At 70.7% G+C, this 223299-nt stretch carries 214 protein-coding genes, 1 tRNA gene and 1 pseudogene (2 of these 216 cut by a window edge); 75 read left to right on the forward strand and 141 right to left on the reverse strand.

Annotation, left to right across the window (positions count from 1 at the left end):
- A protein-coding gene (locus MRBLWH7_RS06735; RefSeq protein ID WP_342000455.1) for a cytochrome b N-terminal domain-containing protein crosses the window boundary here: on the forward strand, positions 1–663 show its final stretch. The gene continues 969 nt to the left of window position 1, outside the view; the window shows 663 of its 1632 coding nt (coding positions 970–1632); the start codon falls outside the window, past its left edge; it ends in the stop codon at positions 661–663.
- Here the strand turns inward: MRBLWH7_RS06735 and MRBLWH7_RS06740 are convergent.
- The 19 genes from MRBLWH7_RS06740 to MRBLWH7_RS06830 all read right to left on the reverse strand — a co-directional run bounded on the left by MRBLWH7_RS06740 (position 650) and on the right by MRBLWH7_RS06830 (position 17931).
- A complete protein-coding gene (locus MRBLWH7_RS06740; protein WP_342000456.1) occupies positions 650–1072 on the reverse strand; it encodes a GNAT family acetyltransferase in 423 nt (140 codons plus the stop codon). The genes MRBLWH7_RS06735 and MRBLWH7_RS06740 overlap by 14 nt on opposite strands.
- A 9-nt stretch (positions 1073–1081) precedes the next feature.
- Complete coding sequence (gene miaA, locus MRBLWH7_RS06745) at positions 1082–2008, reverse strand: tRNA (adenosine(37)-N6)-dimethylallyltransferase MiaA (protein WP_342000457.1); 927 nt, start codon at positions 2006–2008, stop codon at positions 1082–1084.
- A gap of 7 nt (positions 2009–2015) precedes the next feature.
- Positions 2016–3566: a tRNA (N6-isopentenyl adenosine(37)-C2)-methylthiotransferase MiaB gene (gene miaB, locus MRBLWH7_RS06750; RefSeq protein ID WP_342000458.1), complete on the reverse strand. Its 1551-nt coding sequence runs from the start codon at positions 3564–3566 to the stop codon at positions 2016–2018.
- Positions 3567–3633: 67 nt separating this feature from the next.
- Complete coding sequence (locus MRBLWH7_RS06755; RefSeq protein WP_342000459.1) at positions 3634–4626, reverse strand: phosphotransferase; 993 nt, start codon at positions 4624–4626, stop codon at positions 3634–3636.
- Positions 4627–4679: 53 nt separating this feature from the next.
- Positions 4680–5543 (reverse strand): regulatory protein RecX, encoded by an 864-nt coding sequence (locus MRBLWH7_RS06760; protein WP_342000460.1) that lies wholly within the window; start codon positions 5541–5543, stop codon positions 4680–4682.
- Positions 5543–6592 (reverse strand): recombinase RecA, encoded by a 1050-nt coding sequence (gene recA / locus MRBLWH7_RS06765; protein WP_342000462.1) that lies wholly within the window; start codon positions 6590–6592, stop codon positions 5543–5545. Before recA ends, MRBLWH7_RS06760 begins: the two co-directional genes overlap by 1 nt.
- A 256-nt stretch (positions 6593–6848) precedes the next feature.
- Positions 6849–7073 carry a DUF3046 domain-containing protein gene (locus MRBLWH7_RS06770; protein WP_342000463.1) on the reverse strand — a complete coding sequence of 75 codons (225 nt, stop codon included), beginning with the start codon at positions 7071–7073 and terminating at the stop codon, positions 6849–6851.
- A gap of 18 nt (positions 7074–7091) precedes the next feature.
- Positions 7092–7400 (reverse strand): helix-turn-helix transcriptional regulator, encoded by a 309-nt coding sequence (locus tag MRBLWH7_RS06775; RefSeq protein WP_018172206.1) that lies wholly within the window; start codon positions 7398–7400, stop codon positions 7092–7094.
- 168 nt (positions 7401–7568) lie between these two features.
- Positions 7569–8054: a CinA family protein gene (locus MRBLWH7_RS06780; RefSeq protein WP_342000465.1), complete on the reverse strand. Its 486-nt coding sequence runs from the start codon at positions 8052–8054 to the stop codon at positions 7569–7571.
- On the reverse strand, positions 8051–8623 hold the full coding sequence (gene pgsA / locus MRBLWH7_RS06785; RefSeq protein ID WP_342000466.1) for a CDP-diacylglycerol--glycerol-3-phosphate 3-phosphatidyltransferase: 573 nt from the start codon (positions 8621–8623) through the stop codon (positions 8051–8053). The genes MRBLWH7_RS06780 and pgsA overlap by 4 nt, the downstream gene beginning before the upstream one ends.
- Positions 8624–8682: 59 nt before the next feature.
- Complete coding sequence (locus MRBLWH7_RS06790) at positions 8683–11421, reverse strand: DNA translocase FtsK 4TM domain-containing protein (protein WP_342000467.1); 2739 nt, start codon at positions 11419–11421, stop codon at positions 8683–8685.
- A gap of 103 nt (positions 11422–11524) precedes the next feature.
- The gene (locus tag MRBLWH7_RS06795; RefSeq protein WP_342000468.1) at positions 11525–12019 is read right to left on the reverse strand and encodes a GNAT family N-acetyltransferase; all 495 of its coding nucleotides are present in this window, start codon (positions 12017–12019) and stop codon (positions 11525–11527) included.
- Positions 12020–12043: 24 nt separating this feature from the next.
- Positions 12044–13720 (reverse strand): ribonuclease J, encoded by a 1677-nt coding sequence (locus tag MRBLWH7_RS06800; protein ID WP_342000469.1) that lies wholly within the window; start codon positions 13718–13720, stop codon positions 12044–12046.
- A gap of 73 nt (positions 13721–13793) precedes the next feature.
- Complete coding sequence (gene dapA / locus MRBLWH7_RS06805; protein ID WP_342000470.1) at positions 13794–14771, reverse strand: 4-hydroxy-tetrahydrodipicolinate synthase; 978 nt, start codon at positions 14769–14771, stop codon at positions 13794–13796.
- 268 nt (positions 14772–15039) lie between these two features.
- Positions 15040–15177 (reverse strand): hypothetical protein, encoded by a 138-nt coding sequence (locus MRBLWH7_RS06810; RefSeq protein ID WP_342000471.1) that lies wholly within the window; start codon positions 15175–15177, stop codon positions 15040–15042.
- Between the two features lie 16 nt (positions 15178–15193).
- On the reverse strand, positions 15194–15364 hold the full coding sequence (locus MRBLWH7_RS06815) for a type IV toxin-antitoxin system AbiEi family antitoxin domain-containing protein (RefSeq protein ID WP_342000472.1): 171 nt from the start codon (positions 15362–15364) through the stop codon (positions 15194–15196).
- Positions 15365–15784: 420 nt separating this feature from the next.
- Complete coding sequence (locus MRBLWH7_RS06820) at positions 15785–16549, reverse strand: SDR family oxidoreductase (protein WP_342000473.1); 765 nt, start codon at positions 16547–16549, stop codon at positions 15785–15787.
- A 21-nt stretch (positions 16550–16570) separates the two neighbouring features.
- Positions 16571–17095: a dihydrofolate reductase gene (locus MRBLWH7_RS06825; protein ID WP_342000474.1), complete on the reverse strand. Its 525-nt coding sequence runs from the start codon at positions 17093–17095 to the stop codon at positions 16571–16573.
- Entirely contained in the window at positions 17092–17931 is an 840-nt protein-coding gene (locus MRBLWH7_RS06830) for a thymidylate synthase (RefSeq protein ID WP_342000475.1), read from the reverse strand. Before MRBLWH7_RS06830 ends, MRBLWH7_RS06825 begins: the two co-directional genes overlap by 4 nt.
- 118 nt (positions 17932–18049) lie before the next feature.
- On the opposite strand from MRBLWH7_RS06830, the gene MRBLWH7_RS06835 reads away from it, so the two are divergent.
- From MRBLWH7_RS06835 to MRBLWH7_RS06850, 4 genes are all read left to right on the forward strand, one after another.
- Positions 18050–18487 (forward strand): thioredoxin family protein, encoded by a 438-nt coding sequence (locus tag MRBLWH7_RS06835; RefSeq protein WP_342000476.1) that lies wholly within the window; start codon positions 18050–18052, stop codon positions 18485–18487.
- Positions 18480–19022, forward strand: a complete 543-nt coding sequence (locus MRBLWH7_RS06840) for a DUF4395 domain-containing protein (RefSeq protein ID WP_342000478.1) — start codon at positions 18480–18482, stop codon at positions 19020–19022. Before MRBLWH7_RS06835 ends, MRBLWH7_RS06840 begins: the two co-directional genes overlap by 8 nt.
- Positions 19023–19152: 130 nt before the next feature.
- On the forward strand, positions 19153–19578 hold the full coding sequence (locus MRBLWH7_RS06845) for an OsmC family protein (RefSeq protein ID WP_342000480.1): 426 nt from the start codon (positions 19153–19155) through the stop codon (positions 19576–19578).
- Positions 19571–20518: a TIGR01777 family oxidoreductase gene (locus tag MRBLWH7_RS06850; protein ID WP_342000482.1), complete on the forward strand. Its 948-nt coding sequence runs from the start codon at positions 19571–19573 to the stop codon at positions 20516–20518. The genes MRBLWH7_RS06845 and MRBLWH7_RS06850 overlap by 8 nt, the downstream gene beginning before the upstream one ends.
- A gap of 12 nt (positions 20519–20530) precedes the next feature.
- Here MRBLWH7_RS06850 and MRBLWH7_RS06855 read toward each other — a convergent pair whose 3' ends face one another.
- Both MRBLWH7_RS06855 and MRBLWH7_RS06860 read right to left on the reverse strand, forming a co-directional pair.
- Positions 20531–20980, reverse strand: coding sequence for a hypothetical protein (locus MRBLWH7_RS06855; protein ID WP_342000484.1), 450 nt, complete (start codon positions 20978–20980; stop codon positions 20531–20533).
- A complete protein-coding gene (locus MRBLWH7_RS06860; protein WP_342000486.1) occupies positions 20977–21792 on the reverse strand; it encodes a dihydrodipicolinate reductase C-terminal domain-containing protein in 816 nt (271 codons plus the stop codon). The genes MRBLWH7_RS06855 and MRBLWH7_RS06860 overlap by 4 nt, the downstream gene beginning before the upstream one ends.
- A 71-nt stretch (positions 21793–21863) precedes the next feature.
- Between MRBLWH7_RS06860 and MRBLWH7_RS06865 the strand changes: the two genes are divergently transcribed.
- Positions 21864–22337, forward strand: coding sequence for a GNAT family N-acetyltransferase (locus MRBLWH7_RS06865; protein WP_342000488.1), 474 nt, complete (start codon positions 21864–21866; stop codon positions 22335–22337).
- A 7-nt stretch (positions 22338–22344) separates the two neighbouring features.
- Here the strand turns inward: MRBLWH7_RS06865 and MRBLWH7_RS06870 are convergent, their stop codons facing one another.
- The 3 genes from MRBLWH7_RS06870 to MRBLWH7_RS06880 all read right to left on the reverse strand — a co-directional run bounded on the left by MRBLWH7_RS06870 (position 22345) and on the right by MRBLWH7_RS06880 (position 26684).
- The gene (locus tag MRBLWH7_RS06870; protein WP_342000490.1) at positions 22345–22947 is read right to left on the reverse strand and encodes a histidine phosphatase family protein; all 603 of its coding nucleotides are present in this window, start codon (positions 22945–22947) and stop codon (positions 22345–22347) included.
- 114 nt (positions 22948–23061) lie between these two features.
- Positions 23062–24114 carry an aldo/keto reductase gene (locus tag MRBLWH7_RS06875; RefSeq protein WP_342000492.1) on the reverse strand — a complete coding sequence of 351 codons (1053 nt, stop codon included), beginning with the start codon at positions 24112–24114 and terminating at the stop codon, positions 23062–23064.
- A gap of 290 nt (positions 24115–24404) precedes the next feature.
- Entirely contained in the window at positions 24405–26684 is a 2280-nt protein-coding gene (locus MRBLWH7_RS06880; RefSeq protein WP_342000493.1) for a polyribonucleotide nucleotidyltransferase, read from the reverse strand.
- Between the two features lie 345 nt (positions 26685–27029).
- Between MRBLWH7_RS06880 and MRBLWH7_RS06885 the strand changes: the two genes are divergently transcribed.
- The 3 genes from MRBLWH7_RS06885 to MRBLWH7_RS06895 are packed head-to-tail and all read left to right on the forward strand — an operon-like array spanning position 27030 to position 27552.
- The gene (locus MRBLWH7_RS06885) at positions 27030–27212 is read left to right on the forward strand and encodes a DUF5302 domain-containing protein (RefSeq protein ID WP_342000495.1); all 183 of its coding nucleotides are present in this window, start codon (positions 27030–27032) and stop codon (positions 27210–27212) included.
- 9 nt (positions 27213–27221) lie between these two features.
- A complete protein-coding gene (locus MRBLWH7_RS06890; RefSeq protein WP_342000498.1) occupies positions 27222–27353 on the forward strand; it encodes a hypothetical protein in 132 nt (43 codons plus the stop codon).
- 13 nt (positions 27354–27366) lie between these two features.
- On the forward strand, positions 27367–27552 hold the full coding sequence (locus MRBLWH7_RS06895) for a hypothetical protein (RefSeq protein WP_342000500.1): 186 nt from the start codon (positions 27367–27369) through the stop codon (positions 27550–27552).
- 43 nt (positions 27553–27595) lie between these two features.
- Here MRBLWH7_RS06895 and MRBLWH7_RS06900 read toward each other — a convergent pair whose 3' ends face one another.
- The gene (locus tag MRBLWH7_RS06900) at positions 27596–29047 is read right to left on the reverse strand and encodes a cation:dicarboxylase symporter family transporter (protein WP_342000502.1); all 1452 of its coding nucleotides are present in this window, start codon (positions 29045–29047) and stop codon (positions 27596–27598) included.
- Between the two features lie 181 nt (positions 29048–29228).
- Between MRBLWH7_RS06900 and MRBLWH7_RS06905 the strand changes: the two genes are divergently transcribed.
- From MRBLWH7_RS06905 to MRBLWH7_RS06920, 4 genes are all read left to right on the forward strand, one after another.
- On the forward strand, positions 29229–30494 hold the full coding sequence (locus MRBLWH7_RS06905) for an ATP-binding protein (protein ID WP_342000504.1): 1266 nt from the start codon (positions 29229–29231) through the stop codon (positions 30492–30494).
- On the forward strand, positions 30491–31183 hold the full coding sequence (locus tag MRBLWH7_RS06910) for a response regulator (protein ID WP_342000506.1): 693 nt from the start codon (positions 30491–30493) through the stop codon (positions 31181–31183). Before MRBLWH7_RS06905 ends, MRBLWH7_RS06910 begins: the two co-directional genes overlap by 4 nt.
- Positions 31184–31342: 159 nt before the next feature.
- A complete protein-coding gene (locus MRBLWH7_RS06915; RefSeq protein ID WP_342000508.1) occupies positions 31343–32710 on the forward strand; it encodes a glutamate decarboxylase in 1368 nt (455 codons plus the stop codon).
- Positions 32707–33363, forward strand: coding sequence for a hypothetical protein (locus tag MRBLWH7_RS06920; protein ID WP_342000509.1), 657 nt, complete (start codon positions 32707–32709; stop codon positions 33361–33363). Before MRBLWH7_RS06915 ends, MRBLWH7_RS06920 begins: the two co-directional genes overlap by 4 nt.
- 18 nt (positions 33364–33381) lie before the next feature.
- Here MRBLWH7_RS06920 and MRBLWH7_RS06925 read toward each other — a convergent pair whose 3' ends face one another.
- Positions 33382–35364 (reverse strand): glycosyltransferase, encoded by a 1983-nt coding sequence (locus MRBLWH7_RS06925; protein WP_342000510.1) that lies wholly within the window; start codon positions 35362–35364, stop codon positions 33382–33384.
- Between the two features lie 139 nt (positions 35365–35503).
- Between MRBLWH7_RS06925 and MRBLWH7_RS06930 the strand changes: the two genes are divergently transcribed.
- Together MRBLWH7_RS06930 and MRBLWH7_RS06935 are read left to right on the forward strand one after the other, a co-directional pair.
- Complete coding sequence (locus tag MRBLWH7_RS06930) at positions 35504–36112, forward strand: VTT domain-containing protein (RefSeq protein WP_342000511.1); 609 nt, start codon at positions 35504–35506, stop codon at positions 36110–36112.
- Between the two features lie 43 nt (positions 36113–36155).
- Positions 36156–36977: a DNA/RNA non-specific endonuclease gene (locus tag MRBLWH7_RS06935; RefSeq protein ID WP_342000513.1), complete on the forward strand. Its 822-nt coding sequence runs from the start codon at positions 36156–36158 to the stop codon at positions 36975–36977.
- A 3-nt stretch (positions 36978–36980) separates the two neighbouring features.
- Here MRBLWH7_RS06935 and MRBLWH7_RS06940 read toward each other — a convergent pair whose 3' ends face one another.
- From MRBLWH7_RS06940 to MRBLWH7_RS06950, 3 genes are all read right to left on the reverse strand, one after another.
- Positions 36981–37631, reverse strand: coding sequence for an FMN reductase (locus MRBLWH7_RS06940; protein WP_342000515.1), 651 nt, complete (start codon positions 37629–37631; stop codon positions 36981–36983).
- 1 nt (position 37632) lies between these two features.
- Positions 37633–38832, reverse strand: coding sequence for an LLM class flavin-dependent oxidoreductase (locus MRBLWH7_RS06945; RefSeq protein ID WP_342001951.1), 1200 nt, complete (start codon positions 38830–38832; stop codon positions 37633–37635).
- A 200-nt stretch (positions 38833–39032) separates the two neighbouring features.
- Complete coding sequence (locus tag MRBLWH7_RS06950; RefSeq protein WP_342000517.1) at positions 39033–39917, reverse strand: alpha/beta fold hydrolase; 885 nt, start codon at positions 39915–39917, stop codon at positions 39033–39035.
- 128 nt (positions 39918–40045) lie between these two features.
- Between MRBLWH7_RS06950 and MRBLWH7_RS06955 the strand changes: the two genes are divergently transcribed.
- Positions 40046–41227: an acyltransferase family protein gene (locus MRBLWH7_RS06955; RefSeq protein ID WP_342000520.1), complete on the forward strand. Its 1182-nt coding sequence runs from the start codon at positions 40046–40048 to the stop codon at positions 41225–41227.
- 21 nt (positions 41228–41248) lie between these two features.
- Here the strand turns inward: MRBLWH7_RS06955 and MRBLWH7_RS06960 are convergent, their stop codons facing one another.
- Both MRBLWH7_RS06960 and MRBLWH7_RS06965 read right to left on the reverse strand, forming a co-directional pair.
- Positions 41249–42097, reverse strand: a complete 849-nt coding sequence (locus MRBLWH7_RS06960) for an SDR family oxidoreductase (RefSeq protein WP_342000522.1) — start codon at positions 42095–42097, stop codon at positions 41249–41251.
- Between the two features lie 91 nt (positions 42098–42188).
- The gene (locus MRBLWH7_RS06965; RefSeq protein ID WP_342000524.1) at positions 42189–43139 is read right to left on the reverse strand and encodes a WYL domain-containing protein; all 951 of its coding nucleotides are present in this window, start codon (positions 43137–43139) and stop codon (positions 42189–42191) included.
- A gap of 90 nt (positions 43140–43229) precedes the next feature.
- On the opposite strand from MRBLWH7_RS06965, the gene MRBLWH7_RS06970 reads away from it, so the two are divergent.
- The 5 genes from MRBLWH7_RS06970 to MRBLWH7_RS06990 all read left to right on the forward strand — a co-directional run bounded on the left by MRBLWH7_RS06970 (position 43230) and on the right by MRBLWH7_RS06990 (position 47086).
- Positions 43230–44372, forward strand: coding sequence for an epoxide hydrolase (locus MRBLWH7_RS06970; protein ID WP_342000526.1), 1143 nt, complete (start codon positions 43230–43232; stop codon positions 44370–44372).
- Between the two features lie 97 nt (positions 44373–44469).
- Entirely contained in the window at positions 44470–45492 is a 1023-nt protein-coding gene (locus MRBLWH7_RS06975; RefSeq protein ID WP_342000529.1) for a 2-oxoglutarate and iron-dependent oxygenase domain-containing protein, read from the forward strand.
- A gap of 69 nt (positions 45493–45561) precedes the next feature.
- Positions 45562–46584: a PfkB family carbohydrate kinase gene (locus MRBLWH7_RS06980; protein WP_342000530.1), complete on the forward strand. Its 1023-nt coding sequence runs from the start codon at positions 45562–45564 to the stop codon at positions 46582–46584.
- Positions 46581–46970 carry a 5'/3'-nucleotidase SurE gene (locus MRBLWH7_RS06985; protein WP_342000532.1) on the forward strand — a complete coding sequence of 130 codons (390 nt, stop codon included), beginning with the start codon at positions 46581–46583 and terminating at the stop codon, positions 46968–46970. The genes MRBLWH7_RS06980 and MRBLWH7_RS06985 overlap by 4 nt, the downstream gene beginning before the upstream one ends.
- Positions 46868–47086 carry a hypothetical protein gene (locus MRBLWH7_RS06990; protein WP_342002201.1) on the forward strand — a complete coding sequence of 73 codons (219 nt, stop codon included), beginning with the start codon at positions 46868–46870 and terminating at the stop codon, positions 47084–47086. Before MRBLWH7_RS06985 ends, MRBLWH7_RS06990 begins: the two co-directional genes overlap by 103 nt.
- A 126-nt stretch (positions 47087–47212) precedes the next feature.
- Here MRBLWH7_RS06990 and rpsO read toward each other — a convergent pair whose 3' ends face one another.
- Positions 47213–47482, reverse strand: a complete 270-nt coding sequence (gene rpsO, locus MRBLWH7_RS06995; protein WP_005048780.1) for a 30S ribosomal protein S15 — start codon at positions 47480–47482, stop codon at positions 47213–47215.
- A 144-nt stretch (positions 47483–47626) separates the two neighbouring features.
- Between rpsO and MRBLWH7_RS07000 the strand changes: the two genes are divergently transcribed.
- Entirely contained in the window at positions 47627–47848 is a 222-nt protein-coding gene (locus tag MRBLWH7_RS07000) for a DUF167 domain-containing protein (protein WP_342000534.1), read from the forward strand.
- Positions 47849–47965: 117 nt separating this feature from the next.
- On the forward strand, positions 47966–48907 hold the full coding sequence (locus MRBLWH7_RS07005) for a DMT family transporter (RefSeq protein WP_342000536.1): 942 nt from the start codon (positions 47966–47968) through the stop codon (positions 48905–48907).
- A 96-nt stretch (positions 48908–49003) separates the two neighbouring features.
- On the opposite strand, the gene MRBLWH7_RS07010 is transcribed toward MRBLWH7_RS07005, so the two are convergent.
- The 3 genes from MRBLWH7_RS07010 to MRBLWH7_RS07020 form a co-directional block, all read right to left on the reverse strand.
- Positions 49004–49567, reverse strand: coding sequence for a YceI family protein (locus MRBLWH7_RS07010; RefSeq protein ID WP_342000537.1), 564 nt, complete (start codon positions 49565–49567; stop codon positions 49004–49006).
- A gap of 192 nt (positions 49568–49759) precedes the next feature.
- A complete protein-coding gene (locus MRBLWH7_RS07015; protein WP_342000539.1) occupies positions 49760–50128 on the reverse strand; it encodes an FKBP-type peptidyl-prolyl cis-trans isomerase in 369 nt (122 codons plus the stop codon).
- Between the two features lie 197 nt (positions 50129–50325).
- Entirely contained in the window at positions 50326–51552 is a 1227-nt protein-coding gene (locus tag MRBLWH7_RS07020) for a PrsW family intramembrane metalloprotease (protein WP_342000541.1), read from the reverse strand.
- An 86-nt stretch (positions 51553–51638) separates the two neighbouring features.
- Between MRBLWH7_RS07020 and MRBLWH7_RS07025 the strand changes: the two genes are divergently transcribed.
- Positions 51639–52502, forward strand: coding sequence for a fumarylacetoacetate hydrolase family protein (locus tag MRBLWH7_RS07025; protein WP_342000543.1), 864 nt, complete (start codon positions 51639–51641; stop codon positions 52500–52502).
- A 52-nt stretch (positions 52503–52554) separates the two neighbouring features.
- On the opposite strand, the gene MRBLWH7_RS07030 is transcribed toward MRBLWH7_RS07025, so the two are convergent.
- The 5 genes from MRBLWH7_RS07030 to MRBLWH7_RS07050 all read right to left on the reverse strand — a co-directional run bounded on the left by MRBLWH7_RS07030 (position 52555) and on the right by MRBLWH7_RS07050 (position 57397).
- Positions 52555–53112, reverse strand: a complete 558-nt coding sequence (locus tag MRBLWH7_RS07030; protein WP_342000545.1) for a DUF4190 domain-containing protein — start codon at positions 53110–53112, stop codon at positions 52555–52557.
- 61 nt (positions 53113–53173) lie between these two features.
- Complete coding sequence (locus tag MRBLWH7_RS07035; protein WP_342000548.1) at positions 53174–54655, reverse strand: aspartate ammonia-lyase; 1482 nt, start codon at positions 54653–54655, stop codon at positions 53174–53176.
- Positions 54656–54801: 146 nt separating this feature from the next.
- Positions 54802–55713 (reverse strand): metallophosphoesterase, encoded by a 912-nt coding sequence (locus MRBLWH7_RS07040; protein ID WP_342000550.1) that lies wholly within the window; start codon positions 55711–55713, stop codon positions 54802–54804.
- Positions 55714–55766: 53 nt separating this feature from the next.
- Positions 55767–56096, reverse strand: a complete 330-nt coding sequence (locus tag MRBLWH7_RS07045; RefSeq protein WP_342000552.1) for a peptidase — start codon at positions 56094–56096, stop codon at positions 55767–55769.
- Entirely contained in the window at positions 56093–57397 is a 1305-nt protein-coding gene (locus MRBLWH7_RS07050) for an inorganic phosphate transporter (protein WP_342000554.1), read from the reverse strand. Before MRBLWH7_RS07050 ends, MRBLWH7_RS07045 begins: the two co-directional genes overlap by 4 nt.
- 156 nt (positions 57398–57553) lie before the next feature.
- Between MRBLWH7_RS07050 and MRBLWH7_RS07055 the strand changes: the two genes are divergently transcribed.
- Complete coding sequence (locus tag MRBLWH7_RS07055; RefSeq protein WP_342000555.1) at positions 57554–59698, forward strand: S9 family peptidase; 2145 nt, start codon at positions 57554–57556, stop codon at positions 59696–59698.
- Between the two features lie 178 nt (positions 59699–59876).
- Here the strand turns inward: MRBLWH7_RS07055 and MRBLWH7_RS07060 are convergent, their stop codons facing one another.
- The 6 genes from MRBLWH7_RS07060 to coaBC all read right to left on the reverse strand — a co-directional run bounded on the left by MRBLWH7_RS07060 (position 59877) and on the right by coaBC (position 67751).
- The gene (locus MRBLWH7_RS07060; RefSeq protein WP_342000557.1) at positions 59877–60506 is read right to left on the reverse strand and encodes a hypothetical protein; all 630 of its coding nucleotides are present in this window, start codon (positions 60504–60506) and stop codon (positions 59877–59879) included.
- 667 nt (positions 60507–61173) lie between these two features.
- Positions 61174–62202, reverse strand: a complete 1029-nt coding sequence (locus MRBLWH7_RS07065) for an ATP-dependent 6-phosphofructokinase (RefSeq protein ID WP_342000558.1) — start codon at positions 62200–62202, stop codon at positions 61174–61176.
- Between the two features lie 191 nt (positions 62203–62393).
- Positions 62394–64547 (reverse strand): DEAD/DEAH box helicase, encoded by a 2154-nt coding sequence (locus tag MRBLWH7_RS07070; RefSeq protein ID WP_342000560.1) that lies wholly within the window; start codon positions 64545–64547, stop codon positions 62394–62396.
- A 238-nt stretch (positions 64548–64785) separates the two neighbouring features.
- Positions 64786–65424: a hypothetical protein gene (locus MRBLWH7_RS07075; protein ID WP_342000565.1), complete on the reverse strand. Its 639-nt coding sequence runs from the start codon at positions 65422–65424 to the stop codon at positions 64786–64788.
- A 111-nt stretch (positions 65425–65535) separates the two neighbouring features.
- Entirely contained in the window at positions 65536–66435 is a 900-nt protein-coding gene (locus MRBLWH7_RS07080; RefSeq protein ID WP_342000567.1) for a glycerophosphodiester phosphodiesterase family protein, read from the reverse strand.
- Positions 66436–66515: 80 nt separating this feature from the next.
- Positions 66516–67751, reverse strand: coding sequence for a bifunctional phosphopantothenoylcysteine decarboxylase/phosphopantothenate--cysteine ligase CoaBC (gene coaBC, locus MRBLWH7_RS07085; RefSeq protein WP_342000569.1), 1236 nt, complete (start codon positions 67749–67751; stop codon positions 66516–66518).
- Positions 67752–67821: 70 nt separating this feature from the next.
- Here coaBC and MRBLWH7_RS07090 point away from each other — a divergent pair, with 70 nt between their 5' ends.
- Positions 67822–68538, forward strand: a complete 717-nt coding sequence (locus MRBLWH7_RS07090) for an NRDE family protein (protein ID WP_342000571.1) — start codon at positions 67822–67824, stop codon at positions 68536–68538.
- A gap of 60 nt (positions 68539–68598) precedes the next feature.
- Here the strand turns inward: MRBLWH7_RS07090 and MRBLWH7_RS07095 are convergent, their stop codons facing one another.
- The 11 genes from MRBLWH7_RS07095 to MRBLWH7_RS07145 all read right to left on the reverse strand — a co-directional run bounded on the left by MRBLWH7_RS07095 (position 68599) and on the right by MRBLWH7_RS07145 (position 77629).
- Entirely contained in the window at positions 68599–69462 is an 864-nt protein-coding gene (locus MRBLWH7_RS07095) for an aldehyde dehydrogenase family protein (RefSeq protein ID WP_342000573.1), read from the reverse strand.
- Positions 69459–70955: an aldehyde dehydrogenase family protein gene (locus tag MRBLWH7_RS07100; RefSeq protein WP_342000575.1), complete on the reverse strand. Its 1497-nt coding sequence runs from the start codon at positions 70953–70955 to the stop codon at positions 69459–69461. The genes MRBLWH7_RS07095 and MRBLWH7_RS07100 overlap by 4 nt, the downstream gene beginning before the upstream one ends.
- 15 nt (positions 70956–70970) lie before the next feature.
- Complete coding sequence (gene deoC / locus MRBLWH7_RS07105; RefSeq protein WP_342000577.1) at positions 70971–71978, reverse strand: deoxyribose-phosphate aldolase; 1008 nt, start codon at positions 71976–71978, stop codon at positions 70971–70973.
- A 51-nt stretch (positions 71979–72029) separates the two neighbouring features.
- On the reverse strand, positions 72030–72974 hold the full coding sequence (locus MRBLWH7_RS07110; RefSeq protein WP_342000579.1) for a sugar-binding domain-containing protein: 945 nt from the start codon (positions 72972–72974) through the stop codon (positions 72030–72032).
- A 116-nt stretch (positions 72975–73090) separates the two neighbouring features.
- Complete coding sequence (locus MRBLWH7_RS07115; protein WP_342000581.1) at positions 73091–73462, reverse strand: hypothetical protein; 372 nt, start codon at positions 73460–73462, stop codon at positions 73091–73093.
- Positions 73463–73541: 79 nt separating this feature from the next.
- On the reverse strand, positions 73542–74513 hold the full coding sequence (locus MRBLWH7_RS07120; RefSeq protein WP_342000582.1) for a bifunctional riboflavin kinase/FAD synthetase: 972 nt from the start codon (positions 74511–74513) through the stop codon (positions 73542–73544).
- A complete protein-coding gene (locus MRBLWH7_RS07125; RefSeq protein WP_342000584.1) occupies positions 74510–74956 on the reverse strand; it encodes a hypothetical protein in 447 nt (148 codons plus the stop codon). Before MRBLWH7_RS07125 ends, MRBLWH7_RS07120 begins: the two co-directional genes overlap by 4 nt.
- A gap of 41 nt (positions 74957–74997) precedes the next feature.
- Positions 74998–75366, reverse strand: coding sequence for a hypothetical protein (locus tag MRBLWH7_RS07130; RefSeq protein WP_342000586.1), 369 nt, complete (start codon positions 75364–75366; stop codon positions 74998–75000).
- A complete protein-coding gene (gene truB / locus MRBLWH7_RS07135; protein WP_342000588.1) occupies positions 75363–76268 on the reverse strand; it encodes a tRNA pseudouridine(55) synthase TruB in 906 nt (301 codons plus the stop codon). Before truB ends, MRBLWH7_RS07130 begins: the two co-directional genes overlap by 4 nt.
- Positions 76268–76948, reverse strand: a complete 681-nt coding sequence (locus tag MRBLWH7_RS07140) for a uridine kinase (RefSeq protein WP_342000589.1) — start codon at positions 76946–76948, stop codon at positions 76268–76270. The genes truB and MRBLWH7_RS07140 overlap by 1 nt, the downstream gene beginning before the upstream one ends.
- A gap of 42 nt (positions 76949–76990) precedes the next feature.
- Positions 76991–77629 (reverse strand): hypothetical protein, encoded by a 639-nt coding sequence (locus tag MRBLWH7_RS07145; protein WP_342000590.1) that lies wholly within the window; start codon positions 77627–77629, stop codon positions 76991–76993.
- A gap of 130 nt (positions 77630–77759) precedes the next feature.
- Here MRBLWH7_RS07145 and MRBLWH7_RS07150 point away from each other — a divergent pair, with 130 nt between their 5' ends.
- Positions 77760–78626 carry an A/G-specific adenine glycosylase gene (locus MRBLWH7_RS07150; protein ID WP_342000591.1) on the forward strand — a complete coding sequence of 289 codons (867 nt, stop codon included), beginning with the start codon at positions 77760–77762 and terminating at the stop codon, positions 78624–78626.
- Positions 78627–78701: 75 nt separating this feature from the next.
- On the opposite strand, the gene rbfA is transcribed toward MRBLWH7_RS07150, so the two are convergent.
- The 5 genes from rbfA to MRBLWH7_RS07175 all read right to left on the reverse strand — a co-directional run bounded on the left by rbfA (position 78702) and on the right by MRBLWH7_RS07175 (position 85410).
- Entirely contained in the window at positions 78702–79136 is a 435-nt protein-coding gene (gene rbfA / locus MRBLWH7_RS07155) for a 30S ribosome-binding factor RbfA (RefSeq protein WP_056370212.1), read from the reverse strand.
- Between the two features lie 66 nt (positions 79137–79202).
- Positions 79203–82037 carry a translation initiation factor IF-2 gene (gene infB / locus MRBLWH7_RS07160; protein WP_342000595.1) on the reverse strand — a complete coding sequence of 945 codons (2835 nt, stop codon included), beginning with the start codon at positions 82035–82037 and terminating at the stop codon, positions 79203–79205.
- Positions 82038–82128: 91 nt separating this feature from the next.
- Positions 82129–82380: a YlxR family protein gene (locus tag MRBLWH7_RS07165; RefSeq protein WP_342000598.1), complete on the reverse strand. Its 252-nt coding sequence runs from the start codon at positions 82378–82380 to the stop codon at positions 82129–82131.
- Between the two features lie 34 nt (positions 82381–82414).
- Positions 82415–83404, reverse strand: a complete 990-nt coding sequence (gene nusA, locus MRBLWH7_RS07170; RefSeq protein ID WP_342000600.1) for a transcription termination factor NusA — start codon at positions 83402–83404, stop codon at positions 82415–82417.
- Positions 83405–83544: 140 nt separating this feature from the next.
- Positions 83545–85410 (reverse strand): lipase family protein, encoded by a 1866-nt coding sequence (locus MRBLWH7_RS07175; RefSeq protein WP_342000602.1) that lies wholly within the window; start codon positions 85408–85410, stop codon positions 83545–83547.
- A gap of 92 nt (positions 85411–85502) precedes the next feature.
- Between MRBLWH7_RS07175 and MRBLWH7_RS07180 the strand changes: the two genes are divergently transcribed.
- Together MRBLWH7_RS07180 and MRBLWH7_RS07185 are read left to right on the forward strand one after the other, a co-directional pair.
- Complete coding sequence (locus MRBLWH7_RS07180) at positions 85503–86339, forward strand: DUF1206 domain-containing protein (protein ID WP_342000604.1); 837 nt, start codon at positions 85503–85505, stop codon at positions 86337–86339.
- Positions 86340–86420: 81 nt separating this feature from the next.
- A complete protein-coding gene (locus MRBLWH7_RS07185; RefSeq protein WP_342000606.1) occupies positions 86421–86942 on the forward strand; it encodes a pyridoxamine 5'-phosphate oxidase family protein in 522 nt (173 codons plus the stop codon).
- Positions 86943–87050: 108 nt separating this feature from the next.
- Here MRBLWH7_RS07185 and MRBLWH7_RS07190 read toward each other — a convergent pair whose 3' ends face one another.
- The 5 genes from MRBLWH7_RS07190 to MRBLWH7_RS07210 form a co-directional block, all read right to left on the reverse strand.
- The gene (locus tag MRBLWH7_RS07190; RefSeq protein WP_342001953.1) at positions 87051–89078 is read right to left on the reverse strand and encodes a PhoX family phosphatase; all 2028 of its coding nucleotides are present in this window, start codon (positions 89076–89078) and stop codon (positions 87051–87053) included.
- A 198-nt stretch (positions 89079–89276) separates the two neighbouring features.
- On the reverse strand, positions 89277–90326 hold the full coding sequence (locus MRBLWH7_RS07195) for a TIGR00730 family Rossman fold protein (RefSeq protein WP_342000608.1): 1050 nt from the start codon (positions 90324–90326) through the stop codon (positions 89277–89279).
- Between the two features lie 116 nt (positions 90327–90442).
- Positions 90443–92242, reverse strand: a complete 1800-nt coding sequence (locus MRBLWH7_RS07200) for a proline--tRNA ligase (protein WP_342000610.1) — start codon at positions 92240–92242, stop codon at positions 90443–90445.
- Positions 92243–92282: 40 nt separating this feature from the next.
- Positions 92283–93470, reverse strand: coding sequence for a hypothetical protein (locus MRBLWH7_RS07205; RefSeq protein ID WP_342000613.1), 1188 nt, complete (start codon positions 93468–93470; stop codon positions 92283–92285).
- Positions 93467–94006: a sigma-70 family RNA polymerase sigma factor gene (locus MRBLWH7_RS07210; RefSeq protein WP_342000615.1), complete on the reverse strand. Its 540-nt coding sequence runs from the start codon at positions 94004–94006 to the stop codon at positions 93467–93469. Before MRBLWH7_RS07210 ends, MRBLWH7_RS07205 begins: the two co-directional genes overlap by 4 nt.
- A 71-nt stretch (positions 94007–94077) precedes the next feature.
- Between MRBLWH7_RS07210 and MRBLWH7_RS07215 the strand changes: the two genes are divergently transcribed.
- Complete coding sequence (locus MRBLWH7_RS07215) at positions 94078–95520, forward strand: RNB domain-containing ribonuclease (RefSeq protein WP_342000617.1); 1443 nt, start codon at positions 94078–94080, stop codon at positions 95518–95520.
- Between the two features lie 9 nt (positions 95521–95529).
- Positions 95530–96165 carry a pyroglutamyl-peptidase I gene (gene pcp / locus MRBLWH7_RS07220; RefSeq protein ID WP_342000619.1) on the forward strand — a complete coding sequence of 212 codons (636 nt, stop codon included), beginning with the start codon at positions 95530–95532 and terminating at the stop codon, positions 96163–96165.
- A gap of 13 nt (positions 96166–96178) precedes the next feature.
- Here pcp and MRBLWH7_RS07225 read toward each other — a convergent pair whose 3' ends face one another.
- Entirely contained in the window at positions 96179–96787 is a 609-nt protein-coding gene (locus tag MRBLWH7_RS07225) for a TetR family transcriptional regulator (protein WP_342000621.1), read from the reverse strand.
- A gap of 112 nt (positions 96788–96899) precedes the next feature.
- On the opposite strand from MRBLWH7_RS07225, the gene MRBLWH7_RS07230 reads away from it, so the two are divergent.
- A complete protein-coding gene (locus MRBLWH7_RS07230; protein ID WP_342000623.1) occupies positions 96900–97175 on the forward strand; it encodes a hypothetical protein in 276 nt (91 codons plus the stop codon).
- Positions 97176–97200: 25 nt separating this feature from the next.
- Here MRBLWH7_RS07230 and MRBLWH7_RS07235 read toward each other — a convergent pair whose 3' ends face one another.
- The 3 genes from MRBLWH7_RS07235 to MRBLWH7_RS07245 form a co-directional block, all read right to left on the reverse strand.
- Positions 97201–98406, reverse strand: coding sequence for a benzoate/H(+) symporter BenE family transporter (locus MRBLWH7_RS07235; protein WP_342000624.1), 1206 nt, complete (start codon positions 98404–98406; stop codon positions 97201–97203).
- Positions 98403–99146, reverse strand: a complete 744-nt coding sequence (locus tag MRBLWH7_RS07240) for a metallophosphoesterase family protein (protein WP_342000626.1) — start codon at positions 99144–99146, stop codon at positions 98403–98405. The genes MRBLWH7_RS07235 and MRBLWH7_RS07240 overlap by 4 nt, the downstream gene beginning before the upstream one ends.
- Before the next feature lie 65 nt (positions 99147–99211).
- Complete coding sequence (locus MRBLWH7_RS07245) at positions 99212–100123, reverse strand: aminoglycoside phosphotransferase family protein (RefSeq protein ID WP_342000628.1); 912 nt, start codon at positions 100121–100123, stop codon at positions 99212–99214.
- A gap of 48 nt (positions 100124–100171) precedes the next feature.
- Between MRBLWH7_RS07245 and MRBLWH7_RS07250 the strand changes: the two genes are divergently transcribed.
- Positions 100172–100777 (forward strand): YdcF family protein, encoded by a 606-nt coding sequence (locus MRBLWH7_RS07250; RefSeq protein WP_342000630.1) that lies wholly within the window; start codon positions 100172–100174, stop codon positions 100775–100777.
- A gap of 12 nt (positions 100778–100789) precedes the next feature.
- Here MRBLWH7_RS07250 and ispG read toward each other — a convergent pair whose 3' ends face one another.
- Positions 100790–101941, reverse strand: coding sequence for a flavodoxin-dependent (E)-4-hydroxy-3-methylbut-2-enyl-diphosphate synthase (gene ispG / locus MRBLWH7_RS07255; protein ID WP_342000631.1), 1152 nt, complete (start codon positions 101939–101941; stop codon positions 100790–100792).
- Between the two features lie 128 nt (positions 101942–102069).
- Here ispG and MRBLWH7_RS07260 point away from each other — a divergent pair, with 128 nt between their 5' ends.
- On the forward strand, positions 102070–104364 hold the full coding sequence (locus MRBLWH7_RS07260; RefSeq protein WP_342000632.1) for a cell wall-binding repeat-containing protein: 2295 nt from the start codon (positions 102070–102072) through the stop codon (positions 104362–104364).
- Positions 104365–104402: 38 nt separating this feature from the next.
- Here MRBLWH7_RS07260 and nhaA read toward each other — a convergent pair whose 3' ends face one another.
- Complete coding sequence (nhaA, locus tag MRBLWH7_RS07265; protein ID WP_342000633.1) at positions 104403–106298, reverse strand: Na+/H+ antiporter NhaA; 1896 nt, start codon at positions 106296–106298, stop codon at positions 104403–104405.
- A 233-nt stretch (positions 106299–106531) separates the two neighbouring features.
- On the opposite strand from nhaA, the gene MRBLWH7_RS07270 reads away from it, so the two are divergent.
- Positions 106532–108463: a chorismate-binding protein gene (locus tag MRBLWH7_RS07270; protein ID WP_342000634.1), complete on the forward strand. Its 1932-nt coding sequence runs from the start codon at positions 106532–106534 to the stop codon at positions 108461–108463.
- A 122-nt stretch (positions 108464–108585) separates the two neighbouring features.
- On the opposite strand, the gene MRBLWH7_RS07275 is transcribed toward MRBLWH7_RS07270, so the two are convergent.
- The 3 genes from MRBLWH7_RS07275 to MRBLWH7_RS07285 all read right to left on the reverse strand — a co-directional run bounded on the left by MRBLWH7_RS07275 (position 108586) and on the right by MRBLWH7_RS07285 (position 111602).
- Positions 108586–109839, reverse strand: coding sequence for a DUF6596 domain-containing protein (locus tag MRBLWH7_RS07275; protein ID WP_342001955.1), 1254 nt, complete (start codon positions 109837–109839; stop codon positions 108586–108588).
- Entirely contained in the window at positions 109839–110204 is a 366-nt protein-coding gene (locus tag MRBLWH7_RS07280) for a YciI family protein (RefSeq protein WP_342000635.1), read from the reverse strand. Before MRBLWH7_RS07280 ends, MRBLWH7_RS07275 begins: the two co-directional genes overlap by 1 nt.
- 102 nt (positions 110205–110306) lie before the next feature.
- Complete coding sequence (locus MRBLWH7_RS07285) at positions 110307–111602, reverse strand: M50 family metallopeptidase (RefSeq protein ID WP_342000636.1); 1296 nt, start codon at positions 111600–111602, stop codon at positions 110307–110309.
- Positions 111603–111709: 107 nt separating this feature from the next.
- On the opposite strand from MRBLWH7_RS07285, the gene MRBLWH7_RS07290 reads away from it, so the two are divergent.
- The 3 genes from MRBLWH7_RS07290 (at position 111710) to MRBLWH7_RS07300 (ending at position 114946) form a co-directional block, all read left to right on the forward strand.
- Entirely contained in the window at positions 111710–112273 is a 564-nt protein-coding gene (locus MRBLWH7_RS07290; RefSeq protein ID WP_342000637.1) for a hypothetical protein, read from the forward strand.
- A gap of 133 nt (positions 112274–112406) precedes the next feature.
- A complete protein-coding gene (locus tag MRBLWH7_RS07295; protein WP_342000638.1) occupies positions 112407–113126 on the forward strand; it encodes a YcnI family protein in 720 nt (239 codons plus the stop codon).
- A gap of 155 nt (positions 113127–113281) precedes the next feature.
- Positions 113282–114946, forward strand: coding sequence for a UDP-N-acetylmuramoyl-L-alanyl-D-glutamate--2,6-diaminopimelate ligase (locus MRBLWH7_RS07300; protein ID WP_342000639.1), 1665 nt, complete (start codon positions 113282–113284; stop codon positions 114944–114946).
- A gap of 22 nt (positions 114947–114968) precedes the next feature.
- On the opposite strand, the gene dxr is transcribed toward MRBLWH7_RS07300, so the two are convergent.
- Both dxr and MRBLWH7_RS07310 read right to left on the reverse strand, forming a co-directional pair.
- Positions 114969–116054 carry a 1-deoxy-D-xylulose-5-phosphate reductoisomerase gene (dxr, locus tag MRBLWH7_RS07305; RefSeq protein WP_342000641.1) on the reverse strand — a complete coding sequence of 362 codons (1086 nt, stop codon included), beginning with the start codon at positions 116052–116054 and terminating at the stop codon, positions 114969–114971.
- 40 nt (positions 116055–116094) lie between these two features.
- Positions 116095–117063: an FKBP-type peptidyl-prolyl cis-trans isomerase gene (locus tag MRBLWH7_RS07310; protein ID WP_342000643.1), complete on the reverse strand. Its 969-nt coding sequence runs from the start codon at positions 117061–117063 to the stop codon at positions 116095–116097.
- Positions 117064–117263: 200 nt separating this feature from the next.
- Between MRBLWH7_RS07310 and MRBLWH7_RS07315 the strand changes: the two genes are divergently transcribed.
- Positions 117264–117965: a lysophospholipid acyltransferase family protein gene (locus tag MRBLWH7_RS07315; RefSeq protein WP_342001957.1), complete on the forward strand. Its 702-nt coding sequence runs from the start codon at positions 117264–117266 to the stop codon at positions 117963–117965.
- A 109-nt stretch (positions 117966–118074) separates the two neighbouring features.
- Here MRBLWH7_RS07315 and MRBLWH7_RS07320 read toward each other — a convergent pair whose 3' ends face one another.
- On the reverse strand, positions 118075–118551 hold the full coding sequence (locus tag MRBLWH7_RS07320) for an OsmC family protein (protein WP_342000646.1): 477 nt from the start codon (positions 118549–118551) through the stop codon (positions 118075–118077).
- Positions 118552–118603: 52 nt separating this feature from the next.
- On the opposite strand from MRBLWH7_RS07320, the gene MRBLWH7_RS07325 reads away from it, so the two are divergent.
- The 3 genes from MRBLWH7_RS07325 to MRBLWH7_RS07335 all read left to right on the forward strand — a co-directional run bounded on the left by MRBLWH7_RS07325 (position 118604) and on the right by MRBLWH7_RS07335 (position 121247).
- Positions 118604–119593 carry an asparaginase gene (locus MRBLWH7_RS07325; RefSeq protein WP_342000648.1) on the forward strand — a complete coding sequence of 330 codons (990 nt, stop codon included), beginning with the start codon at positions 118604–118606 and terminating at the stop codon, positions 119591–119593.
- Positions 119594–119649: 56 nt separating this feature from the next.
- Positions 119650–120765, forward strand: a complete 1116-nt coding sequence (gene ald / locus MRBLWH7_RS07330; protein ID WP_342000650.1) for an alanine dehydrogenase — start codon at positions 119650–119652, stop codon at positions 120763–120765.
- 101 nt (positions 120766–120866) lie between these two features.
- Positions 120867–121247 carry a DUF5655 domain-containing protein gene (locus tag MRBLWH7_RS07335; protein ID WP_342000652.1) on the forward strand — a complete coding sequence of 127 codons (381 nt, stop codon included), beginning with the start codon at positions 120867–120869 and terminating at the stop codon, positions 121245–121247.
- A gap of 34 nt (positions 121248–121281) precedes the next feature.
- Here MRBLWH7_RS07335 and MRBLWH7_RS07340 read toward each other — a convergent pair whose 3' ends face one another.
- From MRBLWH7_RS07340 to MRBLWH7_RS07370, 7 genes are all read right to left on the reverse strand, one after another.
- Positions 121282–122847: an APC family permease gene (locus MRBLWH7_RS07340; RefSeq protein WP_342000654.1), complete on the reverse strand. Its 1566-nt coding sequence runs from the start codon at positions 122845–122847 to the stop codon at positions 121282–121284.
- A gap of 66 nt (positions 122848–122913) precedes the next feature.
- Positions 122914–125730: an FtsK/SpoIIIE domain-containing protein gene (locus MRBLWH7_RS07345; RefSeq protein ID WP_342000656.1), complete on the reverse strand. Its 2817-nt coding sequence runs from the start codon at positions 125728–125730 to the stop codon at positions 122914–122916.
- A gap of 66 nt (positions 125731–125796) precedes the next feature.
- On the reverse strand, positions 125797–126594 hold the full coding sequence (locus MRBLWH7_RS07350; protein WP_342000658.1) for a protein phosphatase 2C domain-containing protein: 798 nt from the start codon (positions 126592–126594) through the stop codon (positions 125797–125799).
- Positions 126595–126658: 64 nt separating this feature from the next.
- Positions 126659–128674 carry an ABC transporter ATP-binding protein gene (locus tag MRBLWH7_RS07355; protein WP_342001960.1) on the reverse strand — a complete coding sequence of 672 codons (2016 nt, stop codon included), beginning with the start codon at positions 128672–128674 and terminating at the stop codon, positions 126659–126661.
- Between the two features lie 26 nt (positions 128675–128700).
- Entirely contained in the window at positions 128701–130434 is a 1734-nt protein-coding gene (locus MRBLWH7_RS07360) for an ABC transporter ATP-binding protein (protein WP_342000661.1), read from the reverse strand.
- A 137-nt stretch (positions 130435–130571) separates the two neighbouring features.
- On the reverse strand, positions 130572–131555 hold the full coding sequence (locus MRBLWH7_RS07365; RefSeq protein ID WP_342000663.1) for an aldo/keto reductase: 984 nt from the start codon (positions 131553–131555) through the stop codon (positions 130572–130574).
- Between the two features lie 89 nt (positions 131556–131644).
- Complete coding sequence (locus MRBLWH7_RS07370; protein WP_342000666.1) at positions 131645–132409, reverse strand: large exoprotein; 765 nt, start codon at positions 132407–132409, stop codon at positions 131645–131647.
- Between the two features lie 192 nt (positions 132410–132601).
- On the opposite strand from MRBLWH7_RS07370, the gene MRBLWH7_RS07375 reads away from it, so the two are divergent.
- Complete coding sequence (locus tag MRBLWH7_RS07375; protein WP_342000668.1) at positions 132602–133054, forward strand: DUF4282 domain-containing protein; 453 nt, start codon at positions 132602–132604, stop codon at positions 133052–133054.
- Positions 133055–133081: 27 nt separating this feature from the next.
- On the opposite strand, the gene MRBLWH7_RS07380 is transcribed toward MRBLWH7_RS07375, so the two are convergent.
- The 13 genes from MRBLWH7_RS07380 to prmC form a co-directional block, all read right to left on the reverse strand.
- Positions 133082–133831, reverse strand: coding sequence for a peroxide stress protein YaaA (locus tag MRBLWH7_RS07380; RefSeq protein ID WP_342000670.1), 750 nt, complete (start codon positions 133829–133831; stop codon positions 133082–133084).
- Positions 133832–133924: 93 nt separating this feature from the next.
- Positions 133925–134185 carry a F0F1 ATP synthase subunit epsilon gene (locus tag MRBLWH7_RS07385; protein WP_194397897.1) on the reverse strand — a complete coding sequence of 87 codons (261 nt, stop codon included), beginning with the start codon at positions 134183–134185 and terminating at the stop codon, positions 133925–133927.
- 2 nt (positions 134186–134187) lie between these two features.
- On the reverse strand, positions 134188–135636 hold the full coding sequence (atpD, locus tag MRBLWH7_RS07390; protein ID WP_342000674.1) for a F0F1 ATP synthase subunit beta: 1449 nt from the start codon (positions 135634–135636) through the stop codon (positions 134188–134190).
- A gap of 33 nt (positions 135637–135669) precedes the next feature.
- Positions 135670–136566, reverse strand: coding sequence for a F0F1 ATP synthase subunit gamma (locus MRBLWH7_RS07395; protein WP_342000676.1), 897 nt, complete (start codon positions 136564–136566; stop codon positions 135670–135672).
- Positions 136567–136586: 20 nt separating this feature from the next.
- Entirely contained in the window at positions 136587–138224 is a 1638-nt protein-coding gene (atpA, locus tag MRBLWH7_RS07400; protein ID WP_342000678.1) for a F0F1 ATP synthase subunit alpha, read from the reverse strand.
- Between the two features lie 60 nt (positions 138225–138284).
- A complete protein-coding gene (locus MRBLWH7_RS07405; protein WP_342000681.1) occupies positions 138285–139076 on the reverse strand; it encodes a F0F1 ATP synthase subunit delta in 792 nt (263 codons plus the stop codon).
- On the reverse strand, positions 139076–139636 hold the full coding sequence (locus MRBLWH7_RS07410; protein WP_342000683.1) for a F0F1 ATP synthase subunit B: 561 nt from the start codon (positions 139634–139636) through the stop codon (positions 139076–139078). Before MRBLWH7_RS07410 ends, MRBLWH7_RS07405 begins: the two co-directional genes overlap by 1 nt.
- Positions 139637–139677: 41 nt before the next feature.
- Complete coding sequence (atpE, locus tag MRBLWH7_RS07415; protein ID WP_056121278.1) at positions 139678–139917, reverse strand: ATP synthase F0 subunit C; 240 nt, start codon at positions 139915–139917, stop codon at positions 139678–139680.
- 62 nt (positions 139918–139979) lie between these two features.
- Complete coding sequence (gene atpB, locus MRBLWH7_RS07420) at positions 139980–140771, reverse strand: F0F1 ATP synthase subunit A (protein WP_342001961.1); 792 nt, start codon at positions 140769–140771, stop codon at positions 139980–139982.
- Positions 140772–140938: 167 nt separating this feature from the next.
- Positions 140939–141427, reverse strand: coding sequence for a hypothetical protein (locus MRBLWH7_RS07425; protein ID WP_342000689.1), 489 nt, complete (start codon positions 141425–141427; stop codon positions 140939–140941).
- A complete protein-coding gene (locus MRBLWH7_RS07430; protein ID WP_342000691.1) occupies positions 141424–142632 on the reverse strand; it encodes an MraY family glycosyltransferase in 1209 nt (402 codons plus the stop codon). The genes MRBLWH7_RS07425 and MRBLWH7_RS07430 overlap by 4 nt, the downstream gene beginning before the upstream one ends.
- Positions 142629–143408, reverse strand: coding sequence for an L-threonylcarbamoyladenylate synthase (locus MRBLWH7_RS07435; RefSeq protein ID WP_342000693.1), 780 nt, complete (start codon positions 143406–143408; stop codon positions 142629–142631). Before MRBLWH7_RS07435 ends, MRBLWH7_RS07430 begins: the two co-directional genes overlap by 4 nt.
- 57 nt (positions 143409–143465) lie before the next feature.
- The gene (gene prmC, locus MRBLWH7_RS07440) at positions 143466–144344 is read right to left on the reverse strand and encodes a peptide chain release factor N(5)-glutamine methyltransferase (protein ID WP_342000695.1); all 879 of its coding nucleotides are present in this window, start codon (positions 144342–144344) and stop codon (positions 143466–143468) included.
- Positions 144345–144544: 200 nt separating this feature from the next.
- On the opposite strand from prmC, the gene cysK (MRBLWH7_RS07445) reads away from it, so the two are divergent.
- The 3 genes from cysK (MRBLWH7_RS07445) (at position 144545) to epsC (ending at position 147108) form a co-directional block, all read left to right on the forward strand.
- A complete protein-coding gene (gene cysK / locus MRBLWH7_RS07445; protein ID WP_342000697.1) occupies positions 144545–145483 on the forward strand; it encodes a cysteine synthase A in 939 nt (312 codons plus the stop codon).
- 90 nt (positions 145484–145573) lie between these two features.
- The gene (gene cysK / locus MRBLWH7_RS07450; protein ID WP_342000699.1) at positions 145574–146527 is read left to right on the forward strand and encodes a cysteine synthase A; all 954 of its coding nucleotides are present in this window, start codon (positions 145574–145576) and stop codon (positions 146525–146527) included.
- On the forward strand, positions 146524–147108 hold the full coding sequence (gene epsC / locus MRBLWH7_RS07455) for a serine O-acetyltransferase EpsC (RefSeq protein WP_342000701.1): 585 nt from the start codon (positions 146524–146526) through the stop codon (positions 147106–147108). The genes cysK (MRBLWH7_RS07450) and epsC overlap by 4 nt, the downstream gene beginning before the upstream one ends.
- A 60-nt stretch (positions 147109–147168) precedes the next feature.
- Here epsC and MRBLWH7_RS07460 read toward each other — a convergent pair whose 3' ends face one another.
- From MRBLWH7_RS07460 to MRBLWH7_RS07510, 11 genes are all read right to left on the reverse strand, one after another.
- A complete protein-coding gene (locus MRBLWH7_RS07460; protein WP_342000703.1) occupies positions 147169–149970 on the reverse strand; it encodes an AAA family ATPase in 2802 nt (933 codons plus the stop codon).
- 61 nt (positions 149971–150031) lie between these two features.
- On the reverse strand, positions 150032–150430 hold the full coding sequence (locus tag MRBLWH7_RS07465) for a hypothetical protein (protein WP_342000705.1): 399 nt from the start codon (positions 150428–150430) through the stop codon (positions 150032–150034).
- A gap of 236 nt (positions 150431–150666) precedes the next feature.
- Positions 150667–151749 carry a peptide chain release factor 1 gene (prfA, locus tag MRBLWH7_RS07470; RefSeq protein WP_342000707.1) on the reverse strand — a complete coding sequence of 361 codons (1083 nt, stop codon included), beginning with the start codon at positions 151747–151749 and terminating at the stop codon, positions 150667–150669.
- A gap of 21 nt (positions 151750–151770) precedes the next feature.
- Complete coding sequence (rho, locus tag MRBLWH7_RS07475) at positions 151771–153984, reverse strand: transcription termination factor Rho (protein WP_342000709.1); 2214 nt, start codon at positions 153982–153984, stop codon at positions 151771–151773.
- 202 nt (positions 153985–154186) lie between these two features.
- Positions 154187–155134 (reverse strand): homoserine kinase, encoded by a 948-nt coding sequence (gene thrB / locus MRBLWH7_RS07480; RefSeq protein ID WP_342000711.1) that lies wholly within the window; start codon positions 155132–155134, stop codon positions 154187–154189.
- Entirely contained in the window at positions 155131–156219 is a 1089-nt protein-coding gene (thrC, locus tag MRBLWH7_RS07485; RefSeq protein WP_342000713.1) for a threonine synthase, read from the reverse strand. The genes thrB and thrC overlap by 4 nt, the downstream gene beginning before the upstream one ends.
- A 24-nt stretch (positions 156220–156243) precedes the next feature.
- Positions 156244–157557 (reverse strand): homoserine dehydrogenase, encoded by a 1314-nt coding sequence (locus MRBLWH7_RS07490; RefSeq protein WP_342000715.1) that lies wholly within the window; start codon positions 157555–157557, stop codon positions 156244–156246.
- Positions 157554–159038, reverse strand: a complete 1485-nt coding sequence (gene lysA / locus MRBLWH7_RS07495) for a diaminopimelate decarboxylase (RefSeq protein ID WP_342001964.1) — start codon at positions 159036–159038, stop codon at positions 157554–157556. Before lysA ends, MRBLWH7_RS07490 begins: the two co-directional genes overlap by 4 nt.
- Before the next feature lie 149 nt (positions 159039–159187).
- Positions 159188–160006, reverse strand: a complete 819-nt coding sequence (locus MRBLWH7_RS07500; protein ID WP_342000717.1) for a DUF2993 domain-containing protein — start codon at positions 160004–160006, stop codon at positions 159188–159190.
- Between the two features lie 2 nt (positions 160007–160008).
- Positions 160009–161676 carry an arginine--tRNA ligase gene (locus tag MRBLWH7_RS07505; protein WP_342000719.1) on the reverse strand — a complete coding sequence of 556 codons (1668 nt, stop codon included), beginning with the start codon at positions 161674–161676 and terminating at the stop codon, positions 160009–160011.
- 46 nt (positions 161677–161722) lie between these two features.
- Complete coding sequence (locus MRBLWH7_RS07510; RefSeq protein WP_342000721.1) at positions 161723–162577, reverse strand: transglutaminase family protein; 855 nt, start codon at positions 162575–162577, stop codon at positions 161723–161725.
- 161 nt (positions 162578–162738) lie between these two features.
- On the opposite strand from MRBLWH7_RS07510, the gene MRBLWH7_RS07515 reads away from it, so the two are divergent.
- Together MRBLWH7_RS07515 and MRBLWH7_RS07520 are read left to right on the forward strand one after the other, a co-directional pair.
- Positions 162739–163563: an SGNH/GDSL hydrolase family protein gene (locus tag MRBLWH7_RS07515; protein ID WP_342000723.1), complete on the forward strand. Its 825-nt coding sequence runs from the start codon at positions 162739–162741 to the stop codon at positions 163561–163563.
- 44 nt (positions 163564–163607) lie between these two features.
- Positions 163608–163680, forward strand: a tRNA-Arg gene (locus tag MRBLWH7_RS07520).
- A 77-nt stretch (positions 163681–163757) separates the two neighbouring features.
- Here the strand turns inward: MRBLWH7_RS07520 and MRBLWH7_RS07525 are convergent.
- Positions 163758–164195 (reverse strand): hypothetical protein, encoded by a 438-nt coding sequence (locus MRBLWH7_RS07525; RefSeq protein WP_342000725.1) that lies wholly within the window; start codon positions 164193–164195, stop codon positions 163758–163760.
- A 670-nt stretch (positions 164196–164865) separates the two neighbouring features.
- Between MRBLWH7_RS07525 and MRBLWH7_RS07530 the strand changes: the two genes are divergently transcribed.
- The 5 genes from MRBLWH7_RS07530 to MRBLWH7_RS07550 all read left to right on the forward strand — a co-directional run bounded on the left by MRBLWH7_RS07530 (position 164866) and on the right by MRBLWH7_RS07550 (position 167072).
- Positions 164866–165246: a RidA family protein gene (locus MRBLWH7_RS07530; RefSeq protein ID WP_342000727.1), complete on the forward strand. Its 381-nt coding sequence runs from the start codon at positions 164866–164868 to the stop codon at positions 165244–165246.
- 154 nt (positions 165247–165400) lie between these two features.
- Complete coding sequence (locus MRBLWH7_RS07535) at positions 165401–165526, forward strand: hypothetical protein (protein WP_342000729.1); 126 nt, start codon at positions 165401–165403, stop codon at positions 165524–165526.
- A 2-nt stretch (positions 165527–165528) separates the two neighbouring features.
- Entirely contained in the window at positions 165529–166119 is a 591-nt protein-coding gene (locus MRBLWH7_RS07540; RefSeq protein ID WP_342000731.1) for a DUF6766 family protein, read from the forward strand.
- 249 nt (positions 166120–166368) lie between these two features.
- Positions 166369–166707, forward strand: coding sequence for an ATP-dependent DNA ligase (locus MRBLWH7_RS07545; RefSeq protein WP_342000733.1), 339 nt, complete (start codon positions 166369–166371; stop codon positions 166705–166707).
- A 101-nt stretch (positions 166708–166808) separates the two neighbouring features.
- On the forward strand, positions 166809–167072 hold the full coding sequence (locus MRBLWH7_RS07550) for a hypothetical protein (RefSeq protein ID WP_342000735.1): 264 nt from the start codon (positions 166809–166811) through the stop codon (positions 167070–167072).
- 40 nt (positions 167073–167112) lie between these two features.
- Here the strand turns inward: MRBLWH7_RS07550 and MRBLWH7_RS07555 are convergent, their stop codons facing one another.
- The 7 genes from MRBLWH7_RS07555 to MRBLWH7_RS07585 form a co-directional block, all read right to left on the reverse strand.
- Positions 167113–168093 (reverse strand): cation transporter, encoded by a 981-nt coding sequence (locus tag MRBLWH7_RS07555; protein WP_342001965.1) that lies wholly within the window; start codon positions 168091–168093, stop codon positions 167113–167115.
- A 5-nt stretch (positions 168094–168098) separates the two neighbouring features.
- The gene (locus MRBLWH7_RS07560) at positions 168099–168569 is read right to left on the reverse strand and encodes a hypothetical protein (protein WP_342000736.1); all 471 of its coding nucleotides are present in this window, start codon (positions 168567–168569) and stop codon (positions 168099–168101) included.
- A gap of 397 nt (positions 168570–168966) precedes the next feature.
- Positions 168967–170580 carry a M20/M25/M40 family metallo-hydrolase gene (locus MRBLWH7_RS07565; protein ID WP_342000738.1) on the reverse strand — a complete coding sequence of 538 codons (1614 nt, stop codon included), beginning with the start codon at positions 170578–170580 and terminating at the stop codon, positions 168967–168969.
- A gap of 238 nt (positions 170581–170818) precedes the next feature.
- Complete coding sequence (locus MRBLWH7_RS07570) at positions 170819–171700, reverse strand: CPBP family intramembrane glutamic endopeptidase (RefSeq protein ID WP_342000740.1); 882 nt, start codon at positions 171698–171700, stop codon at positions 170819–170821.
- Positions 171701–171730: 30 nt separating this feature from the next.
- A complete protein-coding gene (locus MRBLWH7_RS07575) occupies positions 171731–173095 on the reverse strand; it encodes an MFS transporter (RefSeq protein WP_342000742.1) in 1365 nt (454 codons plus the stop codon).
- Entirely contained in the window at positions 173092–173838 is a 747-nt protein-coding gene (gene trmB, locus MRBLWH7_RS07580; RefSeq protein ID WP_342000744.1) for a tRNA (guanosine(46)-N7)-methyltransferase TrmB, read from the reverse strand. Before trmB ends, MRBLWH7_RS07575 begins: the two co-directional genes overlap by 4 nt.
- A gap of 46 nt (positions 173839–173884) precedes the next feature.
- The gene (locus MRBLWH7_RS07585; protein WP_342000746.1) at positions 173885–174727 is read right to left on the reverse strand and encodes a DUF3097 family protein; all 843 of its coding nucleotides are present in this window, start codon (positions 174725–174727) and stop codon (positions 173885–173887) included.
- A 421-nt stretch (positions 174728–175148) separates the two neighbouring features.
- Between MRBLWH7_RS07585 and MRBLWH7_RS07590 the strand changes: the two genes are divergently transcribed.
- The 4 genes and pseudogenes from MRBLWH7_RS07590 (at position 175149) to MRBLWH7_RS07605 (ending at position 179429) form a co-directional block, all read left to right on the forward strand.
- Positions 175149–177182, forward strand: coding sequence for a TPM domain-containing protein (locus MRBLWH7_RS07590; protein ID WP_342000748.1), 2034 nt, complete (start codon positions 175149–175151; stop codon positions 177180–177182).
- Between the two features lie 99 nt (positions 177183–177281).
- On the forward strand, positions 177282–178019 hold the full coding sequence (locus MRBLWH7_RS07595) for a PspA/IM30 family protein (RefSeq protein WP_342000750.1): 738 nt from the start codon (positions 177282–177284) through the stop codon (positions 178017–178019).
- A 52-nt stretch (positions 178020–178071) separates the two neighbouring features.
- Positions 178072–178974, forward strand: a pseudogene (locus tag MRBLWH7_RS07600) (arginase family protein); the annotation flags it as partial.
- Positions 178971–179429, forward strand: a complete 459-nt coding sequence (locus MRBLWH7_RS07605; RefSeq protein WP_342000752.1) for a Fe-S oxidoreductase — start codon at positions 178971–178973, stop codon at positions 179427–179429. The pseudogene MRBLWH7_RS07600 and the gene MRBLWH7_RS07605, both read left to right, overlap by 4 nt.
- Positions 179430–179492: 63 nt before the next feature.
- Here the strand turns inward: MRBLWH7_RS07605 and MRBLWH7_RS07610 are convergent, their stop codons facing one another.
- The 4 genes from MRBLWH7_RS07610 to MRBLWH7_RS07625 all read right to left on the reverse strand — a co-directional run bounded on the left by MRBLWH7_RS07610 (position 179493) and on the right by MRBLWH7_RS07625 (position 181822).
- On the reverse strand, positions 179493–179816 hold the full coding sequence (locus MRBLWH7_RS07610) for a hypothetical protein (protein WP_342000754.1): 324 nt from the start codon (positions 179814–179816) through the stop codon (positions 179493–179495).
- A gap of 157 nt (positions 179817–179973) precedes the next feature.
- Positions 179974–180450, reverse strand: a complete 477-nt coding sequence (locus MRBLWH7_RS07615; protein ID WP_342000755.1) for an SIP domain-containing protein — start codon at positions 180448–180450, stop codon at positions 179974–179976.
- A gap of 74 nt (positions 180451–180524) precedes the next feature.
- The gene (locus MRBLWH7_RS07620; protein WP_342000757.1) at positions 180525–181316 is read right to left on the reverse strand and encodes a tyrosine-protein phosphatase; all 792 of its coding nucleotides are present in this window, start codon (positions 181314–181316) and stop codon (positions 180525–180527) included.
- Positions 181313–181822 (reverse strand): carboxymuconolactone decarboxylase family protein, encoded by a 510-nt coding sequence (locus tag MRBLWH7_RS07625; protein WP_310289493.1) that lies wholly within the window; start codon positions 181820–181822, stop codon positions 181313–181315. Before MRBLWH7_RS07625 ends, MRBLWH7_RS07620 begins: the two co-directional genes overlap by 4 nt.
- Before the next feature lie 67 nt (positions 181823–181889).
- On the opposite strand from MRBLWH7_RS07625, the gene MRBLWH7_RS07630 reads away from it, so the two are divergent.
- The 8 genes from MRBLWH7_RS07630 (at position 181890) to MRBLWH7_RS07665 (ending at position 189584) form a co-directional block, all read left to right on the forward strand.
- Complete coding sequence (locus MRBLWH7_RS07630) at positions 181890–182846, forward strand: alpha/beta hydrolase (protein ID WP_342000761.1); 957 nt, start codon at positions 181890–181892, stop codon at positions 182844–182846.
- A gap of 167 nt (positions 182847–183013) precedes the next feature.
- Positions 183014–184528: an ABC transporter substrate-binding protein gene (locus tag MRBLWH7_RS07635; protein WP_342000763.1), complete on the forward strand. Its 1515-nt coding sequence runs from the start codon at positions 183014–183016 to the stop codon at positions 184526–184528.
- The gene (locus MRBLWH7_RS07640) at positions 184525–185475 is read left to right on the forward strand and encodes an ABC transporter permease (protein WP_342000765.1); all 951 of its coding nucleotides are present in this window, start codon (positions 184525–184527) and stop codon (positions 185473–185475) included. The genes MRBLWH7_RS07635 and MRBLWH7_RS07640 overlap by 4 nt, the downstream gene beginning before the upstream one ends.
- Before the next feature lie 98 nt (positions 185476–185573).
- On the forward strand, positions 185574–186434 hold the full coding sequence (locus MRBLWH7_RS07645; RefSeq protein WP_342001966.1) for an ABC transporter permease: 861 nt from the start codon (positions 185574–185576) through the stop codon (positions 186432–186434).
- Complete coding sequence (locus tag MRBLWH7_RS07650; RefSeq protein WP_342000767.1) at positions 186431–187264, forward strand: ABC transporter ATP-binding protein; 834 nt, start codon at positions 186431–186433, stop codon at positions 187262–187264. Before MRBLWH7_RS07645 ends, MRBLWH7_RS07650 begins: the two co-directional genes overlap by 4 nt.
- Positions 187261–188058, forward strand: a complete 798-nt coding sequence (locus MRBLWH7_RS07655; RefSeq protein ID WP_342000769.1) for an ATP-binding cassette domain-containing protein — start codon at positions 187261–187263, stop codon at positions 188056–188058. The genes MRBLWH7_RS07650 and MRBLWH7_RS07655 overlap by 4 nt, the downstream gene beginning before the upstream one ends.
- A 58-nt stretch (positions 188059–188116) precedes the next feature.
- Positions 188117–189187 (forward strand): M4 family metallopeptidase, encoded by a 1071-nt coding sequence (locus MRBLWH7_RS07660; protein WP_342000771.1) that lies wholly within the window; start codon positions 188117–188119, stop codon positions 189185–189187.
- Complete coding sequence (locus MRBLWH7_RS07665) at positions 189165–189584, forward strand: hypothetical protein (protein WP_342000773.1); 420 nt, start codon at positions 189165–189167, stop codon at positions 189582–189584. Before MRBLWH7_RS07660 ends, MRBLWH7_RS07665 begins: the two co-directional genes overlap by 23 nt.
- A 3-nt stretch (positions 189585–189587) precedes the next feature.
- Here MRBLWH7_RS07665 and MRBLWH7_RS07670 read toward each other — a convergent pair whose 3' ends face one another.
- The 4 genes from MRBLWH7_RS07670 to MRBLWH7_RS07685 are packed head-to-tail and all read right to left on the reverse strand — an operon-like array spanning position 189588 to position 192581.
- Positions 189588–190199 (reverse strand): N-acetyltransferase family protein, encoded by a 612-nt coding sequence (locus MRBLWH7_RS07670; RefSeq protein ID WP_342000775.1) that lies wholly within the window; start codon positions 190197–190199, stop codon positions 189588–189590.
- Between the two features lie 33 nt (positions 190200–190232).
- Positions 190233–190925 (reverse strand): uracil-DNA glycosylase, encoded by a 693-nt coding sequence (locus MRBLWH7_RS07675; RefSeq protein WP_342000777.1) that lies wholly within the window; start codon positions 190923–190925, stop codon positions 190233–190235.
- Position 190926: 1 nt separating this feature from the next.
- Entirely contained in the window at positions 190927–191796 is an 870-nt protein-coding gene (locus tag MRBLWH7_RS07680) for a metal-dependent hydrolase (RefSeq protein WP_342000779.1), read from the reverse strand.
- Entirely contained in the window at positions 191793–192581 is a 789-nt protein-coding gene (locus MRBLWH7_RS07685; RefSeq protein ID WP_342000782.1) for an SDR family oxidoreductase, read from the reverse strand. The genes MRBLWH7_RS07680 and MRBLWH7_RS07685 overlap by 4 nt, the downstream gene beginning before the upstream one ends.
- Before the next feature lie 169 nt (positions 192582–192750).
- Between MRBLWH7_RS07685 and MRBLWH7_RS07690 the strand changes: the two genes are divergently transcribed.
- Positions 192751–194073 carry a bifunctional o-acetylhomoserine/o-acetylserine sulfhydrylase gene (locus tag MRBLWH7_RS07690; RefSeq protein ID WP_342000784.1) on the forward strand — a complete coding sequence of 441 codons (1323 nt, stop codon included), beginning with the start codon at positions 192751–192753 and terminating at the stop codon, positions 194071–194073.
- 59 nt (positions 194074–194132) lie between these two features.
- Here MRBLWH7_RS07690 and MRBLWH7_RS07695 read toward each other — a convergent pair whose 3' ends face one another.
- Positions 194133–194384 carry a hypothetical protein gene (locus tag MRBLWH7_RS07695; protein WP_342000786.1) on the reverse strand — a complete coding sequence of 84 codons (252 nt, stop codon included), beginning with the start codon at positions 194382–194384 and terminating at the stop codon, positions 194133–194135.
- 67 nt (positions 194385–194451) lie between these two features.
- Between MRBLWH7_RS07695 and MRBLWH7_RS07700 the strand changes: the two genes are divergently transcribed.
- Together MRBLWH7_RS07700 and MRBLWH7_RS07705 are read left to right on the forward strand one after the other, a co-directional pair.
- A complete protein-coding gene (locus MRBLWH7_RS07700; RefSeq protein WP_342000788.1) occupies positions 194452–195657 on the forward strand; it encodes a homoserine O-acetyltransferase in 1206 nt (401 codons plus the stop codon).
- 71 nt (positions 195658–195728) lie between these two features.
- Positions 195729–197423, forward strand: a complete 1695-nt coding sequence (locus MRBLWH7_RS07705) for a heme peroxidase family protein (protein WP_342000790.1) — start codon at positions 195729–195731, stop codon at positions 197421–197423.
- 7 nt (positions 197424–197430) lie between these two features.
- On the opposite strand, the gene MRBLWH7_RS07710 is transcribed toward MRBLWH7_RS07705, so the two are convergent.
- The 6 genes from MRBLWH7_RS07710 to MRBLWH7_RS07735 form a co-directional block, all read right to left on the reverse strand.
- Positions 197431–198189: an NUDIX hydrolase gene (locus MRBLWH7_RS07710; protein WP_342000792.1), complete on the reverse strand. Its 759-nt coding sequence runs from the start codon at positions 198187–198189 to the stop codon at positions 197431–197433.
- A gap of 13 nt (positions 198190–198202) precedes the next feature.
- Positions 198203–199465, reverse strand: a complete 1263-nt coding sequence (locus MRBLWH7_RS07715) for an MFS transporter (protein WP_342000794.1) — start codon at positions 199463–199465, stop codon at positions 198203–198205.
- Positions 199466–199580: 115 nt separating this feature from the next.
- A complete protein-coding gene (locus tag MRBLWH7_RS07720; protein WP_342000796.1) occupies positions 199581–200864 on the reverse strand; it encodes a Fic family protein in 1284 nt (427 codons plus the stop codon).
- A 221-nt stretch (positions 200865–201085) separates the two neighbouring features.
- Positions 201086–201400 (reverse strand): thiamine-binding protein, encoded by a 315-nt coding sequence (locus MRBLWH7_RS07725; RefSeq protein ID WP_342000798.1) that lies wholly within the window; start codon positions 201398–201400, stop codon positions 201086–201088.
- Positions 201401–201453: 53 nt separating this feature from the next.
- Positions 201454–202665: a glycosyltransferase 87 family protein gene (locus tag MRBLWH7_RS07730; protein WP_342000800.1), complete on the reverse strand. Its 1212-nt coding sequence runs from the start codon at positions 202663–202665 to the stop codon at positions 201454–201456.
- A gap of 146 nt (positions 202666–202811) precedes the next feature.
- Positions 202812–203678: an ADP/ATP-dependent (S)-NAD(P)H-hydrate dehydratase gene (locus tag MRBLWH7_RS07735; RefSeq protein WP_342000802.1), complete on the reverse strand. Its 867-nt coding sequence runs from the start codon at positions 203676–203678 to the stop codon at positions 202812–202814.
- Positions 203679–203719: 41 nt separating this feature from the next.
- Here MRBLWH7_RS07735 and MRBLWH7_RS07740 point away from each other — a divergent pair, with 41 nt between their 5' ends.
- Positions 203720–204784, forward strand: coding sequence for an NADH:flavin oxidoreductase/NADH oxidase (locus MRBLWH7_RS07740; protein ID WP_342000803.1), 1065 nt, complete (start codon positions 203720–203722; stop codon positions 204782–204784).
- Positions 204785–204943: 159 nt separating this feature from the next.
- Here MRBLWH7_RS07740 and MRBLWH7_RS07745 read toward each other — a convergent pair whose 3' ends face one another.
- Together MRBLWH7_RS07745 and MRBLWH7_RS07750 are read right to left on the reverse strand one after the other, a co-directional pair.
- Positions 204944–206002, reverse strand: a complete 1059-nt coding sequence (locus MRBLWH7_RS07745; protein ID WP_342000805.1) for a hemolysin family protein — start codon at positions 206000–206002, stop codon at positions 204944–204946.
- The gene (locus MRBLWH7_RS07750) at positions 205999–207327 is read right to left on the reverse strand and encodes a hemolysin family protein (RefSeq protein WP_342000806.1); all 1329 of its coding nucleotides are present in this window, start codon (positions 207325–207327) and stop codon (positions 205999–206001) included. Before MRBLWH7_RS07750 ends, MRBLWH7_RS07745 begins: the two co-directional genes overlap by 4 nt.
- 230 nt (positions 207328–207557) lie before the next feature.
- On the opposite strand from MRBLWH7_RS07750, the gene MRBLWH7_RS07755 reads away from it, so the two are divergent.
- Complete coding sequence (locus tag MRBLWH7_RS07755; RefSeq protein ID WP_342000808.1) at positions 207558–208658, forward strand: YihY/virulence factor BrkB family protein; 1101 nt, start codon at positions 207558–207560, stop codon at positions 208656–208658.
- 40 nt (positions 208659–208698) lie between these two features.
- Here the strand turns inward: MRBLWH7_RS07755 and MRBLWH7_RS07760 are convergent, their stop codons facing one another.
- Entirely contained in the window at positions 208699–210156 is a 1458-nt protein-coding gene (locus MRBLWH7_RS07760) for a GuaB1 family IMP dehydrogenase-related protein (RefSeq protein ID WP_342000810.1), read from the reverse strand.
- A gap of 178 nt (positions 210157–210334) precedes the next feature.
- On the opposite strand from MRBLWH7_RS07760, the gene MRBLWH7_RS07765 reads away from it, so the two are divergent.
- Positions 210335–214054 carry a multifunctional oxoglutarate decarboxylase/oxoglutarate dehydrogenase thiamine pyrophosphate-binding subunit/dihydrolipoyllysine-residue succinyltransferase subunit gene (locus MRBLWH7_RS07765; protein WP_342000812.1) on the forward strand — a complete coding sequence of 1240 codons (3720 nt, stop codon included), beginning with the start codon at positions 210335–210337 and terminating at the stop codon, positions 214052–214054.
- Between the two features lie 33 nt (positions 214055–214087).
- Here MRBLWH7_RS07765 and MRBLWH7_RS07770 read toward each other — a convergent pair whose 3' ends face one another.
- The 3 genes from MRBLWH7_RS07770 to MRBLWH7_RS07780 all read right to left on the reverse strand — a co-directional run bounded on the left by MRBLWH7_RS07770 (position 214088) and on the right by MRBLWH7_RS07780 (position 217813).
- Positions 214088–215485 carry an amino acid permease gene (locus MRBLWH7_RS07770; protein WP_342000814.1) on the reverse strand — a complete coding sequence of 466 codons (1398 nt, stop codon included), beginning with the start codon at positions 215483–215485 and terminating at the stop codon, positions 214088–214090.
- A gap of 184 nt (positions 215486–215669) precedes the next feature.
- Positions 215670–217229 (reverse strand): glycerol-3-phosphate dehydrogenase/oxidase, encoded by a 1560-nt coding sequence (locus MRBLWH7_RS07775; protein WP_342000816.1) that lies wholly within the window; start codon positions 217227–217229, stop codon positions 215670–215672.
- A complete protein-coding gene (locus MRBLWH7_RS07780) occupies positions 217226–217813 on the reverse strand; it encodes a helix-turn-helix domain-containing protein (RefSeq protein ID WP_342000818.1) in 588 nt (195 codons plus the stop codon). The genes MRBLWH7_RS07775 and MRBLWH7_RS07780 overlap by 4 nt, the downstream gene beginning before the upstream one ends.
- A 34-nt stretch (positions 217814–217847) precedes the next feature.
- On the opposite strand from MRBLWH7_RS07780, the gene MRBLWH7_RS07785 reads away from it, so the two are divergent.
- Complete coding sequence (locus MRBLWH7_RS07785; protein ID WP_342000820.1) at positions 217848–219521, forward strand: FAD-binding oxidoreductase; 1674 nt, start codon at positions 217848–217850, stop codon at positions 219519–219521.
- The gene (locus MRBLWH7_RS07790; RefSeq protein WP_342000822.1) at positions 219518–220273 is read left to right on the forward strand and encodes a diacylglycerol kinase; all 756 of its coding nucleotides are present in this window, start codon (positions 219518–219520) and stop codon (positions 220271–220273) included. The genes MRBLWH7_RS07785 and MRBLWH7_RS07790 overlap by 4 nt, the downstream gene beginning before the upstream one ends.
- A gap of 17 nt (positions 220274–220290) precedes the next feature.
- On the opposite strand, the gene MRBLWH7_RS07795 is transcribed toward MRBLWH7_RS07790, so the two are convergent.
- Both MRBLWH7_RS07795 and MRBLWH7_RS07800 read right to left on the reverse strand, forming a co-directional pair.
- Positions 220291–220533 carry a zf-HC2 domain-containing protein gene (locus MRBLWH7_RS07795; RefSeq protein ID WP_342000824.1) on the reverse strand — a complete coding sequence of 81 codons (243 nt, stop codon included), beginning with the start codon at positions 220531–220533 and terminating at the stop codon, positions 220291–220293.
- Positions 220530–221147 (reverse strand): sigma-70 family RNA polymerase sigma factor, encoded by a 618-nt coding sequence (locus tag MRBLWH7_RS07800; RefSeq protein WP_342000825.1) that lies wholly within the window; start codon positions 221145–221147, stop codon positions 220530–220532. Before MRBLWH7_RS07800 ends, MRBLWH7_RS07795 begins: the two co-directional genes overlap by 4 nt.
- A 167-nt stretch (positions 221148–221314) precedes the next feature.
- On the opposite strand from MRBLWH7_RS07800, the gene aroA reads away from it, so the two are divergent.
- On the forward strand, positions 221315–222688 hold the full coding sequence (gene aroA, locus MRBLWH7_RS07805) for a 3-phosphoshikimate 1-carboxyvinyltransferase (protein WP_342000828.1): 1374 nt from the start codon (positions 221315–221317) through the stop codon (positions 222686–222688).
- Positions 222689–222771: 83 nt separating this feature from the next.
- Positions 222772–223299, forward strand: the 5' portion of a protein-coding gene (gene rsgA / locus MRBLWH7_RS07810; protein WP_342000829.1) for a ribosome small subunit-dependent GTPase A. It continues 552 nt past the right edge of the window; only the first 528 of its 1080 coding nucleotides appear in the window; the start codon lies at positions 222772–222774; its stop codon lies beyond the right edge, outside the window.

Raw genomic sequence — 223299 nt, forward strand, 5'->3', positions numbered from 1 at the left:
GCGCTGCGACTGGTGCCGCCCGGGTGGGAGATCGTGTGGCTCGGTCGCACCTGGACCCTCGCGATCCTGGCGCCGCTGGCCGTCGTCGGCGCCTTCTTCGCGGCCGTCGCGACCTACCCGTTCCTCGAGGCGTGGGTGAGCGATGACCGCCGCGAGCACGACGTCCTCGATCGGCCGCGGGTCGCGCCCACGCGCACCGGGATCGGCGTGGCCGGCCTCGTGTTCGCCGGCGTGCTGTGGGCCGCAGGCGGCGCCGATGTCATCGCGCCCGCCTTCAGCGTGAGCATCGAGCACGTGATCCTGTCGCTGCAGTCCGCCCTCCTCATCGGACCGTTCATCGCGTTCTCGGTCACGCGTCGCGTCTGTCTGGGCCTGCAGCGCAAGGACCGCGAACTTCTGGACCACGGCTACGAGACGGGTCGCATCGTGCGCCTGCCCGGCGGTGAGTACGTCGAACTGCACCACCCGCTCGACGACGCGGAGCGGGCGCGCATCGCGCTGCCCCCCACGCCGCCGCCGCCCGACATCGGCCCGGACCGGCGCGGCACGCGGACCGTCGCCCGGCGTGTGCGCGCACGCCTGTGGGCGATCTACGCGCAAGACCGCGTCGACGCCGCAGAGACCCGAGCGGACTCCGCCCAGCTTCCCGTCAGTCGGCGATGAGGCGCTTGCCGGTGTTCCACGTCTCGAAGGGCTCGTAGCCGAGCGCTTCGTAGAACCCCTGCGCGATCCCGTTCTCGGGTCGCACCATCAACTGCACCTTCGGGCAGCCCATCTCGGTGAGAAGCTCCTCCGCTTCGGCGACCAGCTTGCGTGCGATCCCCTCGCCACGCCGCTCGGGGGCGCTCGCGAGATAGTAGAGCCAGCCGCGGTGGCCGTCGTAGCCCGCCATGACCGTGCCGACGATCGTCCGGTCGTCGACGGCGACGAGGAACAGCTCCGGCTGCACGGAGAGCTTGCGGCGGATGTCCTGGTACGGGTTGTTCCACGGCCGCGTGAGCCCCGTCTGCTGCCATAGCGAGACGACCGCCTCAGTGTCGGGGAGATCGAAGGCCCGGATCGCGATGCTCATGACTACGAGTCATGCCAGGGCCGCGGCATCCGGTCCCGGATCCACCCAGCGAAGATCGTCATAGCGCTTGAACCACGACACCTGGCGCCGCGCGTAGCGGCGCGTCAGCGCCTGCGTCTCGGCGATGGCCTCGGCCTCGCTCATCTCGCCCGTGAGCTGCGCGAGCGCCTGCGCGTAGCCGATGGCGCGGCGCGCGGTCACGCCACGCTCGAGGCCGCGCGCGCGCAGCGCACGCACCTCGTCGAGAAGCCCGTCCCGCCACATCGCCTCCACGCGGGCGTCGAGGCGGACCACGAGCTCATCGCGCGGCACCGCGACCCCGACGATGCGCGTGTCGTCGTGCCAGAGAACGGGCTCGTCGGGCAGTGTCGCGCCGTGTGTGCGTTCACCGAGCTCGAGCACCTCGAGGGCACGCACGATGCGACGGCCGTTGCGCGGGTCGACGTTGGCGGCCGTCGCGGAATCCAGCGCGCGCAGGCGGGCGTAGAGGGCTCCGGGGCCGTGTGCGTCGAGCTCCGCCTCGAGCCGGGCACGGAGCTCCTCGTCCCGCGGCGGGAAGCGGAAGTCGAAGAGCACACTCGACACGTACAGCCCCGAGCCGCCGACCAGCACCGCGTCGGCGCCTCGGGCGTGGACCTCACGGATCGCAGTACGCGCAGCATCCTGATACCAGGCGACCGCAGCGTCGTCGGTGACATCGAGCACGTCGAAGAGGTGATGACGGATGCCGCGTCTGGAGGCCTCGGGAAGCTTCGCGGTGCCGATATCCATGCCGCGGTAGAGCTGCATGGCGTCGGCATTCACGATCTCCGCCGGGCGGCCGCGCTCCGCGAGGGCTTCGGCGAGCTCGAGCGAGAGAGTGGTCTTGCCCGTCCCCGTAGCGCCGACGACGGCCCACAGGCTCGGGGCCGTCGGAGCGCCCTCGGTGGTGCTCACGGACGGATCAGACGCCGATGCGCAGCGTCGGCAGACCCAGCGAGACCGCGCGCGGCGCGCCGGACTCCCCCGCAGGCGCCGGGATGCCGCACGACTCGGCCTGCGAGCGATCCCAGGCGTCGCCGGAGCGCGTACGACGGATGCGCAGCGGCGCGCCGTCGGTGGAGTCGGCGAGCAGGTGGAACGGAGCGGCGTGCGTCACGACGACGGAGACGACGTCCCCGGGGCGCGGGATGTCGGACCCTGCCGGCACCTCGAAGTGCACGAGCCGGTTGTCTTCGGCGCGGCCGGTGAGACGGTGGGTCTCGGCGTCCTTCTTGCCCTCGCCCGTGGAGACGAGCACCTGCAGCTCGCGGCCGAGCTGCTTCTGGTTCTCCTCCAGCGAGATGCGCTCCTGCAGCGCGACGAGACGTTCGTAGCGCTCCTGCACGATCTCCTTGGGCACCTGGTCGGGCATGGTCGCCGCCGGGGTGCCCTCGCGGATCGAGTACTGGAACGTGAAGGCGCTCGCGAACCGCGCCTGCTCGACGACCCGCATGGTGTCTTCGAAGTCCTCGTCCGTCTCGCCGGGGAAGCCGACGATGATGTCGGTCGAGATCGCCGCGTCGGGCATCTTCTCGCGGACGCGATCGAGGATGCCGAGGAACTTCTCGCTGCGGTACGACCGGCGCATCGCCTTGAGGATGCGGTCGCTTCCCGACTGCAGCGGCATGTGGAGCTGCGGCATGACGGCCGGGGTCTCGGCCATCGCGTCGATGACGTCGTCGGTGAACGCGGCCGGGTGCGGGCTCGTGAAGCGGATGCGCTCGAGGCCCTCGATCTCGCCGGCGGCGCGCAGCAGCTTGCCGAACGCCTGACGGTCGCCGAACTCGACGCCGTACGAGTTGACGTTCTGGCCGAGGAGCGTGACCTCCATGGCGCCGTCGTCGACGAGGAGCCGGATCTCGTTCAGGATGTCGCCGGGACGGCGGTCCTTCTCCTTGCCACGCAGGCTCGGCACGATGCAGAACGTGCAGGTGTTGTTGCAGCCGACCGAGATCGACACCCAACCGCTGTAGATGCTGTCGCGCTTGGTTGGCAGCGTCGAGGGGAAGATCTCGAGAGCCTCGAGGATCTCGAGCTCGGCGTCGCCGTTGTGACGCGCACGTTCGAGGAGGCCGGGCAGCGACCCCATGTTGTGGGTGCCGAAGACGACGTCCACCCACGGCGCCTTCTGCTGGACGACGTCCTTGTCCATCTGGGCGAGGCAGCCGCCGACGGCGATCTGCATGCCCTCGTGCTTGTCCTTGCGGGACTTGAGGTGGCCGAGCGTGCCGTAGAGCTTGCCGGCCGCGTTGTCGCGCACGGCGCAGGTGTTGATGACGACGACGTCTGCCTCCTCGCCCGCCTCGGCGCGGACGTAGCCGGCGCTCTCGAGCGAACCGGAGAGCCGCTCCGAGTCGTGCACGTTCATCTGGCAGCCGAACGTGCGCACCTCGTACGTGCGCGCACGCCCGTCGACATCGTGCGCCGCCGCGGAAGGCGCGATGAGAGTCGGGGTGGCGGAAGGGGAAGACATGATCCCGCCATTCTACGAGCCGCCCGGGTGCACGGAGGCTGGTGACGGATGCCGCGTCCGCGGCCCATCAGGAGGCGGTCGGGGTGGCCTCGAGTCGAACCAGGGCGAGGTCGAGGTTGGAGCGTGCGCCGTTCTCGTAGCCGACGGCCCACTCGCCCTCGTAGCCGCGCATCGTGGGCTCGATCGTGAGCACGAGCGAGAAGTACAGGCGCGACAGCTGCAGGCGCGTGAAACCGGTGGGAGAGGCGAGCTCGCGGGCGAGCACACCGCCGGCGGCCGTGTTGCCCGACAGCAGGTCGACGTTCGGCTCGCCGGTGCCGAACTGGTCGGCACCCACGAGCTCGTGCAGCGGGTCGCCCCACAGCGTGCGCTCGGTGTCGATGATCCCGACGATGTCGAGGGTCTCGGGGTCGATGAAGACGTTGCCCTCCCAGAGGTCGGTGTGCACGACGGCGGCGCGGGTGACGGGGTCGAGTGCGCCGCAGTGCGCCGCGACCGCCGCGCGCACACGCTCAGCGGGCAGAGCGACCTGCCACCGCTCCGCATCGGCGAGGACCGCCTCGATCATGAGGACGAAGGCGTCGCGCCAGGTGCCGGCGCTGAGCCCGGCGTCGGCGGCCGGGTACCCGAATGACGGAGCCTCGACCCGATGCAGGCCCGCCATGACGGCGCCGAGGTTGTGGCGCACGACCGCGGTCTGCGCTTCATCGAGCTCGTGGCCGAACCAGGGCACTCCGGGGAGGTGCTCAGCGACGACCAGATCGGCGTCGAGCAGCTCCCGGGTGAAGTCGGTGTGGAGCACGCGTGGCACGGGCACCCCGCTGTCTTCGAGCATGCGATAAGTCAGCGCCTCGGTGCCGAGGAGGCCGCGCTCGTAGGTGAGGAACCGCGACGTGTCGGCGCCCACGATCTTCGCGACCGCGCTGCGCCCGTCGTCGAAGTGGAGCCGATACGCCGTCGCGAACATCCCACCCGACAGCGGTTCGGCGGACGACAGGCGCCCGACGGGTGCGACGAGGTCGGTCAGCTGCGCCTCATCGACGAGGAACTTCGTGAGCATCCGCTCACCCTAGCGGCGCGGCACACCCTCGACATGCGCTCGCGTCCTCAGCGTCAGTCGAACCTCACGCGTCCTGAGGGACGCATCGATTCGTCCAGCGCCTGCCGCGCGGCGTTGAGGGCCGCCGACCCGCCGTAGCCGCGGCGCGCGAGCTGACCGGCGAGCCGGCGAAGGGCGACGTCCCGCTCGAGCCCGCGCATGGAGCCCGCCTTGGATCGCGCGAACTCGAGAGCGCGGTCGGCGTCGTCGTCGGGCAGCTCCGCGAGCACCGCATCGGCGATGTCGCGCGGCACACCCCGCTTCGCGAGGCTTTGCGAGATCGCCTGGCGCCCCTGACCCTTGCGGTCGACGCCGGCGTGCACGAGCTGCTCGGCGAGCCGGGCGTCATCGAGGTAGCCGCGCGCGAGGAAGGCGTCGAGGATCGCCTCGACACCCTCGCTGCCGAGTTCGAACTGGCCGAGATACGTCTTCGCCTCCGAGACGGAGAGCTGACGCGCGCGCAGCTTCTTCAGCAGGCCGAGCTCGGCCGCATCAGCCGAGCCGGCGGAGTCGGCGGCGTCGGCGGCGTCCCGTCCGCTCCTCCGGCGCCCGCCGGAGCGGGTTCTGCCGGCCCGCTCGGTCTCGAGGTCGATGGGACGGGCATCCCGCTCAGGCTCGCGGTGTCCGCCCGGAGCGTCGTCCCATTCAGTCCGCCGTTCAGCTGCAGCAGGCGCCGACGGCGCCGAGGCAGGTGCGGTCCAGGAGTCGGAGGTCGTCCGCTTCTCGGGAATGCGGTCTTCGAGCTGCTGGCGCACGTCGGCCGCCGTCTTCGGGTACGCCCTCGCGCTGCGGTCGCCGAAGAGCGAGGTCACGGGGGCGAGCCCGGCGTCGTTCTCGAAGCCGGACTCCTCTCCCCCGCTGTCGACGAAACGGACCATCAGGCCGGGCGGCGCGCCGCCAGCTCGTCCGCGACCTCGCCCGTGGCCTTGGGCACGCCGATGCCGAGCTTCGTCTTGATCTTCGTCTCGATCTCGGCCGCGACGTCCGCGTTCTTGAGGAGGAAGTTGCGGGCGTTCTCCTTGCCCTGCCCGAGCTGCTCGCCCTCGTAGGTGTACCAGGCGCCGGACTTCTTGACGATGCCGTGCTCGACGCCGAAGTCGATCAGGCTGCCCTCGCGAGAGATGCCGACTCCGTACAGGATGTCGAACTCGGCCTGCTTGAACGGCGGCGCCATCTTGTTCTTGACGACCTTGACACGCGTGCGGTTGCCTACTGCCTCCGCGCCGTCCTTCAGGGTCTCGATACGGCGGATGTCAAGACGCACCGATGCGTAGAACTTGAGCGCCTTACCGCCGGCGGTGGTCTCAGGCGAGCCGAAGAACACGCCGATCTTCTCGCGCAGCTGGTTGATGAAGATCATCGTGGTGTTGGTCTGGTTGAGGCCACCGGTGAGCTTGCGCAGCGCCTGCGACATGAGGCGCGCCTGCAGACCCACGTGCGAGTCGCCCATCTCGCCTTCGATCTCGGCCTTGGGCACGAGGGCGGCGACGGAGTCGATCACGATGAGGTCGATCGCGCCGGAGCGCACGAGCATGTCGGCGATCTCGAGCGCCTGCTCACCCGTGTCGGGCTGGGAGACGAGCAGCGCGTCGATGTCGACGCCGAGCTTCTGCGCGTAGTCGGGGTCGAGCGCGTGCTCCGCGTCGATGAACGCCGCGATGCCCCCGGCGCGCTGCGCGTTGGCGATCGCGTGCAGGGTCAGCGTCGTCTTACCCGACGACTCCGGTCCGTAGATCTCGATGATGCGGCCGCGCGGGAGACCGCCGATGCCGAGCGCGACATCGAGGGCGATCGAGCCGGTGGGCACGACCTCGACGGGAGCGCGCTCGTCGCTGCCGAGCCGCATCACCGAGCCCTTCCCGAACTGCCGGTCGATCTGTGCGAGGGCCGATTCCAGGGCCTTCTCGCGGTCAACGGGTGATGGCATGACGTGCTCCTCTATGCTCGCGTTCCGTCGCCTGTAGGCTGTCGCGCTCCACCCCGGTGGGACGGATGCTGCGACAAGGCGTGAGGTGTCGTTCGACGCTGTTCACGTTAGGGAGGGGCTCCGACATCGGCCTTCGCTCCATCCCCGTACGTTGAAAACACGCTCTCGACACCTGCTGTGCAGGAGCCTACGCGGATCTCGAACACTTCTTCGATGACACGCCGGGGCCACAGCCACGCAAACGCGTGCCGGCCCGTCAGCGGCGGCGCGGCTCGAGTCGTCCGACGCCGTAGCGCCGCTCGGCGGGAACGTCCAGCTCCTCGCACAGCGCGAGCCACACCTCGCGCGGGTCGACGCCGGCTTCGATCGCCTCGGCAGCCGTGCGGCCGCCCACCTTCGACAGGTACAGATCGGATACGACGGCGTTCGCGCGCAGACCGAACTCGTCGCTCACCGCACGGTTGAACTCACTGCGACGCATACGGAGAAAGCGGCGCGATCAGCGCAGCGACAGCTCGGCGTCGACCGACGCCACGAGGTCGTCGGGGACCACGTCGGGGAAGGTCTGCAGGCCCTCGAGGACCGAGATGCGGTCGCCGACCTCGCGCATGATGATCGAGATCGGAACATCGAGCGCCTCGGCCACCGACGCGAGGATCTCGCTCGAGGCCTCCTTCTGGCCGCGCTCCACCTCGCTCAGATAGCCCAGCGCGACACTTGCGCGGCTGGCCACCTGGCGGAGGGTGCGCCCCTTCTGCTGGCGGAAATCACGAAGCACTTCGCCGATCTCTTGACGTACCAGGATCATCAGGGCCCCTCCTCACTTCTGATTCCACCGTCGTCCGGGTGGCCAACAGTACAGCACCGGATGATGCCAATCTAATCCCGTGGACTGGGCAATGGGTGGGAATCTCCGAATGTAACCGAGACGAAACACCATCTGTTCCCGGACTCGGTGTCACGCCCGACGCCTGCCTCACAGCAGCGTGCGCGTCAGCTCCAGCACTTTCTGCACCGTCGTGCTGCGGATGTCGTCGCGCGAGCCCGTCAGGGCCAGTTGCGAGACCACCGTCGTCTCGGGTGTCGCCACGGCGATGTAGACCGTGCCGACGGGCTGGCCGTCCTGGGGATCGGGTCCGGCGACGCCGGTGGTCGCCAGGCCGACATCCGCGCGAAGCACGCGGCGCACACCGTGGGCCATCTGCTCGGCGACCGTGGGATCGACTGCTCCGCGCGCGGCGAGCAGGTCCGCCTCCACACCGAGCGCCGTCGCCTTGAGATCGGTGGCGTATGCGACGACCCCGCCCCGCACGGATACAGACGCGCCGGGAATGTCGACGAGTGCGGCCGTCACGCGACCGCCGGTCAGCGACTCCGCGACCGCGATCGACCAGCCGCGGACGTGAAGCGCCCGCAGCACCGCGGCCGCGGCATCCGCTGCGTTCGACGCCCCGTCCTTCACGCGTCGCGCCGCTTCGCGCGGGCCGCGCGCATCTCGGTCACGATGTAGTCGATGCCGCTCGCGATCGTGAGGATCACCGCGATGGTCATGAGCACGCCGTTGACCCAGAAGATCCAGTCGCCGACGACGGTCCACAACGGCAGGAGGGCGAACGAGAGCGCGAGACCCTGGGCGAGCGTCTTGAGCTTGCCCATCCAGGCGGCGGCCAACACGTGGTCGCTCACCACCAGGAACCGGTAGACGGTGATGCCGATCTCGCGGATGAGGACGATGATCGTGATCCACCACGGCAACTCGCCCAGGATCGACAGCCCGATGAAGGCGAAGCCGGTGAGCACCTTGTCGGCGATCGGGTCGAGGAGCTTGCCCAGGTCGGTGACGATCTCGTGCTTGCGGGCGAGATAGCCGTCGATCCCGTCGGTCGCGATCGCCACGATGAACAGCACGGCCGCCCACCATCGGAGGGCGCCGTCCGCTCCACCGTCGGCCAGGAGCATCCACAGGAAGACCGGTGCGCACAGGATGCGCACGATCGTGATCGCGTTGGGCAGCTGCCGGGGGATCGCCATGGCCCGAGCCTATCGGCGCGTGTCGTCACAGGGCGGCCGCAGCGGTGCCGCCCCGTGGGTCAGTCGCGGCCCGTGAGACCCCAGGCGTCCTCGGAGCCGTCGTCGTCGCTCTCGACGACGGGGTAGCCGTCGTACTGCGAGGCCACGGCATCCGTCCCGTAGCGGTCGTCCGCCGCCGTGGCGGGCGCCGCTGGAGCCGCGGGCGCCTGATCGGGCACATCCTCCCCCCGGAGGCGCGCGAGCACCGATGGGAGCTGCTCTACCGTCACGAGCACGTCGCGAGCCTTCGATCCCTCGGACGGCCCGACGATCTCGCGCGATTCGAGGAGGTCCATGAGGCGACCGGCCTTCGCGAAGCCGACGCGCAGCTTGCGCTGGAGCATCGACGTCGAGCCGAACTGGCTGGACACGACGAGCTCGGCCGCCGCGAGCAGCAGCTCGAGGTCGTCTCCGATGTCGGCGTCGATCTCCTTCTTCTCGGCCACCGCCGCCACGTCGGCGCGATACTCCGGCCGTGCCTGGTGCGTGACGTGCTTGACGACCTCTTCGATCTCCTTCTCGCTCACCCACGCGCCCTGCACGCGGAGCGCCTTCGAGGCACCCATCGGCAGGAAGAGGCCGTCGCCCTGGCCGATCAGGCGGTCGGCGCCGGGCTGATCGAGGATGACGCGAGAGTCGGTGACGCTCGTCACGGCGAACGCCAGACGCGAGGGCACGTTGGCCTTGATGAGACCTGTGACGACGTCGACCGAGGGTCGCTGGGTCGCGAGCACGAGGTGGATGCCCGAGGCGCGCGCCAGCTGAGTGATGCGCACGATCGAGTCCTCGACGTCACGTGGCGCCACCATCATGAGGTCGGCGAGCTCGTCGACGACGACGAGCAGGTACGGATACGGCTTGAGCACCCGCTCGCTGCCCGGAGGCAGCGTGATCTCGCCCGCGACGACGGCCTTGTTGAAGTCGTCGATGTGACGGAAGCCGAACGACGCGAGGTCGTCGTATCGCATGTCCATCTCTTTCACGACCCACTGCAGCGCTTCGGCGGCCTTCTTCGGGTTCGTGATGATGGGCGTGATGAGGTGCGGCACGCCCGCGTACGACGTGAGCTCCACGCGCTTCGGGTCGATCAGCACCATGCGCACGTCCGCGGGCTTCGCCCGCATCAAGAGGCTCGTGATCATCGAGTTGACGAAACTGGACTTGCCCGAGCCGGTGGAGCCGGCGACGAGCAGGTGGGGCATCTTCGCGAGGTTGGCCACGACGTAGCCGCCGCCGACGTCCTTGCCGACCCCGATCGTCATGGGGTGCGTCTGGCTGGTCGCGGTCTGCGAGCGCAGCACGTCGCCGAGCGTCACGATCTCGCGGTCGGTGTTCGGGATCTCGACGCCGATGGCGCTCTTGCCCGGGATGGGAGCGAGGATGCGCACCTCGTTCGAGGCGACCGCGTACGCGATGTTGTTGGTGAGCGCGGTGATGCGCTCCACCTTGACGCCGGGGCCGAGCTCGATCTCGTACTGCGTCACGGTGGGGCCGCGAGAGAACCCCGTCACGCGTGCGTCGACGGAGAACTGATCGAGCACACTCGTGATGGCCCGCACGGTGTCGTCGTTGGCCTGCGAGCGCGCCACGTGGGGCGAGCCGGCGGCGAGCGAGTTGACCGAGGGCAGCCGGTACGGCGCGGAGGGCGAGTCGACCCTCGCGACGGAGCCGATGCCGTCGAGCCCGGGGAGCGTCCCGTCGTCTTCGATGACCTCGGCGTCGTCGCGCAGCGACGTGCGCGAGGAGGCCGTCGCCTTCGCCGCGGACAGCACCGCGGGGTCGATGACCTCGGTGAGCGCGTCCGCCGGCGGTGCCGGCGCGACGGGGGCGATGGCCTGCTCGAAGCCGCCCTGCGATGAGCCCGCCGGCAGCAGCTCCGTGAGGTCCTGCGAGCCGAGCCCACCCTCCGGATCCTTCTCGCGCCCCGTCTTGTTGCGACGCCAGAACGGCAGCGAGGAGTCGCCCTCGTCATCCGCATCGGCCGGGGCCGCAGCATCCGTCGTCGACTTCTCTTCCCGCGGCTCGGCGCCGAACATCCAGGCGTACAGCTCGCCCAGACGGCGGCCGATGCGGTTCGGGGGCGTCTTCGTGATGATCAGGATGCTGAGCACCGCCAGCAGCGAAAGCACGATGTACGCGCCGACGTCGGTGAGCACAAGCGCGAGCGGCTCGCCGAGCATCCAGCCGAAGAGGCCGCCCGCCTCGCTCAGTGCGGGCAGCCCCTGATTCGGCTGAGGCCGCCCGCCGGCGACGTGGCAGAAGCCGGCGATCGTGAGGACGAGCAGGCCGAAGCCGATGCCGACGCGGCCGTTGTCGTGCACGGACGACGGATGCCGGAACATCCAGCCGGCGAGCATGAGCAGCAGGACGGGGAGCACGAACGCCTCGCGGCCGATGAGGCCGCCCACGGTGTACGCGCTGATGGTCTTGGCGACCTCGTCGCCGATGAAGAACCACTCGTTCACGGCACCGGCGATCGCGAGCAGCACGAGGAGGAACGGGAAGCCGTCGCGGCGCTGGTCCTTCTCGAGCGCCTCGGGACCGAACGCGCGGAAGAGGCCGCCGGTGGCGTGCGCGAGGCCCATCCACGCCCGCAGGATGACGGGCGCGCGAGCGGGTTCGTCGACGTAGCGCTTGGGTGCGGGTGCCGGCTTCGCGGTCGCAGGCTTGCGCGCCGACGAGGACGCGCTGGAACGCGCGTTCGTCGACGCGCTCGAAGACGCGCGCGACCGGCTGGTCGGGCTTGAGCTCCTGGCCATTCCCCCACGGTAGGCCGACACCCCGACATTTCCCCGGAACCACGCCGCCGTGCGGCCGCAGGCCGGGCGCGTCGGGCCGGTCGCAGGCGGGAGGAAGGATCCGTCAGCGCAGGCGCTTGACCATCGTGTCGCGGCCCGATCCGCTCTGCGTGACCGCGAAGCCCTCGCTGCGGTACAGCGTCGACGCGAAGTTCCCCCGCTCGACGCTCAGGCTGATGCGGGCGAAGCCCTGCGCTCCCGCGTGCTCGCACAGTCGCTGCAGAAGCGCCCGGCCGACGCCGTGGGCACGCCAGATCGGGCGGACGCCGATGATGAGCTCGGGAACCCCGGTGCCGACGTAGCCGAATCCGGGGTCGTCCCGCGGCAGCATCCGGTACCAGGCGGCGCCGACCGGCTCGCCGTTGGCGTCCTCTGCCACGAAGCCGGCGTCGCCCGGCCGCATCCAGCCGGCGACGTAGCGCCGGTGGTCGGCGCCGCCGATCACCTCGTGACGGGGCCTCGCGCCGCCCTGGCGCCAGTTGGCCGCCTCGACGACCATGTCGCCGAGGAAGGCGCCGTCGGCCGACACGGCGGGGCGGATGCGAAACGAGGAGGCCACGACGCCGATCGTAGGGCCCGCGTGTTACGCCTCGATGACGAGGGGCACGATCATCGGCCGGCGGCGCAGCGACTGGTTCACCCAGCGGCCGATCGTGCGGCGCACCACCTGCGACAGCGCGTGCGGGTCGCGGACGCCGGACTTGGCGGCCTCGGCCAGGGCGGCGGCGATCTTCGGCTTCACGTCCTCGAAGACGGCATCGTCCTCGGCGAACCCGCGGGCGTGGACCTCCGGCCCGGAGATGACCTTGCCCGTCGAGGCGTCGACGACGACGATCACCGAGATGAACCCCTCTTCGCCGAGGATGCGGCGGTCCTTGAGGTCGGCATCCGTGATCTCCCCGACGGTCGATCCGTCGACGTAGACGAAGCCGAGGTCGAGCTGCCCCACGACGTGCGCGACGCCGCCCTTGAGGTCGATCACCGTGCCGTTCTCGGCGAGGATCGTGCGCTCGGGCTCGATGCCGGTGTCCTGCGCGAGACGCGCGTTCGCCATCAGGTGGCGGTACTCGCCGTGCACCGGGAGCACGTTCTTCGGCTTCAGGATGTTGTAGCAGTAGAGCAGCTCGCCGGCCGCGGCGTGGCCCGACACGTGCACCTTGGCGTTGCCCTTGTGCACCACGTTCGCGCCCAGCTTCGTCAGCCCGTCGATCACGCGGTACACCGCGTTCTCGTTGCCCGGGATGAGGCTCGACGCCAGGATGACGGTGTCGCCGGGACCGGGCTCGATCGCGTGGTCGAGGTTCGCCATGCGACTGAGCACAGCCATCGGCTCGCCCTGCGACCCCGTCGACATGTAGACGATCTTGTCGTCGGGCAGGTCCCGTGCCTTCTTGTAGTCGATGAGCACGCCCTCGGGCACATGCAGGTAGCCGAGGTCCTCGGCGATCGTCATGTTGCGGAGCATGCTGCGGCCGAGGAGAGCCACGCGGCGCCCGTGTGCGGCCGCGGCGTCCAGCACCTGCTGCACGCGGTGGACGTGGCTCGAGAAGCTCGCGACGATGACTCGTCGCGGCGCCTTTCCGATCACCTGGTCGAGCACCGGACCGATCGAGCGCTCGAGGGGGGTGAAGCCGGGAACGTCGGCGTTGGTGGAGTCGACGAGGAAGAGGTCGACGCCCTCCTCCCCCAGCCGCGAGAACGCGCGGAGGTCCGTCAGCCGGCCGTCGAGCGGCAGCTGGTCCATCTTGAAGTCGCCGGTGGCGAGCACGAGACCCGCGGGGGTGCGGATCGCGACGGCGAGGGCGTCGGGGATCGAGTGGTTCACCGCGACGAACTCGAGCTCGAACGGCCCGAGGTTCTCGCTCTGGCCCTCCGCGACCGTCAGGCTGTACGGCTTGATGCGATGTTCTTTGAGCTTCGCCTCGGTGAGCGCGAGCGTCAGGCCCGAGCCGATGATCGGGATGTCGCTCTTGAGCTTCAGCAGGTACGGCACCGCGCCGATGTGGTCCTCGTGACCGTGCGTGAGCACGACGCCGACGATGTCGTCGAGCCGCTTCTTGAGCGGCTCGAAGTCGGGGAGGATCAGGTCGACGCCTGGCTGGTGCTCCTCGGGGAAAAGCACGCCGCAGTCGACGACGAGAAGCTTCCCCCCGTACTCGAACACCGTCATGTTGCGGCCGACCTCGCCGAGGCCGCCGAGCGGGACGATCCGGAGGGTCCCTGCCTCGAGCTCGGGCGGGTCGTACGGAGTGGTGGGCATTGCAAAGCCTCCTCCGGGCGCTGGGACACCCGTCATCTGCGCGCCGTCGCCCCTTCGGCGACGGCGCGATTCGTCATCTCGTGGTGCCCGAGACCTTCGGCAGCGCGCCGCCGGCGGCGGCGTTGCGGTCGGGGCGGAAGTTCGAGAAGTCGGCGCCGGGAACATCGCTCACGAGCGCGAGCTCGTCCTCGATCTTGGCGGCCTCCCACTCCTCCGGTCCGACCAGCGGCAGCCGCACGCGCGGGCTGCCGATGCGGCCGAGGCCGTGGAGGATGTACTTCGTCGACACCGTGCCGGGCACGTGCGTCATCACGGCGCGCACGAGCGGCTCGAGCTGCTGGTGCGCGGCGGTCGCGGTCTTCAGGTCGCCGGCGTTCACAGCGTCGACGATCGCGCGGTACGGCTGGGCCGCGATGTTCGCGGTGACACCGATGAGGCCGGTTGCCCCGATCGCGAGGTGCGGCAGCACGTTGGCGTCGTCGCCCGAGAAGTACATCAGGTCGGTCTGGTTGAGCACGCGGCTCACCTCGCTGAAGTCGCCCTTGGCGTCCTTGATGGCGAGGATGTTCGGGTGCTTCGCGAGGCGCAGGATCGTTTCGTAGCGGATCGGCACGCCGGTGCGGCCCGGGATGTCGTACAGGATCACCGGCAGGTCGGTCGCGTCGGCGACCAGCCGGAAGTGGGTGAGGATGCCGGCCTGCGTGGGCTTGTTGTAGTACGGCGTGACGATCATGATGCCGTCGGCGCCGACCTTCTCGCTGGCCTTGTAGAGCTCGATCGCGTGCGCTGTCTCGTTCGACCCGCCGCCCGTGATGATCTTGGCGCGGCCGGCGGCGACATCCTTTCCGACCTCGACCAGGCGGATCTTCTCCGCGTCGGTGAGGGTCGACGTCTCGCCCGTGGTGCCGGTGACGACGATGCCGTCGGCGCCCGCGGTGATGACGTCGTCGATGTGCTTCTCGACAGCGGGCCAGTCGACCTCGCCGTCGGCCGTCATGGGGGTGACGAGCGCGACGAGCACCTGTCCGAAGGGGTTGCCCGTATGCGTCATGCACTCAGGTTATCGGCTCGGCGCTGCGCACTCCTCCCGGTCTCCCCCGGACCACGAGAAAGGGGACGGATGCCGCGCCCCTGGCGCGCGCGGCGACATTCGCCCACCCCGCCACCCCTCGCCGCCGAAACACGGGTCAGTCTCGCGACACGCGGGGTCGCGGCATCCGTCCCCCGGCGTGTCCGGGTGATCCACCCGTCTTCCCGCGCGCGAACGAAGGCAGGGAAACGGATCCTGTGTGCCGACGACGCGGGGAGACCGAACGTGCTCACCACGTCAGGCCGGCGGAACTGCGGTGCAGGTTTCGCGAGACCGCGGCCAGGACGGCGGCTTCGACGAGCTCCCAGTCGTGGACGATGAGCGCATAGTCGAAGCGAAGCGTCACGAAGCCGAGTGCCATGGCCACGGCGTCGCGTACGCGGTCACGGTGGTGTCGACGGCGTCGCGTACACGCCAACCCGCGGTCGCAGGAGCAGGCCCTCGCCGCGAGCGCGACCGAGGTCGCTCTTCGGGACGCCCTGCGCAACGATGTCACGGGTGCGCCCGATGCCTCCCAGCAGGTCCACGGCAGCGACGGCGGATTCGACGGTCATGCCTCACGATTGCGCGATCCCCTCGCCGCGCCGACCACGTCAGGTCGGCTGGTGGAGAACCTCCGGACTGCGTCATCTGGGGAGGACACGTAGGCCCTCCCCGCCGTCGGCCCTGCCGAGGGCAGTCCGCCCCCCTCCCCCTGTGCCGAAACACGGGTCGGTCACACGACACGCCGGGCCGCGGCATCCGTCACCGGCGTGTCGGCATTACGGACCCGTGTTTCGGCAAGATTCGACGACGCGATCGGCCCCACGCCGAAGGTGGGGCCATCCACCCCGGACCATGGGTGCGGTGCGGCCCGCCCCGGAGCGAAACACGGGCTGGTCACACGACGCGCCGGGCCGCGGCATCCGTCACCGGCGTGTCGGCTTTACGGACCCGTGTTTCGGCATCGGAAGCGACGACGGAAGGGGCGCGGGTCAGCGGCCGCGCTCTCCGATGCGGGCGGCGACCGAGGGCGGGGCGAAGCGCGCTAGGGTCACCAGCAGCTTGTACCGGAGGGACGGGATGGACACCGGGACTCCTCGGGCGGCGTCACGCAAAGACTCCGCCACGACATCGCGGGCGTCGAGCCACATTCCCTCGGGCACGCCCTCCTTCCCCGGCGGCAGCCCGAGGCGCTCGTGGAAGTTGGTGTGGGTGTACCCGGGACATACCGCGGTCACCGTCACTCCGCGCGGACCGTAGCGACCGTTCGCCCAGCGGCTGAAGCTCACGAGCCACCCCTTGCAGGCGCCGTAGGTCGAGCGCGGGATGAACGCCGCGACCGACGCGACGTTGATGATGCGGCCGTGCCCTCGCGCGAGCATCGCGCCGAGAGCGGCGTGCGTGAGGCGCATCGGCACCTCGACGTGCAGTTCGAGGTGGCGCGCCTCGTCGTCGACGTCGTTGCGCTCGAACGCCAGGGGCAGACCGAACCCCGCGTTGTTCACGAGGATCTCGACCGGCCGGCTCTCATCGGCCACGCGCGCCTCGACCCGCTCGCGCTGGCGGCGCTTCAGCAGATCGGCGCCGAGCACCTCGACCTCGACCCCGTAGGTCGACCGCAGCCGGACGGCGAGCTGCTCGAGGGCCTGCCGGTCGCGGGCGACGAGCACGAGATCGGCGCCCTTCGCCGCGAGCTGGCGCGCGTACTCCGCGCCGAGACCCGAACTCGCACCGGTGATGAGCGCCGTCTTCGCCATGCGCGCCAGCCTATTGCCGCGTCAGTGCGCGCTGCGCTGCGCCGTTCGCACCAGTCGCAGGAAGCGATAACGGATGCCGGAGCCCGAGGTGTGCCAGCCGTCGACCGGGTCCGTCGTGACCGTGACCCACTCTGCACGGCCGGGCGCGACGGTGTCCCCTTCGACAGCGACGTCGAGCTCGGTGACCTCGAGGAGATCGGCGAGGTCGATGGCTTCGCGGAACAGCTGCCCGCCGCCGATCACCCAGATGCGTTCGGGCTCCCCTTCGTCTGCCAGCGCCAGGGCGGCCTCGAGCGATCCGCAGCGTTCGGCGCCGGCAGCCGTCCAGTCGTCCTTCCGGGTGATCACGATGTTGCGCCGTCCGGGCAGCGGGCGGAAGCGGGCAGGGAAGGACTCCCACGTGCGGCGGCCCATGACCACCGGCGCGCCGAGGGTGAGCGCCTTGAAGTGCGCGAGGTCTTCGGGCACGTGCCACGGCATCCCGCCGTCGGCGCCGATCACCCCCGCGTGCGCCTCGGCCCAGATCAGGCCGATGGGAGCCGTCATACCGCGACCGCCCCGCGGATCGCGGGGTGGTGCTGGTAGTCCTCGAGCACGAAGTCGTCGTAGCGGTAGTCGAAGATCGAGTCGGGCGTCCGAGCGATGCGGAGAGTCGGATACGGGTACGGCTCGCGGCTGAGCTGCTCGCGCACCTGCTCGACGTGGTTGTCGTAGATGTGGCAGTCGCCGCCGGTCCACACGAAGTCGCCCGGCTCGAGCCCCGCCTGCTGCGCCACCATGAGCGTGAGCAGAGCGTACGACGCGATGTTGAAGGGCACGCCGAGGAAGAGGTCGGCGCTGCGCTGGTACAGCTGGCACGACAGCTTGCCGTCGGCGACGTAGAACTGGAACAGCGCGTGGCAGGGGGCGAGCGCCATGTCGGGGATGTCGGCGGGGTTCCACGCCGACACGATCAGGCGGCGGGAATCCGGATTCGCGCGGATCTGGTCGAGCACGAGCGCGATCTGATCGATGTGCTCGCCCGACGGAGTCGGCCACGACCGCCATTGCACGCCGTAGACAGGGCCCAGCTCGCCCGAGGCATCCGCCCACTCGTCCCAGATGGTGACGCCGTTCTCCTGCAGCCACGCGACGTTGGACTCGCCGCGCAGGAACCACAGCAGCTCGTACGCGATCGACTTGAAGTGCACGCGCTTGGTCGTGATGAGGGGGAAGCCCTGCGAGAGGTCGAACCGGATCTGACGGCCGAACGCACTCGTCGTGCCGGTGCCGGTGCGATCGTCCTTGTGGGTGCCGTGGTCGAGCACGTCACGCAGAAGGTCTTCGTACGGGGTCGGGATCGGCGTCGTCACGGCTGCCACGATACCCGTGCCCGGCGGCATCGCGGCCGCGCCCGCGCCGCCGACATCCTCACGCCGTCGCCCGCGTTCTGTGACGTCGATCGCGTCATTTTCACCGATTCGGCCTCCATTCAGGTGAAAGGGGTTAGCCTGATCTGCTGTGAACCTCGTCGGCGCCCTCATCGCCCTCACCGCGCTCCTCGCGGCGACGGTGGCACTCGGTGTCTTCCTGAACTGGCGTCAGTCCCGAGCCCGCCGCGATGTCACGCACGAGGTCATCGAACCTCACCGCCTCGGCGCCGACGGGCTCGGCGAAGTCGCCACCCTGCTGCAGTTCAGCACCGAGCTCTGCGCGCGCTGTCCCGGCGTGCACCGCACCCTCGCGGCCATCGCCGACGATCACGAGGGCGTGCGTCACCTCGACGTCGACCTCACGCACCGTCCCGACATCGCCAAGCACTTCCACGTGCTCCAGACGCCGACGACGCTCGTGCTCGACCGCAACGGAGTGGTGCAGACACGCTTCGGCGGGGCGCCAGGGCGCGACGTGCTGGAGCTCGAGCTGAACCGCCTGATCGCGGAGGACGCGAATGTCTGAACGAACGGATGCTGCGACCCCGCGCGGCATCGATCCCCGCGGTCTCCGCTTCGCGGCCGGCATCACCGCTGTGCTGCTCCTCATCGTCGTGTTCCTCGGACTCACCGGGCTGTCGACCGCGCAGACCGCGCAGGGCTGGGCGATCACGTCGGCGAGCGCCGCCGAGCGGGTGCTCGACCCCGCGTTCCTGCTGCTGCTCGTGACGACCCTCTTGTTCCTGTGGGGCGTCCTCTCCCCTCGCACCGCGCCGTGGGGTGTGCTGTTCCGCAGGGTCATCGCTCCGCGACTCGCTCCGCCGACCGAGCTCGAGGACCCGCGCCCGCCGCGCTTCGCGCAGGGCGTCGGCCTCTTCGTCTCGGCCCTCGGAGTCGTACTGCAGCTGTTCGGCGTGCCGTGGGCGCTCACCATCGCCGCCGCGGCGGCGTTCATCGCGGCGTTCCTCAACGCCGTCTTCGGGCTCTGCCTCGGCTGCCAGCTGTACCTCCTGCTGCAGCGCGCCGGCATCGTGGGCCGCGCGCGTCCCGCGTCGGCCTGACGCCACCTCGGCCGTCCGGGGACCGAGGGGCGCAGCATCCGGTGTCAACCCATCGCGGTGCGGCAGCGGGACGCCATAGGCTGGCGCGAGACGCCCGGCATGCGGGCGCCCCGCCAGCGAGGAGGCCCCCATGACCGTCACGAGCGAAGCATCCACGGTGTGGAAGGGCGGACTGTTCGACGGCTCCGGCGAAACCACCTTCGTGTCGTCGGGCCTGGGGACCTTCCCCGTCAACTGGAAGGCGCGCAGCGAGGGTTCCACCTCCGTCACGACGCCGGAGGAGCTGATCGCGGCCGCGCACGCGTCGTGCTTCAGCATGGCGTTCTCCCTCGCGCTGGCGGAGAACGGCACTCCCCCGGAGTCGATCGACACGACCGCATCCGTCACGTTCAAGCCCGGCACGGGCATCACCGGCAGCCACCTGAACGTCAACGCGGTCGTCCCGGGACTGGACCCCGAGGAGTTCGAGCGGCTCGCGCAGAGCGCGAAGGCCGGATGCCCCGTCTCACAGGCCCTGGCGGGCGTCGAGATCACCCTCGAGGCGACGCTTGCCTGACAGACCTCCACCGGTCGACGGCGGCCCGAGCCCTGCGGGGCGGCGCAGAGTCGTCGTCGCCGGCGCGTCGGGCCTCATCGGCGGCGCGCTCGTCGAGAGCCTGCGTGCCGAGGGCGTCGAGGTGACGACGCTCGTGCGCCGACCCGCCGAGGCTCCGCACGAGGTGGAATGGCTCACGAGCGACGCGCCGCTCGACCCCGCGGTGCTCGCCGGGGCTGCCGCCGTGGTCGGGCTCAACGGGGCCAGCATCGAGCGCCTTCCCTGGACGAGGTCGTACAAGAGCACGCTGCTGTGGTCGCGCATCACGCCGACGCGAGCCATCGCCCGCGCCGTTCGCGAGCTGGGAACGGATGCTCCGCACTTCGTGTCGGGATCGGCCGTCGGGTACTACGGCTCCGAGCCCGGCGCGCGGCTGACCGAGGACGCGCCACGGGGCGACACGTTCCTGGCGGACCTCTGCGGCGAGTGGGAGGCGGCCGCGTACGGCGCCGGTGACGCGGCCGAGGTGGCGGTCCTGCGCACCGCGCCGGTCGTGCACCCGGAAGGCGTGCTCAAGCCCATCCTGCTCCTCACCAAGTTCGGCGTCTCGGGCCCGATCGGGCGAGGCACGCAGGCGTGGCCCTGGATCTCGCTCGACGACGAGGTCCGCGGCATCCGTCACGTCCTCGATGCTCGCCTGACCGGTCCCGTCAACCTCTCGGGCCCGACGCGGGCCACCGCCAACGACCTCGGTTTCGCGCTCGCAAGACGAATGAACCGCCCGTTCCTGCTGCGCGCACCGGAGTGGGGCATGAAGCTGGTTCTCGGAACCGATGCCACAGAGGCGATCTGCACCTCGGATGCCTATGTGGTGCCCGAGCGACTGCAGGAGTCCGGGTTCGTGTTCCGCCATCCCACCGTCGAGGACGCCGTCGCGGCGGCCGTGCCCGCGGCGTCCTGATCCCGCGCCGGCTCAGGCGGGGCGGTCGGTCTTCTCGAGGCGGATGGCGGCCCGCACCGCCTCGCGCGCGCGACGGCGGTCGCCGGCGGCGTCGTAGGCGAGTCCGAGCCGGTACCACGCGCGCCAGTCGTCGGGGTTCGCCTCGACGTCGGCGCGGTACACGGGGAAGACGGCGTCCCCGTCCTCGCGCATCACGCGGCCGCTCGGCCGCACCGCGACCTGCTCCTGCGGCAGCGCACCCTCGGCCTCGAGCCGCTTGCCGAGCTGCTGCGCGCGCACGCCGAACCACAGTTCGCGCCCGAGCGCCCACGCGGCGACGAGCGGAAGCACGACGAGCGCTGCGCCCATGGCGATGCCCACGGGGTCGCCGCTCACGAGCAGCAGCCACGCACGCTGCCCGACCAGCGCAATGTACAGCGCGAGCAGCACCGCCATGACGGCGACGCCGACACGAGCACTCATACGCCGGTCGCGCGGGCGACCTGGCCGGGTACTCCGCCCTCGTCGACGGGTCGGCCGTCGGGCTGCACGGTGCGGCGGCCGATTCCGATGTCGATCAGGCTGTCGAGGCCGACGGTGACACCCGAGGCGTCGCGTGCGGCGGCGAGGGCGAGACGGATGCCGGGACCGTAGGCCTGCGCAGGCTCGACCGTGTCGTGCACGATCGCGAGCGACTCGCCCGCCCCCGAGAGGATCGTCTCCTGGCGGGCCACGACGCCCGGGCGGCGGAGCGAATGGATCGGCACGCTCGCGACCTGCTGACCGCGGGCGCGCTGGTCGACGTGGGGCGACTCGACAGGGCCGACGCCGTCGCGCGCCGCGGCGATGAGCTCGGCCGTGCGCACCGCCGTGCCGCTCGGCGAGTCGATCTTGGTCTCACGATGCGCCTCGACGATCTCGATCGACGGGAAGAACGGCGCCGCCGCGGCCGCGAGTGCCGAGCCCAGTACCGAGCCGAGAGAGAAGTTGGGGATGAAGACCGCGCCCGTGCCTGCGGCCTCGACGAGCGGACGCACGAGCGCGATGCGCTCGGCCGACCACCCCGAGGTGCCGACGAGCACGTTGATGCCGCGCTCGATCGCAGCGCGCACGACGTCGATGGAGACCGCGGGCGTCGATGCGTCGACCACCAGGTCGGCGCCCTCGAGTTCCGACAGCTCCGAACGGGACGAGAGCACTGCGGAGACCTCGAAGCCGGGTTCGGCCTCGACCACGTCGCGGATGATCGCGCCGAGCTTGCCTGTGCCGCCGACGATGGCCACGCGTGTCGTCATGCCTCCATCCTAGGCGGCGGCCCCGCGACCAGCCGGGCCGGCCGGCCGTGGCGTGCGCCTACGCTGGAGGCGTGGTGACTCTCCGCCCCTCCCCCGTCGACGCGCCCGACGCCCACGCCCTCCTCGCCGAGTACTTCCGGATCCGCACCGAGGGTTTCGCCGACCAGGGCGTCGCGTATCGGACGACCTTCCCCGACCCGGCGGCCTTCGTGCCGCCCGCCGGCGTCTTCGTCGTGCTCGACGACGACGAGGGCGACGCACAGGGTTGCGGAGGTATCCGCCTCGTCCCCGAAGGGCCGCTCGGCACGCGGTACGAGCTGAAGCACCTGTACCTTCGGCCGGTCACGCGCGGACGCGGGTGGGGGCGGCTGCTCGTCGAGGACCTCATGACGCGCGCCCGCGAATTCGGCGCCGCCGAGCTCGTGCTCGACACGCACCACTCGCTCGAGGCCGCCGGCGCGCTCTACGCGCGCACCGGGTTCGTCACGATCGAGCCGTACAACGACAATCCCAACGCCTCGCGGTGGTACGGGCGACCGCTCTGACCGCGGGTCAGACGGGGTAGACCTCCGGAAGGCCGGTCCGCAGCTCGACGGGCAGGTGCGCGAGGTCGTTGTGCGACAGAAGCGTCCACGGACGGCCCTGCTTCTGCGCGATGACCGTCAGTCCGCAGTGCGCCTGGTTGAGCGTCATCCAGCGCCAGTCGGGCGCCTGCAGCACCTCACGCACGAACCACGCGATGACGAAGTTGTGCGTGATCAGGAGTTCGTGCACCTCGCCGCGCTTGCGCGCCAGGAACTCGCTCACCGCGTCGGACATCTGCGCGCGCCCGGCTTCGATCTCGGCCTCGGTGACCGAGCCGAAGAACGGCTCGAACACGGCCGGCGTCTCGTGAGTCATGCCCGTGGGCACGCAGTCGAACAGCAGCGCGGACGGCTCAGGGGTGAGCGACGGCATCCGCTCGGCGACCGCGCGGGCAGTCTGGCTCGCGCGCTCGAGCGGCGAGTGCCACAGGGCGTCGAACGGCACGCCCGAGAGCCGGTCGGCGAGCAGCGCCGCCTGCCGTCGACCGCGCGGCGACAGGGGTCCGTCTACGAGTCCGTGCTCGGCGTCCTGATGCTCGCCATGCCGCACGAGGTAGATGTAGTGCGTCACGCAGCTCACTCCGTCGGGGATCGCGTGCCTGGGGGAAAGGCACTTCCTCCACCCTACGACACGTCGTCGGAGCGCTTCACTGCCTGTGGACGGCGAGTCCCATGCGGCGCCCGACTACTCCGAGGCGCGGCCGATGTCGGACAGCTGACCGCGACTGAGGCGGACGCCCACACCCTGGACGAGCTCCTCGACGTGCTGCGGCGCATACGCGTTCACGATCGGGGCGGTGACGAGCTTCTGGGACAGCAGCCACGCGACGGCGACCGCCGCGTCGGGCACGCCGAGCTCGGCCCCGACGCCGTCGAGCGCACGCAGCGTGCGGCTCCCCCGGCGGTTGAGGTTGGCCGCGAGCTGCGCGCCGCGCACCGAGAGGGCCCCGCGCATCTTCGAGCGCTGCCGGCCCGCGAGGAACCCGTGCTCCAGTGCGTGGGACGGCGTCACCGCCATGCCCTGCGCCCCCGCGACGAGGCGAAGATCGGCGTCGAACTCATGACGGCGCAGCACGTTGAACGGAACGTCGAGCACCGTGATGCGGGGGTAGCCCGCCGACGCGAAGATGCGTGCCTCGACGAGCTGCGCGGCACTGTAGCCGATGGCGCCGAGCGCCCGCACCTTGCCGGTCTCGACGAGCCACTCCGCCGTCGCCAACGTGTCTTCGAGCGACGAGGCGCGATCTGTCGTCGCGTCGAGGTACAGGACGTCGATGCGGTCGGTGCGCAGGCGGTTCAGCGAGGCCTCGACCGCCCGCACGAGGTTGACGGGGCCGAGACCGGGATTGTCGGCGTGGCCGCCGACTCGGACGGCGAGCACGATGTCGTCGCGGAGACCGCGAGACTGCAGCCACTGGCCGATGATGTGCTCGCTGCGACCACTCGAATAGCTGTCGGCGGTGTGCACGGCGTTGCCGCCCAGCTCGGCATATGTGTCGAGGATCGCGTGGCTCGATTCGAGGTCGACGTTCCACCCGAACTCGGCGGCGCCGAGGATCAGCGGGAAGATGTGCGAGCCGCTCTCGCCCAGGGCGACGCGCACGTTGCTGCCGATCGACGGGCCCTGCACCGGGATCGGCGCGGAGGGGTGCGGTCCGCGCGCGACGGCGCCGAGCTGCGCGGGCGCGGCATCCGGACTCGACGACGGGAGCGTCGAGTCAACGCCGAAGTAAGCCATGTGCCACCCCCTCACGAATCCCTGGGGATGTCGTGATCACTGTGCGCGCCCCCCGGCGCTTACACACAGGGTAGGCCAGTCCGGACAGGGCGCCGTTCACTGAGGGGAACTATGGACAAACATTACATAACGCTTTGGTCACGAAGAGCCGATCCCCAGGGCGCATGTCCGCTCTTGGGCGGACAGTCTTCGCGCAGCGCCTACCGGACGACCCACGACGGATGCCCGCCCCCTCGGGGGACGGGCATCTGTCGTTCCTCGACCGGCAGACCGGACGGGGAGAGAGGGGTTCAGCCTTCGGCGGGAGCCTCCGGGCCCTCGCTGGCCGCAGCGCGACCCTCCTGGTCGGCGGCCTCCTCGAGCACCGGCTCGAGCGAGAGCTTGCCACGGTCGTCGATCTTCGTGATCTTCACCAGCAGCTTCTGGCCGACCGAGAGCACGTCCTCGACGTTCTCCACGCGCTTGCCGCCGGCGAGCTTGCGGACCTCGCTGACGTGCAGCAGGCCGTCCTTACCGGGCAGGAGCGAGATGAACGCGCCGAACGTCGCGATCTTGACCACCGTTCCGAGGAACTGCTCGCCGACCTCCGGGTTGGTGGGGTTCGCGATCGCGTTGACCTGGGCACGGGCGGCCTCGGCCGAGGGGCCGTCGGTCGCGCCGATGTAGACGGTGCCGTCCTCCTCGATGGAGATCTGCGCGCCGGTCTCGTCCTGGATCGCGTTGATCGTCTTGCCCTTCGGGCCGATCAGCTCGCCGATCTTGTCGACCGGGATCTGCACGCTGATCACGCGCGGGGCGGTCGGCGCCATCTCGTCCGGGCCGTCGATCGCGGCGTTCAGCACGTTGAGGATCGTGAGGCGCGCGTCCTTGGCCTGCGTCAGCGCGGCGGCGAGGACCGACGACGGGATGCCGTCGAGCTTCGTGTCGAGCTGGATCGCGGTGACGAACTCGCTCGTTCCGGCGACCTTGAAATCCATGTCGCCGAGGGCGTCCTCGGCGCCGAGGATGTCGGTCAGCGCGGCGTAGCGCGTCTGGCCGTCGACCTCGTCGGACACGAGACCCATCGCGATGCCGGCGACGGGGGCGCGCAGCGGCACACCCGCGTTCAGCAGCGACAGCGTCGAGGCGCACACCGAGCCCATCGACGTCGAGCCGTTGGAGCCGAGCGCCTCGGACACCTGGCGGATCGCGTACGGGAACTCCTCGCGGCTGGGCAGCACCGGGACGAGCGCGCGCTCGGCCAGGAAGCCGTGCCCGATCTCGCGACGCTTCGGGCTGCCGACACGGCCGGTCTCACCGGTCGAGTAGGGCGGGAAGTTGTAGTGGTGCATGTAGCGCTTGCTCGTCACGGGCGACAGCGAGTCGATCTGCTGCTCCATCTTGAGCATGTTCAGCGTGGTGACGCCCAGGATCTGGGTCTCGCCGCGCTGGAAGATCGCCGAGCCGTGGACACGCGGGATGACCTGCACCTCGGCGTCGAGCGGGCGGATGTCGGCCAGGCCGCGCCCGTCGATGCGGACGCCCTCGGCGAGGATGCGGCCGCGGACGATCTTCTTGGTGACGGACTTGTACGCGGCGCCGAACTCGAGCGTCGCGACCGCAGGAAGCTCGCCCGCCTCGACGGCCGCGAGCAGCTCGGCCTTGACGGCGTCCTTGATCGCGTCGTCGGCGTTCTGACGCTCCTGCTTGTCGGCGATCTGGTAGACCGGCACGAGCTGGTCGTAGGCGCGACCGGCGACGAAGTCGTAGGTCTCCTGCGCGTAGGGCGGGAAGACCGGGTACGGCTGGATCTCCTTCGCGGCGGTGTTCGCCACGACGTTCTGCGCCGCGACGAGCTCCTTGATGAACGGCTTCGAGGCCTCCAGGCCCGCGGCGACGATCTCTTCGCTGGGCTTGGTGGCGCCGGCCTTGATGAGGTTCCAGCTGCGCTCGGTCGCTTCGGCCTCGACCATCATGATCGCGACGTCGCCGTCGGGCAGGACGCGACCGGCGACGATGAGGTCGAACACGGCCTCCTCGAGCTGCGTGACGGTCGGGAACGCGATCCACTGGTCGGCGTGCTCGCCGTGGCCCGGGATGAGCGCGAGGCGCACACCGGCGATCGGGCCGGAGAACGGCAGGCCCGAGATCTGGGTCGACAGCGACGCCGCGTTGATCGCGAGCGCGTCGTAGAACTCGCCGGGCGCGATCGAGAGCACCGTGACGACGATCTGCACCTCGTTGCGGAGACCGTCGACGAACGACGGGCGCAGCGGACGGTCGATGAGACGGCAGACGAGGATCGCCTCGGTGGAGGGGCGGCCCTCGCGACGGAAGAACGAACCGGGGATCTTGCCCGCGGCGTACGAACGCTCTTCGACGTCGACGGTCAGCGGGAAGAAGTCGAAGCCCTCACGAGGCGACTTGCCGGCACTGGTCGCCGACAGGAGCATCGTCTCCTCGTCGAGGTACGCGGCGACGGCACCCTGTGCCTGCTGCGCGAGTCGTCCGGTCTCGAACCGGACGGTGCGGGTGCCGAAGCGGCCGTTGTCGAGAACGGCTTCAGCGGCGGTGATTTCAGGACCTTCCAAGAGGTCTCTCCTTCTTTGTTTAGGCTCGCACGCGCGTTTCGCGCACGAGCTTGTGCGAAGGAGCAGGAACAGGCAGATCTCGGCGCGCGGGAGTGCCGCGGGGTTCGCCAGCGCTGGTCACCAGTAGAAGATCACCCGACGTCGATCGGCGGGGAATCCACCACAGGGGACCAGCTTCCTGCCGGCCTGCTCCACAGTGCCCATATGAAACAGTGCCCATATGAAGCACAGTGCTCACATGTGGAATTGGGCGGTTGCCACACGGCAACCTTCCCAAGCCTATCAGCAGCGTCCCCGATAGCCCCCACCCTGGCGAGCGTCGGATGCCGCGCCTAGGGTGGGGGCATGAGCACCGACGAGAAGCCGGCGTCTGCGGCATCCGATGAGATGAAGCGAAAGTTCAAAGAAGCACTCGACAAGAAGAACGCGAACCACCGTCAGGGCGAGTCGCACATGGACGGCGATTCGGCCATCCACGGCACACACGGGGCGGTTACCAAGCGCGAGTTCCGTCGCAAGAGCGGATAGGAGGAGGTCATGGTCTTCGACCCGACCTTCCACGAGATCTCGAACGAGGCCGAAGAGCTGCCCGACCTGGACGGCTCGGACGCCCCTCCGCTGGAGGGCGAGATCGAGGAAGACGAGCTGCCGCCGTACGGCGAGGAATGATCGCGAGGCGGCCATGAGCGACTTCCGGGAGCGCATCCCCGACGACGAGCGGGACGTACCCGTCGACGACAGCGTGGAATTCGAGTTGCCGCCGCCGACGATCGATCCGCTCGAAGCGGTCGAGGACGACGTCGACGACCTCGAGTTCGAGGAACGCGAGGCGGCGATCGAAGCGGGCGAGATCAGCCCGGGCGAGTGAACGGGCGGGCGCGGGTCTGCCCGCGCCCGCCCGTTCCGTCCGCTCAGCGCGAGAGCAGCTCCTCGCGCTCGCGAGCGCGGCGCTCCTTGGCCTCCGCCTCGGTGATCGCGGCCTCCTCGAGACCCTGCACGCCGACGGCGTCTGCGGCGGGCGACATCCCGTCGTGGCCGTCGCCCGACAGCGTCGTCTCGTCGAACGGCAGCTCGCCGGCGAGGACCCGGCGCGCGCGGGGGCGGTCGAACTCCTTCGTCCACGTGCCGATCAGCACGGTCGCGACCGCGTTGCCGGTGAAGTTCGTGATCGCGCGGCCCTCCGACATGAACCGGTCGATGCCCACGATGACGCCGACGCCGTTCACGAGGTCGGGCCGGTACGCCTGGAGACCTCCCGCGAGGGTCGCGAGGCCTGCGCCGGTGACGCCCGCCGCGCCCTTGGACGCGATGATCATGAAGACGAGCAGGCCGATCTGCTGGCCGATCGACATCGGGGCGCCCATGCCGCTCGCGATGAACAGCGACGCCATCGTCAGGTAGATCGCGGTGCCGTCGAGGTTGAACGAGTAGCCCGTCGGCACGGTGATGCCCACCACGGGCTTGGAGACCCCGAGGTGCTCCATCTTCGCGATGAGGCGCGGCAGGGCCGACTCGGAGGACGACGTGCCGACGATGAGCAGGTACTCGCGCGCCAGGTACTTGATGAGGCTGAAGATGTTTACGCGGGTGACGACGTACAGCAGGGTGCCGAGGATACCCACGATGAACAGCACGCACGTGATGTAGAACGCGATCATCAGCGTGCCGAGGGCCCAGATCGCGGCGATGCCCGTGTTTCCGACGACGGCGGCGATGGCGCCGAACGCTCCGATGGGTGCGAGCCACAGGATCATCCCCAGGATGCGGAACACCAGCGCCTGCAGGTGCTTGACCGCGTTCATGATCGGCGCGCCCTTGTCGCCCATCTGCTGCAGCGCGAAGCCCACGAGCAGCGCGATGAAGAGCACCTGCAGCACGCTCTCGCCGGTGAAGGCCGAGAAGAACGTCGTCGGGATGATGCCGAGGATGAACTCCTGCGTGGTCTTCGCCTCGGCGGTCGCCTCGTAGGTGGCGTTCGCCATGTTGAGACCCTCGCCCGGGTGCAGCAGGTTGCCGACGACGAGGCCGATGGCGAGCGCGAACGTCGACATGACCATGAAGTACAGCAGCGCCAGGCCGCCGATCTTGCCGACGGTCGCCGCCTTCGCGATCGAGCCGACGCCCACCACGATCGTGCAGAAGATGATCGGCGCGATCATCATCTTGATGAGGGCGACGAATCCCTCGCCGAGCGGCTTCAGGGCGACGCCGACGTCGGGCCAGACCAGGCCGACGATCGCCCCGAGGACGACGGCGGCGATGACCGAGAGGTAGAGCCAGGTGTGCTTGTCCCACGCCTGCTTGCCGCGCCTCCAGTTGAAGCCGGGGAGCGTGAACGACGTGGTGCGGGTCGAGAGAGCCATCATTGCCTCCTGCGGGATGAAACGGCGGTGTTCCGGGTGCCGCTCGAGAGTGCGGCGTGTGAGACAGCGTGCGCGCCGCGCGCGCCGACGGCGATTTACGGTCGTATTGGTCGCGCGTCCGGCTCCCCCGCATCGCCCTCCACGGGCGAGGATGGATGCGGCGGCATCGACGAGGAGAGCCATGTCAGCGAGGACGACGCAGGGCAGCGCGGCATCGCGCGTGTTCGTCGTCGTCGCCCTCACGGCCGCGGTGATCGTCGCCGCCCTCGCAGCCGTGCTCGTCGTCGACGCCGAGCGCTCCGAGCGGAGTGAGGCGGAGGAGGTGACGCGGGCCGTCGCGACGTCGCTCGCGTCCCTGCCGGAGGTCGCGGAGTCCCTGAGCGCGCCGGCCCCCTCCGAGACGCTTCAACCGCTCGCCGCGGACGTGATGGCGCGGACGGGCCTCGACTTCGTGACGATCATGACCCCCGACGGCATCCGCGTCAGCCACCGCGACCCCGCAGAGATCGGCCGGCACTATCTCGGCACGATCCCGACCACACCGCGCATCTTCACCGAGGAGTTCACCGGCACCCTGGGGCCGTCGGTGCGGACGATCGTGCCGGTGACCGCCGACGGCGAACTCGTCGGGTGGGTCTCGGTCGGCGTCACCATCGGGAGCATCTGGTCGAAGATCCTGCCGCGACTGCCCTTCGTCGTATCCATCGCGCTCGCGCTGCTCGCGGCGGGACTGGTCGGCGCGTGGCTCGCACGCCGCACGACGCGGCGCGTCGCGGGCGACCTGCCTGCCGGGACGATCCGCGACGCCGTCGCGTCATACGAGTCGGTGCGCACCCTCGGTGAGGCGCTGCGCGCGCAGACCCATGAGCACGGCAACCGCATGCACACCGCGGTGTCGCTGCTCGAGCTCGGCCGCACGGGCGAGGCGATCGAGATCCTCACCGAGACGTCGCGGCAGTCTCAGGCGCTCGTCGATCAGGTCGCCGCACGTCGCGGCGGCGACCCGACAGTGGGGGCTCTGCTGCTGGGCAAGGCGGCGCAGGCGCGCGAGCGCGGTATCGAGTGGTCGGCCGAGATCGACCCGGACGCGCCCCGCAGCGTGCTGACGCCGGTCGACGCGGTGTCTGTCGTCGGCAACCTCATCGACAACGCGATGGATGCTGCGGCCGTCGGCGACGCGCCGCGCTGGGCGCGCATCGTGTTCGGGGCGACGGCGTCCTCCCCCGCGGCGCTGCGGATGGAGGTGTCGGACAGCGGCACCGGGGTCCCGGAGGCGCTGCGCGAGCGCATCTACGAACACGGGTTCTCCACCAAGCCCGGCGGCGCCGAGGGGCGAGGTGTCGGTCTCGCGCTGGTCCGCTCGATCGTGACGAGTGCGGGCGGCGCGGTCGAGCTGCACCAGGAACCCACCGCGTTCGTGGTGACCGTGCCGGCGAGGGCGACGTGATCAGGGTCCTCCTCGTCGATGACGACGCGCTCACCCTCGAGCTGCACCGTGACTACCTCGGACGCCTGGACGGCTTCGAAGCCGTCGGCGAGTGCACGGGTGCGCGCGCGGCGATCGATGCGGTGCTGGAGCGCGGCGACGAGATCGACCTCGTGCTGCTGGACGTCACGATGCCCGACGGCACCGGCCTCGATGTGCTGCGGCACGTGCGGGCGCGTGGCGCAGCCGTGGACGTCATCGCGATCACCGGCGTCCGGGACGCCGACGTCGTGCGCCAGATGGTGTCGCTCGGCGTCGCACAGTACCTCGTGAAGCCGTTCACCTTCGCGGTCTTCCGCGAGCGCCTCGAGCAGTACCTCGAGTTCCGGCGTCGCGCGGCCCAGGCCGCCGGCGCGCCCACGCAGGCCGAGATCGACGCGCTCCTCGGAGCGCTCCGACCGGCCACGCCGGTCGCGCTGCCCAAAGGGCTCTCGGCCGACACACTCGCACGGATCAGCGATGAGGTGCGCGAGCGCGGCCCGGTCTCGGCCGCCGAGGCGGCGGAACGGCTGGGGATGTCGCGGGTGGCCGCGCGCCGCTACCTCGAGCACATGGTGACCGAGGGCCGCGCGCAGCGCGCAGCCCGCTACGGCACGCGCGGACGACCGGAGTCCGAGTACGCGTGGGCGCAGCATCCGTCCGTTCCGTAGGCGAACAGACACGGAGCATCCCCCTCTCACGCGAACTGAGGGATGACGTCGCGCCCTCCGCGGTATAGCTTCGGCACCGAAGGACCGACCGGGGGGTGCGGTGAATCGCAGACTCCGACGCGCACCCGCGCGCCCGGTCCGCCCACCGATGGAGGATGCATGTACCAGGACGAGGCACTCCAGCCCACCTTCACCCGAGCCGGCGAGGCGACGACCGCGAGGTACAACGTCATCCCCGAGGGGGAGATGCTGCCCGAGACGGCGTACCGCGTGATCCGCGACCAGACGATGCTCGACGGCAATGCCCGGCTGAATCTCGCGACGTTCGTCGGGACGTGGATGGACGACCATGCCAACCGGCTTGCGGTCGAATCGGCCGACAAGAACATGATCGACAAGGACGAGTATCCGGCGACAGCCGCCATCGAGGAGTGCTGCTGGCGCATCCTCGGCGACCTGTGGAACGTGCCCGACAACGACGATGTGATCGGCACCTCCACCATCGGCTCGTCGGAGGCGTGCATGCTCGGCGGCCTCGCGCTCAAGCGTCGCTGGCAGCACGCGCGCCGCGCCGCGGGGAAGTCCACGGAGAAGCCGAACCTCATCATGAGCTCGGCGGTCCAGGTCTGCTGGGAGAAGTTCTGCAACTACTTCGACGTCGAGATGCGGCTGATCCCGGTGACCGAGGCGAACCCACTCATGGACGGCACGGGGCTCGAAGACTATGTCGACGAGAACACGATCGGCGTCGTCGCGATCGTGGGCGTGACGTACACCGGCGCGTACGAGCCGGTGAAGGCCATCGCCGCGAAGCTCGACGAGATCCAGGCGAAGACCGGGCTCGACATCCCCATGCACGTCGACGGCGCATCTGGCGCCATGATCGCGCCCTTCCTGCAGCCCGACCTTGAGTGGGACTTCCGGGTGGAGCGCGTGCAGTCCATCAACACGTCTGGCCACAAGTACGGACTCGTCTACCCGGGCGTCGGGTGGGTGGTGTGGCGCAACGCCGCGGCGCTGCCCGACGACCTCGTCTTCAAGGTGAGCTACCTGGGCGGATCCATGCCCACCTTCGCGCTCAACTTCTCGCGGCCCGGCACGCAGGTGCTGCTGCAGTACTTCCGGTTCCTTCGCCTCGGCCGTGCCGGCTACACCGCGATCCAGCAGGCCTCGCAGGATGTCGCCGTGTACCTGTCGTCGGCCATCGCCGAACTCGACGCCTACGAGCTCCTGAGCGACGGCACCGACATCCCCGTGTTCGCCTGGCGGCTCACCCCTGGCCACACCGACAAGTGGACGCTCTACCACCTGTCGGAGCGGCTGAGGATCAAGGGATGGCTCGTACCCGCCTACCCGCTGTCGGGCGAGTTGTCCGATCAGACGGTGATGCGCATCGTGTGCCGCAACGGGCTCAGCCGCGACCTCGCCGAGGACCTCCTGAAGGACATCCGCAGTGAGACGGAGTTCCTCGACTCGCTCGACAGCCCCATGCCGCACCCCGGCATCGGTGCCGGCTTCCACCATTGAGCGCACGACGACCGGCCGATCCGGCCGCGGAGCGCATCAAGCGGCTCCGGCGGGAGTCGTGGGGCTTCGCGGTCGGCTCGGCGCTGTTCTTCATCGGCGTGGTCCCCGCCTATGCCGCGTGGACGGGGCCGGTCGGCGCGAACATCACGTTCTTCGCCGGATCGATCTTCTTCACGACCGCAGGCCTCATCCAGCTGCTGCTCAGCGGGCGCCGCACGCCCGACGCCCGCATGAACCGGGCGGATCGCGCGGACTGGTGGGCGGCGGCGATCCAGTTCGCCGGGACGCTGCTGTTCAACGTGTCGACCGCAGCCGCTCTGATCGCCGCGATCACGGATCCCGACTACGTGGGCGCGGGATGGCGGCCGGATGCATGGGGTTCGGCGGCCTTTCTCGTCTCCAGCGTGCTCGCGGTGGTCGCGACGAAGGACCGCGGAACGCTGTGGGACCGCGACGCGCGCACGTGGCACGGCACCGGCCTCAACCTCCTGGGGTCGATCGCGTTCGGCGTCTCGGCGGTCGCGGCGTTCGTCGTGCCGTCCACCGGCGAGCTCCTGAGCCCGTTGTGGGCGAACATCGGCACGGGCCTCGGCGCGCTCTGCTTCTTCGCGGCCGCTCTTCTGGCGCGCCGCACGATCGGGGAGGCGGAGTGAGAGGACTGAACGGATGCCTCAGCCGGCGTGCACGCGAGCAGGCACGTCACCGGGGCCGGCGATGAGCACGTAGTGGGCGTGCTTGGCGACGAGCCCGTCGCCGGCCGTGCGTCCGTGCAGGCGGCGCCACACCCAAGGCAGGGCGTCGCGCCGCAGCCACGTGCCCGGCAGTACCGCATCGTCGGCGTGCAGGCTGGCGTCGAGCTCGCCGAGCGCCTCGGCGTCGGGCACTCCGAGCGCCTCGGCCGCGCGGTACGCGAGGTACCGGTGACCGCGCGGGCGCAGGTGCACCTTGTCGTCGGCCCAGAGGTCGAGGTCGCCGATCGCCGGGAGTCCACGGGCGTCGAGGAACGCGTCGGTGTCGAGCAGCACCGCGCCCGTCGCCGTGGCGATGCGACGCAGCTCCGACGAGAACACCGCGAACCGGCGCGCGAACAGCCGCGCCGGTCGCCGGCGCGGGAGGAACGGCGTCACGAGGAGCACATCGATGCCGGCTTCGCGCAGCGCCCGCACGGCGTGCTCGAGGTCGCCGGCGACGGCGAGGGGGTCGACGCGGCGAGCGACGAGGTCGTTGGCCCCGATGAGGATCGAGACCAGCTGCGGCCTGAGGGCGAGGGCCTGCGGAAGCTGCTCGCTCACCACGTGCCGCACCCGGCGGCTCCGGACGGCGAGGTTGGCGTAGCGGAACGGCTCGCCCGATCCGCCCGCGTGCGCGAGCAGCTGCGCGAGCCGGTCCGCCCAGCCGCGATACCTCCCCGCCGGCATGCGCGAGGCGTCGCAGAGTCCCTCAGTGATCGAGTCGCCGAGCGCGACGAACCTCGACCACTCGCGCCGCGGTGCGGGCGTCGGCACCGCCGGCCGGGTTTCGCCGCGCCGGGGTTGCGCGTCGTCGATGGGGCGCAGCATCCGTGCCTCGTCGTAGTGCTCGACCAGGCGGCTGCACACCGCGTCCCACGTGCGCTCGCGCACCGATTCGCTGGCCGAGGCCGCGAAGGCGCGTCGCTTGCCGTCGTCGCCGACGAGGTCGGCTACCTGCGCGCGCAGGTCTCCGAGGTCGCCGGGGCGGTAGAGCCAGCCATCGACGCTGGAACGCACGAGGTCGACGGGGCCGCCCACGCCGGTCGCCACGACGGGCACGCCGCTCGCCAGCGCCTCCTGGATCGTTTGGCCGAACGTCTCGCTCTCTCCGGGGTGCACGAACACGTCGAAGCTCGCGAGCGCCTCGGCGAGCGCGAGCCCGGTCAGGTGCCCGGTGAAGACGGCTTCCGGCAGCGCGCGCTGGAGCGCGGGGCGCGCCGGCCCGTCGCCGACGATGACGAGGCGGGTGCCGGGCAGCCCGGCGACCGCGGCGAGATCCTCGACCTGCTTCTCGGGAGCGAGGCGGCCGACGTAACCGACGATCGTCCGGTCCGGCGCGATGCGCGTGCGCCAGCGGTCGCTGCGCCGCTCGGGGCCGAAGCGCTCGATGTCGACGCCGCGGCGCCATAGACGCAGGCGATCGACGCCGAGGCCCTCGAGCTGCCGCAGCGACGCGGACGACGGCGCCAGGGTGAGGGTCGCCCGCCGGTGCAGGCGCCCGATGTGGCGGCCGACGAGCGCGGCGGCCTGCGGCATCCCATACTTCTGCGCGTATGCGACCACGTCGGTCTGGTACACGGCCACCGTCGGCACGCGTAGCGCGTCGGCGGCCGCGAGACCCTGCCAGCCGAGCAGGAACGGCGAGGCCAGATGCACCACATCCGGCCGGAACTCGCGGAGGATCGCCGTCAGCCGTGCGGCGCGCGCGAACACGACGCGCACCTCGGGATACGACGGCAGCGGCGCCGAGCGCAGCAGCTCGGTGCGGGCGCCGTGGAGATCCGTGGTGATCTCACCGGCGCGCGGTGCGATGACGAGCGTCTCGTGTCCTTCGGCGGCGAGATGCCGGAGGACGTGGAGCACCGACCCCGTCACCCCGTTCATGTGGGGCAGGAACGATTCGGCGAGCAGTGCGACTCTCACGCCTCCAGGGTGACGGGACGGACGGGGACGGATGCCGCGATCCGGCGTCCGCGCGGAAGAGTTCACCGGATGCACCGCGGCGGGTCACCGGACGTGCCCCGTTCGGTCGCCGTTCACCCCGGGCGGCTACCAAGAAGACATGGCCGAGGACCTGCTCACGACGGTGGCGTCGAGCGCGTGGGCGCTGCCGCTGCTGTTCGTGCTCGTGCTGGGCGACGCGTTCCTGGTGGTGATCCCGGGCGAGGCGGCCGTCACCGCGCTGGGCGCCCTGGCCGTGTCGCAGGGCGAGCCCGCGCTCGCGGCGATCGTGCTCGTCGCCGCGGCGGCCGCGCTCACGGGAGACGCGGCGTGCTACGTCGTCGGCCGGACCATCGGCCTCGAGCGATGGCGCTGGATGCGCACGTCACGCGCGCGGACGGCCTTCGCGTGGGCGCGGCTGCGTCTGGAGCGTCGCGCGGCCCTGGTGCTGTTCGCCGCCCGGTTCATCCCCTTCGCGCGACTCGCGGTCAACCTGACGGCAGGAGCGACGCGACTGCCTGCGCCCCGATATCTCGCGGTGGCAGGACTCGCCGCGCTCGCGTGGGCGATCTACCAGGCCCTCGTCGGAGCCGTCGTCGCGACGCTGGTCCCGGGCGGCCCCGTCGTCGCCGTCGTGGTCTCGGTGGCATTCGCGGTCGGACTGGGCCTCGCCATCGACGCGGTCCTCGCCCGGCGGCTGGGCGCGAGGCGGGCGACCGAGGGCGAGTGAGCGAGGGGGACACGATGTCGCCCGATGGCGACATGATGGGGCCGTGACAGACGTGACCTCGGACGCATACGACGACGCCTTCCTCGGCATCCCGCTTCCGCTCCCCCGTCCCCGGGACGGGCGCGACGTGCGAGAGCTGACCTACCCGCGGTTCACCGTGCTGCTCGATCCCGAGCGCCGGCTCGCGGCCGTGACCGGAGTGAACATCGACGGCGCGGCCCTGCAGGATCCGCCGCGGACCGGAGACTGGGACCTCGATCCTCGGATCCCCGCGGCGGAGCAGGCGGGGCCGGCGGTCTACTCCTCGAACGATCTGGATCGCGGACACCTGGTGCGCCGCCGCGATCCCGGCTGGGGCACGGAGGAAGAGGCCCGCCGGGCGACGGAGGCGACGTTCAGGTATCCGAACGCGGCGCCGCAGGCGAGCGGGTTCAACCAGTCGAAGGAGCTCTGGCTCGGGCTGGAGGACCACGTGCTCGAATTCGCGGACACCACCGACGAGCGGATCAGTGTCTTCACCGCACCGGTGCTGGCGGAGGATGACCCGCCGTACCGCGGCATCCGTGTCCCGCGACGGTTCTTCAAGGTCGCCGCGTGGACGACACGGGAAGACGGCGTGTCGCGCCTCGCGGCAGCGGGCTTCGTACTGGACCAGTCCGAGCTCATCGACCTGAGGCGGGGTGTGCTCGACGTGCCGACGCTCGGCGCCTTCCGCACGTTCCAGGTGCGGATCGCCGACATGGAGGAGATGTCGGGCGTCGATCTCGGCGCCCTCGTCGACGCGGACGTGCTCGCCCAGACGACAGTTCGCGGAGAGAGCGCGTGGCGCCCCCTCCGCGAACCGGAGGATGTCGTTCTCGGCTGAGGGCTACTCCCCCGCGAGCCCGCCGAGCAGGTGGCCGAACGAGCGCCCCTCGCCGAGGTAGTTGGCGGGGTCGAACGGATCGGAGTCGGAGGCCGGCTGGCGACGCACGATGGCGTCGGCGAGCTCCCGGGCGCCGCGGTCGATGCGCTCGCCCAGCGGGGCGACGTTGTCGGCCGACGCACCCCAGTCGCTCGACGCCGCGAACACGCCGGTCGACACGGGCTCTGCGTGCAGGTAGGTGAACAGCGGCCGGATCGCGTAGTCGATCGCCAGCGAGTGGCGAGCGGTGCCCGCATTCGCGCCGATCAGCACGGGCTTGCCGGTGAGCGCGTCGGGGTCGAGCACGTCGATGAACGACTTGAAGAGCCCCGAATAGCTCGTCGAGAAGATCGGCGTGACGGCGATGACCGCGTCGGCCGAGACGACCGCGTTGATCACCGACTCGAGGGCCGCAGGCGCGAACCCCGTGAGGAGGTTGTTCGTGATGTCGTGCGCGTAGTCGCGCAGTTCGAACACGTCGACCTCGATCTCGATGCCGCGCTCGGAGAGTTGCTTCGCGGTCGCGGCGGCCAGCCGGTCGGCGAGCATGCGGGTCGACGAGGGGTTCGACAGCCCCGCCGAGAGCACGGCGATGCGGCGTGCGGAGGTGGTCATGTCACGCCTCCTTCCGGCCGAGGCCGAACGCCGCGCCCGCAGGCGCCGGAGTGTCCTGGTACGGGCTCGCGCCCACCAGGTTGTCGCCGCGGTTCGCACCGGGCACCGCCTGGCGCGGCGCCTCGTCGCCGTAGGTCGCGGCCACGAGGCCCGCGTGGGTGGGGGCATCCGGGACCTCCGCCGGACGGTTCTTCTGCAGCTCCTTGCGCAGCACCGGAACCACCTCGCCGCCCAGGATGTCGAGCTGTTCGAGCACGGTCTTGAGGGGCAGGCCCGCGTGGTCCATCAGGAAGAGCTGGCGCTGGTAGTCGCCGTACGTCTCACGCATCGCGGCGTACCGGTCGATCACCTGCTGCGGCGAGCCGACCGTGAGCGGCGTCATCTCGCTGAAGTCCTCGAGGGAGGGGCCGTGACCGTAGACCGGAGCATTGTCGAAGTAGGGGCGGAACTGCGTCACCGCGTCCTGCGACTTCGCCGCCATGAACACCTGCCCACCGAGGCCGACGATCGCCTGCTCGGGAGTGCCGTGGCCGTAGTGCGCGTAGCGCTGGCGGTACAGCTGGATCAGGCGCTGGTAGTGCTCCTTCGGCCAGAAGATGTTGTTCGCGAAGAAGCCGTCGCCGTAGTACGCGGCCTGCTCGGCGATCTCGGGCGTGCGGATCGAGCCGTGCCACACGAACGGCGCGACGCCGTCGAGGGGGCGCGGGGTCGACGTGAAGCCCTGCAGCGGCGTGCGGAACTGACCCTCCCAGTCCACGACGTCCTCCCGCCACAGGCGGTGGAGCAGGTTGTAGTTCTCGATCGCGAGGGGCAGTCCCTGGCGGATGTCCTTGCCGAACCACGGATAGACCGGGCCGGTGTTGCCGCGACCGATCATGAGGTCGGTGCGACCGTCCGACACGTGCTGCAGCATCGCGTAGTCCTCGGCGATCTTCACCGGGTCGTTCGTGGTGATGAGTGTCGTGGCCGTCGACAGGATGAGGCGCTCGGTCTGCGCCGCGATGTATGCCAGCGTCGTGGTCGGCGACGACGACCAGAACGGCGGGTTGTGGTGCTCGCCCAGGGCGAACACGTCGAGGCCCACCTCCTCGGCGTGCTGGGCGATCTTCAGGGTCGCCTTGATCCGCTCCGCCTCACTGGGTGTGGTTCCGTCGGTCGGGTCCTGGGTGATGTCGCTCACCGTGAAGATGCCGAACTGCATTCCCGACCACGTGGTGCTCTCGCTCACGATCGCTTCTCCGCTCTTTCGCCGTGCGGGTTCTCCGTCGTGCGAATCCATGCAAATGAATGTATCTCGTGCAACGTGTGCGCACCAAGAATATTCCGGACCGTTTCGAAACGGATGCCGCGGAGCACGAGGAGTGCGTCAGTCGGGCTGCAGCCCGCAGCACCCGTCCCCTGTCATCGCGCGTCGGCGAAGAGTCGAAGCATGTCCCGCACGAGCTGGTGCGGTGCGGTCTCGCACGGCGCGTGCCCGGTCTCGTAGACCGCCAGGCGCGCGCCGATGCGCTGGGCGTACGCGGCGTGCTGCGTGGTCGGCCAGAGGTCCTGCTCGCCGACGGCGATGAGCTTGGGGATGTCCACGGCGGCCACGTCGTTCGCGATGTCGGGCATCGCCATCATCAGCGCGACGACGTCGTCGACGGCGGGCCGCCGCGTGACGGCCATGCGCTCGCGGACGAACGCGATCCGCAGCGGCGGTGTGCGATTGAGGTTGTAGCGGATCCCCCAGAGGATCAGACCGGCCGCGCGATGCGGCGGCATGTCGGAAATCGGCCCGATGTGCTTCACCCCTCGGAACACCTGGCCCGTCGCGGGCGGAGCGGCCATCAGCGTCAGGCTGGCGAAGAGGTCGGGCCGCTCGACGAGCGCCAGCTCGGCGAGCAGACCCGCGAAGCTGTAGCCGAGCACGTGAGCCGGTGTCGACCCGTCCTCCAGCACCGCGATGAGATCGTCCAGGAACAGCCGGTAGTCGTAGTGCTCGCGGGGCGGCTCGAGGTTCTCGGGACCGGCCGCCGCCGAGCCGTAGTGACCCGCGAGGTCGAACGACTCGACGCGGTACCCGGCGCTCGCGAACAGGGGGAACAGCCGGACGAAGTCCTCCTTGGAACCCGCGACGCCCGACACGAGCACAACCCGAGGAGCGTCGTCGTCGCCGAGGCGCACCCGGGCGAGCCCGCCGCTCGGCGCCGCGAGCACGTCTCGGATCGTGCCGTCGGGGAACACCCGCCAGTCGATATCGGGAATCGCCCGGTCGTCGTCGAGAGCGTCGTCGATCGTCGTCATCGCGCGAAGACTATCGTGGCGAGCGCGCTCGGAGTCGCAGCGCCCGCCATGTTGGGCAGTCGGTGTCACGCGACAGCGCCGACGGGCGCACGCGGCTAGTCTGGTCTGCGCCCCGGCGAGAGGTGACGATGACCGGCAGCAGCGTTCCGCCCACGGCGACCACCACCACCCCGACGGGGTCCATCGCCCGTCCGCGGCGGCGCACGCCGTTCTGGGACAACGCGCGCTTCGCGTGCATCGTGTTCGTCGTGCTCGGCCACGCCGTCCAGCGTCTGACGTACGACTCCGATATCGCGCTGGGGCTGTACCTCGTGATCTACGCCTTCCACATGCCCGCGTTCGCGATCATCTCGGGCTACTTCTCGAAGTCGGATGCCCCGACCAAGACGCAGATGGCACGCGTGATCACCGACATCCTGGTGCCGTACATCGTGTTCGAAGGGCTGTGGACCCTGACCAAGTGGCTGGTCGAGGGACAGGCGAACCCGAACATCACCCAGCCCTCGTGGACGCTGTGGTTCCTCCTCGCGCTCGGCATCTTCCGGCTCGTGCTCCCCTACCTGGCGCTGCTGCGCTGGCCGCTGCTGTGGACCGTCGTGATCTCGATCGGCGCCGGCTACCTGCCCAACATCGGCTCGACGTTCTCGCTGTCGCGGACCCTCGGCCTGCTGCCGTTCTTCACACTCGGGTGGTGGCTGCGTGAGCACGACGTCGTCGCGCGCCTCCGGCTGCTCGACCGCCGGCCCTGGTGGGTGCTCGCCGGAGGCCTCGCACTCTTCGCCGTCGCCGGCTGGGCGGCGTGGTTCTTCGTCGACGACTGGCGCGCGATGAACCTGCGCGAATGGCTGTTCTACGACGAGAACTACGCCTCGATCGGCGGCACCCAGTGGTGGGCGGGCGGCGTGCGCCTCGCGCTGATGGTCGTCGCCGTGGTGCTGTCGACCGCGTTCTTCGCGCTCGTGCCGCGCGAGACCCACTGGTGGACGCACTTCGGCCAGTACACGATGTACGTCTACCTTCTGCACTCCTTCGTGCTGTACCCGTTCCGCGAGAACGGCCTGCTGCGCAACGCCGAGCCGACGTGGCTCTGGCTGCCACTCGTGATCGTCGGATCCGTGCTCATCGCGCTGGGCCTTGCGACGAAGCCCGTGCGCCGCATCTTCCGTCCGCTGGTCGAACCGCGCCCGACGTGGCTGTTCGCCGATCGCACCCTGGCGCGCCGCGAGGGGCGGCGCAGCGACCCCACCGGATCGCGCCGACCGCGGGAGCAGCCACGGATGCCGCGACCCGATCCGCGCCAGAACGGCTGAGACCTCGGCGACGTCGCCGGCTCAGGGTCGCGGGGACGGGAACTGGGTGCGCAGCACGCCTTCGAACGACCGCTCCGGCAGCACGCGCCGCAGCGCCAGCATCATCGTCGCCGACGGCGCGACCCTGTACCGGGCACGCGGCCGCGGCGACTCGACCGCGCGCACCACACGCTCCGCGACCTCGCGCGGCGAACACGCGAGGCGGGCGCGCGGTCCGGCGTCCCAGGTCAGCGTCAGCTCGGCCACGCGGGCGGCGAAGTCCGCCCACTGCGGGTCGTCGATCGCGTCCTCGCTGTGCTGTGCGGCGGTGTGACCGAAGCCGGTCGTGACCATGCCCGGCGCGATGAGCGACGCCTGGATGCCGAACGGCCGCAGCTCGTAGCGGAGAGCATCGGTGAACGCCTCGAGCGCGTGCTTGGTGGCGGCGTATGCGCCCATGCCCGGCATCATCCAGCGCCCGTTCATCGAGCCGATGTTCACGATGCGCCCGGCGCCGCGAGCGCGCATTCCGGGGATGACGAGCTGCGTGAGGCTCAGCATGCCGAACACGTTGGTCGCGAACATCCGCTCGACGCGGGCCACCGGCATGGCCGCCGTCGCACCGAGTTCGCTGATGCCCGCGTTGTTGACCAGCACCCCGACCGCGCCTTCGGTCTCGAGGACCGCGTGGACGGCGGAGGCGCGGGAGGCCTCGTCGGTGACGTCGAGCTCGAGGAGGCGGCATCCGTGCCTCTCGAGATCCGCGATCGCGTCGAGGCGGCGAGCCGTGGCGTAGACGCGCCAGCCGCGCAGGGCGAGGAGGGACGCCGTCTCGCGGCCGATGCCGGTGGAACAGCCGGTCACGAGCACGCTGCGTGGGGGACGCGTCATGCACAACGAGTACCGGACGGACCGTCCGGGCGCAACGGTCGCGCGCGGCGACCCGGTGGGGGAAAGTCCATCGCGTGACGGCGGACCACCGTCAGCCCACGGCACGCGCATAGCGCTCCGCGAGTCGCCGCAGGTGCGGCAGGAGCTCGGGCGGCGAGTCCACCGTGAAGTCCATGCCCAGCATCCCGATGTACGCGGCGATCGTCTCGAGGCTGTCGGCACCCGTGACGAGCACCGAGGTCGACGGGTCCACCGCCTCGACCACCCCGACCGTCGGATTGATACGCGCGATCACCCGTTCCGCAGGCGCCGCGATCCGCAGTCGCGCGTGCACGATCCATCCGCCGGCCGCGATCGACCGCAGGGCGAAGGCGGTGAAGTCTCCCCCCGGCACCGGGACGGGGTCGAAGCGGCGCCGCGTCGGCATGCGGGGCTCCATCCAGTCCAGCCGGAACGTCTCCCATTCCCCGGTGTCGGGATCGCGCGCGACGAGGTACCACCGGCGTTGCCAGCTGAGCAGTCGGTACGGCTCCACACGTCGCGGGATGCCGCGATCGTCGAAGCGCAGCCACTCCCCGGCGTGCACGGCCTGAGCGACGGCGGCGAGCACCTGGGAGTCGACTTCGGGGTCGGGCGCGTCGGTGCCGACGTTCTCGGGCCCGCTGTCGATCGTCGCGGCGACCGCGTCGACGGTCGGCCGCAGTCGCTCGGGCAGCACCTGGAGCAGCTTCGCGAGCGCGCGGGCGCCGGCCTCATCCACGCCGGCGACCCCGCGGGCCACGCGCAACCCGATGGCCACAGCGACTGCCTCCTCGTCGTCGAGGAGCAGGGGCGGCAGTTTGCCGCCCGCCGCCAGCCGGTACGACCCGGCGCGGCCCCGCTCGGCCTCGACGGGATAGCCGAGGGAGCGCAGGCGCTCGATGTCGGTGCGGATCGTGCGCACCGAAACGTCCAGGCGCGCCGCCAATTCCGGACCGGGCCACCGCGGGCGGCTCTGCAGCAGAGCCAGCAGCGCGAGCATCCGCGCGGATGTGTCGGCCATGTCGCTCGACTCACCACCGATCTGGCTATCAGGCCACCGATTCAGATATCAGGAAGATAACCTGCCTGATTCGACCGTAACGTCGGAGACATGAACAACGCAACCACCCCCACCGCCGCCATCCGCCCCTTCCGCATCGACGTCCCGCAGACCGACCTCGACGACCTCGCCGACCGTCTCTCGCGCACGCGGCTGCCGCAGCCGGCACCGTCCGACGACTGGGAGTCGGGCACGCCGAACGGCTACCTCGCCGAAGCGGTCGCGCGCTGGCGCGGCGGCTTCGACTGGCGCGCCGCCGAGGCGCGCATGAACGAGTTCCCGCACTTCACCACCGAGATCGACGGGCAGACCATCCACTTCCTGCACGTGCGCTCGCCGCACGCGGGGGCGACGCCGCTGCTGCTCGCCCACACCTACCCCGGCTCGTTCGTGGACTACCTCGACATGATCGGGCCGCTCGTCGACCCGGTCGCGCACGGCGGCCGTGCCGAGGACGCCTTCGGTGTCGTCGTGCCCGACGCGCCCGGCTTCGGCTTCAGCCAGCCGGTGTCCGACTCGGGCTGGACGGTCGGGCGCGTCGCCGCCGCGTACGACACGCTCATGCGCCGGCTCGGCTACGACTCGTACGGCATCCATGGCAGCGACAACGGCGCGATGGTCGCGCGGGAGCTCGGCCTCATCGACCCCGCGGGGTTCCTCGGGCTGCACGTGCTGCAGCTGTTCTCGTTCCCGTCGGGCGACCCGGCGGAATTCGAGCGCCTCGAGCCGCAGGACTACGCGGGCCTCGAGCACATGCAGTGGTTCCAGTCGGTCGGCGCCTACAACACCATGAACGCCGCCCGCCCGCAGACCATCGCCGCCGCGCTGTCGGACTCCCCGGTGGGACACCTCGCGTACGCCGAGCTGTTCAACTCCTTCGGCAACGGCACGTCGCTGGTCCCGCTCGATGCGATCCTCACCGAGGTCAGCGTCGCCTGGTTCGCCAACGCCTCGGCCGGCATGAGCCGCGCGTACCGCGACAACGCCCTGGCGGATGCCGAGCCCCGCGTGAGCGACGCGCGCACGGGTGTCGCGGTGTTCAAGGACGACTTCCAGACGATCAAGGTGTTCGCCGAGCGCGACAACACGAACATCGTGCACTGGAGCCGCTTCGAGCGCGGCGGCCACTACGCGGCGCTCGAGGTCCCCGAGCTCGTCGTCGGCGACATCCGAGCCTTCTTCGCGCGCTCCTGACGCGACTCGCAGCCGGGGCCGCGGACGCTCCCGCGGCCCCGGCTTAACCGTGCGCAACAAACGGGCGGAGGCCGCGGCATCCGCTTACTCTCGCAGCATGACCGACCTCAACCTGCCGATCCTCGACCTCTCCCGGCTCGACGAGGGACCCGAGGCCGCCGCACAGTTCCGCGACGACCTGCGCGCCGCGACGCACGACGTCGGGTTCTTCTACCTGACGGGAACAGGCATCTCCCCCGAGCTGGAGGCGCGCCTGCACCAGGCCGCGCGCGACTTCTTCGCGCTGCCCGAGGCCGACAAGCTCGCGATCGAGAACGTCAACAGCCCGCACTTCCGCGGGTACACGCGCATCGGCGGCGAGCGCACGCAGGGCAAGGTCGACTGGCGCGAGCAGATCGACATCGGCCCCGAGCGAGAGGCCGTGACGGATGCCGATGCCCCGGACTTCACGCGACTCATCGGCCCGAACCTGTGGCCCGAGGCCCAGCCGGAGCTCCGCGAGGTCGTCTCAGAGTGGCACGACCATCTGTCGGGCGTCGCGCGCAAGCTGCTGCGCGCCTGGGCGCTGTCGCTCGGCGCACCCGAGAACTACTTCGACGAGCACTTCGGCGAGCCCTCGACGCTCATCAAGATCGTCCGCTACCCCGGCAAGGAGGACCCGACGCCGCAGCAGGGCGTCGGCGCCCACAAGGACTCCGGCGTGCTGACGCTGCTGTGGGTCGAGCCCGGCAAGGGAGGTCTGCAGGTCGAGCGCGAAGGGCAGTGGGTGGACGCCCCGCCGGTGCCGGGCGCCTTCGTCGTCAACATCGGCGAGCTGCTCGAGTACGCGACCCAGGGCTACCTCATCGCGACGAAGCATCGCGTGACCTCGCCGCGCTATCCCGACGACCGCATCTCGGTGCCGTTCTTCTTCAACCCCGCCCTCGACAAGCGCCTGCCGCTCATCGAGCTGCCCGACGAGCTCGCGGCGCAGGCCCGCGGCGTCACGCAGGATCCGTCCAACCCGATCCATGCGCTGTACGGCGAGAACGCGCTCAAGTCACGCCTTCGCGCGCACCCCGACGTCGCCGAGATCCACCACGCGGATCTCGTCGCGTCGCGGGCGGAAGCATCCGCCTGACCCCTTGCACCGCCCCCGCAGGGCCGCAAGGGGGTCGCTTCAGCGACGGCGCCCGCCTAGCGTCGAAGCATGAGCGACGTCACGATCTTCGCACCGTCCCCGACGCTCACGGTCACCGTCGAGGAGCACGACGGCGAGCCCGACATCCACCTGCACCCCGGCGGCCAGGGCGTGTGGCAGGCCCGCATGCTGGTCCGGCTGGGCGTCTCCGTCACGATGTGCGGCGCCTTCACCGGTGAGATCGGACGGATGCTGCGGCACCTGCTCGAAGACGAGGACCTCACCGTCGTCGGGGTCGAGCGCGAGGGCACGGGCTCCGCGTACGTGCACGACCGCCGGGGAGGCGAACGCCGCATCATCGCCGAGGCCGCCGGCGAGCCGCTCGCGCGCCACGATCTCGATGAGCTGTACGGCGTCGCCCTGCGCGAGGGCCTCCACTCGGGTCTCGTGATCCTGAGTGGACCTGCCGGTGGCGAGACCCTGCCCGCTGACACCTACCGCCGACTCGCCGCGGACCTGCGCGAGGGCGGCGCGAAGGTCGTCGTCGACCTCGCCGGCAAGCGCCTCGTGGCCGCACTCGAGGGCGGCGTGGACGTGCTCAAGGTCAGCGAGGAGGAATTGGTCGCGGACGGACTGCTCGCCGACGACTCCCCCGCTGCCTTGCTGGCGACCATGCGCGACCTTCATCGCCGCGGCGCGGCAGCGGTCATCGTGTCGCGCGGAAGCGACCCGCTCCTGCTGCTGGACTCCGGCGGGTTCATCGAGGTCGAGTCGCCGCGGATGGCGGTGGCCGACACCAGCGGTGCGGGCGACTCCCTCACCGCGGGGGTGGCCGCGGGCATCGCGCGAGGCGAGACCGCACGCGAGGCGATCGTGACGGGCGCCGCCGCGGGCGCACTCAACGTCACCCGGCATGGCCTCGGCACCGGCGATCCGGATGCCATCGCGCAGCTCCGCGAGTCGGTGACCGTGCGCGAGCTCGTCGACGCCTCGGCGGCGGGGGTCGCCCATCCCGTCACCGGACACGTCAGTCCCGATGGGCTCGCCGCGCTCGCGAATCCCGAGAAGCCCGACACGGGGGCGCCGCGATGACGCGCACGCTGATCACCAACGACGACGGCATCGACGCCCCCGGACTCCACGTGCTCGCGAAGCTCGCGCGAGACGCGGGCCTCGACGTGACGGTCGCCGCCCCGATGCGGCAGTCGAGCGGCTCGAGCGCATCGATCGTCGCTGCAGAAGTGGACGGTCGCATCGCGATCGAACAGCGCGAGCTGCCCGGACTCGATGGTGTCCTCGCCTACGCGGTGCGCGGCGGCCCCGCGGTACGGTCGTCAACCTCAACGCACCCAACACGCCGACGAACCGCGGCGTCGTGGAGGCATCGCTCGCGCCGTTCGGCATCGTGCAGACGACGCTCACCGAGCGTGACGCGGGCCACATCCGGCTGGCCGTCGAAGACCTGCCGAACACACTAGAGCCGGGCAGCGACGCCGCCTACCTCGCCGACGGGTGGGTCACGCTCACCGGCCTCGACCCGGTCTCGCATGTGCCCCTCGGCTTCGCCGATGCCGCCGCATCCGCTCGCCGATGAAGGTGAAGGCCTCCCCACACCGTGGGGAGGCCTTCCAAGAATGTTTTGCGCGATTGAACGCTGGTCGATGCCTTATCGAAATCTCGATACGCCCGCCTTCGGCGGGCTACTCGATCTGAACTGCGCCTAGCGGCGCAGACCGAGGCGCTCGATGAGCGAGCGGTAACGGTTGATGTCGATGTCCTGCAGGTAACCCAGCAGGCGGCGGCGCTGACCGACGAGCAGGAACAGACCACGACGCGAGTGGTGGTCGTGCTTGTGCTCCTTGAGGTGCTCGGTGAGGTCCTTGATGCGCTGCGTCAGCATCGCGACCTGCACCTCGGGGGATCCGGTGTCACCGGGGTGCGTCGCGTACTCTTCGATGATCGCCTTCTTGACGTCTGCTTCCAGTGCCATAGGTGATCCCCTCTCTGCTTGTTGCGCGGTGCCCGTCACCCGATGTGCGAGCTCTCTTTCTCCGCGGCCGATCCAACGGCAACCTGAAGAGTCTACCAGCGAACGGATGCACCGGCGAACCGGCCGCCGAGTACGCTCGAACGCGTGCAGTACACCGTCCGCGTCAAGGCCGGGAGCCGGCGAGGGCCGCTGGTCGAGGCATCCGACGACGGTCTCGTCGTCCACGTGAAGGAGCGGGCCGTGGACGGCGCCGCGAACAAGGGGGTCGTGCGCGTCCTCGCGGCCCATTTCGGCGTGGCGCCCAGCCGCGTCACGATCCTTCGAGGCCACACCGCGCGCATCAAGCGCGTGGAGGTCGATGAATGACAGTGCTCGGTGGGTACCGCGGTCACGCCGTAGCCTGACCGCCGCACATCGGCGGATTTCGGACGTCGCATCCCGTCGCGGGCTCCGCCGTCGGTGGTCGAGCGTACCGTGGCGTGCGTGACCTCCACTCGAACTCCTCCCCCGGCCCTGCGGGCGGAGAGGCTTCCGTCCCCGCGCTGGATCACGGTGCAGTTCGTGCTCGCGGGGATCGTGTGGGGTGCGAGCTTCCTGTTCATGAAGGTGTCGCTCACCGGTATCTCGCCCGCGCAGGTCGCGTGGACCCGCATCCTCCTCGGAACCCTCACGCTCGGCGCCCTCGTTCTTCTGCGGCGCGAACACCTGACCCGCAGCCTCAAGGTGTGGGCGCAACTCACCGTGCTGGGCCTCACGTTCTGCGTCATCCCGTTCCTGCTGTTCTCGTGGGCGCAGCAGCACGTCAGCTCCGGCGTCGCGAGCATCTTCAACGCGACCACCCCGATCATGACCGCGATCATGGCGTGGCTCGTCTTCCGCGTCGAGCGCCTGAAGGCGCTGCAGGTTCTGGGGATCGGTGTCGGCATCCTGGGTGTCGTCGTGATCATCGCTCCGTGGCAGGGCATAGCCCTGGACGGCAGCCTCGTCGCCGAGCTCGCCATCCTCGGCGCGACCGCGAGCTACGGCTTCAGCTTCGCCTACATGCGGCGCTTCGTCTCGAACACCGGGATGTCGGCGCTCGCGTTCACCTTCGGCTACATCGCGATGGCGGGTGTCGTGATGGCGCTGCTCACGCCGTTCCTCGTGCTCACGCCGGTGCGCCTCGACATCCCGATCGTGGTGAGCCTGCTGCTGCTCGGGTGCCTCGGCACCGGCATCGCATACGTGTGGAACCAGAACACGGTGCGTGCGTGGGGGCCGACTCGCGCCTCGACCGTGACCTACATCACTCCGGTGGTCGGGGTGATCCTCGGCATCGCGATCCTCGGCGAGACGGTGACGTGGAACGAGCCGATCGGCGCTCTCGTCGTGTTCCTCGGAATCCTGCTCGCCCAGGACCGGCTGCGCCGACGAACGCTCGGGTGAGCCCGCGCCCGAACGCCGAGCCTCACGCTGCGCAGGACGCAGAAGGAGAGCGGATGCCTCGGGTCGAGGCATCCGCTCTCCTTCGCGTGATGCGTGTCAGTCCTGCTGGAGCGCGCCCTGCAGGTCGAGCGTGATGGTGACGTCCTTGCCGACCAGCACGCCGCCGGTTTCGAGGGCGGCGTTCCAGGTGAGGCCGAAGTCCTCGCGGTTGACGACGGTCTTGGCGGTCGCGCCCGCCTTGTAGTTGCCCCACGGGTCGGTGCCGAAGCCACCGAACTCGAACTCGAAGGTGACGGGCTTGGTGACGCCGCGGATGGTGAGGTCGCCGTCCACGAGGAACTCGCCCTTCTCCACGCGGGCGCCGGTCGAGCGGAACTCCATCGTCGGGTGGTTCTCGGTGTCGAAGAAGTCGGCCGAGCGCAGGTGGTTGTCGCGGCCCTCGTCCTTCGTGTCGACGGAGGTGACATCGACGGATGCCTCGACCTGGGCGTCGAGCGGGTTCTCGGGGGCGATCAGGGTCGCGCTCTTCATGCCGAAGGTGCCGCGCACCTTCGAGATCATCATGTGGCGCACGCTGAAGGTGACCTCGCTGTGCGCGGGGTCGAGCACCCAGGTGCCCGCCTTGTAGCCGGGAACGTCGATCGTGGTCGTGTCGGTCATTGTCGTCCTTCGTCTGTTGAGGTCCGTGTGGGGCGCCCGCGGGGACGGGCATACGGGTTCCAACACAGCCTTGCAGATGTTCTATTCCCGTGAATGCAAATTACATGCGAACTTCGGGGGACGACAGAGGGGACGGATGCCGCCGCATCCGTCCCCTCCAGACGATCGAGGTGTCGATCAGGCTTGGATCGCTCAGCCGACCTTGATGAGGTCGATGACGAAGATCAGCGTCTTGCCGCCGAGGAAGTGGCCACCGGCCGGGCCGTAGGCGAGGTGCGGCGGGATGACGAGCTCGCGCCGACCGCCCTCCTTCATACCCGGGATGCCGTCCTGCCAGCCCTGGATGAGGCCGCGGAGCGGGAACTGGATGCTCTCGCCGCGGTTCCACGACGAGTCGAACTCCTCGCCGGTCTCGTACTCGACGCCCAGGTAGTGGACGGTCACGGTGTCGCCGGGCTTCGCCTCGGCGCCCTCGCCCACGACGATGTCGCGGACGACCAGGTCGGCCGGCGCCGGGCCGGCGGGTGCGTCGATCTCGGGCTTGGTGCGGTCGTCAGTCATGCATCCATCCAACCACCCGGAGCTCGGGCGCGCCGAGCGAGTTCGCCGTCAGGGGAACCGCCGGCCTTCTCTTGACACCCGCGCAGCCCCACCTGCATGCTGGGGAAAGACCAACTCAGCGCTCGGTTGACACGCAGGCATCGCCGCGGCACCGAGCGCTGAGTCTTGGTATGCGCGGGTTGCACCGACGCCGGGGGCTACGGGGCGAACATCGCCGCGCGGGTCGCCGCGGTCTTCGCCAGCAGGTCCCGCTCTTCCCCCGCGGCCTGCGGGTCGCGCCCCGTGATCGCCCGCTGACGGGTCGCGGCCAGGGCCGCAGCATCCGCGATGAAGGTCTTCATGAGCGTCGTCCGGTCCCCTCGCAGCGTCTGCGCCCACGCGAGCGCGGCCTTGCGTCCGGCGGAGGTCGCGAGCATGTCGACCTCCTGCGGCGTGAACCATCCCGCGGCGGCGTACTCGCCCAGTCGGCGCCGGGTGAGTCGCGACTCCTCCCGTCGGAGCGCGACGATCCCGAGAATGAATCCGATGAACAGCGGCACCTGCAGCGTCAGATAGAGGAAGAAGAAGTCGCCGAACATCGCCGACCCGTTCCAGAACGCGTGCAGCGCGATGGCGCCCGCGAGCCCGAGCAGTCCAGGCCCGATCGCCTGCCCGGCCGGCAGACCCCGCCGCGCGGCGAGACCGAGAGCGAAGCCGGTGACGCTCGTGAACATGACGTGCGCGAACGGCGACAGGATGCCGCGCAGGAAGAACGTCGTGGTCGTCTCGGCCGCGCCGCCCTCGATGAAGCTCACGGCGAAGTACTGGATGTTCTCGGTGAACGCGAATCCGGCACCCACGAGTGCGCCGTAGACGATGCCGTCGACCGGGCCGTCGAACGCGCGCCGGGCCGTCGCGAAGATGAGGAAGACGCCGAGCCCCTTCGCGAACTCCTCGACGACCGGGGCCTGGACGACCGTCTGCAGCACCTCGCGAGCCCCGGTGGCCGGTCCGAAGACCATCGACAGCAGGAGGTCGACGCCGAGCGTGATGGCCACGGCGGCGATCGCCCCCCACGCGATCGCGAGAACGAGCAGTCCGCGGGGCTCGGGCTCCCAGCGATCGACGATCCGCACCGCGAGCAGCACTCCCACGAGTGGCACGACCGCGAGCACCATGCCGATGAGCGACGCCGCCGGGCCCAGCGCGTTGAGGAAGTACGCCACCAGCACGATCAGAGCGAGCACCAGGACGCCGATGATCCAGATCGATGCGCTGCGTCCGCGGCGCGATGCGGCGGCGGTGGGGATCTGCACGGGCGCGGGCGAGGTCGCGGGCGGCGTGATCGGCGCAGGCGCCGCGACGCGCGGCTGCGCGAGCGCGGAGGCGAATTCCGGCGGCGTGAGCGAGGGCCGGGGACGGGAGGCACCGGGGTCGAGCGTCATGCGCACAGCCTATGGGTGCAGAACGCGCACCCGTCATACGGGCTGTGGACGGCCCGCTCGCGCACCCCGGCGGCTAGGTTGGGGGAATGCGCTTCGCCCATGTCGTGCCACCGGAGTCGGGCGAGCCGAGACTCGCTCTCGTCGAGGGCGACGAGGTGGCGATCGTCGAGGAGCTGTTCGACGGAGCACCCCGCGTGCTCGAGGAGCTCATCGCCGGCGGCGACGGCATGCTCGCACGCGTGCGGGATGCCGCGGGGCAGGGCACGCGGCATCCGCTCGACGGAATGGGTTTCGCGTCTGCCGTCCTGGCTCCCCCGGTCATCCTCGCGATCGGGCTCAACTACGCGGCTCACTCCAGCGAGCTCGGGCTGAAGACGGACTCGACGCCGACGGTGTTCGTGCTCTGGCCGAACTCGCTCGCCGGTCACGACCACACGACGATCTGGCCGCGATCGCTCAGCGAGTCGGTCGACTACGAGGCCGAGCTCGGCGTCATCATCGGCACCCCCGCGAAGGACGTGGGCCCCGAGAATGCCCTCGACCACGTCTGGGGCTACACGGTGGTCAACGACATCACCGCACGCGACATCCAGTACTCCGAGGCGCAGTGGTCGCGCTGCAAGTCCTTCGACGGGTTCACGCCGACGGGCCCGTTCGTGGTCACCGCGGACGAGATCCCCGACCCGCAGGACCTCCACATCTGGACGGTGCTCGACGGCACCACCCTGCAGGATGCGACCACCGGCCAGATGGTGCGGCCCGTCGCGACGCTGATCTCGCATCTGTCGAAGTCGGCGACGCTGCTCCCGGGAACGCTGATCTCGACAGGCAGCCCCGGCGGCGCCGGCTACTCGCGGGATCCACAGGTGTTCCTCCGCGACCGCTCCACGGTCACGGTCGGGATCGACGGCATCGGCGCGCTCACGACGCACTGCCGCATCCTCGGCTGAGATCGCGCGGCGGCGGCGAGCGCTCCGTGGAGCAGCCCGCCGCCGGAGTCCGTCAGCGCGAGACCGTGGAACAGTCGACGGGGAGGCCGCGCACCTCCACCGTGCCCGAGAAGTCCACCGCCTGGCAGGCCTGCAGCACCTCGGCCGAGAACGTGAGCAGCGGTACGACGATGGCGAAGAACAGGATGACGCCGAGGACCATCAGCACGGCGCTGATGATGATGGCGGCGAGGGCGAAACCGTTCTTGACGCCGGCCTTGCGGCTCTGCACGAGCGCGACGATGCCGAGGATGAGCGCGATCAGTTGCACGAAGAACGACAGGATGAACGCGACGATGCCGAGGGTCTTGCCCGGCACGGGCGCGGCGGCCGGTGCACCGTACGCCGCGGGCGGCGCTGCGCTGTAGGCGGGCGCGCCCGCCGGATACGCCGGCGGGGCGGCCGCGTACTCTGGCTGAGCGGCGGGCGTCGCGGGCCCGGTGTAGCCCGGAGCGGGAGCAGGGGGCTGCATCGAGGGAGCGGACGGAGCGTCGGCGGGCGGCTGAGACGCAGTGGGCGACGCGGGCTGCTGCGGCGGCTCCGGTGCGGCGGGGTTCTGCGGATCGGTCATTTCTCGCCTTTCGTTCGAGTCTCCCTGACGCTATCGACCGGGAGCCGCCCGCGGCAACCGGTCAGCGCGTGTCCGCCGGAGCCTCCTCGACGATCTCGTCGGTCGCTCCCACGACCGGGATCGCGGCGGTGATGGTCTCGAGCCCCGACAGACGCGCGGGCGAGAGCTGCTTGGTGACCTCGTCGCGCGACATGAGGCCGGCCTCGACGACGAGATCGGCGACGCCGCGCCCGGTGAGCAGCGCGGTCTTCGCGAGCGCCGCGGCGGCCGCATAGCCGATGAACGGAGTGAGGGCGGTGATCACGCCGACCGACGAGCCGACCATGGCGCCGAGCCGCTCACGGTTGGCGGTGATGCCGTCGACGCAGTTGACCCGAAGTGTGTACATCGCCTGGCGCAGCCAGGTGATGGACTGGAAGATCGAGTGCGCGATGACCGGCTCGAACGCGTTGAGCTGCAGCTGGCCGCCTTCGACCGCCATCGTCACCGTGAGGTCGGCGCCGGCGACGGAGAACGCCACCTGGTTGACGACCTCCGGGATGACGGGGTTCACTTTGCCGGGCATGATGCTGGACCCCGCCTGCCGCGCGGGCAGGTTGATCTCGCCGAAGCCCGCCTGTGGACCCGACGAGAGCAGGCGCAGATCGTTGCAGATCTTCGACAGCTTGATCGCGTTGCGCTTCAGCGACGCCGAGAACGACATGAACGACCCGGTGTCGCTGGTCGACTCGACCAGGTCGGTCGCGGTGGCGAGGTCGAGTCTCGAGATCTCCCGCAGGTGGCGGAGCACGGCGGAGGCGTACGACGAGTGGGTCGTGATTCCGGTGCCGATCGCCGTCGCGCCCATGTTGACCTCGTACAGCAGGTAGGCGTTCTCGGTGAGGCGCTGGTGGTCGTAGCCGAGCGTCGTGGCGAACCCGTGGAACTCCTGGCCGAGCGTCATCGGCACGGCGTCCTGCAGCTGGGTGCGCCCGACCTTGAGCACGTCGTGGAATTCGACGGCCTTCGCGAGGAATGCGCGGCGGAGCAGATCGAGCTCCTCGAGCAGGGTCTTCAGGTCGAGACCGAGGCCCACTTTGATCGCGGTCGGGTAGACGTCGTTCGTCGACTGGCTGCGGTTGGTGTCGTCGATCGGCGACAGGAAGGCGTAGTCGCCCTTGGGCCGACCTGCCAGCTCGAGAGCGATGTTGGTGATGACCTCGTTCGCGTTCATGTTGGTCGACGTGCCGGCGCCGCCCTGGATGACGCCCACGACGAACTGATCGTGGAAGTCGCCGTCGATGACGAGCTGCGCGGCGCGGTCGATGAGGTCGGCCTTGGCGGGGTCGAGCACGCCGATCTCACGGTTCGCGCGGGCCGACGCCTGCTTGACCATCGCCAGCCCCCGCACCAGGTCGGGGTAGACCGAGATCGGCCTCTTCGAGATCGGGAAGTTCTCGAGCGCTCGGGCGGTGTGGATGCCCCAATACGCGTCGGCGGGGATCTCCAGGGATCCCAAGGAGTCGGTCTCGATGCGGGTTCGCGTCGTTGCGTCCAGAGCCATGTGTTGCAGTCCTCGTGGGTCGTTCACAGCGGTGTGCGGGGATGCTTCGAGCCTACCCGCGGCGCCTGCCGACCGTGGTGTACACCGCGTACACGACGCCAGGCTCTTCCGTACACCGCGGCGGTCGCGGGGCGACGAGAACCGCGTCAGCGACGTTTGCGCGAGAACGCCTCGAGCCGCTCCTCGGGCGTGAGCCGCGACATCCGCTCGACCCATTCCGCGGAGAAGACGTCGCCGGTGGGCGCCTCCGCGACGGGGACGACGGCGTGTGTGATGGTGTCGTCGTACACGTGCACGAGGTGGAACGACTGGCCGGCATCCATGCCGTTGACGTCGACCGCGGGCCGCGCGAGGTTCATCGTGTAGCAGGTGGCCGCGGCGACGCTCACCGGGACGCCCGCGAACGTGCCGCTCGTCGAGTAGTGCAGGTGCCCCGCGAGGATCGCGCGCACGTCGGTGCCGGCGATCACGTCGGCGAGTCTCCCCTGGTCCCGGAGCTCCAGGATGTCGAACAGCGGCACGTGCGACGGCAGCGGCGGATGGTGCAGCGCGAGGATCGTGCCCAGCGGGGCGGGTGTCGCCAGCTCGTAGCGCAGCCACTCGAGCTGCCCGTGGTCGAGATCACCGTGGTGCCAGCCGGGGACCGTCGAGTCCAGGCCGATGAGCCGGAGACCGCCGAGATCCCAGACGCCGGTGACGGGTTCCTCGGTAGGTTCGAGCCCGAGGAGGTCACGGCGCAGGGCGGGCCGCTCGTCGTGGTTGCCGGCGAGCCACACCACCGGGGCGCCGAGCCGCTCCGCGACCGGCTCCACCGCCGCGCGCAGCGCCACGTACGCCTCCGGCTCGCCGAGATCCGTCAGGTCGCCGGTGAACACGATGGCGTCGGGACGGATGCCGGTGGCCTCGGCCGCCTCGAGAGCACCGGCGAGATTCGCCGCCGTGTCGAAACGGCCGCCGAGCGGCACGTTGCCCGCGAGCAGATGCGTATCGCTCACATGGAGCAGCGTGCGCCGCGCCGGCGGATACTGACCGAACTGGACGGGTGCGGCGGTGGCCATGGGCCTCAGCCTAGGCGGTGGCGCCGACGACGTTCAGCCCCGACGCGGCTCGCTCAGTGGTTGAAGACGATGAGCAGCAGTCCGCCGAGCACCGCCCCGGCGCAGACCGCGAAGCACGCGTAGGCGCCGATGAGGGCGAATCGCTTCTGGCCGTCGGTGAGCGGGCTGCGCTTGGCCGCCTTCGCGGCGGCCTTCTCGGCGCGCCGAGCCTCCTTCTCGGAGATGACGGTGATGGCGTCGGTGAACTCCGCCGGGGCGACCACCGGCGCACGGCCGGCACGCACCAGCAGCCGGAGGCCCATCGCGTAGAACGAGACCACCACGACCGCCGAGAGGAATGCCGCGACGAACACCTGTACGAATGCGAGCCAGTTGATGGTCATCGCGCGCCTCCGTCCTTCGGTCCGCTCTCGGATCGATCGGCGGTCTTCGCTGCTTTGGCGGCCTTCTTCGCCGCCGCCTGTGCCGCGGACACGCGGCGCGCCTCCTCGCGCGCGATGGCGCGCTGGCGACGCGTGGGCGGCGGGTTGCGCTTGACCTTGACGGCCCGGCCGGAGTCGGCGACCTCGCTCATCGCGTTCGATGCGGTGACCTCATCGCGGCGCGAACGCAGGAAGAGGGCGAGGATGATGAGGACCGCGAGCACGGCGTCGATGATCACGCCCCACACCGGGAGCCACACGACGATGAGCGCCGCGGCGGCGCCGACGGCACCGGCCGCAGGCAGCGTGAGGATCCAGCCGACCATGATGCGGCCGGCGGTGCGCCACCGCACCTGCGAACCGCGGCGTCCGAGGCCGGAGCCGATGACCGAACCCGATGCGACCTGCGTCGTCGACAGCGCGAAGCCGAGCGCGCTGGAGGCGAGGATCGTCGATGCCGTGGACGCCTCGGCGGCGAAGCCCTGCGCCGGCTTGACCTCGGTGAGGCCCTTGCCGAGCGTGCGGATGATGCGCCAGCCGCCCATGTAGGTGCCCAGCGCGATCGTGATCGCACACGCGAACACCACCCACGTCTGCGGCTCGGGGTTCGATGCCGACTGCAGTCCCGCGGTGATGAGGAGGAGCGTGATGATGCCCATCGTCTTCTGCGCGTCGTTCGTGCCGTGGGCCAGCGCCACCAGCGACGACGTGAAGATCTGACCGAACCGGAACCCGTCGCGTCCGTCGGGCTTGCTGTCGTAGCGCCGCGTGAGAACATAGGCGAGCTTCGTCGCGGTGAACGCGATGACGCCGGCCGTGACCGGCGCGATGAACGCCGGCAGGATCACCTTCGACATCACCACGCCGAAGTTCACCGCGGTCACGCCGACGCCGACGATCGTCGCGCCGATGAGCCCGCCGAACAGGGCGTGGGACGACGAAGAGGGAAGACCCAGGAGCCACGTGAGCATGTTCCACGTGATCGCGCCGATGAGGCCGGCGAGGATGATCTCCGGGAAGATGTCGTGAGAGATCTGCTCCTCGTTGATGATGCCGCCCGAGATCGTCTGGGCGACCTCCGTCGACAGGAAGGCGCCGACCAGATTGAGGGCGGCGGCCAGGAGCACAGCGGTCTTGGGCTTGAGCGCGCCGGTGGCGATGGGCGTCGCCATCGCGTTCGCGGTGTCGTGGAAGCCGTTCGTGAAATCGAAGAACAGCGCGAGCGCGATCACCAGAACGATGATGAGGGTTGCGGTTTCCACCGTTCGCTTTCGGGGAGGAGGAGTGGAGAAGGGTGTGCCGACGAGATCGGCGCGACGAACGAACAGTTCACCAAGAGTTCAGGAACCGGCAACCGGCCAGGAAGATCCTACATCGGCGTTCCTGACGGTCAACTCGGAGGCGACTAGCGTGGAACGGTGACTCTCAGCGACTCCGCACCCTCTTCGTCCACCCCTGTCTCCGGCATCCGTCCGCCCGTCGCGGACAGCAGGATCACCGTCCGGTCGCATCACGGCGATGACGTCGAAGACCGCTACGAGTGGTTCCGCGAGAAGGAGGACGCCGCCGTCATCGCGCATCTCGAAGCCGAGAACGCGTACACGCAGCAGCGCACCGCCCACCTCGAGGGTCTGCGGGAGCGCATCTTCGGCGAGATCAAGGGCCGCACGCTCGAGACCGACCTCTCGGTGCCGACTCGCCGCGGCGACTGGTGGTACTACGGGCGCACTGTCGAGGGCAAGCAGTACGGCATCCAGTGCCGCGCCCCGCTCGCGTCCGCCGAGGACTGGACGCCGCCGGAGCTCTCCCCCGACGTGGAGGTCGCGGGGGAGCAGATCCTCCTCGACGGCAACGTCGAGGCCGAGGGCCATGAGTTCTTCTCGCTGGGCAGCTTCGAGGTGTCGAACGACGGCACGCTCATGCTCTACGGCGTCGACGTCGCGGGCGACGAGCGCTACACCGTGCGGGTGCGCAACCTCGTGACCGGTGAGCAGCTCCCCGACGAGATTCCCGACACGTTCGCCGGCGCGACCTTCTCCCCCGACGGCCGCTTCATCGTCTACACCACGGTCGACGACGCGTGGCGCCCCGACACCGTCTGGCTGCATGAGCTCGGCACAGCCGGCGCCGACGACGCGAAGCTCTTTCACGAGCCCGACGAGAAGTACTGGGTCGGCGCCGGGTTCACCCGCAGCGACCGCTTCCTCGTCATCGGTCTGGGTTCGTCCATCACGTCGGAGGAATGGCTCCTGGATGCTGACGACCTCCGGGGCGAACCGCGCGTGGTCTGGCCGCGCAACGAGGGCGTCGAGTACGACTCCGAGCACGCCGTCGTCGACGGTGAGGACGTCCTCTTCATCCTCCACAACGACGCAGCCCTGGACTTCGAGCTGGTGCGGGTGGCAGCATCCGATCCCTCCGGCGACCGTTCCGTCGTGATCCCGCACCGTCCCGGCGAGCGCCTGCTGGGCGTCTCGACGTTCCGCGACTGGGGGGTCGTGGGCTACCGCCGCGGCGGCCTCGCGCGCCTCGGCATGCTCGACTACGCGACGGGCGGCGTCGACGAGATCACGTTCGACGAACCGCTCTACTCCGTGGGCACCGGCGGCAACCCGGAGTGGGCTCCTCCTCTGCTGCGGCTCGGCTACGGCTCATTCGTCACGCCCGGCACGGTCTACGACCTCGACGTCGCCACACGCGAACTGCACCTGCGCAAGCGTCAGCCGGTGCTCGGCGGCTACGAGCCCGACGACTACGCGCAGGCGCGTGTGTGGGCGACCGCGCAGGACGGCACGCAGATCCCCATCTCGCTCGTCTACAAGAAGTCGTTCGGCGACGCGGGCGTCGCACCCCGCCCGGTGCACCTGTACGGGTACGGCTCGTACGAGCACTCGATCGAGCCCGGTTTCTCGGTGCCGCGCCTGTCGGAACTCGACCGCGGCGTCGTGTTCGCGGTCGCACACGTGCGCGGCGGCGGCGAGATGGGCCGCCAGTGGTACGAGGACGGCAAGCTCCTCAACAAGCGCAACACCTTCACCGACTTCGTCGACAGCGCGCTGCATCTGATCGACAACGGCTACACGACGCCCTCCCAGCTCGTCGCCGAGGGCGGCTCCGCGGGAGGGCTGCTCATGGGCGCCGTCGCCAACCTCGCACCCGAGCTCTTCGCCGGCGTCCTCGCCGACGTCCCGTTCGTCGACGCGCTGACCACGATCCTCGACCCGTCGCTGCCGCTGACGGTCATCGAGTGGGACGAGTGGGGCGACCCGCTCCACAACGCCGACGTCTACGCCTACATGAAGTCGTACTCGCCGTACGAGAACGTGCGGACGGATGCTGCGTACCCGAGGATCCTCGCGGTCACGTCGCTCAATGACACCCGCGTGCTGTACGTCGAGCCGGCGAAGTGGGTCGCGCGCCTGCGGGAGGTCGGCGCCGACGCCCTGCTCAAGTGCGAGATGGTCGCCGGTCACGGCGGCGTCTCGGGCCGCTACAACGCCTGGCGCGAGCGCGCCTTCGAGCTCGCGTGGCTCCTGGACGTGCTCGGCGTCGCCGACGCCTGAGCCCTGCACTGGCAGTGACAGAGCGGATGCCTCGGCCCGGCGCGCTGCGCCCGGGGCCGAGGCATCCGTCATCCTGCCTGCGGTTCTCCTCCCACCGACTGCCTGCGGTTTCTCCTCGCCCCCGAAGGGTGTCCCACTTCGCAGCGCTCGTGTCCCAGTTTCTGCCGATGAGCCGGCTCTATGCGAAGGAAAGCGGGACACGCTGCGCGTGGCCAGGGCGCCAGCCTGCCCGGGTGAGGGCATCCCGCACTTTCGCGACGGCTAAGTCGCCGCGGCCACGCATATGGTGATTGAGGATCCGAACGTGATCCCAGCCGAGACTGCGGATGAGATCCCAGCGGTCGGCGTCTTTGGCGAATTGCCGGGCGTCGTCCGCATGGACGCGTCCGTCGTACTCGGGTGCGACGCGCCATCGCGGGTAGGCGAGGTCGAGTTCGGCGACACCAGATCCACGGTGATCCCGCAGCGTCCAGTTGATCTCCGGTTCTGGCAAGCCCGCATCCACCAGAAGAAGACGCAGGCGGGTCTCCCGCGGCGACCGCACGCCTCCTCGCGCTCTCACGAGCGCTTTGCGCAGGATGCCACCGCGCATGTCGCCCATCGCGTCAACCTCGGCGCGCAGCTCATCGAACGATGCGATAGGCCGACGGCCGCGGTCGCTGACCAGGAAGTCGGCCGACGCCACCAGATCGATGAAAGGCCAGAGCGTGGCCGTCTGTCGCCACGCCCGCACCGGGTGCTCGATCGGCAGCCCATTCGGAAGGAGCAGCGTCGCCGGTTCGCGCAGCTGCAATCGGTGCCCGATCACACCGGCAGTGCGGGGTTCTCGAGCGGGTCGGTGGGCGGATACGTGGAGAGCAGGGCGGTATGGCCACTCCGGCGTCGGTGCGCCGATCAGAGCGAACACCGTCTCGTGGCTGAAGAACTGCCACGAGGCCAGGCGCGGCGCGTAGTCCAGGCATGACTCGAGCAGAGACGCGTCCGCGCCATCCCCCATCACGCGGACACCACGGAATGGTCGCCGCAGGTCCCTGCGGTTCAGCCTCGATGGCGAGACGCCGAGGGCGGCCGCGTGAGCGACGCTGAATCGCGCGGGCAGTTCCGATGGCAGAGGCGAGAGGCGCGGCATCCGCCCACGCTCCCGTATCGTCACCGTTCGGGTCGTTCAGGACCACCGAGACGTGGACTGTTGGCCGTCTACCGCCGCCCGGGGAGGAGGCGAGCGCCGCTGCGCGGCGGTGACTGCGGTCGATGTCCCAATTTCCCTCGCTCCGGGCATCCCACCCGAATGAAGTCGGGACATCGAGGCGCGGAAAGGGGACATGATGTGCGGAGCCGCGCCTGGCTCACGCATCCGGAGACGAGGAGAGAGCGGATGCCTCTGCTGAGGCATCCGTCCCTCCGTGCGCCGAAACCGGGATTGCCGTCGAAACCGGAGAGGGTGCCGGCGGTCTCGGTGAGCGCGTCGCGTGGTGTCAGCCGAACAGCGCGGCGGCCTCTTCGTAGCGGTACAGCGGGACGGTGTTGAGCTCGCCGAGGGCGTCGGCGAAGGGGACGCGCACGATGTCGGTGCCCCGCATCGCCACCATCTGGCCCCACGCGCCGTCGACGACCGCGTCGGCGGCGTGCAGGCCGAGGCGCGTCGCGAGGACGCGGTCGAAGCCCGAGGGCGAGCCGCCGCGCTGGATGTGGCCCAGGACCGTGGAACGGGTCTCGATGCCCGTGATGCGCTCGATCTCGGGCGCGAGGATCTCGCTGATGCCGCCCAGGCGCGGGCGGTTGAAGGCGTCGAGGCCCTTGTCGCTGTAGGCCTCGTCCATGCCCTTGAGGGTGAAGCCCTCGGAGACGACGATGAGCGGGGCGCGACCGCGGTCGTGTGCGCGGGAGACGAGCGCGGCGATCTCGTCTATGGACATCGGCACCTCGGGGATGCAGATCGCGTGCGCCCCCGCAGCCATGCCGGCGTGCAGGGCGATCCAGCCGACGTGGCGGCCCATCACCTCGGCCACCATGCACCGCTGGTGGGAGTCGCCGGTGGTGCGCAGGCGGTCCATCGCGTCGGTCGCGATATTGACGGCGGTGTCGAAGCCGAAGGAGTAGTCGGTGGCGCGCAGGTCGTTGTCGATCGTCTTCGGGACGCCGAGCACGTTGATGCCGTCGTTCGAGAGGCGGTTCGCCGCCGCCAGAGTGCCCTCGCCGCCGATGGCGATGATTCCGTCGAGGCGGTGCCCGTACATCGTCTTGGCGATGTTCTCCGCCCCGCCGCGCGGGCCCTCGTAGGGGTTCGTGCGGGAAGTGCCGAGGATCGTGCCGCCGACCTTGGACAGACCCTTGACCTCGTGGCGCGTGAGCGGGAAGAAGTCGCCGTCCACCACGCCGCGCCAGCCGTCGCGGATGCCGACGAACTCGAGGTCGTAGGTGGTCGTGCCCTTGAGCACCACACCGCGGATGACCGCGTTGAGCCCGGGGCAGTCGCCGCCGCTCGTCAGGATGCCGATCTTCATTGCTGTGTTCCTCGCTGTCGGGTCGGTGAAGAGGGTCGGCGTCGCTGCCTCCCCCGACACTAGTGCCGGAAGCCGCGCCCTGCCACACGCGGTCGCCCCGCCCGCGCGGGCCGCAACCCTAGCGAGAGCGAGGTCGCGCCCGAACGCGACGAGGGCGGTGCGGCCTGCACCGCCCTCGTCCGAGTCGAACGTTATGCGGCGCCGAGCGCCTGACGCAGCAGGTGCATGAGCGCAGACAGCTGCACCGAGTCGCTCGACTGCGGGTCGACGGCCTCGCCGTCCAGCGCACGGGCGGCGAGGCCCTGCTTGGAGTCGATGAGCTCGGCGATCTTGGTGTCGATCGTGTGCGCGGCGATGATGCGCCACGCGGTGACGGGCTCGTCCTGGCCGATGCGGTGCACGCGGTCGATCGCCTGCGTCTGCTCGGCGGCGGTCCACGACAGCTCGGCGAGTACGACGTTCGACGACGCCTGCATGTTCACGCCGACGCCCGCTGCGGTGAGCGAGCAGACCGCGATGCCGACCTCGGGGTCGTTGTTGAACGCGTCGATCGCCTGCTGGCGGGCCGTGGTGGCCTGGTCGCCTCGCAGCGACACCGTCTTGAGACCTGCGGCGGCGAAGTGCGCCTCGGCGGTGTCCATGACGTCGATGTGCTTGGCGAAGAACACGACCTTGCCGACCGAGCGCTGCAGCTGCACGGCATAGTCGGCGGCGAGAACGGCCTTGGCCTGGCCGATCTTGCGCACCATCGTGAAGACGTTCTCGGACCCCGTGCCGGCGGCCTTCGACTCCTCGAGCTCGTTGTGAGAGACGAGACGGACGATGTCCTCGTCGATGTGGCCGGGGCCGTGGCCGCGGTCGCCGCGCGCCTCGATGATGCGGCGGTACTTCGCCGCAAGCCGCTCGCCGAGCTCGCGCTCGGCCTGGCGGATCGAGCGGCCGAACTCGTCGTCGAGCTCCACGGGGAGGTCGGCGATGAGCTTGTCGGGCAGGTCGGCGGCGACATCCTTCTTCTTGCGCCGCACGATGCCCATCGAGATCACCGCGTCCCGCGCCTCGGGATAGAACGACTTGTCAGCGGGGGTCAGCCCTGTCTCATCGAGCTTCTCCATGAGTACCGGACCGGGCTTCTCGCCGGTGGTCCAGCCGAGGAAGCGCCAGATCGCGTCGAAGTCCTCGACGTCGTTGATCAGGGGCGTGCCGGTGAGGGCGAGCAGCAGCGGGTTGGGCACCTGCTCGCGGATGCGCGTCGCGAGCGCCAGCACGTTCTGCGAGCGCTGCGAGGTGAGGTTCTTGATGAAGTGCGCCTCGTCGACGACCATGCCCTTCAGGCCGATCGAGCCGAGCCACGAGAGGTGACGGTCGAGGATCTCGTAGTTGACGATGAACACGTCGGCGAACGCGTCGATGCCTTCGCCGTCACCGTGGATCACCGTCGCACGCCGCTGCGGCGTCCAGCGCTCGACCTCGCGTGCCCAGTTCATCTTGACGACGTTGGGCACGACCGCGAGGAGCGGGTACGCGTTCGCGACGGATGCTGCGAGCACCGACTCCGCCGTCTTGCCCAGGCCCGGCTCGTCGGCGAGGAGGAACGTGCGGTGACCGGCGCGCACGGACTCGAGGAACCGCGACTGGTGCGGCATGACCTCGAGGCCCTTGGGCGACAGACGGTCGAACTCCGGCACGGGCGGGAGCTCCATCGAGGCGGTCGCGCCGCCGGCGCCCGTCTCGAACGCCTTGTACAGCGGGCCCATGAGCTCCCAGCTGTCGAGGCGGCGCCGCGGCGTCTGCTTCGGGGCGCGGACCGTGAGGTCCGGCGCGAGGAAGGGATTGGAGTCGCGACGCGCCTCGACCTGCGGCGGCACCACCTGGCGCTCGGCGAGCGCGGCGGGCACGACGGTCGCGACGACGGGGGCGACGTCGGTGATGATGAGCTCGTCGGGTGCCAGCTCGGCACCCGATTCGAGCAGCCAGTCGCGCCGCATGCGACGTGCGACGGGAGAGGTGGCCTGGTCGACCTCGAGCAGCTGGATGAGCGACGTGTCGCGCGCCGCGGTCTTGGCGAGGATGGTGGCGACGCCGTCGAGCCGCTTGAGCAGCTCGGCGCGCGCAGCATCCGTCAGCTCCGTGTCGTTCTTCACACGCGCACGCTCCTCGCGGACGAGGAAGGCGATGACCTGGAACTTGACCCGGTTCGTGGGCCCCAGCTTGCCGCGCTGGGCCTTCGCCTCGACCTCGCGCACCTTGCGGGCGAGGATCGGGATGATGGGGGCCTCGTCGTCGCGGCGCGCGGACGAGGACTTGCGGCGACGCTGCGCCGCCTGGGCGGGTGCCGTGGTCGGCATGCTCCTCCTGAGCGTGAATGCCGGATAGGGAGTCCGGCGGGGATCGGGTGACACCGATGGTTCTGCGTGCTCCCGCGGGCGGCGCGAACGCCGTCGCGAACGCGGGATCAGGGATTCGCCGCCGGCGGTCGCGGGCACTCGCTTCTGCGAGCTGCGACATCGTCAGCGGGGTTCCCGTGCACCATTCTAGGGGAACGGGTGCCCGAACGGGGCAATCCGGCGCGGGGGAACGCGGGATTCAGCCCCAGAGGGTCGCGACGATGTCTTCGGTGTACCCCTCCGGGGCGAAGTTGATCCACGCGGTCGTCACGAGTGCGCCGCCCCCGATGTAGTGCGTCTCGCCGCGCGTGTACTCCTCGTCGTCGAGCGTCACGCCCCTCTGCTCGATGCGGCACACGGTGCCGTCGCCGAGCGCCTCGCAACCGAAGCCCGCCTGCGGCAGCGCCGCGAGCGCGGCTTCCTCCTGGCCGGCGTCGATCGCGGTCACGTTGGTCGCGAGCCCGTACTCGCTCGGCTGGCCCCACGAGCAGCGCAGCGTCAGCGCTCCACCGTGGATGATCTCGAGAAGGTCGGCGTTCTCGGTCGACAGCATCGTCACGCCGGGGTCGTTGAGGGGCGGGTTCGCCGACTGCAGCTGCGCGAGCATGGCGGCGGAGTAGATCTCCTCGCACGCCCCCGGCACCTCGAAAGACGTCTGAGGCTTCTCGGTCTCGACCGGCGACGCGGACGGGTCGGACGCCTGTTCCTTAACCGTGCTCGAAGGGCTGCTCGACGGGGTCGCCTCGGGTTCCGGACGGCACCCGGTGACGACCGCGGCCAGGGCGGTGAGCGCGACGCACCCGATCACGATCCGCGTCAACCGGCTCTGCACGACCATTCCCTCGCCACCTCTCGCGCGCCGCAGCAGGCGGAAGGGCGGCGCGCTTTCGACCCTAACGAGGCGGGCGGACGGATGCTGTGGGCCACGCCGCGCGCAAGAGCACGGGCGTCACGGACCCGCGTACGCGCTCTGCCATTCCGACAGCGTGTGCGGGTCGTCTGTGACGATGCCGTCGACGCCCAGGGCCGTCACCTCATCCCATTGGGAGTCGTCGTTGAGTGTGTAGACGACGACGCGCGCGCCCGCGGCGTGCAGCTCGTCGACGATCCCCGGCCGCGCGAGCACCGCCTTGCGGTTGACGACGACGCCGCGCGCTCCGGCCTCGGCGACCGCGCTCACGACATCCGATGGGAGCTGCTTGAGGATGAGCAGCCGCGACAGCACGTCCGACCCCGCCGCAGCGAGCGCCAGCGTCCGCGCGTCGAAGCTCGCGAAGACGATGCGGCGCTCGAGGCCGCGCGCGGCGACCTCCGCGACGGCCGCGTCCACGGCCGGGGCATCCCATTCGCCCTTCATCTCCACGATCGCGCGGCCGTCGTCGGTCGCGACGAGGGTATCGAGGAACTCGACCCAGGTGGGGACCGGGGTGCCCGCGTAGGTGCGGTCGAACCAGGAGCCGGCATCGAGCGCCTTCACTTCGGCGAGCGTCAACGAGGCCAGCCGGCCGTGGCCGTCGGTGGTGCGGTCGACGGTCTTGTCGTGCATGAGCACGGGATGACGATCGGCGGTGAGGGCCACGTCGACCTCGACGTAGTCGAACCCGCCGGCGAGCGCCGCGGTGATGGCCGGCAGCGTGTTCTCCGGTGCCGTCGCCGCTCCCCCGCGATGGCTGGCGATGAACGCCGGCTCGCCGGGGGTCCGCTCGTCCCCCATCAGCTCCCGCGAGCTCACGCGCGCAGGAGTGGCGCCGAGGAAGGCGATCACCAGGCTCGCGATCGCGAGGACGCACATGACGGACAGAGCGTGGATCCGGTCGCGGGCGCGATCTGATGCCGCGGACTGGGGCATCGGGCATGTCCTCCGGGGGTCGTTCCCCACGTCCTCGTCGACGTGGTGCGGACCACTCTACATGCGCCGTTACTGATTCGTTACTTTGTTTTGGCTTGGCTTTCACGCACCATGCGAACGGCGTCCCAGAGCGCTTCTGCGACATCGTCCTTGCTCCCGCGCCGGGCGCCGATGACCTCGCCGTCGGCACTGATGATCGTGACGGCGTTGTCTGCCGCCTCGAACCCCTTGGACCAGCCGACTTCGTTCACAGCGAGAAGATCGGCGCCCTTGCGCGCCGCCTTGCGGCGTCCGCGGTCGAGCAGCGTCTCGCCGTCGCCAGGGGTCTCCGCCGCGAAGCCGACGATCGTCTGGCCCTCCCGGCGGCTGCGGACGAGGCCGGCCAGGATGTCATCGTTCTCGATGAGGTCGAGGGTGATCCCGCCGACGGGCGCTGACTCCTTGGCGCGCTTGAGCGGCGACACCTCCGCCACCCGGTAGTCGGCGACCGCAGCCGCCATCACGACGACGTCGGCCGCTCCCGCCTCGGCCGCGACCGCGTCGCCGAGCTCGGCCGCGGTGCCCGCGCGCACGACACGCAGACCGGGACGAGCGGATGCTGCGGCCAGCACGCCGTCGTCGACGTGGGCGGCGACGAGCACGACGTCTGCCCCACGGCCCGCAGCCGAGAGCGCGACCGCGACGCCTTGCCGCCCGCTGGAGCGGTTGCCGATGTAGCGAACCGGATCGATGGGCTCACGGGTCCCGCCGGCGCTCACGACGACCCTCAGCCCGCGGAGGTCGCCGGCGCCACCCTGGGCCGCGGCGAGCGCGGCATCGAGGATGACCTCGGGCTCCGACATCCGTCCCGGTCCGCTGTCACCGCCGGTCAGCTCCCCCTCGTCGGGGCCGACCACGATGACGCCGCGCTCGCGCAGGACGGCCATGTTGTGAACGGTCGAGGGATGCCGCCACATCTCGGTGTGCATCGCCGGCGCCACGACGACCGGTGCCGTGGTGGCGAGTAGGGTCGTTCCGAGGAGGTCGTCCGCGAGTCCCGCGGTCATCTTCGCCAGGGTGTTCGCCGTCGCGGGCGCCACGATCACGAGGTCGGCCGCCTGGCCGAGCGCGACGTGACGCACGCGTGCGACGTCGTCGTGGACGGAGGTCGTCACGGGGTGGCGGCTGATCGCCTCCCAGGTCGGCATCCCGACGAACCGCAGCGCGTCCTCCGTGGGGACGACGTGGACCTCGTGCCCGTCCTTGACGAGCAGGCGCACGAGCTGAACCGTCTTGTAGGCGGCGATGCCACCGGTGACCCCAACTACGACGAACACCCTCCGATCTTGGCACGACTGCCCGACCCCCGGTCCCGCGCCGGACGACACACCACCCGAGGAGCCCCCCATGTGCACCGTCGTGATCCGCGTCCCCGAGTCGCAGGATGAGCCCACGCGCGTACTCGCGATCCGCGATGAGGATCCCGCGCGGCCGTGGAACCCACTCGGCCGCTGGTGGCCAGAGGCGCACGACGGTGTCGTGGGCGTGCGCGACGTCCGCGCGGGGGGCGCGTGGCTCGCTGCGGATCCCGCGGCCGGACGCCTCGCCGTGCTGCTGAACCGCGCAGACGAGTCGACGCGCCCCGAGTCCGAGCTCGTCTCCCGCGGAGGCATCGTGCTCGACGCTGTCGCGGGCCGCTCCCCTGCCGGCGAGCCTGCGACGCACGGCTTCAACCTCGTCGAGGTGGAGGGCGCGCACGCGCGCGTCCTCACGTGGGACGGAGTCGCCCTGCGCACGACCGAGCTCGAGCCTGGCACGCACATGATCGCCCACGACGACGTCGACGACAGCGGCACGCCCCGCATCGAGCGCTGGCTGGGCGAGTTCCAGGCGACGGCGCCTGACGACGACGGACGATGGTGGATGCCGTGGGTCGAGGTGCTCGAGCGCTCCGCCGAACTCCCGCCCACCGACGACGGCGCGATCATCCGCGACAACCGCCCGCACGGCTATCCGACGCTGTCGCTCCTGGCGTGCGTCGCGTCGGTGTCGGCGCACGACGTCGATGTGCACTACGGCGAGCTCAGCGAGCCCGGCCAGTGGGGCGGTCTCGAGCTTCGCTGACGTCCTCCCTCGCTTCGGGACGCCCCGTCTTCGCCGCTCTCGGCCTCGTCAGTCATCCCCTCATACCAGGCTCTTCGGGTGCCAGACCGTCTTGGTCTCGGTGAACGCGGTGATGCGGGCGAGGCTCGGGGCGGCAGCATCCGTCCCGTTCTCGGGAGGCAGCACCCGCGTGAGCGTCTCGGCCGCGGCGATCTGCAGGTCGACCCAGTCCAGGTCGCCGGCGCCGACGAGGTCGAGCGCGTGCACGTCGGGGTGCGAGGCGAGCCACGGGGCGATCTCGGCGGGCGAGCCGGTGAGCACGTTGACGACTCCGCCGGGGACATCGCTCGTGGCGAGCACCTCGGCGAGCGAGATCGCCGAGAGCGGGTAGCGCTCGGAAGCGACCACGACGACCGAGTTGCCGGTGACGAGCGCGGGTGCGATGGCCGACACCAGCCCGACGAGCGCGGTGCCCTGCGGGGCGACGACGCCGACCACGCCGGTCGGCTCAGGCACCGAGATGTTGAAGTACGGGCCCGCCACCGGGTTGCCGTTGCCGGCGACCTGGCCGAACTTGTCGCACCACCCTGCGTACCAGACCCAGCGGTCGATCGACTCGTCGACCTCGGCGCCCGCGACCGCGGCGGAGACCCCGGTCTGCTGCACGATCTCGTCCACGAACTGGGCGCGACGGCCCTCGAGGATCTCGGCGACGCGGTAGAGCACCTGGCCGCGGTTGTACGCGGTGGCACCCGACCAGCCCTTGACGGCCCCGCGGGCCGCGACGACGGCATCACGGGCGTCCTTGCGGGAGGCGAGCGCGGCATTCGCGAGAAAGTCGCCGTTCGGGCTCGCGACCTCGTACGTGCGCCCCGACTCGCTGCGCGGGAAGGCGCCGCCGATGTAGAGCTTGTACGTCTTGGGAACGGTCAGTCGCTTGCTCATGCCGAGACCTCCTTCTTCGATCGGCCGGCTTCCATTCGGCGCGCGGCGTCGCCCGCCGATGCGCCCTTGAGGTAGGCCGCGAGACCGTGGCGGCCGCCCTCACGGCCGTAGCCCGACTCCTTGTAGCCGCCGAACGGCGACGACGGGTCGAACCGGTTGAACGTGTTCGCCCACACCACGCCCGCGCGCAGCCGGTCGGCGACGGCGAGGATGCGCGAGCCCTTGTCGGTCCAGATGCCGGCCGACAGACCGTACGGCGTGTTGTTGGCCTTCTCGATCGCCTCGGCGGGCGTGCGGAAGGTCAGCACCGAGAGCACAGGCCCGAAGATCTCGTCGCGGGCGATGCGATGCGACGCCTGCACGTTCGTGAAGATCGTCGGTGCGAACCAGAAGCCGTTGTCGGGGATGACGCAGTCGGCACTCCAGCGCACCGCCCCCTCTTCTTCGCCGACCTTGCTGAGCTCGCGGATGCGGTCGAGCTGCTCGCGCGAGTTGATGGCGCCGATGTCGGTGTTCTTGTCGAGCGGGTCACCGAGGCGCAGCGTCGAGAGGCGGTCCTTCAGCCGGTCGACGACCTCGTCGTGGATCGACTCCTGCACGAGCAGGCGGCTGCCCGCGCAGCAGACGTGCCCCTGGTTGAAGAAGATGCCGTTGACGATGCCCTCGATCGCCTGGTCGATGGGCGCGTCCTCGAAGACGATGTTCGCGGCCTTGCCGCCGAGCTCGAGGGTGAGCTTCTTGTCGGTGCCGGCGACGGCCTTGACGATCTCACGGCCGACGGCGGTGGAGCCCGTGAAGGCGACCTTGTTCACGTCGGGATGCCGCACCAGCGCCGCGCCCGTGGCGCCGGCGCCCGTCACGATGTTGACGACGCCCGGGGGCAGATCGGCCTGCTGCAGGATCTCGGCGAAGATGAGCGCCGACAGCGGCGTCGTCTCGGCGGGCTTGAGCACGACCGTGTTGCCCGCGGCGAGCGCCGGGGCGATCTTCCACGCGAGCATGAGCAGCGGGAAGTTCCACGGGATCACCTGTCCGGCGACGCCCAGCGAACGGGGGTCGGCGCCGAGGCCGGCGTAGTCGAGCTTGTCGGCCCAGCCGGCGTAGTAGAAGAACCACGCGGCCACCAGCGGCACGTCGACGTCGCGGCTCTCCTTGATCGGCTTGCCGTTGTCGAGGCTCTCCGCCACGGCCAGCTCGCGTGCCCGCTCCTGGACGAGGCGCGCGATGCGGAAGAGGTACTTCCCACGGTCGCGGCCGCTCATCTTCGACCACGTCTTGTCGTAGGCGCGGCGCGCGGCGGCGACCGCGGCGTCGACATCCGCCTCGCTCGCCGAGGCGATCGCCGCGATGTGCTTCTCGTCGGCGGGCGAGATGGTGGCGAACGACTCGCCCGAGCCCGGGCGGAAATCGCCGTCGATGAACAGCCCGTACTCGTCGCGCAGGTTCAGGATCGCGCGGGACTCGGGGGCCGGTGCGTATTCGAGGAAACTCATGTCTTCTTTCCCGGGTCAGTCGATGGTCACGTAGTCGGCGCCGGAGTAGTGCCCGGTCTTCAGCTTCTGCCGCTGCAGGAGCACGTCGTTGAGGAGGCTGGAGGCCCCGTACCGGAACAAGTGCGGCTGCAGCCACTCCTCGCCCACCGTCTCGGCGACGGTGACGAGGTACTTGATGGCGTCCTTCGAGGTGCGGATGCCGCCGGCCGGCTTCACGCCGACCTTCTCGCCGGTCGCACGGTGCCAGTCGCGCACGACCTCGAGCATGAGGAGCGTCACCGGCAGGGTCGCCGCCGGCTGCACCTTGCCGGTCGAGGTCTTGATGAAGTCGCCGCCCGCGAGGATCGCGAGCCAGGACGCGCGCTTGATGTTGTCGTAGGTGTTGAGCTCGCCGGTCTCGAGGATCACCTTGAGCGACGCGTAGGTGCCATCGGGGCGGCGGCACGCCTGCTTGACGCGGGCGATCTGGTCGAACACGATGCCATACCGGCCCGCGAGGAAGGCCCCGCGGTCGATCACCATGTCGATCTCGTCGGCACCGTGGGCGACGGCCTCGGCGGTGTCGGCGAGCTTGATGTCGAGCGAGGCGCGGCCGCTCGGGAACGCGGTGGCGACGGCGGCGACGCTCACTCCCCCGTCATCGGGGTCGCCGTGCGCGGCGCCGAGAGCCTCGACGGCGTTGGGCACCATGTCACCGTAGACGCAGACGGCCGCCACGCGCGGGCACGTCGGGTCGGAGGCATCCGGATTCAGCGCCTTCGCGACCAGCGAGCGCACCTTGCCAGGCGTGTCGGCACCTTCGAGCGTGGTGAGGTCGATGAGCTCGATGATCTTGTCGAGCGCCCACGCCTTCGACGTCGTCTTGATCGAGCGCGTACCGAGCGCGGCGGCGCGCTGCTCGAGTCCGACGGCGTCGACGCCGGGGAGTCCGTGGAGGTAGCGCCGCAGCGTGGTGTCGTCGGGCTGCCCGCCGAGCAGCTCGACGGCTCGCTCGGGCAGCGTCACGATGGAGGTGCCTGACATGTCCTGACCTGGCTTTCATTGGATTCGGAGATGGGATGCTGACGCCGCGGCTCAACCGTCGAGCAGGTGCTGCGCCGTGGATTCGTCGGTGACGAGCACGGTGCACAGGCCCGACGCGACCACTGCGGCGGCGATCGCGCGTTTTGAAGTGCCGGCGATCGCGGCGATCGCGACATCGGCGCGACGCAGGTCGTCGAGCGAGACCCCCACGGTGCGCGCATCGAGCTCGTCATCGGCGATGCGTCCGTCGGCGGCGATATACCGCCCGACGACGTCGCCGACCGCGCCCGCCGCGACGAGCCGGTCGATATCGGCGGTCGTGAGGTAGCCGCTGTCGACGTGGACGGAGCCGTGGTCGGCGGGACCCGCGCTGAAGAGGTACGCGTTCGCCGAGCGCGCGGCGTCGAGCACGCCGGCAACGACGCGGTCGGCCTCGATCGCCTCCTTGGTCGCACGCCGCTCGAGGATGGCCGGGCTCGGCAGCAGCGCCGCCGTGCCCCCGCCCTTCTGCGCGATGCTGACCGCGGTCGCCGCCGCGGTGCCGGGCCGCTGGCTCATGCTGACGCCGCCGTTGATCTGCACGACATCGGTGCCTCCCGACCACCCGTCGCGGAGGTGGTGCGCGATGTCGGACAGCGTGCGCCCCCAGCTGACACCGAGCACGCGCGGATTCGGCCGCATCCCGGCCAGGTAGTCCGCGGCGGCCTGGGCCACGCGCTGCGGGAGTTCGTCTTCGCTGCGGACGCCCGCGCGTGACACCACGACGGCGTCGATCAGACCGCGCTCCTCACGCAGGCGTCGCTCGAGCTGCGGTCGGCGCGCGCGGGAATGGAGGATCTCGATGCGGACGAAGCCCTCCTCCTTCGCCTGGGTGAGCAGGCGCCCGACCTTCCAGCGGGTGATCTGGAGATTGCGGCCGATCTCCTCCTGCGTGAGGTTCTCCTCGTAGTAGAGCTCGGCTGCGCGGATCGAGAGAAGTTCGTCGACGGCGTCCACGATCCTCCTTCCGTCGTCTCCTCCAGGCTGACACGGACCGAGGGCGCGCGCCAACATCTGCACAGACTTTGCTCAGATGAGCATGGCGGCTCGAGCGGCGAAAGGCGACGGCGGCTTCAGCCGCCGGTGCTCGCCGGCGGCGACGCGGTGACCTTCGCGTGCCTCAGCAGCACGATGAGCCCGATGCCGACCACCACGACGAATGCGATCGTGAGCGACGTGAAGGCGAACCAGTTCTCGTCGAGCGCGAGCACGATCGCGGCCGAGATCACCGCGATCGCAGCGGCCACGAGCTTGGAGCCGAACTTGAGCCCCATTCCCGGGCTCAGTCGCCCCGCCGGGGAGTCGCCTCGCGCGAGGATCAGGTCGGCGAACGCGTCGAGCGTCGCCAGCAGCGAGGCGGAGTACGCCACCGCGCACCCGAGCGCGCCCCACAGGTTGGGGGAATCGGCGGCATCGGCGGCCGCCAGCAGGTCCAGCGCGTGCACGGCTCGATCGTAGAGGCGAGCGGGTGCGCGGGTCTACGGGTCCTGAGACGCGTCGACGAGCGGATGCGGGACCGGCGTGTCAGGCCAGCTCGTGCCGCACGCGCACGATGTCGTCGCTCATCTGCGCGATGAGCGGCTCGATCCCCTCGAACGCGACCATCCCGCGGATCCGCGACACGAACTCGATCTCGACGACGTGTCCGTACAGGTCGAGGTCGGTCTCGCCGAGCACGTACGCCTCGACCTGGCGCACCTCGACGTCGTCGAACGTCGGGTTCGTTCCGATGCTGATGGCCGCGGGGTACCGCACGCTGCTGCGCGGCTCGGATGCTCCATCCCGAGGCGCCCCCTCGTCCACCAGCCATCCGGCATAGACACCCTCGGCAGGCACGAAGCCTTCGAGGTCGGCCGAGAGGTTCGCGGTCGGGAAGCCCAGCTCGCGACCGCGCTTGGCACCGTGGACGACCTCGCCGCGCACGGCGTGGGGTCGCCCCAGCAGGCGAATCGCGCCCGCCACGTCGCCGGCGTCGAGCAGCTCCCGCACCCACGTCGAGGAGACGCGGCGGCCGGCGTCGATGGCGCGCACGTCGTCGACGACGTCGACCTCGAACCCGAACTCAGGTCCGAGTTCGCGCAGCAGCTCCGGGTTTCCGGCACCGCCGCGGCCGAATCGGAAGTCCGCGCCGACCATCACGATCCGCACGCCGAGCGCGCCGACGAGCACGTGCTCGACGAACTCGCGTGCGCTCAGGTCCGCGAGCGCACGGTCGAAGGTGAGCATGAGCGTCGCGTCGACGCCGGCGTCGGCGAGCAGACGGAGCTTCTGCTCGACGCCGACGAGGCTGTCGGGGCAGATCTCGGGGCGCAGCAGCGCCAGCGGGTTGCGGTCGAAGGTCACCGCGACGACGCGCGCACCGGAGGCCTCAGCATCCACCCTCGCCCGATCGATGACCGCGCGATGCCCCGAGTGAACCCCGTCGAACTTGCCGATCGCGACGACCGAGGGCCCGAAGCCCGCGGGAACCTCACTCGGATCGCGGAAGACGATCACGATGCGACCGCCGCGGGTGCGGGGGTCGGCGCCTCGGCCGCGGGGTGGTGCGTCGCGAGCCACCAGATGCCGAGGAACGGCAGCACGAGCGGGACGAACAGGTAGCCCATGCCGAACCACGACCACACAGTCGGGTGGGCGAAGAGCTCCGGCATGACGAGGCTCAGCGTTCCGATGACCAGTACTCCGACGAGCTCGAACACGATCGCCACCCACGCCACGACATACCAGCCGCGGCGGCCGGCGAAGATCAGCGCGAGCGTCGCGACGATGTAGACGATCGCGGAGAGCGCCGACAGCGTGTAGGCGACCGGCGCCTCGTCGAAGCGTTCGACGATCTGCACGAAGGACCGACCGGTGGCGCCGAGGGCCATGATCGCGTAGACGATCACGAGCACGCGGCCGCTGCCGGTCATGCGGGGGCGAGCGGGAGTGGTCGACATAACCAGACGAGTTTAGTTCGTGTCGCCGGGGCCGCGGCTTCTCAGGCCACCTGGACGGCCCAGATGACGTACATGCGCCACACCATGACCGCGATGGACAAGGCCGCGATGCCCATGATCACCGTGCTCCAGCGGCTGCGCTCGAGGAGCGCCCACGCGACCGCGGCGAACGGCAGCAGCACAGCCGACACGAGGTAGACCCAGAACTCGAGCAGGCTCCCCGACGGCGGATTGCCCGTGAGCGGCGCGACGATCGCGATCACGACCTGCACCAGCAGCAGCAGTTCGACGAGCGCCAGCGAGCCGACCGTCCAGTCGCTCGGGCGACGACCTGCGAGGCCGGCGATCACGCAGAACAGCCCGGCGGCGACGGCGACGGCGACCTGCGCGATCGTGAACCACAGGATCATCGGGCAGCCTCCTCGGGCATGTTCATCGCGCTCTTCACGTCGGCGCCGCGCCGCTCGACGATGCCGACCAGCACACCGTCCGGATCGATCGCGGCGGTCGGGTTCGCGGGCAACCGCTCGGCGGCGCCCAGCAGTCGCTTGCCGTGGCGGAGGTCGCGCGCCTCATCCGCGGTGACGTCGAACCTGCGGAGCACAGCGGTGGCGGCGGCCGCAGGGGCGAGCAGCGGGGCGTCGGCCAACATGTCGACGTCGGCGGCGTCCGCGACGTCGAAGGGGCCGATCCGCGTGCGCCGCAGCGCAGTGAGGTGACCGCCGACACCGAGTGCCGCGCCGAGGTCTCGCGCGAGCGAGCGGATGTAGGTTCCGCTCGAGCAGTCGACGACCACGTCGAGGTCGACGACTCCCGCCGTCCCCGGGTCCGTCGGAGGGCGGCGCTCCGCGAGTACGTCGACCCGCGACACGACGACCTCGCGGGCCTTCAGCTGCACGTCCTCCCCCGCACGCGCGAGGTCGTAGGCGCGGCGCCCGTCGACCTTGATCGCCGAGTAGGTGCTGGGGACCTGCGAGATGCGGCCGGTCAGTGCGGCGATGCCGGCGGCGATCTCGGCGGAGTCGAGGGACGAGGCATCCGTCGCCGACACCGTCTGGCCCTCGGCATCGTCGGTGTCGGTCGCGACACCGAGCCGGATGGTCGCCTCGTACGTCTTGTCGAGCCCGACCACGAAGGTCAGCAGGCGCGTCGCGCCCTCGACGCCGAGGACGAGCAGGCCCGTCGCCATCGGGTCGAGCGTGCCGGCATGGCCGATCTTGCGGGTGCCGAGTGCGCGTCGCGCACGCGCGACGACGTCGTGCGAGGTGATGCCGCCGGGCTTGTCGACCAGCAGGATTCCGGGTGCCGCCATCAGCTGCGCCCGACGATCCGGGGGTGTGCGAGGTCGGCGTTGTCGACGAGGACGGATGCTGCGTCCCGCGGGCGTGCCTCGTTCAGGTAGATCTCCTGCCCCTGGCGGTAGCGTGCGTTCGACGGCGCGTCGGGGTCGGGATCGGAGCCGTCGCGGAGCGCCATTCGCGCATACGAGATCTCGAAGGGAACGTCGAGCCACACCGACCAGTCCCACACGTCCTGCAGCTCGGGACGGTGGAGGAAGATGCCGTCGACGACGAGCACCGCGTCGAGCGGGGCGGTCACCCACTGCGACTCGACGGGCCGGTCGCGCGCGACGTCGAACGCGGCGAGCTGGAAGCCCGTCGCGCCGGCGGTCTGCGCGCCGTCCCGGAACGGGTCGATGAGCACGCGGCGGAACGTGGCGTAGTCGTAGGAGTCCCGGTAGAAGCCCTCGGCGCTCCGCCGCCCGCGGACGTAGCGCTCAGCGCGCGGGCGATGGAAGCCATCGATGCTCGCCCTGAACACCGCGTCGCCGGTCTCGGCGAACACCTCGGCGAGACCGTCGGCGAAGACCGTCTTGCCCGCCCCGTCGAGCCCGTCGATCGCGACGATCACCCGCCCGGCGGGGTAGCGCCGCCGCACGCGGTCGCGCAGCTCGCGCCACAGCGTCGTGGTCGGAGTGACGGGCAGGCGCATGGTTCCAGCCTACGGCGCGGCGGCTGGTCGACTCGCCCGAGGTCAACCGCAGAGCTCGTACGGCGGCATTTCTGCCGTCGTCACCGTCACCGCCGTGATCACAGGCTCCTCCCGGTAGGTGAAGAAGATCCGACCGGCCTGAACGTGAACGATCTCCGAGTCGACCGCACCCGGAACCTCGACGGCATCGGGGTACGCCGCCCGCACCTCGTCGACGGAGGATCCGACACCGATGCCCTCGGTCGTGCGAGGACCGGAGGAGGCGGCCGGATCTGCCCAGGCCGAGGTCCCCACGACGCTGACCGGGGAGCGGTCGGGCGCCGTCTCCGTGCCTGCCATGTAGACGTCATAGTCATATGCGCCCTCGGTCCACCACGCCACCGAATCGCACCGGTCGGTGTCGTTGCGGGTGTCGCCCGGCATCAGCGCCAGTGCGTCGACGAACGGCGCGCCGAGAGTGATCGGGCCGATGCCCCGATCGGTGATCACCCACGTCGACGGATCGTCCGAATCGACCGTCGACGTGGCCGTCGACTGCGGGTCGGCGGACGCGGCCGGAGCAGGCGCCGACGGCGACGGCGACGGCGACGGCGATCCCGCGGACCGCGGAGCGGGACTCGCACAGGCGGTGAGCAGCGCTGCGAAGAGCAGCACGACGATGGCGGATGCCGGCAGACGCATATGACTCCTCGTGAATCGCGTGAGTCCACACTAAGGGCGGGCAGATCAGAGCCTCTGACGCACTCGGGCGATCGTGATGAGGTTGTGACGGGTCGCCCCGAGGCGCCCGGCACGACCTACGCTGGAGCGCATGCCCGACCTCGCCGCTCCCCTCGTGGACTGGTACCGGGCGAACGCCCGCGACCTGCCCTGGCGGCGACCGGGCTTCGGGGCGTGGGGCGTGCTGGTGAGCGAGTTCATGCTGCAGCAGACCCCCGTGAACCGGGTCATCCCGCATCTCGAGGCCTGGCTGGTGCGCTGGCCGACGCCGACCGATCTCGCCGGCGCCGCCCCTGCCGACGCGGTGCGGCAGTGGGCCAACCTCGGCTACCCGCGACGGGCGCTGTGGCTGCAGCGCGCGGCGGTCGAGATCCGCGATCGCCACGACGGGATCGTGCCGCGCGACGTCGACGCGCTGCTCGCGCTCACCGGCATCGGCGACTACACGGCGCGGGCGGTGGCGGTCTTCGCCTACGGCGACCGGCACCCCGTCGTCGACACGAACACGCGACGTGTGCTCGCACGCGTGACCGGGGGCAGGTCGCAGCCGGGTCCTCCGTCGCGGCGCGACCTCGACGCGATGGAGGCGATCCTGCCCGACGACCGCGGGACGGCGGCCATCGTGAATGCGGCGGCGATGGAGCTCGGCGCGACGGTCTGCACCGCGCGGATCCCCCGGTGCGAGGTCTGCCCGCTCAGCGATCGCTGCGCCTGGCTCGCCGCCGGTCGCCCCGACACGGGCGACGAACGCCGCAAGCAGGCGCGCTACGAGGGCAGCGACCGGCAGGCACGTGGTGCGGTGCTGAAGACGCTGAGGGATGCTGCGACCCACGCGGTGCCGCTGGCCGACGTCGTCCCCGACTGGCCGGACGCGCTGCAGCGCGACCGCGCGATCGACTCGCTCATCGCGGACGGGCTCGCCGAGGCCGCCGACGGGACCCTGCGCCTGCCGCGGTGACGATGGCCGTCGGGAACGCAGAACGCCGCGACCGGATCGAGCCGGTCGCGGCGTTCTGCGTGAGCTGCGCTCCGCCTACTCGTCGTCGTCGAGTTCGCGGGGCTTGAGGTACGGGTCGGCGTCGCCGGCGTAGGTGGCCGAGGCGGCGAGCCCCGCGACCGCGGCGTCCCGCTCCTGCGCCTCGCGCAGAAGGTCGGCGATGTGGCCCGCGTTCTCGGGGATCGCGTCGGGGATGAACTCGAGCGACGGGGTGAGGCGCACGTTGAGGTGCTTGCCCACCTCGGAGCGCAGCATCCCGGTCGCCGCCTTGAGCGCCTTGGCGGAATCCTCGCGCTCCTCCGCAGAACCCAGCACCGTGTAGAACACGGACGCGTGCTGCAGGTCACCCGTGACGCGCACGTCGGTGATCGTGACGAAGCCGAGGCGCGGGTCGCGCAGACCCTTCTCGAGCCTCTCGGCCAGGATCACGCGGATGCGGTCGCCCAGACGGGCCTGACGTTCCGAAGACATGATGATGCTCCTTTCGAAGCGTGAGGGACGCCCTGATGATCTCAGGGCGCCCCTCACGTGCGCGGTTTACGCGCGGGGCTTCTCGACCATCTCGGTGGTCTCGATCTCGTCGCCCACCTGGATGTCGTTGTACTTGCCGAGGCCGATACCCGCCTCGAAGTCCGTGCGGACCTCGGTGACGTCGTCCTTGAAGCGGCGCAGCGACTCGATCGCCAGACCGTCGGCGATGACGACGCCGTCGCGGATGACGCGCGCCTTGGCGTTGCGCGTGATCGTGCCCGAGCGGACGATGACACCGGCGATGTTGCCGAACTTCGAGGAGCGGAACACCTCGCGGATCTCGGCGACACCCGACTGGACCTCTTCGTACTCCGGCTTGAGCAGGCCCTTGAGCGACTGCTCGACGTCGTCGATCGCGTTGTAGATGACCGAGTAGAACCGGACATCCACACCCTCACGGGCGGCGCGCTCGCGCGCCTTCGTGTCGGGACGGACGTTGAAGCCGATGACGATCGCGTTGTCGATCGTCGCGAGGTTGATGTCGGACTCGGTGATCGCACCGACACCGCGGTGGATGATCCGCAGCTGGACGGAGTCGTCGACCTCGATCTTGAGCAGCGACTCCTCGAGCGCCTCGACGGCACCCGACACGTCGCCCTTGATGATGAGGTTGAGCGACTCGACCTTGCCCTCTTCGAGAGCGCGGGTGAAGTCCTCGAGCGAGATGCGCTTGCGGGCCTTGGCCAGCTGGGCGTTGCGCTCGGCGGCCTCGCGCTTCTCGGCGATCTGGCGGGCGGTGCGGTCCTCTTCGGTCACGATGAACGTGTCGCCGGCTCGCGGCACCGAGTTCAGACCCTGCACCTGCACCGGGCGGGAGGGGAAGGCCTCCTCGACCGGGTCGCCGTTCTCGTCGATCATCGCGCGAACGCGGCCGTAGGCCGTGCCCGCGACGATCGCGTCACCGACACGCAGCGTTCCGGACTGGATGAGCACCGTGGCCACCGAACCGCGACCCTTGTCGAGCTTCGCCTCGATGGCGACACCGCGGGCGTCCTTGTTCGGGTTGGCCGTGAGGTCCAGACCCGCGTCGGCGGTGAGCAGCACCGCGTCCAGGAGCTCCTGGATGCCGGTGTTCTGACGGGCCGACACGTCGACGAACATGACGTCGCCGCCGTACTCCTCGGCGACCAGGCCGTACTCGGTCAGCTGCTGTCGCACCTTGGCCGGGTTGGCCTCGGGCTTGTCGACCTTGTTCACCGCGACCACGATCGGCACGTTCGCCGCCTGGGCGTGGTTCAGCGCCTCCACCGTCTGCGGCATGATGCCGTCGTCGGCCGCGACCACGAGGATCGCGATGTCGGTCACCTGCGCACCGCGGGCACGCATGGCGGTGAACGCCTCGTGACCCGGGGTGTCGATGAAGGTGATCGCGCGCTCGATCTCGTCGTGCTCGGTCCAGACCTGGTAGGCACCGATGTGCTGCGTGATGCCACCGGCCTCGCCCGCGACCACATTGGTCTGGCGGATGGCGTCGAGCAGTCGCGTCTTACCGTGGTCGACGTGACCCATGACGGTCACGACCGGAGGACGGATCTCGAGGTCTTCCTCGTTCTCCGCCTCCAGCTCGGCCTCGAGGTCGAGACCGAAGCCCTCGAGGAGCTCCTTGTCCTCGTCTTCGGGCGAGACCATCTGGATCTTGTAGCCGAGCTCGGCGCCGAGCACCTCGAACGTCGCCTCGTCCAGCGACTCGGTGGCCGTGGCCATCTCGCCCAGGTTGAAGAGGATCGTCACGAGCGTGCCGGGCTGCACGGTGTAGCCGCGCAGCGCCTCGAGCTTGTCGGCGAAGTCCGCGATCGATGCGCCGCGGCGCAGGCGGATGATCTCGCCGTTGCCCTTCTGGACGTTGACGCCGCCGACGACCGGCGCCGACCGCATCTCGAATTCCTGCCGCTTCGCGCGACGCGACTTGCGCTGCTTGGACTTGCCGCCGCCCTTGCCGAAGGCACCGGCGGTGCCGCCGCCGGGGCCGCGTCCACGACCGCCGCCACCACCGGGACGACCGGCGAAGCCGCCGCCCGGGGCGCCTGCACCCGGCGCGCCGCCGGGACGCTGGAAGCCGCCGCCGGCACCGCCGGGACGACCGGGACCACCGGGACGCTGCTGGAACGGAGCGCCGGGACGACCGCCACCACCGGGGCGACCCGCGCCACCGGGACGCGGAGCGCCGGGACGGGGTGCCCCCGGGCGCGGAGCCTGGGGACGCGGGATGTTGCCCGGGCTCGGGCGCTGGCCCATGCCCTGTGCGGAGGCGAAGGGGTTGTTGCCCGGACGCGGGCCGGCCGGGCGCTGGCCCATGCCCTGCGACGACGCGAAGGGGTTGTTGCCGGGACGCGGCGTACCACCCGGGCGCGGGGGCTGCGGCGTGGCGGCGGCGGGGCCGCCGGGCTTGGGCGCACCGGGCGCGGCCGGGGCGGCCGGAGCCTTGGCGGCCGGAGCCGCAGGCGCGGCCGGGGCGGGCGCGGCGGGAGCCTTGGCCGCCGGAGCAGCCGGTGCCTCCGGAGCGGCCTTCGCCTCCGGGGCGGCCTTCGCCTCCGGGGCGGCGGGGGCAGCCGGAGCGGCCGGGCGCGCCGGACCCGGCTTGGCAGCCGGGCCGGGTCGACCCGCCGGCGCGCCGGGCTTCGCCGCGGGCGCGGCGGGCTTCGCCGGGGCGGGCGCACCGTCACCGGACTTGGCCGCGCCGTCGGCTTCGAGCGCAGCACGGAGCTTCCGCGCTACGGGGGGTTCGATGGTGGACGAGGGGCTCTTGACGTATTCGCCGAGCGCCTTCAGCTTCTCGAGCGCGACCTTGCTGTCGACGCCGAGCTCGGAAGCGATCTCGTGCACGCGTGGTTTGGCAGCCACAAATTCTCCTGTCTGGGTCCACCCAGACAGGGCAGACCGTTATTGGCGGACGGGTCTCATTTCGAGCCGTTCACTTTGTTTCCATAGCCGTTCAGCCTTTTCGCTGTATGTGCTGTTCGATGGTCTGCGTGTCAAGCGGGCCTGACACACGCAATGCCCGCACGAAGGCGCGGCGCCGAATCGCGGCATCCACGCACTCCGGCGTCTCGTGCACCCACGCGCCTCTTCCGGGCATCGATGCGCGCTCGTCGACGACGAGGACGGAATCGATGGAGACCACCCTGAGGAGGGTGGCCCGGGGAGCACGCGTGCGGCATCCGACGCACGTTCGTACAGCCTCCATATTACACCGCGCAGCTGGGAGCCGGCGCCGCGGGTCAGCCCTCCTCGAGGATCGAGTCCGGCTGGATGTCGATCTTCGCGCCCGTGAGCTTCGCGGCCAGGCGGGCGTTCTGCCCCTCCTTGCCGATCGCGAGCGACAGCTGGTAGTCGGGCACGAGCGCGCGCACGGCCTTGTTCGAGGCGTCCAGGATGAAGCTCGACGTCACCTTCGCGGGCGACAGGGCGTTCGCGACGAACTTGGCGAGCTCGGGGTCGTAGTCGACGATGTCGATCTTCTCGCCGCCGAGCTCCTCGGTGACCGCGCGGACGCGGCGGCCGAGCTCACCGATGCACGCGCCCTTCGCGTTGATCGAGGGGTCGTTCGCCTTCACGGCGATCTTGGTGCGGTGGCCGGCCTCGCGCGCGAGCGAGACGATCTCGACCAGGCCCGCGGGGATCTCGGGCACCTCGAGCGCGAACAGCTTGCGGACGAGCCCGGGGTGCGTGCGCGAGACGGTGATCTGCGGGCCCTTGGTGCCCTTTGCGACCGAGGTCACGTAGACGCGCAGGCGCGCGCCGTGCGCGTAGTCCTCGCCGGGCACCTGCTCCTCGGGAGGAAGGATCGCCTCGACCGTGCCGAGGTCCACGTGCACCATGCGCGGGTTCGGTCCCTGCTGCACGATGCCGGCGACGATGTCGCCCTCTTTGCCGCGGAACTCCCCCAGCACGGCGTCGTCGGCGATGTCGCGCAGACGCTGGCTGATGACCTGCTTGGCGGCGAACGCGGCGATGCGGCCGAAGTCCTCGGGAGTCGACTCCTCTTCGCCGACGACGGCGCCCTCGTCGTCGAGCAGGGGGATGAACACGGCCACGTGACCGGTCTTGCGGTCCAGCTCCGCGCGCGCGCCCTCCGGCAGCTCGCCCGTGGGCGAGGTGTGCTTGGCGTAGGCGGTCAGGATCGCCTGTTCGATGATGCGCACGAGCTCGTCGAAGGGGATCTCCTTCTCGCGCTCGACAGTCCGCAGCAGTCCGAGATCGATGTCCACAGTGGCCTCCGTATTCAGCTCTCACCAGCGCGTCGATGCGCGCCGGAACCCTCCAACATTACCGGATGCCGCGTCCCGCGGTTCCGCGAGTCGGCTCCGGGCCGGGCGGCCCCCGTCGTCGCGCTGCCCGCACGCCGCGATCACCGGGCCGGGCAGTCGTCGACGTGCGTGTCGGAGTGGCGGAACCGGGCATCCGTCCAGGTGATCAGCACCGGGACGAAGTGCGATCCCGGCAACAGCGTGCGCAGATGGTCGTAACCGCGGTACTCGAGACTGCGCACCTGGTTGCCCTCCGTGCACAGCCGTTCGACGAACTCGTGCTGCAGATGGGGCGGGATGACCTCGTCCTCGTCGCCCCACGCGATGAGGATGGGCTGCGTCCACGGGCCGGCCGGGGTGTTGTCGTCAAGGCGCCTCCCGAGCGCGCCGGCCGTCAGGTCGCCCACGTAGAGCGGGCGGTCCTCGGAGACGCCCAGTGCGGTCGCGACCGACACGATCACGCCGGGCTCGGACGGGCAGCGCTGCGTCATCTCGCGGACGATCGCCTCCGAGCCGGGCGCGATGTAGCGGGTGAGATCGACATCGCCGTACGTGTCGGCGTACGGCACGAGCACCCACGAGATGAGGATCGACAGCAGCGCGTTCGCGTCGCCGCTGGTCAGCTCCTCGGCGAGCGCGACCGGCTCGGCGGCCGGCGCGAGCAGGGCGGTGCCGCGCACCTCGAGATCGGGCGCGTACTCCTGGGCGATCTGCGAGGTCCAGAGGGCGGCGTGCCCGCCCTGCGAGTGCCCCCACACTGCGGTCCGGCTCGAGAGGCTGACGCCGTCGAGCTCGCGCGCTGCGATGACGGCATCGAGCGACGACCGCGCCTCGCCGCGGCCGATGAGGTACGGGAAGACGCCGGGCGCCCCCTGCCCCGAGTAATCGGAGGCCACGACCACCCAGCCGTTCGCGATCGCCTGATCGAGTCCGGGGATCGCCCACTTCGTGGCCGACGCGTCGCGCAGGCTCGGCGCACAGCCGCGCGCGACGCCGGTGGTGCCGTGGTTCCACACCACGACCGGCCGCGGGCCTGGCGGCGGGTCCTGCGGCACGATGACGAGCGCGCTGGCCACCGCCGGCTGGCCGTTGGCATCCCGGGTCGTGTACAGGATGCGGCGGACGTCTGCGCCGGCGGGCTTCTGGCCCGAGAAGTCGTCGCTGCGGATCAGGCGCCCATGCTCGTACGGCACGACGGCGGGCGGGTCGTAGAACGCGTCCACCACCTGGGCTCCGTCCTCGAACCACGAGTTCGCCCACCACCCGCCGATCGCGAGCGCCACCAGCATCGCGGAGAGCGCGTAGCGCCCCGCGGCCAGCCACGCCGCACGGGCACGGCGGCGTGTCGGGGAGGCGGATGCGGGGACGGATGCTGCGGGCAGCCCCGTCGCCGGCACCGAGCGCCTTCCTTCCACGAAGGCGCGCACCGCGCGGATCAGCAGCGTGGCCCCGAACACGATCGTGCGCACACCGAAGATCACCGCCACGACGAGGACCGTGACGTCGGGCCACGCGTACGACAGGACGCCGAACGCGATCTGCGTCCCGCCCCAGACGCCGGCGAGCACGCGCTGGCTCACGCTGCCGCGCGACACCGCGTCGTAGATCGACGCCAGGCCGCCCAGCACGAGCAGCACGGCGATGATCTCGGGCAGCAGCTCGAGCGTCCGACCGAGACCGAAGAGGATCGCGAGCCCGAGCCCGATCCACAGCCCGCCGAACATGACCCGCGACCAGACGGGGGTCTCCGGCGCGGCGAACAGGCGCGCCAGGCCGGAGAAGACGGCGCTGAGGCCCACGTACACGGTCAGCAGCACGAGGGATGTGAGCGGCCGCGTGACGATGAGGAGCCCGGCGAGAAGCGACAGCGCGCCCACGGCGACGAGCACGACGGGAGGGGCTCCCCGCACCAGGCGGGGTACGACGCTCCAGCCGGTCGCCGGCGGTCGACGGCCCTCGCGGATCATCCCCCCAAGATAGAACCGCCTCTCTGGGAGGAACCGATGCGCGATGCGTCAAGCCCCCTCGAGTGGCGCCGCAGCGGTCTAGCGTGAGGGAGGTGACGACCGGTGGGCGCGTGAAGAGCAGCGCGAAGCAGCTCGCCCGCGGTGCGGAGTCGAGCAGCGTCTTCGAGGGCGTCGCTCGGGGCGGCTATGTCGCGAACGCGGTCATCCATGCACTCATCGGCGTCATCGTGATCGTGATCGCCTCAGGTGGCAAGGGCGAGGGCGACCAGGCCGGCGCCATGAAGGCCGTGGCGGGTGCTCCCGCGGGCTTCGTCGTGCTGTGGCTCATCGCGGTCGGGCTGTGCGCGCTCGGGGTGTGGCACGCCGCCGAGGGACTCCTGGCCAGGGACCGGTCGGGCGACACGAAAGGCTCCGCCCGCAAGTGGGGACGCCGCGTCGCCGAATGGGGGCAGGCCGCGGTGTTCCTCGTGCTGGGCCTCATCTCGGCGGCCGTGGCGATCGGCGCGCGACCGGACGCCGACCAGACGGCCGAGGATGCCAGCCGCGAGCTGCTGCGGGTGCCCGGCGGTTCCCTCGTCCTGGCGGCGATCGGCCTGGCAATCGCGATCGCCGGCGTCGCATTCGTGACGATGGGCCTGCGGCGCAGCTTCCGCGCGCGCATGCAGATTCCGGACGGCGCGCTCGGGCGAGGGGTCACGGTGCTCGGCGTCGTGGGATTCGCCGCCAAGGGGGTCGCCCTGGCCAGTCTCGGCGTATTGCTCATCGTGTCCGCGCTCGGGACCGACGCCGACACGGCGGGCAGCCTCGACGGCGCCATCGACGCCATGCTGGCACTGCCGTTCGGCCCGGCGCTCGCATGGACGGTCGGCATCGGATTCCTGGCGTACGCCGCCTTCACCGTGGCCCGTGCGCGCTTCGCGCGGATGTGACCGCCGGAGGCGGGTGTACGGCGCGGCGGCCGTGCTGTCAATGCCCTGGCGCCGTGCGCGGACTCGACAGAACCTGGCGGCATGACCCACACAGAGGAAGATCTCGTCACCGGCCCCGAAGCGATCGCGCGGGTCAAGGAACTCGTCGAAGACATCGACTTCACGATGCTGACCACCCGCGACTCGTCGGGGAACCTCGTCAGCCGGCCGATGAGCACGCGGCAGATGGACGATAAGGGCGACATCTGGTTCTTCACCCTCGCCGGCACCGGCAAGGTCGCCGAGAGCCAGGCCGATCCGCAGCACGACGTCGGGCTGTCGTACCTCGACTCGAAAGGACACCGGTACGTGTCCGTCGCCGGTCGCGCGGAGGTCGTCCGCGACGAGGCGAAGATGAAGGAGCTGTACTCGCCCAGCCTCGACATCTGGTTCGAGGACGGGCTCGACACCCCCGGCATCGTGCTGCTGCGCGTGACGCCCGTCGAGTGCGAGTTCTGGGAGCCTCGTCACGGCAAGCTCGTCACGGCGGCGGGCATGCTCAAGGCGCTCGTGACCCGGGACACACCGGACGACACCATGTCGCACGGCAGAGTCAGCTGCTGACGTCCGCCGTGGATCCGCGGCGACCCCGACCCGAAGTCCTGAGGCAGACGCGGGGACGCCGCCCCGCCTGAGGAGGGCGGGACGGCGTCTCGATCCGACGCTCGGGCCTCAGCCGCGGTACACCTGCACGACCGACGGGCGGGGCGCCGTCGGCACGGCGCCCACCGCGGTCGAGCCGAAGTCGGGGAACAGCGAGTGCGGCTCGGCGAAGGTGCCGCCTTCACCCGGGTGCTGCACCGCGACGAACACGATGCCGTCCTCGTCGTGGATGACCGGACCGCACGTCTCGGCCTCGCGCGGCACTGCGAGGAACTGCTGTACGTGTCCGCGCTCGGCTCCCTCGAGCGGCACCAGGAACAGGCCGTCGTTGTAGCCGATCGCGCTCGGCGCGCCGTCGGTCGAGATCCAGAGGTTGCCGGCGGAGTCGAACGCGACGTTGTCGGGGCAGGAGATCGGCGACACGAGCTCCTTGGGGAAGCCGGCGAAGTACGAGTTCGCGAACACGGCGGGATCGCCGCACAGGAGCAGGATGCTCCAGCCGAACGTCCTGCCCGCCTGGCCGGCGGTCTCGGTCATCTCGATGACGTGGCCGTAGCGGTTCCCCGTGACCGGGTTCGCCTCGTCCAGCGTCGCCACCGAGCGGCTCGAGTTGTTCGTGAGCGCGAGGTAGACCTTGCCCGTCTTGGGGCTCGGCTCGACGTCCTCCGGGCGGTCCATCTTCGTTGCGCCCACGGCATCCGCTGCCAGACGCGTGTAGACGAGCACCTGCTCGGTCGTGAACCCGGAGACGACGCTCCGGCCGTTCTGCGTGAGCGGGATCCAGGTGCCCGAGCCGTCGAACCTGCCGTCGGCCGGCAGGGCGCCGTTGCCGGTGATCTGGTTCGCCGGGGAGTTGCCTGCGAACTGGGCGACGTAGAGATCGCCCTCGCTCAGCAGCTCGAGGTTCTTCTTGCGCGAGCCCGAGATCTTGTTCTTCGAGACGAACTTGTAGAGGTAGTCGTTGCGTTCGTCGTCGCCCATGTAGGCGACCACGCGGCCGTCCTCGGCGACGATGACGTTCGCACCCTCGTGCTTGAACCGACCCATGGCGGTGTGCTTGCGCGGGGTCGATGTGGGGTCCTGCGGGTCGATCTCGACGATGTACCCGAAGCGGTTCGGCTCGTTGACGTAGTCGGCATTGTGCGCGTCGAAGCGGGGGTCGTACTTCTCCCAGCCGGTCTCGGTGCCGGTCGACGGTGTCGACTGATACCGCTTCTGCGCCGCGGTGTCGGCCGCCCACGCGAAGTAGCCGTTGAAGTTCTCCTCGCCCGAGAGGATCGTTCCCCAGGGGGTGGTGCCGCCGGCGCAGTTGCCGAGCGTTCCGTGCACCCAGCGACCCTCCGGGTCGGCGGCGGTCTTCACCAGGTCGCTGCCGGCCGCCGGACCGGTGAGTTCGAACACCGTCTCGACGGTGATGCGGCGGTTGCGCTTGCCGTCGACGACGTACGACCACGGCTCACCGGTGCGCTTGCGCGTGATCTCCACGACGGACATGCCCTGGGCGGCCTTGAAGATGTCGCCCCGGCGCTGCAGTTCGGCGGCGTCGGTCGTCGGCGGGAACATGAGGTTCGGGTTGCAGTACTCGTGGTTGTTGACGAGCACGCCTGTCTTGCCGCTGGGGTCGGCGACGATGTCGAGGTAGTCGCTGTTGTAGCCGAACTGCACGGCCTGCGCGGCCGGGGACTGCGCGTTGATGTCGAAGACGGGCGCGTTCGAGAACAGCGGGTCGCCCCAGCGGATGATCGGCTGCCAGGTGTATCCGGCCGGCACGGTGAACTCGTCGACCAGACGGTTCACCGGGTCGATCGGGTCGAACGGGAGGCTGCCGCCCGCCGGACGCGCGAAAGCGGCACCGGCTCCGCCGACACCCGACGAGCCCGGACCCGACAGGGGCGTCTGCCCGCGGAGCCCGCCGACGGTGATGGCGACCGCACCGGCCGCGCCCAGTCCGAGGAGCGCGCGACGCGACAGCGCAGCCGATGCGACTTCCTGGAACGTCTCGTTGTGCGACGAGTTGCACTCGGGGCCCACGCACGCGTTGGCGCACTTGAACTGGCACGTCACGGCGAGGCGCTTGCCTCGTGCGTGGTCGGCCATGGGCAAGGAACGGCGGAATCCTTCGATGATGCTCACGAGCGTCCTCTCGGCATGCATGACAGCGGCTGGCGGGGGGTGGCGCCAGCCTCGTCCCGCGGAGCGAAGCCGCCTGAAACCCGAGGTGAACGGCCGGCGACGAGGACATGAGAACGGCCTCATCGAACGGATGCTGCCGCCCGACGCCGGCCGTGGAGGGCGTCAGGCGGCCGGCGCCGACTCCAGCGAGTTGATCGCCCGGATGAGGCGGTGCAGCTCCCCCACCCGGAACTGGTTCAGCCGTATGACCAGCCGCGGCAGGTGGAGCTCGTCGCCGTCCTCGACCTCGACGGTGAGCGGTCCGCGCCGCTCGATCTCGCCCTCGGTGACGAGGTCGCCGAACGCGGCGTTGAGCGCCTGGACCTCAGCATCCGTCGGCTCCGCCTTCAGCCGCAGCACGAGTCGCTTGCCGACCCACCGCAGCGAGTGGTAGTTGCGATAGAAGCCGGTGAGCTCGTCGACCGCGGCCGTCACCGAGTCGGTGACGAGCACCCGATCGAAGTCGCCCGGGGAGATCACGCCGGACGGCAGCAGATGGTCGTCCACGAAGCGGCGGAGCCCCGACCAGAACGTGCCGCCGGGCGCATCGAGCAGGACGATGGGCGTCGGATCCGCCTTGCCGGTCTGCTGCAGGGTCAGCAGCTCGAACATCTCGTCGAGCGTGCCGAAGCCGCCGGGGACGCAGACGAACCCGCTCGACTCCTTCACGAGCATGAGCTTGCGCGTGAAGAAGTACTTCATCGCCACGTTGCGGGCGTTCGCGCCCACGATCGCGTTCGGCTTCTCCTCGAACGGAAGGCGGATAGAGACACCGAGCGAGTTGTGCGGGCCCGCGCCCTCGGCGGCGGCCTGCATGATCCCCGGCCCCGCGCCGGTGACCACCATCCAGCCCCGCTCGGCGAGCGCGGTCGCCGCCTCCGAGGCCTGGCGGTAGAGCGCGTCGTCCGGCAGTGTGCGCGCGGAGCCGAAGATCGTGACCTTGGGGATGCCGCGATACGGTGCGAACAGGCGGAACGCGGCGCGCATCTCGCTGAGCGCCGCGGACGTGATCTTGAGGTCGAGACGCTCGGTGTCGTCGATGCCCAGTCCGATGCCGGTCGCGAGGATGCGCGCCACGAGGTCGGTGCTCTCGGTGATGCCCGCTGCGGCGATCGTCGCGCGGAGCTCCTCGGTCACGGGATGCGGGATGGTTCCGGTGTCGCTGGGGCCCATGACGCCCAGAGTGCCACGCGGAGCCGCCGTTCGGTGGACGACGCGTGAACGATCCGGTCACGGCCGGTCGCGCAGCGGAGCCGCCGGCCCCCCGAAGAAGGTCGGCGGCGCTCGGCTCAGCGGGCGCTGAGGCGGGAGACGGCGTCCGCCGGGGAGAGGACTTCGCGGTCGCCGGTGCGGCGGTCCCAGAGCTCGACCTGGCCGTCGGCGGCGCCGCGGCCCACGATGATGATCTTCGGCACGCCGACGAGCTCGGCGTCGCCGAACTTGACGCCGGGCGAGACCTTGGGGCGGTCGTCGTAGAGAACGTCGAGACCGGCGGCCTCGAGGTCGGCCGAGAGCTGCTCCGCCACATCGAACATGACGGCTTCGCGGCCCGCCGCGACGACGTGCACGTCGAACGGCGCGACGGACGCGGGCCAGATGAGCCCCTTGTCGTCGTTGTTGAGCTCAGCGAGGTTCGCGAGGATGCGGGTCACGCCGATGCCGTACGAACCCATCGTCACGGTGACGAGCTTGCCGTTCTCATCGAGGACCTTGAGCCCCAGGGTCTCGGCGAAGAAACGCCCGAGCTGGAAGACGTGCCCGATCTCCATGCCGCGCGCGAGCTCGACCGGACCCGAGCCGTCGGGCGCCGCGTCGCCGGGCCGCACGTTCGCGACCTCGACGAATCCGTCTCCCGTGAAGTCACGACCCGCGACGAGCGTGTGGACGTGCTTCTGGTCGATGTTGGCGCCGGTGACCCACGCGGTCCCGTCGACGACCCGGGGGTCGAGCAGGAACCGGATGCCGGTCGCCGACTCCTCGCCGAGGAGCGCGCCGGTCTCGGACCAGGGCCCGATGTAGCCCTTCACGAGCAGCGGGTGCTTCTCGAAGTCCTCGGTGGTCGCGGCCTCGACGGCGGCGGGCGCGAAAGCGACCTCGGCCCGCTTGTCGTCGATGTCGCGGTCGCCGGGGATCCCGACGACCACGAGCTCTCGCGTGCCGTCGAGGTGCGTGAGCGCGAGGACGACGTTCTTCAGCGTGTGCGCGGCGGACCACTGCGTCACGCCGTCCGTGGCGGGACCGGCGATGCCGGGCGCGGGGGCATCCAGGTGCGCGTTGGAGTGATCGACGAGCGTCTGGATCGTCGGGGTGTTCGGCGAGTCGAAGATCACCGGAGCCCCGATCCCGTCGAACGGGATCGGGTCGGGGACCACGGTCGTGAACGCCTCGACGTTCGCCGCGTAGCCGCCGGCGGTGCGGACGAACGTGTCTTCGCCGACCGGGGTGGGATGCAGGAACTCCTCCGAACGCGCGCCGCCCATGAGCCCGTTGTCGGCGGCGACGATGACGTATTCCAGACCGAGGCGCTGGAAGATGCGCTCGTACGCATCGCGCTGGGCCTGGTAGGAGGCGTCCTGACCCTCGTCGGTGTAGTCGAACGAGTACGCGTCCTTCATGGTGAACTCGCGTCCGCGCAGCAGACCTGCCCGGGGACGGGCCTCGTCGCGGTACTTGTCCTGGATCTGGTAGATCGTCAGGGGAAGGTCCTTGTACGACGAGTACAGGTCCTTCACGAGGAGCGTGAACATCTCCTCGTGCGTCGGCGCGAGGAGGTAGTCGGCCCCACGGCGGTCCTGCAGGCGGAAGATGCCGTCGCCGTAGGAGGTCCACCGACCCGAAGCCTCGTAGGGCTCGCGCGGCAGCAGCGCCGGGAAGTGCACCTCGAAGGCGCCGGCGCGGGTCATCTCGTCGCGGATGATCCCCTCGATCTTCGCCTTGACCCTCAGCCCCAGCGGCATCCATGTGAAGATGCCCGGCGCCGCCCGGCGGATGTAGCCGGCGCGCACGAGCAGCCTGTGGCTCGCGACCTCGGCATCGGCGGGGTCTTCACGAAGGGTGCGGAGGAAGAAGTTCGACAGACGGGTGACCACGAGGGTCAAGTTTAGGCCGAACGGATGCTGCGCCCCCGCGTCACGGGGACATCGAGGCGAAGACGACTTGGGTGAGCGGCAGCGCGTCAGCGGTCTCGCGGACGACGTCGGGCGTGACCATGAGCATGTTGACCCCGTCGGTCGCGACGATGACGTGGCCGGATCCCTCGTACCGGTCGAGCCCCGGCACGATGACCGCCTGCGCTCCGCTGACGGTGACGGTGCGCGCTTCTTCGGCGGCTGTCGCGGTCGGGAAGGTCAAGGCCCCTCCGGGGACGACGTCGATCCGCACCACCTCTCCGGTGGAGATGTCGCCGCTGCCCGACGTGAAGTGGAGCTCGCACGAGAACGCCGCTCGGGCCAGCGACACGATCGCCTCCGGCCGCGCTCCCGGGTCCGAGGTCGTCGGCTCGAGCTGAGCCACCCGCTCGTACCCGTACACGCCGGGATCGATGCGGGCCGCGAGCGCGGCGCAGTCCGGCTGCGACCACCACTGGTCGGTCCGGGTGGCGGGCGTGGCACGAGGGTGTTCGCCGAGCCGGGCGGCGGCGGCGGCGTAGAGCGCGTCCACCCCCGACGCCGAGACCTGGTCGGTGGGGCCATAGGCGCGGACGAGGAGCCACGTTCCGTCCACGGTGCCGGATGTCACGCACTCGACGGCCGGACCGTTGCCGGAATCGACGCATCCGGCTGCCACCGCATCTCGCACGTCCGCGGGCACGACGGACTCCGGGTAGGCGAACAGGTGCACCGTCGCCGTCAGATATGCCTCTTCCGAGACCCACACGCAGTCGATGCCGCCGAGCACGTCGTTCGCGCCCGTCCGCCAGCGGTAGTCCGATCGAATCATGCCGAGGCCCCGGAGCCCATCGACCTCCTCGTCGGTGAGAGTGGCGCCGCAGTCGCCGCCGAAGGCGGGCACCGCGGCCGGGCTCGGAGCGGGCTCGGACTCCTGCGAAGTGGGCGCCGGCGACGGCGACGTGGGAGTCGGCGACGGCTCAGGTGTCGGCGTCGTCACGCTCGGCGTCGACACGGGAGTCGGCCTGTCCGAGCTGAGCAGCGCCGCCGTCGTCAGGGCGCCTCCGGTGACCCCGCCGACCATCACGAGCGCGATGGCCCCCGCGACGATCGGGACACGGTGGCGACCGGCGGGCTTCACCCGCTGAGTGCCGGCCAACACCAGATCGCGCATCTCGTCGTGCTCACGAGGCGACAGTCCCTCGTTCATGTCCACACCTCCTCGATCGTCGCGAGTTCATCTCGCAGCTTCGCCTTGGCTCGCGCGAGCCGGGACTTGACGGTCCCCACCGGGATGCCGAGTGTCTCCGCGGCCGCACGATCCGGGTATCCCTCGAGCACGGTCAGCACGACCACGCTCTGCTCACGCGCCGGCAACCGCCGCAGGGCGGCGAGTACGCCGGTCTCGTCGGCAGCGAACGGCGGAGCGACATCGCCCGCTATGGGCGTGCGAGCGAGGAGCGCGCGATAGCGCCGGCTCGATCGCTCGAGGTTTCGAGCGGAGTTCGAGACGGTGTTCAGCAGCCAGGGCAGCGGCGATCCGTCGACCAGCCGAACCGACTCCCGTTTGCGCCACAGTTCGAAGAACGCGATGGCGACAGCATCCTTCGCGTCCTCGCGGCTGGTGAGCAGGCGTCGTGCGTGGCGGAACAGCCGCGCCTCATGACGGTCGAACAGGGCGCCCAATGCGGCCTCGTCGCCCTCGCACACTCGTCCCCAGAGGGAGACGTCCTGCTCATCGCTCATATCTTGTAGTGTCCGGGATCGCCGGAATGGTTCGCACTCTCCCCGGCACACGCCGTGCCTACACTGATCGGGTGCCTGCACGCCGACCTCGACTCGCTCCCGCACGCGCCCACGACGAGCTCGTCGAATCGTTCGCCCGGCTGCGCGAGGAACTGGATCTTCCGGCAGACTTCCCCGCCGACGTGTTGGCCGAGGCGGAGGATGCGGCGCGTGCCGTCGCCACCGATCCGGCCGCCGCGGGGCTCGATGATCTGCGTGACCTCGAGTTCCTCACGATCGATCCCGAGGGCTCCACGGATCTCGACCAGGCACTCCACCTCGAGCGCACCCCGACCGGGGCCGTGCTGCACTACGCGATCGCCGATCTGCCGGCGTTCGTGACGCCGGACGGCGCGGTCGACGCCGAGGCGCGGCTGCGCGGACAGACGCTGTACACGGCTGACGGCCGGATTCCGCTGCATCCCGTCGTCATCAGTGAGGACGCCGCGTCCCTGCTGCCCGAGCGCGACCGGAGCGCGTTCGTGTGGCGGTTCGTCCTCGACGACGGGGCTCGGCCCGTCGAGGCGACGCTGCGCCGCGCGATCATCCGCTCTCGGACGCAGTGGAGCTACGACGGCGCGCAGGCCGCTGTCGACGCCGGCACCGCTCCCCCGAGCCTCGACGCCCTCGCATGGTTCGGCCCGCTGCGGCTCGCTCGCGAAGCCGAGCGCGGCGGCGCGAGCCTGAACGTCCCCGAGACCCGCATCGTCGCCGATGACGGCGGCTACCGCCTCGAGCGTGACGCGCCGCTCGCGATCGAGGACTGGAACGCCCAGGTCTCGCTTCTCACGGGTATGGCCGCCGCCGACATCATGCTGCGAGGCGGCGTCGGGATCCTGCGCACGATGCCCGCCGCCGAGACGGTCGACGTGGCCGCCTTCCGCGCCCAGACGGTGGCGCTCGGCATCCCGTGGCCCGCCGAGGTCTCGTACGGCGACTACCTGCGCGGGCTCGAGCGCGATTCGCCCGCCGCGCTGGCGATCCTCGATGCCGCGTCCGGCCTGTTCCGGGGCGCTGGATACGTGACGTTCGACGGGGCCCTGCCCGCCGACCCGCTGCAGGCCGCGATCGGCGCGCCGTACGCCCACGCCACGGCTCCGCTGCGGCGGCTCGTCGACCGCTGGGCGCTCGTCATCTGTGAGGCGCTGGCGAACGGGCGGGACGTGCCCGCCTGGGCGCGCGAGAGCCTTGCGGCCCTGCCGAAGATCATGGCGCGCAGCGACGGCGTGGCGAACCGGCTGGACGCGGCGACCCTCGATCGCGTCGAAGCGGCCCTCCTCTCAGGTCACGAGGGTCGGGTGTTCGAGGCTGTCGTGCTGGGCTTGCGGGGCGACGGCGCGCGCGTGCAGCTGACCGACCCGCCGGTCACCGCGAAGGTCCCGGGGCTCGACGCGGGCGCAGGCGCGACGGTGCGGCTGCGTCTCAAGACGGTCGACATCGCCTCGGGCACGGTCCTGCTCGAACCGACCGCATAGCGTGGTCGCATGACGACTGTGCTGCTCACGGGGTTCGAACCGTTCGGCGGCGACGCCGCCAACCCCTCCGGGGCTGCCGTCGACCTCGTGGCGTCGCGTTGGGAAGGGCCGGAGGTGCTCGTCACCGCCGTGCTGCCGGTCACGTTCGCAGGGGCCGCTGAGCGCCTGCGCGAACTGCTGGCGGAACATCGGCCCGATGTCGTGATCGCCGCCGGGCTCGCGGGCGGCCGCGCCGCGATCGGCGTCGAGCGCGTTGCGGTCAACCTCGTCGACGCGCGCATCCCCGACAACGACGGCCACCAGCCGGTCGATGTGCCGAGCGTTCCCGGCGCCGCGCCGGCCCACTTCGCGACACTCCCGGTCAAGGAGATCGCACGGCGCATCGCCGCCGAGGGCATACCCGCCGAGGTCTCGCACTCGGCAGGAACGTTCGTCTGCAACCACGTCTTCTTCACCGCGCTCGAGGCCGCAGCATCCGGAAGCCGTGCCGGGTTCGTGCACGTTCCCTGGTCTGCCGAGCATGCGCCGTCGACGGATGCCGCCACCCTGCCGCTCGCCGACATCGCCCGGGCACTCGAGATCGCGGTGCGGACGAGCCTCGACGTCACCGCCGACGCCGTCCTGCCCGGCGGGACGCTGCACTGATGGGACGGAGGCGTCAGCCGACGGCGGGCTCGGCCGCGGCGGCGGCGGCAGCGGCCGCGGTCACCGCGGAGACGATCGCCGCTCGGCGGGCTGCGATGCGCGCGGCGCCTTCGCCGGCGTCGGGCACGATCAGCGCATCGAGCTGCGGTAGCACCGGCCAAGCGTTGACGAGGCTCACGAGGGTGAGCAGCAGCTCCCCCGCCTCGACGCGGCTCAAGCTCGGCAGCATGCGCTGAACGCGGGTGACCTTCTCGGCGTGGAACTCGGCCCGCACCGGGCTGTCGGCCGCCGCAATCCCCCGCTCGAGTCCCTCCCAGTAGACGAGGCGCGGGACGTGGCCGTTCGCCATGTGGTGGTCGAACAGCCGCGCGGCGTAGTCGCCCACTGCCTCGGGCCCGGTGCCCTCGACCTGAACCGCCTGCAACGCGGCCTCGAGCGCCTCGGCCAGCACGGTGGCGAAGAACTCGTCCTTCTTTCCGAAGTACTGGTAGATGCGCTCCTTGTTGACCCCGGCGGCGGCGGCGATGCGGTCCACGCGTGCTCCGGCGAGCCCGTGCTCGCTGAACTCCGCCGTCGCCGCTTCCAGCAGCAGCCGCCTGGTGCGCTCGGTGTCCCACGCCATGTGCCGATGATAACGAAGATCCAACTGAATGGTTGCGGAATAGTCTGCCCGGTGGTTCACTTACAACCAGCCAGTTGCAACTATCCAGTTGGCTCTTGAAAGGATGCCGCACATGTCCGTTTCTTCGAGCACCGAGCCCGTCCCCACGGCCGCCCCCGCTCCCGCGCCGTCCGTTCACGTGCGGGCCGCGATCACGTGGCTCGCGATCTTCCCCCTCGTCTCGATCGGGATGCTGCTCCTCGCGCCCGTCTCGGAGTCGTGGCATCCGATCCTTCGCGCACTGGTGCTGACCGGCGTCGTCGTGCCGCTGGCGGTCTACGTCGTCGTTCCCCGCCTGCTCCGCGTCTACACGTCGCTTCGCCGGCGCCGGGCGCCTCGGGAGGACTGAGGCCGCCGGGTCCTGAGCGGCGCGGTCAGCGCGGGCGGCGCCCGGCGTGCAGCACCTCACGCACCAGGAGTCCGGCCGCGAGCGCCCAGAACGCCGCGCTCACACCTGCGATCGCGACGCCCGACGCCGCCACCAGGAAGGTCACCACGGCCGGCAGCCGCTCCCCCGGATCGTCGATCGCCTGCTGCACGGCCGAGCCGAACGCGCCGAACAGGGCGATGCCGGCGACCGCCGGGATGACGGCCTCGGGTGCCACCACGACCAGTGCGACGAGTGCTGCCGAGAGCCCACCGAGCACGATGCCGCTCGCACCCGTCGACACGCCCGCGACCCAGCGCCGCCCGGGGTCCGGATCGGCGTCGGGAGCCGCGGCGAGCGCCGCACTGATCGCGGCGAGGTTGATGGCGTGTCCGCCGGCGGTCGCACCGAGCGCCGTCCCGACGCCCGTCACGAGCATCGCCGGCCGCCACGGGACCTGGTAGCCGAAGCTGCGCATGATGGCGATTCCCGGCACATTCTGCGACGCCATCGTCACGAGGAAGAGCGGCAGCGCAAGCCCGACGACCGCGCCGAAGGTGAACGTGGGCGCCGTGAACTCCAGTCGGGGAACGAGCAATGCCGGGTCGACCCTCGCGCCCGTGACCGCGACATCCACCGCCACGACGACGGACGCCGCGACGAACGCGAGCGGCACCGCCCATCGCGGCGCGAGGCGCACGAACACGAGCCACGTGACGAGGACCGGGACGACGCCCCACGGGTTCAGTACGAGCCCGGTGATCGGTGCGAGGCACAGCGGCAGCAGCACGCCGGCGAGCATGGCCTGGGCGATCGACGGCGGGATCCGGGCGATGAGCCGGCCCAGCTGTGGCCAGATGGCCGTCAGCAGGATGAGGCCGGCGGTCACGAGGAAGGCGCCCACCGCCGCCGGCCAGCCTCCCTCGACGGCTCCGGTGGCGGCGAGCACCGCGGCACCGGGCGTGGACCACGCGACGGTGATCGGCATCCGGTACCGCCACGCGAGGAGGACCGCGGACGCACCCATCGTGAGGCACAGCGCGAGCAGCCCGCTCGCCGCCTGCGCGCGCGTCGCGCCGACGGCGTCGAGGCCTGTCAGCACGACCGCGAACGAGCTCGTCACGCCGACGAGCGACGTCACGATGCCCGCGACGATGGGTCGCGACAGCGGTGCTGCCGCCTCGGGCGGAGCCGGCGCCTCCGTGTCGCTCATGCGCTCTGCCTTCCCCGATAGACCGCCGTGCGCAGCTCGACCTCCCACACGTCGCGTTTCGGCATCCCGACCCGGCGTGCGACGGCGACCTCCGCATCGACGTCGTACGGCACGCGCACGAAGCGCACCTCGAACGGCGCGGGCTCGAGCCAGTCGAGCGCGCCCTCGAGGATGACGTAGCTCGGTGTCGGCTCGTCGAGCGGGTTACCGACGCTGCCCACGTTGAAGAGCGTGCGGCCGCCCCGGGACTCGACGTACGCGTCGTGGATGTCGCCGTACCCGACGACGGTGGGTTCGGGCCCTGGCCCGGTCATCGCGGTCGCACCGAACATGCCGTCGAACTCCTCGTCGGTGTGGCGGCGCCGCACTCGTACGTGCGGGCTCTGGGCGGACGCATGGAAGAGCCTGATGCGCCGGCCCATGAGGAGGTCGTGCACGAGGTCGAGCCGACCCAGCCACCGGCGCTGCTCGGCCGAGAGCTCGTCACGCCACCAGCGCATCTCCGCCGGCTCGGCGTCGCTCAACCCGTCGATGAAGTCGTCCCAGTTGCCGCGGAGGTTCACGTCGCACACCTCGCGCACGCGATCCGTGACCGCGGCTCCGCGCGGCCCCTTCCCGACGTTGTCGCCCAGGTTCACGATCCGCCGGATCCCGCGCTGCGCGATGTCATCGAGCACCGCTTCGAGCGCCGTCAGATTGCCGTGGATATCCGAGATGAGGGCGATCCGGTCGAGGGGCATCCTCGGATCATGCCATGCGGTGGGACGATGACGACGACGCCGGCCGCGACTCCGGCACGCCACGGTCAGCGCTCGAACTCGGCGAGCACCTCTGCGATCATGCGATGGCCCTGCGCCTCGAACTCCGTGTCCCCCACCTGGTGCGCCCAGCAGGCCGTGCCGATGGCCTCCCGCATGCGCATCAGGATCCAGTGGGACGGATGCCGCGGCTCGCGCCCGTAACCCTCGAGGAACGCCGTCTCGCACGCGGGGTCCTCCCGCCACTCCTGCGCGGCGAGACGCGCGAAGTCCGTCGCGGCGGGGCGGAACGCGAAGCGGCCGAAGTCGATCACCCTGACTTCGCCGGCGTCCACGAGCCAGTTGCGCGGCTGCCAGTCGCCGTGGGTGGGGACGAGGTCCTCCTCCACCGGCGGCAGCGCGGCAAGCGCTGCCCGCAGCCGGCTTTCGACGTCGGAGGCGATCGCGTGGGACGAGTCGAGCCAGGCGATCGCGCGGCGGGTGGCGGCAGCATCCGTCCCCTCCGAAGGTCGGCTCGCCTGCGTGTGGAATCGTCGCAGAAGAGCGCCTGCGCGGCGATGGACCTCCGGGTCGACGCCCGCGGGCGTGCGATACGCCAGCTCTCCGGGCAGCCAGTCGAGCACCAGGACCCGTGCGTCTCGGTCGGCGAACCGCAGGGTCGCCGCGTGACCCTCCCGTGCCCACGACGCGACGTATCCGCCTTCGTGGGCGTCGAGTTCGCGGCCCAGATGGTGATCGGCGTCGCCCGCCGCCTTGACGATCAGCGAGCGGTCGCCGTGGCGCACCTGCAGCACGATCGTCTCCACCTGGTTCCAGCCGAGGTCGGCGACGACCTCGGCGTCGGGCAGCCAGGCGCCGACGAGCGCGCGCTGGGCGGTCGTCAGGCGGTCGAATCCCGCGGCCACCGGCGGCGCCGGGTCCGAGGATCCGCCGTGAGCGGGCGTCGAGGGCTCATGCACGATGGGATCATGCCACGCGCAGGGGATCTCTGCCCGTAGGGTCGGCGTGTGCGTCGACTCGTCCCCCCGCTCGCAGCTGCAGCTGCGGCCGCCGGCCTGGGCATCCTCGCCGGGGCGGAGTACGTGAGCTGGCGCGCCTCGTACCGCGCGCTGGGCGACGGCGCAGTACAGGGAGGCGCAGAGGCCGTCGTGGTGCTCGGCTACCGCAACCGGGGCAGGCGCGCCAACTTCGTCAACCGGTACCGAGTTCGCGTCGGTCTGCGTTCGTTGAGCCCGGACACCCGCGAGAGCGTGCTGGTGCTGTGCGGCGGGAGCGTCGGCGGCGACATCCCGGAAGCCGAGCTCATGGCGCGCTACGCCCGCGAGAGCCGCGGCTACGCCGGATCCATCCTGCTCGACACGACGAGCACGACCACGCAGCAGAACATCGAGAAGGCGATCCCGCTGATCGAGGACGCCGGTGCGATCAAGATCGTGTCGCACTCGCCCCATGCTGCGGTCGGTCGCGAGTACCTCCGCACCCTCCGACCCGACCTCGCGGCCCGTCTCACACGCGGTGCGGACTACCGGTTCGGCGAGGCCCCGCTGCTCAAGGTGGCCGCGGCCCTCATCGCGGGCCGCTACCACGCGCGACAGCGTGCGCGAAAGGACTGACGGCGCCGAGCCCTAAGAGGTGAGGACCTGCGCGGTGCCGACCGGTGCGTCGGGGCCCATCTCGTCGGCGATGCGGTTCGCCTCTTCGATGAGCGTCGCGACGATGTCGGCCTCGGGCACGGTCTTGATGACCTGCCCCTTGACGAAGATCTGCCCCTTGCCGTTCCCGGAGGCGACGCCCAGATCGGCCTCACGCGCCTCCCCCGGACCGTTCACGACGCAGCCCATGACCGCGACGCGCAGCGGCACGGTCATGTCCTTGAGACCCTCGGTCACGTTGTCCGCCAGTGTGTAGACGTCGACCTGGGCGCGGCCGCACGAGGGGCAGGAGACGATCTCGAGCTTGCGCTCGCGGAGGTTCAGCGACTGCAGGATCTGGTGGCCGACCTTGACCTCTTCCGCGGGCGGGGCCGACAGCGAGACGCGGATCGTGTCGCCGATGCCCTCCGCGAGGAGGATGCCGAATGCCGTCGCCGACTTGATCGTGCCCTGGAACGCCGGACCCGCCTCGGTCACGCCGAGGTGCAGAGGCCAGTCGCCTCTCTCGGCGAGCTGGCGGTAGGCCTTCACCATGACGATCGGGTCGTTGTGCTTGACCGAGATCTTGAAGTCGTGGAAGTCGTGCTCCTCGAAGAGCGAGGCCTCCCACACGGCGCTCTCGACGAGTGCCTCGGGCGTCGCCTTGCCGTACTTCTCGAGCAGGCGCCGGTCGAGTGAGCCGGCGTTGACGCCGATGCGGAGCGACACTCCTGCGGCCTTCGCGGCGGCGGCGATCGCGCCGACCTGATCGTCGAACTTGCGGATGTTGCCCGGGTTCACGCGCACGGCGCCGCAGCCCGCGTCGATCGCCTGGAAGACGTACTTCGGCTGGAAGTGGATGTCGGCGATCACCGGGATCTGGCTCTTCGCCGCGATGATGTGCAGCACGTCGGCGTCGTCCTGCGAGGGCACGGCCACGCGCACGATCTCGCAGCCCGAGGCGGTGAGCTCGGCGATCTGCTGAAGCGTCGCGTTGATGTTCGTGGTCGGCGTCGTGGTCATCGACTGGACGCTCACGGGGGCGTCGCCGCCCACCAGCACTTTGCCCACCTTGATCTGGCGACTCTTGCGACGGGGGGCGAGCGTTTCGGGGACCTTGGGCATCCCGATGTTGACGGCTGGCACGTCTGACAGCCTACGCGTCGGCGCGGACCCCAGGCTGGGTGTCGGTCCCTGCACTCCGTTCATCCACCGTGCGTCGGGGAACGTCATCGATTTCGCATAGGATCGCGCCAACCTGAACTAGGAGTCTCATGAAACGCGTCCTCGCCGTCGGCAGCGTGGTTATCACCGCGGTCCTCGGGGCAACTGTCCTCGCCGCCGCGCCGGCGGTCGCCGTCGATGGCGCGACGATCCACGGGCGGTTGCTCAACCCCGGCGGCGGCCTGCTGACCGGGGAGGAGACTTATTCGGTCGCCCTACAACTTGCGAACTCCACGCAGCGCTACGCCACCTTCGCCAAATCGGACGGGACGTACTCGATCGAAGGAGTGGAACCCGGCGAGTACTGGGTTCGATTCGGCTACAGCGGCCCCCACGGATATCTGGACAAGTACCTCGGCGATGTCTATTACCTCGACACGGCCTTGCATCCGGGCCTCACCCTGAGCGCCGGAGACACGGTGGAAGCCAGCGAGCAACTCGATCCGCCGAGCTGGGTGAAGGGGCGGGTCACCGGGGTGTCCGGCGCGATCGACTCCCCCTCGGTCACCATCACCGGCCGCACGCCCGGCTGGGCCGCCAACCACGTCCCCGCACCGGAGGTCGACGCCGACGGGACATTCACGGTCGGCCCGATCGCCCCGGGAGACTACGACATGAGCTTCTCCTCCGACACCTCTCGGTGGGTCGGCGAGAATCAGAACGGAGCTCCGCTCACGGCGGGGGCCACGGGTGCTCCTGTGGTCGTGGGCGTGGGAACGACCTCTACCCTCAATCCAGTCCTGGACGCCGCCGGGCGTGTCGAGGCGACTGTCGGCGTGAAAGAAGGCGACGGGAAGATCACGCCCTACACCGGGAACGTCACGTGGTGGACTCGCTATCCCTTCGGCAACTTCGCGTTCCCCGGAGCCCCCACTTCCCCGGGCGTCTACGATCGGTGGACCCAGCCCGGCAGCTCCTATAATCTGCTCGTACCGGAGGACCGCGCGAACTTCATCGTCGGCAGGTGGTGGGATGGCGCGCCAGATGTGACTGCCTCGCAACCACTGTCGGCCGAGCCCAATTCGATTCGCACCATCTCCGCGACCGCGGTCAGGGGCGGGACGATCACGGGCCGAGTCGGCGTGGCCGCCTTCATCGGCGGCGCCCCGGCCTTCGGGGGCAACGACATCGGCGTGTACGTCTACCGGCACACGCTCCAGGGAGGTCTGGAGCCGATCTCGGCGATCGACGCAGGAGGCTCCGCCTTCCCGCTGGGGTCCAGTATGTGGAACGCAGGCACAGGGACCTTCACGACCCCCGTCCTCGAGCCGGGCACCTACACGCTGTTCTTCGCCCCGACGGACGAATCGGTCGGCGGTGAGTACTACGAGGACGCACGCTACTTCGCGGAACGCACCGACGTCGTCGTCCGCGCGGGTGAGGCGCGCGCTCTCGGGGATCTGTCACTCGAGCCGCGCTATTTCGACGTGGGTCGCATCGCGGGCGAAGATCGATTCGACACCGCAGTGCAGATCTCTCGCGCTCTCTTCGATGACGGCGAGCGCCCTGAAGTGGTCTACATCGCCAACGGCCGCAACTTCCCCGACGCGCTCAGCGCCGGACCGGCGGCGATCACCCGCGGTGGCGTCATCCTCACCACGGAACAGGGTCAGCTTCCCTCCGCCGTAGCGAAGGAGCTCGCGCGGCTGCGCCCTGAGCGCATCGTGGTCGCCGGAGGTCCGGTCGCCGTCTCCGATGCCGTCCTGGAGCAGCTGAAGGCGTACGTCGACTCTCCCAGCGGAGTGTCGAGGCTATCCGGTGAGACCCGCTACGAAACCGCGGCGGCCATCGTCCGCGACGCCTTCCCGGACCAGACCCCGGTGGCGTTCCTCGCGACGGGGACGAACTACCCCGACGCGCTCGCGGCGGGCGCCGCTGCCGGCTACTCCGGCTCTCCCGTGGTGCTCATCGACGGTGCGGCTCTTCAGGTGTCGACGGAGACGTTCGAGCTGCTCCGCGACCTCGGAGTCGGGCGCGTGTACCTCGTCGGTGGTCCCAGCGCCATCTCCGACGCGATCCAGCAGAGCCTCGCGCGGGGCCTGAGTGGGGTCCAGGTGCTCCGACTCGCCGGGGACAACCGCTTCGCAACAGCAGCGGTGGTGAATGCCCGTATCTTCCCGGCCGCCGAGACGGCGTTGCTCACCAACGGCTACGGGTTCGCGGACGCATTGACAGGGGCTCCGCTCGCGGGTGCTGCCGCGGCGCCGATGTTCCTTTCGCAACAGGGCTGCCTGCCCGTGGAGACCGCGCAAGGCGTGTGGGACTTGGACGCGCGCGGCATCTTCCTCGTGGGAGGTCCCGCTGTCCTGAGCCCAGCAGTGGAGGCGCTTGCAGTCTGCGGGTGACGCTGTCGCATCGGCACTCTCAACTCCCCGGAGGACTCTCAGCCGGTCGACGAGGACGTCGCCTCGGCACCGTCAGCCTCCGAGCCCGTGAGCGCGCGGACGAGCGTGCGCGCGTCGTACGGCCCGACGTGGCGCACGCCGTTGATGAAGAACGTCGGCACCGACGTGATGTCCATCGCCTCGGCATCCAGCATGTCGTCGCGCACCCGCTGGGTGACCTTCGGCGAGCTGAGGTCCTCCTCGAAGCGCTCGACGTCGAGGCCGAGCTCCCGCGCGCGACGGATGATGTCGGACGGCAGCTGGTGGTCCTGGTCGGCGAAGAGGCTGCGAGAGAACTCCGGCAGCTTGCCCTGCAGGTTCGCCGCCTCGGCCGCCTCGGCCGCGGCGAGCGCGTTGGGATGCTGCCTCTCGAGCGGGGCGTGGCGCCACACGTACCGCAGCCGATCGCCGAGTTCCCGCCGCACCTCCTCGATGGAGCCCGATGCCTTGAGGCAGAACGGGCACTGGAAGTCGCCGTATTCGACGATCGTGAGGGGTGCGTTCACGTCGCCGTAGATGTGGTCCCGCTTCGGGTCCACGGGACGCACCAGGGTGCGCCCGCCGTCGTCGTCGGGTCGCCGCGCGTCGGAGATGCGGAACATGATCGCGGCGAGGACGAAGGCGAGGACGGATGCCGCCAGCACGCCGACGCGCGCCTCGTTCTGCACGTCGGGGTCATCGATGGCGAGATCGATGATGAAGAGCGAGATCGTGAACCCGATGCCGCAGAGCATCGCGCCGCCGGCGATGCGGTCGAGGGTGAGGCCGAGGCCGAACTCGCCGAGCTTGAAGACCTTCATGATCGCGGACGCGCCGAAGACGCCGACGAACTTGCCGACGACGAGACCCACGATGATGGCCCACGTCACCGGCGACTGGGCTGCGGCCGCGAGGATCGGTCCCGAGATCTCGACACCCGCATTGGCGAGCGCGAACAGCGGCAGGATGACGTAGGCGACGTATGGGGAGTACGCCGACTGCAGCCTCTCGTTGATCGAGATCGATTCGCGCAGGCTGTTCGCCGCCTGACGCGCGTACTCGGTGTTCGGCGACTGGCGGAACACGCGGGCGAGCTCGAGCGCCTGCTCGACGTCACGGCGGTTGGGCCGGTAGACCGGGATCAGCAGGGCGATGGCGACGCCGGCGAGCGTCGGGTGGACGCCGGACGCCAGGAACGCGAGCCACACGATGATCGACAGGGTGGCGTAGATCGGGCCGCGGCCGCGGCGCACGTAGCGGGTGAAGTAGATGCCCGCGAGCCCGACCGCTGCGATCAGGAGCGGCGCGGGCGTGAAGTTCTCGGTGTAGAAGAGGGCGATGATGCTCAGCGCGCCGATGTCGTCCACCACGGCGAGGGCGAGAAGGAACACCCGCAGCCTTCCCGAGGCGCGTGGCCCGATGAGCGCGAGCGCGCCGACGAGGAACGCGGTGTCGGTCGAGATCACGACGCCCCACGCATGCTCATAGCCGGACCCCGCTGCGATCGCGAGGAAGAGCGCGGCCGGCACGAGCAGGCCCGCGACGGCGGCCATCACGGGGATCATCGCGCGCGACCAGCTCGTGAGCTCGCCGATCGCGAACTCGCGGCGCACCTCGAGGCCGACGGTGAAGAAGAAGATCGCCATGAGCGCGTCGTTTACCAGCGCGTGCAGCGTGAACTCGAGGTGGATGTCGCCGAAGCCGATGGTCAGCTCGGTCTCCCAGAAGTCGTGGTACGACGTCGCGGAGATGTTCGCCCACACGATCGCGACGAGCGTCGCGAGCACCAGCAGCAGCGCTCCGGTGCGCTGCTCCCCCATGCTGCGGATGCGGTCGGCGATGGAGGGGCCGCGTCGCCGCGGGCGCGGCGACCGTTCGGGCTCGGGCGAGCGATCGGTCATGGTCAACTGGGTCATGGCGAACCTCCGCGGCCGGGGATGGGAGGAGACGGGCTCGCCCCAGTATGGTGCGTAACCCAAGGCGCCGGGGCCGACCGCCCGATCGGGCGTGTGGTAGGTTCGGCGCATGTCCGCGCACCTCTCCTGGTGGCTCACCGCATAGGCGGTGGGTTCGCGCGACCACAGACCGCCCACGGGGCGGTCTTCTTTTTCGTACGGGACTCCGCCCCCACGACGAAAGACGACGCACCATGACCGGGCCCGCATCCCCGTCCCTTCCCGACCTCGCCGCGAGCGGTCTCCCGTTCGCGCTCATCGCGCGCGACGATCGCACCGTCGAGGTGCTGACCGGTGACGTCGTCGACGTCGACCTGCTCGCCGACATCCCGCTGATGGATGCCTCGGGCGCGCCGCACGAGGTGCTCGCCCTGGTGCCGTTCCGTCAGGTGCGCGAGCGCGGGTTCGAGTGCCACGACGACGGAGCGCCGCTGCGATGCCTCATCGTGCGGGATCGCGCTTCGCTCCCCCGCCACGAAGCCCTCGCCCAGCTCCCGACCGACGCGGTCGCGCTCGAGAACCCCGGCTTCGACATCGCCGACGAGGAGTACGCCGAGATCGTGCGGCGCGTGATCGCCGACGAGATCGGCCGCGGCGAGGGGGCGAACTTCGTCATCCGACGCGACTTCACGGCGGGAGTGACGACGGATGCCGCCACCGCCGCCCTGACGTGGTTCCGGGCTCTCCTCGAGCACGAGCGGGGCGCGTACTGGACGTTCGCCGTCGTCACGCCCGGGCACGTCGCCGTGGGCGCCAGCCCGGAGGCGCATGTGAGCGCGCGCGACGGCGTCGTCACGATGAACCCGATCTCGGGGACGTTCCGCCACCCGGCGGGGGGCGCGACTCCCGAGACGCTCACCGAGTTCCTCCGCTCGACGAAGGAGACCGAGGAGCTGTTCATGGTCGTCGACGAGGAGCTCAAGATGATGAGCGCCGTCTGCTCCGACGGCGGCCGCATCACCGGCCCCCACCTCAAGGAGATGTCGCGGCTCACGCATACCGAGTACGTGCTGCGGGGCCTCAGCAAGCTCGACCCGCGCGAAATCCTGCGCGAGACGATGTTCGCCCCCACCGTGACCGGCTCGCCCATGCAGAACGCGTGCACCGTCATCACGCGCCACGAGACGACGCCGCGCGGCTACTACTCGGGTGTCGCCGCGCTCTTCACCCCCCGCAGCACGCTCGCGGGGGGCGAGGCGACCCACGACCTCGACGCACCCATCCTCATCCGCACCGCCTACCTGCAGGATGGCCGGTTGCGTGTTCCCGTCGGGGCCACGCTCGTGCGGCACTCCGATCCCTACGGCGAGGTCGGCGAGACCCACGGAAAGGCTGCCGGCGTGCTCGGCGCGATCGGCGCCGTCCCCCGTGATGCGGCGGCCGAGTCCGCGGCCGGCGCCGACGTCATCGACGAAGACGCACCTGCCCCGGCCCCTCGCCGTCTCGCCGACGACCCGGCGATCGCCGAGCTGCTGGCGTCGCGCAACGGTCGCCTCGCCGAATTCTGGCTCAACCCGCAGGGCTCGGGCGAGCCCGGCCCCTTCGACGGACGATCCGCGCTCGTCGTCGACGCCGAGGATCGCTTCACGACGATGCTCGCCCACCAGCTGCGCCACCTCGGGCTGGACGTCGAGATCTCACCTTGGAGCGAGGTCACCGACGCGCAGGTCGATCAGGCGGAGCTCCTCGTGACCGGGCCCGGCCCGGGCGACCCGCGGGACTCCTCGAGCCCCCGCATCCGTCGCATGCGCGATGTCGTCGCGCGCCGTCGCGCCGCCGGCCGGCCGCTCCTCGCGGTGTGCCTCAGTCACCAGATCCTCGCCGACACGTTCGGCATCGACCTCGCGCCGCTCGGCGCGCCGCACCAGGGCCTGCAGAAGTCGGTCGACGTTTTCGGCATCCCGGCGTCGATCGGCTTCTACAACACCTTCACCGCGCGCGTTCCGGCCGGCACGACGCACGTGGGCGAGGCCGAGATCGCGGCCGACGCATCCGGTGACGTGTACGCGCTGCGCGGCCCCGGCTTCGCGTCGGTGCAGGGCCACCTCGAGTCGATCCTCTCGCGCGACGGCATGACGACGCTGCAGCGCCTCGTCGAGCAGGCTCTGGCGCCCGTCCCCGCCTGACCGCCCGCATCCCATCACTCCTTCGGGTTTGGGGCGCAGCGCATACGTTCGGGGCGCACGTCGCGCGCCCCGAACGTATGCCGCGCGCCCCAAACCCAGAGCAGACGACGGATGCCGCGGGCTCAGCGCGCCGCGCGGGCGGCGAGGAGGCGGCGCTCGGCCTCGTTCGCCGTGAGTTCGAGGGCGCGCAGGTCCGCGGCGAGCGCCTCGTCGTCGCGGCCGAGGTCGCGCAGCAGCGACGCCCGCACCGCGTGCCACAGGTGCGAGCGCGCAAGGGGACCCTCGAGCGCGTCGACCTCGGCGAGAGCGACCGCCGCGCCCTCGACGCGCGCGAGCGCGACTGCGCGGTTGAGCCGCACCACCGGCGACCGGTCGTACGCCAGGAGCATGTCGTAGAGCGTCAGCACCTGGAGCCAGTCGGTGGACGCCGCGTCGGCGGCATCCGCGTGGCACGCCGCGATCGCCGCGTGAAGCTGCCAGCGTCCCGGCCGTCGCAGGCGCGCCGCCCGCCCGAGCGCCTGCCGCGCGCCGGCGAGCAGCGTCGCGTCCCACTGCGTGCGGTCCTGTCGGGCGAGCAGCACGAGCTCCCCGTCGACGGATCTCGCCGACTCACGGGCGCGATGGAAGCGCAGCAGCGACAGCAGCCCCCATGCCTCCGCGGCACGCGGCAGCGCCTCGGCGACCACCTGGGCCAGCCACAGCGCGTCGTCGGCGAGATCGCGGTCGGCCGCGGCATCCGCCCCCGCCACGAAGTGCGCCTCGCTGTACATCACCGACACGGTCGTGAGCACGAGGTCGAGCCGACCCGCCGCGTCCGCGCCCTGGGGCACGCGCAGCGGGATGCCGCTGTCGGCGATCTTGCGCTTCGCCCGCGAGATCCGCTGTCCCGTCGTCGGCTCGGTCGAGAACGTCGCCCGAGCGATCTGCGCGGTCGTGAGGCCGCACACGGCGCGCAGGGTCAGCGCGAGCTGGGCATCGGGCGCGAGGGCCGGGTGGCAGCATCCGAAGAGAAGGAGAAGCCGCTCGTCCGCAGGCCGGCCGTCGACGCTCGGCTCCGGCTCGAGCAGCGCCACCTTGTCGCGGAGCACGCGCTCGCGGCGCACCCGGTCGAGCGCGTTGTGCCGCGCCGCCTGCATGAGCCAGGCGCCCGGGTTCGGCGGGATCCCGCGGCTGCGCCACTCTCGCAGCGCCTCCTCGACGGCCGCAGCGACCGCCTCCTCCGCGACATCGAAACTGCCGAACGAGACGGTCAGCGTCGCCGTGATGCGCGCGGACTCCTCGCGCACCACGCTCACGAGCAGGCGATCGGATGCCGCGGCCCCGCCTGAGCCCGGATGTCCCGGGTCACGCGGGGCCGCAGCATCCGTTCCGGACATCACTCGAATTGGCTGTAGTCGACGACCATGGGCCGGATCTCGACGGCCACGCCCGGGAATTCCAAGGACGGCCAGGTCTTGACGAGATCGATCGCCGCATCGAGGTCGGGAACGTCGATGACGCTGAACCCGCCGATGACCTCCTTGGCCTCCGAGAATGGCCCGTCTGCGACGACCGGACCGTCGTCACCCGCGCGCACCGTCGTCGCGGTGCTGACGGGGTGCAGCTCCGCACCCGAGTCGTCGATCTTGTCGGCGTTCCTGCCGAACCACTCGTAGATGCGTCCGTAGACCTCCTGCCGGCGCTCTTCGGGCACCGCGGCGTCGAGCTCGGGGGTCGAGGTGAACATGATGACGTACTTCACGGTCGTGTCCTTTCGTCAGTGGAACCGTTGCATCCCTACAGCGAACGGACAGACCGATTTCGACACGACCGCGGAAGATTCTTCAGGTCGATGCGCGAGGCGTCAGAAGAGCACGACCGGGTTGAAGAGGTCGGCGAGGATCAGGACACCGCCCATGACGAGCAGCGCCACGAAGACGGCGAATGTGAGCGGCACCAGCTTGGTCGCGTCGACCGGTTTCGGCGGTGGGCGACGGAAGAGCTTCGCCCACACCCGCTTGATGCCCTCCCACAGGGCGACCGCGATGTGGCCGCCGTCCAGCGGCAGCAGGGGAATGAGGTTGAAGACGAACAGGGCGATGTTCAGCGATGCCAGCAGGGACAGGAAGCCCGCGACGCGGTTCAGCACGGGCGAGTCGGCGGCGGCGACCTCGCCGGAGAGGCGGCTCGCACCCACGATGCTGAGCGGGCCGTTCGGGTCGCGCTCCTGGCCGGTGACCAGGTCGACGCCGGTCTGCCACACCTTGGCCGGCAGCTGCCAGATGATCCCGGCGACCGCGCCGACGTTCTGCACGGCCATCTGGGGTCCTGCCCAGATCGGCTGCTGCACGTACTCCACGGTGGGACCGACGCCCACGAAGCCGACCTCCTGGGTGGCCGTCGTGCCGTCGGCCGCCGTCACCTCGCTCTGGATCGTCGCGGGCGTGATCTGCAGGGTCTGCTCGGCGCCGTCGCGCTCGACGACGAAGGTCAGCTGCTCGCCGGGCGACGAGCGGATGATCGCGGATGCCTCGCTGAAGTCCGCGACCGGCTCCCCGTCGATCGAGACGATGACGTCGCCGGGCTGGATGCCGGCAGCCTCCGCCGGAGCGGCGGGAGAGGAGTCGGTGCACTCGGTCGAACTGGTGGCCGGAACGCACTCCGAGACGCGCGCGACTTCGGTCGTGGCGGTCTGGACGCCGAGGCCGGTCAGCAGGATCGAGAACAGCACGATGGCGAAGAAGAAGTTCATCAGCGGCCCGCCGAGCATCACGACGATCCGCTTCCAGATCGGCAGGCGGTAGAAGACCCGCGTGTCGTCCTCACCCTGCAGTGTCTCGTCGTTCGCGTCGCGCGCGTCCTGCACCATCGTCGCGAAGAAGCCGCCGGCGGCGCGTCCGTCGCGCCGTGCGGCCTGCGGCGACGGCGGGTACATGCCGGCCATCGAGATGTAGCCGCCGAGCGGGATCGCCTTGAACCCGTACTCCGTGCCGCGCCAGCGCTTCGACCACAGCGTCGGGCCGAACCCGATCATGTACTGGCCGACGCGTACCCCGAACTTCTTGGCCGGCCACAGGTGCCCGAGCTCGTGCAGCGCGATCGACACGGCGAGGCCCACGACCATGAGCGCGACACCGATGACGAACGCGAGGATCTCCACACGCTCACGGTACCCGCGCCAGCCTTTGAGTTGGGTGTGACGGCTGATCGCGAGAAGCGGCGTGTGAGCGCCTCGCTCCTCCCGTAGGCTCGACGCGAGGAGGAGTCGTGACCCCACGCCACGTGCGCGCGCTGCGCGGCACCGCTGCCGCGTGGGTTGCGGCCGTCGTCGCCGCCACGGCGCACACCCTCGGCGGGGGCGGCGCGCCGTCACCGGCCCTCGTCGCGGCGGTCGGCATCCTCGCCGCTCCCGTCGCGGTCGCCCTCGTCGGCCGGCGGCCCTCGACCTGGCGCATCGGCGCTTCGGTGCTCGCGAGCCAGGCGCTGTTCCACGTCGCCTTCGCCGTCACCGCCGACGCCGATCCCGCGGCGCTCCACGGCCACCACCTGACGCACCTCGGCGGCGACCTCAGCGCCGTCGTCGTCCCCGATGCGCCCATGCTCGCCGCCCACGCGCTGGCGGCGATCGCGACCCTCGCCGGGCTGTACGGCGGAGAACGGATGCTGCGCGCCCTGGGCCGCGGCATCCGTTCGCTCTTCACTCGCCTGCGGGGCGTGGCACCCCGGCCGTCACAGCCGCGGGTCGCGCCGGCGCCCGCCGGCCCCCTGCTCTTCGCGGCGCGGATCGTCCTGTCGGACGTCTCGCGGCGCGGTCCTCCCGCTCTCGTCTGAGCGGCGCTTCGCGCCGCGCCCGTCGCCGGCCTGCGCCCGATGCGCGCGCCGGAACCCTCTCGCGCGCCCGCCCTCGCGGCGCGCGTCGATCGGCGATCCCGCCGACGACTCAGACGAAGGACGAAACACAGCCATGACCGATTCCACCATCCGTTCCGCCCGCACCCGCCGCGTCGTGATCGGCGTCACCGCCGGCCTCGCACTCGCGATCGGCGCGCCGCTCGCCGCGTCGGCCCACGTGCACGTCACGCCCGAGACGGCATCGGCCGGCGGCACCCAGACCCTCACGTTCTCGTTCTCGCACGGGTGCGACGGCTCCCCCACCACCGCTCTGGCCGTCGATATCCCCGAGGGCGTCGGCAACGCGACGCCGGTCGTGCAGGGAGGCTGGACCATCACGCGCGAGCTCGGCCCCGACGGCGTGCCGACCCGCGTCGTGTACACCTCCGACACACCCGTCGAGGACCACCTCAAGGCCGCCGTCTCGATGGACGTGCTCTTCACCGAGGGGACCGCCGACTCGACCCTCGCCTTCCCCGTGACACAGACCTGCGCCGAGGGCGAGACGGCGTGGACGCAGGTCGCCGAGGACGGCGAGGATCCGCACGATCTCGACGCCCCCGCGCCGCTGGTCGCGGTCGGCGCCATGGTGCACGAGGCGGACGCCGGACACGGTGGCGCCGACGGTTCCGGCCACGCCTCGGACGATGCAGCCGCAGCCGACGCGGATGCCGAGGCTGCGGCATCCGTCTCCTCCGGCGACCCGGTCGCCCGCTGGCTCGCCGCCGGCGGACTCGCCGCGGGGATCGCGGCACTCGTCGTCGTGCTGGTGCGGGGGCGCCGCAAGGCCTGAGTTCGGTAGGTCCGCCTCCTCCCGGTCGTTGAGCGAGCTTGCGAGTCGAGACGTCGTCGATGATCCCTGCGACGTTTCGACGCGCTCATTCCTCGCTCGCTCAACGACCGGAGACCGCCGGCGTGATGCAGGCGCCATGCGAAGATGGATGCGCCATGCCGACCGACGCGCCTTCGAACCTGCCCCCGGTACTCCGTCCCGACGCGCCGCCGACACACTCGCTCTCAGACCTCGCGGCACGCTTCGCCGTCGACGTCCGCGGTGACGTCGCCGACGCCACGCTGACGGGCCTCACCCTGGCGACCTCCGACCTCCGCCCGGGCGACGTCTTCGTCGCGGTGCAGGGCGTCAACCGCCACGGCGCCGACTTCGCCGCGGCCGCCGCCGAGAAGGGCGCTGTCGCGGTGGTGACGGATGCCGCCGGAGCCGACGCCGCCGCCGCGAGCGGGCTGCCCGTGGTGCTGGTGGAGAACCCTCGTGCGATCCTCGGCGAGCTGTCGGCGTGGGTCTACAGCACGGGCCGCGACGACGACCTCCCGACGCTGTTCGGCACGACGGGCACCAACGGCAAGACGAGCGTCTCGCACCTGCTCGAGGGCATCCTCGGGCAGCTCGGCGTCACGACCGGCCTGTCATCGACCGCCGAGCGCCACATCGCCGGGCAGGTCATCGTGTCGCGCCTCACGACTCCCGAGGCGTACGAGATGCACGCCCTCCTCGCCCTCATGCGCGAACGCGGCGTGGAGGCCGTCGCGGTCGAGGTGAGCGCTCAGGCGCTCAGCCGCCGCCGCGTCGACGGCATCGTGTTCGACGTCGCCGGCTTCACGAACCTCACGCACGACCACCTCGACGACTACGCCGACATGCGCGAGTACTTCGAGGCGAAGCTGCCGCTGTTCCGCACCGACCGTGCCCGACGCGCGGTCGTGTGCATCGACTCGGCGCCCGGTGCGGAAGTGGTCGCGCGCAGCGAGGTGCCCACGGTGACGGTGGGTACCCCCGCACTCGCTTCTGACCCCGATGCCGCGGCCGCCGCCGACTGGGTGGTCGAGATCCTCGACGAGCGCCAGGTCGGCACCGAGTTCCGTCTCACCGCCCGGGACGGCCGCACGCTCACGACCCTGGTCCCCGTGATCGGCCGGCACATGGCGGCCAACGCCGGACTCGCGATCGTGATGATCCTCGAGGGCGGGTACGCCTGGGAGCGCCTGGTCTCCGCGCTGGACGGGAGCCGGATCGAGGCGTACCTGCCGGGGCGCACCGAGCTCGTCTCGGGCGAGACCGGCCCTGCCGTCTATGTCGACTTCGGCCATTCCCCCGACGCCTTCGAGAAGACGCTCGCGGCCGTCCGTCGCGTCACGCCGGGCAAGGTCGTCATGCTGTTCGGCGCCGACGGCGACCGCGACGCCACGAAGCGCCACGACATGGGCCGCACCGGCGTCGAAGGAAGCGACATCCTCGTCATCACCGACCACCACCCCCGCAACGAGGACCCGGACTCGATCCGCGCCACCCTCGTCGAGGGCGCGCGCCGCGCGCAGCCCGATGCCGAGATCCACGAATACTCGCCGCCCGAGCGCGCGATCATCGAGGCGGTCGCACTCGTCGGCGACGGCGACGCGATCCTGTGGGCCGGCCCCGGACACCAGGACTACCGCGACATCCGCGGCGTCCGCACGCCCTACTCGGCGCGCGAGCTCGCCCGTCGCGCGCTGCGCGAGGCGGGGTGGCCCGTGCCCGAGCCGCACTGGCCGGTGCCGTACCCGGAGGACATGACCCCGGCATCCGACCCCCTGCGCCCGGTGTATCCGGAGGCCTGAGCTCGCTCCCGTTCTCCGGGGATCAGGATGGTGCGGCGATGACCTTGTCGGCCTTGCGGCGCGCCCAGTCCTCGGCGTCGGCGAGCGCCGCCCGTGTGAGGGTGTCGGGCGCGTCGTGCTTGTCGACCACGCGCTCGATGACATCGATGATGCCGAGGAAGCTGAGGCGCCCCTCATGGAAGGCGTCCACCGCCTGCTCATTCGCCGCGTTGAACACCGCGGGGTAGGTGCCGCCGGCGCGCCCGACCTGCTTGGCGAGCCGTACCGCGGGGAACGCCGCGTCGTCGAGCGGCTCGAAGGTCCACGAGGTGGCGGTGGTCCAGTCGAGCGGCCGGCCGACGCCGGCGACACGGTGGGGCCAATCGAGGCCCAGCGAGATCGGCAGGCGCATGTCGGGCGGTGACGCCTGCGCGATCGTGGAGCCGTCGACGAACTCGACCATCGAGTGCACGATCGACTGCGGGTGGACGACGACGTCGATCTCGGAGTAGGGCACCGTGAAGAGGAGGTGCGCCTCGATCACTTCGAGGCCCTTGTTGACGAGGGTCGCCGAGTTGGTCGTGACGACGCGGCCCATGTCCCACGTCGGGTGGGCGAGCGCCTCTGCGGGGGTCACGCCCTCGAGCGACGCGCGGGTGCGGCCCCGGAACGGGCCCCCGGATGCCGTCAGCACGAGCCGGCGGATCTCGCTGCGCTCCCCCGACCGCAGCGCCTGGGCGAGGGCGGAGTGCTCGGAATCGACGGGGACGATCTGCCCGGGGCGCGCAAGCGCCGTGACGAGGTCGCCGCCGACGATCAGCGACTCCTTGTTCGCGAGCGCGAGCGTGCGACCCGTCTCGAGCGCGGCGAGGGTCGGGCCGAGGCCGACGGAGCCCGTGATGCCGTTGAGAACGACGTCTGCGTCGACATCTCGCACCAGCTGTTCGGCCTCGACCGCTCCGAGTGCGGTGTTCTCGACGCCGAACTCGGTCGCCTGCGCCTCGAGCGCGTGGCGGTCGGATCCCGCTGCGAGACCGACGACTTCGAACCGCCGAGGGTTCGCCCGCACGACGTCGAGCGCCTGCGTGCCGATGGAGCCGGTCGAGCCGAGGATGAGGACGCGCCGCATCCGGCCAGCCTATCGCCGGGCCGGATGCGGCCGCCTCGGGTTACTGCTGGGCGGCGGCGCGCTGCACGCCGAGGATGTCGACGACGAAGACGAGGGTCTCCTTCTGCAGTTCGTGGCCCTCGCTCGCGCCGTAGCCGAACTCCGGCGGGATCACCACGAGCACCTGCGAGCCGACCGTCTGGCCCTCGAGCGCCTGCTGGAAGCCGGCGACCACGCCGGTCGTCTGGAACGCCGTCGGCTGGCCGCGGTCCCAGCTCGAGTCGAAGACGGATCCGTCCGACCACTTCACGCCGGTGTACTGCACGAAGACCGTGTCGCCCGACTCGACGACCGGGCCATCGCCCTTCTTGAGCTCCGCGATCTGCACCTCGCTCGGCGGCTCCTCGGCGGGCACGGTGATGGTGGGCGCGCCGTCGTCGTCGAGCTCCACCGTCGGCATGCCGTCGACCGGGTCCTGCTCGGCGCCGTCCGCGCTGGTCGGGATGAAGTCGGTGGTCTCGGCGACGATCACGACGGGCGATGCGCCTTCGCCGAAGGCGCTGCCGGGGATCGACATCGCGACCGTCGAGCCGATCGGCGCACACTCGAGAGCGGCGACGAACAGGGAGTACTGCTGCGGGTCCATGATGATCGGGACCGCGCCGGAATCGTCGGCCGAGGTCTCGGACGAGTCCTGCAGGACCTCACCGGTCGAGCCGTCGTAGAGGGTGTAGAAGCCGCTGACGAGGTCACCCGAGACGATGTCATCGCCCGAGCCCTCGGTCACGATCGTGCGCTCAACGTCCTCGAAGGCGAGGGTGTCGGGGAGGGTCGCCGCCAGATCCGCACCGCTGCCCGTGACCTCGATCGCGTCGGAGTCCGCACCCGGCTTCGCGTCGAGCAGGCACTCGGAAGAGGCGGTGGAGGTCGGCGTGGGGGTGGCGTTCGGATCGGCCGACCCGGAGCACCCGGCGAGCAGCAGGGTCGACACGGCGACGACGGACAGGGCGGCGAACGGGCGAATGCGCACGGAACAACCTCGAGTCAAGGGAAGGGAAGCCTCCATCCTTTCGCATCTTTCCTCTGTCCGCGCTGGGAAACGGCATGCCGATACCGGAATGCAACGGGGAGTACCCTCTACGGGTGACTTCCGACCTCGTGCCCGGCGCCGAAGACACCGCCGACGAGACGGCGGAAGAACCCGGGTCCTCCGCCGCGCCCGCCCGCCGCATGGGTCTCACGTATGCGCTGGGGCGCAGCATCCTGACCCCCCTCGCTCGGATCGTGTATCGCCCCCACATCGAGGGCAGGGCCAACGTCCCCAAGTCCGGCCCGGTGATCTTCGCGAGCAACCATCTGTCGTTCATCGACTCGATCGCGATCCCGGTCGCCGCGCCGCGGCCCGTCCACTTCCTGGCGAAGTCGAGCTACTTCGACAAGCCCGCCTCCCGCTGGTTCTTCACCTCGATCGGCGCGATCCCGGTGCAGCGCGGTGCGGGGCAGGCCGCACTCGACGCGCTCGACCAGCAGCGAGCCCTCCTCGACGAGGGCAAGGCGGTCGCCCTCTACCCGGAGGGCACGCGCTCGCTGGACGGTCGCCTCTACAAGGGCCGCACCGGTGTCGCGTTCCTCGCGCTACAGGCAGGGGCACGCGTCGTGCCGGTGGGGCTCATCGGCACCGACAAGGTGATGCCCGTCGGGGCGAAGAAGCCGTCGTTCCAGCACCGCATCACCGTCAGGTTCGGCGAGCCGCTGGATCTCGCCCACCACGGGCCGGCCTCGTCGGGCAAGGCGCGCCGCCTCGCGACCGACGAGATCATGGCTGCGATCCACTCCCTGTCGGGCCAGGAGCGCGCGAACGCCTACAACGAGGTCCCCGCGCACAACACCATCGACCGCATCAAGCAGGTCCTCCCGCACGAGCGCCTCTGACGCGCGCCCGCGAGAGGACATCTCCCGGACGAGACTGCGGTTGCTTCCGTACCTCTCGTCCACCAGCTGTACTCTCGCGGTCTGAGAGGGGCGGCAGGAGGAGCGGGCGTCAGGCGCCGGCGACGAGGATCGTGGGCTCGTGGCGCACGGGGAAGTTCACCGAGTTCGCGATGAAGCACCACTCGTTGGCCTGAGCATGCGCGGCGATCGCGGCATCCGTCATCGACGCGTCCGCGACGGTCACGCGCGGCCGCAGCACGACCTCGCGGAAGGCGCCGCCGCCGCGGCCGTCTTCGACCATGAGACCGGATGCCTCGTCCTCATAGCCGACGACCACGACACCCGCCTGGACGCAGGCGTGGAGGTACGACAGCAGGTGGCACTGGCTGAGGGCGGCCAGCATCATGTCCTCGGGGTTCCAACGGGACGGGTCGCCTCGGAACGGCTTGTCGGAGGAGGCGAGCAGCGCCGGCTTGCCGTCGATCGCGATCGTCGTCGCCCGGTCGTAGTCCCGGTAGCCCGAGGTGCCCGTGCCGCGGTCACCGGTCCACGTCGTCCGGACGGAGTATCGATGCTCGCCCCACATGAGCACAGTCTGTCATGCCGGTGGACCGCCGCTCCGGCGGTAGGCTGGCGGGGTGCCGCAGACCTTCGCCGCGACCGACGCCGTCGAGCTCGCCGTCGTCGAACGCAGCGGCTTCGTCGAGTCGCGTCACGCGGGTATCGCCATCGTGCTCGCGGCCGACGGCACCATCGCTGAGAAGCTCGGCGATCCGTCGGCGCTGATCCTCCCCCGCTCCAGCCTCAAGCCGCTGCAGGCGCTCGCGTGCCTCTCGGCCGGGGTTGCGCTCGAGGGCGAGCGGCTGGGCCTCGCGACCGCGAGCCACTCGGGCACCGACCGTCACGTCGCAGTGGTCCGCGACATCCTGTCCCTTGCCGAGCTCGGCGAGGACACGCTGGGATGCCCCGCCGCCTGGCCCGGCGACACGGCGACCCGCGACGAGATGGTGCGTGAGCTCGGCCAGCCCGCACGCATCCGGATGAACTGCTCCGGCAAGCACGCCACGATGCTCCTCACCAGCGTCGTGAACGGCTGGGACCCCGAGGGATACCTGGCGCCGGAGCATCCGGTGCAGGTGCTCGTCCGCGAGACCGTCGAGCGCCTCATCGGCGAGAAAGTCGCGGCGACCGCCGTCGACGGCTGCGGCGCCCCCGTCTACGCGATGACCCTCTTCGGCCTCGCACGCGCCATCCACCGGATCGGCACCTCCTCGACGACGTCCCCGTTCGCGCTGCACCGCAGCGCCGGCGCCCTCGTCGAGGCGGTGCGCGCCGACCCGTGGACCATCGACGGCCCCGGCCGCGCCGACACGATCGCCATCGAGCGGCTCGGCGTGTTCGCCAAGGGCGGCGCCGAGGGCGTCATGGTGATGGTCGCCCCGAACGGCACCACGGTGGCGCTCAAGATGCTGGACGGCAGCGGCCGCGCGGCCACCGCCGTCGCACTGCGGCTGCTCGAGCGGCACGGCGCGCTGGCGTCGGCGGATGTCGCCGACACGATGTCGAGGCTTCCGCTGGCCGTCACCGGCGGCGGACAGGATGTCGGGGCCATCCGCCCCGCTTTCTAGAGGCGCTCCCACGAGGAGCCCGAGCGCTCCAACGGCGGAGCGGAAAGGATCACACGATGCGGATCAGCGTCCCCACCGAGGTGAAGAACAACGAGTATCGGGTCGCCCTCACTCCCGCGGGCGTGCACGACCTGGTCGCCTCCGGCCATGAGGTGTTCGTGCAGCGCGGCGCGGGCGAGGGCTCGTCGATGCCGGATGCCGAGTATGCCGACGCGGGGGCGGTGCTCCTCGACGATGCCGCCGAGGTGTGGGCGCGCGCCGAGCTGCTCCTGAAGGTCAAGGAGCCGATCGCGAGCGAGTACGGCTTCTTCCGCGACGATCTCGTCCTCTTCACCTACCTGCACCTCGCGGCGGATCGTCCGCTCACCGAGCGCCTCCTCGCCGACGGCGTGACCGCGATCGCGTACGAGACCGTCCAGCTGGTCGGCGGCGGGCTCCCCCTGCTCGCCCCTATGAGCGAGGTCGCCGGGCGCCTGGCCCCGACCGTCGGCGCAGCGACGCTGATGCGCTCCGCCGGAGGGCTCGGCCTGCTGATGTCGGGCGTGCCGGGAACGCGGCCGGCGACCGTCACCGTGATCGGCGGCGGCGTCGCCGGCGCCAATGCCGCCGTGATCGCGGTGGGCATGGGCGCAGACGTCACCGTCTTCGACACCAACGTGCAGCGCCTGCGCTACCTCGACGACCACTTCCAGGGCCGGGTCAAGACGGCCGCGTCCAACCCGCTCGACCTGGACCGGGCGGTCACCGCCTCTGATCTCGTGATCGGCTCCGTGCTGATCCCCGGCGCGAAGGCCCCGAAGCTCGTCACCAACGACATGGTCTCGCGCATGCGCCCGGGTTCCGTGCTCGTCGACATCGCCGTCGACCAGGGCGGATGCTTCGAAGACACGCACCCGACGACGCACGCCGATCCCACCTTCCCGGTGCACGGCAGCATCTTCTACTGCGTCGCGAACATGCCGGGCGCGGTGCCCAATACCTCGACGTCGGCGCTCACCAACGCCACCCTCCCCTACATCCGCCAGATCGCCCGTCGCGGCTGGAAGGAAGCACTTCGAGCGGATGCTGCGCTGGCGGGCGGGCTGAACACCGTGGGTGGCCGCGTGGTCAATGCCGGGGTGGCCACCGCGCACGAGCTCGAGCTCGCTCCGCTGGACGCCGCGCTGGTCTGACGGCGTTCACTGCTTCAACAGCCCCGGGCTCCAGCGCGAGTCCGGGGCTGTTGCGCGGGCAGGATGGTGCGGGTGTCGGCGCCCTGGCCGAGACTGAGGTGATGACCGACGCGCACGAGTGGACGGTGGACGATCACCTCAGGGATGCCGACCCGGCCGCCGTACAGCTGTGGCATCGGATCGACGAGCTGATCCGGTCGTTCGGCCTGGTGACGCACTCGGTCGCGAAGACGACGATCACGTTCAAGGGTCCACGCCGCGGGTTCGCCGGTGTAAGGCCATGGCGCGCCGGCGCGCGCGGCTACTTCGACCTGATGCGCGAGCTCCCGCCCGACCCGCGGATCCTGAGCGCCTCACCTTACGGCCGGCGCCTGTTCGTGCACCAGTTCCGGCTCGCCGACGAGAGCGAGTTCGACGACGATGTCGCCGCGTGGCTGCGCGAGGCCTACGACGTCGGGTGCGGGGCGCACCTCGGCCCATGAGGACCGGGGCCCCGCACGCTCGCGGTGCTCCTGCTCAGGCGAGCCCGCCGTCGATCGATCGTGCATAGTCGGCAGGGTCCTCGGGGACGAGCACCGGCGTTTCGCGGTTGAGGCTCTCGCCCCGGAAGAACGCCTTCGCCCGCGGGAACAGGAACCACAGGAGCATGAGCAGCACGCCGAACGCGAGCGATCCGATGCCGAGCACGAACGTGCCGCCGATTCCGAGAAGAACGGTGTAGCCGTAGTCGACGTCGTACATGTCGATGGCCGACTGCACGAACGCGTAGGTCAGCATCAGCGATCCGAGCAGCGGGAAGAGGAACCGGTAGAAGAAGTTCCTGGCGCTGTTGAACAGCTCCCGCCGGAAGTACCACACGCAGGCGTAGCCGGTGATGGCGTAGTAGAAGGCGATCGCGAGCCCCAGTGACAAGATCGAGTCTTGCAGGATGTTGTCGCTGATCAGGGTCATGCCGACGTAGTAGACGATGGCGACCACACCCATGACCAGGGTCGAGAACGACGGCGTCTTGTAGCGCGGATGCACCGTCGCGAACCGGCGGGGCAGCGCCTTGTAGGCGGCCATCGAAAGCGTGCCGCGCGCCGTCGGCAGAATCGTGGTCTGCGTCGACGAGATCGCCGAGATCATGACAGCGACCACCAGCACCCAACCGAGCGGGCCGAGCAGGCCGTCTTTGATGGCGAGGAAGAAGTCGTCCGCGTTCGCCTCGTTGCCCAGGCCCGTGCCCGTCTCGCCGAGGCCGGCGTACATCATCGCGGCCACCGTCACGCCGACATAGGTGAAGAGGAGGATCACCGTCGTCAGCAGCGCCGCTCGACCGGGGATGCGCTTGGGGTCCCTGGTCTCCTCGTTGAGGGCCAGGCACGTGTCCCAGCCCCAGTAGATGAACAGCGCCAGCAGGACCGCCTCGACGAATCCGCTCCACTCGGTGAACGCGAACGGGTTGAACCACGACCAGTCGAACGGCGTCGGGTCCGGGGCGGTGCCGGCGAAGAACTGCCAGAGCGCGGCGACCACGAAGATCGCCAGGGCGACGTACTGGATCGCCAGCAGCACGTTCTGGATGCGCTCGCCGATCTCGACGCCCCTCCAGCTCACCCACGTCATCGCCGCGATGAACACCACTCCGGTCGCGGTCACGAGGGGGACGTTGTCGGCGAGCAGCGCGTCCTCGGGGTTGCCGACGATGCCGTCCACGAGCGCCCAGAAGTAGATGCCCGCGATCTGTGCGAGGTTCGCGAGCACGACCATGCCGGCCACGGCGACGCCCCATCCGCCCATCCAGCCGACCCAGGGCCCGAAGGCCTTCGTCCCCCAGGTGAAGGTGGTGCCGCAGTCGGGGACGTCGTTGTTGAGCTCGCGGTACGCGAACGCGATGAAGAGCATCGGGATGAACGCGATGACGAACGCGATGGGCGCCTGCGCACCGACCGCCAGCACGACGAAGCCGAGGGTCGCGACCAGGGAGTAGACGGGCGCGGTGGACGCGAGGCCGATGACCGTGGAACCCCACAGTCCCAGCGTGCCCGCGGCGAGTCCCTTGCCCTCAGGCCGTTGCAGATCGATAGGGGTTGTAGCCACAGGCCGACGCTATGGCGTGCGAGAAGTGCGGGTCAAGGCGTCCGCCTGACGGTCAGACCGGACATCTCAGGACGGAAGGACAATGCGCACGGGATCGGCTCCGGCCGAGATGAGCCACCCGCGAGCGGCACCGGGCTCGCAGTAGGGCGGCACCCCACGGAATCCCGCCAGGACGCGAAGCTCGGGCGCGCACGACGTGTCGATCACGAGGTCGTGGTCGCCGCGCACATCGGCGAGCAGACGCCAGTGTCGCTGCCAGTCATCGGGCTCCCCCACGACGACGACGCGCCCGCTCGCCGCGGCACCGGGATCCGCCACGTAGTCGTCGACGCCGAACACGTGCAGACCATGCTCCTCCCACGCCGCGAGCGCGCGTCGGCCGGCCGGCGATCGGCGCGCCACCACACCCGTGAGCGGGGTGGACGGGACCCACGCGACCTCGGGCTCGCGCGGCTCGCTGAACGTCGGCGGCGCCATCGCGAGCTGCAGCGTGCGTCCGTCGAGCCGGCCCCTCCCCGCGGGCGCTGAAGGATCGAACGCCGAAGGGTCTCCCCCGGCCAACGCGTGATCGACGCGCGTTGCGTACGGCAGCAGGAGGCGTCTCGGGAAGAGCTCGGCGACGCGCGCCACCGGGCCGGTCAGCCGGTGCGCACCCACCACCATCAGCACGCCGGCCCCGGCGGCCCGGCGGACGACGTCCTCGATCCGCTCCATGACGACCTGCGCGTACTCGGGCGACAGACGAAGCGCGATCGCGTCGAGGTCATCGACGAGCACCGCCGATCCGCGGTGAGGCAGTTCCTCGTGCAGCCCGGCAACGGCATCCCAGAGCAACTCCGGGTGCGCAGGCAGGCGCACCGCCGCCCCGCGCCGCTGGGCGGCGACGAGGTCGAGCGCGTTCGACACGCCGGACGCCGGGCCGCCGAGCACCAGCAGGCCGCGGTCGGAGGCGCCCAACAGAGCCACGGGCTGCCGCTGGCGCTCGGGCTCGTCGGCGAGCCCGAGCAGCACGGCCCCGGCCGCAGGCCCCTCACGATCCGCCGCGGAGCGGGCGACGAGTTCGTCGAGCGTCATCAGCTTCGGCAGGTCGGGCAGCCAGGGCCGGCTCGGCGCGCGGTGTCCGACCCGCAGCGCGGCGGCCGCCACATCGCCCGGGCCGGACAGCGCGATGCGCACCTGCTGCGGGCTCGCGTCGCCGGCACGACGGACGTACGCCATCCCGCGCCCCGAGACCCCGCCGGGCAGTCGTGCCGCGTCGTCCGTCCCCAGCAGCGCCCGGCTGTCGGCCGAGTCGGTGACGCGAAGGCTGACCCGCAGCGGGCAGTTGGCCAGGAGGTTGTCGCGGATCACCCCAGCCGCCCGCTGCGTGCCGAGGATGAGATGAATGCCGAGGGCCCGGCCGCGCGCCGCGAGATCTGCGAAGAGTCCGTGCAGCTCGGGGTGATCGCCCAGCAGGGCGGCGAACTCGTCGACCACCACCACGAGCCGGGGCAGCCGCACACGCGGATCGCCGATGTCGCGGGCGCCCGCAGCGGCGATGGCCGCCTCACGGCGGCGCAGCTCGGCCCGCAGGCTCTCGATCGCGCGGCGAGCACCCGAGCCGTCGAGGTCGGTGATGACCCCGCTGACGTGCGGCACCCCCGCCAGGCCGTCGAACGCGGTTCCGCCCTTGAAGTCCGCGAGCAGAAAGGTCACCTCATCGGTCGAGCGCGTCGCGCAGAGTGCGAGGATCCACGTGATGAGCAGCTCGCTCTTACCTGCCCCGGTGATCCCTGCGACGACGGCGTGGGGTCCGTCCGCGACGAGGTCGACGAGCACGGGCTCGCCACGGCTCGTCCCGATCGCCGCGGGCAGCCCGTCCTGTGTCGCGGGTACGGTGGCCAGGAGCGGACCCAGCGCGATCGGCTCCGGCGCTCCGCGCTGCAGTCCGAGAGTGTGCTCGGCACGGGCGAAGAGTTCGGCCGCTATCTCCTCCGCCTGCCCGCGGGCCACCGCCTCCACCCGCACCGGCACGACCTCGCCGGCATGCTCGAGCCGCGCGACGTCGGGTGACGAGATCGTGAGCACAGCCTGGCACCGCGGCGGCAGGGGTTCGCCGGGGCGGCCGCGCGCGATCACCAGTTCCGCCTCTGCGGGGACCAGCTCGCCCGGCCCGACGACCGCCAGAGGGGATCCGCCCCGGCCGTCGCGGTGCGGCAGCGCCTCCATCCACTCGAGACCGCGCCCGAGCGGGCCGACGACGCGCAGCTCGTCCGGCGCGAACGCGAGGCAGGCCTGCAGGACGAGCGCTCGCTGGACCGCGGTCGCAAGCGTCTCGCCGCCGACGACCACCACGCCTGCGGCGAGCGGGAGCGTCACGGGTGCCCCCGAAACGCGAGCCGCGCGGCGACGCAGCTCCGCAGCATCCGTGTCGCCCTCGCCTCCGGTCACGCGGACGACACTCGCGCGCTCGCCCTCGCCGACCACGAGCCACGCGTCGCGCCCGCCGCGCCAGATCTCGCCCTCGCGCGCGACGAGCCGCGCGACATCGGGGTGCCGCGCCCACAGCTGTGCCCGTTCGCCTTCGTGTCGCTCCGCCACCACCGCAGCGACCTCATCGCGGGCGCGCACCGCGTCGGCTGCGGCGCGACGGCCGTCGCGGCGGGCGGCGCGCCGCGCGTCGAGCATGGTCGCCGCGGCGATCAGCGGACCGAGGAGCGCGAACCAGAGGGAGAACAGCGAGCCGGTGACGAGCCACAGCGCGACGGCGCCGACCACCGGGACGATCGCCGCCACGAGCGGCAGCGGCGGGCGCGGCGGCGGCGTCCAGGCCGCGGGAAGGACGAGCGGCTCGTCGTCGAGCACGCCACCGGTCGCGGAAGTCGAAGGAGCGGTCGAGCGCATGCGCCCATTCCACCCCGCGCCCGCTTGCGACGGGTGGCCGGGACCCGGATCCGTGGATCGGCCCGGTCAGTCCTCCGCTGTGGAGGAATCGCCCTCGGCGGGGTGGCCCACGTCGAGCACGATGATCGTGATGTTGTCTCGGCCGCCGTTCTCGAGCGCAGCTTCGAGCATGGCGGATGCCGCGTCGCCCGGGTCCGCGTTCTCTTCGAGGAAGTGGCGGATGCCGTAGTCGGTGAGCTCTTTCGTCAACCCGTCGGAGCAGATCACGAAGCGGTCGCCGTCGAGCGCGTCCAGCCGGACGTAGTCGGGCGTGACTCCCTCGCTGGGGCCTACGGCGCGCGTGATGACGTTGCCGTAGGGGTGGTTCTCAGCCTCTTCGGGACTCAGTCGTCCTGCCGCGACGAGCTCCTGCACGACGGAGTGGTCGGTGGTGATCTGGACGATCGCGCCATCGCGCACGAGGTATACGCGCGAGTCGCCGATGTTCAGCGTGACCCAGTGCGGCGCATCCCCCGACGTGTCGAGGAACACCCCGGTGACCGTCGTGCCCGTCCCGTCGTCAGTGGCTTCCGGGTGTGACGCGATGTCCTTGACCGCGCGCGCGAGCGCCTTCTCGATCGTCTTCGGCGTCACCGTGCCGCTGTCGGCGACCGCGCGGAGGCGCTCGATCGCGCTCGCACTGGCGATCTCGCCCCCGACGTGTCCGCCCATGCCGTCGGCGACGACGAACAGGGGATACGACGCGAACATCGCGTCCTGGTTCACCTCGCGACGGCGTCCGGTGTCCGTCACGGCGGCCCAGGAGAGCTCGAGCACGCCACCGGAAACCGGGACGGCGAGAGACTGGGTGGAAACTTCGGGCACGCCCTGTCCTCCCCGTCGGAATACGCCGGAGCCCTTCGCCCCCGCGTCTTCACATACTAGTGGGTTACTCGACGGCGTCTTCGGACTCGGCGAGGGCATCGACGACGATCTGCGCGGTCGTCGGGGGCGGCGACTGCGGCACCGTCGGCAGCTCGACAGGCCCCTCGTCCTCGGCCGCACCCTCGAACTGCGCGTTGTAGAGACGCCAGTAGGCGCCCTTCTGTGCGAGCAGCTCGGCGTGGGAGCCCTGCTCGACGATCGCCCCGTTCTCCATCACGAGGATGAGGTCGGCATCCCGGATCGTCGACAGCCGGTGGGCGATCACGAACGCCGTCCGGTCCTCGCGCAACCGCGACATCGCACGCTGGATGAGCAGCTCGGTGCGGGTGTCCACCGACGACGTCGCCTCGTCCAGGATCAGGATGCGCGGATCGGCCAGGAACGCGCGCGCGATCGTGACGAGCTGACGCTCGCCAACGCTGAGGTTGGTGGCTTCGTCGTCGAGCATGGTGTCGTAGCCGTCGGGCAGCGCGTGCACGAAACGGTCGACGTAGGCCGCGCTCGCCGCGGCGACCATCTCCTCCTCCGACGCGTCCGGCCGCCCGTACGCGATGTTCTCGCGGATGGTGCCGGCGAACAGCCATGTGTCCTGCAGAACCATCCCGGTGCGTGCGCGGAGGTCGTCGCGCGTCATCCGGCGGGTGTCGATGCCATCCAGCACGATGCGGCCGGAGTCGACGTCGTAGAAGCGCATGATGAGATTCACGAGCGTCGTCTTGCCGGCGCCGGTGGGCCCGACGATCGCGACGGTGCTCCCGGGCCGCGCCTCCAGGGTGAGACCGTCGATGAGAGGCTTGTCGGCCGCGTACCGGAATGAGACGTCCTCGAACTCGAGGCGGCTGGCCGACTCCGGTGCCGTCTCGGCAGGGTCGTCGTCCGGAGTCTGCTCCTCCTCGTCGAGCAGCTCAAACACGCGCTCGGCGCTCGCGACGCCCGACTGCAGCAGGTTCGCCATCGAGCCCAGCTGGCTGAGCGGCTGGGTGAACTGGCGCGAGTACTGGATGAACGCCTGCACGTCGCCGATCGACATCAGCCCGGCGGCGACCTGCAGTCCGCCGACGACAGCGATCGCCACGTAGACGAGGTTGCCGACGAACATCATCGCGGGCATGATCACGCCCGACAGGAACTGCGCCCCGAAACTCGAGCGGTACAGCTCCTCGTTCTCGGCGCGGAAATCCGCCTCGACCTCCTTCTGGTGGCCGAACACCTTCACGACCGAATGGCCCGAGAACGTCTCCTCGACGCGGGCGTTCAGCACGCCCGTCGTCTTCCACTGCTGCACGAAGAGCTTCTGCGAGCGCCGGGCGACGAGCACCGTGATGAGGATCGTGAGAGGGATCGTGACGAGGGCGATGACGGCCAGCAGCGGCGAGATGATGAACATCATCGTCAGCACGCCGATCACGGTCAGCAGCGAGATGACGACCTGCGACAAGGTCTGCTGCATCGTCTGCCCGATGTTGTCGACGTCGTTCGTGACGCGGCTGAGCAGCTCGCCGCGCTGTACGCGGTCGAAGTACGACAGCGGAAGACGCTGGATCTTGTCCTCGACCTGCAGCCGCAGCCGGTGCATCGCGCGCTGCACCACACCGTTGAGGATGCGCGCCTGCAGCCACCCGAAGAGGCTCGAGAACACGTAGACGAGGAGCACGAGCGTCAGGATCCGGGCGAGCTGGTCGAAGTCGACGCCGGCGCCGGGCACGTAGTCCATCGCGGCGATCATGTTCGCCTGGTCCTGGTTGCCTGACGCGACGAGCTGTTCGACGATCTGCTGCTTGGTCATCCCCGCCGGCATCTGCAGCGAGATGAAACCCGCGAACACCACATTCGTGCCCTCGCCGAGCAGCTTGGGGCCGATCACCGAGAGAGTGACCGACAGGATGCTGAACACGAGCACCACCGACAGCCGCGGCGTGTCCGAGCGCAGGGTCGCGAGCAGTCGCTTCGCGCTGGGACCGAAGTTCTGCGCCTTCTCGCCACCCGTCACCTGCCCCATCGGGCCTCGGCCGATCGGCATCCGCTGCGGGGCCCGCCCCGGGCCGCTCATGCCGCCGCCTCCGCTGCGAGCTGGGACTCCACGATCTCCCGGTAGGTGTCGTTGGTCTCGACGAGCTGCGCATGCGTGCCGATGCCGACGACTCGTCCGTGATCGAGCACGAGGATCTGGTCGGCGTGCTGGATCGTCGAGACGCGCTGTGCGACGACGAGCCGGGTCGCGTCGGGCAGGTGCGTATCGAGCGCGCGGCGGAGCGCAGCATCCGTCCTCAGATCCAGGGCCGAGAACGAGTCGTCGAAGATGTACGCCTCCGGTCTTTTCACCAGCGCGCGGGCGATGGCGAGGCGCTGGCGCTGCCCGCCCGAGACGTTCGTGCCACCCTGCGCGACCGGCGCCTCGAGGCCTTCGGGCATGGCCCGCACGAAGTCCGCGGCCTGCGCGAGCTCGAGCGCCGTCCAGAGCTGCTCGTCGGTCGCATCACGGTCGCCGTACCGCAGGTTCGAGGCGATAGTGCCCGAGAACAGGAATGCGCGCTGCGGCACCAGCCCCACGCGCGTCCAGAGCTCGTCGGGGTCGTAGTCGCGCACGTCGACCCCGTCAACCCGGACGCTGCCCGCGGTCACGTCGAACAGCCGCGGCACGAGGCTGATCAGGGTCGTCTTGCCGGAGCCGGTCGAGCCGATGACCGCGGTCGTGGTGCCGGGCTCGACCGTGAAGGTGACGTCGTGCAGCACAGCGTCCTCGGCGCCCGGGTACGCGAAGTCCACGTGGTCGAACTCGATCCGGCCGGTGGGAACGGGCGCGGATGCTGCGGCGAGGGGCGTCGACACCGACGGCTCGGTCTCGAGCACCTCGCCGACGCGGTTCGCGCACACGGCGGCGCGCGGGATCATCACGAACATGAAGGTCGCCATCATGACGCCCATCAGGATCTGCATCAGGTAGGTGAGGAACGCGAACAGCGTGCCGATCTGCACGCCGTTGTTCTGCACCTGAAAGGCGCCGAACCAGATCACCGCGACGCTCGAGACGTTCATGACCAGCATCACGGCGGGGAACATCAACGCCATCAGGTTGCCCGCGCGCAGTCCCGTCGCCATCACGTCGTCGCTGGCCGCCTCGAAGCGGGTGCGCTCCTGCCGCTCGCGCACGAACGCCCGCACGACGCGGATGCCGCTCAGCTGCTCGCGCATGATCTGGTTGACGCGGTCGATGCGCTTCTGCATCTGCGTGAACGCCGGCACCATCCGCCACACGATCAGCCCCACGATGACGAGCAGCACCGGGATCGCGACCGCCATCAGCCACGACAGGCCGACGTCCTGGCTGATCGCCATGATGACGCCCCCGATCGCGAGCATGGGCGCCGAGATCATGAGCGTCGCCGACACCTGCACCAGCATCTGCACCTGCTGCACGTCGTTCGTGTTGCGAGTGATGAGCGAGGGGGCGCCGAACTGGCCGACCTCGCGCTGGGAGAACGCCACGACGCGATGGAAGAGGTCGCCGCGCAGCTCACGGCCCATTCCGGTCGCCAGACGCGAGCCGAAGTACACCGCGACGATCGCGCACATCACCTGCACCAGACTCACGATCAGCATGACGCCGCCGGTGGACCAGATGTAGGGGATGTCGCCGGTGACGACGCCGTTGTCGATGATGTCGGCGTTGAGCGTCGGCAGCCAGAGGGACGCGATCGACTGGGCCAGCTGGAAGAAGACCACCGCGACGATGAGCGGCCACGCAGGACTCAGATACCGCACCAGGAGCTTTCCGAGCACGACGGTCCCTTCCGGCGCGCGGAGTCGCCCGCTCACGCGGACCGCGCACGGATAGCGACGCTACGCCTGCGTCGTCACCCTGGACAGCCCGTCGCGTACGCCGTCGGCGAACTCCCCCGGCGCCCGTTCGTGAGCTGTCAGAGGGCGGACTCCGGCGGCGGGAACAGCGCATCGATCGCCGCGAGATCCGCGGCCGTCGGCGTCCACGCCGAGGCCGCCGCGGCGTTCGCCCGCACCTGCTCGGGCGTCGTCGCGCCGGCGATCACGCTCGACAGCGCCGGACGCGACAGCAGCCATCCGAAAGTCGCCTCGAGCATCGTGATGCCCCGCGCGTCGCAGAACGCCTGGTACCCCTCGAGCGCATCCCACGGCGCATCGTCGTAGATGTGGCGGCGCTGACGGATGATGCGGGTGTCGGCGGGCGCGGCGTCCCGCGTGAACTTGCCGGTCAGAAGTCCGTTGTGGAGCGGGAAGTAGGGGAAGAAGCCGAGGCCATACCGCTCGACGGCCCGCAGCACGTTCCGCTCGGCTCCGCGCGCGAGCAGGCTGTACTCGTTCTGCGACGAGACGAACGGCACGCCGTGGCGCATGAGGGCGGTGAAGTGGCCCTCGGCGATCTGCCAGCCCGAGAAGTTCGAGTGCCCGATGTAGCGGACCTTGCCCTCGCGCACGAGGTCCGCGAGGGCGTCGAGCGTCTCCTCCATCGGGGTGTCGTCGTCGGGCACGTGCAGCTGGTACAGGTCGATCCAGTCGGTCTGCAGGCGGGTGAGGGATGCCTCGACCGCACGCCGGATGTACGACCGCGAGCCCTTCGCGCCCGACGGCGGGTAGCCCATGTCGCGGCCGGGGTGACCGAACTTGGTCGCGAGCGTGACCTGGTCGCGGCGCCCCTTGAGCGCCTCCCCCATGAGCGTCTCGGACTGGCCGGGGTCGCCGCCGTACATGTCGGCGGTGTCGAGGAAGGTCACCCCCGCATCGATGGCGGCGTCCAGCACCCCCCGCGTGCCCTCGAGCGTCTCGCTGCGCGTGCCCGGGCGGCCGAAGTTGTTGCAGCCGAGGCCGACGGCGGAGACGAGGAGGCCGGACGCGCCGACCCGACGCAGCGGAACAGTCGAGGTCATGCGTCCACGCTATCCCGGGATACGGATGCTGCCGCCCCGCGGGGAACGCGACAGCCCCTCGCCGCACGGCGAGGGGCTGTCAGGCGATGCTACGGCCGGGGCGCTTCGGGCGCCGGCGGCTCGGTGGTGGGCGCCTCGGTCGCCGGCGGCGCGGCCGGAGGCTGAGCGGCCGGGGGCTCGGCCGCGGGCGGCGGCACCGGCGCGGCGGGCGCCGCAGCGGGCGCGGGCGGCGGCGCGTAACCGGCGGGCGGAGCCGGCGGTGCGGTGTATCCGGCCGGAGGCTGGTAGCCGGCGGGGGTCCCGTACCCGGGCACGGCTGCAGCGGCCTGGGCTGCCCCCTGGTCGGGCTGCACCGGGATTCCCTGCCACACGGTGGTGTCCTTCAGGAACGAGTTGCGCCACGGCGACGGCGTGATGTTCGGGTTCCAGCGCGAGCTGCCGAACGCCAGGATGCCGAGCCAGATGAGGATGCCGACCCCGGGGATGAGCCACAGCAGCAGGAGCGCCCACGACGCGCCGAGCTTGGCGCCGATGCGCCAGCCGGAGAGGACCCAGGCTGCGATGCCGACGAGGCTCAGAATCCAGCCGACGACGGGGATCTGACCGAGGAAGCCGGCGATCAGAATCGCCCCGAGCATGACCCAGGGTGACAGATCACCGAGCTTTGCGGCCACCATCGAGTTGTAGACAGGCACCCAGGCGCGCCAGCGGCCCTGCACGCCGGCCTTATCGAAGACCTTCATGAGGAACCACGAGCCGATGACGTACCCGGCGATGGCGAGCAGGAAGAGGAAAGGTGCGAGGACGAGCCAGGCGATGAGCGCCCCGGCGCCACCGCCGTCGTAGTAGTCCATCTGCATTGTGGAGCGACCTCCGAGAGAGTCGGTTCTGGACACGTCGGGACGCGCCAGCGGAGCCCCTGCTCCGCTCGACACATGCTAGCGACGCTCTCAGCCGACTGTCAGCATTGGCGGCCCGATCCGGGGGATGGCTTCCCGATGCGTCGGGTGGATAGCCTGAGCACAACTCCCGACCGAAGGGCTGCCATGACCGACCAGACTCCGTCCTCCCCGACTCCCCCGCCGCTGCCCCCGCAGTCGGCCGCCGACGCCGCCCGGGCGGCCGATCCGGACGACACGGGGGTTCCGACGATCCGAGGCGAGGTGGACGACGTCGGCCGAGGCTTCTTCTCCGCCTTGTTCGACCTGTCGTTCCGCACCTTCATCACCCGGCGGCTGGCGAGCGTGTTCTACTTCGTCGGGCTGATCGCGATCGCCATCGGGTTCATCGTGTACTTCGTCGGCGGCATCATGAGTGCGATCTCGCTCATGTGGTTGAACGTCGGCGCGGGAATCACCGGGCTCATCGCCACCATCATCGTGGTGCCGGTGGTGACCTTCCTCGCGATCATCCTGCTCAGGTTCATCATCGAGGCGGTCGTCGCCCTGATCGCGATCGCCGAGAACACCGAGCGCACCGCCGAGCACACGAAGCACTGACGCGCGGCGTGTCCTCCACGCCGCCAGTCAGGCGAAGAGCTCGAGCTCGCCGGTTCCGGTCTCGCGCACGCGCAGGCCCGCAGCATCCGCCCACGACAGGAAGGCCGCCGCAGACCCGATGCGCGGGCGATCCTCGGCGAGCCGGCGCACGAGCGCGCCCTTCGCGTGCTTGTTGAAGTGGTTGAGGGCACGGACGGCACCGTCGGCGCCCTCCGTCACGACGCGGACGTACCGCGAGGCGACGTCCGCAGGCACGGGACCCAGCCCGACGTACGCCTCGGAGCGGAGGTCGAGCACGAAGCGCGGTTCCAGCGCCGCGAGGGCGGCGGTGACGTCCGCGCCCCACAGTCGCCGCAGCGGCGGCACGCCCGGGAGCGACGTCGCGGCGCCGAGGCGGTACGCGGGGATCGGATCGAGAGCCCCCACCGGCCCGAACGGCGCCGAGTGCACGAGGACGTGGGCTCCCAGCCAGCGCCGGCCGGCGGCGGAGACGGATGCTGCATCCAGCGCGTCGAAGAGCACGCCGGTGTAGCGATCGATCGCGGCCATCGACGGGCCGTCGCGCAAGGCGGCGTTCACCGCGACCTCGCCGCGCTGCTTCGGACCGAGCTTGAGGACGCGGGCGGCGTGGTCCTCGTCGCCCGACAGAGCGACCAGTGCGGCGACGACGGCCTCGCGCTGCGGAGCGAGCTGCGGCAGTGCGAGCCGCGTGACGTCCAGCGGCCGGCGTGTGCCCCCGGCCCGCTTCGTCTCGGACGGGGGCAGCAGGATCAGCATGACTCTCTCCGTGGCGGTGGTCGGGGCGAGGGTGCCGGATGAAACGACTCGGCCGATCCCCGAAGGGACCGGCCGAGTGCGGATGATCGTCGATCAGGAGATCAGTGCGGCGTTCCCGGCCACGATCGTGAGGTCATCGCCCTCCATCGACAGGAATCCGTCCTGCGCGTTGGCGATGATCTTCGTCCCCGAGGTCTGGGTGATGCGCACCTGACCTTCGGCGAGGATCGCGAGCACCGGCTCGTGGCCGGTCATGAAGCCGATCTCGCCCTCGACGGTCTTGGCGACGACGAGCGAGGCCTCCCCCGACCAGACCTCCGCGTCCGCGGAGACGAGACTCACCTTGAGCGGCATGATCAGCCGTTCTCCTTCTGGATGCGCGCCCACTGCTCTTCGACGTCGGAGATTCCGCCGACGTTGAAGAAGGCCTGCTCGGCGACGTGGTCGAACTGGCCCTTGACGATCGCGTCGAACGACTCGATGGTCTCCTTGATCGGAACGGTCGAACCCTCGACACCGGTGAACTTCTTCGCCATGTAGGTGTTCTGCGAGAGGAACTGCTGGATGCGGCGCGCGCGCGACACGACGATCTTGTCCTCTTCTGAGAGCTCGTCGACGCCGAGGATCGCGATGATCTCCTGCAGCTCCTTGTTCTTCTGCAGGATCTGCTTCACGGCGGTGGCCACGCGGTAGTGGTCCTCACCGATGTAGCGCGGGTCGAGGATGCGGCTCGTCGAGGTCAGCGGGTCGATGGCCGGGTACAGGCCCTTCGACGCGATCTCACGCGAGAGCTCGGTGGTCGCGTCGAGGTGCGCGAACGTGGTCGCCGGAGCCGGGTCGGTGTAGTCGTCGGCGGGAACGTAGATCGCCTGGAGCGACGTGATCGAGTGACCGCGCGTCGAGGTGATGCGCTCCTGGAGCACGCCCATCTCGTCGGCGAGGTTCGGCTGGTAGCCCACCGCGGAGGGCATGCGGCCGAGCAGCGTCGAGACCTCGGAACCGGCCTGCGTGAAGCGGAAGATGTTGTCGATGAAGAGCAGCACATCCTGCTTCTGCACGTCGCGGAAGTACTCCGCCATCGTGAGGGCCGACAGGGCGACGCGCAGACGCGTCCCCGGCGGCTCGTCCATCTGGCCGAAGACGAGGGCGGTCTTGTCGAAGACGCCCGCCTCCTCCATCTCGCCGATGAGGTCGTTGCCCTCACGGGTGCGCTCGCCGACACCGGCGAACACCGACACACCGCCGTGGTCCTGCGCGACGCGCTGGATCATCTCCTGGATGAGCACCGTCTTGCCGACGCCGGCACCGCCGAAGAGGCCGATCTTGCCACCCTGCACGTACGGGGTGAGGAGGTCGATGCTCTTGATGCCGGTCTCGAACATCTCGGTCTTCGACTCGAGCTGGTCGAACGACGGCGCCTGGCGGTGGATGCCCCAGCGCTCGGTGATCTCGATGGTCTCGCCCGGCTCCGCGTTCAGCACGTCACCCGTGACGTTGAACACCTTGCCCTTGGTGACGTCGCCGACGGGCACTGTGATGGGGCCGCCGGTGTTGCGCACCTCCTGGCCGCGGACCATGCCGTCGGTCGGCTTGAGCGAGATCGCACGGACGAGGTCGTCGCCGAGGTGCTGAGCGACCTCGAGCGTGATCTCGGTCGACTCGTCGCCGATCGTGATCGTCGTCTTCAGCGCGTTGTAGATGTCGGGGATCGAGTCGTGCGGGAACTCGATGTCGACGACGGGGCCGGTGACGCGGGCGACGCGCCCGACGACCTCCGTCTCGGTCTTGTCAGCGGTGAGGCTCATGGCTTCTTCTCTTTCGTGTGGTCTGGTGCGCGATCACTTGCTCGACGAGAGCGCGTCGGCGCCGCCGACGATCTCGGCGATCTGCTGCGTGATCTCGGCCTGGCGCGCGTTGTTGCGCAGGCGCGTGTAGTCGGTGATGAGCTTGTCGGCGTTGTCGCTGGCGGACTTCATCGCCTTCTGGGTCGCGGCGTGCTTGGCGGCCGACGACTGCAGGAGAGCGTTGAAGACGCGGCTCTGGATGTACACCGGCAGGAGGGCGTCGAGCACGGTCTCGGCATCCGGCTCGAACTCGTACAGGGGGTACACCGCGGCGGAGGACGCCTCGTCGGCCTCGACGACCTCGAGCGGAAGCAGGCGCACCGTCTCGGGCGTCTGCGTCATCATGCTGACGAAGCGGTTGTAGACGAGGTGGATCTCGTCGACGCCGTTCTCCTCGCCGCCGCGGTCGTACGCGTCGAGCAGCGTCGCCGCGATCTCCTCGGCGGTGGTGAAGTGCGGAGTGTCGGTGTCGCCCGTCCACTCGGCGGCACTGTCCATGCGGCGGAACTGGAAGTACCCCACCGCCTTGCGACCGACGAGGTAGAACACCGGCTCGCGGCCCTCCTGGCGCAGCAGCTGCGCGAGTTCGAGGCCTTCTCGCAGGATCTGCGAGTTGAACGCGCCCGCGAGGCCGCGGTCGGACGTGAAGATCACGACCGCGGAGCGGCGGATCGTCTCGCGTTCGACGGTCAGCGGGTGGTCGACGTTGGAGTGCGTCGCCACGGCGGAGACGGCACGCGTCACGGCACGCGCGAAGGGCGACGACGCGCGCACACGCGCCATCGCCTTCTGGATGCGCGAAGCCGCGATGAGTTCCATCGCCTTCGTGATCTTCTTGGTCGTCTGAGCAGAGCTGATCTTCTGCTTGTAGACCCGGAGTTGTGCGCCCATTGTGCTAGCCCCGGCCCGCCTTAGCGGCGGCCCTTGACGATCTTCTCCTGGTTCACGTCGTCCGCCTGCGCCGCCGCGACTTCCTCGTGGCCGGGCTTGCCGATGGCCTGACCCTTGCCGGCCCGGAACTCGAGGATGAAGTCGTCGGTCCGCTTCGTCAGCTCCGCGACGGTGTCGTCATCGAGAACGTTGGTCTCGCGCAGCGTGTCGAGGATCGTGGTGTTGCGGCGGAGGTAGTCCAGCAGCTCCCGCTCGAACGAGAGCACGTCCTCGACCTCGATCGAGTCGAGCTTGCCGTTGGTGCCGGCCCAGATCGAGACGACCTGCTCTTCCACGGGGTACGGCGAGTACTGCGGCTGCTTGAGCAGCTCGGTCAGGCGCGCACCGCGGGCGAGCTGGCGACGGGAGGCCGCGTCCAGGTCGCTCGCGAACATCGCGAACGCCTCGAGCGAGCGGTACTGGGCGAGCTCGAGCTTGAGCGTGCCGGAGACCTTCTTGATCGACTTGACCTGGGCGTCGCCGCCGACTCGGGAAACCGAGATGCCGACGTCGACCGCCGGGCGCTGGTTGGCGTTGAACAGGTCGGACTGCAGGAAGATCTGGCCGTCGGTGATCGAGATCACGTTGGTCGGGATGTACGCCGAGACGTCGTTCGCCTTGGTCTCGATGATCGGCAGGCCCGTCATCGAACCGGCACCGAGCTCGTCGGACAGCTTCGCGCAGCGCTCGAGCAGACGCGAGTGCAGGTAGAAGACGTCGCCCGGGTAGGCCTCGCGGCCCGGGGGGCGGCGGAGGAGCAGCGACACGGCACGGTAGGCCTCGGCCTGCTTCGACAGGTCGTCGAAGATGACCAGGACGTGCTTGCCCTCGTACATCCAGTGCTGGCCGATGGCCGAGCCGGTGTAGGGCGCGAGGTACTTGAAGCCCGCGGGGTCGGACGCGGGAGCGGCGACGATGGTCGTGTACTCCAGCGCACCGGCGTCCTCGAGCGCGCCCTTCACGGCCGCGATCGTCGAGCCCTTCTGGCCGATGGCGACGTAGATGCAGCGCACCTGCTTGTTGACGTCGCCCGAGTCCCAGTTGGCCTTCTGGTTGATGATCGTGTCGATCGCGATGGCCGTCTTGCCGGTCTGGCGGTCACCGATGATGAGCTGGCGCTGGCCGCGGCCGACGGGGATCATCGCGTCGATGGCCTTGATGCCGGTCTGCAGCGGCTCGTGCACGCTCTTGCGCTGCATCACGCCGGGCGCCTGCAGCTCCAGCGCACGGCGGCCGACAGTGGCGATCTCGCCGAGACCGTCGATCGGGTTGCCGAGCGGGTCGACGACGCGGCCGAGGTAGCCGTCGCCGACGGCGACCGACAGGACCTCGCCGGTGCGGGTGACCTGCTGGCCGGCCTCGACACCGGAGAAGTCGCCGAGGACGACCACACCGATCTCATGCTCGTCCAGGTTCAGTGCGAGGCCCTGAGTGCCGTCCGCGAACATCACCAGCTCGTTCGCCATGACACCGGGCAGGCCCTCGACGTGGGCGATGCCGTCCGCGGCGTCGACGACGGTTCCGACCTCGGTGGCCGCGGCCCCGGTGGGCTCGTAGGCGGCGACGAAGTCCTTCAGCGCGTCACGGATGACATCAGGGCTGATAGTGAGATCTGCCATTGTTTTCCTTCGTTCAAGGGGCCTCGGCCCCGAAATCTCCGCGTGCGCGGGAAGTCTGTGTCAGCCGGCGAGCCGCTGACGGAGGTCGGCCAGGCGCGCCGACACGCTCGCGTCGATCACGTCGTCCGCGATCTGCACGCGCACGCCTCCGACGACGGTCGGGTCGACGACGGTGTTCAGCGAGACCGGCGTGCCGTAGCGCTTGGTGAGCGCAGCGGTGAGTCGCTCGCTCTGCGCCGCGCTGAGCGGTGCCGCGGCGACGACCGTCGCGACCGCGCGGTTGCGCTGGTCGGCGACGAGCCGCGTCGCACGCGCCAGCAGCTGACGCACGCGCCGCTCGCGGGGCTGGCGGATCAGGGAAGTCGCGATCAGCGTCGCCCCTGCGCTTGCGCGGCCCGCGAGGAGCTTCTCGACGAGCGCGCCCTTCGCTGCGGAGTCGCCCAGTCGGCTGCCCAGCGCGAGCTCGAGCTCGGGATTGTCGGCCACGGTCCGCGTGAATGCGAACAGCTCGGCCTCGACGTCGGCGTTCGCGTCGGCGATCGCGGCGGCCCGCACGGCGAGCTCCTCGATGCCGTCGACCAGATCGGCGGACGAGGACCACCGCTCGGCGACGGCGGTCGCCAGCAGCGATGCGGTCGCCGGCTTCACGGCCTTGCCGAACACGTCGAAGACGACCTTGCGGCGGGCCTCTGGCGACGCGGCGGAGTCGGCGAGCGCGCCGCTCAGCTGCGACGAGTCGCCCACGGCGCGCGCCACGGCGAACAGCTCGCCGGCCACGTCGAGGTCGACGCCCGACGCGGCGCGCAGCGCCGCCGTCGTCGCCGCCAGGGCCTGAGTGGTCGCGCTGCCCATTACGCCTTGGCCCCTTCGGACTCTTCGAGCTCGGCGAGGAAGCGGTCGACGACGGCCTGAGCCTTCTTGTCGTCGGACAGCGTCTCGCCGATCACACCGCCGGCGAGGTCGAGGGCGAGCGTGCCCACCTCGCTGCGCAGCGAGACGAGTGCCGTCTGGCGCTCCGCCTCGATCTGCGCGTGCGCGGTGGCGGTCAGGCGCGCGGCCTCCGCGGAAGCAGTCTCCTTGGCCTCGGCGACGATCTTCTTGCCGTCCTCGCGGGCGGCGTCGCGGATCTCACCGGCCTCCTGGCGCGCGGCGGCGAGCTGCGCCGTGTACTCCTCGAGGGCGGCCTCAGCCTTGCGCTGGGCCTCGTCGGCCTTGGCGATGTTCCCCTCGATGGCAGCGGAGCGCTCGTCGAGCAGCTTCTTCATCCGCGGAAGGGCGACCTTCCAGAAGATGACGAGGATGACGATGAAGCACACCGACGACCAGATGATGTCGTACCACGCGGGGAGCAGAGGGTTGTGCGCCGCTTCGGCGCCCTCCTCCGCGGCGTACGTGACAAGAGCGTTCAGCATCCTGTCTCCTTAGGTGAGGTCGTGAGTAGAGGTCGTCAGGATCACGCGTAGCCGAAGATGAAGCCGGTCGCGATGCCGATGAAGGCGAGCGCCTCGGTGAAGGCGATACCGATCCACATGAGCACCTGCAGGCGGCCGGCCAGCTCGGGCTGGCGGGCGACGCCCTCGATCGTCTTGCCGACGACGATGCCCACGCCGATGGCCGGGCCGATCGCTGCAAGGCCGTAACCGACGGTGGCGATGGAGCCGGTGACCTCAGCGAGAACGGTAGTTGCGTCCACGGGGGTGTTTCCTTTCGGTTGTGGGCGGCCCTGCGTCTTCCGGACGCAGCGCCGTCCCGCTTTCAGTGCTCTTCGGCGACCGCGAGCTGGATGTAGACCGCGGTGAGAAGGGCGAAGACGTAGGCCTGGAGGACGGCCACCAGGATCTCGAACAGGGTGAAGATGAAGCCGAACGCGAGGCTGCCGGCGCCGAGGATCGACCACCAGCCGCCCATGTCGAAGATGAAGAACTGCGTGGCGGCGAAGAACAGCACGAGCAGCAGGTGGCCGACCATCATGTTCATCAGGAGTCGGAGCGTCAGCGTGACGGGACGGATGATGAACGTCGAGATCAGCTCGATCGGCGTGACGATGATGTAGATCGGCCACGGCACGCCCGAGGGGAAGAGCGAGTTCTTGAAGAAGTTCTTCGGGCTCTTCTTGATGCCGGCGTAGATGAACGTCACGTAGCTCACGACCGCGAGGGTCAGCGGCACCGCGATGATGCTGGTGCCGGCGATGTTCAGGAACGGGATGATGCCCGTGATGTTCATGAACAGGATCATGAAGAACATCGTCGTGAGGATCGGCAGGAAGCGCTGGGCGTCCTTCTTGCCCAGCAGATCTTCGCCGATGTTGACGCGGACGAAGTCCAGCCCCATCTCGACGAGGCTCTGGAAGCGCCCCGGCACGACACGCATGCGGCGCGTGCCGAGCCAGAAGATCACGACGACGGCGATCGTGGCGAGGAACTGGATGAGGTGGATCCGGGTGATCGGAACACCGGCAAGATTGAAGAGGATCTCAGGGAAGAACTCATCGATCGAGGGCCCGTGGAAGACGGGGGGTTCATCCGTGGCAAAGGGGGCGATCAGGGTCGCAGCATGAATAGACAGCGCTGGCTCCAGCTTCGGGGCACCGGTCGAGAACCGTTGCGACGATGGTCGATGAGCGTCACTCCGCAAGTACTCGCTGAGCGAGTGGGCGGGCGCTCGTTCAGCCTATCAAACTTGTGAGGTCGCTGAATCCGCGGGCGGGCGGATCAGGACGCGCGCGGTTCTTCGTCCCGCTTGTCCCCCGTGTCGGGGTCGGTCGGAAGAGCCACATCGCTCACGTGCGGCACCCGCATGCGCAGCATCACCACCACGTCGATCGCGAGAGATGCCACCACGCTCGCCACGAGCGCGAGGAAGAAGACCGTGGGCTGGATCCACGGCTGCCCGCGAAGGACGAACAGGATCACGATGAAGACGATGAACTTGAGGATCCAGCCGCCCATCACGATGCCGAAGAACACCGGCACATAGAGCTCGTTGCCGTACCACCGATTGGCGATCAGTATGCTCGCCGCGGTGATGCCCAGGAAGACGGCCGCGACAAGCACGCCCGCGAGGGCGCTCCAGAGGCCGTTCGTGCCTGCGACGAGGAATCCGACCACGGCACCGATGACCGCCAGGATGGCGGTCACCGTGCCAGACCACACGAGGACGGTGCGAAGGATCGGGGTGCTGGAAACGGGACTGGGGCTCATCGGGCGTCCTCCTGTGCGGGCGCGGGATCGGGCTGCGGTGCGGGTTCGGGATCGGAAGACACCGACGCCGCGGCGAGCGGGCGGCGGTGAGAGGGAAGAAGGGTGACGACGAGGCATGCGGCGATGCCGACGATGCCGTAGAACACGCCGAAGAGGTAGTCCCCCGGCCACTGCAGCGTCGTGCCGATGTACATCAACAGCACCGAAAGGCTCACCAGCGCGGTCCACGCGTAGAAGATGAGCACGGCGTCGCGGTCGGTGTGGCCCATGTCGAGCATGCGGTGGTGCAGGTGCTTGCGGTCGGGCGAGAACGGCGACTTGCCCCTGCTCATGCGCCGCACGACGGCGAGGCCGAAGTCGAGCAGCGGCAGCAGCACGACGACGACCGGCAGGAGGATGGGGATGAACGCACCGAGCAGCTGCGAGCGGCCGAAGGCGTCGTTGTCGGCGATCATCGCGGGGTCGAAGTTGCCGGTGATGGAGATCGCCGAGCACGCCATGAGGAGGCCGAGCATGAGCGCGCCGGCATCGCCCATGAAGAGGCGCGCAGGGCTCCAGTTCAGTGGGAGGAAGCCGATGCACGCGCCGATGAGCACGGCGGCGATGAGCGACGACAGCGTGAAGTAAGTGCTCGAGCCGATGTCGCGGAACACCATGTAGGAGTACGCGAAGAAGACGAGGTTCGCGATGAGGCACACACCGGCGACGAGCCCGTCGAGCCCGTCGATGAAGTTCACCGCGTTCATGACGACGACGATCGAGAACACGGTGAGAGTGAAGCTCGCCCAGCTCGAGAAGATCGTCATCCCGCCCAGCGGCAGCGTGTAGATCTGCAGCTGCCCGAACCACGCGATGACGCCGGCGGCGAGGAACTGCGCGCCGAGCTTGATCATCCAGTCGAGGTCCCACAGGTCGTCGAGGACGCCGACGACCACGATGAGCCCGGTCGCGCCCAGCAGCGCGTACATCTGCTGCGGCTGCGCCCAGACGATGGAGAAATACGGATGCTGCGACGACACCGCGAACGCCGCCAGCACGCCCAGGAACATGGCGATGCCGCCGAGGCGCGGCGTAGGGGTCTTGTGGACGTCGCGCTCGCGGATGCCCGGATACAGCTTGTACTTGAGGCTGAGTCGCCACACCGCCCACGACAGGACGAAGGTGACGGCCGCCGTGAGGAGGATCGTGAAGACGTACTGCTTCACGAGCGGTCGGGTTCCGGCGCCTCGAGCGCCGCAACCGCCTCAGGGTCCGCAGCAACGTCGGCCGTGGCATCCGTCTCGAAAGCTGCCGGATCTGCCGCGGGCTCCGAGCCGGGGTCGGGTTCGAGGAGGTCGCCGAGCACGTCGCGCAGCTGCTCGCGGCTCACGGCGCCGTCGCGCAGCACGCGCACCCGGGGCTCGTCGCCCACGACGAGGCTGGTCGCGTCGATGATCGTCGAAGGGATGCCGGTCTTCGACGGCCCGTCGCCGAGGTAGACGGCGACGCTGTCCTTCAGCATCCCCTCCGCATCCTCGGCGGTGATGCCGGCCGCCATGCCGGTGAGGTTGGCGCTCGAGACGGCGAGGGGTCCGGTCTCTTCGAGGAGTTCGAGGGCGATGCGGTGCGCGGGCATGCGCACCGCGACGGTGCCGCGAGTCTCGCCGAGGTCCCACGACAGGGACGGCTGCGAGGGCAGCACGATGGTGAGGCCGCCGGGCCAGTAGGCCTCGACCAGACGCTCGATCGGTTCGGGCACCTCGGCGACGAGCGCGCGCAGCGTCGTGAGCCCGGCCACGAGAACGGGGGGCGGCGACTGGCGGCCACGACCCTTCGCCGCGAGTAGGCGCGCGACGGCGGCGTGGTCGAAGGCGTCGGCGGCGACGCCGTAGACGGTGTCGGTGGGGATGACGACGAGCTCGCCCCGGCCGATGGCCTGGCGCGCCTGGCGCATGCCGGTGAGCAGCTGTGACTCGTCACGGCAGTCGTAGATGGGGGACATGTCGCCCGCCAGTCTAGTTGTGAAGGCCCGGACGAACGCTCCGAAGCGGCGGCACGGTCAGGGGCGCAGCGCGGTGGTCGCGCGGTCGCGCATCGTGAGGTCGGGGTGCGTCGCGGCGGCGCGCCAGCCGTCGGCCTCGAGGATCCGGCGGATCGCCTCCCCCTGCCATTCGCCGTGCTCGATCACGAGCATGCCGCCGGGGTGCGCCAGGCGCATTCCCACCGCGCTCAGGATGCGGACGACGTCGAGGCCGTCCTCCCCTCCGTACAGGGCCGCGGGCGGATCGAAGAAGCGCACCTCCGGATCGCGCGGGATCGCAGCATCCGGAACATAGGGAGGATTGGACGCCACGACCGACACCGTGCCGTCGAGCTCCGGGAACGCGTGGGCCAGGTCGATGAAGGCGAGCGTCGCGTTGTCGGCGCCGACCCGCGAGAAGTTCTCCTTCGTCCATACGAAGGCGTCGACCGAGTTCTCCGCCGCGAACACCCGGGCGTGCGGCACCTCGGTCGCCATCGCGAGGGCGATCGCGCCGCTGCCGGTGCCGAGATCCACAGCGACGGGAGACACGGATGCTGCCGCCCGCAGGGCGTCGATCGCCAGCTGCGCGACGACCTCGGTCTCGGGACGCGGCACGAAGACGCCCGGGCCGACCCGCAGCTCCAGGTGGCGGAACGGGGCCGTGCCGGTGATGTGCTGCAGCGGTTCGCGCGTGACGCGGCGCGCGACGAGTTCGTCGAGACGGGCGGCATCCTGCGCGGTGAGCCGGTCGCCGCGGATCGCCGCCGCCTGCACTCCCCCGCGCCCGGTTCCGAGCACGAAGGCGGCGAGCAGCTCGACGTCGACGGACGGGTCGGCGATGCCGGCCTCGGCCAGGCGGGCGGCGGCACGCCGGAGAGCGTCGGAAAGAACGGAGGATTCGTCGGGAGCAGGCATGACCGATCCACTCTAGGCGGAGTGCTTCACCCGGCGGCGCGGCCCGACGGGTCGCGATCGCGCGGGGATCAACGGGCTGATCCGGCGGGAACCGGTGAAGATACCGGGGCGGGGCGAGGCTTTCGTCACAGAAGGACGCAAAGGAAAACGCGCCCCCTAGGCTGGTGCTCGATCCGCCGAGAACCCGCGAAAGGCCCGATATGACCGGCATTCATCCCGACATCACGTCCGCATTCGGCAACACGCCGCTGGTGCGCCTGAACCGCGTCACCAACGGCGCCGGCGGGAACGTCCTGGCGAAGCTGGAGTTCTACAACCCCGCCTCGAGCGTCAAGGACCGCCTGGGCATCGCCATCGTCGACGCCGCCGAGGCATCCGGCGAGCTGAAGCCCGGCGGCACGATCGTCGAGGCCACCAGCGGCAACACCGGCATCGCGCTGGCGATGGTCGGTGCGGCGCGCGGCTACCGCGTCCTGCTCGCGATGCCGTCCTCGATGTCGATCGAACGTCGCCTGCTGCTGAAGGCCTACGGAGCAGAACTCGTGCTCACCGACCCCGCCGGCGGCATGAAGGGCGCGATCGCCAAGGCGGAGGAGCTCGTCGCCGACATCCCCGGCGCGATCCTGGCCCGCCAGTTCGAGAACCAGGCGAACGTCGAGATCCACCGCAAGACCACCGCGGAGGAGATCATCCGCGACACCGACGGTCAGATCGACTACTTCGTCGCCGGCATCGGCACGGGCGGCACCATCACCGGCGTCGGCCAGGTGCTCAAGGAGCGCGTGCCCGGAGCTAAGGTCGTGGCCGTCGAGCCCGCCGACTCGCCGCTGCTGACGAAGGGCACGCCCGGACCGCACAAGATCCAGGGCATCGGCCCGAACTTCGTGCCGGCGATCCTCGACCAGGGGGTCATCGACGAGGTCATCGACGTCGAGTTCCCCGACGCGATCTCGACCGCGCGCGCCGTCGGCACGCAGGACGGCATCCTCGTCGGCATCTCGTCGGGCGCCGCCATCTGGGCGGCACTGCAGGTGGCCGCGCGTCCCGAGGCCGCGGGCAAGAACATCGTCGTCATCGTCCCCTCGTTCGGCGAGCGCTACCTGTCGACCGCGCTGTACGAGGATCTGCGCGAAGATTGACACGTCACGACGGCGCGCCGGCCAGACCCGTTCGGGCGCCGGCGCGCCGTCGTCGTCTTCTTCCGCACCGCCTGATCGAGGGAGCACCACGTGCCCGGCATCCATTCCGACATCACCACCGCCTTCGGTGAGACGCCGCTCGTCCGGCTCAACGCGCTCACCGAGGGCCTCGGCGCGGAGGTGCTCGCGAAGCTCGAGTTCTACAACCCGGGCTCGTCGGTCAAGGACCGCCTGGGCTACGCGCTCGTCGAGGCCGCCGAGGAGGGCGGAGAGCTGGCGCCGGGCGGCACGATCGTCGAGTCCACGAGCGGCAACACGGGCATCTCGCTCGCGCTGATCGGCGCCGCGCGCGGGTATCGCGTGATCCTGACGATGCCCGCCTCGATGTCGAAGGAGCGTCGCATCCTCCTGAAGGCCCTGGGCGCCGAGCTCGTGCTGACGGACCCCTACAAGGGCATGACCGAGGCGGTGGAGACCGCCCAGCGCATCGTCGCCGACACCCCCGGCGCCATCCTCGCGCGCCAGTTCGAGCACGAGGCGAACGCCGCGATCCACCGCAAGACCACCGCCGAGGAGATCTGGCGCGACACCGAGGGCCGCGTCGACTGGTTCGTCGCGGGTTCGGGCACCGGCGGCACGATCACGGGAGTCGGCCAAGTGCTGAAGGAGCGCAACCCCGACGTCAAGATCGTCCTCGTCGAGCCGAAGGACTCCCCCGTGCTCACCGAGGGCCGCGCAGGCGGCCACCGCATCCAGGGGATCGGCCCGAACTTCGTCCCCGAGGTGCTCGACCGCTCGGTCGTCGACGAGATCTTCGATGTCGAGTTCGACGACGCCATCGCGGTCGCCCGCGAGCTCGCGACCCGCGAGGGCATCCTCGCCGGGATGTCGGCCGGCGCCGCGGTGTGGGCGGCGCTCCAGATCGCGGCCCGTCCTGAGGCGGCCGGACAGCGCATCGTCGTGATCGTGCCCGACTCCGGCGAGCGCTACCTGTCGACCGCACTGTACGAGCACCTGCGCGAACCGGAGGCCGAGACCAAATGACCGACGAACGCATCGGATTCTTCGCGAGGGCCCGCGAAGACGTCGCCGCGGCGAAGCTGCGCGACCCCGCCGCCCGCGGCGGCCTCGAGATCGCTGTGCTGTACCCCGGCCTGCACGCCATCTGGGGGCACCGCGTCTGGCACGCGCTGTGGACGCGGAACTTCCGCTTCGTCGCACGCGCCGGGTCGCAGATCACCCGGTGGCTCACCGGCATCGAGATCCACCCTGGGGCGACCATCGGGCGCCGCTTCTTCATCGACCACGGCATGGGCGTCGTGGTCGGCGAGACCGCCGAGGTCGGCGACGACGTGATGCTCTACCACGGCGTCACGCTGGGCGGCCGCCAGCGCGAGGGCGGCAAGCGCCACCCGACGATCGAGGACGGCGTCGCGGTCGGCGCCGGTGCCAAGATCCTCGGGCCCATCACGATCGGGGCGGGATCCGTCGTCGGCGCGAATGCGGTCGTCACGAAGGACGCCCCCGCCGACAGCGTCCTCGTCGGCGTGCCCGCCAAGCCGCGCGCCCGCCGCGTCGGGGACGACACCCGCGCGCTGCTGACAACACCCGAGTACCACATCTGACCCTCCGGACACGGATGCTGCGGCCTGCGGCTGCGCGCCGCTGCTCGGGTCCGGCCGGGGTCACGCCGCGCTGCGGCGGTAGATCGCGGCTGCGGCCGTCCGCGACGGCGCCTCGAGCTTGCGCAGGATCGCCGACACGTGCACCGACACGGTCTTGACGCTGATGTAGAGCCGTTGCGCGATCTGGCCGTTGCTGAGCCCCTCGGCGACCAGCTCGAGCACCTGCTCCTCGCGCGCGGTGAGCAGTGAGCGTGACGCGTCGCCGGTGAGTCCGGCATCCGTCATCAGCGCGTTCGCGCGCGCGGCGAGGCCGTCCGCACCGAGCCCCTCGGCGTACGACGCGGCCGCTGCGAGCGCCTCGCGTGCTCCGGTGCGGTCGCCGTCGGCCAGGAGCGCCTCGCCGTGCCGCACGCGTGCATACGCGCGGATGTAGGCGGGCCCGATCGCGTCGATCGCAGCGGTCCACGGCCCTTCGCCGAGCTCGGCGGCGAAGACGGCCGCCCACAGCGGGGTGACCGGCCAGGCGTCGAACCCGGCGAGCACGGCGCGGTAGGGCTCGACGTCGGCGTCCTCGCCGTGTTCGCGCAGCATCGCGACGGCCCGGGCCGCGATCGCGGTCAGCGGCAGCGCGAGCACGCCGCCGGCGGGGGTCTCCCACGCCAGCTGCGCGTGGGAGAGGGCTTCGTGCGCGTCACCACGCGCGAGGGCGAGCTCGCCGCGGTCGTACGCCATGCCGAATCGCGTCTGGTACTCGTACGCTCCGAACCGGTCGAGTTCGAAGCGCGCCGCCTCCAGCGCCGCCTCGGCGCCGTCGATGCGACCGCGCCAGATCGCCAGGCACACCAGGCGCTCCCGGAGGAACGCGGAGTAGAGCCCCGGTTCCACCAGCGGCAGCAGCCCGCCGAGCTCCTCGGCCTCGCGAAGACGCCCGGCGTAGATGTGCGCTTCGATCACGTTGGCCTCGATCATCACGAGGGGCCCGAGATCCGCGACGTGCGAGCGCCCGTAGCCCATCCCCTCCTTCGCCACGGCCACCGCGTCGTCGTACCGGCCGACCTGCATGAGGGTGTTCGAGTAGTTGATGTAGTAGCGCATCATGGCGCGTACGAAGCCGCCCGAACACGCACGCGCCTCCTCGAACAGCGCGACGCCGCCGACATCGCCCACGCTGGCGCGGCAGGTCGCCGAGATGAGCAGCGCCTGGGCGACGATCTCGGCCGCAACCGGGTCTCCGCCGGATGCCGCCGCCGCGGCCGTGTCGCGCGCCTGCGCGGCGATGTCGTCGCCGCGGCTCTGACGCCCATTGAGCATATGGACACGCGCCGAGCTGAGCAGCATCCCTGCTCGCTGGACGTCGTGGCGCGGGTCGTCGCCGAGGATCGCGAGCGCTTGCTCGATGCTGTCGACGCCGTCCGACACGCCCGCCTGGAACTGGATCGTCGCCAGGTCACCGAACATCTCGGCGCGTCCGACGACATCGACCTCGGGCCAGAGGGCGATCGCCTCCCTCGCGAACGCGAGCGCGCGATCATTCCGGTTCGCCGACACGAGGGCGCCCGAGGTCCGGCGCAGCACCTCGTGACGCGGCATCCCGCAGACCGCCTCCGGGTCGGCCACGGCGTCCCACAGCTCGAGCGCCCGCTCCCCCGCCTCCGCCGCGGTCGACCATGCCGACGCGACGCTCGCCGCCCGCTGCGCCGAGACGGCCGCGGCGAGGGCACGGTCGGGCACGTGAGCGGCCCGCCAGTGATGGGCGATGTCGGCGAGCACTCGTGCAGTCGGCGGCGACTGCTCGAGCGCCACCGCGTACGCAGTGTGCAGGCGCGTGCGCTCGGTGGGCAGCAGTTCGGCGTACACGGCCTCCTGCATCAGCGCGTGCCGGAACGCATACGCCTCACCGCGGATCACCACGACCTGCGCATCCACCGCTTCGCGGACCGCCGCCTCGAGCACGACGTCGTCGCCGTCGAAGGCCGCCCGCAGCACCACGTGCTCCACCTCCACGCCGCCGGTCGCCAGCACCCGGGTGAACCGGCGCGCCTCGTCGTCCAGCCGTTCGTAGCGCAGCAGCAGCACGTCGCGCAGCGACACCGGAAGCCGCTCGCCCGAGAAACTGGCGAGCTCTTCGACGTAGAACGGGATCCCGTCGCTGCGCGCGGCGATGTCGTGCAGCACGCCGGCCGCCAGCACGTCGCCGTGCACCGCGGTGGCGAGCGCGCCGACCTCGGCGGGACTGAGGCGCGCGAGCGGCCGGTGGGTGAGGAGGCGGGCACGGTCGAGCTCGCCGAGCACCGGGCGCAGCGGGTGGGCCCGGCCGACGTCGTCGGTGCGGTACGACAGCAGCACGAACAGCGGCAGCACGGCCGTCCGGCGCACCAGCCGCGCCGCGATCTCGGCGGTCGTGCTGTCAGCCCAGTGGAGGTCCTCGATGATGACGACGAGCCGGTGCGTCCGTGCGAGCTGCGAGAAGAGCTCGACGACGACATCGGCGAGCCGGTCGGCGTCGCCGGGATCGCCGGCGAGGGCGGGCACGAGCACCCCGAGGGCGTCCGCGCCGGGGCCCGCCGCGTCTCGAACCGCGTCGACGCCGAGGCCGTCGACGAGGTCACGGAGGAGGTCGGTGATCGCCGTCAGGGGCGCCGGGCCCGAGCCCGAGTCGACGCATGCGCCGCGAACGACCACCGCGTCGTCGAGGCTCTCGGTGAAGTCGCGCAGCAGCCGCGTCTTGCCCATGCCGGCATCGCCCGATACGACGATGGCGCGGCCTTCCGCGCCGACGGCGTCGACCTCGTCGCGCAGCGCATCGAGGTCCGCCTGGCGGCCGACAAGGGGCACCCGGCCGATCTGCATACCGCCCATCATCCCACCAGCCTCACGGATGAGGCGGCCGCCCAGGATCGGGAGGACTCCCTATCGGGGAACCTCAGCTGCGGCGGTCCTGCACCTTGTTCTTGATGAACAGCGGCGGCAGCAGCCACGTCGCGAGCGCGGTCACGAGCCATACGACGAGCGTTCCGATGATCCACGCGACCGGACCGTCGATGCCGATGCCCGCGGCGGGGATCAGCACCGCGATGAGCAGCGCCACGAACGTCGACAGCAATCCGATGCCGCCGATCAGCGCGTTGGCGTGCCGCCGCGTGATCTTGAACAGCCAGGGCGCGAGCACGCTCTGCAGCACCGCGAAGATGACGACCGCGAGCAGGATCCCCCACCAGTCGTTCCAGTGCAGGAAGAAACCCGGAAGGAGCAGGTCGGCCGCGATGAGGCCGAGCGCCGCCGACACCAGGAAGATGAGGGCGCGGATGAGCAGCGTGAGCACGCTCGAAGCTTATTGGCGCAGCATCCGTCCTCCGCGGCGCGCCGCGCCCGCCTCTCCCGTTGAACGGGTTCACTTGCGCTGCGTGTACGTGGACCGGCCAAGAACGCGTACACACAGCGCGAGTGAACCAGTCGGACGGGTACGGCGGGGCGCTTCAGGAACGTGAGCGCAAGTGAACCGTCGGACGGTGCCAGAGCGGCGGGAAGAGGACGGGGGCGGCGCAGCGCGCCGACGCGTCAGGCCTCGTCGGAGCCCAGCGCCGCCAGACGCGCCTCTTCGTCGGCCGTGATGGCCGACTCGATGATCGGCTCGAGGGCGCCGTCCATCACCTGGTCGAGGTTGTAGGCCTTGTAGCCGGTGCGGTGGTCGGCGATGCGATTCTCGGGGAAGTTGTACGTGCGGATGCGCTCGGAGCGGTCCATGCCGCGGATCTGCGACTTGCGGGCGTCGGATGCCGCGGCCTCGAGCTCCTCCTGCTGCTTGGCGAGGAGGCGTGCCCGGAGCACGCGCATGCCGGCCTCGCGGTTCTGCAGCTGCGACTTCTCGTTCTGCATCGACACGACGATGCCCGTCGGCACGTGCGTGATGCGCACCGCCGAGTCGGTCGTGTTGACCGACTGGCCGCCCGGACCCGACGAGCGGAAGACGTCGATCTTCAGGTCGTTCGGGTCGATGTGGATCTCTTCGGGCTCGTCGACCTCGGGGAACACCAGCACGCCGGTGGTCGAGGTGTGGATGCGCCCCTGCGACTCGGTCGCCGGAACGCGTTGCACGCGGTGCACACCGCCCTCGTACTTGAGGTGCGCCCACACGCCCTGCGCAGGGTCGGACGAGGAGCCCTTGATCGCGACCTGCACGTCCTTGTAGCCGCCGAGGTCCGACTCGTTGCGCTCGAGGAGCTCGGTCTTCCAGCCCTTCGACGCCGCGTACTGCAGGTACATCCGCAGAAGGTCCGCGGCGAACAGCGCCGACTCGGCGCCGCCCTCACCCTGCTTGATCTCCATGATCACGTCGCGCGCGTCGTCGGGGTCGCGCGGGATCAGCAGACGCCGCAGGCGCTCCTGCGCCCCGGCCAGCCCGGCCTCGAGAGCCGGGACCTCCTCGGCGAACGCGTCATCCTCACGGGCGAGCTCGCGGGCGGCATCCAGATCATCGGATGCCGCCACCCAGTCCTCGTGGGCCTTCACGATGCGCGACAGCTCGGCATAGCGCCGGTTCACCCGCTTGGCGCGCGCCGCATCGGCGTGCACCGCGGGGTCGGAGAGCTCCTCCTGGACCGCGCGGTGCTCGTCGATCAGCGCCCGGACGGAATCAAACATCGCGGGCTCGGACATCGAGGCTCAGCGGATGCTGTTGTCGTGGTCGTGGCTGCGGCCACCGCCGTGCCCGCTCGCGGGCGCGGGAATCGACTTCTGCATCTGCACGAGGAACTCGACGTTCGACTGCGTCTCCTTGAGCTTGCCGAGCACGACCTCGAGCGCCTGCTGGGGGTCGAGGCCGGCCAGCGCGCGGCGGAGCTTCCAGGTGATCTTGACCTCGTCGGGCGAGAGCAGCATCTCTTCGCGACGCGTGGACGACGCGTTGACGTCGACGGCCGGGAAGATGCGCTTGTCGGCGAGCTGGCGGTTCAGGCGCAGCTCGCTGTTGCCGGTGCCCTTGAACTCCTCGAAGATCACGTCATCCATCTTGGAGCCGGTCTCGACGAGGGCGGTGGCGAGGATCGTGAGCGATCCGCCGTTCTCGATGTTGCGCGCAGCGCCGAAGAAGCGCTTGGGCGGGTACAGCGCCGACGCGTCGACGCCACCGGTGAGCACGCGACCCGAGGTCGGCGCCGAGATGTTGTACGCACGGCCGAGACGCGTGATCGAGTCCAGCAGCACGACCACGTCGCGGCCGAGCTCCACGAGGCGCTTCGCACGCTCGATGGCGAGCTCGGCGACCGTGGTGTGGTCCTCGGCGGGACGATCGAAGGTCGAGGCGATGACCTCGCCCTTCACGGTGCGCTGCATGTCGGTGACCTCTTCAGGACGCTCGTCGACGAGCACGACCATGAGGTGCACCTCGGGGTTGTTGATCGCGATGGCGTTGGCGATCTGCTGCAGCACGATCGTCTTGCCGGCCTTCGGGGGTGCGACGATCAGGCCGCGCTGGCCCTTGCCGATGGGCGCGACCAGGTCGATGATGCGCTGCGTCAGCTTCTCGGGGGCCGTCTCGAGGCGCAGGCGCTCCTGCGGGTAGAGCGGCGTGAGCTTGCCGAACTCGACACGCGCGGCGGCGTCATCGACCGACAGCCCGTTGATCGCATCGACCTTGACCAGCGCGTTGTACTTCTGGCGGCTGGACTGCTCGCCCTCGCGCGGCTGCTTGATCGAGCCGACGACCGCGTCACCCTTGCGCAGGTTGTACTTCTTGACCTGGCCGAGCGAGACATAGACGTCGCTCGGGCCGGGGAGGTAGCCCGAGGTGCGCACGAATGCGTAGTTGTCGAGCACGTCCAGGATGCCCGCGATCGGGATGAGGACGTCGTCCTCACCGATCTCGGTGTCGAACTCGTCGCCGGTCGCCTGACCGCTGCGGCGCTTGTTGCGCTGACGACCGCGGCCGTTGCCCTGGGCCGGCTGCTCGTCCTCCTGCGCGTCGGCCTTCGCGGGCTCGGCGGCGGGCTGGGCGTTCTGGCCCTGTGCGCCCTGAGCGTTCTGACCCTGGGCGCCCTGAGCGTTCTGGCCCTGGGCGTTGCGGTTGCGGCTGCGGCTGCGGCTGCGGCTGCGGCTGCGCGACGGGGTCTCGCCACCCTCGGCCTCGGCGTCCTGCTCGGTGCCCCCGCCCTCGGCCTCGGCCTCGGCGGGAGCCTCTGCGTCGGCCGCGGGGGCCTCAGCGGGGACGGATGCCTCCTCCGCGGCCTGCACGCCGGCCTCGCCGGGCGCGGCCTCGGCCGGTGCTGCCTCGGCGGTCGCGTCGGCCGGGGTCTCGGCAGGTGCTTCGGCCGTGGGTTCGGCCGGAGCGACGTCGGTGCTCTTGGCACGACGAGGCGCGCGCTTGCGCGGGGCCTTGGCCCGCGCGGCCGGAGCTTCGGCGGCGGCCTCAGCAGCGACGACCTCGGCGACGACCTCTTCGGCTACGACCTCGGCGACAACGGCCTCGGCGACAGCCTCCTCGGCGACCGCGTCCGCGACCGCAGCCTCGGCGACAGCCTCCTCGGCGACGGCGTCGGCGATGATCGCCTCGGCCACGGCCTCCTCGGCCGCTTCCTCAGCGGCCTCGGCGGCGGCTGCGTCGCCCGTGTCCTCGGCGACGATCGCCTCGGCGACCGCCTCCTCGGCGACCTCTTCCGCGGCGAGGGCCTCGACGACGGCCTCGTCTGCGACGGCGTCGGCCGCCTCAGCGGCCTCGACGGCCTCTTCAGCGACTTCCTCGGCCACGACGGCCTCGATCACGGCTTCCTCTGCCACGGCCTCGGCCTGGGCTTCGATGCTGTCGACATTCTCGACGGCCTCGGGCGCTTCCGCGCGCTCGTCGGCCGGAACGTCGGCGTGGATCTCGGAGATGGACTCCACGAGTTCTCCCTTGTGAAAAACGAACGATTGTGCACGAACGCACGGCGCTGCCGGGTGGCGTCTGCCTGCTTCGAACAGTTGTCACGCCTGTCGAAGCACCCGCCGACGGGGTGAGGGACCGCGAGGGTGCTCAGCGGACGTCGGCAGGTCAGAATGCCGTGCGGTGGTTTCGCAGATTTGCGACGGAGGCCAGATTCACGTCTTACGTGGAACCCTCCGCGTACTCCCTCACTGTACCACCCTTGAAGTCGACGGCGAGCATGAGCGCCTCCCACGGGGTGTCGGTCGCCGCCGCCGCGAGAGCGGCCGCCTCGAGGCGGCGTCCTGGACCGTCGGCGAGCACGAGCACGCTCGGCCCCGCTCCCGACACGACGGCCGCGAAGCCCGCCGCCCGGAGGCCGCGCACGAGCGCGTCGGTCTCGGGCATCGCGCTCGCGCGGTAGTTCTGATGGAGTTTGTCCTCGGTGGCCGCCTGCAGCAGCTCAGGGCTCTGTGTCAGCGCCGCGATCAGCAGCGCGGAGCGCGAGACATTGAAGACCGCGTCCTCGCGCGGCACATGCATCGGCTGCAGGCTGCGGGCGAGCTTGGTCGACATCGTGAACGTCGGAACGAAGACGAGCGGCGACACACCGCGGTGCACGAGCAGCTTCTTGTGCTGCGGGCCGTCCTCGTCGACCCACGCGATGGTGAGGCCTCCGAACAGCGCCGGTGCGACGTTGTCGGGGTGACCCTCGAGCTCGGTGGCGAGGCCGAGCAGGGCGTCGGACCCGAACTCGACGTCGCCCTCCAGCAGTCCCTTCGCGGCCAGGAGGCCGGAGACGACCGCCGCGCCGGACGAACCGAGGCCGCGCCCGTGCGGAATCACGTTCTTCGCGACCAGGCGGAGTCCCGGCATCCGTCGTCCGACCGACTCGTACGCGTACGCGATGGCGCGCACCACGAGGTGCGACGCGTCGCGGGGCACATCGGCCGCGCCGGCGCCCTCGACCTCGATCTCGAGCTCGCCTTCGGGCAGCGCCGTGACGTCGAGCTCGTCGTACACGCTCAGCGCGAGGCCGAGGGTGTCGAACCCGGGTCCGAGGTTGGCGCTCGTCGCGGGCACCCGCACCACCACGCGGCGGCCCGGCGCCGGAGCGACGGCTGCATTCACGCGGTCGCCGCCGCGGGAGCGAGCTCCAGGACGGATGCCACCTCCGACGTCGTGGCGTCGACCACCGTGGGCTCGACCTCCGAGCCGTCGGCGTTGCGCAGGGCCCAATATGGGTCCTTGAGGCCGTGGCCGGTCACCGTGAGCACGACACGCGCGCCCTGCGGCACGATGCCTGCCTCGACGCGGTCGAGCAGACCGGCGACGCTGATGGCCGACGCGGGCTCGACGAAGATGCCGACCTCGCCCGCGAGGAGCTTCTGCGCCGCGAGGATGCGGTCGTCGTCGATGGCGCCGAAGTACCCGTCGGTCGCCGCACGGGCCTCCAGCGCGAGGTCCCACGAGGCCGGGTTGCCGATGCGGATGGCGCTGGCGACCGTCTCGGGGTGCTTCACGACCTCGCCGCGCACGAGCGGCGCGGAGCCCTCGGCCTGGAATCCGAACATGCGCGGCACGCGGGTCGACACGCCGGCCTCGGCCTCTTCGCGGTAGCCGCGGGTGTAGGCCGTGTAGTTGCCGGCGTTGCCGACCGGGATGAAGTGGAAGTCAGGAGCGTCACCCAGCTGCTCGACGACCTCGTACGCGGCGGTCTTCTGGCCGTCGATGCGGTCGGGGTTGACCGAGTTGACGAGGTGCACCGGGTAGTTGTCGGCGAGCTCGCGCGCGATCTCGAGGCAGTCGTCGAAGTTGCCGCGGATCTGGATCAGCCGGCCGTTGTGCGCGACGGCCTGGCTGAGCTTGCCCATCGCGATCTTGCCCTCGGGCACGAGCACCGCCGCCGTGATGCCGGCGTGCGCCGCATACGCGGCCGCTGAGGCGGAGGTGTTGCCGGTCGAGGCGCAGATGACGGCCTTCGCGCCGTGCTCGATCGCGCGGGAGACCGCGACCGTCATGCCGCGATCTTTGAACGAGCCGGTGGGGTTCATGCCCTCGAACTTCACCCACACGTCGGTGCCGGTGCGGCGCGACAGCGCCGGCGCGGGGAGGAGGGGCGTGCCGCCCTCGCCGAGGGTGACCACGGTCGAGGCATCCGTGACGCCCAGTCGATCTGCGTACTCGCGGAGGACTCCGCGCCAAACGTGTGCCATGTCAGTTCTCCTTCAGAAAAGTCTTCAATTGCCTTCGACGCGCAGCACCGAGACGACGCGCTCGACCACGCCGCTCGCAGCGAGGCGGTCGACCGTCTCGCTCAGGTCCTGCTCCAGAGCCTTGTGCGTGCCGATCACCAGTCGGGCCACGCCGGTGGCGCCGTCGGCCGACTCCACGACGGTCTGCTCGACCGTCGCGATCGACACGCGGCCCTCGCTCAGGATGCCCGCGACCGTCGCCAGCACGCCCGGCTGGTCGTCGACCTCGAGAGTGATCTGGTATCGCGTGGTGACGCGACCGATGGGGACGATCGGCAGGTTCGCGAGCGTCGACTCGCCGACGCCCACGCCGCCCGCGATGTGGCGGCGCGCGGCCGACACGACGTCGCCGAGCACAGCGGAGGCGGTCTGCACCCCACCGGCGCCCGCGCCGTAGAACATCAGGTTGCCGGCCGCCTCGGCCTGCACGAACACCGCGTTGTTGGCGCCGTGAACGCTCGCGAGCGGGTGCGCGCGGTCGATGAGCGCCGGGTAGACGCGCACCGAGATGGATTCACCGGATGCCTCGGTCAGGCGCTCGCACACCGCGAGCAGCTTGATGACGTACCCGGCGTGGCGCGCGGCATCCATCAGTGACGTGTCGATCGATGTGATGCCCTCGCGATGCACGGCGTCGAGCGGGACGGTGGTGTGGAACGCCAGGCTCGCGAGAATCGCGGCCTTCTGCGCGGCGTCGTAGCCCTCGACGTCCGCCGTCGGGTCGGCCTCGGCGTAGCCCAGGCGCTGGGCGTCGGCGAGCACGTCGGCGAACTCGGCACCCTCGGTGTCCATGCGGTCGAGGATGTAGTTCGTCGTGCCGTTGACGATGCCCATGATGCGCTGGATGCGGTCGCCCGCGAGCGAGTCGCGCAGGGGACGGATGATCGGGATCGCACCGGCGGCCGCCGCCTCGTAGTAGACCTCGGCGCCCACCTGGTCGGCGGCGTCGAAGATCTCGGGGCCGTGCGAGGCCAGGAGCGCCTTGTTGGCCGTCACGATGTCGGCACCGGAGTTGATGGCGTGCAGCACGTACTCGCGCGCCGGCTCGATGCCGCCCATGAGCTCGATGACGATGTCGGAGCCGACGATGAGCGAATCCGCGTCGGTCGTGAAGAGCTCGCGCGGCAACTCCACGTCGCGCTTGGCGTCGACGTCGCGGACCGCGATGCCCACCAGCTCCAGGCGCGCACCCGCCCGGTCGGCGAGCTCGTCGGCGTGCTGTCGCAGCAGCGAGGCGACCTGAGAGCCCACGGACCCGGCTCCCAGCAGTGCGACGCGGAGGCGGCGGTAGTCGGTCACTTCGTCTCGCTTCGCTCGCTCAGTACAGGCATGCGCTGTTTCCCTTCCGTCGATGCGCCGGCGAGCAGGCGCCCGTCGTGCTCGGTGCTGAGGCCGGCGTCGCGGGCGAGCAGATCGTCGATCGTCTCGCCGCGCACGATGACGCGTGCCTCTCCCCCGCGCAGCGCCACCACGGGCGGGCGGGGGACGTAGTTGTAGTTGCTCGAGAGCGAGAAGCAGTACGCGCCGGTCGCCGGGACCGCGAGCAGGTCGCCGGGCGAGACGTCGCCCGGCAGGTATTCGGCGTCCACGACGACGTCGCCGGACTCGCAGTGCTTGCCCACGACGCGCGACAGCGCCGGCTCGGCGTCGCTTGTGCGCGAGGCGATGCGGGCCGAGAACTGCGCGCCGTACAGGGCGGGGCGGGCGTTGTCGCTCATGCCGCCGTCGACGCTCACGTACAGGCGCGTGTCGCCGCTCTCGAGCGCGACCGGCTTGGTCGTGCCCACCTCGTACAGCGTCACCCCCGCGCGGCCCACGATGGCGCGGCCCGGCTCGAACGCGAGATTCGGAACCGGGATGCCGCGCACCTCGCACTGCCGCGCGACAGCCTCGGCGATGCCGAGGGCGAGGGCCTCGATCGGCGTCGGGTCATCAACGGACGTGTACGCGATGCCGAAGCCGCCGCCGAGGTTCAGGACGGGCAGTTCGCCGCCCTCGCGAAGCTCGGCGTGAAGCTCCACCAGGCGGGAGGCGGACTCCTCGAAGCCGGCCGTGCCGAAGATCTGCGAACCGATGTGGCAGTGCAGGCCCACGAACTCGAGGCCGGCAAGCTCGCGGATGCGGGCGACGGCGGCCGGGGCATCCGTCAGCGTGAAGCCGAACTTCTGATCTTCGTGGGCCGTCGCGAGGAAGTCGTGGGTCTCTGCGTGCACGCCGCTGTTGACCCGCAGCAGCACCGCCTGCGTCGCGCCGCGGCGCTCGACGATCGCCCCGAGGCGCTCGATCTCGATGAGGCTGTCGATGACGATCGAGCCGATGCCGATCTCGACGGCGCGCTCGAGCTCGGCCACCGACTTGTTGTTGCCGTGAAAGCCCAGGCGCGCAGGGTCGGCTCCCGCTGCGAGGGCGACGGCGAGTTCGCCACCGCTGCAGACGTCGACCGCGAGTCCCTCTTCGGTGACCCAGCGCACGACCTCGGTGCTCAGGAACGCCTTGCCGGCGTAGTAGACGCGGGCCTGCACACCGTGCAGTGCGGCGGCCGCGCGGAACGCGTCGAGGGTGCGGCGGGCGGTCGCGCGCACCTCGTCCTCGTCGATGACATAGAGCGGTGTCCCGAACCGCTCGCGCAGGGCGGTCGCGGGGACGCCACCGAACGCGAGCACGCCGTCGGCGTCACGCGTCGCGGTGGCCGGCCACACGGCGGGAGCGAGCCCGTTCGCGTCTGCGGGGCGTTCGAGCCACGCGGGAGCGGCGGAACGGGGATGCGGGTCGGCGGACACGGTGGACCAATCGGTGGGAGCTTCGACGCTGGCCGTCCGGGAGCCCGGGAGCGGCTGTGCCAGGCCGGAGGGGGTCACGCACCTGGCGGTGGTAGCAGTCTAGGGCACGTGGCTCCGGCCCCCCGCGCCGTGTGACGCCCCACGGCGTCTCAGGCGCAGGTGCCGTTCTGCTGGAGTGCGGGATCGGTGGCGATGGCCCCGTCGACGTCGAAGTCGGCGACCAGGACGTCGCCGGTCACCTCGACGGCTGTGAGGGTCACGCCCGACGGCAGGTACTGCGCGATGCAGACGTTCCAGTCGCGCAGAACGGCATCCGCGAGACCCCCGAACTGCCTGCGCAGCGCATCGGCGGTCGCCTCGGATTCGCCGACACGGAGCGCGGCGGGCGTCAGCACGATGGCGCCGTCGGCCGCGGACGGTGCCAGTGCGACACCCACCGGGATGGTCACGCCGAACAGCTGCAGATCGATCGACATCGTCACGTTCGGCGCGGCGAGGCCCATCGTGTCGGCGGGGAAGCCCTCGACCGTGGCCAGGAGCGTGCGCAGCTGCGCCTCATCGAGCGAGACCGTCGCGGTGGCGCCGCTCATCTCGCCCGTGCCGCGCACGGCCACGTCGTGGGCGGTGACACTGACGTCACCGGTGACTCCGCCGAACGTCACGTCGTCCGACGCGATCGTGAGGTGGTCGACGGTGCCCGAGATCAGCTGAGGGATCACCGCGCCGGCGATCTCGACGTCGATCTGCTGATCGGCCGGCAGCGACAGCTGGGTGCGCACCTGCTCGCGGACGACGCCGGTCACGATCTGCCGGGCGATCGCCTCGGCGGCGAACCAGGCGGCGACGGCCAGCACGGCGACGATCGCGAACGCCACGATCCAGGGCCACACGCGGCGCGATCGCTCCGGTGCCGAATGCACCATGCCCTCCGGAAGAGGTTCGGTCACCTGCGTGTCGCCTCTGGCCATGTCTACATCCGCTCCGGGGCGGTGACCCCGAGAAGATCGAGGCCATTGCGCAGCACCTGGCCCGTGGCGTCGTTGAGCCACAGGCGGGTGCGGTGCACCGGCTCGACGGGCTCATCGCCCAGCGGGATCACCCGGCAGTTGTCGTACCAACGGTGGTAGAGCCCGGCGAGCTCCTCGAGGTAGCGGGCGACGCGGTGCGGCTCGCGCACCTCGGCGGCGAACGCCACGATGCGCGGGAACTCCTGCAGCGCGCCGAGGAGCGCCGACTCGGTTTCGTGCGTCAGCAGCTCGGGGGCGAACTCGGAGCGGTCGACGCCCGAGCCGCGCGCGTTGCGCGCCACGTTGTGCGTGCGTGCGTGGGCGTACTGCACGTAGAAGACGGGGTTGTCGTTGGTGCGCTTGCGGAGGATCTCGGGGTCGAGCGTGAGCGGCGAGTCCGCGGGGTAGCGCGCGAGCGAATACCGCAACGCGTCGGTGCCGATCCAGTCGCGGAGGTCGTCGAGCTCGATGATGTTGCCCGCGCGCTTGGACAGCCGCGCACCGTTGACCGACACGAGCTGCCCGATGAGCACCTCGATGTCCTTCTCGGGGTCGTCGCCCGCCGCGCCCGCGAGCGCCTTGAGACGGTGCACGTAGCCGTGGTGGTCGGCGCCGAGAAGGTAGATCTTGTGCGCGAAGCCGCGGTCGCCCTTGTTGAGGTAGTACGCGGCGTCGGCGGCGAAATACGTGTACTCGCCGTTGGAGCGACGGATGACGCGGTCCTTGTCGTCGCCGAAGTCGGTGGTGCGCACCCACACCGCACCTTCCTCGTCGAACACGTGGCCCTGCTCGCGCAGGCGGTCGACGGCCTCGTCCACCAGGCTGGGCTCGCCGCCCGACCCCTTCGCGTGGAGCGTGCGCTCGCTGAAGAAGACGTCGAAGTGCACGTTGAACTTCTCCAGCGACGCCTGCAGATCGCCGAGCTGCAGCTCGTAGGCGCGGTCGCGCGCGATCCTCAGCTGCTCCTCGTCGGGGAGCGACAGGAGCTCGGGCACCGCCGAGACGACGCGCTGCGCGAGATCGTCGATGTACGAACCCGGATAGCCGTCCTCGGGCGTCGGCTCACCCTTGGCGGCGGCGAGCACCGAACGGCCGAAGCGGTCCATCTGCGCGCCCGCGTCGTTGACGTAGAACTCACGGACGAGCGTCGCGCCGCTGGCGAGCAGCAGGCGCGCCATCGAGTCGCCGAGTGCCGCCCAGCGGGTGTGGCCGATGTGCATCGGACCCGTCGGGTTGGCGCTCACGAACTCGAGGTTGATGGTGTTCCCCCGCTGGGACTCGTTCGTCCCGAACGCCGCGCCCGCGTCGACGATGGTCTTCGCGAGCGCGCCTGCGGCCGCGGCATCCAGTCGGATGTTGATGAAGCCGGGTCCGGCGACCTCGACGTCGGCGACGCCGTCGACCTGCGCGAGACCTGCCGCGATGTCTGCGGCGAACTCGCGCGGGTTCGCACCGATGGCCTTTGCGAGCTTGAGCGCCGCGTTCGAGGCCCAGTCGCCGTGGTCGCGGTTCTTGGGCCGCTCGAGCGGCAGATCGGCGACGGTGAGCCCGTCAGCCGCACCGGGTCGTCGCGCCTCCGCGAGCGGGGCGACGACGGCGAGCAGGGCGGCGGAGAGGGCTTCGGGATTCATAGCCCGTCAAGTCTACGGGCGCCGCCTGCTCCGCCCCGTGCGCGGGCTAGGAGATCTGCACCAGGGCGCCGAAGTCGTCGGCGGCGGGATCGGACGCCTGCGGCAGCGCTTCGGGCAGGGTGTCGAGGCCGTCGAGGGTCGCGGCCTCGGGAACCACCCAGGCGTCGACGCGCAGGCGCCTGAGTCCCACGTAGCCGCCGTGGTAGCTGAGGAACGCGCAGTCCGCCGCATCGCGACCCGTCGCGATGCGCACGAGCGAGTTGCGGTTCGCGAGGCGCGTCGCGTCGATGACGTACCAGGCGCCGTCGAGGTACGCCTCGGCGACGGCGTGGAAGTCCATCGGGCGCAGCCCCGGCGCGAAGCACGCGGCGTAACGGGCCGGCATGTCCATCGCGCGCAGGAGCGCGATGACGACGTGTGCGTAGTCACGGCAGACGCCCTGGCCGGTCATCAGCGTCGTGACCGCGCTGTCGGTGCCCTGGCTGAGGCCGGGGGTGTATGTGGTGCTCGTCGAGACGAACTCCGAGACGGCCGCGATCAGGTCGTGGCCCGACAGCCCCTTGAACTGGCGACGGGCCTGCTGGAACACCTCGTCGGACTGCGCATAGCGGCTCGGACGAAGGTAGGTGATGGCTTCGAGGTCGCTCGTGCGGTTGCTCGCAGCCTGCCCGTCGACCGTCGCCTCGTACCGGATCTCGAGGTGGCCGGGCTCGCCCGTGAGGCGGTGCAGACGGCTGCCGGACTGGTCGACGATCTCCGTCGGCGTGTACACGCGATCACCCTGTGTGAACGTCAGCTGCTCACTCGAGATCGGCACCGCCTGGGCGGCGGCGATCTGGAAGATGAGGTCGACGGATGCCCCCAGTTCGAGGTCCATCTCAGCGGTCACGACGCGTTGCACCGAAGTATCCTCGCACGCCGCGCGGACTCGATCGCGCGGGGTTGACAACCTCTTCCTGGGATTGCTCAGCAAGCGGTTCCCACCCTCAGGATCGACTCTCACTTTTCCCCAGTTCACCGCCCGTGCACAGACCGCATCGGAGCATGACTTACCCTCTTCACATGCACGCGCCCGGCCGCACCCGAGCTCGGCGGCTCTGGCTCCCCCTGATGGGCGCTGCCCTGGCCGTCGCCGCGGTGTGCGCGGTGGCCGTTCTGCGCCCCTGGGGGGCACCCGAACCGGTGGCTCCTGCGGCGGTGGCCGAGGGTGACCCCGCGGTCGCAGCATCCGTTTCTCCCGCTCCCCTGGTGCTCGACGAGGGCGCGCGCGTGCTGGTGTTCGGCGACTCGTGGGTCTACGGCTCGGCGGCGACCGTGCCGACACTCGGCTTCGCGTACCTGCTCGCCGAGGAGCTCGGCGTCGAGACCGTCGTGAACGGCGTACGCGGCAGCGGCTACCTCAAGCCGGGCCTCGACGGGCCGGCGTACGGCGAGCGCATCGACGTTCTGGACCCGGCGCTCGACCCCGACCTCATCATCGTCGAAGGGTCCATCAACGACCGCAGGCTCTATCCGACCGGATATCGGGATGCTGTCACCGCCGCGTGGGACGCCCTCGAGGCCCGCTATCCCGACGCCGAGATCGTGATCCTCGGCCCGTCCCCGCAGGTTCTGCCCGTGCAGGACGCGACCCGGAAGATCGACGCCGATCTGAGCGAGCTCGCCGGCGCGCGCGGCTGGTGGTACATCTCCCCCATCACGGAGGACTGGATCACCGACGCCAACTACTCGAAGGTCATCGACACCGGTCCCATCGGCCGTGACCACCCCTCGACCGACGGCCACGCGTACCTCGCCGACCGCGTCGCGACAGCGATCGAGCGCATGGAGCAGCAGCCCGCGATCGTCGCGGACGCGCCCCTCGACGACTCTCCCCCGACGCCCTGAGGTGGCGGGGCCGACGCCGCCCGGGTGGTAGTCTCGATCGGCACGCCTCCGTAGCTCAGGGGATAGAGCGTTGGTTTCCGGTACCAAAGGTCGCAGGTTCGATTCCTGTCGGGGGCACGTACGCGAGGAGGCCGGCCCGAAGGGTCGGCCTCCTCGCGGTAGTGGCACCGCGCGGCGCGTGCTGGTCGACCTCGTCAGTACCGCTCTGCGGCGAGAAGGATGCGCAGGGCGATCAGTGTGACCCACGGGTTCGGCAGCGTCTTGCCGGTTGGACCCCAGTCGACGGACTCCACGTTGGATCCGTCATCGCTCACCCGGTACCACCGTGCGGTCGCGGGCCATCCGCCGCCGGGGAGCCGTCGAGACTCGAGAAGGTCCAGCGCCCGGTCGCAGCGCGGGTCGCGCAGGTCGTTCGTCTCGCGGAGTGCATCGAGCCCCGCCAGAACGTCGTAGTGCCAGTACGACGGAAAATGCAGCTGCACCGTTGAAGGGCGGAGCGGTTCGTCGACGGACCGCCGATAGGTGACGTGCCGTTCGAGGAGGAACTCGGCGGCTGGGCGCACATGTTCGCGGTGGTCGCCGTGGGCCACGAGGCCTCGCAACGGGAGGAACGTTTCGTTGACGGACGACATGTGCGCTCCGGTCGGCGGTCGCAGTTCCAGCCGCCGTCGGGCCATTGCCACTGTGCGAGACGATCGGCCAGGACGTCCACGCGCGGATCGCGACGGTAGCCGAGCAGGATCGCAGCCCACAGGGCGCCGCCCTGCTGCGAGGCGCATCGTCGCGCCCTGCCCGCCACGACGGGGACGAACTGTTGACCCGAGCTCACTCTCGATACTTCCCGGTCCGCGAGGTAATGCGGGGCGGTCCACTGAGCGAGCACTTCGTCGATGATGCGATCCACCTCCGGATCACCGCCGGGGCAGCCGAGCGTCGCGAGGTGCATCGCGACCCAGTGCGCGCCCTGCCACTTGCGGTACGTGCTCGCGCCGACCCGCGCCCGTCCCGCGAGCAGAGCTCGCACCCGGACGGATCCGCGGATGCTCTTGCGGAGGGTGCGCATGGACGGTGATGTCGGGTCCTCACCGCGGAGGTCTCGACGCGCCAAGAAGCGCAGGGACGCATCGTCGGATCCCGCGAGCGTGTCGCGGTCGGCGGCATACCGTCCCCTGACCACGCACCGACTGTATGCCCACCTCCACTGCCTTCGCGCCGAGCGCCCGCGATGTGTCCCTGGCACCACGTGCGATCTTCTGACACCATGCACGGCAGCGGGGTTCGCGCGCAACGAGGAGGTTCGCGATGCCCAGAGAGATCATCACCACGCCGGACGCTCCGAGCTCGCCGCTGTACAGTCAGGCTGTGCGCGCCGGCACGCATGTCTACGTCTCCGGCGTCGTGGGCTTCGACGTCGGCACCGGGGCCCTCGCCGGTGACACCATCCAGGAACAGACCCGCCAGGCGCTCGCGAACTGCGAGGCGATCCTGAAGGCGGGCGGGGCGGAACTCGAGGACGTGGTCGAGATCGGCGTCCTCCTCACGAGACCCGAGGACTTCGCCGGGCTCAATGAGGAGTACGCGCGCTGGTTCCCGTCGGCCGCACCCGCGCGGTACGTCGCGAAGCTCGGCGTCGAGCTGCCCGGGATCCTGGTGTCCATACGAATGACCGCCGTCACCGCGTAGCCGAGGTCGCGGCAGCGGTCCGCACCATTCAGCAGGGTCGGGCCGGCTCCGCTGGATGGTCGCAGCGAGGCTGTCAAGCCCGTTCCTCTCCGCCCCGCGCCGGCGCAATCTGGGACCCATCACGTGATGCTCGCCCGCACGAGAGGAGTCGGACATGGTGGATTCCACACCCGAGGAGAAGGACGACACCGGCGGCGAGGCCCTCGTGTTCTGGTCGTGGATCGTGTGCCTCGCTCTCGGCCTCGCCTACATGATCACGATCCCGCTGGTGGGGCGATGAGCATGCGCTCGGTCCGACCGCTCCGTGACAACGCTCTGAGCCTCGCGTTCGGTGCACTGTTCGTGCTCGCCCTCGCCGGCCAGGCGATCGCCGGATTCCTCGAGGGCAACGAGCGGCTGCAGGAGCACGGCCTTGCACCGCTCGGGTTCGGCGCGTACCTCACGTCTTCGGACTTCGTGGTCGACGTCGCCGAGAACTGGCAGTCCGAGTTCCTGCAGTTCACCCTGTTCATCGCCGCGACGATCTGGCTGGTGCAGCGCGGCTCCCCCGAGTCGAAGAAGCCGGGCGATGAGGGGCCAGGCAGCGATGAGGAGCAGCTCGTCGCGGAGCACGCACGAGCGGATTCCCCCGAGTGGGCGCGGGTGCGCGGCATCCGTCTCGCGATCTTCTCGAACTCGCTGCTGCTGGTGATGGGGGGCGTCTTCGTACTCTCGTGGCTGGCGCAGTCGCTCGCGGGCACCGTCGTGATGAACACCGAGAACGCCGAGCACGGCAACCGGCCATCACCTGGGCCGAGTACCTCGTCACTCCGGACTTCTGGAACCGGACGCTTCAGAACTGGCAGTCGGAGTTCCTCGCCGTCGGCGCCATGATCGCGCTGTCGATCTTCCTGCGGCAGCGCGGCTCGAGCGAGTCAAAGCCGGTCGGAGCGCCGCACCACGAGTCATCGGTGGAGAGCGAGTGACGTCGCAGATCCGGGCATGTTGCGGGTCGAGGAGATCCTGTCAAGGGCTGGCTCGCGTCCTCCGAGCAGAGGACCATGAGGAGCGGAGCGGATCGGCGTCCTCCGTTTTGCGACCCCCAGCGCTTCGGCCGCCGACATCTCCCCAGGGAGGCCCCTGATGGGCAAGTTGATCTACGAAGGGACCGTCAAGGTCGATTTCGACGACAGGACCCTGGCGCATCTTCAGCTGGTGATCGGAACCAAGCTGCGGCGGGGCGAGCCGTTCCACTTCACGTGGCGCGACGACGCCAGCATCGGCGACGGACGCACGACGGTGTGGATCCATCCGAGATGCTCGCTGGTGTACAAGTTCTACGGCAGTCGCAAACCGCAGCTGAATCCGGCATGGATCGACGCGCTGGCATACACGGCGAACTCTCCGACGGGGTTGTACCTCGTCCCCGAGCCGGCGATGCCGCACGCCGACGGTGCCGAGGAGCACGACCTCGCCGGCTGACGAGAGCCGGGCCCGAGGTAGACCTCCGCGGGCGACCTGTCAAGGCGCTTCGCGGGCACTGCACGACGGCATTGAGATGGGCCGCGGCGATGGGAGTGGTGATGAAGCGGATCGACATCTACTACGGCGGAGACCACTACAGCATCGGCGGGCGCCGCTTCGAGGACCTGCGCGACGAGATCGAGGCCGGGCTCGCCGGCGGCCCCTACTGGCTCGAGGTCAACGACGGCGAGGGCGAGATGCGCGTCGCCTATCTGCTGCTGATGCCGGGGGTTCCGCTCGCGATCATCCCGATTCCCGACGAGCTGCCGGTGCTGAGTCCCGACGCGATCTGGTCGGGCGGCGGTCCGCCCTTCGTCGGCTGACCGGCGCAACGGATGCTGCGGCCCCGCGTGACGTGGTCGCTCAGGCGTCGCGGTGCGATCTGCGCTCGCCGGCGGGCTCCGCCTCGTCGGGCAGCGTCGAGGTCGGGATGACGACGACGTCCTGCACCTTCCAGTCGAGGGCGGCGACCGCCTCGCGTGCCTCTTCGATCTCGCCGAGGCGCACGTCGTCGTGCGTCGGCACCACGAACACCTCGACGTGGAACACCTGACCCATGTCGCGCATGCGCACGGCGGCCTCGCGCACCCACGGCAGTTCCTCCACGCGGTTCGCGATGCGGGTGATGAGGGGATGGGGCCGGGCGTCGTCTTCCGTGCGGGCCCGCTGGTCGATGAGATCCAGGACGGCCGCGCGCGAGTTGCGCCAGCCGTCCCACACGATCCCTATCGAGATGAAGAGGGCGGCCGCCCCGTCCAGCCACCACAGGCCGACGCCGACCCCGAGCACGCCGACGATCGAGGCTGCCGTGGACGTCCAGTCGGCCTTGGCCATGTCGGCGTCCGCATAGAGCACCTTGTTGTGCAGCTTCGGCGCGAGCTTCGCCTTGGCGTGCCCGTAGAAGAACGGCCCGATGACGGTGATGGTCATCACGGCGACCATGAACCAGCCCAGCCAGATCGTCTGCCCGAACACGACGACCGTGCCGATCGAGGGGTGGTCCGCGCGCACCAGGCCGCTGATCGCCTCGTAGGCGAGGTTGCCGCCGACGGCCAGCAGCGCCACCCCGGCGACCAGATGGCCGACGCCCATGACGCGGTGCAGACCGAAGGGGAACGCCCGCGTCGGCGCTCGCCTGATGAAGATCAGCGCCACGAGGAAGGAGATCTGCGGGATCAGCGACAGCATGTCCTCGATCCACGCGGTCTTCATGGCCTGCGAGCCGCCCACGACCAGCGCGATCAACCCGATCGTGACGATGCTGTAGCCGATGGTGAACCACTCCCAGCGGATCGCGCTGCGCAGCGCCTTCTGCTGCGTCGAGGGGAGGTCGGTGCGGCCCATCGTCTTCACTGCGCCGCCTCCTTGTCGAGGTACCCCTCGATGGCCGCCTGCCACGCGTTCTCGCCGAGGGGCACCAGCAGCACGACGGGGGCGCTCGCACCGGGGATGGTGTCGTAGCCGCGGGTGACCGCGACCCTGGTCGACCACGGGCTCGCGTCGGTCATGCCGCCGATCGCGAGATCGAGGTCTCCCGCCTCGAGCCCGTCCACCAGATCCTCCTCGCTGCCGACCGTCCAGGTGACCTTCGCGTCGATCGACGCGGCGAATTCCTCGACGATGTCGGCGAGCGTGCCCCCGACGTCAGATCCGTCGATCGTCACGAGCTCCCCTGATGCCGACGCGCCGGCGCGCAACTCACCGCCGCGCACGCGATCCAGCGTCCCCTGCGGATCGCTCGGCACGGTGATGCCGCATCCCGCGACGCACAGTGTCAGGACCAGCAGGGGCGCACTCCACGCGCGACGCCACCGGCTCATGCCTCGAGTCTCATCCGACCCGGGGACCGCTCGGGAGCGCCTTGACCCCCTCGCACGTGCCTGCTAGCGCGCCGCTGCTGTCACAGCCGCGGCGAGGGGCGCGGCACGCCCTCGCGCCTCGCCGGGGCTCCGGCTTCGACGAGAGCCCCGACGGTGCCGGCGCAAAAACGATGATCCCCTCGGTGCCGAAGCGCCGGGGGGATCGTCAGTGCGATGTTGGGTTTCTGTGTTCCGGGTCCCTTTCGGGTCCTACGTTTCTGTTTTCTCTTCGCAAGATCGAATGTCCTCCTCACGGACCCCGTCGTCAAGTGTTCCCACGGAACTCGTCTCGATGTGAGGTTGAGGGTGAGGGATGCTGCGCCCCGGCGCAGATCGTCGGGGCGCAGCATCCGTTCGATCACTGTGCGAAGCGCTCCTTCATCGCGTCCATGCTCTTGCCCGCGCCGTGCGACTTGCCGGGCGAGCTGACGGCGTTCACGGTCGACGTGTCGAACGCGAACGTCATGACCGCCGCCGCGACGGCATCGGCGTTCACGTCGAGCGCGAACGTGTTGATGTTGCCCACGAGGTCGTAGTCCTCGCGCAGCGCGTCGTAGAGTGCGACGTCCTGACCCGCGCCGGCGAGGTTGTCACACGGCTGGTGGTAGCACGGGTCGTACGCGGCACCGGGGACACCGCCGTAGAGCGCGGCCTCGGCCACCGTCTTCGGCACCTCCGCACCCGTGAACAGTCCGCCCGCCGGGATGCCCACGGCGATGAAGGGGCCGTAGTCCGATCGTCCCGAGAACTCGCTGTCCTGCGACGGCAGACCGCGGCCGTCATAGAACGCCTCGAAGACGTCCTCGATCTCGGCAGACCCCTCCGGGATGAAGCCCGGTGCCGCCGTGCCGCCGGAGTTGTCACCGTCGTAGATGCCGAACATGTAGTTCGGCGACGCGATCATGTCGAAGTTGAGGTACAGCGCGATGTCCGCCGCCTCCTCGTCCGACAGTTCGGCGACGTAGTGCTCCGAGCCGAGCAGACCCTCCTCCTCGGCACCCCACCACGCGAAGCGCACCGTGTTGTTGGGCTTGGTCTTCTTCATCTGGATGGCCGTCTCGAGCAGCGCAGCGCTCCCCGAGCCGTTGTCGTTGATGCCCGCGCCGTCCTGCACGCTGTCGAGGTGCGCGCCGGCCATGACGGTGTTGTCGTCGTTGCCGGTCGCCGTCTCGGCGAGCACGTTCCAGGCAGGCCGCGGTTCGCTGTCGTAGTCGACTGTGACAGTGACGGTGGCGCCGGGCGTGGACGCGAGGTTCTCGCCGACGGCCGAGGTGACTGCCACGACCGGGATCGTGAGCCCGGTCGCATCGCCGATCATGCGGATCAATCCGGTGCGGTCGGCGACGCCGGGGCTCGCGGGCTGCCCCTCGTTCATGATGATCGCCGCCGACGCCCCGGCCGCCTGCGCGTTGAGCGCCTTGACGGCGAAGCCGCACGTACCCCGCTGGAGCAGGGCGACAGCACCGGCCGGGAACCCGGCGAAGTCGGCCGCCTCGCAGCCGCTCGTGTTGCTGTTCGGCGGAAGCGCGGCCGCGGGGATCACCAGCCCGACCGGGGTGAGAGACCCCGTCGCCGTGCCTTCGGGCGACCCGCTGTCGAACTCGTTGCGCAGGAAGTCCGTGCCGTTGACGAACGTCGTCGGCTGCGGCGTGACCCTGATGAGCTCACTGTTGTCGTCGACGTACGGGAAGGTGAACTCCTGCACCTCCGGCGTGTAGCCGGCCGCAGTGAGCTGCGCGACGACGTAGTCGACGGAGGCCCGGTAGCCGGGCCGGCCGGCCGCCCGGTCGCCGTACTGGTCCGCGATGTCCTGGAACGCCTCGAGGTGTGACATCACCCCCTCGAGCGTCACTGCCTTCTCGATCTTCTTCACCGAGTTGTTGTTCGGCGCCGCGTACGCGGGTCCCGCCAGTGCGACGGTGGACGTCAGGGCGACCGCGGTGGCGATGGCCCAGGCGCGCCTGGTTCTCATGGGCATTGTCAGCCTCTCCGCCGGGGACCCCTCTGTCACCGGCTTCCTGCGGGGATGCTCACACACGCGCGCCGCGCGTTCCAGACCGTGACCCGGGATTTTCATCGAGCTCTCATGATTGCCCGGGAATCCAGTCCGCCCATGCCGGCGACCAGCGCGACGCCGAAGCTCACCGACGGCCAGAGCTTCGTGAGGCCTGGGTCCTGCCGAGGGGTGGCCCAGACGGCGCAGTGCGGAGTCAGACCAAGAAGAGGCCGTCGAGCATGCCCGGGTTGTGCGCGTGGACGAGCACCAGGAACACGACGGCGTCGAAGAGCAGATGCACCGTGACGACATAGGCGAGCGAGCGCGTCTTCATGAAGATGAACCCCTGCAGCAGCGCGAACGGGATGGTGAGCACCGGCCCCCATGCCTGGTAGCCGAGCTCCCACAGGAACGACACGAACACCACCGACTGGAGGACGTTCGCCTGCCAGAAGGCGAAGTGCCGACGCAGCAGCGCGAGGCAGGTGCAGATGAAGAACAGCTCGTCCCAGATGCCGACCGCGCCGACGCCGACGAACAGGCGTGCGATGAGCTCCGGGGTGTCGACGACCGGCCAGTTGAGGTACACGCCCGAGGTGATGAAGTAGAACGGCAGGATCAGCCAGCCGAGCAGCAGCACGGCGATGAGCCACGTCCACTGGAACCGCGTCCACCGCCCGCCGCCGCGCCACGGGAACCGGATCGCGCGGTCCCGGTACAGCCACCGCGAGATCACGTAGGGCACGGCGACCGCACCGCCCAGCGCGAGCGCGAACCGCACGATCGCGAGGTTGTCGAGCTCCGCCTTGAGCGGGATGGCGCTCACGATGAGCAGGCCGACGGCGATGAGCGAGAGGTCGCGCACGAGCGAGGGAGGACGGATGCTGCCGCCCGGCGCCGAGGGCCGGGCGGCAGCATCCGTCCGCTCCGTCAGCAGCGCGACGGCGAGTCCTGCCGCCAGCAGCACCCACCCGAGCCACGGCACCCGCACGACGAAGAACGCCGGGGCGGCGAGGCAGACGAGCAGGGCGGGAGCGAGGCCCCACGACCACGTGCGGACGGCCGGCGCGGGCGGGGCGTCGGGATGTGCGGGCATACGCGGCGGCTCCGGTCGGGTCGGATCGGGTCAGTGGTCGAGCGGGTGGTCGATCTCATCCTTCGACATGCGCGCGACGACGTAGGCGAGCGCGCCGAGGATCAGCGGGATCACGCCGGCCGCGATGAAGATGACCTCGACCGGCACGACCTCTGCGAGGGGTCCGGCGAGCGCCATCGACAGCGGCATGAGGGCCAGCGAGACGAAGAAGTCGAGACTCGAGATCCGGCCGAGCATATGGCGAGGCACCCGGCGCTGGAGCAGCGTGCCCCAGATCACGTTGCCGTAGCTGAAGCCGAAGCCGACGACGAACAGGCACAGCGCCATCAGCCAGTACTGGTGCGTGATGCCGACGATCGCGAAGGGCAGCGTGCTGAGGCCCCACACGCCCATCATGACCGTGAGGTAGCGGCGCGGGAGCTTTATCGACGACACGACGATCGACCCGAGCACGCCGCCGATGCCGTAGATCGCGAGGAGGAACCCGAACAGGCGCGGATCCTCGCCGATGCGGTCGCGCGTGACGAACGGCAGCAGCACTTCCTCGGGGCCGACGAACACGAGCACCCACCCCGTCGCGAAGAGCAGCGTCCACAGCAGCCACGGCGTGCGCACCGTGAATCCCACGGCCTCGCGCAGGTCGTGGAGCACGCCCCGCACCCCCTCCGGGGCATCGTGCTGCTCGCCCGGCGCGGCGGGCGGCTCGGGGCGCACAAACAGCAGCAGCACGAAGGCCAGCGCGTGCGCCGCGACGACCACCCACGCGGCATGCGCCGGCGCGAGCACCGCCGCGACGATCACACCGGCCGTCGCCGGGCCCGCCGCCTGCTGGAGGGCGGGGCGGATCGCCCCCTCGAGCCCGTTCGCCGCGAGCAGCTGAGCGGGCGGCAGGATGCGCGGCAGGATCGCGCTGTACGCGGGGAAGAAAAAGCCCGCACCCGCACCCATCACGAAAGCCACGACCGCGAGGTGCGGGATCGTCACCGCGCCGAACACGCCCGCCACCGCGACCGACGTGATCGCGAGCAGGTTCACGAGCTCGACGAGGCGCAGCAGCAGGCGGCGCGGCACGCGGTCGGCCGCGATGCCGCCAGGGATCGCGCAGACGAGCAACCCCACAGCGTTCGCCGCAGCCACGGCGGAGAGCTCGACCGGCCCGCCACCGGCGCCGATGACGGTGTAGACCATGACGACGGCCCACATGCCCGCGCCGAAGATCGACAGCACGACGGCGCCGAACAGCATCCGGAAGTCGCGGTGGCCGAGGGGCCGGACGAACCGCCACGGGTCACGGCTCGACAGCGGCTCCTCACGAGGCGGAGGCTCGCGCGCGGAGTCGGGCGTCGGTCCCGGGAGCGGGACCGGGCCGGTCACGGGTCCGGTGGGTCCGCTCATGACCTCGCGACGCGGCGATACGACAGATCCCGGATGTCGCGTCCCACGCGCGCGCCCTTGCGCTCGAACGCGGTGAGCACGCGGCCGTCGAAGCGCGGCGCCCACTCCCCCTCGAACGTCGCCTCGAAATCCGGCGCCGCCGACATGACCTCGCGCATCTGCAGCGCGTAGTCCTCCCAGTCGGTCGCGAGCCGCAGCATCCCGCCGTCCTTCAACGCACGTGCCGCGATCGCGCCGAAGCCCTCCGCGACCAGGCGGCGCTTGGTGTGCTTCTTCTTGTGCCACGGGTCGGGGAAGAAGATCCAGAGCTCGTCGACGGATGCCTCGGGCAGCAGGTGCTGCAGCACCTCAGGCGCGTTCGCCTCGACGAGGCGCAGGTTGCGCGCGCCCGCCCGGTCGGCGTCGAGCATGGTGCGGGCGAGTCCGGCCCGGAACACCTCGATCGCGAGGAAGTCCGCGTCAGGGCGCGACGTCGCGGCGTGCACGATCGCGTGGCCCTGGCCCGAGCCGATCTCGACGATGAGCGGCGCTTCGCGCCCCCACACCGCCGCGGGGTCGATCGTCGAGTCCGGCAGGATGCTCGTGGCCGCACGGTCGCGCGGCACCTCGATCACGAAGTGCGGGGCGAGCTCGCTCCACGCGCGCTCCTGCGCGTCGGACATCCTGCCGCTGCGCCGTACGAACGACACCGGCTTCTCACGGAAGGTGCGGGGCTCGGGCGCGGGCGTGGCAGGGTTCGTCACCCCACCAGGCTACCCAGGGCGACCCACGAATCCCGCGAGAGTACAGCTACCGGGGGACGGTGACGAAGTCGATGAGCTCCTCGACGCGGCCGAGGAAGGCGGGCTCGAGGTCGCGATAGGACTTCACCGATGCGAGGATGCGCTGCCACGCCCGGGCGATGTCGGCCTGGTCGCGTGCGGGCCAGCCGAGCGCGCGGCACACGCCGACCTTGAACTCGATGCCGCCCGGCACGTCGGGCCAGCGGTCGATGCCGACGGCGCGGGGCGTGACGCACTGCCACACGTCGATCCACGGGTGGCCGACGATCAGCACGTGCCTGCCGTGGCGGCCGCGCGCGATCGCGTCGGCGATGCGCGACTCCTTCGAGCCGGGCACGAGATGGTCCACGAGCACGCCGTAGCGGCGCTCGGCCGACGGCGGCTCCTCGTCGAGCGCGGCGTCGAGCAGGTCGATGCCCTGCAGGTATTCGACGACGACGCCCTCCTCGCGGAGGTCGTCGCCCCACACCCTCTCGACGAGCTCGGCATCGTGCCGGCCCTCGACGAGGATGCGGCTGGCCCGCGCGACGCGCGCACGCGACTCCGCCGCCGCGAACGAACCCGAGGCGGTGCGCTTCGGGCCGGTCGGGGCGGCGGCGGGCGCGGGCGGCCCGAGCACGACGTCCTTGCCGTCGATGAGGAACCCGGCGCCCAGCGGGAACAGCCGGCGGCGGCCGCGGCGGTCCTCGAGCTCCACCATGCCGCCGGACGCACCGACGACGGCGCCGCAGAAGCCGTCGTCCGCCACCTCGACGACGAGATCACGGGATGCTGCCACCCGCGGCAGCTCCCGCACCCCGTGGCCCTTCCAGCCCGTGGCCAGCACATCGGCGCCGTAGCGATCGTCCATGGTCCTCCTCCGGATCGGCCAGGCTACCTGCCCGCCCGCGCCCGGCCGGGGAGCGACCCGCGCCCGGCCGGGGAGCCGTCCGCGTCCGGCCGGTGCGCGACCCGCGCCCACGCGGGGCGGCCACGCGGGGCGGCGCCCACGCAGGCCGCGCCCGGCGCAGCACGCCGGGAGCGCAGCATCCGTCCCTCCGCTCACTGATCCGGAATTCGGACAGTCGCCGCGTTTCCGGGCCATCGCGGGTGCGCGGGTCCGGAAAGCGTCAGAAAATCCGAATTCCGGATCCGCGAAATGGCGGCTGCAGATGCCTCCGGATACGTTCTCGGCGAACACACATGAGGCGTCGGGGCCGTGGGCTATCGTCGTATCCCCGCGGCTGAATAGACTCGCGGGAGGGGGAACCCGAGTCCCAGAGGGGGGATCGATGCGACTGCGATGGGCTGCAGCGCTGGCGTCCGCTGCGGTGGTCGCGGTCACGGCGATCGGCGCCGGAGCAGCGCTCGCGACTCCCCCGGTCACGCTCGGCTCGGGCTACGTGCTCGACGACGCCGACGTGCTGTCGCCGGGCGAGGAGTCCGAGGCGCAGAGCCGCCTCGAGCAGCTCAAGACCGACACCGGGCTCGACCTGTGGGCCGTGTACGTCGACCAGTTCTCCGATCCGTCGGCCGCCGCGGACTGGGCGAACCAGACCGCCGACGACAACGGGCTGGGTCCGACGCAGTACCTCCTCGCGATTTCGACCGAGGGCCGCCAGTACTACCTGTCGGCCGACTCGTCGGGGCCGCTGAGCGAGGACCAGGTCGCCGCGATCGAGCAGCAGCAGATCCAGCCCGCCCTCCGGCAGGACGACTGGCTCGGCGCCGTGGATGCGGCGGCCGACGGAATGACCGAGGCCGTCGGTGGAAGCGGCGCCCCGGGCACGGACTCGGGCGGCAGCGGATGGTTCACGTGGCTGCTCGTCGTCGTCGTGGTCGGCGTCGGCATCGTTCTGCTCGTGATGTTCCTGCGCCGCCGCAAGAAGGGCGCCGTGACCGCCGGCCCCGCGGGTCCGCCTCAGCCGAGCATCGAAGACCTCGAGAGACGCGCGTCGTCGATGCTCGTCGAGACCGACGACGCCATCAAGACCAGCGCGCAGGAGCTGGGCTTCGCGAAGGCTCAGTTCGGGGATGCCGCGACCACCGAGTTCGAGGCCGCGCTCGTGACCGCGCAGCGGAGCCTCGACGAGGCGTTCGGACTCAAGCAGAAGCTCGAGGACCACATCCCCGATTCCGAGCAGGACGCGCGCGCCTGGAACGAGCGGATCATCGCCCTCTGCGAGGCCTCCAACGCACTCCTCGACGAGAAGGCCGCGGCGTTCGACGAGCTGCGCAAGCTCGAGCAGAACGCCCCAGAGGCGCTCGCGCGCGTGCACGACGCGAAGGCGAAGGCGGCGGCATCCCTCGACCAGGCGGCGTCCCGGTTGCGGAGTCTGCAGACGGCGTACGCACCCGAGGCGCTGGCGACCGTCGTCGACAACCCCGAGCAGGCGCGGCAGCGCCTCGCGTTCGCCGACGAGCAGCTCGCCGCCGCGCAGGTGGCGGTCGGCGCGGGCGACGGCGGCGAGGCCGCCGTCGGCATCCGGGCCGCCGAAGAGGCCGTCGGCCAGGCGACGCTGCTCGAGGACGCCATCGACAAGCTCGCGACGGACCTCGCCGAGGGTGAGCGCAACGCCGTGGCCCTCGTGGCCGAACTCGAGTCCGACATCGCGGCGGCCTCGGCCCTGCCCGACGCCGACGGACGGATCGCAGGCGTCATCGCGTCGACGAGGCAGCAGCTCGACGCCGCCCGCGCCCAGCTCACCGGTGCCGCCAAGCGCCCGCTCGCGGCCTTGCAGAGCCTCGAAGCGGCGAACACGCAGATCGACGCGCTCGTGCAGGGCGTGCGGGATGCCGAGGTCCAGGCCCAGCGCGCACGTCAGATGGTCGGTCAGGTCATGATGCAGGCGCAGGCTCAGGTGTCGGCCGCCGAAGACTACATCACTGCGCGGCGCGGCGCGGTCGGCGCCCAGGCGCGGACGCGTCTCGCCGAAGCCGGCGCCTCACTCGCCCGTGCGCAGGCGCTGCAGGCGAGCGACCCGCAGCAGGCGATGCAGCAGGCGCAGCGCGCCGATCAGCTCGCGGGGCAGGCGATCCAGCTCGCGCAGAACGACGTGGGCGCGTTCGACGGCGGCATGGGCGGCATGTTCGGCGGCGGCCAGCAGGGCGGGCAGTCCGGCGGCGGCATGCTCGGCGCCGTCCTCGGCGGCATCGTGCTCAACTCCGTGCTGGGCGGGGGTCGCTCCTCAGGCGGCATGGGCGGCGGCATGGGCGGCGGCCTCGGCGGCATGCTGGGCGGCGGCGGGCGCTCGTCGGGCGGCATGCGACCCGGTAGCTTCGGAGGCGGCGGCACGCGCGCCCGCCGAGGAGGTGGCCGCTTCTGACCCGAAACCGCGCAGCCGCCCGCGCGCAGCGGGCCGCGGCATCCGTCTCCAGACCAGACTCACCGACCCCGAACTGAAGTCCGACAGGAAGGAAATCCGATGGCGAAGCAGTCCATCTTCGGTCGCATCTCGACCCTCATGAAGGCGAACATCAACGCACTCCTCGACTCTGCCGAGGACCCGCAGAAGATGCTCGACCAACTCGTGCGCGACTACACGAACTCGATCGCCGACGCCGAGTCGGCGATCGCGGAGACCATCGGCAACCTGCGCCTGCTCGAGCGCGACCACCAGGAGGACGTGCAGGCGGCCGCCGAATGGGGCAACAAGGCCCTCGCCGCCAGCCGCAAGGCCGACGAGCTGCGCAAGACCGGCAACACCACCGATGCCGACAAGTTCGACAACCTCGCCAAGATCGCGCTGCAGCGCCAGATCAGCGAGGAGAACGAGGCGAAGGCGATCGCGCCGACCATCGCGACGCAGAACGAGGTCGTCGACAAGCTCAAGGACGGCCTCAACGGCATGAAGCAGAAGCTCGAGCAGCTTCGCTCCAAGCGCGCCGAGCTGCTCGCGCGCGCCAAGACCGCCGAGGCTCAGAACAAGGTGCACGACGCCGTCAAGTCGATCGACGTGCTCGACCCGACGAGCGAGCTCGGCCGGTTCGAAGACAAGGTGCGCCGCCAGGAGGCCCTCGCCGCCGGCAAGCAGGAGCTCGCCGCGTCGAGCCTGGACCAGCAGTTCAACGCCCTCGAGGACGTCGGGGAGCTGACCGAGGTCGAGGCCCGTCTGGCCGCGCTCAAGTCGGGCGCGCCGGTGCAGGCCGCGATCGAGAACTGAGCCCACCGCTCGCCGAGGGGCGCCGGGTCCGCGCGGATCCGGCGCCCCTTGCGTATGCCGCCAGCGAACGACGAGCGGGACGGATGCCGCAGCCCGCGGTCTGCGCGAAGATGAAGGGATGACGCGTTACCTCGTGGTCCCCCAGTGGCAGGGAAGCCCGTCCTCCCGCGCGATGCAGCTCATCGACGGCGCCCAGGCGATCGCGGGAGACCTCCCTCGGGCCTCCACCACCGTGCTCGATGTCCCCATGGAGGCGGGCGAGTCGCTGGGCACGGGTATCCATCGCCTCAGCGCCCTGCAGCGCGTGCGCGGGATGGTCGCACAGGCGCTGGACGCCCACGACGCCGCCGCGCCCGACGAGCCCGTGCTCACGATCGGCGGCGACTGCGGCATCGCACTCGCCCCCATCGCGCACGCCGCCCGCCGCTCTCCCGGGCTCGCGGTGGTCTGGATCGATGCGCACCCCGACCTCAACTCGCCGGACTCGTCGCCATCGGGCGCCTTCGCGGGCATGGCGCTGCGCGCCGTGATCGGCGACGGCGACCCCGGTCTGGCCCTGCCCGCAGGCACGATCGCTGCCGAGCGAGTCGTCGTCGGAGGGGCGCGTTCGTTCGACGACCCCGAGCTCGAGCTCGTGTCGGAGCGCGGCATCGCGGCCCTCACGGTGGAGGCGCTGCGCGATGGCGACGCCCTTGCCGACGCGGTCCTGGCGACCGGTGCGGACGCCGTGTACGTCCACATCGACATCGACGCGCTCGACCCCGCCGAGATCGCCGGCAACGCCCAGCCCGAGCCGTTCGGGGTCACCGTGGCCGAGCTGACCGTCGCGGTCGCGCGGCTGCGCGAGCGCGTGCCGCTGGTCGGGGCATCCCTCGCCGGCTACTCCCCTGCGTCGGTCGCCGCAGCCACCGACGATCTGGGCGCGATCCTGCGCGTGATCGGGGCGCTGGCGTGAGTCCCATCCCCACGCCGCCCGCGGGGTGGCGCGCCGCCGCCGAGCGCGCCGTCATCCGGGGGCGGCGCATCGACGACGCCCTCCCCTCGTTCCTGCTGGACTCGCCCATCAGCCGCGTCGGGTACTGGTACGGCTGCGCGGTGGGGTGGGTCTGGGGAACGCTCTGGAGCACCGGACCCGTCCAGCAGCGCGAGGGCCTGTGGGTGTTCCGCGGGATGCCGCGCTGGACGTTCCCGCGCGGCGGGTCGTGCGTGGGCGGATGCTTCCTCACCGGCGACGGCCGCATCACCGACGCGCTGCTGCGGCACGAGGCGGTGCACAAGCGCCAGTGGCAGCGCTACGGGCTGCTCATGCCCGTGCTGTACCTGCTGGCCGGACGCAACCCGCTGCGCAACCGGTTCGAGATCGAGGCCGGCCTGGAAGACGGCAACTACGTTCCCCGCGGCGCGGCATGACCGGATGTCCCGGGGACTCAGCGGAGCGCGACCGGATCGGGTCCGGCCGCGCCGCTCAGCCGGTCACTTCTGCCCGTGAAGATGGGCGTTGCAGCCCCATTCCCCCAGTTCGGGGATGACGACGTCGGAAGCACCGCCGCCGTTCAGGCTGAGTGCCTTGCGGTCCGCCTGGTCGAACTGCCCCCAGTTCTGGGTCACTCCGCGCTCCACCTCTGAGCCGTCCGACTCGTGATCCTCCAGCCCGGAGAACGCGCACGGCGAGTTCGCGTTGCTCCGCGCGCCGGTCGGGTCTCCGTTGGCATTGAACTCACCCGCGAACGCGCCGCCCGCCGAGCCGAGCACGATGACGGCCCCCACCGCGAACCCCAGCATGATCTTCCTGCGCATGATGCGCCCCTTCCCAGTAGAAAAGGGCGGGCGTCGAGCCCGCCCGCCGCTAGCGAACTCCTCGACCCGGGCGCCGTCAATGGGGTGAATACCGGCCTGGTACCTAGGGTCTCGAGACCGCCGAGCGGCCTCGGAGAGGCAGGACGAGCGCGGGACGTCAGCGCGCGGTGGCGAAGCCGTATTGCGCGGGGGTGTGGATCGCGTCCGTGCGGATGCCGAGCTCGACCAGGTGGTCGACGATGTCGGCCGTGCCGAGGTAGCCGCCCAGCAGGTGGATGCGGGTCTCGTCACCATCGGTGCACAGCATCTCGTCGGCCCACGCGGTGACGGCGCGCGTCAGCGCCTCGCCCGAAGCGCAGCCCCGGCCGGTGCCCGGGGCGCCCGAGCGCTGCGAGCGGTCGAGCCACGTGACGACCATGCGGCTCGGCGCAGTGATCTCAGCCAGCCATGAGGCGTCAGGGACCTCGATGAAGACGCGGCCCGTCGAGCAGATCGGCAGGGTCGCGAGCACGGCCTCGAGCTCGGCCAGCGACGACTCGTCGGCCGTGATCAGATGCTGGACGCGCGTGTGACGCGACGCTCGGCACGCCGACGCGTTGTGCGCGGCACTCTGAGGCTGGATGTTCTGAACCATGACCCCTCCACTATAACCCCTGATGAAGGGTCGCCTTACCTCATTACGGACCGTGAAAAACGGATGCCTCGTTCCTAGGCGTCCCGCTGAAGCAGCACGCGGCGAAGCTCCACGATCTCGTCGTCTGCGAGCCCGTGCGTGCGCAGATACTCCGCGGCCGAGCCGTAGCGCTCGTCGACGTCGGCGAGGAGTGCGTGCATCACCGGCGCGGGCGAGCGCGCGACGAGATCCTCGACGTTCACCGCGCGGGGATGCATGGATCGGATCAGTGCGACGACGTAGCGATTGCGTCGCGCCGGGAGCAGAGCCTCCGTGCGCGCGTAGTCGGCGATGACCTCGTCGGCGTCGACGCCCGCTGCCGCCAGCGTGAGCGCGACGGTGACGCCGGTGCGATCCTTGCCGGCGGTGCAGTGCACGAGGACCGGCTGGTCGGCGAGGATGCCCCGCACCACCGCCACCACGTTGTCCGACGATTCGTCGACGATGAGGCGGTACATCTCGTCGAGACTGAGGTCGTCCCGGAAGAACGAGTCGACCGAGCCCAGGAACAGCGGCACACGCTGGGTCACGACGTCCATGCCCGCGGTGCGACTGGGATCGCGGGCGACCTCGTCGTCGGCGCGCAGATCGATGATGCGGCGCAGCCCGAGGCCGGCGAGGGCCCTCCCGCCCTTCGCGCCGAGCCGTGCCAGGTTTCCCGAGCGGAACAGGACGCCATAACGGGTGGTCGTCGCACCCGCGCGGAGCCCTCCGACATCGCGGAGGTTCACGGCGCCGGGAACGACGGGGTCGGAGAACGCCAGACGGCCCGGCCGCGCGGGATCCGACGGGTCGACCGGGTCGACCGACGGCGGATCGTCCGTCACCACGCCGCGCCCGCGGCGGCGTCCTTGTCTTCGCCGACGAGGTCGTCGCGGGGCGGCGTGCTGTACCGGCCCGCGATGGCGATCCGGTTGAACGCATTGATCGACACCAGGATCCAACTGAGGGCGACGTACTCCTTCTCGCTCAGCACTCCGCCGACGCGGTTGTAGACGTCGTCGGGGATGCCGTCCTCGTGGATGTAGACGTAGGCCTCGGCGAGCTCGAGGCCCGCGCGCTCCCGATCGGAGAAGACGCCGGACTCGCGCCATACCGGGAGCTGCGCGATGTCGTCCGCCGTGACGCCGGCGGCGAGCGCCCGCTCGACGTGCACCCGCACGCAGTACGCGCAGCCGTTGCGCTGCGACGCGTGGATCTGCACGAGTTCCTTGAGCCGGTCGTCGATGCCGTTCTCGGCGGCGATGCCGCCCACGGTCTTCGAGAAGGCCGAAAGCGCCTGGTAGGCGGGTCGCGCCGCCCGCGAGAGGTGCACGCGGTGTTCTGCCGTCATGACGCCAGACTACCGAGGGCACGCGGGCGCGGGGCCGGGCGTCGCCGGGGTGGGGCATGATGAGCGGGTGAGCGACCCCATCGACGAGTTCTCGTTCCTTCCCGAGCAGGCCGCGGAGGCCGGCATCGAGGCATCCGTCCCCCGCGGCGAGCGGCTGTCGCTCGCGCTCGCCGACGGCCGCACCCTGAGCGCGCTGCGCTACACCCCGGTGGACTCCCCCGACGCCACGCCCGTCGTGACGTTCCTTCACGGCGCGGGACTCAACGCCCACACGTGGGACACCACTGTCCTCGCGCTCGGACTTCCCGCGCTGGCGATCGACCTCCCCGGGCACGGGGATTCGTCCTGGCGCGACGACGCCGCGTACGTCGCGCGCGTCCTCGCACCCGACGTGGCCGCGGGGATCGACGCCTGGGCGGACGCCCCACAGCTGCTCGTCGGGCAGTCGCTGGGCGGGCTGACCGCCGCAGCCGTCGCGGCATCGCGACCCGACCTGGTGCGCGAGCTCGTCGTCATCGACATCACGCCGGGCCTGGATCCGAACGCCGGAGCACGGCAGATCCGCGACTTCTTCGCCGGCCCGGCCGACTGGGCGTCGCGCGACGAACTCGTCGACCGCGCACTCGCCTTCGGACTCGGCGGCGGCACGCGCCGCAAGGCCGAGCGCGGCGTCTTCTTCAACTCCCGCATCCGCTCCGACGGCCGCGTCGAGTGGAAGCACCACTTCGCGCGCCTGGCGAACGCGGCATCGGCATCGCCCGCGGCCGCCGCGAGCGCGGCTGCGCAGCAGGACGCGGTCTCCTCGGTGCTCGGCGAGTCCGGCTGGGAGGACCTCGCAGCCGTCGCCGCCCCGACGACGCTCCTGCGCGGCGAGCGCGGCTACGTCACGGAGGAGGACGCCGCGGAATTCGAGCGACGTGTGCCCGCGGCATCCGTCGCCGTCGTCGCGTCGGGGCACAACGTGCAGGAGGAGATCCCGCTCGAGCTGGGGGCACGGCTGCGCGCCATGGACGCCGTCGCATGACCGCTGCGGCGCCGGTGGGGAAGCATTAACGCTTCTGTTGCGTTCCGGGTAGCGGGTTGCCGAACGCCACCGCGGAATCCCTAGGCTGATACCCACCGGCAGCCCCGACCCCCCTGGGCAGCCCGGCGCCTCGCCCAGCACACGGGACGCTCCCCGAAAGGACATCCATGCTCCGTCGCACCGCTCTCGCCGCAGCGTCGCTGCTGGCCGCCGGTCTCCTCGTCCTCACCGCCTGCAGCGGTGGCGGCGGAAGCGCCGCGCCGACGACGCCCGGCGAGCCCGATCCCGACGCTTCGGTCGCGATCCGGCTGGTGCTCGAGCCCAGCAACCTCGACATCCGCGAGACCGCGGGGTCGGCGCTGGACCAGATCCTCGTCGACAACATCTACCAGGGCCTCGTCGCCCGCACGCCCGAGCAGGACGTCGTCCCCGCGCTCGCGAGGGACTGGACGGTCTCGCCCGACGGCCTCACCTACACGTTCACGCTGCGCGAGGGCGTGACGTTCCACGACGGCCAGGAGCTGACCCCCCAGGACGTCGTGTGGTCGCTCACCACGCGGCGCGACACGCCGGCGTGGCGCGACGCCTCACGTCTGGCGAACGTCACCTCGATCACCGCGGAGGGGCAGGACATCACGCTGACCCTCACCGAGCCCGACTCGAGCCTGCTGTGGAACCTCACCGGCCGGGCCGGCATCGTCCTCAAGGAGGGCGACACCGTCGACTACAAGACCAAGGCCAACGGCACGGGTCCGTTCGTGCTGACCCAGTGGCGCCAGGGCGACAGCATCACGCTCGAGCGCAACGACGCCTACTGGGGCGAAGCGTCGGGCGCCGCCGAGGTCGTGTTCGACTACATCCCCGACAACCAGGCCGCGCTCAACGCGGCGCTCGCAGGTGAGGTCGACGTGCTGACCGGGTTCGACGCGAACCTGAAGGAGCAGGTCGAGCAGAACGGCGACTTCGCGCTCGTGCTCGGCAAGTCCACCGACAAGGGCACGCTCGCGTTCAACCAGACCTCCGGCCCCCTCGCCGACAAGCGCGTACGCCAGGCGATCCGCCAGGCGATCGACCACGACGCCATCATCGAGGCGCTCGCGTCGGGCCAGACCCAGTACGGTCCGATCCCCGAGCTCGATCCCGGCTACGAGGACCTGTCGGACGTCGCACCGTACGACCCCGAGGCCGCGAAGGAACTCCTCGAGGATGCGGGCTACGAGGACGACCTCGAGCTCACGCTGACCATCCCGAACTTCTACTCGACGACGATCCCGCAGATCCTGGTCTCCGACCTCGACGAGGTCGGCATCACGCTCGAGGTCGACTCGGTCGACTTCACCACGTGGCTCACCGACGTCTACACGAACCACGACTACGACCTGAGCTTCGTGCTGCACACCGAGGCTCGCGACTTCGAGAACTGGGCGGACCCGGACTACTACTTCACCTACGACAACGCCGAGGTGCAGGACCTGTACGCCCAGTCGCTCGCGGCCACCGACGAGTCCGAGGCCGCGGACCTGCTCGAGCAGGCGGCCCGCATCGTCTCGGAGGATGCGGCGGCGGACTGGCTGTACAACGGAGCCTCCGTCGTCGCGATCGGCAGGAACGTCGTGGGCATGCCCACCGTCAACGTGAACGAGCGGCTGAACGCGGCCGAGATCGCCAAGAGCAACGGGTGATCCGGTACACGCTGACCCGATTCGCCCTGCTCCTGCTCGGGCTTCTCGTCGCCAGCGTGCTGATCTTCGTCACCCTCCGCGTGCTCCCCGGTGACATCGCGCACCTCATCGCCGGTGTGGGATCCACCCCCGAGCAGCAGGAGGCCATCCGGGAGCGGCTGGGCCTGGACCGCCCGCTCCCGGAGCAGTACCTCACCTGGATCGGCGGGCTGTTCCGCGGCGACCTCGGCACGTCCCTGCTGACGGGCACGAGCGTCGTGGACGAACTCGCCGAGAAGGCGGAGGTGACGGTGCCCCTCGGCATCCTGTCCCTCACGATCGCCGTCGTGATCAGCGTGCCGCTCGGTGTGCTCTCGGCGATGCGGCGCGGCCGCGCCGCGGGCACGGGACTCAGCGTCGGCGCACAGACTCTCGCCGCGGTGCCCGTGGTGTGGGCGGGAATGATGCTCGTCGTCGTCTTCGCGGTGTGGCTCGGCTGGCTGCCCGCGCAGGGCTTCCCGCGGTCGGGCTGGAGCGATCCGTGGGCGGCGCTGCGCTCGCTCTTGCTCCCCGCCCTCACGATCGGCATCGTCGAGGGCGCCATGCTGCTGCGGTTCGTGCGCAGCGCGACACTGCAGGCCGTCGGGCAGGACTTCGTGCGCACCGCCGCCGCGAAGGGACTCACCCGCGACCAGGCGCTCATCCGCCATGGCCTGCCCGTGGTCGGCCTGTCGGTGATCACGGTGCTCGGACTGCAGGTCGCGGGCATCATCGTGGGCGCCGTCGTGATCGAGCAGCTGTTCTCCCTCCCCGGCATCGGCCGCATGCTCGTCGCCGACGTCGCCGCGCGCGACCTGCCGAAGGTGCAGGGCGAGCTGCTGGCCCTGACCGGCTTCGTGCTCATCGTCGGGTTCGTGGTCGACCTCGTGCACCGCGTCATCGACCCCCGTCAGCGGGAGGCACCGTGAGCCCTTCGACGAGCTCAAGGAGCGTGCGCGGGACGGATGCTGCGCCCCCGGCGCCGCCCGCACCGCGGCGTCGGTCGCGGTGGGCGTGGCTCGGGCGGCTGTGGGCGCTGTCCACCGGGCGCTTCGGGCTCATCGTGGTCGCGGTCGTCGTCCTCACCGCGATCGTCGCCCGGTTCTGGACACCGTTCGACCCTCAGAACGTCGACATCGCGAACCGCTGGGCCCTCCCCGGCTGGCCTCACCTCCTCGGCACCGACGGCTCGGGCCGCGACATCCTGAGCCTTCTGATGGCCGGCGCCCGCACCACCGTGTTCGTCGCGATCGGCGCCGGCATCGTCGCGACGGTGATCGGCATCTCGCTCGCCGCGCTCGGCGCCCTCACCGCGCGGTGGGTGCGCGAGTCGGTGGCGGTGTTCGTCGACATCCTCATCGCGTTCCCGGTGCTGATCATCGCGATGATGATCTCGGCGGTGTGGGGCGGATCCCTGTGGGTCGTGATCTGGGCGGTCGGCATCGGCTTCGGCGTGAACATCGCCCGCGTCACGCGACCGGAGCTGCGCCGGGTGCTGCACAGCGACTTCGTCCTCGCCGGGCGGGCGTCGGGCCTCACGCCGACGCAGAACCTGTGGCGCCACCTCCTCCCCAACGTCGCGCCGGTGTTCATCGTGCAGCTGTCGTGGGGCATGGCGGTCGCCGTGCTCGCCGAAGCGGGCCTGTCCTACCTCGGATTCGGCGCGCCGGTCACCGAGCCGTCGTGGGGTCTGCTGCTCGCGCAGCTGCAGCAGTTCATCGCCGTGCACCCGCTGTCGGTGGTCTGGCCGGGCCTCGCCATCACGATCACCGTGCTGGGGCTCAATCTGCTCGGCGACGGCCTTCGCGAGGCCACCGACCCGACGCTCTCCCGCAGCCCCTTCGCCACCCGTCGCGCGCGTCTTCACATCCCGGAGGTGGTGTCGTGAGCCTCGAGGTGCACGACCTCACGATCGACCTCGGCGGGCGCCGCGTCGTCGACGGCATCTCGTTCGCCGTGCCCGACGGCGCACGCGTCGGCCTCATCGGCGAGTCGGGCTCGGGCAAGTCGCTGACGGCCCTGGCCATCCTGGGGCTCCTCCCCGACGGTGCGACCGCGTCGGGGAGTGTGCGGTGGAACGGCCGCGAGATCCTGGGCCTTCCCGATGCCGAGCTGGCAGAGCTGCGCGGCGACGAGATCGGCATCGTCTTCCAGGAGCCGCGCACAGCGCTCAACCCGATCCGCACGGTCGGCCGCCAGATCGCCGAGTCGATCCGCATCCACGAGGGGCTGTCGAAACAGGATGCCGCCGCCCGAGCGATCGCCGAGGCATCGCGGGTCGCCCTCCCCGATCCGCAGCGCATCGTGGCGCGCTACCCCCACCAGCTGTCGGGCGGCCAGCGCCAGCGGGTCGCGATCGCCATGGCGCTCGCATGCCGGCCGCGGCTGCTCATCGCCGACGAGCCGACCACGGCGCTGGACGTCACGATCCAGGCCGACATCCTCGAGCTGCTGCTGTCGCTCGCCCGCGACGACGGCATGTCGCTCGTCTTCATCACGCACGACCTCGCCGTGCTGTCGCAGATCGCCACGCACGGTGTGGTGCTCGAGCAGGGACGCGTGGTGGAGGAGGCGCCGGTGTCGCGGCTGCTCTCGGCTCCGGCATCCGTCGTCACCCGGGAGCTTCTGCGCGACGCGACCGCGACTCTCTGGCGACCGGAGGGAGCTCGCACCCGCGCGCCGGGGGCCTGGGGTGAAGCCCCGGAAGGAGGAGCATGACCCTGCTGATCCGCGGGCGCGGGCTGACGCGCCGCTACCCCACGCCGAAGACGCAGCTGTTCGAGAAGCGCACATTCACGACGGGCCTCGAAGACGCCGACATCGACGTGCGCGAGGGCTCCGCCGTCGGTCTCATCGGCGAGTCGGGCTCCGGCAAGTCGACGCTCGTACGCCTCCTGCTGGCCCTCGACACCCCCTCCGCCGGAACCCTGGAGTTCGACGGGCGACCGGTCGACGCGAAGGCCTCGGCGCGCTCCCTGCACTGGCTGCGCACGCAGACGGGGATCGTCTTCCAGGACCCGTACGCGTCGCTCGACCCGCGCATGAGCGTCGGGCGCATCGTCGGCGAGCCGCTGTGGGCACTGGGGATCGACGGCGACCGCCGCGCGCGCGTCCGCGAGGTGCTGGCGGATGTCGGCCTAGAGGCCGACATGGCCGACCGGTTCCCGCACGAGTTCTCGGGCGGCCAGCGGCAGCGCATCGCCCTGGCGCGCGCGATCGTGCACCGCCCGCGCCTGCTCGTCGGCGACGAGCCGCTGTCGGCGCTCGACGTCACGGTGCGCGCGCAGATCCTCGAGCTGCTCGGCGAGCTCCGCGCCCGCGACGGTCTCACGCTCCTCATGGTGTCGCACGACATCGGCGTCGTGCAGAACCTGTGCGACGAGGTCGTCGTCATGAAGGACGGCCGCATCATCGAGGAGGGCCCGACCGAGAAGGTGCTGCTGCAGCCGCAGGTCGCGTACACCCGGCGGCTGCTGGCGTCGATCCCGGTGATCGACGCCGGTACCGCCTGACCGCTCCGGGGGCGGCGAGGCGGCGCGGGTCGTCGGAGGCCGCCGATAGGTTCGGAGGATGAGCCCCGGAATCGTCCCCCCGTACCTGCTCGCCCGCATCGCCGCCGTGCAGGAGGAGAACTGGGCTCGTGCCGCCGACGCGGCGCACCGCACCCTCGTGGCGCCGCGGGAGTACCGTCCGGTGCGCTCACGTCTGCGGTTGTCGATCCAGGAGCCGGGCACGCTCGTCGCCGAGGCGACGCCCGCGCCCGACCGCGAGATCTCCGACGCGGAGCACCGCGAGGTGCTTCCGGGCACGCGGGTGCGCGGCGAGGACGACGCGCCGACCGGGGACGCCTCCGTCGATGAGGCGTACGAGGGTCTCGGTGCGACGTACGACTTCTGGTGGGACGCGTACGCGCGGGACAGCATCGACGGCTCGGGCAGCTCGCTCCTGGCGACCGTGCACTACGGCCGCGAGTACGACAACGCCTTCTGGAACGGCGAGCGCATGGTCTTCGGAGACGGCGACGACGAGGTGTTCCGGGGTTTCACGCGATCGCTCAGCGTCATCGCCCACGAGCTCGCGCACGGCGTGATCGAGGACGAGGGCGGCCTGCTGTACCGCGGGCAGTCGGGCGCGCTCAACGAGTCCATCGCCGACGTCTTCGGGGCCCTCGCCGAACAGCACCGGGAGGGACAGACCGTCGACGAGGCCACGTGGCTCATCGGCGAGGGGATCTTCACGGATGCCGTGGAGGGCGTCGCCCTGCGATCGCTCAAGGCGCCCGGTACCGCCTACGACGACGACGTGCTCGGCAAGGACCCGCAGCCGGGGCACATGCGCGACTACGTCGAGACGCGCGACGACAACGGCGGCGTGCACATCAACTCCGGCATCCCCAACCACGCGTTCTATCTCACGGCGGAGGCGCTCGGCGGCCACGCGTGGGAGCGCGCCGGGCTCATCTGGTACCGCGCGCTCACGTCGGGGACGCTCCCCTCCACCGCCGACTTCACCACGTTCGCCCGCGCCACCCTCGCGGCGGCGGCCGCGGAGTACGGTGAGGAGTCGGAGGAGGTCGACGCCGTCTGCGCCGGGTGGACGGGTGTCGGCGTGATCCCGGATGACCGAGAACCCGAGTCCTGACCCGATCGCGTCCTCCGCCGCGCCGCCGGCGGTCGAGGTCGACGTCGCGCGCACCGGCGGCATCGCCGGCATCACGCGGCGCTGGTCGGCGCAGCCGCCCGAGGCGGAGGCGCCCCAATGGATCACGCTCATCGATCGCTGCCCGTGGAGCGAGGCGGGTACCGCGACCGGCGAGCACGAGGACGATGCCCCCGCCGCCCCGCCCCGCCCGGCGCCGCGACGGCGGGATCCGATGCCCGACGGCTTCGTGTGGTTCATCCGCGCGACGTGGTCGGGTGCGGATGCGCGCGAGGCCGAGCTGCCGGACGACGAGGTCGTGGGCGCCTGGCGCGAGCTCGTCGACGCCGTGCGCGACTGGAACCGGCAGCGCTCCGGCACGGGTCGGCCGGGTCGCTGAGGATCAGCGCGCGAAGAGGCCCTTCTTCTTCGCCGGCTTGAGGGCCTTCTGCATGTAGATCGTGCCCAGCCAGCGGCCGAACTTGAAGCCGACGCGGCCCATGCGCCCGACCTCGACGAAGCCGAGCTTCTCGTGCAGGGCGACCGAGCCCTCGGCGCCCTTGTCGCTGATCACCGCGACCATCTGCCGGATGCCCACGGCTTCGCACGCCTCGATGAGCGCTTCGAGCAGCGCTCGGCCGAGCCCCTTGCCCGTGGCCGCCTGACCGAGGTAGATCGAGTTCTCGACCGAGAACCGGTAGGCGGACTTGCTCGACATCGGCTGCACGAGCGCGTACCCGAGGATCTGGCCCGACGGCGACTCCGCGACCAGGAACGGCAGCCCCTGCTTGGCGAGCCCGGCGCGCTTCTTGCGCCACTGCGCCACCGACCAGACGTCCTCGTCGAAGGTCACGACCGAGTTGGTCACGTAGTAGTTGTAGATCTCGCGGATGTCGGGGATGTCCCTGTCCTCGACAGGACGGATCGTGAACGAGAACGGACGCTCGGGCTCGGACTGCCGCTGCAGATGGCGCGGCAGCTTGCGGCGATCCTTCTCGTATTCCTCTTCCAGCATGAACTCTCCTCGATCTGCGGTCGGCCGGCGGCCCTACGCAGGCAGCCGCCAGTCGACGGGGTCGGCTCCCTGCTGGGCGAGCAGCTCGTTGGCCCGCGAGAACGGCCGCGAGCCGAAGAACCCCCGGCTCGCCGAGAGCGGCGACGGATGCGCCGATTCGATGATCGGCGTGGCGCCCAGCAGCGGCCGCAGGTTCGCTGCATCCCGCCCCCACAGGATCGCCACGAGGGGCCTGCCCCGCGCGACGAGTGTGCGGATCGCGTGCTCGGTCACCTTCTCCCAGCCCCAGCCGCGGTGGGATGCCGGCGCCCCAGGCGCGACCGTGAGCACGCGGTTGAGCAGCATGACGCCCTGGTCGCTCCAGGCGGACAGGTCGCCGTGCGGGGCGCGCGGAATGCCGAGGTCCGACTCCAGCTCCTGATAGATGTTGCCGAGGCTCCGCGGCAGCGGGCGCACGTGCGCGTCGACCGCGAAGGACAACCCGATCGGATGCCCCGGCGTGGGGTACGGGTCCTGCCCCACGATGAGCACCTTGACGTCGGGCAGCGGTCGCTGGAACGCGCGCAGCACGCGGTCGCCGGCCGGGAGGTACTGCCGCCCGGCGGCGACCTCGGCGCGGAGCCGCTCTCCGAGCGCCGCGATGTCGGTGCCGACCGGGGCGAGCGCTGTCGACCACTCCGGGTCGATGAGTCCCGCGTCCGCGAGCTCGGGCAGGGTCATCGCCATGTCAGACCCGCTCCGCCGTCGTCGTCATGACGAGTTCGAGCCCGCCGTCCATCGGCGCCGCCTCGAAGCTCACGGTCGCCGCCACCAGTTCATGAAGCGATGCGACGTGAGTGCCGCCGCACGGGATCCGGGCCTCGGCCCCGGGCAGCTCGCACACCCACGCGCGGCGGTCGGCGAGTGCCTCGCCGTCGCGCTCGATGCGCACGGCGCCGCCGGCGGCGATCCACTCGGCCAGCTGCGCATCCACTCGAGCCGCGAGCGCGTCGAGGTCGTCGAGCGCCGCGGGATCGAACCCCTTGCGCCGGAGCGACTTGCCGATGCGGTACACGTCGCGCGAGCCGTCCGGCAGGATCCGCGACTCCTGGATCGCGAGCGCGTCGAATGCGGGCGCACCGAGCGCGTCGGTCTGCACCTCTTTGCGCCACGCGCCGGCCAACGCCGCGTCGAAGGCGAGCGAGGCCAGATGGCACGCGGTGTGCCCCGCAGACAGGGCGGCGCGGTAGGCGGCATCGACCGTCACGTCCACGGTGTCGCCCACCGCGACCCCGGCGCCGCTCTCGACGATGTGCGCGACGACGAACGTCCACCCGTCGGTGCCGGTGCGCACCGGGACGTCGGGGCCGAGCAGCAGGCCGTCGCCCTGGGTCGCGCCGACGACCGCGTCGATCACGGAGAGTTCGGCGTCGCCGACCCGAAGCATGCCGCGGTCGGCGGGCTGGTCGGGCCACGCGGTGTCGACCGGGTGGAACGCGGTCTCGTCGAGCACGACGGCCCACCGCCCTTCCCCGGCGTCGGCGACATGGACCACGGTGCCGCGGGATGAGACGGCGCCGGCCGGGTACGTGACGACGGTGCCGTCGGTGAGGGTCACAGCTCCTCCGTGCCGCGCGGGCGCAGCGGACCGCGCGCGAGGAGGAACTGCGCCGACTGCGCGACCGGGCGCATCGTGATGAGGTCGAGGTTGACGTGTCCGGGAGCGTTGAGGGCGTAGGCGATGACGTCCGCGACGTCGTCGGCGGTCAGCGGGTTCTGGACCCCGTCATACACGCGCTCCGCGGCCACGCTGTCGCCGCCGAGGCGGTTGAGGGTGAACTCCGGCGTGTGCACCATGCCCGGCGCGACCTCGATCACGCGGATCGGCTCGCCGTTGAGCTCGAGCCGGAGGGCGTGCGCGAGCATCGCCTCGCCGGCTTTGGCGGCGTTGTAGCCCGCGCCGCCGGCGTAGGCGGTCTGCGCGGCGGTGGAGGTGACGAAGAGGGTGTCGGCGTGACCGTCGGATGCCGCGGCCCGGCGCAGCTGCGGCATCAGCGCTGCGACCAGCCGCTGTGCCGAGAGCACATTGGCGTCGAACATCCACTGCCAGTCCTCGACCCGGCCGTCCTCGACGCGGTCGGTGCCGCGCGCCCCGCCGGCGACGTGGACCAGCGCGTGCACGGGGCCCGAATCCGCCAGGAATCCGGTGAGCGCTTCGACGTCGGCATCCGTCGTCAGGTCCGCCGCGAACGCGACAGCGCCGGTCTCGGCTTCGAGCGCGGCGAGCCGATCGGCTCGTCGTGCGACGCCGACCACGTCCCATCCGCTCGCGCGCAGCGCGCGCACCGCCGCCTCGCCGATCCCCGAGCTCGCCCCGGTCACCACCGCACGTCTGTTCGCCATACCGACAACGCTACCCACGTCGCGCCCGACGGCACTCCCCGACCGGGAATCCGTGGCCGGAGCGCGTTACGTCACATTTCCCCGACGTTGTTGACAACCCCGGGTTCTCCGTACTCTCGAACCCGGCTGGGGGGCACGCTCCCGGCATCCGATCCCGCAGGAGCAGGCCATGTCCGCACCCGAGAACTGGCGTTTCGAGACCAAGCAGATCCACTCGGGGGCTCAGCCCGACCCGGTGACCAAGGCTCGCGCGACGCCGATCTATCAGACCACGTCGTACGTCTTCGACAACGCCGACCACGCGGCGAACCTCTTCGCGCTCGCGGAGTTCGGCAACATCTACACCCGCATCCAGAACCCGACGCAGGCGGTCGTCGAGGAGCGCCTCGCCGCGCTCGAGGGGGGCACCGGCGCCCTGCTGCTCGCGAGCGGCCAGGCTGCGGCCACGTTCGCGGTGCTCAACATCGCCGAGGCGGGCGACCACATCGTGTCGTCGAGCTCCATCTACGGCGGTACGTACAACCTCTTCAAGTACACGCTCGCCAAGCTCGGCATCGAGGTCACCTTCGTCGAGAACCAGGACGACCTCGAGGAGTGGCGCCGCGCCGTCCGCCCGAACACGAAGCTGTTCTTCGCCGAGACCATCGGCAACCCCAAGATCAACGTGCTCGACATCCGCGGCGTCGCCGACGTCGCCCACGAGAACGGCGTTCCGCTCATCGTCGACAACACGATCGCGACCCCGTACCTCATCAAGCCGTTCGAGCACGGCGCCGACATCGTCGTCCACTCGGCCACCAAGTTCCTCGGTGGCCACGGCACCACCATCGGCGGCGTGATCGTCGACGGCGGCACGTTCGAGTGGTCGAAGAACGTCGAAAAGTTCCCCGGCCTCACCGTTCCGGACCCCTCGTACCACGGCGCGTCCTACACGGCCGCGGTGGGCGACGGCCTCGCCTACATCATCAAGGCGCGCGTGCAGCTGCTGCGCGACCTCGGATCGGCGATCTCGCCGAACAGCGCATGGCTGCTCATCCAGGGCATCGAGACCCTGTCGCTGCGCGTCGAGCGTCACGTGCAGAACGCGCAGGAGATCGCGGAGTGGCTGGAGAACCACTCCGACGTCGCCTCGGTCAACTACTCGGGTCTGCCGACCTCGCCGTGGTACGCCGCGGCGAACACCTACGCCCCGAAGGGCGTCGGTGCGGTGCTGTCGTTCGAGCTCAAGGGCGGTGTCGAGGCGGGCCGCGAGTTCGTCAACTCGCTGGCGCTCTTCAGCCACCTGGCCAACATCGGCGACGTGCGCTCGCTGGTCATCCACCCGGCGTCGACGACGCACTCGCAGCTCACGCCCGAGCAGCAGCTCACCACGGGTGTCACGCCGGGTCTCGTTCGCCTCTCGGTGGGTCTCGAGAACATCGACGACCTCAAGGCCGACCTCGAGCAGGCGCTCGCCGCGGCTCGACGCGTGTCGGAGGCAGCTCGCGCCTGATCCCTTCCTCGGGATACGGATGCCGTGTACCCGCGCCGTGCGCGGGCACGCGGCATCCGTCATTCCCGGTCGGTGTCGGGCTCGTCCGCGAGGTCGGCCGCCAGCTCCTCGGCAGTGAGGTGCGCACCCGGAACCGGACGCGGCAGCGTCGGCGCGACGTCGTCCGTGTGCCAGGGCCGCTGATCGCCTTCGGCGACATCGCTCTCGGCCGCGTCGAAGATGACGTCGGTGTCGTGATCGAGGTCGTGCTCCTGCGGCGGCACCGCCGCACGGGGCTCGTGGGCGGGCATGAACGGCTCAGCGGTCGACATGCGCGCATTCTGCCATGCGCGGTGTAACAGACGGCACCACCCCGCATGCGCACGCGAGAATGGACGAATGGACTGGCAGACCTCCGAAGACACGGTGCCGAGCGCGCCCGTGACGGAGGCCGACGCGCGCCTGCTGCTGGGCCGCCCTCCGTCGACCGGTGCGTGGCGCGACGGCGACCCGCTGGGCGAACGCCACTTCGCCGCGTTCGGGGGATTCCGCACCGAGGGCGGCCGCGAGCTGCCGGCATACCGCCTCGCGTACGAGACCTGGGGCGAGCTCAACTCCGCCCGTGACAACGCCGTGCTCGTGCTGCACGCGCTCACCGGCGACAGCCACGTGCGCGGGCCGGCCGGGGCGGGGCACCCGACGTCAGGCTGGTGGGACGACATCGTCGGCCCTGGTGCGCCGATCGACACCGACCGCTGGTTCGTCGTTGCCCCGAACATGCTGGGGGGATGCCAGGGGTCGACGGGCCCGGCGTCGATCGGCCCCGACGGCTACGAGTGGGCGTCGCGCTTCCCGTACCTCACGATCCGCGACCAGGTCGCCGCGCAGGTGCGCCTGGCCGACGCGCTCGGCATCGACGTCTGGGCCGCGGTCGTGGGCGGGTCGATGGGCGGCATGCACGCGCTCGAGTGGTCGATCATGCTCCCCGATCGCGTGGCGCGCGTCGGCATCCTGTCGTCGCCGCCCGTCAACACGGCCGACCAGGTCGCCCTCAACTCGGTGCAGCTCGAGGCGATCCGCATCGACCCGCGCTTCCAGGGCGGCGAGTACTACGACGCCGGGGACGGTGACGGCCCGAACCGCGGGCTCGCTCTCGCGCGCCGCATGGCCCTGCTCAACTACCGCTCCCCCACGGAGCTCAACCAGCGCTTCCAGCGCACCTGGCAGTCGGGTGTGAGCCCGCTCGGGCACGGCGGGCGCTTCGCCGTCGAGTCGTACCTCGACTTCCACGGCAACAAGTTCACACGGCGCTTCGACGCGAACTCGTACATCACGCTCGTCGAGGCGATGAACTCGCACGACGTCGGCCGCGACCGCGGCGGCGTCGAGGACGCCCTCGCCCTCGTCACCGCCAAGGCCCTGGTGCTCGGCATCGACAGCGACCGGCTCTTCCCCATCGACGGGCAGCACCGTATCGCGCGCGGCATCCGCAACACCCTCGACGGCGACCGCGCCGTCGTCCTCTCGAGCGACTTCGGCCACGACGGCTTCCTCATCGAGACGACCGCCGTCGGCGCCCACGTGCGGCGGCTCCTCGAGGCCTGAGCCGACGTCTCGCGGTATCACCGTTGCGAAAGCGGTGCTCTCTCACTGGGCAGAGTCCCAAGGAGGGAACCATGAGCACTGATACCCAGCCGGGCGCCGAGTCGCCCGCAGACGCATTCGTCGCACAGCCCTTCCTGCGCGAGCAGCTCGGCCTGAACGGAGACCACGCCCGCGCAGCGGGCGACGGCGCGGACAGCTTCCGCGACGGCGCCGACGGCGATGGGCGCGCGCGCCTCCCCGTCGACATCCGGGCCTCGCTCGAACAGGTCCGGCCCGATCGCGGGAGGTTCCACGGCGCGAAGTTCTCGCTCGGGTACTTCCCCGCGCGCGAGGTGTTCGCGATGGACGCCGACAAGTTCGGCTACCTCACGAAGCCGAAGGTGAGGTCGAAGAGCCGGCTCCCGCTGAACGCGAACTCCCGCGCGCTGCTCGAGAAGCTCGGGCATCTGATGGGCAACAGCGGCCGCGAGACGGCGCCCGACTCGACGACGCCCTCGGGCTACACCTACGTCGGGCAGTTCGTCGACCACGACATCACCCTCGACGTGTCATCCGCGCTGGACTCGCCGACGCTCGTCGACGCGCACGTCATCAACAACATGCGCTCGCCGCTGCTCGATCTCGACAGCGTGTACGGCAGGGGACCCGCGGTGGACGCATTCCTCTACGCCGCTCCCGCGCCGGGCGAGCCGGCCTCGGCGTTCCGCATGCTGCTGGGCACCAACCTTCCGAGCGGCCTCGGTGGCGCGGGCGGGTCGGCCGGTGCGGCCGGGATGGTCGCGCACACCGACTTCGACGTGCCGCGCACCTCGGCGCTCACCGCGATCATCGGCGACCCGCGCAACAACGAGAACCTGATCGTGTCGCAGCTGCATCTCACGATGCTGCGGTTCCACAACGCGATCGTGGACTCGCTGGTCGCGTCGGGCTTCGCCGGTGACATCTTCGTCGAGGCCAAGCGTCAGGCGACCCTCCACTACCAGTGGGCGGTCGTGCACGACTTCCTCCCGCGCATCTGCGGACAGGCCGCCGTCGACGACGCCCTCGCGTCCGCGCCGGGCTTCCCGCCGCCGGGAAGCCCGTTCACGATGCCCGTCGAGTTCTCGGTCGCCGCGTACCGCTTCGGCCACAGCATGATCCGCGACGAGTACTGGCTGAACTTCGAGCTGCGCAACAAGCCGATGTCGGACGTCTTCGCGTTCATCCACGAGCCGCACCTGCCGGTGCGCTCGAACTGGGTCGTCGACTTCAACGCGTTCTTCGAGACCGGCATCCCGGTGCCCGTGTTCAACAACGCACGCAAGATCGACAGTGTGCTGGCGAGCGCCCTCGAGGACCTCGACGGCAACGGCATCCCGAACGAGCTGATGGGCGTGCTCGCGGTGCGCAACCTGCTCCGCGGACTCGTCCTGGGCCTGCCGAGCGGGCAGGCGACGGCCGCGGCGCTCGGCGTGCCCGTGCTCTCGACCGCCCACCTCACGGCCGGTCTTCCGGCGGACGAGGTCGCCGTCCTGCAGGAGCAGGGCGGGCTCCTCCTGCAGAAGACGCCGCTGTGGTACTACGTGCTGCGCGAGGCGATGGTGGCCGCGAACGGCGAGCATCTCGGACCGCTCGGCGCGAAGATCGTGGCCGACACGTTCGCACGGATGCTGCGGCGCGACGCCCTGTCGCTGCTGAACGTCCCGTTCGCGCCGACGCTGGGAGCGGCGCCCGGCACGTTCACGTTCGCGGACCTGGTCCGCGTCGCGAAGGTGATCGGAGTCTGAACGCGCGTCAGCCTGTGCGCTGATAGCGCCACGGGAGGGCGCCGATCTCGAGGCGATGACGGGACCCGGATGCCGCAGCCGCAGCATCCGGGTCCCACTCCTCGTCGCCCTGCCACAGCAGCAACGGGCCCTCACCGCCGCGGCGGGCGACCGTCTCGAAGCGCTGCACACCGCCGAGGCGCGCCGCGCCGGCGACCGATTCCGCGTCGGCGTGATCGGCCAGGCCGTGCAGCGTCACCCAGGTCGGCGGATACAGCGTGAAACCGCCCTGACCGTGCCGCGCGAGAGCGTCGGCGGGACGCAGCCACTCGGCGGCCACGACCTCGTCGGCCGACAGCGTCAGCGCACCCGCGTCGGCGTGCGTCACGAAGAACCAGGTACGGATCCGCAGCGCGAGGCCGGGCGGTGGATCCCAGCACGACAGCGCCACGAGCGCACCGGCGTCGAGCGCGAGCCCGGTCTCCTCGTGCGTCTCGCGCACACCGGCGCGGCGTGCCACGGACTCTTCCGGCTCGTCGTCGGCGCCGCGGTCGGCGTCTTCGAGCTTTCCGCCGGGGAACACCCAGGCCCCGGCGAACGATCCGCGGTCGGGCCGTTCGATCATCAGCACCTCGAGCCCGTGGGCGCCGTCGCGCAGCAGCACGACCGTCGCGGCGACGGGAACGGCCGGGTCGGTGGCATCCTCGGGCCGGCGCGTCCGCGCGCCGCCGATCGAGTCACTCAGCGCCTGCAGCGCACGCTCCGCGTTCGGCGTCGGTTCCGGCACCCGCTCACTCTACTCACCGCGCGGGCCGGTCTCGGCGGACACCTCGGACCGCGGCGGGCACCCGGCGCCGCTCGAGAATGAGACTCGCCGTCGCGAGCACCAGCCCTGCGAGTGCGAGCCCCACGCCCACCCACGCCGGTGCCCCGAATCCCCAGCCGGCGGCGATGACGACGCCGCCGAGGAAGGCGCCGAGGCTGTTGCCGATGTTGAGGGCCGAGTGGTTCAACGCCGCAGCGATCGACTGGTTGTCCTCGGCGACGTCCATCAGCCGCGTCTGGATCGTGGGGCTGAGGGCGGACGCCACGAACCCGACGGCGAACACGAAGAACGCGAGCGCCCAGATCCACTGCGCGGTGATGGCGAGCAGCGCGAGCACTGCCGCGAGTGCCACCAGGCCTCCGATCAGCGTGCGTTTGAGGTCGACGTCGGCGAGATGCCCGCCGACGAGGTTGCCGACCGTCATGCCGATCCCCATGAGCACGAGCACGATCGGCACGGCCCACTCCGGCGAGCCCGCGACCTCCGTCACGAGCGGCGCGACGTAGCTGTACACCGCGAAGAATCCGCCGAATCCGATCGCACCGACGCCCAGCGCCAGCCACACCTGCCCGATGCGGAACACCTTGAGCTCGGCGCGGAGCGTGCGCGAGGGATCGCCCGGATGCTCGGGGACGAAGAACGTGATCAGCACGGTCGCCGCCGCGAAGATGCCTGCCACGACCATGAACGCCGCACGCCACCCGAGCTGCTGACCGAGATACGTGCCCAGCGGCACACCGACGACGTTGGCGACGGTGAGGCCGGTCAGCACGAACGCGACGCCCTTCGCCCGCCTGCCCGGACCGAGCACGTCCGCCGCGACGAGCGCCCCGATGCCGAAGTACGCGCCGTGCGGGAGCCCCGCGAGGAATCGGGATGCCGCGACCCACTCGAACGTGGGTGCCAAGAAGGTGAGCGCGTTGAACACGGTGAGCGCGAGAGCCAGACCGATCATCACGCGGTGGCGCGGGTACTTCGCCACGGCGCCTGCGATCGTCGGCGCGCCGACCACGACGCCGAGCGCGTAGAGCGAGATGAGCCAGCCGGCCTGATAGATCGCGTCCTCCTGGCGGAGCTGCCAGAGCGACGGAAGCAGGTCGGAGCCGATGTTCGGGAGCAGGCCCATGACGACGAACTCGGTCATGCCGATGCCGAAGCTGCCGACGGCGAGGGAAAGGAGCGCCCACGCCGCCCCCGTCTTCTGATTCGAAGAGGTCGTCAGATTCGAGGAGGACACCACGTCACGCTAGCGGTGGCGGCAGCATCCTGTCGAATCGATTCGGCACGGGGGTGACGCGGAACGCCACGAGCCCGCGGGAACGCAGCCTCAGTCGTCCCTGGGTTCGATCGTCTCACCGGAACAGCCGGCCAACGTGCTCGACCGATGGAGCGTCGGGAGCGAGCTTCGGCCGGCGGGACGCCGTGTCGACGCCCCCGACGCGGTTGCTGCGCTCGGTGAGCGCGACGAGCCCCAGGTGCGCATCGGCGGTGTAGCAGACGAGCTTGCCCTTCTGGTCCTTCGTCCGGCCGAGCAGGCCTGCTTCGGCCAGCTCCGTCAGCGCGCGGTACGCCGCGCTCGTGGACGTACCCCAGCGCTCGGCGGCGCGCTCGACGGTGAGCACGGGTTCGTTGGCGAGGTTCTGGAGCACTCTCAGCGATACCGCGTCGCTGCGCGGCTTCGCGGGCTTGATGCCCTGCTCCGTCCGGTACTGGATGAGCCGCTCGAGGAGGTCCTTGTCCAGCTCGTCCACCTCGGCGGCGAGGTTCAGGGCGCCGCCGGCGGCTCGCTCGACGGCCGCCGCGAAGCCGATGACCCAGTCGTCCAGCCGCGGCGGGAACTCCCGGAACGCGTCCAGCCCGTCCAGATACGAATCCGTGTCTCCGGCGAACACCGTGCTGATGGGGATCAGCACATTCCGGAGCGCGTCGCCTCTGGCGAGCACTGTGTGGATGAGCGCGCGGCCGGTCCTGCCGTTGCCGTCGACGAACGGGTGGATCGTCTCGAACTGCGCATGCGCGATCGCCGCGCGCACCACGGGGTTCCCCTCGGTCTCGGTGACGAAACCGGCGAGGTCTTCCAGCAGGCGCTGGACGTCCTCTTCGGGCGGCGGCACGAAGTCAGCACGCAGCGGGCTGTAGCCGGTGCCTCCGACCCAGTTCTGCTCGATGCGAATGCCGCGTTCGAGTCCGGGCTCGATGACGTGCTGCAGATCCTCGATGTCCGAGACGGTGATCGGCCTGGCCCGATCTGCGAGCTGCTCGATCGCCTGCTCGGTGGCGCGCACGTTTGCGACGACGTCGAGAGCGACGCGCGGTCCCTGCTGGAGCGCCTCTGCAATCGCCAGCTTCTTCGGCGTGACGCGGTTGCCCTCGATCCAGCTCGAGGAGATCGACTCCGAGCGGATGAGGAGGTGGCTGAGGAACTTCCCCCGCTCCCCCAGTCGCTCGTCGGCGCGACCGAGCACGACCAGCGCATCGGCTGCCGCCGCCTGCGCGTCCTCGCCCAGCTGCGGGAGTTTCGTCCCGAGCTCGTCAGGCACGTACGCCTGATACCGGCCGGGATGGCGGTCGCGCCGGCTCAGCCCGAACCCGGACTCGTCGCCCGGACGCCACAGGCGCTCTACGTAGTGAGCCACCGTCAACCTCCTTCGCGCTTCTGCTGATTTTCACTCTAGCGCGATAAACGCAAAATAGCTCTGGACTATTTCCCAGCTATCCAGCTAGGCGCGCGGGGCCATGTCGGTTGCGCTGCGGAGGGTTGCATGTCACCGTCGCCATCGACGGCGACCTCGGCGGCGGCGGCCCCGCCGCTGCTGCTGCTCGTGCTGCTGGCCTCGGCGGCGGTGATGCTCGCGCGCTACTCCGTCGCGCCGTCTTCCAGCGCGCGCTCGAGACGCTCGACTTTGCCGTCGATCTCACCGGAGTGGCCCGGGCGGATGTCGGCCTTCAGGACGAGGGACACCCGCGAGCCATACGGCATCACCGCCTCGGTGGCCCGCTTGACGACATCCATCACCTCGTCCCAGCTGCCTTCGAGCTCGGTGAACATGCTGTTCGTCCTGTTCGGCAAGCCGGAGTCACGGACGATCTTCACGGCGGCCGCCACGGCGTCGTGCACCGAACCGTCGGCGCGGCCGGTTCCGCTGGGTGCCACGGAGAAGGCGACGAGCATGGGGACCTCCGACTCTGGGGGAGCGACGGGCGACGGATGCTGCGGCCCGACGTCTACTCTGACACGCGCAGCGGCAGCGCCTGGCGCACGGGCACTCGCGCCACGCGCACCACGACCCACACGAACAGCGCCAGCAGAGTCACGTTGCGTAGCACGAGGAGCCACACGGCCGCGGGTGTCAGCACGAGGATCCAGTCGTACCAGAACGGGAAGATCGCCTGCGTGAGGGCGAGGATCACGACGGTGAGGCCGGCGGGACGCAGCCACCGGCGCCGATCGATCGCGAGGCCGATGACGATCGGCGCGATCAGCCACGTCATGTACTGCGGCGAGCCCACCTTGTTGAGAACGATGAAGCCGAGCACGAGCGCGGCCGCCAGCGGCGGGAACAGCGCGACGAAGGAGGCGCCCCGCCAGGCCTTGACCGCGCCGGTCACCGCGATCGCCAGCACACCGAGCATGAGGACCGGGGTCATCAGCATGATGACGGTGTCGACCGAGGGGCCGGTGATCTGGAACGTGATCAGGTCGGGGTCGTAGAAGATCCGCGCTCCGGGCACCTCCGCCAGGGCCAGCAGCAGGTAGACGCTGCTCACCGGCGCTTCGATCTGCAGGCCGCGCGAGGTCTGGTCGCCCACGAAGCCGAGGAGGTGAGGGCCACCGCCGGCGAGCAGGACGACCGCGACGACGACCGCCGAGACGGCCGCGGCTCCCCCGATGATCGCGAGCCGGCGGCGCACCGCGATCACGGCGGTCGCGAGCAGTGCCGCCGGCCACACCTTGATCCACGTCGCGACGGCGAGGAGCGCGGAGCCGAGCCAGGGGCGCCCGATGAGCCACAGCGAGCCGGCGACCGCGAACGGCACCGTGATCGCGTCCAGCCGGTACATGCCCACACCGCCGAGCGCGAGGATTGCCGCCAGCCAGAACCATGCGGCGAGCATGCGGCCGCGAGACCTGCCTCGGCCCACCAGGAGCGCGAACGCTGCGGCGTCGAGCGCCGTCACGAGCAGCCCCCAGCCGAGCGTGTAGTCGACGACCCCGCGGAACGCCCCGACGAGCAGGATCGGCAACTGCGCCAGCGGCGGATAGATCCAGTCCTCGGTGATGCCGGGGAACGCATCGCCGCTGAGCGTGAGCCCCGCCCACCAGCGATACAGCTGGTCGACGTCCCACGACGCAGCGTGGTCGTCGACGAACCCGAGCCAGATCACCACGGCGTGGACGAGGACGAACGCGACCCACACCCACGTCCGCCGCAACACCCCTTCATCCTAAGGAGCGCGGACGAGCGTCCCGGGACGCGCTCAGAATCGGAGTAGAGGGCGACGCGCCGGGAACGGATGCTGCGACACCGCGTGTCCGCGAGACCTCCGATGCTGTGCACGACGCGGCGCGGGTCGCGCACGTGTCAGGCGCGGGCGAGCACCTCCGCGACCGCGCGGGGCATCGCCTCCGCGACGTCCAGCGCCGTGATCGGCCCGTCCCCGAACGGCGGGGAGCTCGACGCGCCCGCGATGCTCGCCCCTTCGGCGGCGATCGCACCCGCCCGCCCGTGCAGCCACGCACCCGAGGCGGCGAGCGCGGCGAGGGAGGCGGCATCCGTGTGTCCGCCCTGAGCGACAGCACCCGCGACCAGGGCTCCGATGACGCCGGCGAGCACGTCGCCGGTCCCGGCGGTTGCGAGCCAGGGTGTGCCCGCCCCGACGGCAGCCGCCCAGCCGTCCGGTGCGACGACGACGGTCACCGCACCCTTGAGGAGCACCACCGCTCCGGTGGCCTCGGCGGTCTCGCGGGCGGCGTCGACGCGGTCGGCCGGCGCGTGCCCCAGGCCGAGCGCCGCGCGCAGCCGCGCGTGCTCGCGGTCGTGCGGCGTGAGGATCCGCGGGGCGGTGGCCTCGGCGGCGAGATCCAGGGCGCCTGCGTCGACGACGACGGGGTCGGTGTCGGACAGCAGGGCCCGCAAGGCCGCGGTGTCGGACGGAGTGCGGGCCGAGGCATCCGTTCCCGATCCGATCACCCACGCCTGCACGCGTCCGTCGGCGGACACCGTCTCGGGCCGTCGTGCCAGCACCAGATCGGTCGGACGGCCGGGCCCGAGGTAGCGCACCATGCCGAGGCCCGTGCGCCAGGCAGCCTCGACACCGAGGACCGCGGCTCCCGGATAGGCCTCGGAGCCCGTCCGCATGCCCAGCACGCCTCGGGAATACTTGTCGTCGTCGGCGGTTGGCCTCCGCAGGGCGCGAGCGGCATCGGCGCGCGTCCACGTCCTCACCATGCGGCCACAGTACCGCGCACCCGATCCGATCCGGAGACCCGATGAGCCGCCTCTTCACCCCCCTCAGCCTGCGCGACGTGACGGTGCGCAACCGCCTCTGGGTCTCCCCGATGTGCCAGTACAGCGCCGTCGACGGCGTGCCGCAGGAGTGGCACCACACGCACCTGGCGCAGTTCGCGTCGGGCGGTGCGGGGCTGGTCGTCGCGGAGGCGACGGCGGTGTCGCCCGAAGGCCGGATCTCGCCGGAGGACACCGGCCTGTGGAACGACGCGCAGCGCGAGGCGTGGACACCGATCGTCACCGCGATCCGCAGCCGCGGGGCGGTCGCAGGCGTGCAGCTCGCGCACGCGGGGCGAAAGGCCTCGACATGGTCGCCGTTCTCGGGGCGCCGGGGATCCGTCGCCGCCGAAGAGGGCGGCTGGAGCACCGTCGCCCCGTCGGCGGTCGCATTCGACGGCTACGCCGAACCGCTGGCACTCGACATCGCCGGCATCGACCGCATCGTCGACGACTTCGCGGCGGCCGCGCGCCGTGCCGTCCAGGCCGGCTTCCAGGTGCTCGAGGTGCACGGCGCCCACGGGTACCTGCTGCACCAGTTCCTCTCGCCGCTGTCGAACCTCCGCGATGACGAGTACGGCGGCTCGCTCGAGAACCGCGCGCGCCTGCTGCTGCGGGTGCTCGACGCGGTAGCCGATGCCGCCCCCGGCATTCCCGTCATCGTGCGCTTCTCGGCCACCGATTGGGCCGAGGGTGGCTGGAACCCCGACGAGACCGCGACCGTCGCCCGCTGGGCGGCCGAGCGCGGCGCGGACTTCTTCGACATCTCCAGCGGAGGGCTCGTCGCCCACCAGAAGCTCACGACCGGGCCCGGGTACCAGGTCGAGCTCGCAGCGCGCATTCGGCGCGAGGCCGGCGTGCCGGTCAACGCCGTGGGCATGATCGACGACGCGGTGCACGCCGAGCGGGTGCTCGCCGAGGATCTCGCCGACGCCGTGATGGCCGGCCGCGAGTGGCTGCGCGACCCGCACTACGGCCTGCGCGCCGCGTCCGAGCTCGGCGCCGAGATCGACTACTGGCCGGCGCAGTATCTCCGCGCGCGCCTCTGACCCGAGACGTTCCCCGGGTTCGGGGCGCAGCGCGCGCGTTCGGCGCGCGCGCCGTGCGCCCCGAACGTTCGCGACGCGCCCCGATCCCGAATCACAGACCCGGAAAGAGGTGAGCGGATGCTGCGGCCCCGGGCCGCGGCATCCGCTCATCTCATTGCGTCAGAAGCCGCGACGGCGGGTCGCGTCCTGCACCTCGCCGATGAGCTCCTCGATGATGTCCTCGAGGAACAGCACCGCGGTGATCTCACCGGACTCGTTGCGCACCTGCGCGAGGTGGCGCCCGGCGCGGCGCATCACGGCGAGCGCGTCCTCCAGATCGGTCGCCTCCCGCACCGGCACCATGTGGTGGATGCGCTTCGTGGCGATCGGGAGCGCGACGTCGGTCGCGGCATCCGGTCCCTCCGCCGCCCGGAGGATGTCCTTCAGGTGGACGTAGCCGAGCGGGAGGCCCGCCTCGTCGACGATCACGTAGCGCGAGAAGCCGTGCTTGGCGACCGCACGCTCGATCTCGTCGGGCGTCGTGACCTCGGGGAGCGTCACGAGCTGCGACAGCGGCACCGCGACGTCGGCGGCCTTCTTGTCGGTGAACTCGACGGCTGCGGCCACCGTGCCCGACGTGTCGTCGAGCACGCCCTCGATGCGGGACTGGTTGACGATCGTCGCGACCTCCTCGAGCGTGAAGGTCGAGGAGGCCTCGTCCTTCGGCTCGACGCGGAACAGCCGCACGATGTGGTTCGCCGTCCAGTTGAGCGTCACGATCACCGGGTGGAAGATCTTCGACACCCACACGAGCGGCGGCGCGAGCATGAGCACCGCACGGTCGGGCACCGAGAAGGCGAGGTTCTTCGGAACCATCTCGCCGAACACGACGTGCAGGTACGACACGAGGATCAGTGCCACCGCGAAGGCGATGCCGTCCACGACGGCCTCCGACCAGCCGGTGAGCCCCAGCGGCTCGGCCAGCAGGTGGTGGATCGCGGGCTCGGAGACGTTCAGGATCAGCAGCGAGCAGATCGTGATGCCGAGCTGGCTCGTCGCCAGCATGAGCGTCGCGTGCTCCATCGCGTACAGCGCGGTCCTGGCCGACCGCGAGCCCCTCTCCGCGAGGGGCTCGATCTGCGAGCGGCGCGCCGAGATGACGGCGAACTCGGCACCGACGAAGAAGGCGTTGGCGATGAGGAGCACCACCAGCCAGGCGATCCCGGCCCAGTCGCTCATCGGCGATCACCCCCTTCGGTCGCGTCCTCGTGGGGCATCGGTTTCGGCGTGAACCTCACTCGGTCGACGCGGCGGCCGTCCATGCGCTGCACCTCGATGGTGCCGTCCTCGATCTCGAGGGCGTCGCCGACGACGGGGATGCGCTCGAGCACGCTCATGATGTAGCCGCCGACGGTGTCGTAGACGTCCCCCTCGGGGATGCGGATGCCGGTGCGGTCGCGCACCTCGTCGGGGCGCAGCTCGCCGGGGAAGATGACGGTGTCCTGGACCCGCACGATTCCCGCGCGACGGCGGTCGTGCTCGTCGAGCACCTCGCCGACGATCTCCTCGACGAGGTCCTCGAGCGTGACGACCCCGGCGGTGCCGCCGTACTCGTCGACCACGACGGCCATCTGGTAGCCACGGGCACGCAGCTCGGAGACGAGCACGTCGAGGTGGACCGGCTCCGGGATGCGCAGCGGCTCGGTCGCGAGCGCCGCAGCCGGGACATCCGCCCGGCGCTCGCGTGGCACGCCGACGGCCGCCTTGAGGTGCACGATGCCGGTGATGTCGTCCATGTCTTCGCCGTACACGGGGAACCGGCTGTGACCGGTGCGCCGGGCGAGCTGGATGACGTCCTCGGCCGAATCATCGGCGGCGAGCGCGTGGATGCTCGGGCGCGGCGTCATGACGTCGGCCGCCGAGAGCCGCGCGAAGGTGAGGCTGCGGTCGAGGAGCGACGCCGTGTCCTCCTCGAGCACGCCGGCGCTGGCCGAGCGGCGGACGAGGCTCGAGAGCTCCTCGGCGGTGCGGGCGCCGGAGAGCTCCTCCTTGGGCTCGATGCCGACGGCACGCAGCACGCCGTTCGCGCTGCCGTTGAGCACGGCGATCGCCGGGCGGAACACCGTGGTGAAGGCGACCTGGAACGGCATGACGAGCTTGGCCGTCTGCCGCGGCACGGCGAGCGCGAAGTTCTTCGGCACGAGCTCGCCGAGGATCATCGAGAAGACGGTCGCGACCGAGACGCCGATGACGGCGGCGAGCGGCCTGGAGGCACCGCTCGGGATGCCCCACGCGTCGAACACGGGAGCGAGCAGGTTCGAGATCGCCGGCTCCATCGTGTAACCGGTGAGCAGGGTCGTCAGCGTGATGCCCAGCTGCGCGCTGGAGAGGTGCGTCGAGGTGATGCGCAGCGCGCTGATCGTCAGCGACAGACGGGACTCGCCCGCGGCCTGACGGGCTTCGAGGTCTGCCCTGTCGAGGTTGACGAGCGCGAACTCGCTCGCGACGAACAGGCCTGTTCCGATGGTGAGAAGAAGCCCCACGCCCAACATGACGTAATCCATCACGCACTCCCCCTTTGCTGCAACCGGCGGTCAGGCCCGTTCATCGGGGTGGAGGGTCGGTGGGGCGATTGTCTGCAACTAGGAGGGTCGTCCATCGTGCCGACAAGTCTACGGCAGGCGCCCGCGCGGGATTCCGGGGAATGAGGGATGCGGCGGCCCGCGGCATCCGGTCGGACCCGCGCTGTCAACCCCCTCTGCGCCGGGCCGTCGCGGCGCCCACGGTGGGGGGCATGACCGACACCAGCGCCGATCGACGGACGGATCCCCGCAACGCACCGAGTCCCGAGCACCCCGCCAAGCCCGACACGCCCCGCGAGATAGAGAAGCGCTCGTGGAAGTACGTCTTCGGGAAGACGGCGCGCGAGTTCTCCGCCGACGAGTGCACCGACATCGCGGCGGCGCTCACCTACTACTCGGTGCTCGCCATCTTCCCCGGCCTCGTCGCCGTCTTCTCCATCTTCGGCCTGATCGCGCGCAACGGGGAGGCCACCGACGCCATCCTCGGCGTCGTCGAGGGCGTCTCCCCCGACACGGCCGACACGCTTCGCGGCCCGCTCGAGCAGCTGGCGGACTCTCCCGCCGCGGGGTGGGGTCTCGTGCTGGGCCTGCTGCTCGCCATCTGGTCGGCCTCCGGCTACGTCGCGGCGTTCAGCCGCGCCATGAACCGGATCTACGAGATCCCCGAAGGGCGGCCGTTCTGGAAGCTGCGGCCGGCGCAGCTACTGATCACGGTCATCGGAGTCGTGCTCATCGTCGTGGCGCTGGTGATCCTCGTCGTGTCAGGACCCGTGGCCGACGCCGTCGGCGAGGCGCTCGGGCTCGGCGAGGTGGCGACGACCGTCTGGTCGATCGTCAAGTGGCCGGTGCTGGCGCTCATCGTGGTGCTGATGGTCGCGATCCTCTACTACGCGACTCCGAACGCGAAGCAGCCGAAGTTCCGCTGGATCAGCCTCGGGTCCCTCCTCGCGATCCTCACGCTCGTGGTCGCGTCGGCGCTGTTCGGACTGTACGTCGCGAACTTCTCGAACTACGACCGCACCTACGGGTCGCTGGCCGGCGTGATCGTGTTCCTGCTGTGGCTGTGGATCGCGAACATCGCGCTGCTGTTCGGCGCGGAGTTCGACGCCGAGCTCGAGCGCGGTCGCCAGCTGCAGGCCGGGATCGCCGCCGAGGAGGACATCCAGCTGCCGCCGCGTGACACCCGCAAGAGCGACAAGGCGCAGGAGAAGGAGCGCAAGGACGTCGAGGAGGGGCGCCGCATCCGCGAGCAGCACGACGGCGACGAAGACGACGAGCGCGCGGAGCCGGCTCGCGACGGGCGGAATCGCTGAGGGGGAACGGATGCCGCGGCCCCGCGGCATCCGTCATCGCTCACCAGCTGACCGGCAGCGCCTTGCCCTCTTCGTAACCGGCCGCCGACTGCAGGCCGACGCGGGCGCGGTCGCGGAACTCGGCCACCGTCGAGGCGCCGGCATAGGTGAAGGAGGACCGCACGCCCGACGTGATCATGTCGAGGAGGTCCTCGAGTCCGGGGCGGAGCGGGTCGAGGTAGATCCTCGACGACGAGATGCCCTCGGCGAACAGCTCCTTGCGCGCGAGCTCGTAGGGGTCCAGTCGCCCGAAGCGCTCGTGCACGGCCTTCGTCGAGGCCATGCCCCACGACTCCTTGTACGCACGGCCGGCGTCGTCGACCTGCAGCTCGCCGGGCGCCTCGATGGTTCCCGCGAACCACGAGCCGATCATGACCGACGCCGCACCCGCCGCGAGCGCCAGCGCGACGTCGCGCGGGTAGCGCACCCCGCCGTCGGCCCACACGTGCGCACCCATGATGCGTGCGGCCTCTGCGGTCTCGAGCACTGCGGAGAACTGCGGGCGGCCGACCGCCGTCATCATGCGCGTGGTGCACATGGCGCCGGGGCCGACACCGACCTTGAGGATCGTGGCGCCGGCGGTGACGAGGTCGTGCACGCCCTCGGCGCTCACGATGTTGCCCGCCGCGATCGGGATGCCGAGGTCGAGGTCGTCGACGGCACGCAGCGCCCGGAGCATGCCCTCCTGGTGACCGTGCGCGGTGTCGACGACGAGCACGTCGACGCCCGCGCCGGCGAGCGCCTTCGCCTTCGACGCGACGTCGCCGTTGATGCCGATCGCGGCAGCGACGATGAGCCGGCCGGACGCGTCGACGGCGGGGCGGTACAGCGTCGAGCGCAGCGCGCTGCGACGAGAGAGGGTCCCGACGAGGTGCCCGTGGTGCAGCACGCACACGGTCTCCGCCTCGGCGGCGACGATCACGTCGAACGCGTGGCGCGCGCTTTCGATGTCGTCGGCATCGACGGATGCTGCGCGCCCGCGCGCGAGGTCGCCCAGGCGGGCGTCGGGCAGGGCCGTGCCGAGCCGGGTCGCCGGGACGATGCCGAGGATGTCGTCGGCGTCGACGTGGCCCGACGACGCATCGGCGACGACGATGCCGTGCCCCTCGGTGGCGGGGAGGAGCCGCGCAGCGTCGGCGACGGTCGCATCCGCCGGCAGCACGAGGGGGGTGTCCCACGACACCGGCTGCGCCTTGACCCAGCGGATGGCGGCGTCCAGCTCCTGCAGCGGCATGTCCTGCGGGAGGACTCCGAGGCCCCCGCGACGGGCCAGCGTCGCAGCGAGCCGGGCGCCGGTGACCGAGTTCATGTTGGCCGAGACGAGCGGGAGGGTGGCCGTCGTGCCGTCGCCGGGAGCGAGGTCGACATCGAGCCGGCTCGTGATCGCCGAGCGACGCGGGACGAGGAAGACGTCCGAGTACGTCAGGTCGACGTCGGGGGTTTCGCCGTAGAACTCCATGACCGCCAAGGGTAGTGACAGTTCCTGTGCGGATAATCATGCGGGTTCTTTCAGGTTTCGAGTGGGCTGCAGCCGGAACGGCTCGCGAAGACTGGGCTAGGCTTAACGGTCGTGGGTGAGGGCGATTCGTGCACCTCGCGCATCCCAGAACTTCACCGATGAAAGCAGGCGATTCAGCGTGTCGAGCCAGGTGACGGGCGTCGGGGTTTCGAACGAGGGAGAGTTCGGAGCCAACGAGTGGCTCGTCGAGGAGCTGTACGAACAGTTCAAGATCGACCGGAACTCCGTCGACAAGGCGTGGTGGCCCGTTCTCGAGGCCTACCACCCCGCCGAGGGAGCAGCACCAGCACCGACCCAGGCAGCGCCCGCGGCGCCCCCGGCGACCGAGCCCCCGGCGCCGGCGCAGCCGGCGGCATCCGAGCCGCGTCCGGTGACGGCGCCGATCCCGGTGATCGGCACACAACCGGTGGCCCGCACCACCGCGCGCCCGGCAGCACCCCAGCCGATCCCGGCGCAGGCGCCGAAGGCCTCGCCCTCGGCGGCCGACGGCCAGGCCGACGCCGACGTCGTCACGCCGCTGCGCGGCATGCCGAAGACCCTCGCCGCCAACATGGACGAGTCGCTGACCGTCCCCACGGCGACGAGCGTGCGCACCGTGCCGGCGAAGCTGATGATCGACAACCGCATCGTCATCAACAACCACATGTCGCGCACCCGCGGTGGCAAGGTGAGCTTCACGCACCTCATCGGATGGGCGATCATCCAGGCGCTCAAGGAGTTCCCGAGCCAGAACGTCTTCTACGCCGAGATCGACGGCAAGCCGTCGCTCGTCGCCCCGGCGCACATCAACCTCGGCATCGCGATCGATCTTCCGAAGCCCGACGGCACCCGCGCTCTGCTCGTGCCGAGCATCAAGCGCGCCGAGCAGCTCACCTTCAACGAGTACCTCACGACGTACGAGGACCTGGTCACCCGCGCGCGGGGCAACAAGCTGACGGCAGCCGACTTCCAGGGCACCACGATCTCGCTGACCAACCCCGGCGGCATCGGCACCGTCCACTCGGTGCCGCGTCTCATGAAGGGTCAGGGCTGCATCGTCGGCGCCGGCGCCCTCGAGTACCCCGCCGAGTTCCAGGGCGCGAGCGAGAAGACGCTCAACGAGCTCGCGATCGGCAAGACCATCACGCTCACGAGCACCTACGACCACCGCGTCATCCAGGGCGCCGGGTCGGGCGAGTTCCTCAAGAAGGTGCACGAGCTGCTCATCGGACAGCGCAGCTTCTACGAGGACATCTTCGCGGCGCTGCGCATCCCCTACGCGCCGATCCACTGGGCGGCCGACATCAACGTCGACCTCGCCGAGCGCGTCGACAAGACCGCGCGCGTGCAGGAGCTCATCAACTCGTTCCGGGTCCGCGGTCACCTCATGGCCGACATCGACCCGCTCCAGTACGTGCAGCGCACGCACCCCGACCTGGAGATCGAGCAGCACGGCCTCACGTTCTGGGACCTCGACCGCGAGTTCGTCACCGGCGGCTTCGGCGGTAAGCGCCAGATGAAGCTGCGCGACATCCTCGGAGTGCTGCGCGACTCGTATTGCCGCACGATCGGCATCGAGTACATGCACATCCAGGACCCGACGCAGCGCGCGTGGTTCCAGGAGAACGTCGAGGTCAAGTACCAGAAGCCCGGCCACGACGAGCAGCTGCGCATCCTCGACAAGCTCAACCAGGCCGAGGCGTTCGAGACCTTCCTGCAGACGAAGTACGTCGGCCAGAAGCGCTTCAGCCTCGAGGGCGGCGAGTCGCTGATCCCGCTGCTCGATGAGATCCTTCAGGGCGCCGCCCAGGCGGGCCTCGATGGCGCCGCGATCGGCATGGCGCACCGCGGCCGTCTCAACGTGCTGACGAACATCGCCGGCAAGACCTACGGCCAGGTGTTCCGCGAGTTCGAGGGGTCTGTCGCGATCGGGTCGAAGAGCGGCTCGGGCGACGTCAAGTACCACCTCGGTACCGAGGGCACGTTCTCCGCCGACAACGAGTCCGAGCTGCCCGTCTACCTCGCCGCGAACCCGTCGCACCTCGAGACCGTCGACGGCGTGCTCGAGGGCATCGTCCGCGCGAAGCAGGACCGCAAGCCGATCGGCACCTTCACGTGGCTGCCGATCCTCGTCCACGGCGACGCGGCCTTCTCCGGCCAGGGCGTCGTCGTCGAGACCCTGCAGATGTCGCAGCTGCGCGGCTACCGCACCGGAGGCACGGTGCACGTGGTCGTGAACAACCAGGTGGGCTTCACGACGACTCCCACCGACGCACGCAGCTCGGTGTACGCGACCGACGTCGCCAAGACGATCCAGGCTCCGATCTTCCATGTGAACGGCGACGACCCCGAGGCCGTCACCCGCGTCGCACAGCTGGCCTTCGCCTACCGCGAGCGGTTCCACCGCGACGTCGTGGTCGATCTCGTCTGCTACCGCCGCCGCGGCCACAACGAGGGCGACGACCCGTCGATGACGCAGCCCCTGATGACGAACCTCATCGAGGCCAAGCGCTCCGTGCGGCGCCTCTACACCGAGGCTCTCGTCGGTCGCGGCGACATCACCGAGGAAGAGTACGACAAGGCGAAGCAGGACTTCCAGAACCGCCTCGAGATCGCCTTCGCCGAGACGCACGCGGCCGAGACGGGCTCCTCGCCCATCCTCGTGCCCGACGCGAGTGCCCAGCCCGCCGCCGGCGAACCGGCGACCACCGGCGTCTCGCGCGAGGTCGTCTCCCTCATCGGCGACACCTTCGTGAACAAGCCCAACGGCTTCACGGTCCACGCCAAGCTGCAGCAGCTCCTCGACAAGCGCCTCGACATGAGCCGCAACGGCTCGATCGACTGGGGCTTCGGCGAACTGCTCGCGTTCGGCTCACTGCTGCTCGAGAAGACCAATGTGCGCCTGGCCGGCCAGGACTCGCGCCGCGGCACCTTCGTGCAGCGGCACGCGGTGCTGCACGACCGCGCGAACGGTCAGGAGTGGATCCCGCTCACGAACCTCAGCGAGGACCAGGGCCGCTTCTACGTCTACGACTCGCTGCTGAGCGAGTACGCGGCCATGGCGTTCGAGTACGGCTACTCGGTCGAGCGCGCCGACTCGCTCGTGCTGTGGGAGGCCCAGTTCGGCGACTTCGCCAACGGCGCCCAGTCGGTCATCGACGAGTACATCTCGGCGGCCGACCAGAAGTGGGGCCAGCAGTCGAGCGTCGTGCTGCTGCTCCCCCACGGCTATGAGGGTCAGGGACCCGACCACTCGTCTGCCCGCATCGAGCGATACCTGCAGATGTGCGCCCAGGACAACATGACCGTCGCGCGCCCGTCGACCCCCGCGTCGTACTTCCACCTGCTGCGCCGCCAGGCGTACGCGCGTCCGCGCCGCCCGCTGATCGTCTTCACCCCGAAGGCGATGCTGCGCCTGCGCGGGGCGACGAGCCCGGTCGAGGACTTCCTCACCGGCCGGTTCGAGCCGGTGATCGACGACGACCGGAGCATCGACAAGTCGGCCGTCAAGCGCGTGCTGCTGCACGCCGGCAAGATCCACTGGGATCTGCGCGCCGAGCTCGACAAGAATCCGAACCCCGAGATCGCCCTCGTGCGGCTGGAGCAGTACTACCCCGCCCCGATCGACGAGCTCAACGCTGTGATCGACTCGTACCCGAACGCCGAGCTGGTGTGGGTGCAGGACGAGCCCGAGAACCAGGGCGCCTGGCCCTTCATCGCCCTCGAGGTCGTGAAGAACCTCAACGGTCGCACCATCAGCCGCGTCTCGCGCGCGTCGGCGGCTTCGACCGCCACCGGGTCGCCGAAGGTGCACGCGGCCGAGCAGGCCGCGATCATGCAGCAGGCGCTCACGCTGTAGGCGGAGCGCTCCGCCCGTTCGGCCCTGGAGGACTCAGCTCTGCGCTGAGGAGTCCAGGGCCGAACTGCGTTCAGCCGGGACGATCGTCGTCTTCACCTCGGCGAGGGCCCCGGGGTCTGCGGCCTGGCCGGCACCGATCGCCTCGTCGCCGGGCCCGCGGTCTGCGGGTCGCGATGAGCGACGAAGCATCTTGAACACCGTGACGAGGATCGCGGCGAGCGCGAGCGCGGCGGCAGGGAGCAGATTCGCGCCGGCCAGCAGCAGCAGGCCGACCGACAACACCGCGGCGACCACCGCCATGAACCAGCCCGCCGTGAAGCGCGGCAGGATCAGGGTCGCGGCGATCATCCCGGCGGCGTAGATCGACACCATGTTGCTGGTGTGGATGAGGATGAACGTCTGCAGGTCGCCGCCGGTGGCGAGCGCGATCGCGCAGTAGACCATCGCGACGACGAACGTCAGCAGGAGAGCGCGCCGCGGGATTCCGCCCGACTCGGCTCCCGGCGCGAGCACGCGGGGCAGATCGCCCGATGAGGCGAGCGAGGCACCCAGCTTGCCAAACGCGGCGAGGTACGCGTTCATCACGCCCAGGACGACGATCGCCGCGATGGCGCCGATGGCGGTGGGCCCGAAGCCGGGGGCGACGGCTTCGGCGAGCGAGAGCAGCGGCACCGCGCCGGCACCCGCGTCCTCGCCGAGCACGCCCACGGTCACGACCTGCAGCAGCAGGTACGCGAGGCCGGTCACGACGAGCGCGATGGCGGTGGCGATCGGGATGCTGCGGCGCGGGTCGCGGAACTCCCCCGAGATGTGCGTGCCCACCTCCCAGCCGGCGAACGCCCAGACGAAGAGACTGATCGCCGTGCCGACGCCCGTCCACCCGTGGGGAAGGAACGGCGAGAAGCTCGCCGCCTCGAGCGCGGGGAACGCCGTGGCGACGACGAAGACCACGATGCCGACGAGGAGCCCGGTGAGCACGAACTGCACCCAGCCGGCGACCCGCACGCCGAGCATGTTGACGGCGAACGGAGGCACGAGGATCGCGAACACGAGGATCGGCACTGCGAGGCGATCGATGTGCAGGATCGCCGACAGGTACTCGGCGCCGAGGAACGCCAGCACCGGGAACCCGGCGGCCACGCCGAAGTAGAACCAGTACCCCGTCGCGCGGGCGGCGGTGCGGCCGAGCGCCCGGCGCACATAGCTCGCGACCCCGCCGGGATCGGGGTAGCGCGCGGCGAGCGCGGCGAAGGTGCCCGCGAGTGGCACCGCGAGCACGATCACGGCGAGCACCGACACGATGGACGCCGGGCCGGCCACGTCGGCCGCGAGGCCGGGGAGCACGAGCAGCCCGGTGCCGAGCACCGACGCGATGTAGAGCGCCGTGCCCTGGACGACGCCGAGGCCGCCATGAGTTCCGCTGCGAGTCACCGTTACAGTGTGGCGGGGACGTGCGACACCGCGCCCTCCCTGCGCCGCCGTCCTGGAGCTGATTCCTGCCAACCCCCGGCGCGATCCTCAATCGAGGTTCTGCCCCGGGATGCGGAGCCGGCAAGGGCGTGCGGCCCTCATCTCGGCAACGCTCCTTGACCGAGGAGCGGGTGCGGGCCGCGGCTCAGACGTCGAGCGGGTCGACGCCGGCGCGGACGAAGGCGGCGGTGACGGCATCCGTCGACGCCTCGCCGTCGGTGTCGACGAGGCCGAGGCGCGTCCGCCGGTCGAGGAGGTCGGCGACGCTCAGGGCGCCCTCGACCGCGACGCCCCACTCGAGCTCCTGCGCCGTCACACCGCACGCGGCCGACGGGCCGGGCGGGAGAGCGGCGGCGTAGGGCGCCTCGGCGCCGAACCGGCGCACCAGACGCGGCGCCGCGGCGATCTCGCCGAGGCGGTGCCGGGGCCACGCGCCGACGAGCGGGATGGAGCGGGTGGCGGACGGGCGGGACGCGAAGCCCGGGTCGCGGCGTATGACGGCGTCGACGGCGTCCTCTGCCATCCGCCGGTAGGTGGTGAGCTTGCCGCCGACGATGCTGAGAACGCCGCTCGCGGACTCGATGATCGCGTGGCGGCGGGAGAGGTCGCTGGTGTCGTGGTCGTCCGCCCCGGCGAGCAGCGGGCGCAGCCCGGCGAAGGTCGAGAGCACGTCGCTGCGCGCGAGAGGCTCCTCGAGCACGGTGTTGAGCGTGCCGAGGAGCATGTCGACCTCGGCCTCGGTCGCGTGCGCCACATCGGGGACGGGCCCGTCGGCGGGCACATCCGTGAGGCCGACGTAGGTACGGCCGTGCTGCGCGGGCAGTGTGAAGACGAACCGGCTCGACGAGCCGGGGATCGGCACGGTGAGCGACACGTCCGAACCGCCGAGGCGGGCCGTCGACACCACGAGGTGCGTGCCACGGCTCGGACGCAGCCGCACGTCGTGGTCGAGCTCGCCCGCCCACACGCCCGTCGCACCCACGACGGCGCGCGCGTGCACGCGGAGCGTCTCGCCGGTCACGACGTCGCGCAGGGTCGCCTCTCGCCCCGTGACCTCGACGGCTTCGACACGGGTGAGGACGGATGCCCCGTACCCGGCGGCCGTCCGCGCGACGGCGACGACGAGCCGGGCATCGTCGATGAGCTGCCCGTCCCACCCGCGCACGCCGCCGCGCAGACCCTCGGCACGAACGGCCGGAGCGAGCGCGAGCGTCGCGTCGCGGCCGATCGCGCCCGGGGCCCGCAGCAGCGATCCGGGCGTTCCGACGGCGCGGCGCAGGCCGTCGCCGAGCTCGTACCCCATGCCGATGTACGCGCCGCGCGCGACGTGTCCGGGTTCGTGCAGCGGGACGACCTGCGCGAGCGCGCGCGTCAGGTGCGGCGCGGTGCGGGTGAGGAGGATGTGCCGCTCGATCGCGCTCTCGTGCGCGATCCCGACCTGGCCCGACGCCAGGTACCGCAGGCCGCCGTGCACGAGCTTGGAGCTGAAGCGGCTGGTGCCGTGCGCAAGGTCGTGCCGCTCGACCAGCACGGTGCGCAGGCCCCGGCTCGCAGCATCCAACGCGATCCCGGCTCCGGTGATGCCGCCCCCGATGACGAGCAGGTCGATCTCGCGCGCGCCGGAGAGGGCGTCGAGTTCGCGCGCCCGTCGAGCGGCCGAGAGCGCCGACGGGCCGGGCGTGCGCCCCACGATGCGCGTCGTCATCGCCGATCCTCACCGGAGGGCGCCAGGTAGCCCCGCAGCGCGTGGGCGAGCTCGGCGCGCCAGGCGCTCTCGGGCAGCCACTCGGCGACGAGCGGAGCGGATTGCACGGCGGACTGCGCGACCAGCAGCACCATCGCCGCCAGCTGCGGCGGTTCGCCCCCGCGGACGTAGCCCGCGCGCTGCCCCGCCTCGATGCGCCGGGCGGTCTCCGCGTGGATCGCGCGCTGGCTCGTTCCCAGCCGGTCGAGGATGTAGCGGGCGAACAGCTCGGGGTCGGTGTCGCGCAGCCGGTCGACGAGGGGCAGACGACGCACGCGGTCGGCCGTCTCGACGAGCAGCGCGACGAGCTCGTCGAGGTCGCGGGACTCCCCCGCCCGGGCAGGAAGCGCGGCGACGAGCTCACGCGTGACGAGGGCGGCGAACACGGCCTGCGCGTCGGGCCAGTAACGGTAGAGCGTCTGCCGGGCGATCCCGCAGCGACGCGCGATGTCGGATGCCGTCGTCCGGCGGATGCCGTGCGCCAGCACCTCGGCGAGCGCGGCGTCGAGGATCGCGGTCTCGGTGTCGGGCACTCCATCGGCCATGTGACAACCATACATAATGTGTCATACTGTCGCCATGGCTGCGACGGTGCACACCGACTCCCCCGGCGACCCCGCGACCCCGGCGCGGCCCGTCGCCGTCCCGACGCCGCGCCCACGCGGCGACTGGGACGCGTGGGGATCCGAGCCCGCCCGCCTGCCGGCCGCCGCCAAGGCGATCGTCGCGACGCTGCTTCCCGGCAAGGCGCACCCCGTGCCGCGCCGCGCCGAGCCCGTCCTCACGCCGTCACTGCTCTCCGACGACGACCTCGCCGCCCTCGCCGCGGTGGTCGGCCCCGGTGCGGCGTCGCGCGATGATGCGGTGCGCCTGCTCCACCTCGGCGGCAAGAGCACGCCCGACCTGCTGCGTCGCCGCGTCGACGAGCCGCAGGCCGCGCCGGACGCGGTGGTCTCCCCCGGGGCCCACGACGAGGTCGCCGCGGCCCTGCGCGTGTGCGCGGACCGCGGCATCGCGGTCGTGCCGTTCGGCGGCGGCACCTCGGTGGTGGGCGGGGTCGACCCGGTGCGCGGCGCCCACCGGGCCGTGGTCGCCCTCGACCTCGGCCGCACCGCGGCGCTCCTCTCGCTCGACGAGGTGTCGCTCCTCGCGACGTTCGGCGCCGGCACGACCGGGCCGCAGGCGGAGGAGCTCCTCGGCGCCCGCGGGTACACGCTCGGCCACTTCCCGCAGAGCTTCCTGTACGCCTCGCTCGGCGGATACGCCGCGACCCGCTCCAGCGGACAGGCCTCGCGCGGCTACGGCCGCTTCGACGACCTCGTCCACGCGCTGCGCGTGGCCACGCCCGCGGGCGACCTCGACCTCGGCCGCTCGCCCGCGAGCGCCGCCGGCCCCGACCTGCGCGAGCTCTTCCTCGGCTCGGAGGGCGCGTTCGGGGTCCTCACCGAGGTCACGGTCCGCGTGCGCCGCGTGCCGGCGGCGACCGCGTACCGCGCATGGTCGTTCCCGGACTTCGCCGCGGGGGCGTCGGCGTTGCGTGAAGCCACGCAGCGCGGCATCCGTCCCACCGTCCTGCGGCTGAGCGACGAGACCGAGACGCGCGTGAACGCCGCGATGGGCGGACACCTCACCCGGATGCGCGGGTGCCTCGCGGTCGCCACGTTCGAAGGCGCGACGGCGACCGAGGCCGAGGCGACGCGCGATGCGCTCGACGCGGTCTTCCGGGCGCACGGCGCCACGTCGCGCGGGGAGGATCCGGCGCGCTCCTGGGAACGGGGGCGCTTCGCCTCGCCCGCGCTGCGCGACTCCCTCATGGACCTCGGCGTCCTCGCCGAGACCCTCGAGACCGCGACGACCTGGGCGAACCTGCCCGCTCTCAAGAGCGCCGCGACCGCCGCGCTCACCGAGAGCCTCACCGCCTCGGGCACGAAGCCGATCGTGCTGTGCCACATCTCGCACGTGTACCCGGCGGGCGCGTCGCTCTACTTCACCGCGGTCGCCGCGCTCACCGACGATCCGCAGACCCAGTGGATGAGCGCGAAGGATGCCGCGTCCCGCGCGATCGGCCACGCCCGCGGCACCATCACCCACCATCACGCCGTAGGGCGCGATCATCGGCCGTACCTCGAGGCGGAGATCGGCTCACTCGGCGTCGAGGTGCTGCGCGCGGTGAAGGACGTGCTCGACCCCCGGGGCATCATGAACCCCGGCGCACTGATCGCCCCCGCTGCGGACGCGGCGGAGCGCGCGTGAGGGTCGCGCTGATCGTCAACCCCGCGGCCCGCGCCGGTGCGCACACCGGTGCCGCCACGAACACCGCCGAACGCCTGCGCGCGCACGGCGTGCAGACGTCGATCCTGAGCGGCGGCAGCGCGGCGGAGTCGTCCGCGCTGCTGCGGACCGCGATCGAGGTGGGCGTCGACGCCGTCGTGGTCGCGGGCGGCGTCACGCGCACGATCGACCTCGCGCGGGTGACGCGCGGGGACGGGTCGACGCGGTACTTCGGGTCCGTCCTCGCCAGCGGGTTCGACTCCAAGGTCAACGATCGCGCGAACGCGATGCGGTGGCCGCGGGGCGGATCACGGTACAGCATCGCGATCCTCGTCCAGTTCCTGACGCTCGCCGGCATCCCGTACGAGGTGGACCTGGAGCTCGCGGACGGCACCCGTGAAGAGATGCGCGGCGACCTGGTGATGGCGACCGTGGGCAACGGACGCACGTATGGCGGCGGCATCCCCATCTGTCCCGAGGCCGACCCGGCCGACGGCCTGCTCGACGTCGTCCTCGTGCGGCCCGCCGGTCGGCTGCGTCTGCTGCGCCTGCTTCCCCGGGTGTACCAGGGCACGCACGCCAGCGTCGCCGAAGTCTCCATGCGGCGGGTGCGTTCGGTGCGGCTGTCGTCGCCCGGAGTCACGGCCTACGCCGACGGCGACCCGATCGGCGCGCTGCCGCTGACCGTCGATGTGGCGCCCGGCGCGCTCACCATCTTCACACCCGTCGGCTGACCCGGCGGGCGGCGGCGTCAGTGCGCCGCCTGGGCCGCCCGCAGCTTGGCCAGCACCTGGTCGCGCAGCTCTTCGGGCGCGCTCTCCTTGCAGGCGCGGGCCAGCACCTCGGTCAACGTGGTCGCGACGAGCGCCTCGTCGCGACAGCCCTCGCAGTTCGCCAGGTGCTCCGCGATGTCGCTCTGCTCGGTCTTGCAGACCTCGTGGCGCAGGTACTCCTCCAGGTCGCGCCGGGCCTTCTCGCAGCCGCAGTCGGTCATTTCGTGCTCCTCGTGGCGGCGGGGGTGATGCCGCGCTCTTTCGCGTAATCGGCCAGCAGTTCACGCAGCATCCGCCTGCCACGGTGCAGACGGCTCATGACCGTGCCGATGGGGGTCTTCATGATGTCGGCGATCTCCTGGTAGGCGAAGCCCTCGACGTCGGCGAGGTACACCGCCAGCCGGAAGTCCTCCGGGATGGACTGCAGCGCGTCCTTCACGACCGACGCGGGCATGTGGTCGATCGCCTCGGCCTCGGCGGAGCGGGTGCTCGTCGCGGTCGTCGACTCGGCACCGCCGAGCTGCCAGTCCTCGAGGTCGTCGATCGTGCCCTGGTACGGCTCGCGCTGCTTCTTGCGGTAGGTGTTGATGTAGGTGTTCGTCAGGATGCGGTACAGCCACGCCTTGAGGTTGGTCCCCTGCGTGAAGGTCTTCCACGAGGCGAACGCCTTGACGAAGGTCTCCTGCACGAGGTCGGCCGCATCGGCGGGGTTTCGCGTCATCCGCATGGCCGCGGCATACAGCTGGTCCATGAAGGGCAGCGCCTGCTCTTCGAACTGCGTGCGGGGATCCTGGTCCTGGTCCGCCGGCGCAGCCTGGTCGGTCGAGTCGCTCATCACGCGCCAGTCTACGGCGGGCTCTTGCAGACGACCTGAGACGTGCGCGTCACGCCCGGCCAGGAGGGGCGCCTCGTGATCGAGGCGCTCGAGAGTGGCGAACATCCGGCTCCGCTCGGTAGGTTGCTCCCGGCTGGTGCCCACCGGGTTCAGTAGGGTAGAACCCGATGACAGCCGACGCGTATTCCCCGCCCTCCGCGCCGATCGGGCGCGGCCACTGGCCCGCGCCCGTCGCGGACGGCGCACTGCACGCAACGGTGACCGTCCCCGGCTCGAAATCGCTCACGAATCGTGAGCTGATCCTCGCCGCCCTCGCCGACGGACCGAGCCGCCTGATCTCGCCGCTGCACTCCGACGACTCCGCACGCATGATCGATGCGCTGCGCTCGCTCGGCGTCGGCATCGAGCTCGTCGAGGGCACCGGGCTCTATGGCGACGACATCGAGGTGACGCCGGTGTGGCCGCTGCACGGCGACACCGTCGTGGACTGCGGGCAGGCGGGCACCGTCATGCGCTTCGTGGCCGGCCTCGGCGGCTTCGCCCGCGGCGACGTCACCCTCACGGCCCACGAGAGCGCGCTGCACCGCCCGATGGGGGCGATGATCACGGCGCTGCGCGACGTCGGGGTCGACATCGACGACGGCGGCCACTGGGCCCTCCCCTTCATCATCCGCGGCCACGGTCACGTGCGCGGCGGCGAGGTGACGATCGACGCCAGCGCGTCGAGCCAGTTCGTCTCGGGGCTCCTGCTCGCTGCGCCCCGCTTCGACGTCGGCCTGCAGCTGCGCCACTCCGGCGAGCGGCTGCCGAGCATCCCGCACATCGACATGACCGTCGAGGCCCTCGGGCATCGCGGCGTGCACGTCGAGCGAACCGGTGTCGGCGAGTGGATCGTGCCTGCCGGACCGATCCGCGGCAAGGACGTCGCGATCGAACCGGACCTGTCGAACGCGGCGCCCTTCCTCGCAGCCGCGATGGTCGCGGGCGGCTCCGTCTCGGTCACCGGCTGGCCCGCGCACTCCACCCAGCCCGGTGCGATGCTGACCGAGATCCTCTCCCTCATGGGCGCCCGCGCGGTGCGCCGCGGGGGCTCCCTGACCGTGACCGCGGGCCCCGCCATCCAGGGCGTCGACCTCGACCTGTCCGCCGCAGGCGAGCTGACCCCCACGATCTTCGCGCTCACGGCCTTCGCCGACTCCCCGTCCACCCTGCACGGCATCGGCCACATCCGCGGCCATGAGACCGACCGCATCGCGGCCCTCGTCGCGGAGCTGCGCAGCCTCGGCGGCGAGGCGGAGGAGCTGCCGGACGGCATCCGCATCGTGCCCCGCCCGCTCCACGGCGGGACATGGCACGCGTACCACGACCACCGCATGGCGACGACAGGCGCCCTCATCGGCCTGGCCGTCCCCGGCGTCGAGGTCGACGACATCGGCACGACCGCCAAGACGATGCCCGAGTTCCCGCAGATCTGGCAGCGGATGCTCGACGGCGAGCAAGCCGACGGCGGGCTCTCCGAGGAGACGATGCGCGCCTCGTGAGACGGCGCGTGCAGGGGTTCGCGGAGCGACCGGGATGAGCAGCGTGAACCGACCGTGGATGACCAGATGAGCGGGGCGACACCGTGAGCTGGCTCGACGAATTCGAGGACGACGACGAACCGGAGTTCGACGAGGCGGACGTCCGGGTACGGCCGAACCCGAAGGCGAACCGTCCTCGCACCAAGCGCCGTCCGGCGCACAGCGACGCCGAGATCGCGCGCGTGCTCGGCGTCGACCGCGGTCGCTACACCGTGCTGGTGGACGAAGACCTCCCGACCGAGCGCACCGTGCTCGCCGCCCGCGCGCGCGAACTGCGCAAGACGCCGATCGTCACGGGCGACCGTGCCCGCGTCGTCGGCGACGCGTCAGGGGACGAGGGCACTCTCGCACGCATCGTCGGCATCGAGGACCGCACCTCGCTCCTGCGGCGCAGCGCCGACGACACCGACCAGGTCGAGCGCGTCATCGTCGCCAACGCGGACCAGATGCTCGTGGTCGTCGCGGCCGCCGACCCGGAGCCGCGCCCGAGGCTCGTCGACCGCTACCTCGTCGCAGCGCTGGATGCCGGCATCCGCCCTCTCCTCGTCGTGACGAAGACCGACCTGGCGGAC

Origin of the sequence: Microbacterium sp. LWH7-1.2 (assembly GCF_038397755.1) — a bacterium.
GTDB lineage: Bacteria > Actinomycetota > Actinomycetes > Actinomycetales > Microbacteriaceae > Microbacterium.

Bases quoted from the DNA above. Each gene is read 5' to 3' on its own strand.
- pgsA (WP_342000466.1), bottom strand. From the start codon at position 8,623: ATGGCGATCCCCCGGCAGCTGCCCAACGCGATCACGATCGTGCGCATC.
- MRBLWH7_RS07320 (WP_342000646.1), bottom strand. From the start codon at position 118,551: ATGTGGGGCGAGCATCGATACTCCGTCCGGACGACGTGGACCGGTGAC.
- MRBLWH7_RS07460 (WP_342000703.1), bottom strand. From the start codon at position 149,970: ATGATGGGCGGTATGCAGATCGGCCGGGTGCCCCTTGTCGGCCGCCAG.
- atpD (WP_342000674.1), bottom strand. From the start codon at position 135,636: ATGAGCCTCACCGCTGACAAGACCGAGACGGAGGTCGTCGGGCGCGTC.
- MRBLWH7_RS07335 (WP_342000652.1), top strand. From the start codon at position 120,867: ATGACCGACGCGCACGAGTGGACGGTGGACGATCACCTCAGGGATGCC.
- thrC (WP_342000713.1), bottom strand. From the start codon at position 156,219: ATGGCACACGTTTGGCGCGGAGTCCTCCGCGAGTACGCAGATCGACTG.
- MRBLWH7_RS06915 (WP_342000508.1), top strand. From the start codon at position 31,343: ATGTACCAGGACGAGGCACTCCAGCCCACCTTCACCCGAGCCGGCGAG.
- rbfA (WP_056370212.1), bottom strand. From the start codon at position 79,136: ATGTCTTCGGAACGTCAGGCCCGTCTGGGCGACCGCATCCGCGTGATC.
- MRBLWH7_RS07780 (WP_342000818.1), bottom strand. From the start codon at position 217,813: ATGGCCGATGGAGTGCCCGACACCGAGACCGCGATCCTCGACGCCGCG.
- MRBLWH7_RS07380 (WP_342000670.1), bottom strand. From the start codon at position 133,831: ATGCTGATCCTGCTGCCCCCGTCCGAGACGAAGCGGGCCGGGGGCACA.
- MRBLWH7_RS06825 (WP_342000474.1), bottom strand. From the start codon at position 17,095: ATGACGGCTCCCATCGGCCTGATCTGGGCCGAGGCGCACGCGGGGGTG.
- MRBLWH7_RS06965 (WP_342000524.1), bottom strand. From the start codon at position 43,139: ATGGCCGACACATCCGCGCGGATGCTCGCGCTGCTGGCTCTGCTGCAG.
- MRBLWH7_RS07570 (WP_342000740.1), bottom strand. From the start codon at position 171,700: ATGCCCGCACATCCCGACGCCCCGCCCGCGCCGGCCGTCCGCACGTGG.
- MRBLWH7_RS07235 (WP_342000624.1), bottom strand. From the start codon at position 98,406: ATGAGCGACACGGAGGCGCCGGCTCCGCCCGAGGCGGCAGCACCGCTG.
- MRBLWH7_RS07525 (WP_342000725.1), bottom strand. From the start codon at position 164,195: ATGTCGTCCGTCAACGAAACGTTCCTCCCGTTGCGAGGCCTCGTGGCC.
- MRBLWH7_RS07145 (WP_342000590.1), bottom strand. From the start codon at position 77,629: ATGCGTCTGCCGGCATCCGCCATCGTCGTGCTGCTCTTCGCAGCGCTG.
- atpA (WP_342000678.1), bottom strand. From the start codon at position 138,224: ATGGCAGATCTCACTATCAGCCCTGATGTCATCCGTGACGCGCTGAAG.
- MRBLWH7_RS07295 (WP_342000638.1), top strand. From the start codon at position 112,407: ATGACCGATTCCACCATCCGTTCCGCCCGCACCCGCCGCGTCGTGATC.
- MRBLWH7_RS07300 (WP_342000639.1), top strand. From the start codon at position 113,282: ATGCCGACCGACGCGCCTTCGAACCTGCCCCCGGTACTCCGTCCCGAC.
- MRBLWH7_RS07040 (WP_342000550.1), bottom strand. From the start codon at position 55,713: ATGGCCACCGCCGCACCCGTCCAGTTCGGTCAGTATCCGCCGGCGCGG.
- MRBLWH7_RS07190 (WP_342001953.1), bottom strand. From the start codon at position 89,078: ATGGCCGACCACGCACGAGGCAAGCGCCTCGCCGTGACGTGCCAGTTC.
- prfA (WP_342000707.1), bottom strand. From the start codon at position 151,749: ATGTTTGATTCCGTCCGGGCGCTGATCGACGAGCACCGCGCGGTCCAG.
- MRBLWH7_RS06960 (WP_342000522.1), bottom strand. From the start codon at position 42,097: ATGACGCGTCCCCCACGCAGCGTGCTCGTGACCGGCTGTTCCACCGGC.
- MRBLWH7_RS07035 (WP_342000548.1), bottom strand. From the start codon at position 54,655: ATGGCTCTGGACGCAACGACGCGAACCCGCATCGAGACCGACTCCTTG.
- MRBLWH7_RS07355 (WP_342001960.1), bottom strand. From the start codon at position 128,674: ATGCCGATCGGCCGAGGCCCGATGGGGCAGGTGACGGGTGGCGAGAAG.
- MRBLWH7_RS07550 (WP_342000735.1), top strand. From the start codon at position 166,809: ATGAAGCGGATCGACATCTACTACGGCGGAGACCACTACAGCATCGGC.
- MRBLWH7_RS07505 (WP_342000719.1), bottom strand. From the start codon at position 161,676: ATGAATCCCGAAGCCCTCTCCGCCGCCCTGCTCGCCGTCGTCGCCCCG.
- MRBLWH7_RS07210 (WP_342000615.1), bottom strand. From the start codon at position 94,006: ATGAGCGATGAGCAGGACGTCTCCCTCTGGGGACGAGTGTGCGAGGGC.
- MRBLWH7_RS07140 (WP_342000589.1), bottom strand. From the start codon at position 76,948: ATGCGCCTGCCCGTCACTCCGACCACGACGCTGTGGCGCGAGCTGCGC.
- MRBLWH7_RS07165 (WP_342000598.1), bottom strand. From the start codon at position 82,380: ATGGAGGCTGTACGAACGTGCGTCGGATGCCGCACGCGTGCTCCCCGG.
- MRBLWH7_RS07185 (WP_342000606.1), top strand. From the start codon at position 86,421: ATGACCCACACAGAGGAAGATCTCGTCACCGGCCCCGAAGCGATCGCG.
- MRBLWH7_RS07435 (WP_342000693.1), bottom strand. From the start codon at position 143,408: ATGTCCCCCATCTACGACTGCCGTGACGAGTCACAGCTGCTCACCGGC.
- MRBLWH7_RS07240 (WP_342000626.1), bottom strand. From the start codon at position 99,146: ATGCCCCTCGACCGGATCGCCCTCATCTCGGATATCCACGGCAATCTG.
- MRBLWH7_RS06740 (WP_342000456.1), bottom strand. From the start codon at position 1,072: ATGAGCATCGCGATCCGGGCCTTCGATCTCCCCGACACTGAGGCGGTC.
- recA (WP_342000462.1), bottom strand. From the start codon at position 6,592: ATGCCATCACCCGTTGACCGCGAGAAGGCCCTGGAATCGGCCCTCGCA.
- MRBLWH7_RS07075 (WP_342000565.1), bottom strand. From the start codon at position 65,424: ATGGTCGTGCAGAGCCGGTTGACGCGGATCGTGATCGGGTGCGTCGCG.
- MRBLWH7_RS07070 (WP_342000560.1), bottom strand. From the start codon at position 64,547: ATGCCGACCACGGCACCCGCCCAGGCGGCGCAGCGTCGCCGCAAGTCC.
- MRBLWH7_RS07625 (WP_310289493.1), bottom strand. From the start codon at position 181,822: ATGACGGCAGAACACCGCGTGCACCTCTCGCGGGCGGCGCGACCCGCC.
- MRBLWH7_RS07225 (WP_342000621.1), bottom strand. From the start codon at position 96,787: ATGGCGTGGGACACCGAGCGCACCAGGCGGCTGCTGCTGGAAGCGGCG.
- MRBLWH7_RS06855 (WP_342000484.1), bottom strand. From the start codon at position 20,980: ATGAGTGCTCGTGTCGGCGTCGCCGTCATGGCGGTGCTGCTCGCGCTG.
- MRBLWH7_RS07795 (WP_342000824.1), bottom strand. From the start codon at position 220,533: ATGACCGACTGCGGCTGCGAGAAGGCCCGGCGCGACCTGGAGGAGTAC.
- MRBLWH7_RS07545 (WP_342000733.1), top strand. From the start codon at position 166,369: ATGGGCAAGTTGATCTACGAAGGGACCGTCAAGGTCGATTTCGACGAC.
- MRBLWH7_RS06945 (WP_342001951.1), bottom strand. From the start codon at position 38,832: ATGCAGTTCGGCATCTTCACGGTGAGCGACATCACCCAGGACCCGACC.
- MRBLWH7_RS07685 (WP_342000782.1), bottom strand. From the start codon at position 192,581: ATGGCGAACAGACGTGCGGTGGTGACCGGGGCGAGCTCGGGGATCGGC.
- MRBLWH7_RS07175 (WP_342000602.1), bottom strand. From the start codon at position 85,410: ATGATCCGCGAGGGCCGTCGACCGCCGGCGACCGGCTGGAGCGTCGTA.
- MRBLWH7_RS06905 (WP_342000504.1), top strand. From the start codon at position 29,229: ATGTCAGCGAGGACGACGCAGGGCAGCGCGGCATCGCGCGTGTTCGTC.
- MRBLWH7_RS07635 (WP_342000763.1), top strand. From the start codon at position 183,014: ATGCTCCGTCGCACCGCTCTCGCCGCAGCGTCGCTGCTGGCCGCCGGT.
- MRBLWH7_RS07080 (WP_342000567.1), bottom strand. From the start codon at position 66,435: ATGCCCCAGTCCGCGGCATCAGATCGCGCCCGCGACCGGATCCACGCT.
- MRBLWH7_RS07100 (WP_342000575.1), bottom strand. From the start codon at position 70,955: ATGAGTTTCCTCGAATACGCACCGGCCCCCGAGTCCCGCGCGATCCTG.
- MRBLWH7_RS07385 (WP_194397897.1), bottom strand. From the start codon at position 134,185: ATGCCGCTCAAGGTGAGTCTCGTCTCCGCGGACGCGGAGGTCTGGTCG.
- MRBLWH7_RS07535 (WP_342000729.1), top strand. From the start codon at position 165,401: ATGGTGGATTCCACACCCGAGGAGAAGGACGACACCGGCGGCGAGGCC.
- MRBLWH7_RS07275 (WP_342001955.1), bottom strand. From the start codon at position 109,839: ATGTCCGGAACGGATGCTGCGGCCCCGCGTGACCCGGGACATCCGGGC.
- dxr (WP_342000641.1), bottom strand. From the start codon at position 116,054: ATGCGGCGCGTCCTCATCCTCGGCTCGACCGGCTCCATCGGCACGCAG.
- MRBLWH7_RS07615 (WP_342000755.1), bottom strand. From the start codon at position 180,450: ATGGTTCAGAACATCCAGCCTCAGAGTGCCGCGCACAACGCGTCGGCG.
- MRBLWH7_RS07735 (WP_342000802.1), bottom strand. From the start codon at position 203,678: ATGGTGAGGACGTGGACGCGCGCCGATGCCGCTCGCGCCCTGCGGAGG.
- MRBLWH7_RS07660 (WP_342000771.1), top strand. From the start codon at position 188,117: ATGAGCCCCGGAATCGTCCCCCCGTACCTGCTCGCCCGCATCGCCGCC.
- MRBLWH7_RS07395 (WP_342000676.1), bottom strand. From the start codon at position 136,566: ATGGGCGCACAACTCCGGGTCTACAAGCAGAAGATCAGCTCTGCTCAG.
- MRBLWH7_RS07515 (WP_342000723.1), top strand. From the start codon at position 162,739: ATGCACGCGCCCGGCCGCACCCGAGCTCGGCGGCTCTGGCTCCCCCTG.
- MRBLWH7_RS06875 (WP_342000492.1), bottom strand. From the start codon at position 24,114: ATGGCTTACTTCGGCGTTGACTCGACGCTCCCGTCGTCGAGTCCGGAT.
- MRBLWH7_RS06815 (WP_342000472.1), bottom strand. From the start codon at position 15,364: ATGACCGTCGAATCCGCCGTCGCTGCCGTGGACCTGCTGGGAGGCATC.
- MRBLWH7_RS07755 (WP_342000808.1), top strand. From the start codon at position 207,558: ATGACCGACACCAGCGCCGATCGACGGACGGATCCCCGCAACGCACCG.
- MRBLWH7_RS07740 (WP_342000803.1), top strand. From the start codon at position 203,720: ATGAGCCGCCTCTTCACCCCCCTCAGCCTGCGCGACGTGACGGTGCGC.
- MRBLWH7_RS07655 (WP_342000769.1), top strand. From the start codon at position 187,261: ATGACCCTGCTGATCCGCGGGCGCGGGCTGACGCGCCGCTACCCCACG.
- MRBLWH7_RS07775 (WP_342000816.1), bottom strand. From the start codon at position 217,229: ATGACGACGCGCATCGTGGGGCGCACGCCCGGCCCGTCGGCGCTCTCG.
- MRBLWH7_RS07540 (WP_342000731.1), top strand. From the start codon at position 165,529: ATGCGCTCGGTCCGACCGCTCCGTGACAACGCTCTGAGCCTCGCGTTC.
- MRBLWH7_RS07785 (WP_342000820.1), top strand. From the start codon at position 217,848: ATGGCTGCGACGGTGCACACCGACTCCCCCGGCGACCCCGCGACCCCG.
- MRBLWH7_RS06985 (WP_342000532.1), top strand. From the start codon at position 46,581: ATGACGCGCACGCTGATCACCAACGACGACGGCATCGACGCCCCCGGA.
- MRBLWH7_RS07095 (WP_342000573.1), bottom strand. From the start codon at position 69,462: ATGAGCAAGCGACTGACCGTTCCCAAGACGTACAAGCTCTACATCGGC.
- ald (WP_342000650.1), top strand. From the start codon at position 119,650: ATGCGGATCAGCGTCCCCACCGAGGTGAAGAACAACGAGTATCGGGTC.
- MRBLWH7_RS07530 (WP_342000727.1), top strand. From the start codon at position 164,866: ATGCCCAGAGAGATCATCACCACGCCGGACGCTCCGAGCTCGCCGCTG.
- MRBLWH7_RS06930 (WP_342000511.1), top strand. From the start codon at position 35,504: ATGGCCGAGGACCTGCTCACGACGGTGGCGTCGAGCGCGTGGGCGCTG.
- pcp (WP_342000619.1), top strand. From the start codon at position 95,530: ATGACGACTGTGCTGCTCACGGGGTTCGAACCGTTCGGCGGCGACGCC.
- MRBLWH7_RS07030 (WP_342000545.1), bottom strand. From the start codon at position 53,112: ATGACCGATCCGCAGAACCCCGCCGCACCGGAGCCGCCGCAGCAGCCC.
- MRBLWH7_RS06830 (WP_342000475.1), bottom strand. From the start codon at position 17,931: ATGCCGCCGGGCACGGGTATCGTGGCAGCCGTGACGACGCCGATCCCG.
- MRBLWH7_RS06770 (WP_342000463.1), bottom strand. From the start codon at position 7,073: ATGCGTCGCAGTGAGTTCAACCGTGCGGTGAGCGACGAGTTCGGTCTG.
- MRBLWH7_RS06950 (WP_342000517.1), bottom strand. From the start codon at position 39,917: ATGACGACGATCGACGACGCTCTCGACGACGACCGGGCGATTCCCGAT.
- MRBLWH7_RS06775 (WP_018172206.1), bottom strand. From the start codon at position 7,400: ATGATCCTGGTACGTCAAGAGATCGGCGAAGTGCTTCGTGATTTCCGC.
- MRBLWH7_RS06820 (WP_342000473.1), bottom strand. From the start codon at position 16,549: ATGGCGAAGACGGCGCTCATCACCGGTGCGAGTTCGGGTCTCGGCGCG.
- MRBLWH7_RS07370 (WP_342000666.1), bottom strand. From the start codon at position 132,409: ATGGACTACTACGACGGCGGTGGCGCCGGGGCGCTCATCGCCTGGCTC.
- MRBLWH7_RS07410 (WP_342000683.1), bottom strand. From the start codon at position 139,636: ATGCTGAACGCTCTTGTCACGTACGCCGCGGAGGAGGGCGCCGAAGCG.
- MRBLWH7_RS06840 (WP_342000478.1), top strand. From the start codon at position 18,480: ATGTCTGAACGAACGGATGCTGCGACCCCGCGCGGCATCGATCCCCGC.
- MRBLWH7_RS07195 (WP_342000608.1), bottom strand. From the start codon at position 90,326: ATGGGCCCCAGCGACACCGGAACCATCCCGCATCCCGTGACCGAGGAG.
- MRBLWH7_RS07555 (WP_342001965.1), bottom strand. From the start codon at position 168,093: ATGGGCCGCACCGACCTCCCCTCGACGCAGCAGAAGGCGCTGCGCAGC.
- deoC (WP_342000577.1), bottom strand. From the start codon at position 71,978: ATGTCAGGCACCTCCATCGTGACGCTGCCCGAGCGAGCCGTCGAGCTG.
- MRBLWH7_RS07670 (WP_342000775.1), bottom strand. From the start codon at position 190,199: ATGCTGGAAGAGGAATACGAGAAGGATCGCCGCAAGCTGCCGCGCCAT.
- MRBLWH7_RS06900 (WP_342000502.1), bottom strand. From the start codon at position 29,047: ATGGCTCTCTCGACCCGCACCACGTCGTTCACGCTCCCCGGCTTCAAC.
- MRBLWH7_RS06970 (WP_342000526.1), top strand. From the start codon at position 43,230: ATGAACAACGCAACCACCCCCACCGCCGCCATCCGCCCCTTCCGCATC.
- MRBLWH7_RS07700 (WP_342000788.1), top strand. From the start codon at position 194,452: ATGGACTGGCAGACCTCCGAAGACACGGTGCCGAGCGCGCCCGTGACG.
- MRBLWH7_RS07150 (WP_342000591.1), top strand. From the start codon at position 77,760: ATGCCCGACCTCGCCGCTCCCCTCGTGGACTGGTACCGGGCGAACGCC.
- MRBLWH7_RS07405 (WP_342000681.1), bottom strand. From the start codon at position 139,076: ATGGGCAGCGCGACCACTCAGGCCCTGGCGGCGACGACGGCGGCGCTG.
- MRBLWH7_RS07125 (WP_342000584.1), bottom strand. From the start codon at position 74,956: ATGTCGACCACTCCCGCTCGCCCCCGCATGACCGGCAGCGGCCGCGTG.
- MRBLWH7_RS06955 (WP_342000520.1), top strand. From the start codon at position 40,046: ATGACCGGCAGCAGCGTTCCGCCCACGGCGACCACCACCACCCCGACG.
- MRBLWH7_RS07705 (WP_342000790.1), top strand. From the start codon at position 195,729: ATGAGCACTGATACCCAGCCGGGCGCCGAGTCGCCCGCAGACGCATTC.
- MRBLWH7_RS07675 (WP_342000777.1), bottom strand. From the start codon at position 190,925: ATGGCGATGACCCTGCCCGAGCTCGCGGACGCGGGACTCATCGACCCG.
- MRBLWH7_RS07725 (WP_342000798.1), bottom strand. From the start codon at position 201,400: ATGCTCGTCGCCTTCTCCGTGGCACCCAGCGGAACCGGCCGCGCCGAC.
- MRBLWH7_RS07010 (WP_342000537.1), bottom strand. From the start codon at position 49,567: ATGACCGACACGACCACGATCGACGTTCCCGGCTACAAGGCGGGCACC.
- MRBLWH7_RS06885 (WP_342000495.1), top strand. From the start codon at position 27,030: ATGAGCACCGACGAGAAGCCGGCGTCTGCGGCATCCGATGAGATGAAG.
- MRBLWH7_RS06975 (WP_342000529.1), top strand. From the start codon at position 44,470: ATGACCGACCTCAACCTGCCGATCCTCGACCTCTCCCGGCTCGACGAG.
- MRBLWH7_RS07665 (WP_342000773.1), top strand. From the start codon at position 189,165: ATGACCGAGAACCCGAGTCCTGACCCGATCGCGTCCTCCGCCGCGCCG.
- cysK (WP_342000697.1), top strand. From the start codon at position 144,545: ATGACCGGCATTCATCCCGACATCACGTCCGCATTCGGCAACACGCCG.
- MRBLWH7_RS07695 (WP_342000786.1), bottom strand. From the start codon at position 194,384: ATGTCGACCGCTGAGCCGTTCATGCCCGCCCACGAGCCCCGTGCGGCG.
- MRBLWH7_RS06895 (WP_342000500.1), top strand. From the start codon at position 27,367: ATGAGCGACTTCCGGGAGCGCATCCCCGACGACGAGCGGGACGTACCC.
- MRBLWH7_RS07745 (WP_342000805.1), bottom strand. From the start codon at position 206,002: ATGAGCGACTGGGCCGGGATCGCCTGGCTGGTGGTGCTCCTCATCGCC.
- MRBLWH7_RS07270 (WP_342000634.1), top strand. From the start codon at position 106,532: ATGACCGGGCCCGCATCCCCGTCCCTTCCCGACCTCGCCGCGAGCGGT.
- MRBLWH7_RS06940 (WP_342000515.1), bottom strand. From the start codon at position 37,631: ATGACCACCTCCGCACGCCGCATCGCCGTGCTCTCGGCGGGGCTGTCG.
- MRBLWH7_RS06860 (WP_342000486.1), bottom strand. From the start codon at position 21,792: ATGACGACACGCGTGGCCATCGTCGGCGGCACAGGCAAGCTCGGCGCG.
- MRBLWH7_RS07750 (WP_342000806.1), bottom strand. From the start codon at position 207,327: ATGGATTACGTCATGTTGGGCGTGGGGCTTCTTCTCACCATCGGAACA.
- MRBLWH7_RS07045 (WP_342000552.1), bottom strand. From the start codon at position 56,096: ATGACCATCAACTGGCTCGCATTCGTACAGGTGTTCGTCGCGGCATTC.
- MRBLWH7_RS07500 (WP_342000717.1), bottom strand. From the start codon at position 160,006: ATGGCCAGAGGCGACACGCAGGTGACCGAACCTCTTCCGGAGGGCATG.
- MRBLWH7_RS06755 (WP_342000459.1), bottom strand. From the start codon at position 4,626: ATGCTCACGAAGTTCCTCGTCGATGAGGCGCAGCTGACCGACCTCGTC.
- MRBLWH7_RS07585 (WP_342000746.1), bottom strand. From the start codon at position 174,727: ATGGACGATCGCTACGGCGCCGATGTGCTGGCCACGGGCTGGAAGGGC.
- MRBLWH7_RS07575 (WP_342000742.1), bottom strand. From the start codon at position 173,095: ATGAGCGGACCCACCGGACCCGTGACCGGCCCGGTCCCGCTCCCGGGA.
- truB (WP_342000588.1), bottom strand. From the start codon at position 76,268: ATGGCGGCACCCGGAATCCTGCTGGTCGACAAGCCCGGCGGCATCACC.
- MRBLWH7_RS07260 (WP_342000632.1), top strand. From the start codon at position 102,070: ATGAAACGCGTCCTCGCCGTCGGCAGCGTGGTTATCACCGCGGTCCTC.
- MRBLWH7_RS07015 (WP_342000539.1), bottom strand. From the start codon at position 50,128: ATGACTGACGACCGCACCAAGCCCGAGATCGACGCACCCGCCGGCCCG.
- MRBLWH7_RS07425 (WP_342000689.1), bottom strand. From the start codon at position 141,427: ATGAGCCCCAGTCCCGTTTCCAGCACCCCGATCCTTCGCACCGTCCTC.
- MRBLWH7_RS07020 (WP_342000541.1), bottom strand. From the start codon at position 51,552: ATGACGCTCGACCCCGGTGCCTCCCGTCCCCGGCCCTCGCTCACGCCG.
- MRBLWH7_RS06890 (WP_342000498.1), top strand. From the start codon at position 27,222: ATGGTCTTCGACCCGACCTTCCACGAGATCTCGAACGAGGCCGAAGAG.
- MRBLWH7_RS06800 (WP_342000469.1), bottom strand. From the start codon at position 13,720: ATGCCCACCACTCCGTACGACCCGCCCGAGCTCGAGGCAGGGACCCTC.
- MRBLWH7_RS07760 (WP_342000810.1), bottom strand. From the start codon at position 210,156: ATGGAGTTCTACGGCGAAACCCCCGACGTCGACCTGACGTACTCGGAC.
- MRBLWH7_RS06760 (WP_342000460.1), bottom strand. From the start codon at position 5,543: ATGGTCCGTTTCGTCGACAGCGGGGGAGAGGAGTCCGGCTTCGAGAAC.
- MRBLWH7_RS07230 (WP_342000623.1), top strand. From the start codon at position 96,900: ATGTCCGTTTCTTCGAGCACCGAGCCCGTCCCCACGGCCGCCCCCGCT.
- MRBLWH7_RS07375 (WP_342000668.1), top strand. From the start codon at position 132,602: ATGACCGACCAGACTCCGTCCTCCCCGACTCCCCCGCCGCTGCCCCCG.
- MRBLWH7_RS07025 (WP_342000543.1), top strand. From the start codon at position 51,639: ATGCGCTTCGCCCATGTCGTGCCACCGGAGTCGGGCGAGCCGAGACTC.
- MRBLWH7_RS07090 (WP_342000571.1), top strand. From the start codon at position 67,822: ATGTGCACCGTCGTGATCCGCGTCCCCGAGTCGCAGGATGAGCCCACG.
- MRBLWH7_RS07610 (WP_342000754.1), bottom strand. From the start codon at position 179,816: ATGCGCAGGAAGATCATGCTGGGGTTCGCGGTGGGGGCCGTCATCGTG.
- MRBLWH7_RS07315 (WP_342001957.1), top strand. From the start codon at position 117,264: ATGGGTCTCACGTATGCGCTGGGGCGCAGCATCCTGACCCCCCTCGCT.
- MRBLWH7_RS07590 (WP_342000748.1), top strand. From the start codon at position 175,149: ATGCGACTGCGATGGGCTGCAGCGCTGGCGTCCGCTGCGGTGGTCGCG.
- MRBLWH7_RS07595 (WP_342000750.1), top strand. From the start codon at position 177,282: ATGGCGAAGCAGTCCATCTTCGGTCGCATCTCGACCCTCATGAAGGCG.
- rpsO (WP_005048780.1), bottom strand. From the start codon at position 47,482: ATGGCACTGGAAGCAGACGTCAAGAAGGCGATCATCGAAGAGTACGCG.
- MRBLWH7_RS07365 (WP_342000663.1), bottom strand. From the start codon at position 131,555: ATGACCTCGACTGTTCCGCTGCGTCGGGTCGGCGCGTCCGGCCTCCTC.
- MRBLWH7_RS07800 (WP_342000825.1), bottom strand. From the start codon at position 221,147: ATGAGCGACTCGACCGACCAGGCTGCGCCGGCGGACCAGGACCAGGAT.
- MRBLWH7_RS06980 (WP_342000530.1), top strand. From the start codon at position 45,562: ATGAGCGACGTCACGATCTTCGCACCGTCCCCGACGCTCACGGTCACC.
- MRBLWH7_RS07205 (WP_342000613.1), bottom strand. From the start codon at position 93,470: ATGAACGAGGGACTGTCGCCTCGTGAGCACGACGAGATGCGCGATCTG.
- miaB (WP_342000458.1), bottom strand. From the start codon at position 3,566: ATGTCTTCCCCTTCCGCCACCCCGACTCTCATCGCGCCTTCCGCGGCG.
- aroA (WP_342000828.1), top strand. From the start codon at position 221,315: ATGACAGCCGACGCGTATTCCCCGCCCTCCGCGCCGATCGGGCGCGGC.
- MRBLWH7_RS07065 (WP_342000558.1), bottom strand. From the start codon at position 62,202: ATGAAGATCGGCATCCTGACGAGCGGCGGCGACTGCCCCGGGCTCAAC.
- MRBLWH7_RS06845 (WP_342000480.1), top strand. From the start codon at position 19,153: ATGACCGTCACGAGCGAAGCATCCACGGTGTGGAAGGGCGGACTGTTC.
- epsC (WP_342000701.1), top strand. From the start codon at position 146,524: ATGACCGACGAACGCATCGGATTCTTCGCGAGGGCCCGCGAAGACGTC.
- MRBLWH7_RS07345 (WP_342000656.1), bottom strand. From the start codon at position 125,730: ATGCGCTCGACCGCTCCTTCGACTTCCGCGACCGGTGGCGTGCTCGAC.
- MRBLWH7_RS07560 (WP_342000736.1), bottom strand. From the start codon at position 168,569: ATGAGCCGGTGGCGTCGCGCGTGGAGTGCGCCCCTGCTGGTCCTGACA.
- nhaA (WP_342000633.1), bottom strand. From the start codon at position 106,298: ATGACCCAGTTGACCATGACCGATCGCTCGCCCGAGCCCGAACGGTCG.
- dapA (WP_342000470.1), bottom strand. From the start codon at position 14,771: ATGACGCATACGGGCAACCCCTTCGGACAGGTGCTCGTCGCGCTCGTC.
- MRBLWH7_RS06790 (WP_342000467.1), bottom strand. From the start codon at position 11,421: ATGGCCAGGAGCTCAAGCCCGACCAGCCGGTCGCGCGCGTCTTCGAGC.
- MRBLWH7_RS07565 (WP_342000738.1), bottom strand. From the start codon at position 170,580: ATGAGAACCAGGCGCGCCTGGGCCATCGCCACCGCGGTCGCCCTGACG.
- MRBLWH7_RS07130 (WP_342000586.1), bottom strand. From the start codon at position 75,366: ATGATCCTGTGGTTCACGATCGCGCAGGTCGCCGTCGCCGTCGCCGCC.
- prmC (WP_342000695.1), bottom strand. From the start codon at position 144,344: ATGCCTGCTCCCGACGAATCCTCCGTTCTTTCCGACGCTCTCCGGCGT.
- MRBLWH7_RS07690 (WP_342000784.1), top strand. From the start codon at position 192,751: ATGTCCGCACCCGAGAACTGGCGTTTCGAGACCAAGCAGATCCACTCG.